The organism is Bacillus sp. TL12, assembly GCF_022625245.1.
Taxonomy (GTDB): Bacteria; Bacillota; Bacilli; order Bacillales; family Bacillaceae_G; genus Bacillus_A.
In genome coordinates this window covers 1-230,686 of record NZ_JAJJBY010000005.1, presented here as the reverse complement: position 1 = coordinate 230,686, position 230,686 = coordinate 1, and the positions used below count along the sequence as shown (strand labels likewise).

The window sequence follows — 230,686 nt, the reverse complement described above, 5'->3', positions numbered from 1 at the left end:
CGTGGACGTATCGTGAACAGCAAGGAAATCTTCGAAAATAGAACGAATTTTATCATTTTTAACTTTTGGAGTTACTAAGCTAACAAGACTAATATCAACTACCCCATCCAGTTCTTTGCGAACACAATCCTCAATTGGTTTACCTCCTCTATTAAGGTTGTATTTCCCCCAGTTGATAATCGCTAGTTCGCGTGTTTCTGGATTATACTTAACTAATTTATGATGGTTTTCAAAACGATCTAAGAGTGAATTAACACTTTCCATGGAGTAACCTAAATCAAAAGCCATTTGCTTTTTGGTGATTTGGTACACTCCGATTTGTGTAGTACATGGATTTGTAAGAAGATACAGATTAAATAATTTATCTTCCGGATTCATTTCTTCAATAACTTTTGCATCCTGCCAAAATGAAACTTGTACTGGTCTAAAAACTGCCATGTTATTCATCCTCCCGTTTACATATCGCAAATCCGTCTTCTATACGTAATAAGCGATAATTTTTATAACCTTTTTTAAGATATTGCTGTACGAAATAAGTAAGGTGTTGTTCTGACATTACCTGTTGAACCATCTTGGGATTTAACAATATTCTATGTACCGTTTTGTCTAAAATCATGCAATACACTCCATTGTTATACCGTTTATGATGTGGTACAATGACCTTACCTAAAATTATCCAACCGCTATTTATCTATCACTCGGAAAAGTGATAGATTTTTTATTTCCGACGACTTACCAGTGAAGCGTTAACACCTTTAGAAAGAGATCCTTTAATAATCACACGATAGCTTTTAGTTACTTCATGTTCTTCACGAAGCATCTTAAACTCTTTTACACATCGATTAAGCTCTTCTTCCCAATAATTCGCTTCCTCATGAGATTTAGCGTTAAACATGTTGTAAATGCATGTATTCATGCAATCATGAAGTTCATTTGCAAACGAAAAGTCTCCTAGAAGAACAAGATCATGCAGACAATTGTATTCAGTTGTCATGGTTTTCACCTCTTTACTATGTAAATTGATGCTGTACGCATCGTTACAACCAGAAAGGGATATCTTTAAAGGGGATGGAGGGGTAACAATCCTTTCTGGTCATAACGACAAGCACAGCGGCTTGTCCAAACAAATAATAAAATGTTATAATTGCTTTATCATATTTTTTCAGAGCTACTGTTTCCTAGGCGGTAGCTTTTTCTTTTGCCCATTTATGTTTTAACGTAAATGACGCTTCGATAATCTTTATTCGAATTTCCACTAACTTCTTTTCCCTTTGTAACGCTTCAAGCTTTTTTGCATCGTTAAATGTTTTAGCTATTGTTATTTCACCGCTTAACTTTGCATCATAACGAATAAGTTCCTTGTACTCTTTTAAACTTGGATTCTTATAATCTACTGTCATTTGTCTTCCCTCCCTTACAATACTTTTGTTAGATTCATTAAATGATCTACTGAATGAATAATGACGTTTTCTGACATCGCTTTTTGCAACCAACTTCTTTGTATTTGTTCCATAATATCGGAATGAAGCTGTCCTAAAGCTTGTACTACACACTGAGTCGCTTGAATCATATCGAATATTTCTTTCGCGTGAACTGCATATTCATGTTTCTTCTTTTCATCCAACTTCCATGAACGTGTTGTAATTTGCAAATTCATGATTTCCTTTGCTGCCGCAATTCCCTCTTCGGCTTGCTTGATGTAATTCATCAGTTGTAAATTAACATCTTGTGTTAAACGTGGATCTGTAGGCGGTAACCCTACACCATAAATATGTTTGATTGCTTGTTTGTTTATCGGTGCTTCCGTTGCATCACACCAATCCATTGCTAATTCAAAAGGCACTTTTGAAAAACCAGATTCAATATTTTTTAAGCGTTCGTAAGTAATGCCGAGGTATTCTGCTAGACCTTTCTTTGTTCGATAATGCGCATTTCCACAACGTTCTCTTGCATTACGTAATAATGTTCCTACTGATGAATTGCAATATATACTTGTTCCCATATTTGTTCGCCTCCGTATTCAGTTTTCAAAGGATTACAATAAAATATAAAGAATATATAACTTGTCTATTTTTTATGTAAGAAGAGAGGAATTAATCCTCGATACTTTCTTTCGCTTGCATTTCTTTGATGATGGCCCAACCAGCCTCATAATATGCTCGAAGGATTTTATCAATTTCCTTTTGCGATTTAGGTTCAGGAGCTACAACGTGAACTTTCGTTTTTCCAAATTCATAAGTCGCTGCATATTCCTCTTGTTGGCTCATGGTGTCACCTCTTGAAGTGCTTTTTATATTTGTATGCTGCTGATCTGTTGGTACTGCCATTTGAATCGTTGACATTTCCTCACCCTCTTTCTAACCAATTTACAAGTGCGTTTTACGCACGTTACATTTAAAAATTTTTTCTACAGTGCTTTCTAATGCCTCTGCGATTTTTAAGGCCACATCTAAAGATGGTTTATGCTTTCCATTTTCTAGATTTGATAAGTAAGCTCTTGTTATTCCGATTTTTACAGCTAACTCTTCTTGGGTTATTCCTTTTTCTTTTCTTAAGTTTGTAATCTTATTCAATTTTTCACCACCATTACGTGCGTTTTTCAAACCTTATAAATACATAATATGTTCTTAAAACGAACATGTCAATAGTTATCGTTCGTTTTTCGCACTGTTTTTTTTACGAACATATCATGTTAAAATCTTATTTATAAAGGAGGGATAAATTTGTCATTTTCTACAAAGTTAAGAGAACTCAGGGAATCTAAAGGACTTTCGCAAGAAGAATTAGCAGCTAAACTAAATATCCCTCGTTCTTCTATCACACATTATGAAAATAGTGACGATCGTTTACCAAGAAAATCACGTTTACTTGAAATTGCAAACTTTTTTGGTGTTTCTGTAGATTTTCTTCTTAATGAAGAATCCATCCTTCCAAAAGAAAACGAGATAGATCATAATTTAGAAAAAACACTTAACGATCCTGAACTTGGTCTTTGGTTTAAAGATATAAAAGATGCTTCTCCTGAAAAACAAGAAGAACTTAGGCAGTTTTGGGAATTTATTAAAAATAAAGAGAAAAATCGTAAACTTGGGGATAAACAAAACTGATTAAATAAGATACATAATAAATTACACGCTAAATTGCGTGTATTTATTTAGTCACTGAATGGTTAATTGTTCCTACACTATTAGATTTTAGAAAAACGGAGAAATCGCCTTAAATACTCAGAGTTATATTTTTAGCCCCTTCACGGGCTTTTCTTTTTACAGTAAAATAAGAACGTATGTTTTCATTTTGAATAATGGAGTGAACTGATATGCATAAAACGCAGCCCTACTACACAACACAAATCGAAGACTATATAAAAAATTTGTATCATTCTTTATCTATCTTTATTCCAGAACAAATTGATATGATAACAATTGCCCAAAAACTAAATATTTGGTTACACTTTGCTCCCTTTGGAAGTCGTGCTATTTGTAGAAATAATTTGCCTAGTATTATTATTGATAATCGAAACATGCCGTATCAACAATGGGAGGACTTTGGTCATGAGCTTTGCCATGTTCTATTCCATGTAGGAAATCAGCTATACATACCGAAATTATTTTTAGACTATCAAGAAGCAAAAGCAAACAATTTCAAGCTACATTTTTGTATTCCTACTTTTATGTTAAGGACACTAACCCTCCCCGAAACAAGAAAAGAATCGATTTACCTCATTGCAAAAACTTTCAATGTTTCATTTCATACTGCGGAGCAACGCTTGTTGCATTATGAAAATCAGCTGCTAGCTAGTCATTTGCAAAACGTTTTTTCACAAACATATTTAATTATGCAGTAAAAACTATAGATTCTACTTGAATGCACTTAATGACTAACTCACTTAACTTTTTATAATTTATACCACTTGCTTTTCGTATAATTAATACTACTCAAAGGAGGATTCTCTATGAAAACCGCAATCTACCTACGTAAATCCCGTGCCGACCTTGAAGCGGAAGCACGCGGTGAAGGCGAAACTTTAGCAAAGCACCGTACTACCCTGCTGAAAATCGCTAGGGAGAAAAACTTAAATGTTTTAGCTGTCCGTGAGGAAATCGTTTCTGGTGAGAGCTTAGTGAAACGTCCTGAAATGTTGGCGCTTCTTGAAGAAATTGAAGATAACAAATATGATGTTGTTCTTTGTATGGATATGGACCGTCTAGGTCGTGGTGGTATGAAAGAACAAGGAATCATCTTAGAGACGTTCAAACGCTCGAATACGAAGATTATGACACCAAGGAAGACTTATGATCTTAATGATGAGTGGGACGAAGAATACAGCGAATTTGAAGCGTTTATGGCACGTAAGGAATTAAAGATTATTACACGTCGTATGCAACGTGGGCGTATTGCAAGTGTAGAAGCTGGTAATTACCTTGGTACACATGCACCATACGGATATGATATCCATCGTCTAAATAAGCGTGAACGTACATTAACGATTAATTCAGAAGAAGCTTCTGTTGTCAGAATGATATTTGAATGGTATGCCAATGAGGATATGGGTGCAAATGCAATTATGCGAAAACTAAACGAACTTGGCTACAAAAGTAAGTTAGGTAACGCTTGGAATCCATATAGTATATTAGATATGTTAAAAAATCACGTCTACATTGGAAAAGTAACATGGCAAAAGAGAAAAGAAGTAAAGCGTCCAGATGCTACGAAGCGTAGTTGTACAAGGCAAGATAAGTCAGATTGGATTATCGCGGACGGAAAGCATGATCCGATTATCCCAGAAAGCCTATTTGAAAAAGTACAGGAGAAATTAAACACGAGGTATCATATTCCCTATAATACAAATGGATTAACGAATCCACTAGCTGGAATTATTAAATGCGGGAAATGCGGCTATAGTATGGTACAACGATATCCAAAGAATCGAAAGAATACAATGGATTGTAAACATCGCGGTTGTGAAAACAAATCCAGTTATACAGAATTAATTGAAAAACGTTTACTCGAAGCATTAAAAGAGTGGTACATCAATTATAAAGCTGATTTTGAAAAACATAAGCAAGATGAAAATACAAAAGAAACGCAAATTATCCAAATGAACGAGACTGCTTTACGAAAACTTGAAAAAGAGTTAGTGGATGTCCAAAAACAAAAAAATAATTTACACGATTTATTAGAGCGTGGTGTTTATACTGTTGATATGTTCTTAGAACGTTCTAATGTTGTTTCCGATCGTATTAATGAAATTACCGGAACGATGGAAAAGTTGAAGAAAGAAATTAAAACAGAAATAAAAAAAGAAAAAGTAAAGAAAGATACCATTCCTCAAGTAGAGCATGTATTAGATCTATATTTCAAAACAGATGATCCGAAGAAAAAGAATAGCCTCCTAAAGTCGGTTTTAGAAAAAGCTGTTTATAAGAAAGAAAAGTGGCAAAGGCTCGATGATTTCGAACTTGTGCTTTACCCTAAGCTCCCTAAAGATGGCGACAAATAAGCGTTTATTTTTGTCGTCATCCTCTTGGTGTAATTAGGTTTACGCCATTTAAACCAAGAGCATCATTTGTAGAAACAGCTAATACAACCGGTTTTCCATTTCGAAGCGTTGCCTTCGCTGCCATTAATACTGGAGAATCTGTCATTGCATTTGCAAATTTACTCATTGAATTTCCTGTTAAAGGAGCGATAACCATACAATCTAGCGGAATCTTTGGACCAAGAGGTTCTGCTCCAACGATTGAATTAATTACTTTATGTCCCGTTACTTCTTCAATCTTTTTAATCCACTCTGCCCCTTCACCAAATCTAGTATTTGTCGATTGTACAGTATAGGAAACAACCGGTCTCACTTCCGCTCCTTCTGCAACTAACTTTTCTAAATGTGGCATAACTTCTTCATACGTACAATGAGAACCTGTAAACCCAAACCCAATTCGTTTCCCTTTTAAACTCATCTTCCATTCTCCTCCTTCGCAATCATATCTGCTGTTAATAACTGAGAAAGAACATTTGCTAAAATTTGTCCTGCTGTTTTTGGCGCAACAATCCCTGGAAGACCAGGTGCTAACAAAGCTTTAATCCCCCGCTTCTCTGCATAACGAAAATCCGTACCACCAGGCTTAGATGCCAAATCAATGATCAATGTATGAGCTGGCATCCGCGAGATAACACTTGCCGTTACAACAAGATGTGGAATTGTATTAATGACAATATCAACATCACTTGCTTCTTTCTCAATATCCTGCATATAAAAAGGAGAGAACATCATTTCCGAAATACGAGCAATATGTTCTGAGCGTCGTGCTCCTACTTTGACATGAGCTCCTAGTGATTGAAAAGCTCTCGCTACACTCATTCCTGTTCTACCAAACCCTAAAACCATGACATTTGAACCATGAATTGTATAATCTGTATGTTGAATAACCATCATTAATGTTCCTTCTACCGTTGGGATTGAATTGTAGATTGCCACATCATCACGATCGAATAGTTTTACAAGTTTTCGATTTGTAGTAGATACAATGCTCTCTAAATACGGCGTACCAATTCCTGAATATATAGTAAAGTTTGCTGGTGTTTTTTCAATCTGTTCTTTCGTTAGCGTAACTTTTTCGTTTGAAAAAATAGTATCTACTTCTCCTTTTGCATTTGTTCCTGCTACCGGCAAAATAATTGCATCTAAAGAAGTGAAATCTAGATTTTGCATACTCTCTTTTGCTGCCCCTGTAAAACCATGATCCAGTTGATCAAATCCTACTAATGAAAGTTTCGCATCAAGTTCAACCAACTTACGAATCACTTCTAGCTGCCTTGCATCTCCTCCTATGACAGCAATGTGCATCTCAGTCAACATTCCCTACTTCACCTTCTTTTTTCTTTCATTTATAAGAAAAGTGCCTACTTTTTCTTTTTCCTCCACATCATATGTACTGTATAAGCTTTGGGTGATTGAATTCAAACGGAAAGGTATACTATTTTAAAATATAATATTAAGATAAACAAATCTATTAATGACACTTGTCCAAAAAGGAAAAAATTAATATAAAACCCTTCGCCAGCTTCTACATATAGTATCAGTGTATTGACAATCAAGAACGAGCTGTTGCACTGACAAAATTAGCTCTTTTTAGCTTACTTCCATTACTAGCTGTATTGTTAAAACTTTTGGTAGTATTGGGAAGTTTATTTTTGTATAGAGTGGAGGGGAGATCTCTTGGCTGAACAAATAGGATATGGATATGGATGCGGTGGTTACGGAGGATTTGCTTTACTAGTCGTGTTGTTTATTCTCCTTATTATTATTGGAGCAAGCTGTTGGAGTGGCGGATTTAATGGTGGTTAAGTAACACCTTTCGCATCTTTTTAAAGTCACATAATGGATTGCTTCACATTGTGTGAAGCAATCCTTAATTCATATATCATATGTTTAAGATAATCTATATGTTCATTTTTAATCATTTACGTTACCTTAAATTATAAATTTCTACTGTATTTGCTACTATTCCAAATCAAAAATAATCATATCATGTCCAACCTTCTTAATCCTGCTCCACTCTACCTTTACTTCTTGCTGTTCTCTTTTGAATCCACCCCATTTTCCAACTGGTATGATGAGGGCTTGAATCTTCCCGTCTTTTTCATTAATTTCTAAATCAGCGTGACCTAAAACCCCCATTTTTTCTGCCCGCTCTAGGTCCACAATTTCTTTTCCACTTAATTCACTTAAACGCATATGACTCTCTCCTTTCTAAACATCTTTCATACAGTATCCTCAAATCCCATCCTATAATAAGTACGTATTCTGCATGTCTGTAAAAAATACCAAAAAATGCGCTCCACTCCCCCTATTCAAAAGTTTTATAATTGCAAAAGCTTTGTACACAAAAAACCGCATCTCCTCGTAAGAGATACGGTTTTTCTCCCTATTTCATTCCTTTTGGAAGCTCTCCATTTGGACTAATAAGCGCTGCAGAAAATTCATTTGTAAACATACTGCGAATCAGTGAATCTACATCTGATTTCGTAACGCTGTTTACACTCTCAATAATTTCATCAAGAGAACGATGCTTTCTAAGAAGCAATTCATTTTTACCATTACGACTCATACGGCTATTCGTACTTTCTAAACTTAACATCAGATTTCCTTTAAGCTGCTCTTTACTATTCACAAGTTCCTTCTCTGTGATACCTGTATTTTTTAACGTCTCTAAAGTTTCTTGCATTGTATCATATAAAGTATCCAATTGTTGGCTTCCTGTACCACCATAAAGTGTTAGCATTCCTGTATCTTCATAAGAAGAATGATAAGAGAACACTGAGTATGCTAAACCACGTTGTTCACGCACTTCTTGGAACAAACGGCTACTCATACTACCACCTAATATATTATTTAATACAATTAAGTTATAAATATCATCATGACCCATTTGCAAACCTTGGAATCCTAAACATAAATGAGCTTGTTCTGTTTCCTTTTTGCGGGCCACTTTGTTAAAATGAAAAATCGGGCTATGTACTTGTTCACGATTTGTTGTTCCCTCGTAGTTACCAAAATATTGTTCCACTGTTTGCACAAATGCTTCATCAATATTTCCAGCAATCGAAACGACAACATTTTCAGGTGTATAATGATCTTTTATATATTGACGCAGTGTATCCCCTGTAAATGTTTCAAGTGTTTCTTCTGTACCTAAAATTGGGTATCCCAGTGGATGCGTTTCATAGGTCGCTTTTGTTAACATGTCATGTACGATATCATCTGGTGTGTCCTCGTACATTTTAATTTCTTCAAATACAACGTTCTTCTCTTTTTTCAATTCCTCCTCATCAAATGTGGAGTTAAAGAACATGTCAGCTAACACATCAAGCGCATATTTTGCATGTTCATCAAGTACCTTTGCATAATAGCACGTGTATTCTTTTGAGGTAAATGCATTCACTTGACCACCAATGCTATCAAATGACTCTGCAATTTCTCTTGCACTACGTGTCTCTGTCCCCTTAAAAAACATGTGTTCTAAAAAGTGTGAAACCCCATTATTTTTTTCATTTTCATTTCTTGAACCTGCATGAATCCATATACCAATTGCGACAGAACGAACAGTTGGTATATTCTCCATAACAATTCTTACACCATTTTTACAAGTATATTTTTTAATCAAAAACTTTCCTCCTAATGCCAGTTTATCTAAATAATCGCTATTATTTAATGATAACAAGTTTGCACATGAATGTCATGCAAATGTATTTAATCAATACGTTTTTCATCTAGTAATTCTGTAATATTTCCTACTTTATACCCTTGTTTTTTTAACTGTGCAATCATCGTATCTAATGCCTCAGCTGTTGGAGATGTCGGATGCATCAATACAATTGCACCTGGGTGCACTTTCCGCATCACACGCTGGAGAATCACTTCAGGCTCCGGGCGTTTCCAATCGATTGTATCCACTGTCCACATAATAGTCCCCAGCTTTAATCCATCCGCAACTTCTACAACTTCATCGCGGAAACTTCCACTTGGTGGTGCAAACCATCGTACTTTTTGATTTGTAGCGGCCTCAATCATTTGATTTGTCTTTTGTAATTGCTCTAGTATTTGACTTCTAGACAGCGTTTTCATATCTGGATGTGTATAAGAATGATTTCCTACTTCTTGCTTTGCATCTACAATCATTTTTGCGAATCTTAAATTTTCTTTTACCCAACGTCCTTCTAAAAAAAAGGTTGCCTTTACATCATGCTTTTTCAACGTTTCTAATATACGCGGAAGATACTCATTTCCCCATGCCACATTTATTGTTAATCCCACCATTTTTTTATGTGGATGCCCACGATAAATGGGAGAAGGCGATAAATCTTCTAAATGCGTGCTTGGTGAAACTTCCCGATATACAAATTGCTTTTCATCAAATTTTCCTATTTTCTTCATGTTATTATATGACGCTTCAATATCAACCTCTTTACCATTATATCCTGGTGTAGCCTTCCAAATTTTATCAATTATTGCATTTTGCGGCGCAATTGAATATTGCTTCGCTTGTTTCTGAATTTCCTCATAAAGATTATCATTTGCTAGCGCTGAATATGAGCATAAACTTATACAAAGAAAGAATACGGATATGAATATAACTATACGAGTTCTCATAGAAACCCTCCCATTAACTATACAAATAAGAAAAAGCCTTTTTCCTATTATCCTTGTTAATTTGAGCGTTATCATGAAAACTATACCTTTTTATCAATAAAAATCGATGCATCAAATATATTTTGTTTAACAAAAAAAGCCAGGAAACCTGGCTTTTTTACTTATTTTTGTTCTTGTATATTTTCTTGTTTTGAAGCTTCTTCTTTTGCCGCTTCTTTTTCTTGCTCTTCTTTTAGCAATACTTTTCTAGATAAGTTTACACGACCTTGTTTGTCAATCTCGATAACTTTTACTGAAATCTCGTCGCCAATTTTCACAACGTCTTCTACTTTACCTACACGCTCAAGCGCAAGCTCAGAAATATGAACAAGACCATCTTTACCACTGAATAATCCAACAAAAGCACCGAATTTTTCGATACGTTTTACTTTTCCTAAGTAGATTTCGCCTACTTGTACTTCGCGAACGATATCTTCGATAATTTTCTTCGCCTTTTCATTCATTTCTTGATCAACGGATGAAATAAAGACTGTACCATCTTGCTCAATATCAATTTTTACGCCAGTTTCTTCAATAATTTTGTTAATTTGTTTACCGCTTGGCCCAATAACATCACGGATTTTATCCGGATTAATTGTCATTGTAATGATTTTCGGAGCATATGCAGATAGCTCTTTGCGAGGCTCAGCGATAGCAGTTAACATGTGATCTAGAATATGCATACGACCAATCTTAGCTTGTTGCAATGCTTCTTCTAAAATTTCACGAGATAACCCATCGATTTTAATATCCATTTGCAGTGCAGTTACACCTTGTGCTGTACCTGCTACTTTAAAGTCCATATCACCTAAGTGATCTTCCATACCTTGGATATCGGTTAAAATTGTATAGTGCTCGCCAGACTTTACTAGACCCATTGCAATACCAGCAACTGGCGCTTTTAGTGGAACACCTGCATCCATCATCGCTAATGTACTACCGCAAATACTTGCTTGTGAAGTAGAACCATTTGATTCTAAAACTTCTGATACAAGACGAACTGTATACGGGAAGTCTTGCTCAGATGGAATAACAGGTTCAAGTGCACGTTCACCTAACGCACCATGACCGATTTCACGGCGACCTGGTCCACGCATTGGTCTTGTTTCACCAACACTAAAGGATGGGAAATTGTAATGGTGCATAAAACGTTTTGATTCTTCTACACCTAGTCCATCTAAAATTTGCACATCGCCTAATGCACCTAATGTACAAATACTTAATGCTTGCGTTTGTCCACGTGTGAATAATCCAGAACCGTGAGTACGAGATAGAATGCCTACCTCTGACGCTAAAGGACGAATTTCATCACTTTTACGTCCGTCTGGGCGGATTTTTTCAACTGTAATAAGACGACGTACTTCTTCTTTTACAATTTTATATAAAATCTCATGTACTTGTCCTAATACTTCTGCTTCTACTTCCTGCTCTTCATAGTGTGCAATGACGCGTTGTTTTACTTCATTAATTGCGTCTTCACGTGCATGCTTTTCATGTACTTGAATTGCTGCATGCATATCTTTCTCTGCCATTTCACGAATAGCTTTTTCAAGATCAGCATCCACTTCATAAAGTTTTACTTCCGCCTTTTCTTTTCCGACAGCTTGTACAATCTCTTCTTGGAAAGCAATTAGACGTTTAATTTCTTCATGACCGAACATGATTGCTTCTAACATTGTTTCTTCAGGTACTTGATCTGCACCTGCCTCTACCATGTTAATTGCATCTTTTGTCCCAGCTACAACAAGATGCATATCACTTTGTTCCTGTTGTTCTACTGTTGGATTCATAATAAATTCGCCGTCGATACGACCAACCGTCGCACCAGCAATTGGACCTTCAAATGGAATATCTGAAATCGATAACGCTAATGAAGAACCCAGCATAGCCGCCATCTCAGAAGAACAATCTTGGTCAACACTCATAACGATGCTGACAACTTGCACTTCATTACGGAAACCATCTGCGAAAAGTGGGCGAATTGGTCGGTCAATTAAACGACTCGCTAAAATTGCTTTTTCACTTGGACGGCCTTCACGTTTAATAAAACCGCCTGGGATTTTTCCGACTGCATATAAACGCTCTTCATAGTTTACTGTAAGCGGGAAGAAATCTACATTTTTTGGCTCTTTTGATGCCGTTGCAGTTGATAGAACTGCTGTGTCGCCATATCTTACTAATACCGCGCCGTTTGCTTGTTTTGCAAGCTGGCCTGTTTCAATTGTTAGCTGGCGACCAGCTAAATCTATCGAGAAGACTTGCTTTTCTTGACTCATTTAAGTACCCCTCTCAATTTAAAATATTCAATTCTTCTATGTAAATGGATCATATATCACAATATTCTTCCTCTAGTATTACCGAAATTTAAGTAAGCTATTAAGAGTAGAAGATATATTTTTACCTAACAAAAAAGCGGGAATATTCCCGCTTCTTTGACTATCGACGTAAGCCAAGCTTTGTGATTAATTCACGGTAGCGTGTGATATCGCTATTACGAAGGTAAGTAAGTAAGTTACGACGTTTACCAACCATCTTTAATAGACCACGACGTGAATGATGATCTTTCTTGTGAGTACGTAAGTGCTCGTTTAGAGTGTTAATTTGCTCTGTTAGGACAGCAATTTGAACCTCTGGAGAACCAGTATCAGTCTCATGAGTTCTAAATTGTGCAATGATTTCATTTTTACGCTCTTGTGTTAAAGCCATCCTATTTCACCTCCTAATAATTAAACCCCCAATTACCTAGCAAGCGTCGGTGAGTCGCAATGCCAAGCAATGGTTGTCATAAAGTACATAACATAGAATACTACTTTTCATTGGAAAAAGCAAGCATATTCTTCGCCATGCTAAAATATTCTTGTGCTGTTCTCTTATCTTTTGCAATTTGAGCAACTAGTTCGTCGATACCATTAAACTTCTTCTCTTCTCGAATGCGTATATGCCACTCCACGGTAACAACTTGATCATATATGTCCTCATTGAAATGGAATAAATGCACTTCAATAGACAGTTTACGCTCATCTTCTTTAAAAGTTGGTTTATAACCGATATTACATACACCGTCATGCCACTCATCATGGACTTTTAACCTTACTGCATACACACCAACAGGTGGCAGAAGATATTCCTCACTTAAACCTACATTAGCTGTCGGAAAACCGATTTGACGTCCACGTTTATCCCCGTGAACAACCGTTCCTTCTACTGTATAAGCTCTACCTAAAATAGATGGAATCTGTTCCATTTCTCCATTTCGGATTAGTTTTCGTAATGCTGTGGAACTTACTTTTTCTTCTTGGAATTCAACTTTTTCAATCACGGTCTGTGTAAACTCCCCTCTTGCATGAAATGGTAAAGTCTCCATCGTCCCTTTTCCTAAACGTCCATATGAATAATCAAAACCTGCTACTACATGCTTTACATTTAGACCAATAATATATTCATCTACAAACTGTTGTGGCAGTAATCCAGCAAATGATTCATCGAATTTCACCACATATAACATATCAATCCCTAAATCTGCAATTACTTTTTCTTTAACGGATAGTGGTGTAATATACTCCACATGCGCTTCCTTTTTTCCTAATACAACAGATGGATGTGGATGAAATGTTATAACCGCACTTTTACATCCTCTTTCATCCGCTATTTTTTTTGCTGTTCGAATTACACGTTGATGTCCTAAATGAATGCCATCAAAAAAACCTAATGCCATTACAGTAGGTGGTAATTCTATTTTATTTTGTTTATGTGGATGAGTTAAATGAATAAGTTTCACGCTTGAATTCACCTTTTTCTGTAATAATCCTTCCAATAATCCATTATAGCTTTAGTTCCTGATTATTCACAAGTACTTTCATTGGCTTTAACATGCCAGGGTGTTTTGGATGATGCTCATAAATTGCTAGACAACGTTCATTTTTATCAAACACTGTAATAAATGGTGCTGTCACTTGTAATTCATTCCTTAAAAACATCCCATTTTTTATTTTTTCTGCTTGTTTTTCATCTACAACCATTTTTGGAAATTTACTTAACGCTTCATCAATTGAGATAAAAATAGACTCTACTGTTCCATTTTGCATGTTTTCTTCAATTTCTTCAAATGATATGCAATCTTCTAGCAAAAATTCTCCTGAAGCTGTGCGCACAAGATGTGACATATGTGCCGGGAATCCTAATTTTTCACCAATCATAACCGCTAATGTTCTCACGTATGTTCCTTTGCTACATGTAACACGGAAGCGGAATGAAATGTTCTCACCTTCAAATACTTCCCGGTCATCAAGTAACACAAATTCATGAATTGTTATCGTACGAACTGGACGTTCCACTTCTTGTCCTGCTCTTGCGTATTCATACAGTTTCTTTCCGTTTACTTTTACAGCTGAGTACATGGGAGGGACCTGCTCAATTGTTCCTGTTAACTCTGCTAATACAGCTTCCACTTCCGCACGTGTAATGATACGATTTACATCTTGTTTTTCTACTACTTCACCAGAAGCATCTTCAGTTGTGGTTGAAAATCCCAGTGTAACTTCACCTTCATAGGTTTTCGTTTCACTTGTTAAAAATTGTGCAATTTTCGTTGCACGACCTACACAAATCGGTAATACTCCTGTCACATCTGGATCTAATGTTCCTGTATGACCAATTCTTTTTTCACGCAATATCTTTCTTAACTTAAATACACAATCGTGTGATGTCATTCCTTTTGGTTTATGTAATAGTAATACACCTTCCATATGTTCACCTCATCGTTATACTTTTGTAGAGGATGTTCAAGAAATCCGGTACAAATAGCAATCCCATTTCTTCATTTCGTCACCAGTCCTCATGTAAGTCTCAGCTATACTCTGTCGCCTTCTGGCCTCTTCACCCCGAAATGCTCTACTCTCTTTATCCTTCCTTTTGAACACTCACTTGTATGCAATACTTACTTTCCATTGAAAAAATGGATAGACAAATGTCTATCCATTATTCTTCACGTTTACCGTCTTTATTAATTTCATGTAAAAGTGTATCAATTCGATGACCATATCCGATAGATTCATCAAATTCAAAAGAAATCTCCGGTGTTTTACGAAGACGAATACGTTGGCCAATTTCTGAACGAATAAAGCCTTTTGCCTTCGCTAAGCCTTTTAATGTATTTTCTTTCTGTTCTTCGTCTCCTAAAACAGAAATATATACTTTGGCAATTTGTAAATCTCCACTCACTTGTACATCTGTTACTGTAACAAATCCAACACGTGGGTCTTTAATTTTACGACTAATGATGTCGCCTAATTCTTTTTTCATTTGCTCGCCCACACGGTTCGCACGTAATTTCATAGCTTTTCACCTCATTCAATACCATTCCAATTGTGTTATCGTACGTTCAATTTCAGGAAATGAATCGATATACTCAAGTACACGATTCATTTCTTTTTCACAGACAACACGATTTGAGGATACGGAAACAATCGCAATTTCTGTACGTTGCCATACATCTTGGTGTCCTATTTCGGAAACAGCTACATTGTAACGCTGTTTCACACGAGTTAGCACACGCTGTAAAATTGCTCGTTTCTCTTTTAAAGAATGCACATCATAAATCATACACTCGAATGAGAGTGAAGCGATAATCATCGCTTCACTTCTTCCATAATGTATGCTTCAATGATGTCTCCTTCTTTAAGATCGTTGTATTTCTCAATTGTAATACCACACTCGTAGTTTTGCGCAACTTCTTTTACGTCGTCTTTGAAACGTTTTAGCGTATCAAGTTGTCCTTCGTAAATTACTACACCATCACGGATAATACGAACACCGCTATCACGCGTGATTTTACCGTCTGTTACGTAACATCCTGCAATTGTTCCAACTTTTGTTACTTTGAATGTTTGACGAACTTCCGCTTGACCAATTACTTTTTCTTCGAATTCAGGATCAAGCATACCTTGCATTGCTGCTTCAATCTCTTCGATTACTTTGTAAATAATACGGTGTAAGCGAATATCCACATTTTCTAGCTCAGCTGTACGTTTCGCGTTCACATCAGGGCGCACGTTAAATCCGATTACAATCGCATTAGATGCAGAAGCTAAAATAATATCAGACTCTGTAATCGCACCTACGCCTGTGTGGATAATTTTCACTTTTACTCCTTCAACATCAATTTTACGAAGTGATGCCGCCATTGCTTCCACAGAACCTTGTACGTCTGCTTTCACAATTAGGTTAATTTCTTTTACATCGCCCTCTTGGATTTGTTGGAATAAATCTTCAAGGCTTAATTTAGATTTTTCACCGCGCTGTGCAAGCAATGCTTGTTGTGCACGTGATTCACCAATTTGACGCGCTTTCTTCTCATCAGCAAATGCCATGAAACGATCGCCCGCTTGTGGTACCTCATTTAAACCAGTAATTTCAACAGGAGTAGATGGTCCAGCAACTTTTACTCGACGTCCGATGTCATTTACCATTGCACGAACACGTCCAAATGATGTTCCAACAACGATTGGATCTCCCACTCGAAGTGTACCATTTTGTACAAGTAATGTTGCAATTGTTCCTTTACCTTTATCAAGCTGTGCCTCAATTACAGTACCAGTTGCATAACGGTTTGGATTTGCTTTGTATTCTTCTACTTCACTTACAAGTAGAATCATTTCTAGCAAGTTGTCAATCCCTTCACCTTGAATTGCAGAAATTGGTACAAAAATTGTATCTCCGCCCCAAGCTTCTGGAACTAATTCGTATTCTGTTAATTCTTGCATTACACGGTCTGGATTTGCAGCTGGTTTATCCATTTTATTCACAGCTACAATAATTGGTACTCCAGCTGCTTTTGCATGGTTAATTGCTTCAACTGTTTGTGGCATAACACCGTCATCCGCTGCAACAACAAGGATTGTAATATCCGTTACTTGTGCACCACGTGCGCGCATTGTTGTAAACGCCGCGTGACCTGGTGTATCTAAGAACGTAATTTTCTTATCATTTACTTCAACTTGGTATGCACCAATATGTTGAGTAATTCCACCAGCTTCGCCAGCAGTTACTTTTGAATTACGGATAGAATCAAGTAATGTTGTTTTACCATGGTCAACGTGTCCCATAATTGTAACAACAGCTGGACGCTCTTTTAAGTTTTCTTCATTATCTTGCTCATCGATGAATGTTTCAAACTCAGTTTCACTTACAATTACTTCTTCTTCTACTTCAATACCGTAATCAGCAGCGATTAACTCAATTGTATCTTTATCTAAATCTTGGTTAATTGTCGCCATAATGCCTAGCATAAAGAGCTTTTTAATAAGTTCAGATGGCTCTTTGCTTAGTTTCTTTGCAAGATCACCTACTGTAAGTGTACCAGAGAAAGTGATTTTATCTGGTGTTTCTACTGTTTGTGTTTGCTGTCTTCCAGCAAAGTTTTCTTGACGTTTGTCTTCATTTCCTTTGCCTTTTTTCTTCTTCTTATTACTGTTCTTTTTGCTACGAACAACTTTTTCTTCTACTTCAAACTCATCTGCAACAGAAGGCTTTTCTGCTCCAGTATTGTACTGATTATCTAATTTGTTTACTACTTCATCGTCTAACATTGTCATATGATTCGAAACCTCGATATTCATTTCTTTTAGTTTTGTAATAATATCTTTACTTGAGATATTGTGTTTCTTTGCATATTCATACACTCGAATTTTACTCACACCTTCACCCCCGGTAAGTTGTATCGAGCATGCTACGCAGCTTTTTCGCAAAGCCCTCATCTAACACAGCTACAACGACTCGCTCGTCTCTCCCAATCGCATGCCCTAATTGTTGTCGATTTTCGACTTTTCTCATTGGTATGTTGTAGTACGTGGTTTTATCTATGATGCGCTTTGCAGTATTCGCTGACGCATCTTCAGAAAGCAATACAAGCTTTGCCTTGCCACTTCGTACTTCTTTTAAAACGAGTTCTTCACCCGAAATTATTTTTCGAGCACGGTTTGCTAGTCCTAAAAACGATTTCCAATCGGACACTTATTTCGACTCCTTCTCAACAAGCTCAAGAAGTTCCTCGTAAAGAGAACTGTCGATCTTCGCTTTTAGATGATGTTCCAAAATATTTTTCTTCTGCGCTTGGATAATGCATTCCTTGTCTTTTGACAGATATGCACCACGTCCTGATTTCTTTCCAGTTAAATCAATGGACACTTCGCCCTCTTTGGAACGAACAATGCGAACGAGCTCGCGTTTTGATTTCATTTCTTGTGTTGCAATACATTTTCGTAACGGAACTTTTCGATTGCTCACATTCATCACCTCTATTCGATTTCGTCTTCAACTGAATCGAATGCGATTATGTTGTCTTCTTCTGTTACAATGCCAAGTTGCTTCGCATCAGACTCGCTTTTAATATCAATTTTCCAGCCAGTTAATTTTGCTGCAAGACGTGCATTTTGCCCGCGCTTCCCAATTGCTAATGAAAGCTGATGATCTGGAACAACAACAGTTGTTGCTTTTTCCTCTTCATTCACAAGTACTTTTACAACTTGTGATGGACTTAATGCGTTTGCTACATATTCAATTGGATCATTTGACCAGCGAACAATATCAATTTTTTCACCTTTTAGTTCATCAACAATACGTTGTACACGTTGTCCTTTTGGACCTACGCAAGAACCTACTGGATCAACATCGATATTCTCTGCATATACAGAAATTTTAGAACGGTCGCCTGCTTCACGTGCTACAGAACGAATTTCTACAGTTCCATCATAAATTTCTGGCACTTCAATTTCGAATAAACGCTTTAAAAGACCTGGATGTGTACGTGATACGTAAATCTGTGGTCCTTTTGTCGTTTTTTCTACTTTTGTAATGAACACGCGAATTCGATCATGTGGTTTATATTGTTCATTTGGCATTTGCTCACTTACTGGTAGTAAAGCTTCTACTTTTCCTAGGCTTACATAAATAAAACGAGCATCTTGACGTTGCACAATACCAACCATGATGTCTTCTTCGCGGTCACTAAATTCTGAATAAATGACACCACGTTCTGCCTCACGTACACGTTGTGTCACAACTTGTTTTGCAGTTTGTGCTGCAATACGTCCGAAATCTTTTGGTGTTACTTCAATCTCTAATACATCACCATCTTGATAGTTCGGATTGATGTGTCTTGCTTCTTCTACAGAAATTTCAAGACGTGGATCAAACACACTATCTACAACGTCTTTACGTGCTAAAACTTGAATTGTTCCCACTTCTGGGTTAAAGCTAACACGTACGTTTTGTGCTTGGTTAAAATTTCGTTTATAAGCAGAGATTAAAGCTGCCTCAATTGCATCAATAATAATATCTTTGCTAATACCTTTTTCTGATTCTAATACGAGCAAAGCATCTAACAACTCAGTGCTCATGAAGATCCCCCTTCTTACTAAAACGTAACAGCAAGTCGCGCGTTCGCAACTTTATCCATTGGAATTTGGATTTCTTTTTTACGTGTTTTAATTGTTAATAATAGTGTAATTGTTGTACCATCATAGGACAGTAGCTTTCCTTCAAACATCTTTTCACCATCAATCGGCTCATATGTTTTAATTGCCACTTGTCTTCCTACCGCTTGCTGGAAGTCTTTTTCTTTCTTTAATGGGCGTTCTGCTCCAGGAGATGATACATCCAAAAAGTAAAGATGAGGAATTGGATCCTCTTTATCTAAAGCTTCGCTTAAACGTTCACTTACCGCACCGCATTCTTCAATGTCTACTCCTGTCTCAGAATCGATGAATACGCGTAGGAACCAGTCTTTTCCTTCTTTCACATATTCTACATCTACAAGTTCAAGATTTAACTCTTCAACAATCGGCTGCGCAAATGCTTCAACAACTTCTGTGACTTTCTTATCCATAAACAGCCTCCTTCCTGCCGCCATGTACCATTTGAAAGAAAAAGAATCCGCTCATAAAGACGGTCTATCTTATTCTTTCTCGTTAGCTAACAAAAGCCCCTGCCGCTTAGCAGGGAATATCTGTCTTAGTATTACCAAATTTAAGAAGTAAAACTTGTAACAAAATATGTATATACGACAGAAATATCTTACCTATATGCATAGGTAAAACATAGATAGTAACACGAAAGAGTGGGTTTCCCCACTCTTTTTTTTGCAAAATATACATGACATGGTTATCTCGGTTAATAGTATACCATAGCAAATACTGATTTGCAAAGACTTTTCCTGCCTGCTAGAACAGTGACAATTGGTTTTTGTCTGGCAAATCTCCTAAACAACCTTGGCTATCTAAATATTCAATAATTGTTTTGGAAATCTTACTACGTTGTTGCAAATCTTCTTTTGATAAGAATTCACCATTTTCACGTGCTTCAACGATACTTATGGCAGCGTTAGTACCAAGACCAGGTATTGCATTAAATGGAGGAATCAATGTTTCTCCATCAATAATAAAGTCCGTTGCATGTGAACGATATAAATCAACCTTTTGGAATGAATAACCACGTTCGCACATTTCAAGTGTCATTTCTAATACAGTTAGTAAACTTTTTTCTTTCGGTGCTGCATCTAACCCTTTTTGTGCAATCTCATCAATCCGCGCCCTAATTGCTGCCGAGCCTTTTGCCATCGCCTCTACATCAAAGTCATCAGCACGTACTGTAAAGTATGCTGCATAGAACAATAGTGCAAAATGCACTTTGAAATATGCGATACGTACAGCCATAAGTACATAAGCAGCCGCATGGGCTTTAGGGAACATGTACTTAATTTTTTTACAAGAATCAATATACCAACCAGGTACATTGTTATTGCGCATTTCCTCTTCCCACTCTTCTGGTACACCTTTACCTTTACGTACCGATTCCATAATTTTAAACGCTAACGATGGATCCAATCCTTGATAAATTAGATAGACCATAATATCATCACGACAACCGATAACTTCGCTCAGCGTACATGTACCGTTATAAATCAGTTCATTCGCATTACCAAGCCATACGTCTGTACCATGGGATAGTCCAGAAATTTGGACAAGCTCTGAGAATGTCGTTGGCTTCGTTTCTTCTAACATCTGTCTTACGAATTTCGTACCAAACTCAGGAATACCAAGTGTACCTGTTTTACAATTAATTTGTTCTTCTGTCACACCTAATGATTCTGGACCAGAGAAGATTTTCATTACTTCTGGATCATCTGTCGGTATTGTTTTCGGATCCACACCGCTTAAATCTTGCAACATACGAATAACGGTCGGATCATCGTGCCCTAGTATATCTAGTTTCAACAAATTATCATGAATCGAATGGAAGTCAAAGTGCGTCGTTCTCCACTCTGCTCCTATTGAATCAGCAGGAAACTGAATTGGTGAAAAATCAAAAATATCCATGTAATCTGGCACAACGATAATACCACCTGGATGCTGTCCTGTTGTACGTTTTACCCCTGTGCATCCCGAAACAAGACGATCAATCTCTGCATTTCGAATTGTTAAATTATGATCATTAGCATAACCTTTTACATAACCGTAAGCCGTTTTTTCTGCTACTGTACCAATTGTTCCAGCGCGATATACATAGTCCTCACCGAACAGTACTTTCGTATAGTTATGGGCACGTGGTTGGTATTCTCCGGAAAAATTCAAATCAATATCGGGAACCTTATCCCCTTTAAACCCAAGAAACGTTTCGAACGGAATATCATGTCCGTCTTTTACGTAAGGAATATTACATGTTGGACAATCTTTATCAGGTAAGTCAAAACCAGAACCTACAGAACCATCATTGAAGAATTCTGATTGCTTACACTTCGGACATACATAATGCGGTGGTAATGGGTTTACTTCAGTAATCTCCATCATTGTCGCAACAAATGATGATCCTACCGACCCACGTGAACCTACAAGATAACCGTCTACAAGTGATTTTTTCACAAGCTTATGTGAAATTAAATAAATAACGGCAAATCCATGTCCAATAATACTTTTTAATTCTTTTTCTAGGCGCGCTTCTACGATTTCTGGTAGTTCTTCACCATAGATGCTGCGTGCCATTTCATAGCTCATATCACGCGTTTCATCATCTGCACCTTCAATTTTCGGTGTGTATAGATCATCTTTTACTGGATGAACGTCACCGATTAACGATGCAACCTTTTGTGTATTTGTCACAACAATTTCTTTTGCTTTTTCTTCTCCTAGGAATGAGAAGCAATCTAACATTTCATCTGTTGTGCGGAAATATACAGGTGGTAATGAATGACGATTTAATGGGTTTGCCCCGCCTTGCGAACTTATTAAGATTTTGCGATACATCGCATCTTCAGGGTCTAAGTAATGCACATTTCCTGTCGCAACAACAGGTTTATCTAACGTTTCACCTAATTTTACTAAGTTAGAAATAATTGTTTTTAACTGCCCTTCATCTCGAACGAGTTCACGTTCTACTAAATGACGTAACACCTCTGGAGGCATAACCTCAATATAATCATAGAACTGCGCAATCTCCTCTACTTCTTCAGGAGCCTTTTGCATCATCGCTTCAAATACTTCTCCTTTATCACAAGCAGTACCTACTATTAAACCTTCACGATATTTTTTTAATAGTGAACGTGGCACACGTGGTACACGGTAAAAATAATTCAAGTGAGAATACGAAACAAGTTTATATAAATTTTTCAATCCAACATCAGATGTTGCAAGTAAAGTTACATGGCTCGGTCTCCCGCGTTTATATGCATCGCCCTGTCCCATACTATCATTTAATTGATCGTGATATTCAAATCCTTTTTCAATCACATCTTTTAACATTTTCACAAGTAAATATCCCGTTGCTTCCGTATCATAAATCGCACGGTGATGCTGTGTTAATTCAATATCAAGCTTTTTACACATTGTATTTAAGCGGTGGTTCTTCATTTCTGGGAATAAAAATCTAGCTAATTCCAATGTATCAATAACTGGGTTTTCCGGCTTGTCTAAGCCACATTTCTTAAACCCTACATTTATGAATCCCATATCAAAGCTTGCATTATGGGCAACGAGTGTATGATCACCCATCCACGCTTCAAACTTTTTAAATACTTCTCCCACTTCCGGTGCATCAGTTAACATATCGTCTGTGATACCGGTTAACTCAATAATTGTAGCTGATAGCGGTTGATGCGGATTTGCAAAGGATTCAAAGCGATCAATAATTTCTCCGCCCTTCACTTTTACAGCAGCTAACTCAATGACCGTGTCATATACAGCAGATAACCCTGTCGTCTCAACGTCAAAGACAACATATGTTTCGTCTGCTAGTAGTCGATGCGATTCATTATAAGCAATTGGAACACCATCATTCACTAAGTTGGCTTCCACACCATAAATAACTTTTATACCAGCCTTTTTGCCAGCAGAATATGCTTCCGGGAAAGACTGCGCAACAGCATGGTCTGTAACCGCAATCGCTTCATGTCCCCATTTCCCAGCTTGCGCGACAAGCTTAGATACTCCGGTAACAGCATCCATTTGACTCATTGGTGTATGCAAATGTAGCTCTACTCGTTTTCCTCCTTCAGGTGCTTTATCTTTACGAGAAGGTCCTGTTATTTCGTTAATATCATTCGCAATCATGACTAAATCACGAACAAACGTATCATTTTGAACCGAACCACGCGCTTTTACCCACATTCCTTTTTTTAATGATTGCAGAAGCGGAAGATCCTCTTTATCACGCGAGAACATTTTAACCATAATGGAATCCGTATAATCCGTCATTTTTAAAGTTAGTAACGTACGTCCACTACGAAGCTCTTTTGTTTCCACATGGAAGACATAACCTTGAACAGTTTTTCGTCTTTCTTCATCTTGAATTTCACGCATTGGTGTGATTTCTTCATCAGGCTTAATAAGATACCCAAGTACAATCGGCCCTTCGTGTACCATATCGCTTTCTTCGGCTTGCTTCTTCGCCATCTCTTCCATAGCTTGTATAACACGTTGACGATCCTCTTGCTGTGTTTGCTCACGAAACTTTTGAACTTCCTCTTCATTTTGCTTTATATTTGTTTCCAGCTGAAAACGTGGAAATCCGAAAATTTCATATTGATCACCGACTGGCTTCGCAAGATTTTTCTTTAATGCTGTAGATTCTAACTCGTTATTTACATCAAGTAACAACTTCACTCCATTTACATGAGGAAGTTGCTTTTTTAAATACGCAAACATAGGCGAAAAAGTAATTCGATCTGTACAAAGCGGCCAATATTCCTTGACCTCGTCTTCCGTAAATTGTTTATTCTCTGTTTCTAGCGCAAATGACGTTTTGGCAATATGAGAAAATGACTGCTTTATCTGTGTTTCAAGCAATTCATATAATTCTGTTGGCAAAATACGTGGCACTTGCAAATCAAAATGCCAACTTTTATTTGCTTTATCGACAACTAGCCTTTGTATGCCACCACCTTGTAAATATTGATTGATAAGGTCTTCAGGCATCTGCAGCTGCTGGAGCAAAATTTGAAATCGCTCTTGTTGTTCATTTGTTAACGACATAAGCAACCCCCTTCCATTTGCTATTATAAATTGAAATGTTCCGTTCAGCAAAGAAGGCTTCTCACCTCTTCGCTAAAAAGCTTACTCTACAAAGAAAGAGAAGGTACCTCATAACGAGGTACCTCTTCTTATTTTAAAATATTAGTGATATATGTGTGAAGTTCTTCAACTTTCACTTCTGCAGATTCATTTGTAGCACGTACTTTTACTTCAACAATACCTTCATCAGCCTTTTTACCAACTGTTACTCGAACTGGAAGACCGAATAAGTCTGCATCAGCAAATTTAACACCTGCACGCTCTGCACGATCATCTAACAGTACTTCATATCCTTGTTCTTGTAATGAACTGTAGATCGTTTCGCCCACTTCTCGCTGTGCATCAGACTTCATATTTACTGGAATCACATGTAAATGGAATGGAGCTACAGCTTTTGGCCAAACTAAACCATTTTCATCATTAAACTGTTCAGCAATTGCCGCAACTGTACGAGATACCCCAATGCCGTAGCATCCCATGATAAGCGGCTTCGTTTTTCCATTCTCATCTAAGAATGTAGCATTCATTGCCTCACTGTAACGTGTACCTAATTTAAATACATGTCCAACTTCAATACCACGAGCAAAACGGATTGTCCCATTTCCATCTGGAGATTGATCTCCTTCTTGAATGAATCGTAAATCAGCATATTGACTTACTTTGAAGTCGCGCTCTGGATTTACATTTACATAGTGGAATCCTTCTTCATTTGCACCACAGCAACCATTTACAACTGCTGCTACAGCGTGATCAGCAATAACTTCAACATCTCCTGTTACACCGATTGGACCTAAAGAACCTACTTCACAATTTAATAGACTTCTTACCTCTTCATGGGAAGCAAGTTCAACAACTGAAGCACCATATACGTTCTTCACTTTTACATCATTTACTTCGTGATCTCCACGAACAAGTACAACAACAAATTTCTCATCTACTTTAAAGACCATCGATTTAATGCAATTAGATGCTTCAATGTTTAAAAATGCAGATACTTCTTCAATTGCCTTTTGATCTGGTGTTGCTACTTTTTCAAGTACCTTTTCAGTTTCATCACTCTTTGTATACGAAGCAACAACAGGAGCCATTTCAATATTCGCTGCATAATCAGATGTATCAGAATACGCAATTGTATCTTCTCCTACATCAGATAACGCCATAAACTCATGTGTATCTTTACCACCCATTGCTCCAGAATCGGCAATAACCGCACGGAAATTCAAACCACAACGAGCAAAAATATTAGAATATGCTTGATATAAACGGCTATAAACTTCATCTAAACTTTCTTGTGTTGCATGGAAAGAATATGCATCTTTCATTAAAAACTCTCTTCCGCGTAATAAACCAAAACGTGGTCGTTGCTCGTCACGGAATTTTGTTTGAATTTGATATAATGTTAAAGGTAACTTTTTATAAGATTTAATTTCATCACGTACAAGGTCTGTAATAACTTCTTCATGCGTTGCCCCTAGCGCAAACTCACGAGCATTACGATCTTTCATACGCATTAACTCAGAACCGTAAGAATACCAACGACCTGATTCTTGCCATAGTTCAGCAGCTTGTAATGCTGGCATTAATAATTCTACAGCTCCTGCTCGTTCCATTTCTTCTCGAACGATACGCTCCACCTTATGCAATACTTTTAGACCCAGCGGTAAAAAACTATAAATACCAGAAGCATTTTGACGCATAAATCCTGCACGAAGTAGCAATTGATGACTTTTAATCTCAGCATCTGCTGGCACTTCACGTAATGTAGGACTAAATACCATACTTTGTTTCATCTATTCGCACCTCTTTAGTTTACTCTAATACGCAGTAAAACCCCCCACCTCAGATCAGGTGAGGGATTACAACTCTCAGAGCTCTATTCATTTCATTCGCTTTCCAAAAAAACATTGAGAATTTCACACTTACTACAAGTTTCACTTCATTTTACAAGAAAAACTTCCGAATGTCATTCCACGTTACAACTAACATAAGTAACATTAATAACGCAAAACCAATAAAGTGAACCATTCCTTCTTTTTGACGGTCAATTGGTTTCCCTCGCAGTGCTTCAATTAAGAAGAAGAATAAGCGTCCTCCATCAAGAGCGGGAACCGGTAATAAGTTAAATAAACCAAGGTTTATGCTTAAAACAGCTGCCAAGCTAAGAACACGAATGACACCATAATCTACTACTTGGTCTGTTAAATTATAAATTCCTACTGGACCTGATAAATCATTAATAGAAAACTGACCCGTTACTAATTTTACCAAGGAATCAAAAATTAGTTTTGTCCATGTATACGTCTGCTCAAAACCTGATTTAATTGAACCAAAAATAGATTTCTCTACAGGAGAGTATACACCAATTCTACCAACCTTTTCTTTCCCCTCTGTATCAGCTGATGGCGTTATTTTTACATTAAATTGTTCGCTGTCACGTTTTACATGAAGCGTAATTTCCTTATTTGGGTGTTCCCGTACAATCGTTACAACATCATTCCATGTGTTCGTGTCTTTTCCATTAATTGCTTGAATCATATCATCTTGTTTCAAGCCTGCTTGTTCTGCCACACTATCCTTCATTACTTTCCCAATCATTGGTTTATCCACAGGAATACCTTGTACCAATCCAATGATAACAAAAATAACAAATGCAAGAATAAAGTTCATAGCAGGACCTGCAAAGATTGTTAATGCTCGCTGTCCTAACGTTTTAGAACCAAATTGTCTGTTAAACGGAGCAATTTGTATTTCTTCTCCTGCTGAAACAATACGAGCTTTTTCACTCACACGGAATGTTTGCAATTCCTCTTCATACTCTTCGTAACCAGAAATTGTGAGATTATTTTCTAAATCAGCTTGTTCTACTTCAATCACTCGAACATTCGGATACTTTTCGCGCCCGTCTAAAACTAATTTCATAACCTCTTCGTTTTCATTTAACACAAGTCCAACTTTTTTCCCTGGTTTTAATTCAACCGTTTCGGCATCTTCGCCGGCCATTCTAACATAGCCTCCAAGAGGTAACAGCCGAACTGTATAAACTGTTTCATTCTTTTCAAATGAAAATATTTTTGGTCCAAAACCAATTGCAAACTCACGGCATAAAATACCTGCTCTTTTTGCGAAATATAGATGCCCTAGCTCATGGAAAAATACGAGTGCACCGAAAATTAATATAAAGGCAATCGCTGTATTCAATTCCATAACCACCTTTGCTAAATTTGTTCCATCACAAACCGTCTTGTGGCTGCATCAATTTCCTGAATTTCCTCTAAGCTCGGACGTGCAATGACATTGTGATGGTGCATTGCTTTTTCAATGAGGTCTTCTACTGTTAAGAAACCAATTTTCTTTTGTAAAAAGGCTGCTACAGCTACTTCATTCGCCGCATTCATTACTGCTGGCATGCTTCCGCCCATTTTTCCAGCTTCATACGCAAAACGGAGACAACGAAAACGTTCTTGATCCATTTTTTCAAAATGCAATGTTCCGATTTCCCACAAATTCAACTGTTTTGTATCTAAAAGTGGTAATCTGTCAGGATATGTAAGTGCATATTGAATTGGTACACGCATATCTGGTGAGCCGAGCTGCGCCATTACACTACGATCTTCAAATTCAACCATAGAATGAATAATGCTTTCTTTATGTAAAACAACATCGATTTGCTCATAAGGTATGCCGAAAAGCCAATGTGCTTCAATCACTTCCAGCCCCTTATTCATCATTGTAGCAGAATCAATTGTAATTTTCGAACCCATTGACCAGTTAGGATGACGAAGCGCATCCTCTACTGTCACATGATACAATTCATCTCTCGTTTTATCACGGAAACTCCCGCCTGAAGCAGTGATAACTAAACGAGAGATGCGCTTTTCATTTTCTCCATTCAAACATTGAAAAATAGCCGAATGCTCGCTATCTACTGGAAGTAACGACACATTATGTTTGTGCGCAGCTTCCATAATAATATGTCCCGCAGTTACTAATGTTTCTTTATTTGCAATTCCAATTGTCTTTTTCGCCTCAATCGCACGAAGTGTAGGTAACAATCCTACACTACCTACAACAGCAGTGATTACAACTTCTGCATCTGGGTGAAGAGCTACCTCTAATAGTCCGCCTTCACCGTATACTACTTTTGTATTTCCAGAAACGGATTGTAACCTTACAACATCTTCTTCTCTTTGCACTGAAACAAGCTGAGGAGAAAATTCTTGAATGACTTTTACTGCATAGTCAATATTTTTCCCTACAGAAAAAGCAACGAGACGGAATTGGTCTGGGTGCGAGCGTAGTACATCTAAAGTTTGTGTTCCAATTGATCCACTTGCACCTAATAAACTAATGTTTTTCATAACTCCAACCCCTCGTTTTATTATGAAATGAAATGTAAGAAATGTAAAATCGGTAATACGAACAACCAACTATCTGTTCGATCTAATATTCCGCCGTGTCCAGGTAAGATTGTACCTGAATCTTTCACACCGTAATGACGTTTAAATGCAGACTGTACTAAATCACCAATTTGTCCAAAAATGGAGATTGCAATTGTAACAATAATTAACATTCCCACATTTTCTTGAACTGTGAAGAACATATTGTATACAAATGCAACGGCAATCCCACAAACAATACCACCTAATGAACCTTCTATCGTTTTATTCGGACTAATCTCTGGCCATAATTTTCTTTTTCCAATTGCTTTCCCTATGAAATATGCGCCTGAATCAGTTGCCCAAATGACAAATAATGCATAAAACACATAATGGATTCCTGCTATTCTCGTTTCATTTAGATATAAGAACCCCATTGCAACATACGTTGTTGCCATAAGTAAAAATGAAGCATTGTCAAAAGTAAATGTATTCTTCGAAAGGACTGTATATGATAAAAGTAATAAAACAATCAAAAATGTGATTTCTAATTTATCTAATCCAATCCGATCAAAAATACCTAGCGCATTACTTGGAACTAAAATAACCCATAATAATAATGCAGCTAAAAACGTTGGTACCGAAATAAGTGTAAGCTTGTTCATACGAACTAATTCATATAATCCAATAGAAGCAAGTGCATACACTAAAACTGTAAAAGGCACGCCACCGTAAAATACGATGGGAATGAATAGCGCGGCAGCAATCACTCCAGTAATAATTCTCTGTTTCACTACCAAACCCTCTCTTTCTACACGCCTCCGAATCTGCGCCCTCTATGTTGAAAGTCTGTAATCGCATTTAGCAAATGTTCCTCGGTAAAATCTGGCCAATACACATCTGTAAACCAAAGCTCCGAATACGCAATTTGCCATAGCATGAAATTACTAATACGCAATTCCCCACTTGTACGAATAAGCAAGTCTGGGTCAGGTAAAGAACTTGTCATTAAATATGAAGATATCATTTCTTCATTTATATCTTCTGAACGAACTTTCCCTTCTTCGCTGTCTTTCATCATATGCTGCACAGCAGAAACGATTTCATCGCGACTTCCATAGTTTAACGCAAAATTGAGAATTAATCCCGTGTTCTCTTTTGTATCTTCCATGGCCTTCTCCATCGCTCTGCGCGTATGCGTAGGAAGACGATCTTTTTGTCCAATTACTCGAACTTGTACATTTTCTTCAATCAATTCTGGTAAAAATGCACCTAAAAATTCTTCTGGAAGCTTCATTAAATAGTCGACTTCCTTTTTCGGTCTTTTCCAGTTCTCAGTAGAAAAAGCATAAAGAGTCAGCACTTTTACATCAAGTTTACTAGCAAATTTCGTAATCTTTTTTACTACTTGCATTCCTTCATGATGTCCAGCAATGCGAGGCATTGCTCTTCTTTTCGCCCATCTTCCATTACCATCCATAATGATCGCAATGTGCTCCGGGATATATCCCTTTTTCACTTCTTCAATGAGATGATCAAACGATGTGACCTTTTTACCTTTAAAAAAAGGAAACTTTTTAAACATCATTCATACCCTCCAACAAGCAGACGTATGCCTAAAAGTGTAAAAAGACCCCCTTAAGAAGAGGGTCATATTTGCGAAGGTATCGCTATTACACTTCCATGATTTCTTTTTCTTTGTTTTTTGCGATTTCGTCAACTTTTGCAATATATTTATCTGTTTCTTTTTGGATATCTTCTGTGTATCCTCTTAAGTCGTCTTCTGTAATATCGCCAGCTTTTTCAAGCTTTTTAAGATCGTCATTAGCATCACGGCGTACATTACGAACAGCAACTTTTGCTTCTTCAGCATATTTTTTAACAGTTTTCACTAGGTCTTTACGACGCTCTTCTGTTAACGCAGGGAATGCAATACGAATTACTGATCCATCGTTAGAAGGGTTTAAACCTAAATCTGCTTTTAAAATCGCTTTTTCAATATCACCGATAGATGTTTTATCATAAGGTTGAATGACAAGTAAACGTGCTTCAGGAACTGTAATGTTCGCTAATTGCACAACAGGTGTTGGCGCACCATAGTAATCAACTTGTACCTTATCTAAAGCAGCCGCGCTTGCACGACCAGCACGAACTGACGCTAATTCGCGAGAATAAGCACCAACTGCTTTTTCCATTTTTTCATTTGCAGCTTTTAATACTTGTTGTCCCATGTTTATTTCCCCCTTACAATTGTTCCAATATTTTCGCCTAAAACGGCACGTTTAATATTTCCTTTTTCCATAACTGAGAATACAATTAGTGGAATGTCATTATCCATACATAATGAAGAAGCAGTAGAATCCATTACACCTAAACCTTCTTTTAATACATCTAAGTATGTAAGTGATTCATATTTCGTAGCTGTTTCATCAACAGATGGATCCGCACTGTAAACACCGTCTACATTATTTTTTGCCATTAAAATAACATCAGCTTCGATTTCCGCTGCACGTAAAGCCGCAGTTGTATCTGTAGAGAAATATGGGTTACCCGTACCCGCTGCGAAAATCACAACACGTTTCTTCTCTAAGTGACGAATCGCTTTACGACGAATGTAAGGTTCTGCCACTTGACGCATTTCAATAGAAGTTTGAACACGCGTTTGAATCCCAATGTTCTCCAAGCTATCTTGAAGAGCTAATGAGTTCATAACTGTCGCTAACATGCCCATGTAATCCGCGCCCGCACGGTCCATACCCATTTCGCTTCCGATTTTTCCGCGCCAAATGTTACCGCCACCTACAACAACAGCAACCTCTACATCAAGTTCTGCAATTTCTTTCACTTGTTCTGCAACTGATTTAATAACAGATGGATTAATTCCAAATCCTTTTTCACCAGCTAAAGCTTCACCGCTTAGCTTTAAAACAACACGATTATATTTCGGTTTACTCATAATGAACCTCCAATTGCTTACATCTTTATTTTAAAAAAGGGAACACAATGTGTTCCCTAATCTGTATTAGTTGCTACCTTTTACTTGGTTCATTACTTCTTCAGCAAAGTTGTCTTCGCGTTTTTCGATTCCTTCACCAACAGCGTAGCGAACGAATCCTTTTAATGTTCCGCCTTTAGACTCAACGAACTGGCGAACTTTCATATCCGGGTTTTTAACGAATGCTTGGTCAAGTAAGCAAATCTCTTCGAAGAATTTGCCTAGACGGCCTTCAACCATTTTTGCAACGATTTTTTCAGGCTTGCCTTCATTTAACGCTTGTTGCGTTAATACTTGACGCTCATGCTCAACTTCTTCAGCTGTTACAGCATCGCGGTCGATGTATTTAGGGTTAACTGCTGCAACGTGCATTGCTACATCTTTAGCAGCTGCTTCATCAGTAGAACCTTCAAGAACTGTTAGTACACCAATGCGTCCACCCATGTGTAGGTAAGCACCGAATGCATCTGCATCAGTTTTTGATACGATTTCGAAACGACGAAGTGTAAGTTTTTCACCAATTTTAGCGATTGCTTCGTTGATGTGCTCTTCTACTTTTTTGCCATTTTCCATTGTTTGAGCCATAGCTTCTTCAACGTTTGCTGGTTTGTTAGCTAATAAGTGAGCAGCTAATTCTTTAATTAATGTTTGGAAACCTTCATTTTTCGCAACGAAATCAGTTTCAGAGTTTAATTCTAAGATTAAACCGTCGTTACCGTTTGTTTCGATGAAAGTTAAACCTTCAGCAGCGATGCGGTCTGCTTTTTTAGCAGCTTTTGCAATACCTTTTTCACGTAAGAAGTCAATTGCCTTCTCCATGTCACCGTTAGTTTCTGTTAAAGCTTTTTTGCAGTCCATCATACCTGCGCCAGTTTTTTCGCGAAGTTCTTTTACCATTTGTGCAGTGATTGCCATACTTTTCATCCTCCTAAAATATGTATTTATACCTTAAAAAAGGTGATAAAAGGCCGAACCCCTTATCACCTTTCCAAATTTGTTACGCAGTAACAGTTTCTTCACCTTGTTTTGCTTCAAGGATCGCGTCTGCCATTTTAGATGTAAGAAGTTTTACAGCACGAATCGCATCATCGTTTGCTGGAATTACGTGATCGATTTCGTCTGGATCACAGTTCGTATCAACGATACCGATGATTGGAATGTGTAATTTACGTGCTTCAGCAACTGCAATACGCTCTTTACGAGGGTCTACTACGAATAATGCACTTGGAAGACCTTTCATATCTTTAATACCGCCTAAGAATTTCTCAAGACGCTCTAACTCTTTTTTAAGTTGAACAACTTCTTTCTTAGGAAGTACATCGAATGTACCATCTTCTTGCATTCTTTCGATGTCTTTAAGACGCTTGATACGTTTTTGGATTGTTTGGAAGTTTGTTAACGTTCCTCCTAACCAACGTTGGTTAACGAAGTACATACCTGCACGAGTTGCTTCTTCTTTAATAGCTTCTTGTGCTTGTTTTTTAGTACCTACGAATAAAATGTCGCCACCTTCAGCAGCGATGTTACGCATTACGTTGAAAGCTTCTTCAACTTTTTTCACAGTTTTTTGTAAGTCGATGATGTAGATACCGTTACGCTCTGTGAAAATGTAACGTTTCATTTTTGGGTTCCAACGACGAGTTTGATGTCCGAAGTGAACACCAGCTTCAAGCAATTGCTTCATAGAAATTACTGACATAATTTAGTTCCTCCTAAATGGTTTTTGATATCCTCCGTTTACTTCATCTCTAAGCGAAACTACAAACGTAGCACCAACACTTAAATCAGTAAACGTGTGTACTTTGTACTGACACCACTGCTTACTATACCATAATGAAATATTACAATCAAGTTGAAAATGCGAACAATGTAAAACTTTCTTTTTAATTATGATTTTACTATTCTGCTCTCAAGTCCAATTCCAATATGATCATCCCAATTCTACCTTAAGCATCACTGATAGTTAAACCTTACTACCAGGCTTTTACGGAGCGTTCAACTTCCACTACTAAAATGCACCATTTAGAAAATAAAAAAGCCCTCCTCATGATGAAGAGAGCCTTTTTGTAAAATTAGTTTGTTTTTAATTTAGCAAGTTCATGTAAAAATTTGTCGTTTAATACTTTAATATACGTTCCTTTCATACCTAAAGAACGAGATTCGATAACGCCTGCACTTTCTAATTTACGAAGTGCATTTACGATTACAGAACGAGTAATTCCAACGCGATCAGCAATTTTACTTGCAACAAGTAGACCTTCTGTTCCGTTTAATTCTTCGAAAATGTGCTCAATTGCTTCTAACTCACTGTATGATAACGAGCTAATCGCCATTTGAACGACTGCTTTACTACGCGCTTCTTCTTCGATTTCTTCCGCTTTTTCGCGTAAGATTTCCATACCTACTACAGTTGAGCTATACTCAGCAAGAATTAAATCGTCATCTAAGAATTCTTGGCCAAGACGAGCTAACACTAGTGTACCTAGACGCTCACCACCACCAACGATTGGTACGATTGTAGTTAAACCTTGACCGAATAGTTCTTTGTTTTCTACAGGGAATGCTGTAAATTGACTATTTACATCTAAGTTTGAAGATGTTTCTGTAATGTTGAATAAGCTTTGCGTATACTCTTCTGGGAATTGACGCTCTGCAAGCATTTGTTTCATGCGCTCGTTTTCGATTTGTTGGTGAATTGCATATCCTAATAATTTACCGCGACGACTTACTACGAATACGTTCGCTTCAATTACTTCACACATTGTGTCTGACATTTCTCTAAAGTTTACAGGCTTTCCTGCTGCGCTCTGTAATAACGCATTTAATTTTCTCGTTTTTGCTAATAATTCCATTTCTAAAGTTCCTCCTACATGTTACTCACATATTTTTTCATCACTTGGAAACTAGGGCGAGTCACCTGATGACACTATTACAAAATAAACTGGCTCACATCTTTATTTTTAGCAATCGTTGCTAATTTTTCCTCTACATATTGAGGTGTTATCGTTATTTTTTCTAACGTAATTTCAGATGCTTCAAACGATAAATCTTCAAGTAGCTTCTCCATAATGGTATGAAGTCTTCTCGCTCCAATATTATCCGTATCTTGATTAACTTGATAAGCAATCTCAGCAATCTTACGAATAGCATCGTCAGAAAATTCAATTTCTATACCTTCAGTTGCTAATAACGCTATATATTGTTTCACTAAAGCATTATCAGGTTCTACAAGAATTTTAACAAAATCATCTACCGATAATTTTGTTAATTCCACTCGGATTGGAAATCTTCCTTGCAGTTCTGGAATTAAATCAGACGGTTTGGACATATGGAAGGCACCAGCCGCAATAAATAAAATATAATCTGTTTTCACCGATCCATATTTCGTTGCAACATTCGATCCTTCGACAATCGGCAAGATATCACGCTGTACACCTTCACGTGATACATCCACGCTATTCGACTGCTTACCAGCAATTTTGTCAATTTCATCAATAAAAATAATTCCGAGCTGTTCAGCACGATAAACAGCCTCTTGTGTAACTTCATCCATATCAATTAAGCGCTGCGCTTCCTCATTTGTCAAGACTTTTCTTGCTTCTTTTACAGAAAGTTTTCGTTTTTTGGTCTTTTTCGGCATAAAACTTCCTAATGCATCTTGAAAATTCATTCCCATTTGTTCCATGCCTGTTCCTTGCAACATATCAAACATAGAGGACTGTTGTTCTGTCACTTCAATTGATACAATCTCCTCTTCAAGTAAACCTGAAGCAAGTTTCTTTTCAACTTCTCGGCGCTTATTTTCAATTTCTACGTCATCTTGTGTTTCAGATGTCTGATTTGCGTTTTGATTTCCACCAAACAACATTTCTAATGGATTTTTAAACCCAGATTGTTTTTGCGGACTTGGCACCAAAATTTCAACAAGTCGTTGATTCGCTTGTTCCTCAGCCTTATCTTTAACTTTCACGACCAGTTCTTCTTTTACGATGCGAACTGAAGTTTCTACAAGGTCGCGTACCATAGATTCTACATCTCGGCCGACATATCCAACTTCTGTGAATTTCGTCGCTTCAACCTTAATAAAAGGTGCTCCAACGAGCTTCGCCATTCGTCGTGCTACCTCTGTCTTTCCGACTCCTGTCGGTCCAATCATTAAAATGTTCTTTGGTGCAATTTCATCGCGTAAGTTTTCTGCTAGTTTACTGCGACGATATCGATTCCTAAGCGCTACCGCAACCGCCTTTTTTGCATCTTTTTGCCCAATAATATATTGATCCAATTTTTCTACAATTTGACGCGGAGTAAAATGTAAATGCATATAAAATGCCTCCCTTACGATTCTACAATTCTTCCACAATAATGTTGTGATTTGTATATACACAAATGTCACCAGCAATTTCTAAACTGGCTTTGGCAATTGCTTTTGCTGTTAAATGTTCACTTGCATGTTGTTTTAAAGCTCGACCAGCTGCAAGTGCATAATGTCCACCTGAACCGATTGCTAAAATGCCATCATCCGGTTCTATTACTTCTCCTGTTCCTGAAACAAGAAGTAACGTTGTTTGATCCATCACAATTAACATCGCTTCCAATTGACGCAGCATTTTATCACCACGCCATTGTTTCGCCATTTCAACTGCAGCACGTTGTAGGTTTCCATTATACTCTTCTAATTTCCCCTCAAACATTTCAAAAAGTGTAAACGCATCTGCAACGGAACCTGCAAATCCAGCTAACACCTTTCCTTGAAATAGCTTTCGAACTTTGCGTGCTGTATGCTTCATCACAACGGCATTACCAAATGTCACTTGTCCGTCGCCAGCCATAGCACACTCTCCATTATGATGAATGGCAAATATCGTTGTAGCGTGGAAATTTCCCATAAAAAAAACTCCTTTATATGTTTTTATAGCTTTAAAAGCAATTTATGCCCGTGGGTGGTGCTTCATGTAAACAGAACGTAATCTTTCTTTTGAAACATGCGTATAAATTTGTGTCGTTGATAAATTTTCATGACCTAATAGCTCCTGCACAGTTCGTAAATCTGCACCTTCATCTAACATATGTGTAGCAAATGTATGCCTTAACATATGTGGACTTATTTTCATTGTAAGAGACGCTTTCTTAATGAGCTCATTTAAAATATAACGCACACCTCGATCTGTTAACGGCGTACCCTTTGCATTTAAAAACACCATTTGAGAGTGTTCCTCTGTTTTTTTAGCTAACTGTTTTCTCCCGTTTTCTATATAAGTAATTAAAGCATCTTGTGCATAACTTCCAAACGGAACGTATCTTTGCTTTTTGCCTTTTCCCGTCACTAGAATTGTTCCTACCGAAAAATCAATATCAGCAAGTTGTAAACTTACACATTCACTTACACGAATCCCTGTCGCATACATAAGCTCTAATAAGGCTTGATTCCTTTGACCAAGTGGCGTTTCCGCGTCAGAAACTTCAAACAATTCCTCTAATTCTTCAACGTACAAAAACTTTGGGATTGACCATTCTTTTTTGGGGAGTGACGCAAGTGCAAACGGATTATCTTCTCGATATCCTTCACGCATCAGAAAACGATATACACTTCGTAAACTTGATACTTTTCTCGCGACAGATTTACGGGCTAGCTTTTCATCGTGTAACGTCGTTAAGTACAAACGAACATCTACATATGTAACATCTAAAAAAGAGGATATGCCTTCTCGCTCCATAAATTGCACAAAATGTTCTAAATCATTTTGATAACTTGCAATTGTATATTTTGAATAATTTCTTTCGATTTGTAAATATCCAACGAATAATTGTAACAATTTCTTCACATTCATATAACTCACCTCAATAAAGGCTACTAAATCGTATCACAACTCAGTAGCCTTTGCAAGAAATTTAACTAAATATTTACAAAATTTTGAATTGTTTCTAAAGCACGTGTTGCATATGCTTCGTTTCGCTCTTGTTTCTTTTTAATTTTCTTTTCTAACGGTGCAAATAAACCAAAGTTTGCATTCATCGGTTGGAAGTTTTTCGCGTTTGTTGCAGTAATATAATTCGCCATACTTCCCATTGCAGTTACAGGAGGTAATACAACAGGCTCCTCTCCCTTTACAAGACGAGCTGCATTAATACCTGCTAATAGTCCTGAAGCAGCCGATTCTACATACCCTTCAACACCTGTCATTTGTCCCGCAAAGAATAAATCATCACGATGCTTATATTGGTATGTTGGACGAAGTAATTTCGGTGAATTAATAAACGTATTACGATGCATGACACCATATCGTACAATTTCTGCATTTTCGAGTCCAGGAATTAATTGTAATACTTCTTTTTGAGGTCCCCACTTTAAGTGTGTTTGGAATCCAACAATATTGTATAACGTTCCTGCTGCATCATCTTGACGTAATTGAACAACAGCGTATGGCGTTTTACCCGTTTTCGGATCTTCTAACCCCACCGGTTTCATCGGTCCAAATAACAATGTCTGTCTACCACGGCTTGCCATTACTTCTACAGGCATACAACCTTCAAAGAATACTTCCTTCTCAAATTCTTTTAATGGTACTGTCTCTGCAGCAATTAAAGCATCATAAAAACGGTCGAACTCTTCTTCTGTCATTGGACAATTTAAATAAGCAGCTTCTCCCTTATCATAACGAGATTTTAAATATACTTTGTTCATATCGATGCTTTCTTTTTCCACAATTGGTGCAGCTGCATCATAGAAATAAAAATAATCTTCACCCGTTAACTCTTTTAGTTGTGCAGAAAGATCTGGAGATGTAAGTGGACCTGTTGCGATAACAGTTGGCCCTTCTGGAATTCCCGTCATTTCTTCATTCATCACAGTTACGTTTGGATGATTTTTCACATACTCCGTTACTTTTGCTGCGAATTCATGACGATCTACAGCCAATGCTCCTCCTGCTGGAACAGAACACTCATCTGCCGCACGAATAATAACAGAATCCATTTTGCGCATTTCTTCTTTAATGACACCAACAGCATTTGTTAATGTATTTGCACGAAGTGAGTTACTACATACTAACTCGGCAAATTTATCTGTATGATGAGCTGGGGTTTGTCTTACTGGTCTCATTTCATATAATTTTACTTGGACACCACGTTTTGCAATTTGATAAGCTGCTTCACTTCCTGCAAGACCTGCGCCAATGACGTTTACTACTTGCGTTGTCATGTATTTATCACCTTTCCTTTTCTATCCCGAAAAAAATGTGAGCAGTTACGCTCACATTTGTTGTTCTTCTTCATAATCACAAGAAATACATTGTACTTGAACGCCTTTTTTCAGCTTCTTCTCTACGAGCATACCTTCACATTTCGGACATTTCCGGCCAATCGGTTTATCCCAAGATACAAAGTCGCATTCTGGATACGTACCACATCCATAGAAAAGACGTTTCTTTTTATTGCTTCGGCGTTCAATAATTTGTCCTTTATCACATTTCGGACAAGTTACACCAATTTCTTTCACAATTGGTTTTGTATTACGACAATCTGGGAAATTAGAACAAGCCATAAACTTCCCGTATTTGCCCATTTTAAAGACCATTGGGTGACCGCATAATTCACAATCTTCCCCAGCGGGTTCATCTTTAATTTCGACTTCACGCATCTCCTTTTCCGCTTTTTCTAAGCGGGGTTCAAAGCCTACGTAGAAATCATCAACAATTTTTACCCAATTTGCTTTCCCATCTTCTACTTCATCAAGGTTTTGCTCCATATTGGCCGTAAATTCAATGTTAATAATTTCTGGGAAAAACTCTAAAATAAGTTCAATTACAATTTCTCCAAGTTCAGTCGGAACAAATCGTTTATTGTCTAATGCAACATATCCTCGCTTTTGAATCGTTTCAAGTGTCGGTACGTAAGTAGACGGTCTCCCGATTCCAAGTTCTTCAAGTGTTCTAACTAAACGAGCCTCTGTATAACGTGGTGGCGGCTGCGTAAAGTGCTGCTTTGGCTCCACATCTTTTGAAAATACAGTTTCCCCTATTTCTAAAGAAGGTAGCATTTTATCTTTTTCTTCCGCACCATCATCTTTCGACTCCACATATACTTTCATAAAACCTGGGAATTTCACTACTGATCCACTCGCGCGGAATTGAACATTATTATTAATGAGTCTAGCTGTAACAGTATCCATTATAGCAGATGCCATTTGACTTGCAACAAACCGCTCCCAAATCAATTTGTACAAACGATATTGGTCACGACTTAAGAAACTCTTCAGTTCCTCTGGCTTCCTCATTACAGAAGTTGGACGAATCGCTTCATGCGCATCCTGTGCATTCGCTTTTTTTGTTTCCTTCTTCTTCTCTGTTCCTATGTATTCCGAGCCAAACGCTTCAGTAATGTAAGAGCGTGCTTCTTCTTGAGCTGTTTCTGAAATACGCGTTGAGTCTGTTCTCATATACGTAATAAGACCTACAGTTCCCTGTTTGCCAATATCTATTCCTTCGTATAACTGCTGCGCAAGCATCATTGTTTTCTTTGCTCGCATATTTAATTTACGTGCAGCTTCTTGCTGTAAGGAAGACGTTGTAAATGGTAATGCAGGATTACGTTTCCGCTCTTTTTTCGTTACATTTTCAACTGAAAACGCATTGTCTTTCATTGTTTCAATTATGCTTTTTACTTGCGCTTCATTTGTTAATTGAACCTTTTCTCCGTTTACACCGTAAAAAGATGCTTCAAATGTGTCTTTTCCTTTTACAAATTCTGTTTTAATTGTCCAAAACTCTTCCGGAATAAAACTTTGAATTTCTTTTTCACGATCAATAATTAAACGAACTGCTACAGATTGTACACGTCCTGCACTTAATCCTTTTTTGACTTTCTTCCATAATAAAGGACTAATATTATACCCAACAAGGCGATCAAGTATCCGCCTCGCTTGCTGTGCATCTACTAAATCCATATTAATTGCACGAGGATGCTTAAACGACTCTTTAATGGCATCTTTTGTAATTTCATTAAACACAACCCGGCAATCTGATTCAATATCCACATTTAGCGTATTGGCTAAATGCCAAGCAATCGCTTCCCCTTCGCGGTCTGGATCGGCCGCGAGATAGACTTTTTTTGCTTTTTTTGCTGCTGATTTTAAATCTTTTAAAACAGGACCTTTACCACGGATGGTAATATACTTCGGGGTGAAGTTATTTTTTACTTCTATCCCCATTTGACTTTTAGGTAAATCGCGAACATGTCCCATAGACGCGACGACTTTGTATTTTTTCCCTAAATATTTCTCAATGGTTTTCGCCTTAGAAGGCGACTCCACGATTACGAGGTAATCTGACATGCTAGTGCCTCCTTAAGAGGTGGATTCAAGTCTTCATTAATCTTATTGATTTCTCTTGTTTTTGTCAATCAAGAATGAGTATAACATACAGTGCCAATCTACCATTTGTCAATAATTGTTTAATAAAAACATAAAAATATACGATTAATTTGAGAATTCTTCAAGAATATCCTCTGCTTTCTGAACAAGTTTTGCTCCTTGCTTTATGAGTTGATTTGTTCCTACTGCACTTTCCGTAAAAATAGGACCTGGAAGAGCGAATACCTCCCTATTTTGTTCTAAAGCGAGATCTGCTGTAATAAGCGAGCCACTTTTTGATTTTGCTTCCACTACTAGAACTCCTTTACAAAGACCGCTTATAATTCGATTTCTCTTTGGGAAATACCATTTTCTTGGAGGATAATGTGGCGGATATTCTGTTAATAGCAGGACGTCATCCCTCCATCTTTTATAAAAATACCAATTATCTTTCGGATACATATACTTTAATCCATGGCCTAAGACAGCAATAGTGGAACTATGTTGCTGCACTGCGATTTGGTGAGCAATCGTATCAATCCCACTTGCAAAACCACTTACAATTAACCATTCTTTATCTAGTAGCGGTTGTAAAATAGATTGTATGCTTCCTCTCCCGTATAAAGAAGGTTTTCTTGTTCCAACTACTGCAATTTTATTTATTTTTCCTAATAATTCTCTCTTTCCTTTCCCATATAAAACGAAAGGTGGATCTGCTATTTCACGTAATAATTCCGGATAATCATCATCCCATATTGTGACGTAAAAAATATGATTTTCTTCTAAATGACATGTACATTGCGAGGGAATAGATGTTTGTAAGAAGCGAGCTAATTCAGAAGATTTTTTCGGAGTTAACCCAGCATATTTTTCAAATTCTACCGAGCTAAAACTGTACAGTTTCTTTATTTCTGGATCTATACGCAGTAAGCGATTCAATGCTTTCCAATGATCTGCTAATACATAATGAAGATGGAGCAATCGTTCCCTTTTCATCACCATTCTCCTTACCCATAATTTTTATTATGTAAACAGAAAAAAGTGTAAAAAGACACCTTCTAGCATGAAGGTGTCTTTCAAAAAGATTAATAGTTTTTACAAGTTTCAAATAATCCCTTTTCTTTTAAAACAGAGATTAAAGTTTCACCCATAACAGCTGGCGTTTCAGCAACTTTGATACCACAAGCTTCCATTGTTTTAATTTTTTCAGCAGCTGTACCTTTGCCGCCAGAAATAATGGCACCAGCATGGCCCATACGTTTTCCTGCAGGCGCTGTTTGACCACCGATAAATCCAACAACAGGTTTTGTCATATTTGCTTTTACCCACTCAGCAGCTTCTTCTTCTGCTGTTCCGCCGATTTCACCAATCATAATCACAGCATGTGTTTCTTCATCTTCATTGAACGCTTTTAACGCGTCAATAAAGTCTGTACCATTAACAGGGTCACCGCCGATACCTACAGCAGTAGATTGACCAATGCCTTCTTGTGTTAATTGATGTACAGCTTCATATGTCAATGTACCAGATCGAGATACAATACCTACATGACCTTTTTTATGAATATATCCTGGCATAATACCAATCTTACATTCATCTGGTGTAATAACACCTGGACAGTTTGGTCCAAGTAAACGTGTCTGTTTACCTGCCATATATTTCTTAACTTGAACCATGTCTAATACAGGGATTCCTTCTGTAATACATACTACTAAGTCAATCTCTGCATCAACAGCTTCCATAATTGCATCAGCCGCAAAAGCGGGTGGAACGTACACAACTGAAGCATTTGCACCCGTTGCTTTTACAGCATCTTCTACTGTATTAAAGACAGGTACACCTTCAATTTCAGTGCCACCTTTACCAGGTGTTACACCACCGACAATTTTCGTACCATATTCAATCATTTGTTTTGTATGGAATAAACCTTGTGAACCAGTAATACCTTGTACAATAACTTTTGTATCTTTATTAACTAATACGCTCATTTTTCTCCCCCGCTTTCTATTAGCCCACTAGTGAAACAATTTTTTGTGCACCGTCTGCCATAGATTCTGCTGCAACGATATTTAAACCAGATTCATTTAAAATCTTCTTACCTAACTCAACATTTGTACCTTCAAGACGAACAACAAGTGGTAATTCAAGACCTACTTGTTTAGTCGCTTCAATAACACCTTCTGCAATTACATCACATTTCATAATGCCACCAAAAATGTTAACGAAAATACCTTTTACATTTTTATCAGAAAGAATAATTTTGAATGCTTCTGTAACTTTTTCAGCTGTAGCACCGCCACCAACATCTAGGAAGTTAGCTGGATCACCATGGTAATGTTTAATGATATCCATTGTTGCCATCGCTAATCCTGCACCGTTTACCATACAACCAATATTTCCATCTAAAGGAATATAGTTTAAGTCATATTTAGAAGCTTCAATTTCTTTCGGATCTTCTTCTTCAAGGTCACGAAGTTCTAAAATATCTTTATGACGATATAATGCATTAGAATCAAAGTTTAATTTTGCATCTAAAGCCATAACTTTCCCGTCACCTGTTGTAACAAGTGGGTTAATTTCTGCAATAGAGCAATCTTTTTCGATATAAGCACGATATAATCCCATCATAAACTTCACAGCTTGTCCTACAAGCTCGTTTGGAATATTGATATTAAATGCAATACGGCGTGCTTGGAAACCTTGCAGACCTACTGCTGGATCAATATATTCTTTAAAGATTTTTTCTGGTGTTTTTTCTGCTACTTCTTCAATTTCTGTTCCGCCTTCTTCAGAAGCCATTAAAACAACTTGAGAAGTCGCACGATCTAAAACTAGACCAACATAATATTCTTTTTTAATATCGCAACCTTCTTCAATCAGTAAGCGTTTTACTTCCTTACCTTCAGGACCTGTTTGATGCGTAACAAGCGTAGTACCTAATATACTTTCCGCATATGTACGAACTTCATCTAAGTTTTTCGCAACTTTTACACCGCCAGCTTTGCCGCGTCCACCAGCGTGAATTTGCGCTTTTACTACACATACATCTGTTCCTAATTCTTTCGCTGCTTCTACAGCTTCTTCTACTGTAAAGGCAACCTTCCCGTTCGGAACGCTAACCCCATAGCTTCTAAGGACTGCCTTACCTTGGTACTCATGGATATTCATGGTCCCATCCTCCCCTATTTTCCTGTTTTACTCAAAAAGTTTTTTAATGTTTAAAAAACACTACATTGCCATTGTATAAAATGATTGCCACGCTGTCTACAATAAAGTGTCAGAAAACTGAAATCGCTTTATTCTTTTTTGAAAATAGTAATGTTAATATTCGGAAATAAAAAAATAAGCTGTGAATTCACAGCTTATTTTTGAATCATATCTTTAATTGGTGCAAATGTTTTTCGATGCTCCTCCAATACCCCATATGTATCAATTGCCTCTAAGTGTTGTTTCGTTCCATATCCCATATGCTGTTCAAATCCATATGCAGGATACTTTTTCCCAAGTTCTTTCATCATACGATCTCTCGTCACTTTGGCAATAATAGATGCAGCTGAAATAGAAATACTTTTTGCATCACCTTTTACAATTGATGTTTGCGGAATTGGTGTAGGAAGCTTCATCGCATCAATTAATAAATATTCTGGTGTACATGATAAATTTTCAATCGCATCTAACATCGCTTGTTTCGTTGCTTGATAAATATTTATTTCATCAATAACTTGTGGCGACACAATTCCAACACCAATTGTAATGGCTTTCTCTTTAATTTCATCATAAAAACGCTCACGTTTCGCTTCACTTAATTTTTTCGAGTCATTTAAACCTGGAATATAAAAATCTTCCGGAAGGACCACAGCAGCCGTTACAACAGGCCCTGCTAGAGGCCCCCTTCCCACTTCATCGATACCAGCAATGTATGTAAGTCCTTTTTCACGTAGCGCTTTTTCATACTTTGACATTTCTAAAAACTTTTCTTTTTCCTTTTGTGCTAACTCTTTTTGTTTATACCACTTCAAAATTAATTTTTGGACACCTTTCCGTTCGTCTTTCATCAACATTTGAAACCGTTCATCTTCTTCATTCGTAATTTCTTGTAGCAAACCTTCCACTTCTTGTATCGTGATTTTTTCCATCAGTGTACACTCCTTTTAAACACAGCCAAAAAGAAAAGACGCACAAACGCACGTCTTATACTTCTTCTACCTCTACTTCTTCTACAAATTCATCTGGTGTTTCAAATGTCATTTTCCCGAGTTTACCACCACGAAGTTCTCGAAGAACAAGTTCTGATGTTTTGTCATAATCAACAAGGCCACCGCCCATTAAACATCCTCTATTCTTTCCAATCGCATCAAATAATTCTACGATATCTTCTGGAATTACATCTAATTTATAACGCTCTTGTAAACGTTCTGGATAATGTTTTTCCATAAAGCGAAGCGCATAAACCGCTACATCCTGTAAATTTAAAATAGAATCTTTAATTGCACCAGTCGTCGCAAGGCGAAGTCCTACTAATTCATCTTCAAATTTCGGCCATAAAATCCCCGGTGTGTCTAACAACTCCATTTCCTTGCCTACTTTAATCCATTGCTGAGCTGTTGTAACACCTGGTCGATCACCTGTTTTCGCGATATTTTTCTTTGCTAATTTATTAATTAACGTAGATTTCCCGACGTTCGGAATCCCAACGATTAATGCGCGAATCGCTCTCGGTTTAATCCCTTTTGCAATCATTTTATCAAATTTTTCTTTTACAAGTACTTTACATGCCGCTGTAATTTCTTTCATACCTTGTCCAGCTTGTGCATTAATCGAAATCGCTTTATGACCCTTCTCTTCAAAATAAGCGATCCATTGCTTAGTTAAACGATCATCTGCCATATCAGCCTTATTTAAAACGACCAATCTCGGTTTATGTGTAATAATTTCATCGATCATCGGATTTCGGGAAGATAAAGGTAAACGGGCGTCTACAAGTTCAATTACAGCATCGATTAACTTTAACTTTTCTGTTACTTGGCGCCTCGCTTTTGCCATATGCCCTGGAAACCATTGAATTACCATGTTGCCACCTTCTTTTTTTCATTTATTTCACAATACGTGCATCTTTTAACGGCCAATATAACATATTTGCTTCTCCAATTACTTGGTCCATTGAAATTGTTCCAATGGTACGACTATCTTTACTAAAACGACGATTGTCACCTAGTACAAATAATTGACCTTTAGGAACAGTTTTTTTACCTATAATCTCTTCAAGCTTAAAATCATATGTAAGTGGTCCATCAGCAAGTTGTTTTTTCTGCTTGTCCAAATACGGTTCCTTATAAGGTTTTCCGTTAATATAGAGTGTATCATTACGATACTCAATTTCATCGCCCGGCAAGCCGATAACACGTTTAATATAATCTTTTTCTTCTGTTGCTCGGAATACGATTATGTCAAAATGTTTCGGTTCTCCAATGTGATAGCCAATTTTATTGACGATCATTCGATCACGATCATGTAACGTCGGTGACATTGATACACCATCTACAAGAATTGGTGCAAAGAAAAACTGTCTAATGACACCAGCTAACACGACAGCAATCAAAATTGCTTTTATCCATTCCCAAAGCGAACTCTTCTCTTTCTTCATGTATTTCCCCTCCACAATTATGTAAGCTGCCCGTATTATATCAAAATTTCATATAGATTGGAAAAAGGGAGCTTGTGCATTTACAAGCTCCCATACATGTCTTATCGAATTTCTTTAATACGTGCTGCTTTACCGCGAAGGTTACGTAAGTAGTATAACTTAGCACGACGTACTTTACCACGGCGAAGTACTTCGATTTTCGCGATTCTTGGTGTGTGAATTGGGAATGTACGCTCAACACCTACACCGTAAGAAATCTTACGAACTGTGAACGTTTCACTAATTCCGCCACCACGACGTTTAATTACAACACCTTCAAAAAGCTGAATTCTCTCACGAGTACCCTCAACTACTTTTACGTGTACACGTAAAGTGTCACCAGGACGGAATGAAGGTAGGTCAGTTTTTAATTGGCCTTTTGTAATTTCTGCGATTAATTGTTGCATATTCAATTCTCTCCTTTAAACAGATGCTCTTATAAAGTCATTAATAAATTACAGCGGAACATCGTTAATACGGCTACTGCTTTCAGTAGCACAAATGTTATAATAACATATCGCTAGGCCTGTTGCAATAGAAAATATATGAAGTTGTTATCGTTCTTCTTTAATCTGCTCAAGCCATTTTTCTTCTTGTTTCGATAACTCGCGTTCTTCAAGTAAATCCGGTCTACGCGTATATGTACGGCGCAATGATTCTTTATGGCGCCATTCTTCGATATGCTTATGATTTCCTGACATAAGTACATCCGGTACCTTCATACCACGAAAATCAGCAGGGCGCGTGTAATGTGGATGTTCTAATAAGCCAGTACTAAAAGAATCCTCGATCTGTGAATTCTGATTACCTAGCACGCCCGGCAAAAGACGTACAACGCTATCCGTAACAACCATAGACGCTAATTCTCCGCCCGTTAACACATAATCACCAATAGAAATCTCATCTGTTACAAGATGTTCACGAATCCGCTCGTCATACCCTTCATAATGACCACATACAAAAATAACATGTTCTTCGCTAGCAAACTCTTCTGCCTTTTTCTGCGTAAAGCGTTCTCCTTGCGGGCACATTAACACGACTCTTGGTTTACGCTCTGTTTCTTTCGTTAATTCTTCTACAGCATCAAAGATTGGCTGCGGAGTTAAAACCATACCTGCCCCACCGCCATATGGATAATCATCTACACTATTATGCTTACTTGTAGTATAATCTCGAAAGTTTACAACTCTAAGCTCCACTGCCTCTTTTTCTTGCGCTTTTTTTAAAATCGAAGATCCAAACACACCAGTGAACATCTCTGGAAATAATGTTAAAATATCAATTTTCATTATAGCAATCCTTCCATTACATGAATGGTTACTAGTTTATTTTCGATGTTAACTTGCAGTACAACATCATCAATGTATGGGATTAAAAGATCTTGCCCTTTCGGACGTTTAATTACCCATACATCATTTGCGCCAGGAGATAGAATCTCTTTTATCGTACCTAACGCCTCTCCATCCTCTGTTACAACGTTACAACCAATAATTTCATGATAATAATACTCACCTTCAGCAAGTTCACCCAATTGTTCTTCTGGCACTTTTAATAAAGAGCCTTTAAACTTCTCTACTTCATCTACATTCCCATATCCTTCGAATGTCAATAAATCGAATGTTTTATGTTGACGATGAGAAGTGATTTTTACTGGGAGCGGTTCTGTCCCTTTATCACTCCATATGTATAGCGTATTTCCTACCTTATATCGCTCTTCTGGAAAATCAGTACGAGAAATGACACGAATTTCTCCTCTTACACCATGAGTATTTACAATTTTCCCTACGTTAAACCATTTTGTCATAAACAGCATGTCACCCCTGTTTTCTATATATTTTAAGCATCTCCAATCCATATATGGAACATGCAACTTCTCTTAAAATGTTAAAAAAGGGAGAGGAATAAATCCTCGCCCTTTTCATATTTATTGAATTTCCAGTGTGACTTTTTCATGATTATGATGTCCCACTGAATACAAGAGCATTCGAATCGCTTTTGCAACCCGCCCTTGCTTTCCAATGACTTTCCCAACATCCTCAGGATGTACAGTTAATCGATATTTTATCTCTCCGCTGCAAAGTTCCTGTGTAACCTTTACATCTTCAGGATGATCTACAAGAGGCTTGACGATCGTTTCGATTAACCCTTTCATAGTCATTGCCTCAATTACTTACCTTGTTTAGATAAGTGGAATTTCTCCATGATACCTTGGTTAGAGAAAAGATTACGAACTGTATCAGATGGTTTCGCACCGTTTCCTAACCATTTTAATGCTGCTTCTTCGTCGATTTTCACTTCAGCTGGTTGAGCAACTGGATTGTAAGTACCGATTTCCTCAATGAAACGTCCGTCACGAGGAGAACGAGAATCTGCAACAACTACACGATAGAAAGGAGTTTTTTTAGCTCCCATACGTTTTAAACGAATTTTAACTGCCATTTATAAAGCACCTCCGAATTTATTTCACACAGATAATTATATTAGCAAAAAGACTATTGCTTTGTAAAGTATTTTTTCTTAACAGAGCCATCTTTTTTTCCTTACATAAATGGAAACTTCAATCCACCTAGTCCTTTTTTCTTACCTTTTTGCATGCCTGTCATCGTCTTCATCATTTTCTTCATATCTTCAAACTGTTTCAGTAGACGATTGATTTCTTGTACGGTTGTACCGCTACCTTTGGCAATACGTTTTTTACGACTAGCATTGATTATTTCCGGTTGTTCTCGCTCTAAGATTGTCATAGAACGAATAATTGCCTCAATATGCCCAATTTGTTTTTCATCAACTTGTGCATTTTTCAACCCTTTAATTTTATTTGCACCAGGAAGCATTCCTAGCAATTCATCAAGCGGTCCAAGTTGACGCACTTGTCCAAGTTGCTCTAGGAAATCGTCAAGTGTAAACGAAAGCGTACGCATTTTTTGCTCAAGTTCTTTTGCTTTTTCTTCATCAACTGTAGCTTGCGCTTTTTCAATTAATGTTAGAACGTCACCCATCCCTAAAATACGAGATGCCATGCGTTCAGGATGGAATGCTTCAATTGCATCTAACTTCTCACCCATACCAGCAAATTTAATTGGTGTGTTTGTTACTGCTTTAATAGATAATGCTGCACCACCGCGCGTATCACCATCTAATTTCGTTAAAACAACACCTGTTAAACCTAACTGTTCATGGAAGCTTTGTGCAACATTGACCGCATCTTGTCCTGTCATCGCATCGACAACTAGGAAGATTTCATCCGGTTTCGCAACTTCTTTCACTTTCGCTAATTCATCCATTAGTTCTTCATCAATATGCAGACGACCTGCCGTATCGATTAAAACATAATCATGATGATCTTCTTTTGCTTTTGCAATCGCTTGTTTCGCAATTTCAACAGGACTTACTTGATCTCCTAATGAGAAAACAGGCATGTCCAATTGCTTCCCTAATGTTTCAAGCTGTTTAATTGCTGCAGGACGGTAAATATCTGCCGCAACAAGCATCGGTTTACGATTATGCTTTTTACGAAGCAAATTCGCTAGCTTACCTGTTGTCGTTGTTTTACCTGCCCCTTGAAGTCCAACCATCATAATAACAGTTGGCGGCTTATTAGCGACAGCGATTTTACTTTGCTCTCCGCCCATAAGTTCTGTCAGTTCTTCCTGTACAACTTTAATTACTTGTTGTCCAGGTGTCAAACTTTTCATTACATCTTGTCCGACAGCACGCTCAGACACACGCTTTACAAAATCTTTTACTACTTTAAAGTTAACATCCGCTTCTAAAAGAGCAAGACGAACTTCTCTCATCATTTCTTTCACATCGGCTTCAGAAACTTTTCCTTTGCCGCGGATTTTTTGCATCGTCTGTTGAAGTCGGTCGGCTAATCCTTCAAATGCCATATTGCCGCCCTCCTAATCTAATTTTTCGATAGCTTCAACAACTTGTTTCATTTCTTCATTCACATGCTCTTCTTCGCTGATTAGCTGTTTAAGCTTTGCAACAAGTCGCTGTCGCTCTTGAAACTTTTGAAGTAATACTAATTTTTCTTCATATTCTTCAAGCATCGCTTCAGTCCGTTTAATGTTATCATACACGGCTTGGCGACTTACATCAAATTCTTCCGCAATTTCACCAAGAGATAAATCATCTAAATAATAAAGCGACATATAACTTCTTTGTTTTTGCGTTAACAACGATTGATAAAAATCAAATAAATAATTCATTCTCGTTGTTTTTTCGAGCATGTTGGATCATCCTTTGTTAAGTGATTTCCCTTTACATGAATTAGTTTACATGGAGTATAAAAGAGTGTCAAGTTTTTTTCTTAACATCTTATATTTTTTATAAAAAAGAAGCGGGAATACCGCCTCTTTCACTTTATACTTCTTCTTTTTCTACTAAGTTCGCAAATAAACCATACACATATTGTTCTGGATCAAATTGCTGCAAGTCGTCCATTTGCTCTCCAAGTCCAACAAACTTCACTGGTACGTCCATCTCATTACGAATTGCTAATACAATACCACCTTTAGCAGTTCCATCTAATTTCGTTAAAACAATACCTGAAACATTCGTTGCTTCGCGGAATGTTTTTGCTTGACTTAAACCATTTTGTCCTGTCGTTGCATCAATAACAAGCAAAACTTCATGAGGAGCACCGGGAACTTCGCGTTCAATAACACGTTTTACCTTTTCTAGTTCTTTCATTAAGTTTACTTTATTTTGCAAGCGCCCTGCCGTATCACATAGCAAGACATCTACTTTACGCGCTTTTGCTGCTTGAACAGCATCATACATAACAGCTGCTGGATCAGAACCAGACCCTTGCTTAATTACTTCCACACCAACGCGATCTCCCCATACTTCTAGCTGTTCAATCGCTCCTGCACGGAACGTATCCCCTGCTGCTAATAAAACAGACTTACCTTCCGATTTAAACTTATGAGCCATTTTACCAATTGTTGTCGTTTTTCCAACACCATTAACACCAACAAATAAAATAACCGTTAATTGATCTTGTTGCATGTTAATTTCATTACTGAACTCTTCGTCACCTTTGTAAATTCCTACTAATTTCTCTGAGATAACAGCCTGTACTTCCTTTGGATCTTGAATGTTACGACGCTGCACTTCTTCTTTCAGCTGATCGATAAGCTCCATTACTGTTGCAACACCAACATCTGCACCAATTAAAATTTCTTCCAATTCTTCAAAGAAATCCTCATCGACTTTACGATAGCGATATACTAAATCATTTACTTTATCCGCAAATGAATTTCTCGTTTTTTCTAACCCCTGTTTAAATTTTTCTGTTACAGTATCTGTTTGTTTTGAAATCTTTTCTTTCAACTTTTTAAAAAAACTCATTCTTCTCATCCTTCCTATTCACTTGTAACAAGCTCTTCTTCCCCGTCACCTAATCGAACGGACACAAGCTTAGAAACACCTGATTCTTGCATTGTTACCCCGTACAGTACATCGGACTCTTCCATTGTACCTTTTCGGTGTGTAATCACAATAAACTGCGTTTCATCACTAAATTTCTTCAAATACTGCGCAAAGCGAGCTACATTCGCTTCATCAAGAGCAGCCTCCACCTCATCTAGTACGCAGAACGGAACAGGCCGTACTTTTAAAATACCAAATAGCAATGCAATTGCAGTTAAAGCACGCTCTCCACCTGACAATAAACCTAAGTTTTGCAATTTCTTACCTGGCGGCTGCGCGACAATATCAATGCCCGTATTTAATACATCTTGCGGATTCGTCATTACTAAATCTGCTCTTCCGCCTCCAAATAATTCACAGAATACAGATTGGAACTCCGTTCGGATCGCTTGGAATGTAGTAGAAAAGCGTTTTTTCATTTCTTCATCCATTTCCGTTATAACTTGGTGCAATGTCGCCTTTGCTTCTTCCAAGTCATCCCGTTGCTCTAGCAAGAATGTATGTCTTTCGGCTACACGTTCATATTCATCGATTGCGCCTAAGTTCACTGTTCCCAGCTCTTCGATGGATAACTTAATTAATTTCACCTTTTTACGTGCATCCTCTGCAGGCATCGTCATTGTATATTTCAGTTTTGCTGCTTCAAATGAAATCGTATACGTTTCACGTAAATGTTGCAATCTATTTTCCAATTCAACATCAAGACGATTGATTTTCACCTCTTGATCTTTTAGAATCTCAAGAACATATTTATATCGTCCTTTTGTTTCTTTTACTTCACGTTCTATATGTTCTACCCGTTCCTGCAGGGTTAGGCGTTGCTCACGACGTGAACTAATTAATTCCGATGTTTGATTTCGATCGTATGCTTTCTTTTCAATCATATTCGTAATTTGCTCTTCACCGCTCGAATTGAATGTCATTTCTTGCTTTAAAAACGCTAGGTCTTCCTTTGTTTTTACAAGTGTTCGCTGTGTTTCTTCTTGTTCTTTCGTTAAGCGATCCACTTTTTCTTTTTGATTGGACAAACGTTGCTGCTTTTCTGCAGCTTGTACTTTCAGCTCCGTCATCTCCGTTTGAACTTTTTCTTTCGAAGAATGTTGCTCACTTTTCTGCTTTGTTAAGTCAGCAATTTTTTCATCCAGTCCTGTGATATCTTTTTGAAGACTCGCTAAAATTCCTTCTAGTTCTTCTTTACGCCCTTGCATCTTGACTTGATCTTGTAGAAAACCTTCTATTTCTAAGTCATAAATAGATAAACGATCGTTAATACGATGTTCTTCTAACTCTAGCTGATTAATTTCTTCTTTTAATTTTTGTTCATCTACACGCTCTTGTTCCGCATTGTGACGCAATTCTTTTATTTTAACTTCTTTTTCTTGAATTTCTTGTTTTAACGCTTTAACAAAGTTTTCTAACTTAGAAGTTTTTTCTTCCATTTCAGCAAGCTTCTTACTCCACTCTTCTAATTCTCGCTGTCGTCCTAATAAAGAAGATTTCGCTTGTTTTACAGCTCCACCAGTCATAGAACCACCAGGATTCACAACATCGCCTTCCACCGTTACAATACGGTAGCGATATTGCAGCTGCTTCGCTAGCTCATTTGCACCTCTTAAATCTTTCGCAACAACGACTGTTCCTAATAAATTTGAAACTATATTTTCATATTTATTATTATAATGTACCAATTCTGCTGCAACACCTATAAATGATGGATGTTGTTTTACCATTCTTAGTTGTTCAAAAGATAATGACCTTCCCTTAATAACAGCCTGCGGTAAAAACGTTGCACGTCCATGGCGATTTTGCTTCAAAAATGCAATTGCCGTGCGAGCATGCTCTTCTGTTTGTACAACAACGTGTTGCATCGCTGCACCAAGTGCAATCTCCATTGCAATTTCATATTCCTTCGGTACAGTAAGCAGCTCAGCTACCGCACCTTCAATACCATGTAACTTACCTTCACGTGCCTTCAATACTTCACGTACACCTTGATAAAATCCAGAATATTCTTCTTGCATCTCTTCTAGCATTTCTTTTCGAGAGCGAGCTTGTTGAACAAATTGATACGCTTGATACAATTTTGTTTCATTTTCACTATATTGCGTCTTACATTTTCCAAGCGCCGCTTCTGTTTTTTGTATATTTGTGATAACACTTGTAACTTTCTCTCTTACTTGTTCGTAACCCTCTACAAGTTTTGCCTTTTTAGCTGTAATTTGCATACGCATTTGTACATATTTTTCATTTTCTTCATCAAGGCGTTGATTTTTAGAGTTTTGTTGTTTAAATTGTTCCTCAAGCATAGATAGTTCGTTGCGATGACTTGCTTGTTGATTTAAAAGTTCAATGTAATCCCCTTTTAAATGCTCAATTTGCTCTTCCAGATTTTCTGCATATGTAGAAAGAAGTTTCTCATTTTCGTGCAGCTTCTGCTCTAACTCTTTTACCTGATTTGCGAAATTCATGAGTTCTTCTGTACTTGTTTCGATTTCTCCATCATAAACCTTAGTTTTTTCTGTTAACTCAATGATTAATTGTTCAAGCTGCGCACAATGCGTTGTTGCATTTTGTTTTCTTTCCTTTAACAATTCACGCTGTCCCTCTAACTTTTCTAACTCTTTACTGGAAAGAAGGAGGACTTCTTGCAAGGAATCTACAGATTCATCAATCGCTTGCAATTGCCCGCGTAATTCTTCGAGCTCTGCTTCACTTTTTTGTAAATGCGTTGACATTTTTACTTCTTCATCTTTATTGTGTCCAAACTGTTTTCTAAGTGCTTCCCATTTTTCATGTAATTCTTCAATTTCATATACAATGAGAGCCGCTTCTACTTTTTCTAGTTCTTCTTTTTTCTCAAGATAGTCTTTCGCAATAGAAGCCTGTTTTTCAAGGGGCTCTACTTGACTACTTAGTTCATGAATGATATCTTGCACACGATTTAAATTTTCTTGTGTTTCTGCTAATTTTCCTTCGGCTTTCTTTTTGCGAAGTTTATATTTTAATACGCCCGCCGCTTCTTCAAATACACCACGACGTTCTTCAGGTTTACTACTTAAAATTTCTTCTACTTTCCCTTGACTAATAATCGAGAAAGCTTCTCGCCCCATACCGGAGTCCATAAACAAATCAATAATATCTTTTAATCGACAAGACTGTTTATTAATAAAAAAGTCACTATCTCCTGAGCGAGAAACACGGCGTGTTACACATACTTCATTATATTCAATTGGCAAACGCTGATCTTCATTATTTAAAGTTAACGTTACTTCTGCAACATTAACTGCTTTTCGCGTATCGCTTCCCGCAAAAATAATATCCTCCATCTTTGCACCGCGTAATGACTTTGCAGATTGTTCACCAAGTACCCAGCGGATTGCATCGGTAATGTTACTCTTTCCACTCCCGTTAGGACCCACTACAGATGTTACACCCGGAACAAAATCAACAGATACACGCTCCGCGAAGGATTTAAATCCTGCTATTTCTAATCTCTTTAAAAACACGAAAGGCCTTCCCCCTATTCTCCGTTGTTATAGTCTGTGTCTGTAAAAACAAGCTACTGCACGGATTCATATTTATCTTTTTATATCTAAATGAAAATAAAGTTTCATTCTATGCACAAGGAATCCCCCTCATATAAAGGGGGATTCCTTATGATTGTTCTTTTAACTTTTTCAATGCCTCAGCAGCAGCTTGTTGTTCTGCCTCTTTTTTTGACTTACCGCTACCAAGCCCAAGAGCCACGCTATTTAATGTAACACGTGACACAAATTCTCGATTGTGAGCAGGTCCTTTTTCTTGCAAAATTTGATACTCAATATTACCGCTACCATCACGCTGAATTAATTCTTGTAATTGACTCTTATAATCCATCACATGAGAAAAAGCACCTTCATTAATTTTTGGATATACGATTTCTTTTAAGAATCCCCACACTGTATCCAATCCTTGATCAAGATAAAGGGCACCAATAAACGCTTCAAAGACATCCGCTAATAAGGCCGGTCGTTCACGCCCACCTGTCATTTCTTCACCTTTTCCTAATAGAACGAGATTCCCAAATGACAATTCATTCGCAAAGCGGACAAGAGATGGCTCACACACAATAGCTGCACGTAACTTCGTTAGTTCTCCTTCGCTCATTGTCGGATATTTTTGAAACAAATACTGCGATACAGTTAGTTCTAATACAGCGTCTCCAAGAAATTCAAGACGTTCATTGTCTTCATGTGGCTTTTTTCGATGCTCATTCACATACGATGAATGCGTAAATGCTTGAATCAATAATTTTTCGTCTGTAAACGTAATACCTATTTTTTGTTGAAACGTTTTAAAGGCTTCACGATATTTTGTTTCATATTTTTTTTCTCTATATTTTCGGTACGGCATAGGTCCCTCCAGATATAAGCCGAGAAAGCCCCGCTATAAAACGGGACTTCACTCAAACATTATAGATGACTCTCTATGTAAGTCACAGCATCGCCAACAGTAGCAATTTTTTCTGCTTCTTCATCAGAAATTTCCATTTCAAACTCATCTTCTAATTGCATTACAAGTTCAACTACATCTAGGGAGTCTGCACCTAAATCTTCTTTAAAGCTTGCAGCTGGTACTACTTCTGTTTCTTCTACTCCTAAACGATCCACGATGATTTTCGTTACACGCTCTAAAACATCTGCCATAATTCATTCACCTCCCCTCAAATATTATATTAAATATTTCACAAAAAAACTAGGTGAAATCGTTTCTTTTATTACATTACCATACCGCCATCAACATGTAATGTTTGTCCTGTAATATATTTGCTGTGATCAGCAGCAAAAAACGTTACAGCATTCGCAATATCTTGCGCTTCTCCAAACTTAGCAGCAGGGATCAATTTCAACATTTCTTCTTTTAAGTTTTCTGCTAGTACGTCCGTCATATCGGTAGCAATAAATCCTGGCGCGATGGCATTTACAGTTATATTTCTACTAGCTAATTCTTTAGCAGACGTTTTTGTCAATCCTATTACACCCGCTTTTGCAGCAACGTAATTTGCTTGACCAGGATTTCCTGTAACACCAACAACAGAAGCAATATTAATAATACGGCCGTGACGTTGACGCATCATATAGCGAGATACGGCTTTCGTACATAAGAATACACCTTTTAAGTTTGTATTAATAACTGTATCCCATTCTTCTTCTTTCATACGCATTAATAAATTATCTCTTGTTACACCTGCGTTATTTACAAGAATATCAACTTGTCCAAATGTGTCTACAGTTTGTTTTACCATATTTGCAACATCTTCACCATTAGCAACATCAGCTCTTACTGCGATTGCTTCTGAACCAAGTTTTTTTATTTCATCGACTACTTCATTTGCTTTTTGTTCATTACCAGCGTAGTTCACTACAACCGTCGCACCTTGCTTCGCTAAATCAATTGCAATTGCACGACCAATCCCGCGTGATGCACCTGTTACTAATGCTACTTTCCCTTTTAACATCCGCTTTCTCCTCTCAAATTTGAAATGGTATCTCTCAATGTCTCTTCATCATATATCGCATATACTTTCACAGATGGAGCGATTGATTTCATAAGACCAGCTAGCACTTTTCCGGGTCCAATTTCAATAAATGTATCTACCCCTTGTTCTACCATACGTTCAATCGATGGGTACCATAAAACAGGTGAGTAAAGTTGTTCAATTAGTTTTTCTTGAATATCCGTACTACGTGTAATACAATCTGCCGTAACATTTGCGATAACCGGAATTTTTGCATCTTGAATTGCAATTTCACTTAGTACGCCTTGAAACTTCTCAGCAGCTGGCTTCATTAATGAAGAATGGAATGGACCGCTCACTCGAAGTGGAATCGCACGTTTCGCACCATTTTCTTTCGCTTTTTGAGATGCAAGTTCTACACCTTGTTTTGTTCCAGATATAACAATTTGCTTCGTGCTATTCATATTAGCAACTTGCACCGGATATCCGTCATTCGTCACTTCTTCTGTAACTTGTTTCAGAACATCTGGATCCGCTCCTAAAATAGCAGCCATTGCTCCTTCTCCACTCGGCACAGCTTCTTCCATATATTCACCACGTTTTCTCACAGCATACACAGCATCATCGAATGTCAATGCTCCGGCTGCTACAAGCGCACTATACTCACCCAAACTATGTCCTGCCACATAATCTGGTGTAATATCATATTCTTTCAAAGCTGTTAAAATCGCAAAACTTGTCGTCAACAATGCAGGCTGTGCATTTGTCGTTAATGTCAGTTTTTCCTGCGGCCCTTCAAAAATTACCTCTGAAAGAGACTCCTGTAAAACTTCATCTGCTTTTTGAAATACTTTTGCAACCTCTTTATGATTCTCTGCTAACTGTCTACCCATTCCAACTGCCTGTGAACCTTGGCCCGGAAAAAGAAATGCTAGTTTTCCCATTTCAAATCCTCCTCTTATTGAAGCGACTCTTCCTCCATTACACTTGAAATTGTAGGAATTACTTCTTTCGCTACCATCTCTCTCGTTTGACGAATCGCACTGAATATCGATTGATCACTAGAAGAACCGTGAGCTTTAATGACTGGAGCTTTTAATCCAAATAATGCTGCTCCGCCATACTCCGAATAATCCATTTTATCTTTTAATACCATAAGTTTTGGTTTTAATACTGCTGCTGCTAATTTACTTGTAAATGAACTCATTAATTGTTCTTTTAGCATAGAGAATAACGCAAGCGCTGTTCCTTCTAATGATTTTAATGCTACATTTCCAGTAAAACCATCACACACAACTACATCCGCTACACCTTGTAGTAAATCTCTTGATTCAACATTTCCAACAAAGTTAATCGGTGCATCTTTTAACATAGCAAATACTTGTTTTGAAAGATCGTTTCCTTTCCCATCTTCTGTACCAACATTTAAAAGTCCAACACGTGGATTTTGAATCCCTCTTACTTTCTCAGCGTAAACAGAACCCATAACCGCGTATTGATATAAATGAATTGGTTTTGCGTCGACATTCGCTCCAACATCTAGCATAACAAATCCTTCTCCATCAACAGTTGGCATTGTGGGTGATAAAGCAGGTCGTTCAATCCCTTCCATACGTCCTACCACAAACAATCCAGCAGCCATTAAAGCGCCTGTGCTACCTGCTGATATACAAGCATCTGCTACACCTTCCTTTACTTGCTGTGCTGCAAGTACCATTGAAGCTTGTTTTTTACGGCGAACAGCTCTTACTGGTTCATCCGTTGCTTCAATTATTTCGTCTGTATGAAGTATAGTAATACGCTCTTCATTTGTTAAATGCTGACGAATTTCTTCTTCTTTCCCTACTAGGGTAATATGTAAATCCGAATATTCCTTAATAGCTTTCATTGCTCCTAATACTACTGCTTTTGGAGCGTGATCGCCACCCATTGCATCTATTGCGATTTTCATAAATTGTTACCTTCCTCACTATAATTACTAGATCGATACATTTCAAAAGTGCCTGAAAAAACAAGTTCTTCACCAACAAAGCTATGCACTTTGACAACCGTCCGTCCTTTATCATTCTCCACATCTTCAACGCGCGCTTTAGCAACAACACGTTCTCCTAATTTTACAGGACGAATATATCGAATGGTAGACTTTGCAGTTAAAGCTAGTTCTTCATCAATAACTGCAACAGCTAGTGAGTTTGCTTGAGCAAATAAATGATGCCCACGTGCAATTTGATTTCTTTTAAATACATGCTCCACCTTTACTTCGAAAATGGAAATTGCATGCCTATCTAATTCTATATCAATAATTTCGCCAACTACTTCTTCTAACGGCAAAGATTTCACATCTTCTTCATGCTGCCGTGTCGCTACATGTTTAATTCGTTCTCTTAACTCCGGAATGGATAACTCCATTCGATCAAGACGAACTGTTTGTATGCTTACTTGAAACTGCTCTGCTAACTCTTCATCCGTTATGAACGGATTTGTTTCTATTGTTTGTTGCAATAACGCTTGTCTTTCTTTCTTGCTTTTTCTCTTTTTCATACCGCACCATCCATTTTTATGACTAGGTACTAACAGTAGTATATAATCATTAAAAGTAGAATGCAACAAAAAATTTCGCACATTCGACTTTTAATCAAGCTTTTCTCCTTGAAACACACCTGTTCCTTCAAGATATACGCGAAGCGATGCATACTGTTCATTATGCCAAAACGCTTCTGAATCAACCAGTATGGCTGCATCTTGTCTCGCTGTTTCCAATGCTCGATAATCATGTACCATATCAGCTACCTTAAACTCTGGCAGACCACTTTGCTTACTTCCAAAGAAATCTCCAGGACCACGTAATTCTAAATCTTTTTCTGACAATACAAATCCATCATTTGTTTCCGTCATAATGCGCATTCGCTCTTTTCCAGTTTCCGATTTCGGATCTGCAATTAACAAACAATACGACTGCTCACTTCCACGACCAACACGTCCTCGAAGCTGATGCAATTGCGATAAACCAAAGCGCTCCGCATCATAAATTACCATAACTGTTGCATTTGGCACGTTAACACCAACCTCAACTACCGTTGTCGAAACAAGAATTTGCACTTTATTTTCACTAAATTGCTCCATTACCTCTTCTTTTTCTTGAGAAGATAGACGCCCATGCATTAATCCAACTTGAAACTTCCCTTGATAGTGATGAATCAGCATACTATGCAAATCAATTGCATTTTGCACATCAAGCTTTTCAGATTCTTCAATAAGCGGACAAATGACATAAGCTTGTCTCCCCTTCTTCACTTCCTTTTCTACGAATCCAAGAACACGCTCTAACATATCATGTTTTGCCCAATACGTTTCAATCACTTTACGCCCAGCCGGCATTTCATCAATAATGGAAACATCCATTTCTCCAAAAGCAGTAATCGCCAATGTACGAGGAATTGGTGTCGCTGTCATAAACAACACGTCCGGACTTTCACCTTTCTCTCGTAAAACACGGCGCTGCGCCACACCAAAACGGTGTTGTTCGTCAGTAATAACCAGCCCGAGCCTATGGAAAATGACCTCATCCTGAATTAAAGCATGTGTCCCAACAAGAATATCTATTTCTCCTTGTTCAAGTTTCGCTAAAATCTCACGACGACGTGCCCCTTTAACTGAACTTGTTAATAATTCCACATTCATATTAAAATGAGAGAATGTCTCTGCTAGCGATTGATAATGTTGCTCGGCTAGAATTTCTGTAGGGACCATTAACGCGCCTTGATAATGCGCAAGTTTCGCTGCATAAAGAGCAATTGCAGCTACGACCGTTTTTCCCGACCCAACATCTCCTTGTAATAACCGATTCATTCGGTAAGGAGACTCCATATCCTTCATAACCTCAGAAACAACACGGCGCTGCGCACCAGTAAGTGGGAATGGAAGCGCATCCGTGAATTCTTCTAATTCTTTCATTGAAATCTCTTTTTTCGTTCCCTTCGAACTCTCTCTTTCAATTTTACGCAACGCTTGCATTTTGAGCTGGAATAAGAAAAATTCCTCATATACAAATCGACGACGTGCCTGTTTTAAATCTTCTTGACCAACCGGGAAATGCAGTGCCCGAAGAGCTTCATATCGAGGTAACAACTTGTAACGACTTAGCAAACCATCTGGTAATACTTCAGTTATAGAGTTACCGTATCCTTTTAAAGCTTGCGCAATAAAACGACGCATTTGTTTTACTGTTAATTTCCCTTTTACTGAATACACAGGTTCCACTTCTTGCTGGCGTACGACTGGACCAAAATGAAGCTCGGATACAGAGATTGTTTGGCGATGCTGATCCCATTTACCAGTAATCGCCACCGTTTCATCAAGTTTTAATTTTTGCTTATAATATGGTCTGTTAAAACATACAGCCGTAATTAAATAACGGCCAACAAGTACACGAACAGTAAGGCGCGACTTCTTCTTCCCATAATATTGTAATAAAGGAGCACTATGTACTTTTCCTTCCACCGTTACACGCTCTTCATGCTTCACATCTGCCAAATCTTTCATCGCATAGTCTTCATAACGGTACGGAAAATGCTCTAATAGATGAGAAACTGTATAAATCCCCATCTCATGTAATAATTCAGATGTCTCTCCTCCGATTCCCTTTACATCCGTAACAGGAACTTGCACAATTTCATTCAAGATTTTCACGCTCCGTCACATCATTTTCTTCATTTCATTCTCATCTTATTTCATAGCATTCTATTCACATCTCATTTACAACGATTACCTACTTCCTATAGTAATCGCCCTCTTTCACCTTTTCTATTTTATCATAGGCGTTTTAAAAGAGACTACTCTTACACAACAGTCCAAGGTTTATCTATTACAATTATAGTGAAGCAACTTATAGAAGTTATACACGAAAGAAAAGAGCCTTACTATAACAGTAAGGCTCTTTTTATCATCAATATGCTAGCCTTTTGAATAAGAATCACAGGCAATATATGTCATGCGTTCTCGCTCATTAGCAAGTAAATAATCTATCCTTAGGAAAACTTCATCTTATTCTACAGAGAAAATGAAAGAATATACAGGTTGATTCCCTTGATGAACTTCTACCTCTACATCTTCAAACTTCTCTTCTACAAATGAAACTAACTCTGCAACTTCTTCATCTGCTGCATCTTCACCTTGCAAGATTGTTACGATCTCAGAATCTTCATCAATCATACTTTCTAGCAACTGCTTCGCTGCACCTACTTTTTTAGCATTTGTAGATACAATCTTTCCATCTGCAATGCACATGAAATCATCTTTTTGAATTGATACGCCGTCAATTTCCGTATCACGAACTGCATACGTAACTTGACCTGTTCTCACATGCGCAAGCGCTTCTTTCATATTCTCTTCATTTTCTTCTAGCGTTCCAGCTGGGTTAAATGCTAACATAGCTGCCATCCCTTGCGGAACAGTTTTCGAACGCACTACAATAACTTCTTGATCAACAACAGAGGCAGCTTGTTCTGCAGCCATCACAATATTGCCATTGTTCGGCAAAATGATAATTTTGTCAGCATTCGCTTCTTCAATTGCTTTCACGATATCCTCCGTGCTTGGATTCATCGTTTGACCACCTTCGATAACTTGTGTTGCACCAATGCTCTCGAATAAGTTCTTAATTCCAGATCCCATCGCTACAGTTACAATACCATATGGTTGTTTCTCTTTCACTGGAGTTACCTTCTCAGGCATTGTTACTGGATCGTCTAATAAAGCAGTATGCTGTTCACGCATATTTTCTACTTTAATCTTAATTAAACTACCATAACGTTGACCATAGTTCATCGCATCTCCCGGATGCTCAGCATGAATATGAACTTTTACGATTTCATCATCTGATACAACAAGTAGTGAATCACCATATACGCTAATATCTTCACGGAATTTTTGTTCTGAGAAATTATGTTCCTTTACTTTTTCAGGCTCTAATTTCACCATAAACTCCGTACAATATCCATATTTAATATCTTCTGTACTCAATTGGCTTTGTACACTACGGTGATGCTCCGCACGTACCATTTCATTCATAGATGGTTGCGCCGGTACATCAGAAGAAATTGTTTCTCCTTTTAAATCAGCTAAAAAGCCTTCATATACAACTACAAGACCTTTACCACCGCTATCTACAACGCCAACTTGTTTTAATACAGATAATAAATCCGGCGTACGATTTAACGATGCATTCGCTTCTTTTACAACGTCTTCCATAAACAAAACAAAGTCGCGCTGTTTTTTCGCAACTGTGACTGCATATTTACCCGTTTCTCTTGCAACTGTTAAAATCGTTCCTTCAATCGGCTTCATAACCGCTTTATACGCCGTTTCTACACCAGCTTCTAAAGCTGCCGCAAAATCAACTGTTGTTAATTCTTCTTTTTGTTCAATGGATTTAGAGAAGCCACGGAACAACTGAGATAAAATAACACCTGAGTTACCGCGAGCTCCCATCAATAATCCTTTTGCTAAACTTACGCCGACTTTACCAGCATGCTGTGAAGGGTTTGCTTTCACCTCACGCGCACCTGAAGTCATTGATAAATTCATATTTGTACCGGTATCGCCATCTGGAACTGGAAAAACGTTTAATGCATCAACAAGCTGCACATTGTTTGTTAAATTATTCGCTCCTTGAATAATCATTTGTGATAAACGTTTTCCATCAATTTTTTGAATTGACACAGATTTTCCTCCTTAATGCACATTACAAGTTTATTACTTTAACTCCTTGTACGTAGATGTTTACAGAATCTACTGCTAGTCCTACCGTTTGGTCTAATGTATATTTCACTTTCGTTTGGACGTTATGTGCTACCTCTGAAATTTTTGTACCATAGCTCACAATAATATACATATCAATATGTACTTCATCTTCGTCTTTACGAACAATAACGCCTCTAGTGAAGTTTTCTTTTCGTAAAATTTCTGTTAATCCATCTTTTAATTGATTTTTTGAAGCCATACCAACGATACCGTAGCAATCTACCGCGGCACCTCCAGCAATCGTTGCAATTACATCTGTACTAATATCAATTTGACCGTACTTCGTTTTAATTTCAATTGACATCTCGTTTCCCCCTTCATAAATGGTGAAAGTGAGCTAGACTACTTTAATTACTATCATATAATCTTTTCAAAGAAAATTCCATCGTTCTTTCTTTTCGCTCTCATATTTTGTACTCATTATTACAATTTTCCATGACGAGCAAAATAGTCCATTGTTATTATACAACATGTATCACTATAATATGTCAAGTAATTTTTCTTGATTTCTACTTTTCTTTACTGACATTTAGTGTCAAGTAATTTTTCTTGATTTCTTTTTTATACACTGTTGCATTCTCTTTTTAGTTGTGTTAAATTATAGTAGTGTTTTTAGCATCGCATAAAAGACTAACATTGAAAAATTACGTATGGTAAGGTAGTTAAGGGAGGGAAATATAGATGGCTCGTGTTTGTGCTATTACTGGAAGAAAAGCTCGTTCTGGTAACTCTCGTTCTCACGCAATGAACGCTACAAAACGTAAATGGGGCGCTAACCTTCAAAAAGTTCGCGTACGCATCGACGGTAAAGTTCAACGTGTTTACGTTTCTGCTAGAGCATTAAAATCTGGCAAAATCGAACGTGTTTAATAATAAAAAAAAGAGCCACTAGGCTCTTTTTTTATTATCACCATGAAAAAAGCACCATTAATGGTGCTTTTTTAGTCCTTTTTAAAGGTATTTAACACCGCGCGAACAATTCCACCAAGAAATTTAGGTAACTTAATTGTATAAAATCTCATGGTTTCCCTCCTAATCCCCATTACTCCACTTGTTTACTATATGATGCGAGTAGCAAAAGTGTTTCTTCAATCCGTGCTTCTTATCACCATTAATATGCCAGAAGTAAATGAAAAAGTACCTTTTTCCACAACGAGTTCATTACTAATACAAAGCGTCGATCCCCATTCTATCGTTTTATCAGTGAGAGGATATTTAAAACCACAAAGTGTAATACCTTTTACAATTTCCGTAACAGGCACAAAAGATACGTATGGAAATTGCTCCTTTTCTTCAATTATATATGTACCTACTTTTTTTACAGAGATTTCATTTTTATTATCGACGATATACATTTCAGTATATGCTTCCAGTCCTTTTAAAAGCATCTGTATGTTCGCTAATCCATGATCAAGCCTTCCACCTGTAGCGCCAAAAATACGAATCAAATCCGGTTTTTGCTCCAATGCCCAATGAATTGCAATTTCTAAATCCGTTTGATCTTTTTCGCGTAGAACAATATGCAACTCATCTGTCTGTTTTTGCATCCACGCTAATTCTTCATCTGTAACTGAGTCATAGTCACCAAATGCAACTGTTGGCATGATTCCTCTTTGTAATAAACGATATACACCACGGTCAACTGCCGCCCATACAACTTCCTCATTTTCATACCGAGATAAATCAGCGCAGTACTCCTCAGGCCCTCCAGCTAGTATATGAATAATCATCTTTTCTTCCCCTTCTATAGAAAAAGACAATCTGCCAGTCGGTAGATTGCCTTTTTCACATTTTTCCCGTTCTAACAGGTCATGAAAGTTTTCTTACATCTATTCCTTATCCACGAATTACGCGAATTGCCTCACCGCGGTCTTTTTGATTATATACTGCTGATCCAGCTACAAGGACATTTGCTCCAGCTTCTACACAAAGTCTCGCAGTCGCAGCGTTTACACCACCATCAACTTCAATTTCTACTTGTAAATTGCGCTCTTTGACCATTTCTGCAACTTGTTTAATTTTCGGTAATACAGAATGAATAAACTTCTGTCCGCCAAATCCTGGATTTACTGTCATAAGTAATACCATATCAACATCTTCTAATACATGTTCAACCATTGACACTGGTGTATGCGGGTTTAATACCACTCCCGCTTTGATACCATGTGATTTAATTAATTGAATCGTACGATGTAAATGTGAACATGCCTCTACATGGACAGTAATAATATCCGCTCCAGCCTTCGCAAAAGTAGGGATATAATTATCAGGATTTTCAATCATCAAATGTACATCTAATGGTAAGGATGTAATTGGACGAATTGCCTCTACAATTAGCGGACCAATTGTAATGTTCGGAACAAAATGTCCATCCATTACATCAACATGGATATAATCCGCTCCGCCTTTTTCTACATCTTTAATTTCTTCCCCTAATTTTGAAAAATCTGCTGATAAAATCGATGGTGCAATTTTAACCATGACTAATACCTCGGCTTTCTCTCTCTAATTTCTTCTACGAATTGTTTATAATGTTCGTAACGATAATGGGTAATCTTCCCTTCCTCTACCGCAGCTTTCACCGCGCATTTTGGTTCAGAAAGATGTGTACACCCTCTAAATTTACAGTATTGACTCTCTTCTTTCAACTCTGGAAAACAATATGTAAGATCTTCTACTTCTATATCGATAAAATCAAGAGAACTAAACCCCGGTGTATCTGCTACCAGACCACTTCCAACCGAAATCAATTCTACGTGTCTTGTCGTATGCTTACCACGCCCTAAATGCGAAGAGATATCATTTGTTTTCAGCGCTAAATCTGGGCGTAATACGTTTAACATGGATGATTTTCCTACACCAGATTGTCCTGCAACCACTGATACACAACCTTCTAAAAATGGTTTTAAAATATCAATACTTTCTGATGTGTTGATTGAAGTAAATAGCACATCATATCCCATTTCACGATAATCCTTTGCATAAGATTCAACGGTTTCTCGCATCTTTTCACTAACTAAATCCATTTTACTAATACAAATAATCGGTTTAATGTTATGATATTCAATTAAAACCAGAAATCGATCTAACAATCCAGGGTTAAAATCTGGTTCAACTGCCGAGAAAACAAGGATTGCTTGATCAACATTGGCGATTGGCGGTCTAACAAGTTCATTCTTTCGCTCAAAAACCTCCAAAACATACCCTTCATTCGGATTCTCTGCTTGAAAAACTACTTGATCTCCTACAAGCGGTGTAATTTTATTTTTTCTGAATACACCACGACCACGGCATTGTGTAATACCACCTTCATGCTGCACATAATAAAAACCGCTTAAAGCTTTTATAATTTTTCCTTCTGCCATATAACTCTCCTTTATTCTATATAAAATGAAATGATTATCAGTCCCTGATCAAGTAGGGTTATATATATTATTAACCCTCTCTCAAAATTTCGAGACGGAGTAATGGGATAAGACTGACTGTTTACCAGTTTAGATTACCCTTTATTCCTACTTTACTTTTAGGCTGTTCTTCTATTTCAAATCACAACTTCTCGTCCTTTTTCTGCCCACGTTAACAGCATAACAGGCACGAGTAACAAATTCCACTGTCCATACAAAGAAGGTGGAATCCACTAAATGGAGACACACCTTTACTCGGCCGGATATGGCACTTCTTTATCAATGATTGTTGTTCCATCTCGAACAATCTTATAATGTCCTTTTGTTCCTTCTTGAATCACAAATTCTAAAGAAATAGTAGTTGATTCCGTTATCGTTCGTGTTTCAATCGGCTTATCCATTTTTTGCGCCATATCTTCTTTGTAAATTTCTATTGTCTGCGGCTTTTTCTCACCTTCTACAGGAGATTCATATGGGATTGCAATATTATCAACTTTTACAGTCTTCGTTACTTTCGGTTTTGGCCCATCTGATATAGTAACCGTTACTTTATCTCCTTCTTTTAAAGGTGTTCCCGGTTTTGGTGATTGTGAAATCACTAAACCTTTCTCAACTGTATCTGAATACTCTCTTTTTATATTAGAGATCAGTTTATTTTCATTCAAATAGCTATTCACATAATTTTCGGTCCAACCTGAAAAATCACCAAGCCTAATTTGATAAGGCCCCTTACTTATCCAAACTTTCACATCTTGCTCTGCTTCCACAATCATTTGATCAGCCGCTGGACTCTGGTCTAAAATTTGACCTTTCGGTTTATCGCTTTCAATATAGGATGGAACAATAATTTTATATTTTCCTTCTAATTCGTCCTTCAAGCTCTCAAAATCTTTTCCGATTAAATTACTCATTTTGTTCTTTTTTTTCCCACCGGATTGATAGATTGTGATTTTAGAACTTTCCTTTACAACTCTTCCTGCTACTGGATTTGTTTTAATTACTTTCCCAGCTTCAACATCATCTGTATAAACAATGTTAGGCTCAGCAACTTCAAATCCTTTCTCAACAAGAGCATTAACAGCAGTCTCATACTTCATACCAGATACATCCGGGATTTTCACATCTTTTGGTATAAAGAATCCTGGAATTACAGTAAGAGCTAACGTTATACCAATTGCTAAAAGTAAAAATGTTGTAATTAGTACTTTCAACCATTTATTACTTCGCTTTTTTTCTACCTTTGGTTTGGCTTCTTCACTTTTTATCTGCCCATCGGCTTTGTTTCCATTCAATACAATTGTTTCATCACTTACATTTCCAAACAATTGCTCTTGTTGAATAATCGGAATGGCCTTCGTCGCTTCCATATCTTCCGGTATATAAAACGGTTGTTCATTAATACGTTCTGGATATAGCGCTGTTTCAACATCTCTCTTCATCGCATTAGCAGACTGATACCGATGAAACGGATCTTTTGCAGTTGCTTTTAAAATAATATTTTCTACACTTTGTGGAATATCTGGATTCCAACGTTTTGGAGATGGTGTTTCATTCTGTAAATGCTTTAAAGCTATCGCAACCGCAGACTCTCCTGAAAATGGTTGTCGCCCTGTTAACAATTCAAACATTACAATTCCAAGTGAATAAATGTCTGATTGTTTATTCGCTATCCCTCCGCGTGCTTGCTCTGGAGACAAATAATGAACCGAACCAAGCACTGAGTTCGTATGCGTTATCGTCGTTGCACTTGTAGCTGTCGCAATTCCAAAATCGGTTACTTTCACAACTCCATCATTCCGAATTAGAATGTTATGTGGCTTTATATCTCGATGTACAATTTCAAAATGATGAGCATGTGCCATTGCAGATGTTAACTGTTCCATAATATCAAGAGCTTCTCCTATAGGTAACATTCCACGCTGATTTATGTATTGCTTCAATGTTTGCCCAGGTACATACTCCATAACAAGATAATAAATCCCATCTTCTTCACCAACATCATACATACTCACAATATTCGGATGCGACAACGTTGTAACAGATTGCGCTTCTCGATGGAAACGTTTGATAAACTCATCATTATTTGCATAATCGAGTCGTAATATTTTTACCGCTACATCCCGGCCCAGTATATCATCATGAGCCAAATATACATTGGCCATTCCTCCGCCACCAATCATTTTCAGTAGCTTGTAGCGGTCATTTAGGCGTTTTCCAATCAGCACGTTGTAATTCACCTACTTTCGTTTGCCGAACCCGTATAATCAACAATGACAAGGGTAATATTATCTTCTCCACCACGATCATTCGCAAGTTGAACAAGACACTCCCCCTTTGTCTCGAGTTGTTCGTTTAATAGCAAAATTTTTCGCATATCATCCATAGCAACTTTATTTGATAATCCGTCAGAGCAAAGAAGCAGTTGATCATTTTCTTCTAACACTAATGTTTTCACATCTAATCCAACTTTTTCTTCTGTTCCAAGCGCTCGTAAAAGCACATTCTTTTTTGGATGATACTCTGCATCTTCTTTTGAAATCTCACCATATCTCACAAGCTCATTTACAAGTGAATGATCTTCGGTTATAAGCGAAATCTCTCCATCTGATAACATGTAACAACGACTATCTCCTATATGTCCAATTGTTACAAATCCCGCCGTACAAATCGCAACAATAACAGTAGTTCCCATGCCACTACATTCAGTATGCTTCTTCGAGTATTCGTATACCCTCTCGTTAATCATTTCAACGTTTGTATGTAACCATTCTTCTGCTTTTTTTGGTGTATCCATATTATACGTTTGCTTCCAATAATCATGGAATAATTGAATGGCCATCGAGCTAGCAACATCGCCTGCTCGATGACCTCCCATTCCATCAGCTACTACAGCTAAAATATCTCCATCTAAATTATGAAAAACTCCTGCACTATCTTCATTGTGTTGACGAACTTTACCTTTATCCGATAGAAACACGGCTTTCATCTTGTCACCTCGTCTCTTCTTTGCGCTCCTTTGCACGCAACTGACCGCAGGCAGCATCAATATCATGACCTTGTTCACGGCGAATCGTTACATTTACTCCACGGTCTTTTAGCGTTTTTTCAAATAAGAAAATTTGCTCACGTGGCGTTCTTACATAATCACGCTCTGGTACGTAGTTTACCGGAATTAAGTTCACATGACACTTTACACCTTTTAACAATTGAGCAAGTTCTTCAGCGTGCTCAACTTGGTCGTTTTCTCCTCCAAATAAGCCATATTCAAATGTAATACGACGACCCGTTCTATTTACATAATATTTAATAGCCTCCATTAAATCCGGCAATTTATAAGCACGGTTAATTGGCATTAATTTTGAACGTAATTCTGTATTTGGAGCGTGCAATGAAATCGCAAAGTTAATTTGCATATCTTCTTCAGCGAATTTATAAATTTTTGGGATAATTCCACTTGTTGAAACCGTCATATGACGTGCACCAATATGGATTCCTTTCTCATGATTTACAATGCGTAGGAATGCCATTAAATTATCGTAATTATCAAACGGCTCACCAATACCCATTACAACAAGGGAACTCACGCGCTCTTCCGTTTCATCAAGCGCACGTTGAACCTCAACCACTTGTGCTACAATTTCCCCAGCTTCTAGATTTCGTTTTAAACCACCTAGTGTAGATGCACAAAACGTACATCCAATACGACATCCAACCTGAGTTGTTACACAAATGGAATTTCCATATTCATGTCGCATTAATACTGTTTCAATAGAATAACCATCGTATAGTTGGAATAAAAATTTAATCGTTCCATCTGAAGATGTTTGTTTTACTAACGTATTTAAAGTAGTTATATCAAAGGAATTCGACAATTTATCACGCAATCCTTTGGAAAGGTTTGTCATATCCTCATAATTTTTCACACGTTTTTTATATAACCAATCAAAAATTTGACCTGCACGGAATTTCGGTTCCCCTTGTTCCTTTAACCAATCTTGCATTTCATGAAGTTGTAAAGAGTAAATAGATGGTTTTTTCGTTTCTAGATTTTTCTTTTGTTTTCTTACAGTTGTTTCCATGATGCTACACCTTCTTTCTTAAACAAGCAATATAAAAGCCATCTGTTGCAAAATAATGCGGTAAAATTTGTACTTGTCCTTCATTTATATAAGGACGTAACTTTTCTGGCATGCGCTCTTTCATAGTAGTATCCCATTCAAATTCAGGATGCTCTTGTAAAAATTGCTCTATTACTTGCTCATTCTCTATTTTTTCAATTGTACACGTACTATAAACAAGGCGACCACCTGCTTTTAACAGAGGAGCTACCTTTTCTAGTATCGATAGCTGAATTGTCGACAGTCTTTCACTATCTCCTTTTTCTTTACCTAATTTAATATCAGGTTTACGTCTGATTACACCAAACCCAGAGCAAGGTGCATCTACTAATATTTTATCAAAACTTTCACTTGCAAAATGTTCTTGAACTTTTCTAGCATCAAGTGCCTTCGTTTCAACATTTTCTAGACCAAGACGCTTCGCTTGTTGCTGAATTAAGCGAACTTTATGTGGATGCAAATCAAGTGACATCACCTGTCCCGTTCCCTTTAAGCGCTCTGCAATATGCGTTGTTTTTCCGCCAGGTGCCGCACAGCTATCTAAAACCTTATCTCCTTCTGCTGGTTCTAGAGCACGTGCAACAAGCATAGAGCTTTCATCTTGAATAGAAAGGAAACCTTTTTGGAATGCTTCTGTATGGGCCACATTTCCTTTTTCAATTTGAATCGCATCATCAGATAAATCTCCGCTTTGCGCTTCGACACCTTCTTGCTTTAGTAAATCAATTGCTTCTTCTACCATTACTTTATCAACATTCACACGTGCTGTTGGTACAGGGGGCAACATATTTACTTCACACATTTTCTCTGCAGTTTCTAAATCATATGCTGTCGTCCATTCTTGTACAAGCCACTCTGGATGACTCGTTGCAACAGCAAGTCGTTTTACAGGGTTTTGTATTTCATCTAAGGACGGGACACCTTCACGCTGAATAGAACGTAATACCCCATTTACCATTCCGGCAATCCCTTTATGCCCACGACGTTTTGCAATTTCAACTGCTTCATGAATTACCGCTCTTTCTGGAACACGATCTAAATATATCATTTGATATAAGGACAGACGTAGTAAAACTTTTACCCATGCCTCTACTTTTTTCCTTAAAAATGGTTGTAAATAATAATCTAGTGTATCACGACGTTGAATCGTCCCATAAACAATTTCTGTTAACAGTCCAACATCTTTTCTATCAATTTGACTCTTCTCAATTAAATTATTTAAAAGCAAATTGCTATAAGCACCGCTTTTTTCAACTTGCATTAAACCATCGAGAGCTAACTCACGAACATTTTGTCTCATGCGTCTTCTCCTAACTTCGTACCAATTTCAGGTTTTGTTCCACGTAAAAATTGCGAACAGCTCATACGTTTTTTACCAGATGGCTGCAACTCAGTAATTTTCACTCCAGTTTCATTTCCTGTCGCCACAACGAAACCATCTTCTTCAATTGCTACAATAGAACCCGCTTCAGCCTGCATAGTTACAGGAACTTTTTCGCCCCACCATACTTTTACAACTTGTTCTGCTAAAGTCGTATAAGCAACTGGCCATGGATTTAAACCGCGAATGTGATTGTACACTTCTTCTCCAGTTTTCGTCCAATCGATTTTTTCTTGTTCGCGCTTAATATTATACGCAAATGTTACTTCAGCTTCGTTTTGTTTAATCGGCTCTAATTTTCCTTGGATTAATAAAGGAACTGTTTTCGATAATAAGTGAGCTCCAGCTTCACTTAATTTATCAAATAATGAACCAGTTGTTTCACGTTCTTCAATTTCAACTTCCACTTGCGTTAAAATATCACCAGCATCTAATTTTTCCACCATATACATAATTGTGATACCTGTCTTTTCTTTTCCTTGCATGATGGAATAATGAATTGGTGCACCACCGCGAAGTTCTGGAAGTAAGGAAGCATGGACGTTAATACATCCGTACTTTGGTGCCTCTAAAATTTCGTTTGGTATAATTTGCCCAAACGCAGCTGTTACAATTAAATCTGGCTCTAACGCCAATACTTTTTCATATTCATCTTTTTCACGAATTTTTAACGGTTGTAATACCGGGATACCGTGTTTTTCCGCTTCAACCTTAACAGGTGTTGGTGTCATAACCTTTTTTCTTCCTACCGGGCGATCAGGCTGCGTTACAACACCTATTACATCATATCCATCTTCAATAAGACGACGAAGCACCGGTACAGAAAAGTCCGGTGTTCCCATAAACACTACTTTTATCATTCAAAAACCGCTCCTTTTACATCTCTTCTAATTCGTTTTCCTCATAATATCTCGTCACTTTTGACGTGAATAATACACCGTGTAAATGATCGATTTCATGTTGGATTGCGCGTGCTAGGAAATCATCTGCCTCTAATAAAAAGATTTTACCACGACGATTTTGTGCACGTACTTTAATATACTCCGCACGCTCCACTTCACCATAAAGTCCCGGAAAGCTTAAGCAACCTTCGGGACCTACTTGTTCACCACGTTTTTCTAAAATAACCGGATTAATGAGTTCGATTTTTCCCGTATCATCACCAATATCAACAACTGCTACTTGCAAACTTACCCCGACTTGCGGTGCTGCTAAACCGACTCCATCTGCAACTAACATTGTTTCGTGCATATCTTTTAATAAATTCACTAACTTCTTATCAAAGTTAATTACCCGTTCACATGGGGTTTCTAACACTTCATCTGGGTGCTTTACAATTTCTAAAACTGCCATATTTTCCTCCACTACATTAACATTGTTGGATTAAAGTCGATTGAGATCTGCAAATCTTTTTGCATTTCCGCTTGATAATGTTCATTTACCATTTTGAGCACGTACTTTAAGTTTGGTTCCCGCTTGTATTTTATCATGCATTGGTATCGATATCTATCTTTTATCCTTGGAATTGCTGAAGCAACTGGTCCTAGCACCATTGTTTGCTGCAAGCAATGCGTTCGTAAATAACTGACAATTTTTTCCGTTACTTGTACTGCTTTTAATAACTCTGGATGTGAAACGGTTACAAGCGCAACATAGTAGTACGGTGGATATTGCCTCATTTTTCTCATTTGCATTTCTTGTTCAAAAAATACATCATACTGCTGATTCTTTGCTAATTCTACACTATAGTGTTCTGGCGTGTACGTTTGAATCACTACTTCTCCCGGTAATTCATGTCGTCCTGCACGTCCACTTACCTGTGTTAATAACTGATACGTTTTTTCACTTGCCCTGAAATCTGGTAAATGCAGCATCGTATCAGCTGTTAAGACACCAACAAGTGTAACCTTTGGAAAATCAAGCCCTTTAGCAATCATTTGTGTACCAAGTAAGATATCCGCTTTCTCTTCACCGAACGCTTTTAATAGTTTTTCGTGCATCCCTTTACGACTCGTCGTGTCAACATCCATACGGATAACCCGCGCCTCTGGAAATAACTTTGTAATTTCTTCTTCTACCTTTTGCGTTCCTGTACCAAAGAAACGAATATGCGAACTATTACAAGCAGGACAAGCAGTTGGCATATTTTCCTCATAACTACAATAGTGACATTTTAAACGATGATTCATTTTATGATAAGTGAGTGATATATCACAATGAGGACATTGTACGACATAACCACAATCACGGCACATGACAAACGTTGAATGACCTCTTCGATTTAAAAAAAGTACCATTTGTTCTTTCTTATTTAATCGATCCGCTATTTTCTCATGAAGTAATTTAGAGAACATAGAGCGATTTCCATCACGCAATTCCTCACGCATATCAACAATTTCCACTGTCGGCAATTCTTGTTCATTCATACGCTTTTGCATTGTTAATAGCTCATAAACACCCTTCTTCGCTCTAGCAAACGATTCAAGTGTCGGTGTTGCACTACCGAGTACGATTGGACAATTATGATATTGACCTCTCCAGACGGCGACATCTCTAGCGTGATACTTTGGATTATCTTCTTGTTTATAGCTTGATTCATGTTCTTCATCAATAATAATAATTCCTAAATTTTCAAATGGCGCAAAAACAGCAGAGCGTGCTCCAACGACCACCTTCACTTCTTTCCGTAAAATTTTTCGCCATTCATCATATTTTTCACCAACAGAAAGTGCACTATGAAGAACCGCAACTTGCGAGCCAAATCGTCCTTTAAAACGGTCCACCATTTGCGGCGTTAACGCAATTTCCGGAACGAGAACAATGGCTTCTTTTCCTTTTTTTAACACCGCAGCAATGGATTGCAAATACACTTCTGTTTTACCGCTTCCTGTAACACCATATAGTAAAAATGGATTATATGTTTCATTTTCGATAGATGACAAAATAGGTGTAATCACTTGGTTTTGTTCATCCGTGAGTGGAAATGGCTTTGTCTGTTCAAAAGCCTCATCATCATATGGATTACGATATACTTCAACATACTTTTCTAAAAGCAACCCTTTTTTCACAAGCGACTTTACTGGTGCATCTGTTATTTGTAGTTCTTCTGTTAACGTTTTTAAGGCCACACTGTGATAATTTTCTACAAAGTAATAAAGTACATCTTGCTGTTTTTTACTTTTCAGCTCAAATGCAGCTGCCTCTAATTGTTCCTGTGGCAATTCTGGCTGAACCACTCTTTGTTTCTTCTTTTGCACTTTATCCTTTACTTTATAGATGACTTCAATCGTTCCATTTGTTATCTCTTTTTGAATCGTACGATACATATGTGGATGCGTGGCAATTTCTTCCCAATCTATCGCTTCTTTTCCTTGAAACCAATCACGAATTTCCGGCGCTACTTCTTCTGGTTTATGCAGCTGTAGTCGCTTTTTATACGTTGCTTTTATTGCAGTTGGAAGCATAACTTGAAAAGCTGAAATTGTATAACATAACGTTTCATCCGTCAGCCAAAATCCAATTTTCAATAATTCCTCATTTAAAACTGGAGTAACATCTAGTATTTCATGTAATGCTTTTAACTTCTTACTTTCCACATCGACTGAATCTTTTATTTCAATAATAAAACCTTGTAATTTTCTTGGACCAAATGGAACGACTACACGCATACCTGTTTGTACAATATCTTCCCATTTCTTTGGGATAACATAATCAAACGGGCGGTCTGTTTGACGTGCCGGTACATCAACGATTACACTTGCAAATTTCATATATGATCCTCTTCTAACATTGCTTCGATTTGCAGTAAGATTTCACGTGCAACTTCTTTCTTTGTTAAAAGAGGCAGTCGAATAACTTCTCCATCTTTTCTATACATTGTTACAATATTTGTATCTGTACCAAATCCTGCTCCTTGTGCTTTTACATCGTTTGCAACAATCATATTCGCATTTTTTTCACGTAATTTTTTCGTTGCATATTCTTCTATATTTGTCGTTTCAGCAGCAAAACCGACAAGTACCTGATGTTCTTTTTTCTCACCGAGTGTTTTTAAAATATCGATTGTTCTCTCTAATTCAATGATTGCATCGCCACTTTTCTTTTTCATTTTCTGATCATGCATAATTTTCGGGCGATAATCTGCTACTGCAGCTGTTTTAATGACAACATCCATAAATCCATAATGTTGCATGACAGCTTCTAACATTTCTTGTGCAGATTCTACTTGCACAGTTGTTACATTTACAGGCGGTGTTATTGCAGTCGGACCTGAAACAAGAATGACATCCGCTCCTAAATTAGCCGCAACTTCCGCTAGAGCATAACCCATTTTTCCTGAAGAAAAATTTGTCATAAAACGTACCGGATCAATTTTTTCTCGAGTTGGGCCAGCTGTTACTAAAATTTTCTTCCCTTTTAATGGTCTATGTTCTGAAAAAGCTTCTTGCAATCGAGCGAGAATCGTTTCCGGTTCTTCTAATCGACCTTTCGCAACATATCCACATGCTAAAAAGCCTTCTCCAGGCTCAATAAATGTATATCCTAACGATTTTAACGTCATCATATTCTTTTGAACAATTTTATTTTCATACATATGCACATTCATCGCAGGTGCAATCCAAACTGGTGCTGTAGTAGCTAGCAATGTTGTTGTAATCATATCATCAGCAATACCATTTGCTAGTTTTCCGATACAGTTTGCTGTCGCTGGAGCAACAAGTACAACGTCTGCCCAATCTGCTAAATCAATATGAGCAATAACTGCAGAATCTTTTTCATCAAACGTATCCGTGTATACATCATGGCGAGAAAGCGCTTGAAATGTAAGAGGTGTAACAAACTTCATAGCTGATTCACTCATCATTACTTTTACAAGTGCTCCTGCTTGTGTTAATTTACTCGTTAACGCAGCCGCTTTAAAAACAGCAATGCCTCCTGTTACACATAGAAGTATCTTTTTCCCTTTTAGCATATGACTCGTCCTCTTTCTTTTTCAAACTTATTCTGTTGAAATATATTTATTTTAGCTTGTCAGCGCTAGCAGTTCACGAAATAAAACCTATTTCTTTTTAACTCAGTTCTATCGTAAAAAAATAACAACCTACTTGTAAATAGGTTGTTACCGTTACATAGAAAAGTATAAAGTCTATGTTTTCATTTGTCGAAGAGAATGCCTTACTCAGACACTTTCTCTTCGCTTGGTACATAATTTAACGCTTCCGCATCAATTTCTTCCAATGCTTTGCCTACACATTTATGAGAAACAGGTTTTTCAACAACACAGTTGTTAGCTATTTGCATTTCACGTGCGCGTTTTGCAGCTACCGTTACTAATGTATATTTAGAGTCGATTTTTTTTAGTAATGAATCAATTGATGGATTTAACATATTATATACCCTCCGTCATTTCTTTATAATATTTTGCTACTCTTTCGCGGCGACAATGTTCACCAACCACAATAGCTTTAATGCGGTCACAAGCAAGTTCTACTCTATCATTTTCTACTACGTAGTCATAAGCATCCATCATTTCGATTTCTTCTTTTGCTACAGTTAAACGATTTTCAATTACATCTTCAGTCTCTGTACCACGACCTACGATTCGGTTCTTTAGTTCTGATAGGCTTGGAGGAGCTAAGAAAATAAATACACCTTCTGGGAAGGCCTTCTTCACTTGAATTGCTCCTTGAACTTCAATTTCTAAGAACACATCTTTTCCTTCTTGTAATGTCTTTTCGACATAATCAATTGGTGTTCCATAGTAATTTCCAACGAACTCTGCCCACTCAAGTAACTTTTCGTTACGAATCATTTCTTCAAACTCTTCTCTCTCTTTAAAGAAATAATCCACACCATCCACTTCACCCTCACGTGGTTTGCGTGTTGTTACTGAAATAGAGTATTGAAACTTTGTATCTTCATGGCTGAACAGCTCTTTACGAACTGTCCCTTTCCCAACGCCAGAAGGTCCTGAAAGAACGATGAGCAACCCTCTTCTACTTCTCATAAATATGTAAAACCTACCCTTCCTCACTTAAATCTTCTTTATTATTTAAACGATGTGCAATCGTCTCTGGCTGAATTGGACTTAATACAATATGCCCATCATCCATAACAATAACCGCCCTTGTTTTTCTCCCATACGTAGCATCAAGTAACACGTTATGTTCACGCGCTTCCTGCACTGTTCGTTTAATAGGAGCTGACTCCGGACTTACAATAGCAATAATTCGATGAGCAGATACGATGTTTCCATATCCAATATTTAAAAACCGCATGGCCATAGTTTGCGCCTCCTAGTAAGTCTATCCGATTTCTCCACCACGTATAACTTTATATATTTTTTGACAGCTACTCAATATTTTGTACCTGTTCACGAATTTTTTCAAGGTTATTTTTCATTTCTACAACATATTTTGAAATTGTTAAGTCGTTTGCCTTAGAGCCAATCGTATTAATCTCTCGATGCATCTCCTGTACAATAAAGTCCATTTTCCTTCCAACAGGCTCTGCAATTTCAAGCGCTTCACGAAATTGATCTAAATGACTTTGTAAACGAACTAATTCTTCATGAATATCCGAGCGCTCTGCAAACATCGCTACCTCGGTTAACAGTCGTTGTTCATCTAAATCCTGATTATGTAATTCTTTCAATCGACTTTCTAATCGTTCACGATATCTTTGAATGACAATTGGGGCATGCGGGATAATCGCATTCACACAATTGTGAATTTCTTGTAAACGATATGCTATATCTTTATGTAATCGTTCTCCTTCGCCATCCCTCATCGTTTTTAACATACGAGCAGCTTGGCGAACAGCTTCATATAAATTTTGCTCAAATTGTTCATTTACATTTTCCATTTCTTCAATCGCCGTTACTTCTGGCATTGCCATTAATTGTTGAAGTGTAATGGAGTCTTGTAATTGAAATTTCATTTTCACGTCTTCCATAATGGATCTATACTGCTCAAGAAGTGGCCAATTCACACTTAACTTTCTTTCAATAAGCCCTTCCCCTGTAATAATAATAGACACTTCAATACGTCCGCGGCGAACTTGTTCTGCAATTAACTTACGAATTTTATCTTCAAAAACCATCATTTGTTTCGGAAGTCGAATGTTCATCTCTAAAAAACGATGATTCACTGACTTCATTTCTACTGTAATTTGAAAAGCGTCGTTTTCCACCTTCGCTCGTCCAAATCCTGTCATACTAGAAATCATCTTTATCACATCCAAGGCATGAAATAACTCAATGAAAAAGGTAATAGAGATATAGCTCTACTACCTTTTGTAAATTATATCACATTTTCATATCATTGACTATTTCAAGTTTAGTCCTTTCTTATACAATACAGGCTTCTTTTTTTCCTTTTTCCCTGTCAATAAAGAACCGACTAATAAAAATGTTGGAATAGACGATAAACCAGCGATTAATAACCAATCTCTCGCTTGAATTGGCATTGTGCTAAAAATTGGTTGCAACGGTGGATAATAAATAACCACAAGCATTAACAACACCGAAATAATAACTGCTCCAACTAAATATATATTTCCAAAAGGATTACGATGGAATATAGAATGTTCACTCCGGCAGTCAAATACATGAATAAGCTGTGCTAAGACCAGTGTAGCAAAGGCTACTGTTTGCGCATATTTCAATTCATTTGGGTGCTGATTAAACGCAATAATAAATGCAAGTAAGGTTACAATACCAATTAAAAATCCCCGGCTCACAATTTTCCAAGCAAGCCCCCTTGCAAACACCCCTTCTTTCGGATGCCTTGGATTTCTGCGCATAACATCCCCTTCAGCTTTATCTAACCCAAGCGCCATTGCTGGTAAACCATCTGTCACTAAATTCACCCATAAAATTTGAATCGGAACCATTGGAAGCGGCAATGCAAGCATCATCGCAAACAACATCACTAAAATTTCTCCAACATTTGACGCTAATAAATAACGAATAAATTTCCGAATATTTTCATATATGTTTCTACCTTCTTTAATTGCCGATTTAATTGTAGCAAAATTGTCATCTAACAATACGAGAGAGGAGGCTTCTTTGGCCACATCCGTTCCGGTAATTCCCATCGCAATCCCAATATCAGCTGTTTTAATAGCCGGAGCATCATTCACTCCGTCACCTGTCATCGCCACAATATGATCTTTATTTTGAAGGGCCTTTACAATTTTTAACTTATGTTCCGGTGATACACGTGCAAACACATAAGTATCTTCCACAATATCTTCTAGTTCATCTACAGACATGTTTGCTAACTCTACACCCTCTACGACGCGACCATTTGGTGGTAAGATTCCTAGTTGTTCTGCAATAGCCATTGCTGTCACTTTATGATCTCCTGTAATCATTACCGTTTTAATACCAGCCTCTTTACACTCTTTTACAGCCTGTTTTACTTCTGGTCTTGGCGGGTCTATCATTCCTTGTATCCCAACAAGCATAAAATCTTTCTCTACTTCTCTTTCATGTTCAATTGAATCCGTTACTTTTAACGGCTTAAACGCCACTGCAATTGTTCTGAGCGCTTGACTCCCAAGACTATGAATAGCCGCCTGCACTTCTTTACGGTACAATTCACTTAAAGGTTGCTGTTTATTTCCCCACAAAATGGTTTGACTTATTTGTAAAAGAACATCAGGTGCTCCTTTTGTGACTACAAATTTTTTACCATCACGATCCCGAACGATAACACTCATCATCTTACGTGTGGAATCAAAAGGGAACTCATGAATAACTTCAAACTTCTCTTTCAAAGCTTCGCGTGATATTCCAGCTTTCATCGCCGCTGTAACAAGCGCACCTTCTGTCGGATCCCCATCTAAGACATACGCTTTTTTCTTCTTTACTATGTTAGCATTATTGCATAGACATCCAAATGTTAACAATTGATATAAAGACCTTGCAGATGTCGGATTAATCTTCTGTTCACCTTTCATGAATGCCCCAACAGGCTCGTACCCTTGCCCTGTTACATGCCATGTTTCGCCGCCTGACCACATATGTGTAACCATCATTTTATTTTGCGTCATCGTTCCTGTTTTGTCTGAACAAATAACAGAAGCACATCCTAAAGTTTCTACAGCTGGCAATTTCCGTACAATCGCTCTCTTCTTAATCATACGTTGTACACCAAGTGATAATGCGACCGTAACAATCGCTGGTAGTCCTTCGGGAATTGCCGCAACAGCAAGTGACACCCCTGCTAAAAACATATGATACACTTCATTTCCTTGATAGACCCCAGCTAGTACGACAAGTGCTGTTAAAATAAGTGCAACAATGATTAGAATCTTTCCGAGTTGTTCCAGCCTTCTTTGCAGCGGTGTTTCCATTTGTTCCGCATTTTGTAACATATTCGCAATCTGTCCCATAGCCGTATTCATTCCTGTTGCTACTACAACACCAACTCCAGAACCTCTCGTTATCATTGTCCCCATAAATGCCATGTTTTTTTGATCCCCAATTGCAACATCTTGACCTTTCAATGCTTCCACTTTCTTTTGAACAGGTACAGATTCACCTGTTAATGCCGATTCTTCAATATATAAACTAGATGCTTCAATAAGACGGATATCAGCTCCAATACGATCCCCGCTAGAGAATTTAATGACATCCCCAAGAACTAGCGCTTTTGATGGTGCCTTTATCCATTTTCCATTTCGTAAAACTATCACTTGCGGGGCGGCGAGTTCCTTTAAAGCTTCAAGTGATTTTTCTGCTTTTCGTTCCTGAAAAAAACCAAGAATCCCATTAATAATCACAATTGCTACAATCGCAATTGCATCAATATACTCTCCTAAAAATGCTGAAATAATAGTTGCACCGAATAAAACAAGTACCATAAAATCTTTAAATTGTGATAAAAATACAACGATTGCAGAAGGCCGCTTTGCTTCTTGTAATTCATTTGGACCTAGCTTCTTTAAGCGCCCTTCTGCTTCTTGCTCTGAAAGTCCTACTTTCACATTCGTATTCGCTCTTTCTTCCACTTCATTTGCACGCATTTCATACCAATTCATCTCGCTATCGACCTCCTGATTGCAGACATGCTCTAATGAAAGCTTATTCAGCCCCGTCCAAAAAAATGCTATAATTAACATTTAGTTAGAAAGGAGTGTTCATAATGGCATTCGATGGATTATTTACAAGAGCGATTACACATGAAATTGAAAATTCTCTTCAAACAGGAAGAATTTCAAAAATATATCAACCTTCAAAATATGAGATTTTGTTACATATTCGAGCGAATGGAAAAAATCAAAAATTAATTCTTTCCGCGCACCCTACCTATGCACGTATGCACCTTACAACTCAAAGCTATGATTCACCGGCGTTACCACCAATGTTTTGCATGCTTCTTCGCAAACATTTAGAAGGTGGATTTATTGAGAAAATTGAACAAATCGATTTAGAACGAATCATTCAAATTACTGTTCGAAGTCGTAACGAAATTGGTGATGAATCGTTAAAAACATTAGTCGTTGAAATTATGGGCCGTCACAGCAATATTATTTTAGTAGACGCGAAAACGAATATTATTTTAGATAGCCTAAAGCACGTTTCTTTAGCGGTAAATCGCCATCGTACTGTATATGCTGGAGCTGAGTATGTTGCACCACCAGCTCAACATAAAATCAATCCCTTGCAGATTGAAACACAAGCTGAATTTATTAGGCCACTAGATTTTTTAGCGGGAAATATGGATAAACAACTTGTAGGAGCATTTATGGGGATTTCTCCGTTATTCGCAAAAGAAGTTGTAAAAACAGCTGGTATGGTAAATGAAAAGACATTATCAGAAGCATTTTTCACATTACAAAAACCGCTGCAAGTACACCAATATGAACCAACAATGATAACTGCAAATGGAAAAGAGTTCTTTTATCTATTCCCACTCGGACACTTAAAAGGTGATGATAAAACATTCTTATCTGTGAGTGAATTATTAGATCGATTCTTCTTTGGAAAAGCAGAGCGCGACCGTGTAAAACAACAAGCTCATGATTTAGAGCGATTTATGCATAACGAAAAAACAAAGAACGAAAAGAAATTAATTAAATTACAAAAAACACTACAAGATGCCGGGAAGGCCGATAAATATCAATTATTTGGGGAGCTTCTTACAGCTAACATGTATGCATTAAAAAAAGGTGACAAAGAAATTGAAGTTGTGAACTACTACGATGAAAATAGTGGAACTATAAAGATTACGTTAGATCCGCTAAAAACACCGTCAGAGAACGCACAACGTTATTTCCAAAAGTATCAAAAAGCAAAAAATTCTGTCGCGATTGTAGAAGAACAAATTGAAAAAACAAATGAGGAGATCCTTTATTTTGATAGCTTACTGCAGCAAATGGAAGCTGCCTCTTCAAAAGATATTGAAGAAATTCGCGAAGAATTAGCTGAAGAAGGTTATATGCGTAATCGTAAATCAAAGAATGTAAAGAAAAAACCTACAAAACCAGTATTAGATAAATATATCGCTAGCGATGGAACTGAAATTTTCGTCGGTAAAAACAATAAACAAAACGACTATTTAACAACCAAATTTGCACGCCGTGATGAAATTTGGTTACATACGAAAGATATTCCTGGTTCTCACGTCCTCATTCGTTCATTAGAACCTACTGAAGAAACTTTATTAGAAGCTGCTAAACTCGCTGCTTATTACAGTAAAGCAAAAGATTCTAGCTCTGTTCCTGTAGATTTCACAAAGATTCGTCATGTCAAAAAACCGAGTGGTGCAAAACTTGGATTTGTTACATATGATAATCAACAAACGTTGTATGTAACACCAGATGCTGATACGGTGATGAAATTAAAAGCTTAAGATTATAGGAAACACAAATACGCAATGATTGTGAGTAATCATTGCGTGTTTTCTTATATAATTATATACTCCGTCTTTAACAAAGACTTTACCGCCTCATCTCCCCTCCAGCATGCCAATATAAATGATAAAAAAATTGACACTTTATATGTTTCATGTAAAGAATATAGACACAAATGAGAGTTACTCCCCCTTAACTTTTCGATATCTTAGGTAATAATCGTTTCTTATACAAAGACAATCACATTGGCACAATTATTGCTTCATATAAGAAGATGAAAGGGAGGAATCAAAATGACTTCAAGAATAGAAAAAATACAGAAACAACTAGATCACTACGGAATAGACGGATTACTAATTACAAAAAAAGAAAATCGTAGGTATACAACTGAATTTACAGGTAGCGCTGGAGTTGTCTTGCTATCTGCTACAAATGCTGTATTTATTACAGATTTCCGTTATACCGATCAAGCCAAAAAGCAAGTAAAAGAAGCCGACATCATTATGCATAAAGGAAACATAGAACAAGAGATTGCAAATCAAATAACAAAATTAAACATCAACAAGTTAGGGATAGAAGAAAACAATATGACTTTAAAACAATATAGCGCGTTAAAAAAATATACAAACATCGAACTTGTGCAAGTAAACGAACTAGTAGAAACAATCCGCGCTATTAAAGAAGATTCCGAAATCGAAACAATGAAAATCGCAGCTCGTATCGCAGATGAAACATTTCAACATATCACTCATTTTCTAAAACCCGGTGTATCAGAGTTTGATATCCGAGATGAATTAGAATTTTTCATGCGAAAAAAAGGAGCTTCCTCTTCCTCATTTGATATTATCATCGCCTCCGGAGTTCGCTCTTCTCTCCCACATGGAGTTGCTACAAGTAAGATAATTGAAAATGGGGATATCGTTACATTAGATTTTGGTGCACTCTATAATGGATATTGCTCCGATCTAACACGTACTGTTGCGATTGGAAGTTGCTCCAAAGAATTCGAAAAAATATATGGTATTGTATTAGAGGCATTACAACGAGGAACTGAAGCAATTAGGCCAGGTGAATCTGCAAAAACAATTGATGATGTGACAAGAAATTACATTACGGATCACGGCTACGGTGAATATTTTGGACATTCTACAGGCCATGGCGTTGGATTAGAAATTCATGAACCTCTTCGATTATCCCAAGATAGTAGCGCGACTCTGCAAGAAGGAATGGTTGTTACTGTCGAGCCGGGTATTTATATCCCAAATTGGGGCGGTTGTAGAATTGAAGATGATATTGTCATTACAAAAGATGGGCATGAGGTAATTACACAGGCCGATAGAAACCTCATTGTTATTGGATAATATTCCCTCTATGTAACGATTCTTTCTTTTAACACCGGGGAATTTTTCTTCTTTATTTAACAGGAATTTTTTTTGTATAGAGAAATCTTTCTCTGAAGAAATCATTTACTAGGAGGCATTTCTATTGAATTTTGTAATTGATAAGGTGGACGGATTAAACACAGAGTTCTCAAAACTTGTATCTATGATGAACTATGCACGTTATACAACGATGCAAGCTGTACAAGACTTAACGATTGAAGAACTCGATTATTTGTATGATGAAAATGCAAACTCTATCGGCATGCTGTTATATCATATGGCTGCAATTGAATTTTACTATCAGATTCATACTTTTGAAGATCGCGAACCAACAGAAGCTGAATTAGAACGCTGGTTACCAGGAGTTGAATTGGGTGACCTTGGACGTCAAACGATTAAAAATCAGCCAATAGACTACTACATAAATGTTCTACAAGAAGTTCGCACTAAAACGATCGCAACGTTTCAATCACTGCCTGATGAATGGCTCTATAACACAACGCCATTTTGGCACGATAAACCAGCAAATAACTATTTCAAATGGTTTCACGTCTTTGAAGACGAAATTAATCATCGGGGACAAATTCGATTGATTAAAAAAATGCAAAAGGCTCATTCTATAAAATAATAAAAAGTGCTATCTCTTAGCGAGGTAGCACTTTTTATGTTTTAGATTCGTTTACTAATAGTTTCCCATTTACTTTTGTGACAATTATTCCGATAACTACCAAAACAACAATTGAATATAGTGATTTATCAATATATAACCAACCTTGAAAAATCGGCATCGTGTTCATTTGTTTACCGCCTTCCATTAATATGAATGGCAATATCGTTACTAAAATAACAAACTCAGCACTTAAAACAAGTTTCTTTTTTCGACTATATGTTTTCCATTCGTCCCAGCGATATAGTAAAGCAAAAATTAATCCAACTATAGTAATCATTGCTACTATCCAGTCACTTTCAATAAATCGACTTGAAATAATAGATACAATTAAACAAGTTAATATACCATAAAACCCTATTTTTTCCTTCATAACCTTCTCCTCTCTAAAATAACTATCGACTCTCATCACAATACTCATAAGAATAACAAATGAGCCTCTTCCTTAATTCCATTTTTAGTTTTTTTTGTATCATAACATCCATTTATTAATTTTGTCATTACAGTACATGAAATTATATTTCTTCACACTTCCTATACTCACACACTCACATTTCTTTCATAAAATAAACTACACAAACGCCTAAAGGATGTGAGCCTAATGGGAGTAGACTTAACACTTCTGCACGTCCTCTATATTCTTTGTTTACTTACAATTATTACTTTTTTCATTCTCCGAAAAGATACAACCATCATTTGTATCTTTTTTATCTTTCTACTATGTCTAACTGCAACACATTCTATTCCTCTTGCTGTTAACGGGATTTTTCAAAGTTTTATCTATGCTATTACTGAACTACTACCAACGATTTTAATCATCTCCATTATTGTTTCAATGAGTAATTTACTCGTACAAACCGGAATAAACGATACAGTGATCCCTTGGGCACTTATCCCTGCAGCAGCTATTTGTAAAGTAGATCCATTTGAACTTGCGCGCCGAAATTTTTTACCGGTCATAATCGGTTTACTCGTCACGACAGTTGTAGCGATGTTCCTTTTATTTGCTTACGGTTTATCCCTCTTCTCCAATTGTTAAAATATACTGATTTTGAAGAGGTTTTTTTCATTACGTACCGAAATTATATTAGGAGAACAATTATTTTAAACGTTAACAAAAAACACATTACTTCTAAAAAAAGGGGACATAATCATGAATGAATTGATGTTCGTCTTGTTTATTTGTCCAGCACTTATTTTTATTGTTTCAGTAATTGGAACACGTAGAACAAAAACATATTACGTGATGCCAATTGTAACGTTTGCTATTTTTCTTATATTAGGAGTTACATTGTTTCCCCCATCCTTTTTCTTTTGGGTTGGCATGTATAGCATTTTCTCCTTTATCGTTTCTTATATGACTTTATTATTTGTAAAAGGATATGAGATGATAGAAAGGAAACACTAATATCTTTTATATACACTTAAACAAGCAAAAAGTTGACTTCCTTTCCGAGTAAAGGAAGTCAACTTTTTTACGTTTTCTATTCATTTGGATAATATATTGTCATACTCATTCTAGCCAATGTTTCTCCTGAATTATAATATGTATGGGGTCGATCTGCCTTAAACCTAATAGAATCCCCACTTCTTAATTGATACTCACCCTCACTTATACGAATCGTTACTTCTCCATCAAAAACGGTGATAAATTCCTCCGTTCCTTCTTTATGAGAGTCAGAATGTAATATTCCTTCTTTTTCAATTTCAACAGCGTATACTTCAAAGCGTCTATCTTCTTGGAACGGAAAAGAAGGATATACTCTATATCTCCCGCCGTCTTCAGACAGTACTTGAATTTCATTTTTTAAAACAACTGTAGTATCAGGCTCTGGATTATTTATTAAAGAAGTGAAGGAAACCTTTAATCCGTTAGCTATTTTCCAAATCGTTGTCAATGTTGGGCTTGATTCTCCTCTTTCAATTTGTCCGATCATCGCTTTGCTTACTCCACTTAATTGAGAGACCTTTTCTAAGCTTAATTTTTCTTTCTCCCTAATTGCTTTTAAATTTCTGGCAAGAATAAGATGAATTTCTTCCATAAAAAATCACTCCTATACCATTTACACTATAACGCTCGTTATGTATAATAAAACAAACAACGTTATAATGTTCATTTCGGATATTATAACATACATCCATAAAAGGGAGGACTAACAATGCCTTTATTTTCATTTTTGTTATTTGTTGTTATTAGTAGTTTTACGCCAGGTCCCAATAATATTATGGCAATGACATTTGCGAATAAACACGGTTTAAAAGAAACATTTAAATTTTGTTTAGGAGTTAGTTTTGGATTCTTTGTCATTACGTTATTATGTAGTATTTTTAATATTATTCTCACTAGTGCGCTGCCACTCATTGAAACTCCTTTAACTCTTTTAGGTGTAGGCTATATGTTATATTTGGCTTTTAAAATCCTCACTAGCCATGGAAATGCTAAAGAAAATGCCAATAAAGATCAAAATCTTTTCTTCATCGGTATCTTATTACAATTTATAAATCCAAAAGGAATTCTTTTTGGTCTTACCGTCGTAGCAACTTTTATTATCCCCTATTACAATTCATATTCTAGTTATCTTCTTTTCTCCTTATTTTTAGGCATAGTCGGTTTAATGAGTACATTTAGTTGGAGCCTCTTTGGAGCGATGTTTCAAAAGTTTTTATTGCAATATAGGAAGCAATTTAATGTCGCCATGGCTGTTTTATTAGTATTTAGCGCTATGTCCATTCTTGTGCAGTAAATACAAAATACTCTTACATTTGTTTCTCACATAAAAAAACGACCGCGTTTCCCCCCGCGGTCGTTTTTTTTATCATTACGCTGTAATCCAAGCCTCATCAGCTGGATTTTTACGCCATTCTTGTAATTTCTTCGTTTCAGCTTCTCCGATCATACCTTTTTCAGCTGCTACTTCAGTTAATGCACTGTAGTCACTTAAAGAATATGATGCTACGTTTGCTGCTGCTAGTTTTTCTTTTCCTGCTTCAAGCTCGTATGTGAAGATTGATACGATTCCTAATACTTCACAACCTGCTTCACGAAGTGCTTCTACACAAGTAATTGCACTACCACCAGTTGAAATAAGGTCTTCTACTACAACTACTTTTTGACCTTTTTCTGCTTTTCCTTCAATTTGGTTCCCTTTACCATGACCTTTTGCTTTACTACGTACGTAGCACATTGGTAAATCCATACGATCGCTTACCCATGCTGCGTGCGCAATGCCAGCAGTTGCTGTTCCTGCAATAACTTCTACAGTTGGGAAGTGCTCTTTGATTAACGTCTCTAATCCTGAAGCAATCGCTTGACGTACTTTTGGATAAGATAATGTTAAACGGTTATCACAATAAATTGGTGATTTCATACCAGAAGACCAAGTGAATGGATCATTTGGTTGTAAAAATACTGCTCCAATTTCTAATAAATGCGATGCGATTTCTTTTTTCATACTGTTACACCTTCCCACTGTTGTTTTACTGTTTTATACGCTTCAAGCGGATTTTCTGCTTTTGTAATACTACGCCCAACTACGATGTAACTTGAACCAAGTTCCCTCGCACGTTTCGGTGTTGCAACACGCACTTGGTCATTTACATCATCACTTGCAAGACGAATCCCCGGTGTTACTGTTACAAATTCATCTCCGCATACTTCACGTAATTTTGGAACTTCAAGCGTTGAACAAACAACTCCATCAAGTCCACTTTCTTTCGTTAATTTTGCATAATGAGCAACCGCTTCTTCTAACGTTTTCTCAATGCCGATCTCTTTTTTCATCATAGCTTCCGAAGTGCTTGTTAGTTGTGTAACTGCAATACAAATCGGTCTCTCTTTTCCTTCTTGCTTACCTTCCTCTAATCCCTCGATCGCAGCTTTCATCATACTGCTTCCCCCAGCAGCATGAACGTTCACCATATCAACATCTAGACTAGCTAGGCTGCGCATAGCGCTTTTTACTGTATTCGGAATATCATGAAGCTTTAAATCTAGAAAGATTTTATGTCCTTTTTCTTTTAAGCGCGTAATAATTGCTGGTCCTTCTTTGTAAAACAACTCCATACCAACTTTGACAAATAACTCTTCCCCTTCAAAGTGTTGTAAAAATTGTTCTACCTCTTGTTTCCCTGGAAAATCTAGTGCAACAATTAGCGACTGTGACATACTTGCTTCCAGCTCCTTCCTTGACATTCCGAAATGTGATCAAATCCTAATTCATCTAGTAATGCTGGTAATTCTTCAATAATTGTTGGACATGCAAATGGATCAACAAAGTTCGCTGTACCAACTGCAACTGCACTTGCACCAGCGTAGAAAAATTCAATTACATCTTCCGCTGATTCAATACCACCCATTCCGATAATTGGAATATTAACCGCTTGGCTTACTTCATGTACCATACGAATCGCTACTGGCTTAATTGCAGGACCTGATAGTCCGCCTGTACGGTTTGCTAAAATTGGTTTAGCTGTTTTTAAATCTAGACGCATCCCAAGCAATGTATTAATCATCGTTAAACCATCTGCACCTGCATTTTCAATTGCTTTTGCAATTTCCACAATGTTTGCCACGTTCGGTGACAACTTCACATATACAGGTACTTCAGAAACCTCTTTTACTCGCTTCGTTAAATCAGCAGCAACTTCAGGATTAGTACCAAAAGCGATACCACCTGTTTTTACGTTTGGGCAAGATATATTCAATTCTAGTGCATGAACATTAGGCGCTTTAGAAATTTCCTTTGCAACCGCTACGTAATCCTCAGCTTGTGAACCTGCAACGTTCGCAATGATTGGAAGGTCAAATTGTTCTAACCACGGTAATTCAGAACTCATTACTTTTTCTAATCCTGGGTTTTGAAGTCCTATCGCATTTAACATTCCACCTGGTGTTTCAGCAACACGAGGTGTTGGATTTCCATAGCGTGGTTGTTCTGTCGTTGCTTTAATCATGATTGAGCCTAGTACACTTAAATCGTAAAACTGTGCGTACTCACGACCAAATCCAAAGCATCCAGATGCCGGTATTATTGGATTTTTTAATGATAATCCTGGTAATTCAACTTGCAATCTGTTCATAGTACAACCTCCCCAATTGGAAATACTGGTCCGTCGCTACACACCTTCTTGTAAGAATGTCCACTTGGATCTTCTTGTAAGTGGCATACGCAGGCGAAACAAGCTCCAATACCACAACCCATACGTTCTTCTAATGAAATATAGGCTTTTCTCTCTTTGTAACGGCCTTCTAATGCACGAAGCATCGCTAATGGGCCACATGAATACAGAATATCAAAGTCAATTCCATAGTTATCAATTACATCTGTGACAAATCCTTTTGTACCATGTGTACCGTCAACTGTCGCAACGTACGTATCACCAAGTTCTGCAAATTTTTCTTCATAGAAAACAACATCTTTTGTTTGGAAACCTAAGATGTGAATGACACGTACACCTTTTGCAACAAGACGCTGTGATAACTCATAAAGTGGTGGTACACCAATTCCCCCACCTACTAACAAAGCAGTTTGTCCAGCTTCCGCTTCTTCTACAGGAAAGCCGTGTCCTAGTGGCCCTAGCACGTCTACCATTTCACCTTGTTTTCTATTTGCTAATGTTTTTGTCCCTTGTCCCTCCGCACGATATAGCATTGTAAATTCGTTCTTCTCTTGATCGACATTACAAATACTAATCGGGCGGCGCAGAAGGGGCGCAATGCCCTCTGCTACCTTAATGTGTACAAACTGCCCTGGTTCGTTCATTTGCTGTACTAGATTTCCTTGAAGCACTAATTCGTAAATGTTTTTTGCGATTTCTTTTTGATTAACGACAATCATATTTTGCTTTTGCATCATGCATGTACCACCTCTTGCTTTGGCGCGATTTCTTTCATTGAATGAGCTGAGAATGTCATAGATTCTAATACTCTTAAGATTGCTCTCGTTGTATCAAGTGATGTTAAGCAAGCTACACCATTCTCTACAGACTCACGGCGAATTCGGAAACCATCACGTGCTGGTTGTTTTCCTTTTGTTAATGTATTGATTACAAACTGTGCTTTTCCTTGACGAATGATATCAAGTAAGTTGTAGTCTTCAGAATCAATTTTGTTTACAACTTGCACCGGAATGTTTTGCTCTGTTAACGATTTTGCTGTTCCAGCTGTTGCTAATAAGTTATAGCCGATTTCATGGAAATGTTTTGCAATTTCCATTGCTTCTTCTTTGTCTTTATCTGCTACAGTAATAATTACTGATCCGTGAGTTGGAATGTTAATTCCTGAAGCAACAAGACCTTTATATAGTGCTTTTTCAAGTGTTAAGTCTTTACCCATTACTTCCCCTGTTGATTTCATTTCAGGTCCTAATGTTGTATCAACTGAGCGTAGTTTCGCAAATGAGAATACTGGAGCTTTCACATACACTTCCTTCTCTTCTGGGTGATAGCCAGTTCCATATCCTTGTTCTACAAGGTTTTGACCTAAAATAACTTTCGTTGCAACATTCGCCATCGGTACGCCTGTAATTTTACTTAAGAATGGTACTGTACGGCTCGCACGTGGATTTACTTCAATTACATACACTTGATCTTCGAATACTACAAATTGGATATTTAGTAATCCAACAATGTTTAATCCTTTTCCAAGTGCAATTGTATGTTCAATAATTTGCTCTTTCAGTTTTGCAGATAAGCTTTGTGGTGGATATACTCCAATTGAGTCACCAGAGTGAACGCCAGCACGTTCAATATGTTCCATAATACCTGGAATGAACACATTTTCTCCGTCTGAAATTGCATCTACTTCAATTTCTTTACCTACCATGTAGCGGTCAATTAATACTGGGTGATCTGCATGAACTTTAACCGCATTTTTCATGTAGTGCAGTAGTTCTTCTTGACGATATACGATTTCCATCGCACGTCCACCTAATACGTAAGATGGTCTTACTAATACTGGGTAACCAATTTCTTCAGCGATTGCTACCGCTTGTTCTACAGTTGTTGCTGTTTTACCAACTGGTTGCGGGATGCCAAGCTGTGTTAACGCTGCTTCAAATTTATCACGATCTTCTGCACGGTCTAAATCTTCAAGTGATGTTCCTAAAATTTTCACACCATGCGCTTCTAATTTTGCAGCTAAGTTAATCGCCGTTTGTCCACCGAACTGAACGATAACACCTTCTGGCTTTTCTAAATCAATGATGTGCATTACATCTTCAATCGTTAATGGTTCAAAGTATAATTTGTCAGAAATACTGAAGTCTGTTGAAACTGTTTCTGGGTTATTGTTTATAATAATCGCTTCATATCCAGCTTCTTTAATTGCCCATACTGAGTGAACTGTTGCGTAGTCAAACTCCACACCTTGGCCGATACGGATTGGACCAGATCCTAGTACAACTACACTTTTACGATTTGTTACAATTGATTCATTCTCATCACCATATGTGCTGTAGTAGTATGGTGTTGCAGATTCAAACTCTGCCGCACAAGTATCTACCATTTTGAATACTGGTGTCATATTCTTTTCTTTACGCATATCGTAAATTTCGCGCTCAGTTTTATTCCAAGCAGCTGCAATGTAGTGATCACTGAAGCCCATTTCTTTCGCAGATTGTAATACTTCCATATTTCCTACATTCGCTTTTACTTCGCGTTCCATGTTTACGATGTTTTCAACTTTTTGTAAGAAGAAGAAGTCCATTTCACACCATGAGTTAATTTCTTCTTTCGTTACACCTTGACGGATTGCTTCTGCTACAATAAACAAGCGCTCATCATCAGTTTTTATAATACGTTTTTTCATTGTTTCTTTATCAAGCTCTTTTAAGTGGTCTAACTCTAGATGATAAATACCTAACTCTAAAGAACGAACCGCCTTTAATAATGATTCTTCTAAGTTACGTCCGATTGACATAACTTCACCAGTTGCCTTCATCTGTGTGCCAAGCGTTCTGTTCGCTGATTCAAACTTATCGAATGGCCAACGTGGAATTTTTGAAACAACATAGTCTAATGCTGGCTCGAAACAAGCATATGTTTTTTGAGTTACTGGGTTTACAATTTCATCTAATGTTAAGCCGACTGCAATTTTCGCTGCTAATTTCGCAATTGGGTATCCAGTTGCTTTAGATGCAAGTGCAGATGAACGACTTACACGTGGATTTACTTCAATTACATAGTATTGGAAGCTATATGGATCAAGCGCAAGCTGAACGTTACATCCACCTTCAATTCCTAATGCACGAATAATTCGTAATGAAGTGTTACGTAACATTTGATACTCACGATCACTTAATGTTTGGCTCGGTGCTACAACGATAGAATCACCTGTGTGAACCCCAACCGGATCGATATTTTCCATGTTACATACTACAATTGCGTTATCATTTGAATCACGCATTACTTCGTATTCAATTTCCTTACATCCAGCAATACTTTTCTCTAATAAACATTGTGTTACTGGGCTATGTTTTAAACCACTTGTTACGATTTCAATTAACTCTTCTTCGTTATGGCAAATACCGCCGCCCGTTCCGCCTAACGTGAATGCTGGACGAACAATTACTGGGTAACCAATTTCGTTTACGAACCCATATGCTTCATCAAGGTTATGAATGATTTCACTTGGTGGTGTTGGTTCATTTAAATCTTGCATTAATGTACGGAATAAATCACGATCTTCCGCTTGCTCGATTGCTGATAATTTTGTTCCTAAAATTTCAACTCCGCACTCGTCAAGTACGCCTGACTTTGCAAGTTCAACCGCCATGTTTAAGCCTGTTTGACCACCTAATGTTGGTAAGATTGCATCTGGGCGTTCTTTACGAATAATACGGCTTACGAATTCTAATGTTAATGGCTCAATGTATACTTTATCTGCTGTTGCAGTATCTGTCATAATTGTTGCTGGGTTAGAGTTAACAAGGATTACTTTGTAACCTTCCTCTTTAAGAGATTGACAAGCTTGTGTACCAGAGTAATCAAACTCCGCTGCTTGCCCAATTACAATTGGTCCTGATCCGATTACTAAAATTGTGTTAATGTCTAGGCGTTTTGGCATAACTCTTCCCCTTCTTTCTTGAAGTTTTCAATCATTGTTAAGAAATCTTCGAATAAATCATTTGCATCTTCTGGTCCTGCTGAAGCTTCTGGATGATATTGTACTGTAAATGCTGGGAACTTCTTATGACGAAGCCCTTCTACTGTTCCATCATTTAAAGCTACATGTGTAATTTCAAGCTCTGTATTTTTAACTGATTCTTCTTCTACTGCGTAACCGTGGTTTTGAGAAGTAATTGCTACTTTTCCAGTTGCAAGATGTTTTACTGGATGGTTTAAACCACGGTGACCGAATTTCAACTTACTTGTATTCGCACCAGATGCTAGAGCGAACAATTGATGTCCTAGGCAAATTCCGAATAAAGGAACTTTACCGATAATGTCTTTTAACATTTCGATTGCTTCTGGTACATCTTTTGGATCCCCAGGTCCATTACTTAACATAATTCCATCTGGGCTTAGGCGTAAAATTTCTTCTGCTGTTGTATTGTAAGGTACAACAATCACATCACAATCGCGTTTATTTAATTCTCGCAAGATACCATGTTTCATTCCGAAGTCAACAAGTACAACACGATGACCGCGGCCTGGGCTTGGGTATGGATCTTTTGTTGACACGCGTTTTACATGATCTGTAAAGACTGTCGCTTTTAATTGGCTAACGATATACTCTACATCCGCATCCATGTTACAAAGGCGACCGCGTAATGTTCCATATTGACGAATTTTTCGTGTTAATTTTCTTGTATCAATTCCTGCGAGTCCTGGAATGTTTCTTTCTTTTAAGTAATCATTTAACGAAATTTCATTACGGAAGTTTGATGGGTGATCACAAATTTCGTTTACGATTAAACCATTTACAGATGGGTGAATTGATTCAAAATCGTCACGGTTAATGCCGTAGTTTCCGATTAATGGGTACGTAAATGTTACAATTTGACCGCAATATGATGGATCAGATAATGTTTCTTGATACCCAGTCATTCCTGTTGTAAATACAACCTCACCTGACTTTTCGATTTCTCCTCCGAAACCTTTTCCAATTAATACTGTTCCATCTTCTAAGATAAGTTGTCTTTTCATACTAATGCACTCTCCTTTTGCCATGCGATCTTACCACCAACGATTGTCATTACCGGCCATCCTTGGCATTTCCAACCTGCGAATGGTGTATTTTTTCCTTTTGATAAGAATGTTGTTGGGTCAATCTCTTCTTCTTGTTCTAGATCAATGATTGTAATATCAGCGGATCTTCCTTCTTTCAGGCGACCTGCTTCTAAGCCGAATGTATCCGCTGGTTTTTCTGTTAAGAATTGAATTAACTGTTCTAGTGTGATAATTCCTTTTTTCACAAGGTTCGTATATAAAAGTGGGAATGCTGTTTCAAAACCAGTAATTCCGAATGGTGCTCTTTCAATACCCTGTGCTTTCTCTTCCGCTGTATGCGGTGCATGGTCAGTTGCGATCATATCAATCGTTCCATCTAATAGCCCTTCAATTAACGCTGCGTGATCTTCTTTTCCACGAAGCGGTGGGTTCATTTTAAAGTTTGGATCAGCTGACGGAATATCATCTTCACATAATACTAAGTGGTGCGGTGTTACTTCTGCTGTTACTTTAATTCCAGCACGTTTTGCATCACGAATCACTCGTACAGATCCTTTTGTACTTACGTGACATACGTGATAGTGACAATCTGCTGCTTCCGCAAGCAATATGTCCCGAGCAATATGTACAGATTCACATACTGATGGGATACCGTTTAATCCATGCTTCTCAGAAAACTTCCCTTCATGTACACAACCTTTATTAATCAATGTATTTTCTTCACAGTGTGCCACGACTGCCATATTTAATTTCGCTGCACGCTTCATAGCAGCTAGCATCATGCTTGCATCTTGTACGCCTACTCCATCGTCAGTAAACGCGAATGCACCAAGTTCTTTTAATGTTTCAAAGTCTGTCATTTCAGAACCTGCTTGGCGTACTGTTATTGCGCCATATGGGAGTACATTTACATGTGCTTTTTCCTTAATTCGCTTTTGCAAGTCTTCCATATGTTCTTTGCTGTCTGGTACTGGGCGTGTATTTGGCATTGCACAAATTGTTGTGAAACCACCTTTTGCTGCTGCAAGTGTACCAGTTTCAATTGTTTCTTTATGTTCACCACCCGGTTCGCGAAGATGAACGTGTACATCTACTAGTCCAGGTGAGATTAACTTTCCGTTTACATCGATTACTTCAGCACTATCTGCCGTAATATTTTCTGCTACTTTCGCAATTTTACCGTCTTGTACGAGAAGATCTGTTGCTACAATATTTCCTTCTTCATTTAGGTAACGTCCATTTTTAAACAAATAATTCATGTTTCATTCCTCCTAATACATTTGGTAATGCGCGTTTTAGTACAGCCATTCTTACGTAAACTCCGTTTTCCATCTGTTTGAATATGCGAGAACGCTCACACTCAACGAGCTCACTCGCAATTTCTACATCACGGTTTACAGGAGCTGGATGCATAATAATGCTTCCTTGTTTCATACGTTTTTCTCGTTCAATTGTTAGACCGTGCTCGTTATGATACTCTTTCATGATGTCTGTTTCATAATGGTCATGACGCTCATGTTGCACACGAAGTAACATCATCACATCAACTTCTGGAACAAGTGCATCTAAACTTTTGTATATTCCGAATGTGTTTGTTTCATCTTTCCACTCTTCCGGGCTAGCAAAGTAAATTGTTGCTCCTAGTTTCGTTAATGCTTCAGCATTAGATCGTGCTACTCGGCTATGGCGAATATCTCCAACAATTGCAATCTTTAATCCTTCGAAGCTCCCAAACTCTTGTTTAATTGTTAGAAGGTCTAATAGACATTGCGTTGGGTGATTTCCACATCCATCGCCAGCATTTAGGATTGGAATGTTTACTTTATTTTTTAACTCGTCAAAGTAGCGATCTTGCTGATGGCGGATGACTACTGCTTTTGTTCCGATTGATTCTAGTGTTCTTATCGTATCGTATAACGTTTCTCCTTTTTGTACGCTAGATGAATCTGCTTCGAAATTTAGCACATCAAGTCCTAATTTCTTCTCGGCAACTTCGAAGCTAAACTTTGTTCTTGTACTGTTTTCAAAGAATAAGTTCGCTACAAATGTTTGCTCTGTTGTTTTTTTCTCTTTTCCATTCGCAAAATCTTCTGCGTCTTTTAGGATTTCTGAAATCTCTTGTTTCGATAGTTCACTCATCGTTAACAAATGGCTCATTGTCATCCCTCATCTTTCTCGTTTTTATGATAACATTTTTGTATTAATATAACAATAATTGCATGGAAATACCCTAGTCGTGTGAGACTAGGGTGCAAGAAAGAAGCTCCCCTTTTTCGTCTCACAGGACTCAATTAAAAGGTTGTTGTTATGAAGCAATCTGCTTAGATTGTTGTTTCTGTTTCATTTCAGGTAACAGTAGATTTAATAGTACACCAACGATCGCTGCCAGCGCCATGCCTTCTACTTGGAATGATTCTCCGACACGGAGTACCGCCCCACCAATACCGATTACAAGTATAACCGATGCGATCATTAAGTTGCGTTTGTCACTTAAATCTGTTTTGTCGTCTACCATCATGCGTAAACCGCTTGATGCGATTACACCGAATAATAAGATTGATACACCACCCATAACCGGTGTTGGAATCGAATGAATCAGTGCTGAAATCTTACCGATAAACCCGAACATAATGGCGAATACTGCTGAACCAATGAATAAGTATACACTGTACGCTCTCGTAATTGCTAGCACACCGATGTTTTCACCGTATGTTGTATTCGGTGGTCCACCTATTAATGATGCGATCAATGTTGCCACACCATCACCGAAGATTGAGCGATGTAAGCCTGGTTTTTCAATTAGATCTCTTTTAATAACATTTCCAAGTACAATTTGATGTCCGATATGTTCTGAGATTGTTACAAGTGCAACTGGTACCATTAAGAGTACAATCTTCCATGAAAACTCTGGAGTATATGTTACAAATGGTATTGTGAAGTCTGGTACGTCAAACCATTTTGCCTCAGCTACCGGTTTTAAATCTACAAGCCCTTGGAAGTAAGCGAAGATATATCCTCCGATGATTCCAAGCAATACTGGTATGATACTGAAAAATCCTCTTCCAAATATGGAGCAAATGATTGTAATAGCTAATGTTACTAACGCTACTGAAAAGTGTGTAAAGCTGTACTTGCCATCCGCACCGTTCATCGCCATGTTAACTGCTGTGTGTGCTAAAGCTAAACCGATAACCATTACGACTGGACCAACTACGATTGGCGGAAGTAATTTCATAATCCATTCTGAACCAGATTTTTTAATTCCGATTGAAATTAAGAGATACACAAGTCCTGCTAGTATTCCACCAAGCATCGCTGCTCCCGGTCCACCCGCTGTTTTTGCTGTAATAATTGGTGCGATAAACGCGAATGATGATCCTAGATATGCTGGTACTTGACCTTTTGTTATAAGAAGGAACGCTAATGTTCCTAATCCACTTGAGATTAAAGCAACTGATGGATTCAGTCCTGTTAAAAACGGAACAAGCACTGTTGATCCGAACATCGCAAATAAATGTTGTATACTTAAAAATAACCATTTTCCCGGCTTCGGTACTTCATGAATGTCTAACACTGGCTTTTGCTCCATTGTTACATCCTCCTTCAGTTTAAAACTTTGCAATAAAAAAACTCTTTGTGACTGTGCACAAAGAGTCCTATACTTTCGTATGCCAAATTTGACATACGAAAGCCAAGACCCTTTGGCAGCCTCACAGGACTACATTTAAAAGGGCTTACTTATCATATATACTTACTCGATCTTGTTGATCTGTCTCTTGCAAATCAACTTCGATACGCTCTTCACTTGATGTTGGAATGTTCTTTCCTACGTAATCAGCGCGAATCGGTAATTCACGGTGACCTCTATCTACAAGAACAGCTAATTGAATTTGTGATGGTCTTCCCAAATCCATAAGAGCATCCATCGCAGCTCGAACTGTTCTTCCTGTATATAATACATCATCTACAAGGATTACTTTTTTCTTCGTAATATCTACAGGGATATCTGAACCTTTTACTAACGGTTCTTTATTTTTTGATTGAAGTGTTAAATCATCACGATATAGTGTAATGTCTAATTCCCCTACTTCAATCTCTTTTCCTTCAATTTGACCAATGCGTTCTGCTAAACGCTTTGCAATAAAGATACCACGTGTTTTAATTCCGACAAGAACACAATTATCAACACCTTTATTACGTTCCACAATTTCATGACTAATACGTGTTAAAGCGCGGCGAATCATTTGGTCATCTAAAACGACAGCTTTTTCTTGCATGCTCTACACCTCCAAGCTTTTTTCTTGCGTGAGAGGAATGGTATAAAAAAAGTCCTCTCAGCGTGTGCGAGAGGACTTTTGAAAAAAGGGTACAGCATACCCTAAGTATTTCAAACCGTTACCTTCTCAACCTCACGGGGCTGTGTTAAAGGATCATTATTTAACTGTAGTCAGTATCTCAGTTTTCTTATGATTTGTCAATACTATTTCCGTAAAATATTTAGCGTTTCTTCAAATACTTCTGGAATCGGTGCCTCAAACTCAATATATTCACCAGTACGAGGGTGATCAAACCCTAAAATCCCTGCATGAAGCGCCTGTCCATTTATATCTAATGTTTTTTTCGGACCATATTTTGGATCTCCTGCAAGTGGATATCCAATATATTTCATATGAACACGAATTTGATGCGTACGCCCTGTTTCTAAACGACATTCAACAAGTGTGAAATCTTTAAATCGTTCTAATACTTGAAAATGCGTAACAGCATTCTTACCATTTTCATCAACGGCCATACTTTGACGCTCTTTCTTATCACGACCAATTGGAGCATCGATTGTCCCTTTATCATGTGGAATTACGCCGTGAACGATTGCTTTATAGCGTCTTGTTACTGTTTTTTCCACAAGCTGATTTACAAGAGATTCATGCGCCATGTCATTTTTAGCAACCATTAATAAACCAGATGTGTCTTTATCAATACGATGCACAATACCAGGACGCATTACACCGTTAATACCTGATAAATCTGTGCAATGATACATTAATCCATTTACAAGTGTACCGCTTGTATGTCCAGGAGCTGGATGTACAACCATACCGCGTGGTTTATTAACGACTAATACATCTGCATCCTCATAATAAATTTCTAAGTTCATATCTTCTGCACGAATATCTAGTTCTTCTGGTTCTGGAATTGCTACCGCAATTTCATCATTTTCTTTTACTTTATAATTCCCTTTAATATCGTTTCCATTTACGGTTACAACGCCATCTTTAATCCACTGTTGTACCTGTGAACGTGACCATTCATTGTTTATTCCCGCAAGAAACTTATCAATCCGTTCGCTCTTTTGTTCTTCTTTAACTGTTACTTGTACTACTTCGCTCATTCAATTACTCCTTCATTTTCTTTCCTTCTAATAATGTTTGAATAATAATTAATACAACACCAATACATAAAGCTGAGTCGGCTATGTTAAATACCGGATAGTTGTATGAAAAAATATACACGTGAATGAAATCCACCACTTCTTGTCTAAATACACGATCAATAAAATTGCCAATTGCTCCGCCTAAAATAAGACCTAATGAAACCCCTAGGAGCCTATCTGTTTTCGCATACTTTTTCATATAAATTACGATAAAACCTACAAAAACAATTGTAATAATATAGAAGAACCACATTTGACCTTCTAAAATCCCCCAAGCAGCTCCTCTATTCCGATGTGATGTTATGTATAATACATTATCGATAATCGGGATACTTGTACCTAATTCCATGTTCTTTACAATTAACCATTTCGATACTTGATCGATAGCAATGACAAATAAGGCTATTAAATAATATATCATTTTCATTTCCCCCACAAAGACAGTGTACCTCAAAATTTTAGCATAGCTACGGTCTTTTCACAATGAACCTTTACGGAAGAATAAAATAAAACGAAAAAAGGTAACATAATATCGTTGTGCCTATCAAATATTTACTTTTTCATATAAAAATTCATGAACTGTACGTGCTGTTGGCATCATTTGCATTTGCTTTACAGGAATATACTTCCCAGTTTCTTCACAAATCCCATACATATCGATTTCCATTTTAAATAACGCTCGTTCAACATCTTTCAAATCTTCTCTTATATCATGTAAAAATAATTTCTTTTTTGCATCTTCCTTCATTTCATATCCTAGCTCTTGTCCAAATTCCACATGATACGCGTGCATCGCTTCTTTTGCCAGTCGCTCCTGTAATTCTTTTTTCATCAATTGCAATTCTTCTTTGATTTCCATGTAGATTTCATTCACGTGTACATTCCTCCCGGCTGCAATGTACCGTTAGTGTGTCCGAAATTTTCTCACTTACCGCTCACACATTTTTCCTTCATAGGAAAGTGCTTAAAATCCAATAGAAACCTTTAACAATCAAATTCTCGATACATCTACCGCATGCCAAGAAGAACCTTTACTTTAATACAAAAAACTGACTGCAGTAATTAGCAGTCAGTTTTTTTACTATCACATCATTATTTCACATAATTTTCTTTTACAACTGTCGCACAACGCTCACATAATGTTTCATGCTCAGCGTCTTTACCAATTGTTTCAGAAACAACCCAGCAACGTTCACATGTTTCACCAGTTGCCTGCGCTACAACAACAGCTGTATGCTCATATTTTGGAGCACCTGCTGGGGCCTCTTCCATTGTGCCACCAAGTTTGTACTCAGAAACAATAAACAATTGTTTTAAATCTTCGCTGATAGACTCTAACATTTGTTTCATTTCTGCAGTTGGATAAAGTGTAATACTCGCATTCAATGACTTACCAATTACTTTTTCATTACGAGCAACTTCTAACGCTTTTAATACATCGTCGCGAAGTGTCATAAATGCATCCCATTTTGTTTTTAACGCTTCAGCGCCTTCTACTTCCACTGCTTCTGGCATATCAGTTAGCTGAACACTTTCCTCTACAACATCAGGAATATATGGCCATACTTCATCCGCTGTATGAGGTAAGATTGGTGTTACAAGCTTTGTTAATGCAACAAGAACATCATAAAGTACTGTCTGAATCGCACGGCGGTCCGAATGATTCGCAGCCTCAATATATAAAATGTCTTTTGCAAAGTCTAAATAGAATGAACTTAAATCAATTGTACAGAAGTTATGAATTGCATGATATACTGCCGCAAAATCATATGTTTCATATGCTTCTTTTACTTTTGTAATTAAGTCATTTAATTTCACTAACATGTAGCGATCTACTTCACGTAGTTCAGCTTTTGCTACTGCATCTTGACTTGGATTAAAGTCAGCTAAGTTTCCTAATAAGAAACGGAATGTGTTACGGATTTTACGATATACTTCTGCAACTTGTTTTAAAATGTCATCTGAAATACGCACATCAGATTGGTAATCAACAGAAGATACCCATAAGCGTAAAATATCTCCGCCTAATTGATCCATAATTTTCTTCGGTACAACAATATTCCCGATAGATTTACTCATTTTACGACCTTCACCGTCTAGTACGAACCCATGACTTAGAACACCTTTATATGGCGCTTTACCAGTTACTGCAACTGCTGTTGATAAAGAAGAGTTAAACCAACCACGATATTGATCAGATCCTTCTAAGTATAAATCAGCAGGACGTTGCAAGTCCTCACGCTCTTCTAATACAGCTTGGTGAGAAGAACCTGAATCAAACCATACATCCATAATGTCTGTTTCTTTACGGAATTCACCATTTGGACTAGATGGATGTAAAAATCCTTCTGGTAATAAATCTTTTGCTTCACGTTCAAACCATACGTTAGAACCGTTCGCACGGAATAGATCCGCTACATGATTAATTGTTTCATCTGTAATAATTGGATCGCCATTTTCTGCATAGAAGACAGGAATTGGTACACCCCAAGCACGTTGACGAGAAATACACCAGTCACCACGGTCACGAACCATATTATGAAGACGTGTTTCACCCCATGCTGGTACCCATTTCGTTTCTTCAACAGCTTGCAATAACTCCTTACGGAATGCTTCAATAGATGCAAACCACTGCGCTGTCGCACGGAAGATAATTGGTTTTTTCGTTCTCCAGTCATGTGGATAAGAATGCGTAATAAATGTTAATTTTAATAACGCACCAACCTCTTCTAATTTTTCTGTAATAGGTTTATTCGCTTTATCATAGAATAAGCCTTCAAATCCAGGTGCTTCACTTGTTAGTACACCTTTATCATCAACTGGGCAAAGAACTTCTAAGCCGTATTGTTTACCAACAAGGAAGTCATCTTCCCCGTGTCCAGGTGCTGTATGTACACAGCCCGTACCAGCGTCCGTTGTAACGTGCTCACCAAGCATCACTAACGAATCACGGTCATAGAATGGATGCTTCGCAACTGTATATTCAAGTTCGCTACCTTTAACTGTTTTCACAACTTCCGCATTTTCCCATTCAAGCGTTTTTGAAACTGTGTCAAATAGCTCAGAAGCAATGATATATTTTTCATCATTTACTTTCACAATGCTATATTCAAGCTCTGGATGAACAGAAATACCTAAGTTTGCTGGCAGAGTCCAAGGCGTTGTTGTCCAAATGATAAATTTCTCATCACCTTCTAATACGTTTTTCCCGTCTTTTACTGGGAATGCTACGTAAATAGATGCTGATTTTTTATCTTTATATTCAATTTCAGCTTCCGCTAAAGCAGATTCACTTGTTGGAGACCAATAAACAGGCTTTTGCCCTTTATAGATGTAACCTTTTTTCGCCATGTCACCAAACACTTTAATTTGTTGTGCTTCATATGCTGGCTCTAAAGTGATATATGGATTATCCCAATCTGCACGTACACCTAAACGTTTAAACTGCTCACGTTGACGATCTACTTGTTCGTATGCATACTCTGCACATAATTTACGGAATTCTGCAACCGTCATCTCTTTACGCTTTACGCCTTTATTTGTTAAAGCTTGTTCAATCGGCAACCCGTGTGTATCCCATCCTGGTACATATGGTGCGCAATATCCAGTCATCGATTTGTAACGAACAATAAAATCTTTTAATACTTTATTTAAAGCATGTCCCATATGAATGTCACCATTCGCATATGGAGGACCATCATGCAGTACAAATAAAGGACGACCTTTTGTATGTTCTTGTACTTTTTCATAAATGTTCATCTCAGCCCATTTTTCTTGCATTGCTGGCTCACGTTTTGGTAAATTCCCACGCATTGGGAATTCTGTTTTCGGCATTAGTAATGTATTTTTGTACTCCATGCTCAATTCCTCCTCGAATCTATAAAAGAAAAAGACCTTTTTTTCTAAATAAATAGAATAAAAAAGAGACCTTCTCATCCCCCAAAAAGGGACGAGAAGGTCTCCCGCGGTACCACCCTAGTAGACCATGCGTGTATGCAATGATCCTCTTTATATTCTTAACGCGAATATACGCCTACGCTTACTTTTTGTTCAGCGCGGAACTCCAGGGTGATATTCCCATTTATCTCCTTATCCTGAGCTTACACCATCCTCAGTTCGCTATATAAGGTATGAAAAAGGTACTTATCCCTATCTTCGTTTTTCTTAATAAATATGTTGTTTAAAATTATATGTAATAATGAGAAAAACGTCAAGCTTACACTGTTTCTTCTTTCTTTAACAGCTCGTCCACTTCTTCTTCTAACTCAATTAATTTATCCCAATCATCATTGTTTAGCATTTCAAGCTGTGCTTCTAATAGCATACGGAAACGAGTGCGGAATACTTTCGCCTGCTTCTTTAATTCTTCAATATCAAATGCAACTTTTCTTGATTTTACTAAAGCTTCATTAATGATACGATCCGCATTCTTCTCTGCTTCTCGTACAATTAATTTTGCTTCTTTTTGTGCATTACGCTTTACTTCTTCCGCCGCTTCTTGTGCAACAACGATAGATTTATTTAGCGTATCTTCAATGTTAGAGAAATGATCTAACTTTCCTTCTAATTGCGCAACTTTTTCTTCTAATGCTTTCTTCTCACGAATGACTAATTCATAATCTTTGATGATTTGATCAAGAAACTCATTTACTTGATCCTCATCATAGCCACGGAATCCGCGACCAAATTCTTTGTTATGAATATCTAATGGTGTTAACGGCACAAACGCCACCTCCAAGTAGTTATCTAAATTTTCCTCTTTTAATTATATCTTTTCTTCGACAAAATAAGAGATTTTCCTTCTAAAAAACCAATCATTTTAGTATACCATACAAAACTCTCCATTTATCACGTTTCGTTTTTCCTTCTACAGAAAATAATTTACTTCGGCCATATCCCTTAACTGAAAAAACATCTCCAGGAAAGCACTCATATGCCGTTTGTTCTGTTATTTTCCAATTCACCTTCACAAGGCCATTTTTTATGAGTGGTTGTACCTTTTGACGTGATATATGAAGCATTTCAGCTAGCACAACATCTAAACGAAGTGATGAAACAGTCCCAGACTGCTCTTTCCATTCTTCTTGTAACCGCAATATTTTCTCTGCTTGCACAGAGGAAAGTGAGACCTTCATTTTACCTATGGATTGTAAATTCATTTCAATGTATGAAGCAACTTCTTTTGCAACTACAATTTGGGCACGATTTTCTTGAAGCAAAATATCACCGCATTTTTCTCTTGTTAAACCAAGAGACATAAATGAACCTAATATTTGCCGATGTTCAAGCGTATAAAATTTGGAAGGATAGTCAATTTCTAATACTTCAATTTGAAACTCTTCTTCATTTAAATCGAGATAATTCGGATAAATAAGAGCTCTTTTTCTTTCTGCTTTTGGCGCTACACCATAAAACTTCAAAGTAGCGTCTCCTTGATTCCCCATAATCGTCGAAACAATCTGCTGCTGACGCGGATCAAGAAAATCCGTTAATTTCACTTGATGATACTCTTCAGCCATCTGTTTCCATTCTAACGCTTTGTCAACAAAGACAGCTTCTTCAGGTCTAAAATGCTCATAGATGTTCATTCATTTAACCTCTTATTACAGGAAATAATTAAACAAACTTACTAAACCACTACTAGCCAATCTCAACGCAATAATTGCAACAATTGGAGAAATATCAATCATTCCGAAAGGTGGGATAAATCTCCGAAATGGTTCTAAATATGGTTCACAAATACGCGATAGAAAATCCCCAAATGTTGATTCTCTTGCTCCTGGAAACCATGATAGAAGAATATAGATAATAAGCGCCCAGGAATAAATCTGGATGATCCAAAGCAACGCTTGTAAAATAATTGTCATGGCTTATTACCACCTCTTTATATTTGTCTCTTCCTCTTCACCGAACAACTCAGAAATGGCCCCAACAATATCCACAGTCTCAGGTGTACAAATAAATGTTTTCGGTCCTAGTTTTTGAATATCCCCGCCTATAGCGTATACAGTACCACTTAAAAAGTCAACGATACGCACAGCCTGATCTGTTGACATTCTTTGCAAATTAATGACAACCGCTCTTCTTCCCTTTAAATGATCCGCAATCCCTTGTGCTTCCGAATATGTACGCGGCTCTAATAAAACAACTTTAGAAGACTGTTTTGCTGTTTCAATACTTACAATGTTTTGTTTCGGCTGTGCTTTCGTAAGTGGAATATCCTGCTGCTCTGGGGGATCTTGTTGTTTTTTCATTTCAGCTTGCTCCTTTTCCTTTTCGTAAGCTTCTCGCTCTTCTGGTGTGTCAAAAAAGAAGTATTTTACTTTTGACCAACTCATAATAACATTCTCCTTTCTTTTACGCTTTTCCTACTAAAATCGTTCCCAAACGAATATATGTAGCGCCTTCTTCAATTGCAATCGAATAATCATTTGACATTCCCATCGATAACTCTTTACACGGGGCATATGATAACCCTAGTTCTTGCACTTGTTTTTGCAAGCCACGCAATGTCTTAAAACAATGACGAATCTCTGCTTCTTCCCCAGTAAATGGTGCCATTGTCATTAATCCAACAACTTCAATTTTATCAAATTCTTGCAGAGCACGAATAAACGCAATTGTTTCTTCAACTGCTATCCCTTGCTTTGATTCTTCAGACGACGTTTTTACTTGTACAAAACATCGAACCTGCTTTGTAGCACGTTTTTGAATTTCTTTTGCAAGTGAAACGCGATCTAATGAATGCAAATAATCAATCTCATTAATAATTTCTTTTACTTTTCTTGTTTGTAATGAACCAATGAAATGCCAATTTACTTTTGAACCGAAATGCTCATACTTCTGTAAAAGCCCTTCATTACGATTCTCGCCTAAATCAGTAAGTCCAGCTTCTATTACTTCATTTATTTTTTCAATTCCTACTGTTTTTGTTACTGCAACGATCTTAATTTCTTCTGCTAAACGTTCTGCTCGTTTACACGCTTTTTTGATTTCCACATTTACAAATGCTAAATTTTCTTGCACTACCACTTGTTTTCAATCCTCCTTAAAGCCTATGAAACTCAACATTCTTCCTGTTTTCCCTCGATCACGGCGATGCGAGAAAAACAATTGTTCTTCACAGCTTGTACAAAGAGACGACACCACAATATGCTCGTTTTTTATGCCAGCTTGTAAGCATAGTATACGATTGACTTCCTTTAAATCAATTGCATATTGTCCGTCTGAAATCACTTTATATGGAACAGGTCCGTTTATCGCTTGTTTTGCTGCTGATAATACACGATCATCAACTACATAACAGCAAGACCCAATGGCTGGTCCAATTGCAACATAAATCTCATGAGCTGATATCCCTTCTGCACTCCACTTTTGAATCATTTCTTTTGCAATTTCTTTTACAGTTCCTTTCCATCCAGCATGGGCAAGTCCTATCATACCATGTGATGGCGCATAGAAATAGAGTGGAACACAATCGGCATAGCAAGATGTTAAACATACATCTCTATCAGTCGTATAAATGCCATCTGTATTTGGAATACCATCTTCATATAAGTAGATTCCTCGCCCTTTTTCCCCTTGACCTACCTTTTCAACGTGATGATCATGAACTTGCTCTGAACAAATCCAATTTTCTAATGGTTTTTGTAACTTGTCCGCTAAAATACGTCTATTTTCATGAACATTTTCCATCGTATCATTCACATGTAATCCTAAATTCATTGCCTGGAAGGAGCCTGTACTTACTCCACCATCTTTTGTCGTAAATCCTGCAGTAATGTTGCCAAGTTCTTTCCACGCTTGTAAATATAATATACCGTCCTCATATATAAATGGTTCTCTCATAAAGCGGCTCCTTTTAATAAAATAACATAAAAAAGCATGGTACTTCCTGTCTATTTTACCATACTTTTATTTTTCCATAATGACAACATAAAAAAAAGAGGAATTTGTAATATTCTTTAAGAAATTGTCGGTGTTTGTATTGATTCTGTTACAGAATTGACATGATCAGCCCTTACTAATATTACATCCTCTCCAATTTTTACAATTTGTTTCCACGGAATAACAAACTCCGCCTCTTTTCCAAATATACCTAGCATTCGTGCTTGTTTTGAAATAATAACAGCTTGAATCTTCCCAGTGTTCATATCAATATCTATATCGCTAATGTTTCCAAGCTTTTTTCCATCAGAAACATTTACAACATCCTTAATTTGAAACTCTGAAATCCGCATCATAGCCATTCTCCCCTTCTATGTCACTATTTGTAGTTGATAAGTTTTCTTCTGCAATTTTCCTTTATTGTCATTATATGAACACGCGATCTTTCCTATGAACAGAATATCGAGGCGCGCAACATAAAAAGGTCCCATCGTAAATGATGAGACCTTATCCTTGAATTGTTTTATTCATTTGTTTAATTGCTGATTTTTCAAGACGTGATACTTGTGCTTGAGAAATTCCAATTTCTTCGGCAACTTCCATTTGTGTTTTCCCTTGAAAAAAACGTTTTCGAATAATCATTTTTTCACGATCATTTAATCGTTTCATCCCTTCTTTCAATGCCAATTCTTCGACCCATTGCTCGTCCCTTTGTTTATCATCACTTAGTTGATCCATTACAAATATAGGGTCGCCCCCATCATTATAGATTGGTTCAAATAATGATACTGGATCTTGAATGGCATCAAGTGCAAAAACAATCTCTTCATGTGTTACTTCAAGCACTTTTGCAATATCCATTGCCGTTGGCTCTTTTGAATTTTCAGCAATTAACTTTTCTCTTACCTGTAATGCTTTATACGCGATATCTCGCAGTGAACGAGAGACGCGAATTGGATTGTTATCACGCAAATATCTACGGATTTCCCCAATAATCATTGGCACAGCATATGTTGAAAATTTAACATTTTGGCTTAAGTCAAAGTTATCAATGGATTTCATAAGTCCAATGCAGCCGACTTGAAATAAATCATCAACAAATTCTCCTCTGTTGTTAAATCGCTGAATGACGCTCAGTACAAGACGTAAGTTTCCATTTACTAATTTCTCTCTTGCGCTTATCTCTCCACTTTGCATTTCTCGGAATAATTTACGCATCTCTTCATTTTTTAGTACTGGAAGTTTAGCTGTATCAACACCGCAAATTTCTACTTTGTTTCTCGTCAAAGTGTTCCCTCCTATCGGGAGTTGCTGTACAGTGTAAAGTATCTCCTTTGGAGGGAATTTTATGCATACCGTTTTCCTAGTACTTTCAAATAAAAAATACAATAAAACCAATCGGAATACCGATTGGTTTTATGTAATATCCTTAATCACACAAGCTTTACAAGCATCACTTTATACCATTTTATTAAATTCTTTTCGAAGCCTTTTTATAATTCTTTTTTCAAGTCGAGAAATATAAGATTGTGAAATTCCCAGCATATCTGCCACGTCTTTTTGTGTTTTTTCTTCTCCTCCCGCAAGCCCAAAGCGGAGTTCCATAATTTGTTTTTCACGATCATTTAATTGGTGTAATGCTTTCATAAGAAGATGTCGGTCTACAGTAGCCTCTAAGTCTTTTGTAATAATATCATCATCCGTACCAAGAACATCTGATAGTAACAATTCATTCCCATCCCAATCAATATTTAATGGTTCATCAAATGACACTTCTGAGCGATTTTTATTATTTCGACGTAAATGCATTAAAATTTCATTTTCTATACAACGTGATGCATAAGTTGCTAGTTTTATTTTCTTTTCAGGATTAAATGTATTCACAGCTTTAATAAGACCAATTGTTCCAATACTAATTAAATCCTCAATATTAATTCCTGTATTTTCAAATTTACGGGCTATATACACAACAAGCCGTAAGTTACGTTCAATGAGTAATGACCGTGCCGCTTGATCACCTTTTGGCAATTTATTAAGGAGTACTTCTTCTTCCTCTTTTGTTAAAGGCGGCGGCAATGCCTCACTTCCACCGATGTAGTAAATTTCATCGGTCTTAATTCCGAGTTTCAACAATACTTTATACCAAAGATATATGAAATAAAATTTTATTTTCGCCATATTCTCCCACCTTTCATAATTAAGCGATTGTCACTTTTGGTGATATCAACATTTTCGGATGTATAATACATTGATACTCTCCATTTGTAGACAATTGCTGCGTATTTAAACCAATTAATACTTTGTTTACGATCATATCGCTACCTTCATGATGAATTTGAACAACATCCGGTTTAATTGCCCATAAAAACTGATGATCCACTCCTACAGCCCGGAAAGGAATTAAACGTAGTCTTGTTGCCCAACCTGAATCATTTTCTGGTATTTGCGGAATCTCTGTTTTGGAATAAATCTGCTGTGTTAACCATGTTGGTAAACAATGTTCTAATGATGATACATGCATAATCATAACCGGGGTTTTCGTTAAAGGGTCATAAAGCTGATTTCCACTATCAATCAATCCATCTAGTTTCATTTCATTTTCGGCAAGTCTAATATTCACTTGTACAATTTGGTCATAATGAATTTTAGTCACTTCCACATTTTCAATACGTTTTTTCGAAAAATAATAAATAATCGGAAATCCCAAAATAACAAACATCCAGCTTACTGGATCACCATAAGAAATTGCTTTCGCCTGAACTAATCCATCGACCATTTCATTCGTTTGTAGGAAAAAATGAGTTCCAATTAATCCTCCCCCTACCATAAATGTTACAAAATAAAAGGAAAAAACAGTCTGTGTATAATCTCTAAAAGTAGAAAACCCAAATGCTGTATACACAATAAGTAACGAGTACAATAGTTTCATAATTGGGTGTGTCATCATAGAAGCAAAAGGAGTAAAGGCAAAAATAACAATTGTAGAACCAATAAATGTTCCTAGTACAAGCCTCCATCTTTTGATCTTCTTTTTCAACACAGTTGCTGTTAATAAAAGTAAAAGAAAATCAATGCAGGCGTTTAACAACCAAACAACGTCGGCGTAAACAACCAAACAATTCACCTCTTTTTTTAAGTTGAGACTAGTATAAAGCATATCCAATAGGAAAGTGTGTCAATTTACGGAGGGGTTTTTTTGTTATTTTGTGGTTTCTAGACATAATCTGTCGTGAGGTATAATTGTAATTCTTCTCATGCTAAATTCTTCTGTAATCATCATCTATCTTTCTTATTTTCTAGCATCTAGATGATGATTTTACTATATAAATAAGGATTAAAAAAACGACATAAAACCATTCTCTTTAGGTGGTACAGAGGATCTGCCGGTGGATAGAAGTCAGGGCTTTTTTAGCTCCATGCCATGTGAAAACAGCAGAAGAAAATGAGTGGATATCTCCTTTTATTTTCATAGAAGCGACTTATGTGTTAAAAAGATCGAAATAAATGTATGTATTTCCAAATAGCATGATAAATTTTTTCATGTAAAAATATTTAAGGTTATGTAATAAAAAAAGAAAGGAGCCATTGGCTCCTTTCTTTCTTATCGTCTACGACGGTTACGTAAGAATGCTGGAATATCAATATCATCTGAATCTGTATTACGTTCATGCACAACAGGCTCTTCACGTTTTACTTCGCGTTTTACTTCACGTTGTTTTGATGGTTGAGCTACTGGTTGTTGCTGTTGCGCGTGATTTGTAGTTGCTGTAGGACGTACAAATGGTTTTGGCGGCTGAACTGTAACACTATCATCAAAACCAGTTGCAATTACAGTAACAACAATTTCATCTTTTAAACTCTCATTAATTACAGAACCGAAAATCATATTTACTTCTGGGTCTGAAGCTGACGCAACGATATCTGCCGCTTCTTGCACTTCATATAAGCTTAAGTTTGTGCCCCCAGTAATATTCATAAGAACACCTTGTGCACCATCGATAGATGTTTCTAATAATGGACTAGAAATCGCGCGTTTTGCTGCTTCTGCCGCACGGTTTTCACCAGTTCCAACACCAATACCCATTAACGCAGAACCTTTATTAGACATAATTGTTTTTACGTCTGCAAAGTCTAAGTTAATAAGACCAGGTGTAGCAATTAAATCTGAAATACCTTGTACACCTTGTCGTAATACGTTATCCGCTTCACGGAACGCTTCAAGCATTGGTGTATTTTTATCTACAATTTCTAAAATACGATCATTCGGTATAACAATGATTGTATCTACATTATCTTTAAATGCTGCAATCCCAGATATAGCTTGCGTTGCACGTTTGCGACCTTCAAATGTAAATGGGCGTGTTACAACACCAACTGTTAACGCGCCTAGTTCCTTTGCGATTTGTGCGATAACTGGTGCTGCACCAGTACCAGTTCCACCGCCCATACCAGCTGTTACAAAGACCATATCTGCACCACGAAGTGCTTCTTGGATTTGTTCTTTACTTTCTTCAGCGGCTTTTTTTCCTACTTCAGGATTTGCGCCGGCACCAAGTCCACGCGTTAATTTTCCGCCAATTTGCATTTTTGTTTCAGCTTTTGATAAATTTAATGCTTGTGCATCAGTATTCACGGCGATGAAATCTACACCTTGTACACCGTGCTCAATCATACGGTTTACAGCATTATTTCCGCCACCGCCGACACCGATAACTTTTATGCTCGCTAATTGATCTTGAGTAGTATCAAACTCTAACATGTCGAAATCCCCCTACAACCTCATTTTTCGTGTGCAATTTTAATCCCATAAATAGCGGAATACACGTTTCACTTTTGACATCATACGCTCATTGTCTTCATTATTTTTACTCTGCTTGCGAGTTGTTTGCTTTACAGGTTGTTGCTGTACCGGCATTGGCATTGGTGCTGGTACTGGCTCAAAATGTTCTTCCTTTTCCTGAACATTTTTCCCGCGCAATTTCGCTTTTTGATAAGAATGTTTAATTAATCCAACCCCAATTGTATACTGAGGTTCACGAACGCCAATATAATCTGGAGTTGCTATACGAACATTTTCATGTAAAATATCATATGCAAGATCAAGAACACCCGGCATAGAAGCAATACCTCCAGTAAGTACATATCCAGACGCTACTTGTTTTACTCCTAGCTTCCGGACCTCTTCCTGAACAAACATCAAGATTTCCTCTACACGTGCCTCAATAATATCAGATAACTCAAGTTGTGAATATTGTTCTGTTTGATCGCTTCCCATAATAGGAACCGTAAACACCTCTTCTTCAGATGCCGTATCATAAAAAGCATGTCCATATTTCAACTTAATTTGATCCGCATTTTCAGTTGAAGTTTTAAGTCCTATAGCGATATCCTTCGTTATATGATCTCCACCTAAAGGCAATACACTTGTTGCTTGTAACTCTCCATCTTGAAAGATTGATAAAGTTGTAGATCCCCCGCCAATATCTACAAGAGCTACACCTCTATTTTTCTCATCAGAAGATAAAGCAACCGTCGCAGCTGCTAAAGGTTGCAGACAAATATCAACAATTTCAAGGCCCGCTTTTTCTACACAACGTAGTAAATTATGTAGTAACGTTCTTGAGCCTGTAATTAATGTGCCTTCCATTTCTAATCTTACACCGATCATCCCGCGTGGATCGTTAATCTCATCAAGACCGTCTACAATGAACTGTCGAGGCACCACATCAATAAATTCACGTTCAGGAGCAATTGATACAACTTGTGCTGCGTCCAGAACGCGTAAGACATCTTCATTTCCAATTTCACGATCTTCATTTGAAACAGCGACAACTCCATGACAAGGAAGAAGCTGTACCTGATTTGCATTTACACCTACAACAACTTGTTCAATGTGAATTCCTACCATACGCTCAGCTTGTTCAATTGCTTTTTTAATTGATCGAACAGTTTCGTCTATGTCAACTATGGAGCCCTTTTTCAAACCATTTGATTTTACGTTTCCAACACCAATAATGTTTAAGCCTTCATTAACCATTTCACCAATGATGACTTTAACATTGGATGTACCGATGTCAAGACTAACATATATTTCATTGCTGTTCATTCTTTGGCACCTCCTTCTTTATTTATACCATACAAGTCAATATATGGAACAACAATCGCAGCTTTACTATTTATAAGAAAAATATTCAACGTCTTTATGCGTTTCCCTTTTTTAACCCTGTATTTTTCTTATTTTTATTTAACATTCACTTATTGATGTTACAGTAACCTGTGAATGACTGCTTTATTTTGAAATAACTCTATTTCAAATGCAAAGATTACTGCCAAATATAAGTCTACACTAAGATGTACTCGTAGAAAAGCTAAACTTGTACCAATCCTAATATGAATCGAAGAAAATCTAGGTATTTTCACCAAATTGATTCTAATTGTAATGAAATTCACACACAGAAGAACAAACTTGTCATTATTGTATTTAAAAAGAAATAAAACTACTACTCTACTTCTTTTTTTCTACCTCATCTAAATATTTAAAATACGCGCCCACTTCTAAATCAATTAAAACCTTTCTACCTGATTCTATATTTTTTATAATTAGTGGATATGCTTCCATACGCTTTGCAAATTCTTGTATCGTTGTGCTCACTTCATAACCCTCATTCATATATAAAGTAAGATGATCTTCATTTGAATTCGTTGGAGCATAATGAATTTCAGAAATAGATCTGAGAATAGTTGGAGTCAATTTTTCTAGCTCTTCAATTAACTCTTTCATTTTCTCTTCTTTAAACGGCTCGAAAATTGGAGCTGCAACAGGTAACTTCCCGTTAGGCAGTACGTCAAGCGTTTTGCCATTTTCTAAAAGTGGTTGTAATTTCCCACCTTTGTTTATATACCCTATCGTTACATACTCTTCAATGTGAATGTCAATTTTATTTGGAAAACGCTTTTTGACATTCACTTTTTTAATTTCATTTCGTTTTGTTAAATTCTTTTCCGCCTTATGTGCTGTCACTCGAAAATAACTCGTTTCATATGTAACTCCGGATTCCTTCATGACCTGTACATCTGTCATATAGTGATTCCCTAGAACACTTATCTTTTTTATATTACTAAGTGGAGATCGAAAGTAAATTAAAAAAAGTACTAGTAAAAATAAAATTGATACATATAAAATTAATCTCTGATTAACTGGCTTTTTATTCTTTTTCTTTTGATTCTTTAGTTTTGGTACACGATCTTGTAGTTTAATCACTTTACTATTTTTCATGTACGATCCCCCTATGTAACATAAAGAACGGCATGTTACGCATGCCGTTCTTATCTTCTTATTATACCATAAATGATAATGAGCGGAACAAATAACAGTTATCTTCCAATGATTTCTACTTCTGTATGCATATCTACGCCAAATTTTCCCTTAATTGTTTTTTTAACAAATGCAATTAAATCCAATACGTCTTGTGCTGACGCAGATCCTGTATTGACAATGAAGTTTCCGTGCATTTCAGAAATTTTCGCTCCACCGATTTGATATCCTCGTAGGCCTGCCTTTTCCACTAGATTCCCAGCAAAATTGGGTAGTGGATTTCTAAATATACTGCCCGCACAAGGATGGTTCCATGGCTGGGTTTCACGACGATAGTCTTTATTCTTTTGCATGATACCTACTATTTCTTCACGGTTCCCTACTTTTAACTGCAATTCCGCTTCTACTACAATGCCAGGACGCTTTGTTTGTAGAACAGAAGTACGATAAGAAAATTCCATCTCTTCTTTTGTTAACCACTTCATTGTACCATCTTCAAACATAATGCGCGCTCTCGTTAAAATCTCTGACATATCTGATTTATGTGCACCGGCATTCATATATACTGCCCCACCCACACTTCCAGGGATACCACTAGCAAATTCTAATCCAGCTAGACCTTGGCGACTAAGTAATGTTGACAACTTAATGAGAGGATATCCTCCTCCAACTCGTACAATAGTTCCTTCTATTTCTAAGTGATCTAATCCTTCTCCTAAACGAATTACTACACCTTCAATACCTTTATCTGATACGAGAAGATTAGATCCACGTCCAATTGCTGTCCACTTTGTGTGATATTTCTTTATTAAATCTAAAGTTTTTTCCACACCAATCACACTACTTGGCACGATTAGAATATCAGCTGGCCCACCTATTTTCATAGTTGTATAACGAGCTAACGCTTCATTTTCTAACACTTTGCCAACTTCTGCTTCGATAAGTTCCTTTGCTAATTGTTTCATGATGATCTCCCCCATATGAAATCTCCGTATTACAGTAGTATGCAGGGCATTCACCTAAGGTTATTTTTTTACAAGCCTTTTCATCACTTCGAATAACTTATTTGCTGCATCAGGAATTCCTAACTGCGTAGCAGCTAGTTTCATATTTTGTAATGTTTGTGTATTTAATAGAATTTCATCAATATCATGAAGAAGTGTTTCAGCAGTTAAATCTTTTTCAAGCAGCATTTTTGCTGCTCCCTTATCGACAACTGATTTCGCATTTTTCTCTTGATGATTATTTGTAACATAAGGACTTGGAATTAAAATACTTGGTTTTCCTAACGCTGTTAACTCTGCTAAAGTTGTAGCACCAGCACGTGAAACGACAAGATCGACACCAGTAAGCACCTCTGGCATATTATGAATAAATGGTTTAATGATTACATTACTTGGATTTCCTTTTTGTTTCACAGCCTCCATGACTTTATCATAATGCACTTCACCTGTGACATACAATACTTCATAATTTTTGTTACCAAATTGTTCAATTGCTGCCACGAATGCATCATTAATCGGTCTTGCTCCGCGACTCCCACCAAAAATAAGCACGGATTTTTTAGAAAGAGATAATCCAACAGAACGCTTCCCTTTCATACCATTTTGATTCATGACTTCTGATGCACGAGGATTTCCTGTCATAACAACTTTCGACTTCGGAAAATGTTCAGCTGCCGCTTCAAAACAAACAGCTACCTTATCCACATAGCGACTTAAAAATTTATTCGTTACACCAGGTACACTATTTTGTTCGTGTACAATCGTTGGAATTCCTAATTTTGCTGCAGCATAAACGACTGGACCACATACATAGCCTCCTGTACCAATTACAACATCTGGATTGAAACGGCGAATATACCTTTTACTATCTTGCACCCCTTTTAGAAAACGCATCACTGTTTTGACATTATCAAGGGATATCTTTCGTTTAAATCCACTAATAACAATTGATTGAAATGGTATCCCTGCTTTGGGAACAATTGTACTTTCTAATCCATTCTCCGTACCAATGTATAAAAACCTTGCTTCAGGATGTAGCTTTTTTATTTCCCTAATTAAAGCAAGAGCCGGATATATATGACCTCCTGTGCCACCACCACTAACTAATACTCGCACTACAAATTCCTCCGCTTCTCTGTTCTAAATTCAATTTTATATATTCATATATTTTCCGTTTTCTACACACGAAAAACCCTGTCTTATAAACAGGGTTTAGTAGCGAGAGTGACGACTTATATTCAATAATACGCCAACTGCCATTAGCATTAAGGTCAAACTTGACCCACCATAACTTAGAAATGGCAAAGTAATACCCGTAACAGGCATTAATCCTGTTACAACACCAACATTAATCATCACTTGAATCGCGATCATCGCCACAATACCTACTGCTAAAAACGTACCATATAAATCCGGCGCTCCTAATGCTATACGAATCCCGCGCCATAGTAACAGACTAAATAATAATAACACAAACGACCCACCAATAAAACCTAATTCTTCCGATAAAATCGCAAAGATAAAGTCAGTTTGCGGCTCCGGCAAGTAAAGAAATTTTTGTCTACTTTGTCCAAGTCCAAGCCCAAATAAACCGCCAGGACCGATTGCAAGTAACGATTGAATAATTTGGAACCCACTCCCGAGCGGGTCTGACCATGGGTCCAAGTAAGAAGTAATTCGTTTCATTCGATATGGTGCTGATGCAATTAATCCAACAAATCCCGCTACTCCGATTAATCCTAACATCGAAAAATGAAAAACGCGTGCTCCTGAAATAAAAATCATTACGATACATGTCCCAACCATTACTGTCCCTGTCCCCAAATCTGGTTGTAACATAATCATGCCAAATGCAACAAATACAAAACTAAGTGCTGGAAGTAATCCTTTTTTAAAAGAAGTGATTAACTTTTGTCTTTCTGCTAAAAATTTAGCTAAAAAAATGATCATCGCAAATTTCATAAATTCTGATGGTTGAATCGAAAATGCTCCAACACCAATCCAGCTTCGCGCTCCCCCCCGAACAAGTCCAACTCCAGGAATCAGAACAAGGATAAGGAGAATAAAACAAACTAGTAAAATCACCTTCGAATAGGTTCGCCATGTCCAATAGTCAATTCTCATAATAAAAAACATAGCAGCTACACCAATCCCCGCAAATAACAGCTGTCGTTTTGCAAAAAAGAATGAATCACCCATCTTATAGGAAGCCCAGACAGCACTTGCACTGTAGACCATTATCATTCCAATTGTTAACAACAAAAGCGTAACGATAATTAAAATAAAATCAGGTGTTTTCTTCATTGGCAATGAGCACCACCTCTTTTGAAGAAGCTTTTTTATTCTATGTAACAAAACATCAGTAGGTGTTAGCCTACTGATGTTTTGTTTACTTTATATAAGTTTATGCACAGCTTGTATAAAAATGTCTCCTCTTTCTTCAAATGTTTTAAATTGATCCCAGCTCGCACATGCTGGTGAAAGAAGAATAATATCTCCATCTGTAGAATGAGCATATGCTCGTTCTACTGCCTCTTCTAAATTATCGACAGTTTCAATCATATCTAATCCTGCTTTTTCCGCTGCCTTTACTAATTTTGGTGCAGTTTGTCCATATGTCACAATTGCTTTTACATGTTCAAAATACGGAATTAAATCATCAAATTCATTTCCACGATCAAGCCCGCCTGCTAGCAAAATAACAGGCTGCGCGAATGCTGATAAAGCCTTTTCTGTCGCTAGCATGTTCGTCGCTTTGGAATCATTATAAAACTTACGATTGTTAATCGTTGTTACATACTCTAGACGATGTTTTACACCTGTAAAGCGTTTTAATACTGTAACAATAGCCTCATTTGCTACCCCTAGCAATTTAGCAATACTCATTGCAGCTAAAATATTTTCCAAGTTATGCTTACCTGGTAAGACGATGTCACCAACTTCAACAACTTTCTCACCTTTAAAATAAAGAGCGTCATCTTTCATACATGCACCATCTTCAATTACTTTCATAGCTGAAAATAATACTTTTTGCCCTTTACTATTTGCCGATAAGGCCATTACCTCTGCATCATCTGCATTCATTACACTGTAATCTGCTTCAGTTTGGTTCTTAAAAATATTCGCTTTTGCTAAACCATATTCTTTCTTAGTACCATGGTAATCTAAATGCGCTTCAAATAAATTTAAAAATGCTGCAATTTTAGGTTGAAATGTTTCCACACCCATTAACTGGAATGATGAAAGCTCTGTAACAACTACTTCATTTTCTTTCGCCGTCTGCGCAACCTCACATGCTACCGTACCTATGTTTCCAGCAATAACAGGATGTTTCTTCCCTTCTTTCAGCATTTCAAATGTTAGCATTGTTGTTGTTGTTTTACCATTAGATCCTGTAATTCCAACAAATGGGGCCTCTGAAATACGATACGCGAGTTCCACTTCTGTTACAATTGGAATTTGTTTTTCTTTCGCTGCAACAAGTAGTGGATTAGAATATGGAATCCCTGGATTTTTTACAACAAGTGAAATATTTCTTTCTAACAATTCTAGCGGATGACCACCGCATACAACGTCCATTCCCTTTGCTTGTAATTCTGCAGCTAATACATTCTCAGCTAAAGGTTTCCCGTCATTTACAATGACATTGGCACCTAAGTTTTTTAGTAAAGTTGCTGCCGCATAACCACTTTTTGCAATACCTAATACAAGAATATTTTTATTTTGATAGTCAGTTACAGTTTTCAATTACATCCACACCCCGATATAAATTCCTAATACTGCCAATAAAAATCCTACAGACCAGAATGTTACAACAACACGCCACTCTGACCAACCACATAATTCGTAATGATGATGCAGTGGACTCATTTTAAAGACACGTTTCCCTGTCGTTTTAAATGAAATAACTTGAATAATAACAGATAATGTTTCCATTACAAATACGCCGCCAATTACAACAAGCAATAATTCTTGTTTTAATAAAATGGCTACAGCGGCTATTGCACCACCTAAAGCAAGAGAGCCTGTATCTCCCATAAACACCTTAGCTGGATTTGCATTAAATACTAAAAATCCAAGTACCGCTCCAACAACGGCCATACAGAAAATCGCTACTGCATACTGATTTTGCGCAACTGCAATAATGCCAAATGCTCCAAATGCAATTGCAGCTGTTCCTGATAATAATCCATCTAGACCATCCGTTAAATTAACTGCATTTGATCCACCGATGAGCATAAACAGCACAAGAATAAAATACGCCCAGTGTAAGTCAAATTTAATATCGGTTCCTGGAATCATTAAATTTGTATCAAATCCCTGTCCTTTTGCAATTACAAAGAATGCAATTGCAATAACTAGCTGACCGATTAATTTTTGTTTTGATGTTAAACCAAGATTTCTTTTTTTAACAACTTTTATATAGTCATCTAAAAAGCCAATCAATCCATAGCCAAATGTAACTAATAACAATAATGATACTTCCGCACCTAAATGTTTAAATTTAATTGCCATAATAAGTGTTGTCACCATCATAGACACATAAATGACAATACCACCCATCGTTGGTGTTCCTGATTTCTTTTGATGTGATTTCGGTCCTTCATCACGAATACTCTGTCCAAACTTTAACTTACGTAAAAATGGAATAAACAATGGCGAAAGGGCAACTGAAATTAAGAAAGCTACCCCAGCCGTTACTAATAAACCTTGTTCAAGCACATGTAGTCCCCCTCTCATGTTGTTACTCTTTGTTGTTTAGACGCTCAGTGATTGCCTCTTTTGCAATTTCACGATCGTCAAAATGATGTACTTCTTTGCCAATAATTTGGTACGTTTCATGCCCTTTTCCAGCAATGATAATAATATCTTCTGCTTTCGCCTCTGAAACTGCGTAGAAAATCGCTTCTTTTCGATCAACAATTACTTTATAATTATTTCCTTTTGCACCTGTTAACATATCATCTAAAATTGCTTTTGGATCTTCACTCCTCGGATTATCTGAAGTCAAGATTGCATGTGTTGCATATTCTGTAGCGACACCCGCCATAATTGGTCTTTTCATCCGATCGCGATCACCGCCACAACCAACAATACAATACACATTCCCTTTCGCAAATTGTTTTGCTGTCGTTAATACATTTTCTAAACTATCTGATGTATGTGCATAATCGACGATAACTGTATAATCCTGACCACCATCCACGACTTCAAACCGACCTGGAACTCCAGTTAGCTTTCTCACAACATCAATAATTGTTTGTAAAGGTACACCCGAAACAAGAGTAGCTGCTGTCGCTGCTAAAACATTGTATACGTTAAACTTGCCAATTAACTTCATCGTAATATTTAAACTCTCATTTGGCGTAACAAGAGTAAATGTTGTTCCACCGCTCGTCATCACAATATCTTTTGCCATAATATCACTATGTGTATCAATTCCATACGTAATAACTGTAGCGGCAGTACTTCTCATATACTCTTCTGCTGCTGGATCGTCATTATTTAACACGGCGTACTTTTCACGACCATGATGATAGCTATTACCAAGCTGAGCAAATAGCAAACCTTTTGCATGTTTATATTCTTCCATCGTTTTATGATAATCTAAATGATCCTGTGTTAAATTTGTAAATACTGCCACATCATAATCACAACCATGTACACGGCCAAGATCTAATGCATGTGAAGAAACTTCCATTACTGCACTATTTACATTTTGCTCAATCATACGTTGAAACGTCTGCTGAAGTGTCAGTGCATCTGGCGTTGTATTTTTCACCTCGAATGTTTCATCACCGATTTTCATATTAACTGTTCCAATCAGCCCTGTTTTATGACCATGTGCTCGCATGATTTCATCCATAATATGCGACGTTGTTGTCTTTCCATTTGTACCTGTAATCCCAATCAAGTGTAACTTATGTGTTGGCTGTCCGTAAAAATAATCAGCTAAAACCGCTAAAGAACGATAGGTATTTTTCACAAGTACAACTGGAACGTCAACATCAATCGGTCTTTCCGCAACAATAGCAGCCGCACCTTGCGCGGCTGCTTGCTTAGCAAAATCATGGCTATCAACCGTATACCCTTTCATACATACAAATAAGCTTCCATTTGTCACTTTACGTGAATCTGCTTCAATGGATGTAATTTCTGGATTTTCTTTTGGAACAACTGGAAAATCATGCAAACATGATACAAGTGTGTGCAACTTCATTTCACTAAACCCTCTCTACATTGTTTATTTATCTCTTACTTAATAAGTAATTTCCCCGTCCTTCATTCGTTAAAATGGAGAAAGGAAGCATTTGATAAGAGCCTTAAAAGATCAGACTCATTTATCAGTGTAGCGTATAATAGCTTCACTAATATTTTTTTCACTCTATCTCTTATATTCGAGAGCAATATATTCTGTTTTCATAGAAAATAAATTTCTATGAAAACAGATATTTATTTTACCCCAACTTCCACCAATTGTATCATAAAACACAATCTCTAACCTTTAATTACCGAAGTAAATTCTAATTTTCGAACCTTCTTTTACTTTGGCACCAGCTTCTGGCGATTGTTTAATTACTTTATCACCCTCACCACTTACATCAAGCTGTAAATCTACAAGTTGCGTTTGTAAATCTTTCTTCTTCATCCCAATTAAATCTGGAACTTCTATCGTAGGTGTATCGCCCCATTTATATTCCTTTTCAACTTGCTCTTTGCGTGGCTCTACTCCCATAACAGGAAGCACATCGCGAAGAATATTCCCTACAATTGGTGCAGCAACAACTCCCCCAAATTGAGTAACTCCTTTTGGGTTATCAACCGCAACGTACACAACAATTTGCGGGTCATCTGCTGGAGCAAATCCAATAAAAGATACTATATAGTTATTATCTAAATACTTTCCATCTTTTACCTTTTGGGCAGTTCCCGTTTTTCCACCAACACGATAACCATCAATATATGCACCTTTACCAGAACCTTTCGCTACAACATTTTCTAACGCATAGCGGACTTTTTCCGATGTTTCCTTGGAAATAACTTTTCTTTTTTCGACCGGTGTTTTCTTCCTTACAACTTGATTATTCGAGGGATCAACAAACTCTTTCGCAATATAGGGCTGATATAACGTCCCACCATTTACAGCTGCCGCTACCGCAGCAACTTGCTGAATTGGTGTAACAGAAACCCCCTGCCCGAAAGAAGTAGTCGCTTGTTCAACCGGACCAACCCTATCCAAGTTAAATAAAATCCCTTTTCCTTCTCCTTGTAAATCAATTCCTGTCTTTTGTCCAAATCCAAAATCATGAATATATTGAAATAACTTTTCTTTTCCAAGACGATCCCCAAGCTCAATAAAACCTGGGTTACAAGAATTTTGAACAACTTCTAAAAAGGTTTGACTACCATGGCCACCAGCTTTCCAACAACGTAACCTAGCTCCACCAACTTCAGCTGCTCCATCATCATAAAACGTATCTTTCTCCAAGTCTACTAATTTTTCATTTAAAGCTGCAGCTAATGTAATGATTTTAAAAGTCGATCCTGGCTCGTATGTACTCCATACAGGCAAGTTTCGATTAAACACTTCTGGTGAAACACTCTGAAAATCTGCTGGATCAAAACTTGGTCGACTTGACATTCCTAAAATCTCACCATTTTTTGGATTCATGGCGATCGCAATCATACCATCTGGGTTATACGTAGAATCTGCAATATTCATTTCTCTCTCTATAATCGTATTAATTTGAGAATCGATCGTTAGTTTCAAATCTAAACCGGCCTCTGGTTTTTTGAAATCATCTCCAACATTCGGCATTCTTTGTCCTTTCGCATCTGCAAAAAAGCGCACATGCCCTTTATCACCATTTAACTCTTTATCATAATATGCCTCAAGTCCCATAAGCCCTTGATTGTCACTACCAGCAAAACCTAGTACATGCGATAAATATTTTCCAAAAGGATAATACCGAATAGAATCTTCAGCAATATAAACACCTTTTAGACTTAAGGCACGTACTTCCTTTGCTTTATCATGAGAAATTTTTCTTCCGCCTTTGTCCAATCTTACAATAGACTCTTTTTTTGTAATCCGCTTATAGATTTCCTCTTTTTGCACACCTAAAACTGCAGCCAACTTCTCTGCAGTCTCTGTTGGTTTTTCAATTTGTCTCGGTACAACAAAGACAGTTGGTGCACTTTTATTCGTTGCAAGCTCTACACCATTTCGATCTAAAATTTTCCCTCGTTCAGGTTCAAAAGTAATATTACGACTCCACGAATCTTTCGCACGATCTGTTAACATATTCCCAAGAAAAAACTGTACATATCCAAGACGAATATCAATAATTGTAAAAATGAGTATACCTGATATCAGTATAAAAATGAGTCGTTTTCTAACTGTTACATTCGATACACGCATATTGGAACAAGCCTCCTTCACGCCTAGCTTGTTCCAATATATGCTTGTACCTGTTCAGATAGAACCTCTTACATCTCTTGCATGATATACATCTACACTATTATGGATTTTCTGCCTCTTGCTGTGGTTCGAGCGGTGGTACGAGTGTTACAGCTAATTCCGTACCTGCTTGTAACGGCGTTCCTTCAGCCACACTTTGTTCCGTCACATATCCTGTACCAGATGGTTTCAAATTAAGATTTAACGTTTTCGCTAAATTCATTACATCACGAAGCGCCCATCCTTGTACATTTGGCATTAGCGGTTTATCTCCTACTAAGAAGACTCGATCGCCCCTCAATGTTTTTTCAGTCACTTTTGGTACTTGTTGTTTTACTTTTCCTTCACCTAGTATAATTGGACGGAATTCGGCTTTTTCTAATATCGCTTTCGCCTCTTCCATTGTTTTCCCAGTTACATCTGGCACAACCGCCTGCTGCTCTTTCACATATTTCTTCGAATCTTTCACTTCATTCGGTTTAATTTTTAAGTACTCTAAGCTATTTTTCGTTACAGATTTAAACATTTCTGCAAGAGGTTTTGCTCCATATTCATTATCTTTTAATTTCGGTTGCTTAATTGCAAAGTAAACAATTAACTGGGGATCGTCCATCGGTGCCATACCTAGGAATGAAAAAATATAATTTTCTCTGCCTGTCATATATCCGCCTTTTCCATCCGGAATTTGCGCTGTCCCCGTTTTACCACCAACGGAGTATCCATCGATTTTATACGCATTCCCCGTACCTTTTGGCGATGTAACAACTTGTTCTAGTAATTGTCGTACTTGCGCTGCTGTTTCTTTTGAAACCGGCTTTCCTACATCTTCTGGTTTATGCTGTAACTCCACTTTATTCGTTATTGGATCTACAATTCGATCGATGGCATACGGTTTCATCATCTTCCCATCATTCGCAATTGCAGTTGCGGCTTGTACAAGCTGTATTGGCGTTACAGTTGACCCTTGTCCAAATGCAGTTGTTACCTGCTGAATCTGCTGGTCAAATATAATTGTATTCTCACCTTCACCAGGTAAGTCAATACCAGTTTTTTCATCTAATCCAAACTTATGAATATATTGTCGGAAACGCTCTGCACCCAGTTTTTGATCTCCTAAAATAGCAAACGCAACGTTAGAAGAGCGTTCAACACCTTCATCAAATGTAATAGATCCCCAACCTGCACCACCGTTATGGTCTTTTATTTTACGATTTCCAACGGGATATGTACCTGACTGATAATATTCTTGACCATTATATACACCTTCATTAATTGCCGCAGCTAATGTAAAGATTTTCATTGTAGACCCCGGCTCATACGCATTTGCGATTGGATCATTTAAAAAGTATTCAATATCACGCTTATTTGGATCATAGCTAGGTCGACTAGACATCCCTAGTACTTTTCCTGTTTTTGGGTCTGCAACCACTCCAATTAACATGGAAGGTTCATAATGCTGATCAGCTGCTTTCATCGCATCCTCTAAAAACCCTTGAATACGTTGATCAATCGTTAAATATACATTTTGTCCATTTTTCGGTGGCTTCACACTTTGTTTCCCACCATCAAGAGAAACACCATTACGATCTCCTGTATACGCTACACTTCCATTTGAAGCACGCAAATACTTATCTAAACTCTTTTCTAATCCAAATTTCCCCTCCGCAATTCCATTATCGTTAGGTTTTGCAAAACCTAACACGTAAGATGCGAAATCTCCATTTGGATACACCCTAGCTTTTTCGGTAACAAATGAAATGCCTGGTAGCTTAAGAGCTTCTATTTGATCTTTCGTCTCTTTCGTCAAGTTTTTTCCTAACGTTCCAAACTCTACCTGACGCTTATCTTTGTTTAAAGTGGCTAAAATTTCGTCTTCGCCTTTCCCAAGTACGCCTGCAATTTTCTTTGCAGTATCCTCTTTATCTTTTACAGAATCGTCACCTTTTAATTCCGCCACCATCCTGTATGAGTTCGCATCTTGCGCTAACACATGTCCATTCTGATCATAAATCGTTCCACGATTCGCTTCAAGTACGCCATTTTTATTATGCTTTTCTTGTGCAAGTTTCTTTAAATCTTGTCCATGTACCGTTCCTGTCGCTTGAATATAAAAAAATCGGGCTAACAACAGCAAAAAGAGCAGGAGAAAAAATATCATAAAGTAACCTGCTCCTTTATTGGTATGAAATTTGTTCATATTCATTTTCATATTTTCTTCACACCTACTATATTAATGTAAACCTTTCACATTATTCGCATTAATTTCTAACCCGTGTTTTTTTGCGATTTCTGCGATACGTTCATAGCGGCTTAACTTTTCCACTTCAGCTTGTAATTCTTGATTTGTTTTTTGTTGTTTCACAATGGAATTCTCTATTTTTGCTGCTTCCGCATCAACTTGGTACAGTCCTGCTTTATTTCCAATAAAAGCAACGCAAGCGTATAATAAAAAACCAACAAAAGCTACGTACATCAATTTTTCAATTCTTGTAATCTTTGTTTTTACCTTTGATTGTACTTTTTGCTGTGGAATTTGAGTTTGTTCTTGCTCTTGTACTTGTTGTTGTTTATACTTTACAGCTAAATTTGTCATACCTCTCTCTCCTTTTTATCGTTTTTCAGCGATCCGTAACTTTGCAGAACGAGCTCGATTATTTTCTTCTAACTCTTCATCAGAAGGTAAAATCGGTTTTCTTGTAATGAGTTTTAGTTTCGGCTTAAATTCATCCGGAATAATTGGTAATCCTGGAGGAAGCTGTGGCGTTGAACTATTTCGTTTAAATGTTGTTTTACAAATACGATCTTCCAACGAATGGAACGTAATGACACTAATTCTTCCACCAGGCTTGACCATTCCAATCGCAGATTCTAGCGCTTCTTCAAACACTTTCAATTCGTCATTTACAGCAATACGAATCGCTTGAAATACTCGTTTTGCAGGATGTCCTCCCGTTCTACGTGCTGGAGCTGGAATTCCTTCTTTAATTAACTCCACTAACTCTCCGGTTGTTTCAATCGTCTTATTCTCACGATATGCTTCAATTTTCCTTGCAATTTGCTTTGAGAATTTTTCTTCACCATATTGGAAAAAGATTCTTACGAGTTGTTCATATGACCAGTTGTTCACAACATCATATGCCGTTAATGAGGCATCTTGATCCATCCTCATATCTAAGGGTGCATCATGATGATAACTAAAACCACGTTCTGGTGTATCTAATTGTGGGGATGAAACACCTAAATCAAATAAAATACCATCTACTTCTGTTATTCCCAATTCGTGTAATTTCTCTGATAAATAGCGGAAATTACTCTTCACTGTTACAAATTGATCACCATAAGAAGAAAATTTTTCTTTTGCATTTTGAATCGCAATCTCATCTTGGTCAAATGCAATTAACTTTCCTCCTTCCGTTAGTTGGGATAATAAATAAGAACTATGTCCCCCGCCACCTAGCGTACAATCCACATATGTACCACCGGGTTTTATATCCAAACCATCTACTGTTTCTTTTAAAAGAACTGTTACGTGTTTAAACATTGTTGCACCTACTTTTTGCAAAATAATTACGTTGAATGTCTCCTTTTTTCTTTTAATAACCCACACAATGTGCGAGCAAATTAATACTCCGAAAACATATCACATCCAACTTGGCGTCAGTGGAAATCTAATATCCACAAATCGCAGTCTCACTTTATTATATACTAAATTTTATCATTTTTTGCGGGAAATTAAATAAAAACATGTCGAAAAGCACAATAATACGTTTACGTTTTGTTCTATTTTGTCATATGCACGCGTTTCATTGTCAATATCATACTCCCGGTTAATTCGTTCGATAATTCAGAAAAAACTCTTTACAGTAAATTCCACAAATCAAAAATAAAATCCTGCTCCTAAGAGCAAGATTTTATAGTTTTATAATATGATGTTTACCGTCCCAAGAGTAGGATTGCTTCATCACTCGTTCAACAAAGTCTAATCCAAATTGATTTAAATAATAACATATATTCCATACCCGTTCTTGCGGCGCACCTAACGGGCGAAGCGCATATTGCAAACGACGGAATTTATTTAGCTCTACTTCATGTTTTTTCTCAACATTCCGCTTTAACGTTCTTTCTAGCAGCTCCATTTGCTCTTTAATTTTCCATTCATTTTTCTCAGCAAACGATTGTAGTCCTGGATCTACTTTTTTTACAAACGCCTGTAAAGAGCTATGAATATCCATCATTTTCTCCGTCGCTTCTATAAACTGCTTATCAATCGGTTCTTCTATTTGGTTAGAAAGCCACTCTTCACGTAACTTACTTATATCATTCAAAAACGGATCACTCTCTTGTAATCGCAAATCGTGTAGATCTGTAAAAATATCGCGTTCCATGTAGCTCATTGTAAGTCTTGGAACAACAGGAGGCACACGAAAACCAAACACATGAAATACTTGCTGTAATTCACTCCAGTAAGCAATTTCACCAGGCCCTCCAATAAACGCTAATGTCGGAAATATATATTCTTGCATAAGCGGTCTTGTTACAACATTATTGCTAAATCGTTCCGGATTTCTTTCCATTTCTGCTATCAATTCTTCATACGAAAACGAATAAGTACCATCTTTTCCAATAAATTTTCCATTCTCTTCTTCTAACAACACACGTTCTTCATCAATTTGCATAAATATATGCACTGCATTTGGTTTCGTCTCAATAATTGACTTATATCCTTGCTCCCTTACTAATTTCTGTTGCTTTTGAAGACTCGTCTGCACTTCTTTATATCGACTTAGTATTTGTTTAAAAAAGGAGACTTCCAATTTCCTTAACGCTGGATGATGCGAATCAACGAGAATCAAGCCTGAATCTACAAATAATTTCATAATAAGATGCGCAAAGAAATCTACATATGTACGTGAATTCTGCAAAGCATCTTCAACAAACTGTAATACATCCTTTGTAAAATTCGTTTCTGGATATGTTTTAAAAATTTCTTCAAGCCACTTTCTACAATCTTCTATCGAAATGTCAGATTCAGACGCACTCGCCTTTTTCGGATGACGATCATGAAAAATTGTCTTTTTTACTTTTTTATTTTTCATTACAAACACATGGTTAATTTCATCGATATCGTGGTCTTCGCCAGCAATCCAAAAAACTGGAACGACTCGAACTCCTAAACTTGCTTCTTTTTCTTTTGCAAGCTGTAAAATCGAAATAATCTTATGCACAGTATAAAGAGGTCCTGTTAATAATCCTGCCTGTTGTCCTCCAACAACAACATATGTATTTTCATCCGCTAGCGCCTCTATATTCCGAAGAGTATGCTCTCCAGCATGTAAATTCGTATTATATTCTAATAAATGTGCCACTAAGTCCTGACGAAAAAACTTCTTATCACGCAAATCATGCAGACGTTGTCCGAATCCATCTTCTGTTAACGGATAATCGAAGTATGCCTGCACTTCTTTTTTACCCTTCATATAGTCCGCCACAACACCTTGTAGTGGAACAGAGATTTCTTTTATCTCCATATAATTCTTCCTTTCCTATCCTGTTCTCTCACCAATCCAAATTGTAGTCAATGTTCGATGTAAAAGCAAAGAATATCTCTTATCGTGCTAATCCCTTTATTGAATTGTATAAAAATTGCAGTGTGGGAACTTGTTTTTGTTGTTTCCTCGCTTCTTCTATCGCATAGCCAACAATAGCATCAATTTCCGTCTCTCGATTCTCTCTTACATCAGCTAACATAGAAGAGGTATTACTGGCTGTGGTTTCACATACACGACAAACCAATTGCCACAGCTCTTCTTTTTCGCCCTCCCCTGCAAGAAACACAACCTCTTGAAATATTTGCTCCATAACTTTATAAAAATAAGGATTCGACAACAATTCTCCATTTTGTATACCGTATAAAGCTGTTAGCGGATTAATACAGGCATTTATTACAAGTTTATAACACATCGTCTGTTTCCAATTTTCTTCTACTTGCACCCGAAAATATTTTAGAGAAAAACAATCTAATAGTGACTCAAATTGAGACAAATCACCATGTACCACTCCAAATTTCGTCACCCCTACCCCTGTATGCTTCACTGTATATTCATTTTCTTTTTTTGCCCCATGCTCTACAATCCCCACCGCTACATTTTTACACTTTATTTCTTGCAAGATGTGCAGATGAGACATCCCATTTTGTAAAAAGATAATCCGTCTTTGTTCTTTTATGAAAGGAAGTATATTCGCTAAATGATATTGTTTAACAGCAATGAACATATAGTCCATTTGTTCGTCTACAATATTCTCTAATGGCATAACATTTATAAATACCGTTTCCACTTCTCCCTTACAAATACACCTTATCCCTTCCTGCATTAACTTTTCAGCTTGTTCTACTGTTCTTGTAAATAATGTAACATCCTGTTTGTTCTTTTTTAAATAAAAGGCAAATAACAAACCAATCGCTCCCGGACCAACAATCCCAATTTTCATCTCTATCCTTCAGAAGCTCCTAACGAGTGCCAAAAAGAAATATATTCTGCCATTAATTAAAAGCCTTCTGATTTCCTCCCCTCTATACTTGTCCTAACATTAATTATATCTTATTTATATTTCAACAATCGAAAGTACATTTCATAAATATGTATAAATCGCCTTCCTATGACTAGTTTAGCAAACACTTCAAAAAAATACTGAAAGAAATATTCTATTTTCTTCATAAAAATGAAAAAATGAGTTATAATATTATTGAGAATATTTATACTTTTCTTCATTTTCTAAAACGAGAAAAGGATGTGATGTAATGACATTCCCAAAAGTTGAGCGTTTGCTCATCAACTATAAAACATTAGGCGAATTTAAAAAATTTAAAGGCTGCGGTGCTCAAGAACTCTCCATGTTTGAAGAATTACAAGCAAATATTATTGAAAACGGCAGCGAGTCTCCTTTTTACGGCATTTATTACGGTGGATCCCTTATCGCGCGTATGAGCTTGTATATGAGGAGACATGGTGAATCAGATCTTGAGATTACTGGAACTTACGTAGAACTTTCAAAGCTTGAAGTGTTACCAAACTTTCAAAAACAAGGTTTTGGTCAAATGCTTGTTAACTACGCAAAACAGCTACAATTTCCGATCAAAACAACAGCCCGCATTCAATCGGCTGCGTTTTGGGATAAACAAAATTTCAGGCAAGTATCAACGACTGATGGTGAATTTTATATTTGGCATCCAGAAACCAATTTGAATGCGGTTACAAACGAAGAATCAGCATAAAATAAAAACAGCTGTTATTCAGCTGTTTTTATTTTTTCAACTTTTCTAGTGTTTCATGCTCATAAATTGTATCTTTTCCTTTTGTTTCTAGCACCATCACACTTCTTTTTCGATCAATATAATCAAGCAAAGTACGATACTCTTCTTCATATACAGCTAATCGCTGAAGAAGCTGTTCTTTTTCCTTTTGTAACAACTCAATTTTTTGGTGGGATTCTTTTACTTCTTCTTCACCTTTATATTTTTGTAAAAAAGCAATGACATCCTCTAATGTAATCGATACAGGAGAAAACTCCGCCACTTTCGGTTGCCTTACTTCATAATTTTCTACCTTACGAATTTGTTTTGCCTCTTCAATACGTTCTTTATATTGCTTTCTAACATAAGAATTCCATCTAAATCCACATGCTGCAGGTGTACGAGATAAATGTCTACCTACTTCTTTAAATGCGGAAAGTTGCGTTCCGCCTTCACGAATATGCCGGAGTACCACTTCTGCCAGAAGTAAATCTTCATCATCAATCCATGCATCTTGTCTTGTTGTCGCCATCCCTCTAGTCCTCCTTATGCATTTTTTATTAAACATATGCAGTTACTAGAAAAGATAGAATACGAACATGTAAAGAATATATTTTTCTATTTTCTTAAAAATGCTGCAATAGCCTGACTATGCTCTTCAGACTCCCATAAACGTGCACATTCGGTTATTTCTTCTTTCATCCGCTCTCGTAAATTATTTTCTTCCCACTTTCGAATCGCAACAGCTTTATACGCTTTTTGAACTTTGATATTCGGAACAATCATATTCTCTAACCATTTATGACACGCTTTCATGACATCACCGGGAAATACCTCATTTACAAATCCATAGTTACTTGCTTCCTCGGCAGAAAAACGATGTGCTGAACAAAGCATTGTCATCGCTTGATAATAGCAAACCCTCTCATGCAACATCGCAGCCCCTCCCCATCCAGTTATAATTCCTAAATTCCCTTGGATAAAGCCAATGACCGCATCTTTAGAGGCAAAACGATAATCACACGCCACAGCAAGTTCACATCCCCCTCCAATAGCCGCACCATTTATAAGCGCTACTGTAGGGACAGGAAGCGTCATAATATCATACAAAACCCTTCCCATTCGTTCGAGCATCTCATAAGCAGCCCTTTCCGTTTTCAATCCATGAAACTCCTCTAAGTCTCCTCCTGCGCAAAATGATTTTCCATTTCCTGCAATAACCACACATTTAATCCAATCTTCTCGCCTTATTTCTTTTATCAATTTTTCTAATAAATTCGTCATTTCTTTATCAATTGCATTGTGATTCTTTGGGCGATTTAGTGTAATCCACATTACATCTTCTTTCCGCTCCGCCAAAAGTTTCATTATCAATCATCTCCCCTTTCATTTCACAAAACTATGTTCGAGGAGAATGATAAAAAAACCTCTTCTTTCTTCAAGATAGAAAAAAGACAAAAAAATAAACGCAGAAGAATATCTTCTGCGTTTATCTCTGCAATTATTTGCTGATTACTTCTTTACCTTTGTAAGTACCGCATGCTTTACATACACGGTGAGCTAATTTCGCTTCACCACAGCTTGGGCACTCTACCATACCAGGTACTGATAATTTGAAATGCGTACGACGCTTTCTTTTTACTGTTTTAGAAGTTCTTCTAAAAGGTACAGCCATTCTTCCCACCTCCTTAAAAGAAATAGTTATTTTCATATGAAGGCCTGAACCAGTCTTCCGATTATTTGTCAAAAAACTTCGCAAGTCCTGCTAACCTTGGATCAACAGGCTTTTCTTTGCTTTCTTCCGAAATCACTTGCCAGTCTTGACCTTGCGTCGGTGCTCCACCGGAAACATCATCACTGAAAATTTGCATTGGAATCTCCAAAAGTATATTTTCCTTGATTATAGGGAGTAAGTCAAGTACTTCTCCTTCTAAGTAATGGATTTCCGCTTCCGTTTCGTACTCTTCTACTGAAGTTTGGAACACCTCAGTTGTTTTAATGTCAAATGGTAATGTTACATCTACTAAAGAGCGAGAACATGGTAAAACCATGCTTCCAGTTATATGTAGATGAAACGTAAACTTACTGGAGCCAAAATCAACTCTACCTGTTACATGAACAGGATTAATTTCGCGAATTTCTTTCTCGACTACTTTTAGCTCACTTACATCTACCATCTCATCCAATGTCAATCCTTTATGTCTCAATTTATTTAATTGATGGATGGACCATTTCATATCATATCACCTCAAGGCAACAAACAAAATTATAGCTAGCCATTTTATATTTGTCAATGTTTTTTCTTTACACTATAATGAAGTCATTATAGGAAATAATATATAGATTATCATGTTTTTAGAAAAGATGCTACATCGAAAGGAGAGATTATCATAAAGGCAAGCGGTATTATTGTTGAATATAACCCCTTTCATAACGGTCATGCTTATCATGTGCAACAAACAAAAAAGTTAACACAGTCTGACATTACAATCGCTGTCATGAGCGGACCTTTTTTACAACGCGGCGAACCAGCTCTCGTATCAAAATGGTATCGAACCAAGATGGCTCTAGCTGGTGGTATAGATCTTGTTGTTGAGCTCCCTTATGCATTCGCAACACAAAAAGCCGAAACATTTGCTAACGGAGCCATTTCTATTTTAGATGCTCTTGGCGTTTCTGAAATTTGCTTTGGCAGTGAGGATGGAGAAGTTCAAAATTTCTATAACACCATTTCTTTACGTCAAAAAGAAAATGATACCTTCAATCAACTGGTGCAGCAATTTATGGATGCTGGAAACAGCTATGCTAAAGCAACATCTCAAGCCTTCTCACATATTTTATCGGGTGTCAATACTGTTGATATGTCCCAGCCAAATAATATATTAGGCTTACACTACATCGAAGCAATTCTTTCACAAAAGAGTTCAATTCATGCACATACCATCGAAAGGTTCGCCTCCCATTACCATGACGAAACCTTTCAAGATAATCATATCGCAAGTGCAACTAGCATTCGCAAACAGTTATTTAGTAACAATGATTCATTCAAAACCATTTATCCATTTGTACCAAATGATACTGCATCTCTTTTAGAATACTATAAGCGAACATACCATACGCTACATTGTTGGGAAAATTATTTCCCATTTTTCAAATACAAACTCCTTACGATGTCTTCTCAGGAATTACAACATATATATGAAATAGAGGAAGGATTGGAGCATCGTATTTTATCAAAAATATATACTGCCTCCTCATTTCTTACTTTCATGGAAGCGTTAAAAACGAAACGTTATACATGGACTAGATTACAACGAGCATGTACACATATTTTAACGAATACAACAAAAGAGGCAATGGAAAAAGCACATATAGAACACCATTCACCATATATCCGTTTACTTGGTATGTCACAAAAAGGACAAACTTATATTTCGAAACATAAAAAAAATCTAGGGCTCCCACTTCTTACACATACGAAGACATTCAAGCATCCAGTTCTAGATATAGACCGAAGAGCAAATGCTGTTTATTTTTCAGTGTTACAAGAACCTTTACGTACAAAATGTATACAAAAGGATATAACGCAACATCCTATTCGGTACGATGAAACGACGAATACCTTTTTATAAAAAAACCTCTCTAGAGCGAGAGGTTTACTTTTTTTCTAACATTTTTTCTAAATATGTTAACGCATCATCCAATGTATCTACTGGTACAATTTTCATCTTTGTCTTAATATCTTTCGCTGCTTCAAGCGCTTCTTTATAATTCGATTTTGGTGCCCCTTTTTCATTTGGAGCAAAGAATATTTCTGCACGCGCATCACTAGCAGCTACAACCTTTTGTTGAATACCGCCAATCGGACCAATTTCTCCCTTTTCATTAATGGTTCCTGTCCCTGCAATTTCATGGCCTTTCGTCATATCTTTTTCAATTAATTGATTATAAATTTCCAATGTAAACATTAATCCCGCCGAGGGACCACCAATTTCATGTGAATCGATCTTCACTTTTGGATCTACTACTAATTCCTTATAAGGAGCAATTGAAACCCCAATTCCTGCACGACCCTTACCATCAGGAATTTGTTTTAGTGTTAACTTTTCCGATGAACGCTTTTCCTCCCGAATATATTCAATATTTACTACTTCACCTTCTTTTTTCCCTGCCATGTACGCAATAAATTGGTCTATCGCTTCAAAGGGCTGACCATCAACAGCGACAATTACATCCCCAAGTTTTAATTTTCCTTCGGCGGACATATTTTTAGCAACCCCAGCAACTAATACTCCTTTCTCTTGAAAGGAAACTGAACGATTTGCACGTTTATAAGCATTATAAATCGCTGCATTTTGAGATTCTTTCATTGCATACGCTTGGCGAAACTGATACTCCTCATCGCTCTCGCCTTTTTGTAAAATTTCCTCTGCTTTAGAAATGTGATTATATTTATTAAATTGGGCAGTTATTAAATTTATAACATTTGCAGGCCCCATTGAAACTGTCACGAGCATAAAATCACCTGATTCTTTCTTTCCACCATCAACTTGTACATATGGTTCTAATTTTACCGCCATACCTGGCTTTGTTATATAATACGGAAGGCGTACATAGACAAGTAACATTACCAATATAACCCCAATTAAAATTGCATTTAGAAACCGAAAACGCTTAAACATTATTTTTCTCCTTCCACTGCTCAATTAATAAGTGAATTTTCTGAATGTGTTTTTCAGCCTCTTCTTCTCCAACTCGAATAATGTCTTCAATATTGGTGAAAGCACGAGAACTAAATTGTTCTACTGCTGGACGCATCATTAAATCTGAAGCAATTTGCCGATTAACAACCAGCTCATGTTGCATAATTTCAATACTCTGCATAATAACATCGTAAATGGATGTGACTTCTCCGTTTACCTTAATTGGAGATACATCCACAGCAATTACAATATCAGCGCCTAAGTCTTTTACAACGGATACAGGAATACGATCAATCACCCCACCATCTACTAATAAACGATCATCTATCTTCTCCGGTACAAACACTCCTGGCACAGAAATACTCGCCCTCACTGCATCCGCAATAGAACCGCTTGTAAATACAACTTTTTCCCCCTTTAAAATGTCAGTGGCCACAACTGCAGTTGGGATATCTAACTCTTCTATTTTTTTATTATATGTAAACATTTTAATCATATCTTTTACACGTTTTCCAGAAATAAATCCCATTTTGGGTACAGTAAAATCCAAATAATACTTCCTTTTAAATACAGTCGCCATTCGATAGAGTCGCTCAACGTTACAACCCGCCGCATAAAACGTCCCAATTAATGCTCCCATGCTACTTCCTGCAATCATATCAATAGGGATATTCGCTTCACGTAGCACTTTAATAACTCCTACATGTGCAAAACCTTTTGCACCTCCAGATCCAAGAGCTAAGCCTATTTTCGGTTCATTCATTTCCCTCACCCTTAAAATTTTTTCATCCTCTTTTTCATACTTATGGTCTAAACTTACCATGTATCCACGTATACTGAAATGAACATTTTTGGGACAAAGGGGGTTACGTTAAAATGTATGAAAAATGGAAAACAGCTTTTCTCACCATAACGATGCTATTTCTAACATTTTCTCTCGTACTTCACCCCCAAGCCGCTTTGCAATCTTCTATTCGCGGGTTAAATATATGGTGGGAAGTTGTCTTTCCTTCGCTACTACCTTTTTTTATCGTTGCGGAGCTTTTAATTAGTATAGGTGTTGTAAAGTTTATCGGTGTGATACTAGAGCCACTTATGCGTCCACTCTTTCGTGTACCTGGTATTGGCGGCTTTGTTTGGGCAATGGGAATGGCCTCCGGCTTTCCTGCAGGCGCCAAATTAAGCGCGAGACTAAGGCAAAGTAATCAGTTAACACAAATCGAAGCAGAACGACTCGTATCGTTTACAAACTCTTCTAATCCATTATTTATTTTTGGAGCTATTTCTATTGGCTTTTTTAATAATCCAAAATTAGGTTTCATACTCGCTGTTGCACATTATGTTAGCAACTTTACTGTCGGATTACTTATGCGTTTTTACGGCAATAATAATACTTACATAAAAGAAAAACAATCTACTCAAAAACGACCCTTACAACACGCTTTTTCAATTCTCCACGAGACACGTTTGCAAGAAAACAGACCCATTGGGAAACTACTTGGTGATGCAATTATCTCCTCTATTCAAACTTTACTCATGATTGGTGGATTTATTATTTTATTCTCCGTTTTAAATAAAATGATTACTGTCTTCCAACTCACGACAGCACTAACTTTTATTATGCAAAACATTTTAACTTTCTTCCAACTATCGCCACACTTTAGCATTCCCATCTTATCAGGACTTTTTGAAATGACACTAGGTAGCCAAATGATTAGCCAAACCAATCAGACTACAATTCTTGAACAAGCAATGGTAACAAGCTTTATTCTAGCATTCAGCGGCCTTTCTATCCAAGCTCAGGTAGCCAGTATTTTAGCCGAAACTGATATTCGCTTTAAACCATATTTCTTTGCAAGAATTATCCAAAGTATTTTAGCACCAATTTACACTTTTATATTTTGGGTGCCACTTTATGAAAATTTACATTCTTTTTCACCGAATCAACAAGATATTCCTGTATTTTTATTAAACCATTCTTCTATTCTTATGAAGGCTTGGGAACTATTGCTTGACTATGGTCCTACCTTTACACTACTTTGTTTATATCTATATGTTATTTTATTATTCTTACGCATAATAAACAAAGAAAAACCCCGTTCATCTTAACGGGGTTTGAAACTTTTCTTTTAAAGCGCGCTCTACAATAGGAGGAACAAGACCAGCTACATTTCCACCATAGCGAGCCACTTCCTTCACAATGCTCGAACTTAAAAATGAATATTGATTATTTGTCATAATAAAAAAGGTTTCAATATTTTCATCCAACTTACGATTCATCGATGTAATTTGCATCTCATATTCAAAATCGGAAACTGCACGTAAACCACGCAAAATTGCGTTCGCATTACGCATCTTTGCATATTCAACTAACAATCCACTGTGTGAATCAACTTTTACGTTTGGAATATCTTTTGTTGCCTCTCGAATTAACTCTAGGCGCTCTTCGACTGAAAAGAACGGTTTTTTAGAAGAGTTATTTAAAACGACAACATATACTTCGTCAAACACCTTTGCGCCCCTTTTAATAATATCCAAATGCCCAAGAGTTATTGGATCAAAACTCCCTGAAGAAATTGCTATACTTGTCATTCGGTCCCCTCACCTTCATACTTATAAATCGAAATTGCCGTAATCCCATAATTTTCCGCTCTTACCTTTACAAGTCCCCCTATTGTCTCAGGTAAGACTACATCATCCCCATGTTCTGCCATAATCAATCCATCTTTATTCAATAACCCATGTTGGTCCATAACACTAATTAATGAAATGATTTTTTGATCTTTGTATGGTGGATCTAGTAGTATAAGGTCAAATGATAATTCACGTTTAATCAACGCCTTTACAGCACGCTCTGCATCATTTCTGTACACTTCAGCTTGATCATGTACTTTGCAGCTTTCTAAATTTTGATGAATCACCTTCACCGCTTTATTATCTCGATCAACAAAAATCGCTTTGTCGATTCCTCTACTAAGCGCTTCAATTCCAAGTCCTCCGCTACCTCCAAACAAATCGAGGGCAACCCCTCCTTCGAAATAAGGACCAATCATATTAAAGATGGCTTCTTTTACTTTATCTGTTGTCGGTCGCGTCGTATTACCTGGCACAGCCTTAAGCGGATGCCCTTTACATTTTCCAGAAACTACTCTCATTCGCTGTCACTACCTTTATTTCAATCTATCGAGCGATTATTACAAACGTATATCCGCCCTCCATAATCGCTATCAAATCCCGCTGTTTTCTAGATATTTTTCCATTAAAGGGTAACTGAATCTGCTACCTATTAAAAGAAAAAACAATTTATTTTTTTAAAGCCATCATTGTATGATAACTTGTCAGTGTTCCATATGTATATTCATCTCGCTATTTTCGAGTAAGATCTCCTCCACTAACACAAGGTTCACTTTATCTTTTTTATCCTATCATAAAATAAAAGAAAGAAAAATAAAAAGCCGCCGATAAATTTTAAATTCATTATGTATATCTTCATTTAGATTGGACATAAATAAATATAACAACATCACCTTCGATGTTGTTGCCAACCGCGGAGAAGACTTACGTTTCCCCATAAGTTCTTCCTCCGGTTTCTCCTCTCCCTTTGCCTTCTTACTAGTACATACTAGTATAAGAAGGGCCCTGCTTTGCAGGGTTTTTTTCTTTGCCTGCTTTTCATTTTAAAAATGAAATGATACAGTAAAAGAAAGAGGAGGAAATAATATGATTCAACGTTTTATTGAACTAGGAGAAGGCTACTCCGATTTATATGAATTGCTTGAGATTGCAAAAACAAATAAAGATCGTGTATCACATATGTTACAATTCGAAACCTTAAAAAACGATAAAAAAGTATGCTCACTTGTTGTTGTTCTTAAACCAACAACAGTTGGTGACTTCCAACCGCTATACATATGCCGTGAAGGGATCCCTATACTTGATGATACAAAAAGTAAACGAATCGTTTTATTCGAAGAAACGGCTGAACAGATTGGGAAAAAGGTTACTTCCTTTACAGTAAAATCTTCTACAATTTTCCCAGAAAAAGAATTATATTTTAATCACCTTATCGGCATCTTGCGAATGAATCATTTCATCCCCCCAATGCAGTAGCAATGTTTATACTCATTGTATTTTTATTAGTATAAAGAAACCCCCACCAAAATTTAGTGGGGGTCTTTCTTTTTAACTATAGTCGTATTCTTTCGCGCGATCCGGACGTGAATTCTCAAATTCCGTTTTAAGAAACGGGCGATATGATTGCTCAATTTTTTTCACAAAAGGAAGTTTATTTAGTTTTTGCATCATATGCTCTATTTGTTCCATATCACAATATACGACTGCATATTTCAAACGCTTTGATATGTAATGTATATTACCATATTTCCTTAAAATCTTGGCATGTTTCAATGAATGTAAATAAACAATCATACTTTGTCGTTGCCCGAACATAATCTTCTCCATCTTCTCCTTTTATATACGCAGATTCTTGTATCTTATAAACATCAATCAGAAATTTGTGAAATTATAGTACGTTGTAGAATGAGTTCCGTATACGGTTTCTTTCACATTCTAAAAAACGGGGCATATCACCCCGTTTTTTTACAACCACAACTTCCACCAGAGCCACAACCGCCTCCGCATCCACCTGCATCAAAAAACGGATTTCCCGTAGGAACTTTAATAGCAGATGATACTTCAGAACCAATCGCTACACTGACTTCATCTAATAGTTTTTGCAAAGTATTTTCTGCTTTTTTAAAAGCAGCTATCTTTTCATGCAAGTCTACAGAACGTTTTAATTCCCGCATATTTTTCGAAACGAAAGTATAATCAGGATGGTATTTTCCAAAGCGTTGCACTTCTTCATATCGCTCTTTCATTACTGTAAATTGACCAATTAATGTTTGAGCCTCCAAATCTTCCTGTAACGCCTTATAACATTCACGATAACTCTCTGCTATATCTGAACAGACAATCGCTTTTGCAAGCTGTTCTGCTTCGTCTAATATCCTTACGCTTTCAAGCGTCGCTACAATCATGAGAGACACCTCCGAGTATCCATCATAACACATTTAAAGCAGAACTACTAATTTGAATATTACATCTCTAGATAAAGCGAACCGTTCTATATGGACAACACACATTATCCTAATCTCTTATACACAAATATGCTCCGCGATATTATACCGTAGTACATCCCAGCTGCCATTCTCCACTTTCACATAACTAATACACGCATTTTTCAATGGGGTTTTAAATGTAATTTCATTAGGTAAAATTGCATGTAAAATTGCTTTTATCGCATGTGAATGCGCGACAATAATAATACGTTTACCTTCATGTGTTTGTGCAACATCTTTCAATGCGGAAAAGCAGCGATTTACAATCTCTTCATCTGTCTCCATACCTTCTACATTTCCCTCTGCAATAAGCTCTCTAACTGTAGGAATTGGTTTTCCTGATGCCTCTCCAAAATTCCGTTCAACAAATCGCTCATCTAGAAGAATAGACTGCATTCCAACAGCACCTGCAATTGCCTGCGCTGTTTCTTGTGCTCTAATTAAGGGACTACTAATAATTACATCCCACGTTTCCAACTTTAATGCAGCTGCACTTTGACTCGCTTGCTTTTTCCCAACTTCATTAAGTGGAATATCTTCACGTCCTTGAATAATCTCTTGAAAATTCCAATCAGTTTGTCCATGTCGTACTAAACAAATTTCCGTCATGCTATAACTCCTTTTTTCAATAATCTGTTTCTATTGTAACAAAAATTTCGCATGACGGACATAGTTTCCCCTGCCAATTACGTTGTATTTTGCTGCTTCATATATTGGAACATGTCAATCATAATAGAAGCAACCGCCAATTGATTTTGAAATTTTGCAACTTTATCTGGAATTGTCTTTTTATAATACTCTAAGGCTGCTAATTCAAATGCTTCCTTCTCTTCCGGATTACGTGATAATTTTCGATACCAATGGGGTTGCTCACGAATATAGCGCTCTAAATCTTTATCAGCTTTTATAAACTCCATAAGCTCTGCCCTCATCCTCTTTTCCTCCTAATCTTTTCGAAAGAAAAATGGATTATTTTCAGAAGGTCTTTGCTCAGGTTGTGTACGGTTTCCTTGAAATTGTTGAATAACCTGTTGCACACTCCCAATTGCACTCGTTACATTAGCTAAATGTTGCTGCATTTGCTCTGCATCTAATTTTTTAAAAAAAGAAAGCATTTGCCCCATCAAATCGGCCACTTTTTCATCATTCATTTCTTCTTGTTCTGGTGAAGAAATTGCTTCTCCATCTGCTTGATAGGCCTTCCATATCTCGTCTTTCTCCCCAAGTAAATACCATTCCTCATAAAATTGTTGCCATGTTTTTTGACCATTTCGAACTTCATGAACCATTTTAGGGTGATGGTTTACAAACTCTTTAAATTGTTGAACAGAAGGATGTAATGGTCCTTTTGTTTTTGTCATAATCCTCACCTCTTCAGATATATCTACTATATTGTAAGAAAAAAAAGGCGCATGGTTCGCCTATTTTTTAACGATTCATGCACCTTCTCCTATTTCCTAATGAAATTTTGTGTATAAAACTTATCAAATACTCCAACACCTAGCCCAGTAAATTGGTCATTTAACAAGTTTTTTCGATGTCCTTCACTATTCAGCCAACCTTGTACTGCCGCGATCCCATCAGTATGTTGCGCTGCTATATTTTCACCTGCGAGTTGAAATGCAACTTGACCACGCTGTAATCGATCACCTAAAGTCCCAAACTTTGGTGAATCATGTGAGAAATAATTATTTTCTTTCATATCTTTACTATGTCCTAAAGCCACTTCAGCAGTTTGTTGATCCCACATTAGTAATGGCAACTGATGACGACTACGGATAATATTCGTTAAATCTAAAATTTGTTGCATGTTCCCGTGTTCTATTTGTGTCATTTTTTCTGGAGTGATTGGCTGATTTCCCTCTAATTCTCCAGAATATACAAGCTGATACGGTCTTTGTCGAAGCAATGTCTCATCATCCATATACCGAACTCCAACAAGTTCATGTGTGAATTTATCAAAATATAATTGCGCCCAACCATCCTCTATTGAAACAAGTGGTTGTTCTGTTATTTCATTATCAGATAATTCAAATTGATAACTACTCCTTCCTTCCTTCAACGAAATTTCATGTGAAAATGGACTTTTTTTATAAGCATTTTCATATTTTTCATTCATCCGAAATGGAGCAATATCCAACTGGTTTCCACCAACATAAGCTGTTACAATTTTATGTTCTGCAACACCAAATTGTACATACTTTGATAAATCTTGATTATAAATCCACCACTCATAGCCATACGCAGAAGGTTCAATTCGAGCTGGCTCACCCCAGTTTGCTAATAAACTTTCCGAGTCGCTACCTATTAATTGAGAGATTGTCTCTGGGAACCCTTCATTTATCTGTTTCTTTTTCTTAACAATCTTATGTTCCTGTTTGGAATGAGATGGCGGTAATATATATTGCGAAACGAGTAATTTCCCGTATAAATCAATTGCTAAAATAAAAACCGTAATCATTACGATACGTAATAATTTTTTCAAACAATATACCTCCTGGTCAAACACGAAATTGAGATATACACAAATATTTCCTTCTTTTTTTGTGTGTACCGTACTATTTTCACTATATCATACTTTCATAAAAAAAGCCGTGATTCACCCTTTTCTCTCAATACGAATTGCGATTTCTCATTATTCATACTATTATAAAATTAAAGAGTTTCAAATAAAAATAAGGAGGGGTTCCATGCAATTTACACATTCAAAAATTATTGGTGCAGTAGTTGATTTCACATTATTAACGGAGGTCATGCAAAATCAACATTTTGTACTCGCTGGGCAATGGGATTATGAGCGAGTTACATACGACTATAAGTTTGAAATATTAAAGGATGTATACTATTTACGGGTACAAGGACTTGCTATAGAAGGAGAAATCGGAGGAAGGCATGCACAAGTTAAATTACTTCCTCCATTGTTAGGAAAACATTATTATCCACATGGTGTTGAATATGGAGAGAATGAAAATTTCCCTACAAATGTACTTCAAAAAAGCGAACAACTTTTGCAAAATATCGAAAAAGAATTGAAGGAATTTCAAATTATCGAGTAACTAAAAGAGGCATGCCCATATGGACATGCCTCTTTTATTTCGTTTGCAAATACGGAGGCACTGCCTGTAGTTGTTCCTCATCTTTTTTGCGTTCTTTACGTGCCCATTTAAAGAATACATAACCAATAATTGTACCATACACTATTTCCTGGACAATTTTCATAATAATGCCACCTGTTTGTTGATCTTGTACAATCGGCATCCAGTGTAAAAATTCTGGTCCAGTTATATTTAAATCCGTTAGCATTCCTGCAGGTACACAAAGTTCCATCGCTTTCATCCATGCACTAGGATCTGTATATGTAGCAAACAACGACTCGCTTGCAAAAATAATTAATGCACAAGCTGGTGTTAATAATACACCATTCGCAAACATATAACCGATTTTTTTAATCTCACTTAATGTTTGATATTCCGGCAGTGGATTTAACATTGGCCACCACAGCATCATTGCCGTGAAAAATATAACAGCTAGAAAAATAGGATGAGCAACTTGATTTTGCTTTACAGCATCGAACACAACAGGTAAATGGTAAATGGAGAATAATCCATTAAAGACAAACAGAGCAATAAGTGGTTTAGCAAAAACGGTCAATATCACTTGGACAAAACGAAAAGAAGTAATATATTTGTATAGCCAAACCGGAATCCCTAATAATAACAATGGTGGTACCGCGATAAACATTACGGCCATTTCAAACATATGCGCACTAAACACAATATGTCCTAGTAAATCAATAGGTCCGCCCTTTACAAAATATAATAGGACAATCCCAGTCGTAAAATAAAATATCTGTTTTTTATTTACCTTTTCTGCATTTTCGAACCGATTCCTATATGGCCCGATAATAAGAAAGTAACAGATAAGGATAGAAACCATAAACAGTAAAAAGATCGGGCTCCATAAAGCTTGAAAACCAAATATCCATAAGTTGCTCACTTTTACACCCACCCTTTCAATATGAACTCCTTACCCTCATAGGAAAAAGGGAGCGAAGATGACTTCATGCTCCCTAGCCTTTACTTTTTTAAACCCACACAATCGTCATAAAAGCTAAAATTGTTAGCAACCCTACTAATAATCCCGAATATAGAAAAAAGGCTGCTGCTTCATGTCCCTTATGACTCATATGCATGAAATAATACAATTGAAATATTACTTGCACAACAGCTAGTAATAAAATAAATGGTACTGAAAAAAGAGGACTAAATGTTTTCGGATAAGCGACTGCCACAAAAGCTACAATCGTTAAGAAAATCATTAACCCAAATGTAATCACTTGATGCCTCATTTCCTCTGCACTTTTTTTTCTACGATAAACGAGATCTACCTTTGAGTTACTTGTATTTGTTTGCTTTATCGCCATTGTTTATCCCACCATTCCCATCAAATATACTACAGTGAAAATAAACACCCAAACTACATCAATAAAGTGCCAGTAAATAGATGCAACATAAAACTTCGGGGCATTATATAAATTCAGTCCCCGCTTTGCATTCCGAAAAACTAATGTTAAGATCCATAGCAATCCAAACAACACGTGTAATCCATGAGTCCCAACAAGCGCATAAAACGCTGAACCAAATGCACTACTTCTCATCGTATGTTTGAATTCATGCGTGTAATGATAAAATTCATAAATCTCAAACCCTAAAAACCCTAACCCTAATAATACTGTAACAATTAACCAAAGCTGCATCTGCTTAAAGTTAAAGTTCTTCATATGATACATCGCATACACACTTGTTAAACTACTTGTTAGCAAAAGCATTGTCATAATAAAGACAAGTGGCATTTGAAACATTTCTTGAGAAGTGGGGCCACCATTTGTAGAATTTTTCAACGCTAAATATGTGCCAAATAAGGAAGCGAACAATACTGTTTCGCCTCCAAGAAATAGCCAAAATCCAACAAACTTATTTTTCCCCTCAAGGGTTGCTTTTTCAGGCTCTGCTGGAAATGTTTCATTTGTTAATTTTTCCTCTACATGCATTACGCTGTGCCCCCCTTATCATCCAAATCTTCTTTATGAATATGATACCCATGATCATCAATTACTGAACGGAAGAACATTGCACCAAACGTAATGATAAGCCCAATAATTGCAACTAATAACCAAAACTTATCTTTTCCACCTTGCATATACATTGCACCAAATGCCGCTATAAATAATCCAAGCGATATAACAAATGGCGAAAATGAAGAGTTCGGCATATGAATGTCACTAACAGGCTCTGCTGGTGTCATTTCTTTATTCCCTTCACGTTTCTCAATCCAAAACGGATCCAGCCCTCGAACGAACGGCAATTGCTTAAAGTTATATTCTGGCGTTGGTGCTGGCATTGTCCATTCTAATGTGCGGCCATCCCATGGGTCGCGGCCCGCTTTTTCTTTAGACAACGATGTTTTTACAACATTGAATAAAAGAACAATCGTTCCAAGAGCCATAAATACAGCACCAATTGAACTAATTAGGTTCCCTGTCTCCAATCCTTGTCCTGGTAAATACGTAAAGTAACGACGCGGCATACCAATTAAACCAAGGAAATGCTGGATAAAGAATGTTAAATGGAACCCGATAAAGAACAACCAAAATGTGATTTTTCCGAGTGTTTCATTTAATACTCTGTTAAACATAAGCGGCCAATAATAATGCGCGCCTGCTAATAATCCAAATACAACCCCACCAACGATTACGTAGTGAAAATGCGCCACAACGAAATAGTTATCATGGAATTGATAATCAGCAGGAGCTGAAGCAAGCATAACCCCTGTTACCCCACCCATTACAAATGATGGAATAAATGCAACAGCCCACATCATTGGCGTTGTAAACCTGATACTCCCGCCCCACATGGTAAAGAGCCAGTTAAATATTTTAATACCGGTCGGAACTGCAATTGCCATTGTTGCCACTGAAAAAATAGCATTCGCAACAGGACCAAGACCAACTGTGAACATGTGATGCGCCCATACCATAAATCCTAAAAATCCTATCAACACTGTTGCAAATACCATAGACGAATAACCAAATAGGCGTTTTTTAGAAAATGTAGCGAAGATTTCTGAGAATATTCCGAAAGCTGGGAGTATAAGAATGTACACTTCTGGGTGACCGAAGATCCAGAATAAATGCTCCCATATAATCGTATTCCCCCCTAAAGCTGGGTTAAAGAAACTTGTACCAAATAGGCGATCTAACATAAGTAGTGCCAATCCGACTGTTAATGGTGGAAAGGCAAATAAAATAAGTGAAGACGTTACAAATGTTGTCCATGTAAACATCGGCATACGCATATATGTCATTCCAGGTGCACGCATATTAATAATTGTGACTAGGAAGTTTATACCACCAATCAGTGTACCTATACCCGATATTTGTAATCCTAGCACATAAAAATCAACACCATGTCCTTTAGAAGCAAGTGATAACGATGCATAAGATGTCCATCCTGCATCAGGTGCTCCTCCCAAAAACCAACTTAAGTTTAAAAATACTCCACCAAAGAAAAACAACCAAAATCCAAGTGAATTTAAAAATGGAAACGCCACATCGCGTGCCCCAATTTGAAGTGGCACAGCAGCGTTCATAAATGCAAACACGAGCGGCATAGCTGCGAGGAAAATCATTGTTGTACCGTGCATTGTTAATACTTGATTGTAAGCATCCCCAACAAGAAAAGCATTGTTTGGAATGGCTAATTGAAGACGGATAAATAATGCTTCTATTCCGCCGATGATAAAAAATAATCCACCTGCAATTAAATAGAGAATGGCAATCTTTTTATGGTCTACTGTCGTCAAATAATCCCATATAACAGCACCCATCCCCTGTTTCTTTGCTACAGAACTCACGTTTTCAACCTCCCCTTCGCAAATAATCCCTCTTTACTTCTCAACTTTTAACGTTTTCAAATAGGCATTTAACGCCTCTACTTCGTTATCCGTTAAGTTGCCATATTTACCAGTCATTTTATTTCCTGGCTTCATATTTTCAGGATCCTTTAGCCATTTTTTTAGGTTTTCTTCATTATTTTCAGCAATGCCGGCAACCATATCGCGATCAGCAAAATTCGCTAGGTTCGGTGCGATACGTGCAGAAGGTGGTCTACTATCATTTGATCCAGTTGCATGACAACCGATACAGCTTTTGTTGAATATTTCTTTGCCTTCTTGTTCTTTTGTAGAAGCTACTTCCTTCTTGCCATCAAGTTTCTTCATATCTGCAATCCAAGTTTTGTACTCGCTTTCATCAACAGCTTTTACTTTAAATTGCATTAAAGAATGTGATGGGCCGCAAAATTCTGTACAAAAACCATTATAAGTGCCCGATTTATCTGCCTTTAACCACATTTTGTTGACATTATCTGTATTCGTATCCATTTTTCCAGCTAAAGATGGAACCCAAAACGAATGTTTAATATCAGCACCTTTCAGATTCAAATACACTTTTTTACCTGTAGGGATAACTAAATCTTGCGAAGTTACTATCTTTTCTGATTTGTAAGAAAATTCCCACCAATAAAGATTCGCTGTTACATCAACAACGATTGTATCTTTATCAATATTCTTTTTCTCCATCGCACTTACGTCAGCAAGCTTGAAGGTATATGTAACAGTCGGAACAGCCAATATTAGCAAAAGAATAATTGGAATGACTGTCCATATAATTTCTAGTTTGTGATTTCCTTCAACCTGCTCTGGGATATAATCCTCTTGACCCTTCTTTTGTCGGAAACGCACAATTACATACAAGAAAATAATAGTAACTACAAGTACAACGCCTACCATAATCGCACTTGCTAACAAGAGTAAATCATATTGCATTTTTGCTACTTCACCTTGCGGAATTAAAGTAGATTGAAAGGCTTTACCGCATCCCCCTAACAGTAAAGCCAGCAGTGAAACGAATGAAAGCAGTCGCCACTGTTTCTTCATACAAACAACCCCCACTTTCTTTGTGAATTAGATTGTACTTTATTTATAGTAAGTAAAGTAAATCTCAACGTAAAGAAATCCCCTCATGTCGTTGTCTTAGAAGAATGTAACTACAATCATTGACACAAATAAGATTGTCAAGTAATTCAAGGAGTAAACAAACATTTGTACGGACCATTTGATGTCATCTTTCTTACGGAATCCATAGAATCCCAATACAATCCATCCGATGTTAAGCAATGTTGCAATTACCATGAATGTTACTCCAAGTCCACTCATATAAAATGGTAATGGTAATAAACATACTGTCCAAATCATGATTTGACGTTTTGTAATATCAAATCCGTGTACAACAGGAAGCATTGGAATGCCTGCATTTCGATATTCATCAACACGTTTCATCGCTAATGCGAGGAAATGTGGGATTTGCCAAATAAACATAATTAAAAATAACATCCAAGCAATCGGATGATCTAAACTAGGATCAATTGCTGCCCAACCAATTAAAGGTGGAACTGCTCCAGATACACTACCTACTACTGTATTTAGTGTATATGCTCGTTTTGTCCAAAGCGAATATAAAACAACATATGTGAAAGCACCAATAAAACCTATAATTGCTGCCATTGGTGTTGTAAATAACAAGAATACAAAACCAAGAAGCAGTAAAGTAATACCTAATGTTAACGCAAAACTAGGTTTATATTTCCCGGTTACGGTTGGACGATTTTTTGTCCGTTCCATTAAATGATCGATATCCCGGTCAATATAATTATTCAAGCTACATGATCCTGCCATAATTAAAGCAGAACCGACAATTGTAAAGAACATTTTATCCAAATGGTTAGCAGCATTCAATCCATTAAAATGTAAAGCTAACCAAAATCCTGTAAACACCGTAAGTGTATTCGAGTTTACAATCCCCATCTTAACGAGCGCTAATAAATCTTGTACACGTGTTGTTTCCGGCACATCTGTTATAGCTGACTCATCATGCAGCTCACTTGTTGCATGGTTCATCATTTCAACCCCCTCTTAAAACTTTCATCCTTCTTTCGCGTCTTTACTTTACAAGAGTAGTACGCTTCTATTTAGCAATATTATTACAGTAGAAATGTTGTTTTCTTACTCTACTACTAATCTACGCTCATACTCGAATATATTAAATCATATTTCCTAAATAATTTGTGAAGAAAACATGAACTTTTTGTGTCGAACAACAAAAAAGTTTCTCCTATTACTCCCTATCATAACATGAGATTATCTTCTATAATAAACTATTTTGTCATATTTGGCATATATTCCCCCTATTTCTTTTTATAATAGAAGTATTTTCCCCTAAAATAGGTGTTTTTCACTCCATTTTTTTGTTTTTTGCAAGCACTTTATCAATCCTCCCATTCCTTTGCTATTTTATTATTTTTTATATATCATAGGACTGTAGCGCGTTTTGTTCTATAAAATTGATGGAATGAAAATATTTCGCAATAACTTCATAACAGAAAGATGGTGAAAAGATTGCAACGTTTTATTAAATGGTTAGCAGTCATTACAAGTCTCGACCTATTATTTGTTTTATTAGGAGGGGCTTTAGTTACAAAAACAGGTTCAGGACAAGGTTGCGGTAAATCATGGCCACTTTGTAATGGTGAACTCGTCCCTTCAAATTTATCAATGGAAACGATTATTGAACTAAGTCACCGTTTAACATCAGGATCTGCTGGAATTCTCGTTACACTTCTTTGTGTACTATCATGGAAATATTATAAGCATGTACGTGAAACAAAAACGCTTGCTATTTTATCCTTTGTATTTCTAGTTGCGCAGGCATTAATGGGAGCAGCCGCAGTTGTATGGGGACAAGTACCTGCTGTACTTGCTATTCATTTTGGTATCTCCTTAATTTCATTTGCTTCTGTTATTTTACTAGCATGTCTTATTTTTGAGATTGACAAAAAATTCGATGCACGGTCCCTCATTATGGACAAAAAAATGAAATTTCATATTTATGGTGTAACAATTTACAGCTATATTGTTGTCTATACGGGAGCTTTAGTACGTCATGAGCGTGCTAGTTTAGCTTGTCCAGACTTCCCACTTTGTAGTAAAAGTAGACCATGGCCTACTCAATTGCATGAATGGGTGCAAATGGGACATAGGGCTGCTGCAATATTAATATTCGCTTGGATCCTATACGCGATGATTCTTGCTATTCGCCACTACAAACAGCAACGAGTGATATATTGGGGATGGATTATTTCGTTTATTCTTGTTACACTTCAAGCAATTGTTGGTATTTTAGTCGTTTATACAAATGCAAGTTTATCAATGGCTTTGTTACATTCGCTCTTTATATCTTGCCTCTTTGCTGTACTATGCTATTTAGTTATGTTAGGTACACGAAGCACAGCAAATGAAAAAAAGACCCAACAATCCACTACAACGCAAAATAAACAATCCTTTTAATAACTTACCATTATGATGATTTATTATTTTTATATAAAGAAAAGAGCTACTTTTAAGTAGCTCTTTTCTTTATGATTATTGCTCTAATTCAATCAGTAAATCTCCTGTTTGAATCGCATCGCCATCTTTTACATGTACTTTCTTTACTTTCCCATTGAATGGCGCCTGAACCGTTGTTTCCATTTTCATCGCTTCTGTAATTGCCATGGAATCACCTTTTTTCACTTCATCGCCTTCGTTTACAACGACTTTAATGACTGTCCCTGGCATTGTTGCACTAATATGATTTGGATTCTCACGGTTCCCTTTCACACGTTGCGCAACTGTTGCTTTAATATTTTCATCTTTCACAACAATTTCACGTGGTTGCCCATTAAATTCAAAGTAAAGTACACGCGTTCCATCTGGTTGCGGTTCACCAATTGACACTAATTTAACAATTAATGTTTTACCACGTTCAATTTCCACACCAATTTCTTCACCCAGTCTCATTCCATAGAAGAATGTTGGTGTATCAAGTACAGATACATTTCCATAAAGTCCAGTTACCTTTTGATAATCCATAAATACTTTTGGATATAGTGCATATGCAACAACATCAAAAATCGTTACTTCACGTCCAAGCTTATGGAATAACTCTTCTTTTAAAGCGTCAAAATCAACTGGTTCTAATAATTCTCCTGGTCTTACTGTTAATGGCTCTTTCCCTTTTAAAATGATTTTTTGTAATTCTTTCGGGAAACCGCCGTAAGGCTGTCCAAGATCTCCAGAGAACATTTCTACAACAGAACCTGGGAAATCTAGCGAATGGCCACGCTCAAAAATATCTTGTTCTGTAAGATGATTCTGTACCATGAATAATGCCATATCGCCAACAACTTTTGATGAAGGTGTTACTTTTACAATATCCCCAAACATATCATTTACACGGCGATACATCACTTTCACTTCATCAAATCGATCTCCTAAACCAACTGCTTTCGCTTGTTGTTGCAAGTTACTATATTGACCACCTGGCATTTCATGCATATATACTTCTGTATGAGGTGCATTCATACCACTTTCAAATGATGCGTAATATTTACGAACATCTTCCCAGTAATGTGAAAGTTTTTCTAATGAATCCACATTCACATCTGGTTGTCTTTCATTTCCACCTAGCGCATAATATAACGTATTTGCACTTGGTTGCGATGTCAGACCAGCCATTGAGCTTACAGCTACATCGACAATATCAACACCCGCTTCAATTGCTTTTGTATACGTTAAAACACCATTTCCACTTGTATCATGCGTGTGAAGGTGAATCGGAATCGATACCGTTTCTTTTAAAGCAGAAACTAAATCATAAGCTGCATTAGGTTTTAATAGTCCCGCCATATCTTTAATACCTAGAATATGCGCTCCTGATGCTTCTAATTCTTTTGCTAAGTTTTTATAATAATTCAAGTCATATTTACTACGCATTGGATCATGGATATCCCCTGTATAACACATTGTTGCTTCTGCAATTTTACCGCTGTCTCTTACAGCATCAATAGCAACTCTCATACCTTCCACCCAGTTCAAGCTATCAAAAATACGGAATACATCGATACCAGCTTGCGCTGAACATTCTACAAATTTTTGAATTAAATTATCTGGGTAGTTTTTATAACCAACTGCGTTCGATGAACGAAGAAGCATCTGGAATAAAACATTTGGCATTCTTTCACGAAGTTCTAATAAGCGTTCCCATGGATCTTCTTTTAAGAAACGATACGCAACATCGAATGTTGCACCGCCCCACATTTCCGCTGAAAATAAGTTTGGTAACATTCTAGCTGTCGGCTCAGCGATTGTGTTTAAATCTTTTGTACGAATACGTGTTGCAAGTAATGATTGATGTGCATCACGGAATGTAGTATCCGTTAATAGTACACGTTTTTGATCTTGTACCCATTTTACTAACCCATCTGCACCACGTTCATCCAAAATTTGTTTCGTTCCATTTTGAACTGGTTCAGAATGTTTCAAATTTGGTATACGTGCATCCGGGAAAATCGGTTTTTCTTTCTTTCCTACACCAGGGAAACCATTTACTGTTACCGTACCTACGTAACTTAACATCTTTGTTCCACGGTCTTTACGCTTTGGAAAGACGAACAGTTCAGGTGAAGCATCGATAAACGATGTATCATACTCTCCTGATAAGAAATTCTTATGTTTTACAACATTCTCTAAGAATGGAATATTTGTTTTAATACCACGAATACGGAACTCTTTTAAGTTACGCTCCATTTTCGCCGCTGCTTGTTCAAATGTAAGTGCCCAAGTTGTTACTTTAACAAGTAATGAATCATAATACGGCGTAATAACGGCTCCTTGGAAGCTGTTACCTGTGTCAAGACGAACACCAAAACCACCACCAGAACGATATGCCATAATCTTTCCTGTATCAGGCATAAAGTTATTAAGTGGATCTTCTGTTGTTACACGAGATTGGATTGCATATCCATGCACAACGACGTCTTCTTGTTTTGGTACACTCACTGTTGAACTATGTAAAGAGTGTCCATCAGCAATTAAAATTTGAGACTGTACAATATCAATTCCTGTAATCATTTCTGTAATGGTATGTTCTACTTGAACACGTGGATTTACTTCAATGAAATAAAACTCATTACCTTTTACAAGGAATTCAACTGTACCAGCATTTAAATAGTTTACGTTTTTTGTTAGCTTTACTGCCGCTTCACAAATACGATGACGAAGTTCATCTGGGAGCGATACACTTGGTGCAATTTCAACTACTTTTTGATGACGACGTTGTACAGAACAGTCACGTTCATATAAATGTACAACATTTCCTTCTTCATCGGCTAATATTTGGACTTCTATATGTTTAGGTTTTTCAACGAATTTTTCAACATACACTTCATCGTTACCAAAAGCTGCTTTCGCTTCTGATTTTGCACGATCATAAGATTCTTTTAATTCATTACCGTTACGTACGATACGCATACCACGGCCACCACCACCAAGTGATGCTTTAATAATTATCGGGTAATCATACTTTTTAGCAAATTCTTCAACTTCTTCTAGTGAATTAACAGGTCCATCGCTACCAGGAATAACTGGAATATTAGCTAATTGCGCTTGCGTTCTTGCTTTTACTTTATCTCCAAACATATCTAAATGTTTACTTTTTGGTCCGATAAAGATAATCCCTTCTTCTTCACAGCGTCTAGCAAATTGAATATTTTCTGACAAGAAACCATATCCTGGGTGAATTGCATCCACATGATTGCTTTTCGCAATCTCAATAATACCTTCAATATCAAGATAGGCATCGATTGGCTTTTTTCCTTCTCCCACTAAATAAGATTCATCTGCTTTATAGCGATGGTAAGAACCGCTATCCTCTTTTGAGTAAATTGCAACTGTGTTTAATCCAAGTTCTGAACAAGCTCTGAATACACGAATTGCAATTTCTCCACGGTTAGCTACTAATACTTTTTGAATACGTTGCAGCTTTGTCATGATTTTCCCCCTCTACTTTCCTACCACTCTAGAGATTAAATAGGTACACGCTCTAAAGAGCGTGAAGTTCTTCACTTTCTTTTCTAAACTATAATCGGAAAGCTTCACTTTATTTTTATACATCATACCTTATTTTTCAACAAATGATAAGTTTTCTGATCAATTTGTTTCACAAAAATAGTATAGCACAACTCTTCTTTTTCTGATAGCTTTATTGTATAACACATTAAAATAAATATGACACTCTATTGATGTTTTAATCCCAAAAAGTATAACTTATTTAAAAGACCATAATAAAAAGGCTTTGTGCATCAAACACAAAGCCTTTTTATTTCACAACAACAAGATGTGGTTCACCTGGTTCTTTTTTCACTATTTGTTGTTTTTCTTTTTGTTTCTCTTGTCGCTTCACATAACTACCCACATTCAATAATATCCCCATTGCAAATAGGTTCGCCATTAAAGAACTGCCACCATAACTGACAAATGGCAAAGGCACGCCAGTAAGAGGCATTAGCCCAGACATACCAGCAATATTAACAAACGTCTGTACGCCAAGCATACTAGCAATACCTATAGCAATTAAACTTCCAAATGGATCTTTACACTTTTGAGCAATTCGAAGTGAACGAATAATAATAAGCAATAAGCTAATCAAAACAATCGCTACTCCAATAAAACCAAGCTCTTCCGATATAATTGCCATAATAAAATCTGTATGAGGCTCCGGTAGATATCCAAATTTTTGTATACTATTCCCAAGACCTCTTCCGTTTAATTCACCCGAAGCAATACCAATAAAAGAATTTACCAATTGGAACCCATCACCTTGTGGATCTTCAAACGGATTTAAAAACACTGAAAAACGTGCTTTTTGATAAGGCTTCAATGCAAAGTTACCAACTAAATACAAAAGCGGAATCCATACAATTGTACTTAATAAAATACGCTTTATCCACTTGTTAATCGGAATACCTGAGCAAAGGAACATAATTCCGACAATACCAATGATTAACAGAACTGTCCCCAAATCATTTTGTTTTAGGATTAAAAATATGATTAACCCTATAAACAGAATTGTACCTGCCGATCCTTTCCATACTGAGGTATCCGTTTCTTGCCTTCTTGCAAAGAAACGCGCGAGTATGATAATGATAGCTAGTTTAACAAATTCAGCTGGCTGTATACCAAATACCCAAGCTTGCGCACCATTAGTTTCTTTTCCTAGTAATAACGCTAACGATAGCAAACCAATACTTCCTAGCATCATGAGTAATAAAACAATTCTTTTTCTCCAAAACTGGTATGGAATCACAGCGATTATCCCTAACCCCAATACTGTACCTATACTTAATGCTATTAATTGCTTATTAAAAAAGTAATTAGCCGCTTTTTCAAACCTTGTAATCGCTACAATAGAGCTAGCACTGTATACCATTATAACTCCCAGTACACATAAAATAACAAGTGGAAGCAATAATGAATAATCCATCGACTTCCATACTTTTTTCATTCAATATCCTCTTTCTGTTTTCGTTTAATTGTTGTATTCCATATGTATTAGAATTCTTCCTGCTTTATTATACAAATAAAAAGCTCAAACTTAGTCAGTTTGAGCCCCCTTATTTGAACCCGTTACGATTGCTTGTTTGTAAACGCTTCATGAAGTGCCGATAATTCCCGTTCGAGCTCTCCTAGCATATCTTTTCCTTGCTCTTCTGCAATAAGACCAAGACGAACCGCAAAGTCAACTTCACGGGATAGCCCAAACATTTGTGTATCGAGCACTTCTTCATATAATGGACATTGCGGCATTGTAAGGTTGTCCATTTGCACCTTAATAAGTCTTAAAATCTTCTCCGCATCCGCTTGTAGAAGGGCAAGTGCCTTTTCCTGATGATTTGCTACTGTCTCAGACGCCAAATTGATTCCCTCCGTTTCCGTCCTACTCTCCTATCCTATCTATTAATATTAGCGATAGTTTTCATAAATTGCAATAGAAACATTTTTTGTGACAATCGTGTCTAATGCTATTATACTGAAAAGTGGGAACATATTACAAATGGGGGAACAACAATGAGTGAAATTTTATTTATAAACGGGAAAGTCCGTTTTCCAATCACACTTGATCCAAGCGTTTGGATTTTTGATGATCGAAAAGTAGATTTAACAACTTACTTCACCGAAACGAGAGAAGAAAAATCTGAATTAGAAGACTATCTCAAGCATACTTCTGAACATTGGGATCGTGAAATCCGTGATGGTGCCGCTTTCCCACCTATTCAAAAGAGTGTAAAAAAATTCAAAAAAGAACAGCTCATTACAGGAACGTTTGGTATACCACTTCATCCCTTTTTAAAAAACGCTGGAATTAAAGCTGAAGCGACACATGTTGAAATCCATACACTGCATGATATCATCAGTCTTTCATTAGAAGAAGCAAACGAAATTATTCTTGGATTTTCAAAAGACGGAAAACCATTACGAGAAGACGGACCTGTCCACCTTTATTTTGGTAATGGCTCTAATATAAACAATCCAATTCGAGACATCCGTAAGTTTACAATTATATAAAAAGGAGTGGGACAAAGTCCCACTCCTTTTTATAATAAATCTGCTGCTAGCTGCGCTAAATTTGAACGTTCTCCTTTTACAAACTTTACATGTCCACTAATTTTTTGTTCTTTAAATTTCTCTACAACATACGTTAAACCATTATTATATTCATCTAAGTAAGGATGATCAATTTGTTGCGGATCTCCCATTAAGACAATTTTACTCTTTTCTCCAACCCTTGTTAATATTGTTTTTACTTCATGTTTTGTTAAATTTTGTGCTTCATCAATAATAATAAATTGATCTGGAATACTTCGCCCTCTTATATAAGTAAGCGCCTCTACTTCAATTGAACCCATTCCCGCTAAAATCGCATCTAATTCACCTGGTTTTTTTGTATTAAATAAATACTCTAGATTATCGAAAATCGGCTGCATCCATGGTCTTAATTTTTCCTCTTTTTCCCCTGGTAAATAACCGATATCTTTTCCAACCGGAACAATCGGCCGGGCAACGAGGAGTTTTTTGTACAATCCTAAATCCTCTGTTTGCATAAGGCCAGCTGCTAGCGCAAGTAAAGTTTTTCCAGTTCCCGCTTTACCCGTTAATGTTACAAGCGGAATATCTTCACGAAGCAATAATTCCAATCCCATAGTTTGCTGCACATTCCGCGGACGTATTCCCCAAACTTGCTCATTATGAAAAACCAGTTTCTTCACTTTTTTTCCTGAAAAATCAACAATTCCAAGTGCAGAGCTAGAACCACCGAGCGCATCTTTCATCACAATAAACTGATTCGGATAAAATGGATGATTTGCAATTTCTGATAAAGGAAGCTCTCCTTTTTCATAAAAATGATTTAATTTTTCTTTTGATATGTAGCCTTCTAAAAAACCTGAATATATATTGTCCACTTCAATTACACGATCACTTAAATAATCTTCAGCTTGTAAACCAAGAGCATCCGCCTTTACTCTTACAAGCACATCCTTACTGACTAAAATGACAGACTTTCCATTCTCTTTTTCTTGCTCTTCCAAAAATAAATTTTTCGCCACAGCTAAAATACGATTATCGTTTGTTTTTTCAACAAAAATATCTTGCAGTTGAACAAATGAGCGATGGTTTAATTCAATACGAAATGTCCCTCCATTTTCAAGAGGTATACTCTCATGCAATTTTCCTAATTCGCGAAATTTATCTATCAACTTAGATACATAACGAGCATTTCGTCCAACTTCATCCATGTAGCGTTTTTTCGAATCAACCTCTTCTAATACAACTGCTGGAATCACTACCTCATTTGTTTCAAAAGAAAAAATAGATAAAGGATCCTGCAAAAGTACATTCGTATCTAACACATAAATTTTATCCAACCTGTTACCCCCTGACTCCACTTTTAAATTTGTAGAACAAGGGTTTCATCCATGATCGTGATATGGACGAACCATTGTTATAATTATATGTAATGTATTAACGAGGTAGAATCGAAATTCATAGAAATTAAAACTTTTCTTCGTCATTTTTTCATATTTATTACTAGGTATCGTATTCTTTCTGCAAAATTTATATTCTAACATGTAACAAAGTTCAGCTATTTACTTTGGCTGAAAGAATAAAAAAGGATGAAACTCCTCGCGTTCATCCATTTCTATAATTCTTTCATTGCTGTCAAAACTTGATTATCAAGTTTTTCAGCAGCACGAAGATCATATGTTTTTTCATATGTTGGTTCCGAAGTAAGCTTTGCTCCATAAAACATAACATCACGCACTTCTTGAACAGATACTTCTACTACAGTTAACTTAAGCGGAATACCTTCCAATCTCTCCTTTAAAATCTTTGCTTCACCGCTAATGGAAAATACAGATTCATTTGCCATCACAGTAAGTACAAGCCCTGGCTGATGGCGTAAATTTTCCACAATGCGAGAGCGTTGATCAACTGCAAATCGTATGCTTGTCTTATTCATTGCATATACCCATGAAATAGCACTTACATTTGGAATAGTCTTTTCAAAATCAATCGTTGCAATTGTAATGATATGCCCTTCCCGTAAAGATTGAACTAAAGAATCTGTCAATGTAGGTTCTACTACATTTGCCATATTTCCACCTCCAAATTTTTCTTTACCCTAATAATAACTTATTTTTTTGAATTGCAAAAATATTATTTTTTCCCCCTATAGTTCAAAAATATCAAATTTACATGATATACTTATATCGATAGAATTTGTATTGAGGTGACGAAATGAGAGTCAAATGCATGCTTTGTGATAAAAAAGAAGAGTTAGATGACGAAAATCCTATGGCCAAAAGGCTTCGTAACCGTCCTATTCATACATATATGTGCATGGAATGCACAGAACGTATTGCAGAACGTACAATGGAACGCCATGCAACCGGAAAATTCCACTTATATCGTGATAAAACAATAGAAGATGAGTGGTAAACTGCCAAATAAGTCCTTAATCATTCAGATGAGGACTTATTTATATTTCTCCGGCTCTCGTTTCATTTGATCTAAGAAACAATCTATAAGCTCTACTGGAAATCTTGTAGAATGCTTTTCCCCTTCTTGTTCATACGTAACCAAATACATATCTTCTTTCTTTTCTACCGTTACCTCTCTTAATTGATGATCTTCATGTAACATACTATGGAACAGTATATAAGTTTCTTGTGCAGCTTCATCATGCGGACGTGCTTCCGCAACTGTTTTAATCGTTAACCAATTATATAATGTATCTTGTACAGAGCGCATGAAACATCCCCTCCCTAATTCACTCTCTGTTTCCGCGCTTGATGTAAGCGCAATCTATAAATACCAAGCACAGCTGCCGCCACAACAAGACCTTCTCCCACTGGTAAAAATACCGCAAAAAAAGTTAGAACCGTACACCCAATCGCTAATACCACATAGATCACAACATTTTGTAATAACGATAACTTCCTTGCAAAACCTAAATTATATACAAGCACACTCAAAATAATCATCGTACCATAAAGTAGCCACATACCTATTTCTGGATTCGTTTCTACATTGTATAACTTTGCAAAAAATGACATTCTCTCTATCATTACACTTCCCCCCTATCTAAAAAAATCCCTATGAACACTTTTCACTAACTAGTAATGCCTTATCTCCATTTTCAGACTCTATGTTACCTACTATAAGAGTACCTTGCAGAAAAAATACTGTCTAGATAAATGAAGAAATTTTCTAAAAATATTTAAATAAAAAAAGCTGCCTTTTCATAAAAAGGCAGCTTCCTCATTTTTTATGCTTCTACAGATTTCTTTTTCTTAGCAGCTCTTTCGCGTTCACTCTTATCAAGAATCTTTTTACGAAGACGAATCGATTCTGGTGTTACTTCACAGTATTCATCATCATTTAAGTATTCTAATGACTCTTCTAAAGTCATAATGCGTGGTTTTTTCATTGTTGATGTTTGGTCTTTTGTTGCAGAACGAATGTTAGTTTGTTGTTTCATTTTTACAACGTTAACTGTTAAATCATTCTCACGTGTATGTTCCCCAACAATCATACCAGCATATACTTCTGTACCTGGTTCAACGAAGATTACACCGCGATCTTCAACTTGCATAATACCATATTGTGATGCTTTTCCTGTTTCAAGTGAAACAAGAACACCTTGGCGACGTCCACCAACTTGTCCAGCATGTACTGGTTGGTAGCAATCGAATGTATGGTTTAAAATACCATAACCACGAGTCAATGTTAGGAATTCTGTTGTGTAACCAATTAATCCACGTGCTGGCACCATAAATGTAAGACGAACTTGGCCGTTTCCATTATTGACCATATCTAACATTTCACCTTTACGTGCACCCATTGATTCCATAATAGAACCAGTATATTCTTCTGGTACATCAATTTGTACACGTTCTACTGGCTCACATCTTACGCCGTCAACCTCTTTAATGATTACTTCTGGTTTAGATACCTGTAATTCATATCCTTCACGACGCATGTTTTCAATTAAGATAGATAAATGTAACTCTCCACGTCCAGATACAATCCATGCATCAGGAGATTCTGTATTATCTACACGTAAACTCACATCTGTTTCTAATTGTGAACGAAGACGCTCTTCAATTTTACGAGATGTAATGTATTTACCTTCACGACCTGCAAATGGGCTGTTATTTACAAGGAACGTCATTTGTAATGTTGGCTCATCGATACGTAATAATGGTAAAGCATCTTGATGTTCAACTGGACATACTGTTTCACCAACGTTAATGTCTTCCATACCTGAAACAGCTACTAGATCTCCAGCTTTTGCTTCTTCAATTTCTTGACGTTTTAAGCCCATGTAACCAAACAATTTCGTTACACGGAATTGTTTTACACTTCCGTCAACTTTCATTAATGCAACTTGTTGTCCGACTTTCATTGTACCGCGGAATACACGACCAACTCCAATACGACCAACGTAGTCGTTATAATCAAGAAGTGCTACTTGGAATTGAAGTGGCTCTTCGCTATTATCAATTGGTGCCGGAATATGTTCAATAATTGTGTCAAACAATGATTTCATATTCTCTTCTTGATTTGCTGGGTTTGAATCTAAGCTTGCTGTTCCGTTCATTGCTGATGCGAATACAACTGGGAACTCTAACTGATCTTCGTTTGCACCAAGCTCAATGAATAAGTCGATTACTTCATCAACTACTTCATCCGGGCGAGCAAAGTCACGGTCAATTTTGTTTACTACAACGATTGGAGTTAAGTTTTGCTCAAGAGCTTTCTTTAAAACAAATCGTGTTTGTGGCATACAACCTTCATATGCATCAACAACAAGTAAAACACCATCAACCATTTTCATGATACGCTCTACTTCACCACCGAAGTCAGCGTGTCCTGGTGTATCTAAAATGTTAATTCGTTTATCTTCATAATGGATCGCTGTATTTTTTGCTAAAATAGTAATACCGCGTTCTCTTTCTAAATCGTTCGAATCCATTGCACGCTCTTCTACATGCTCATTTGCACGGAACGTCCCCGCTTGACGTAATAATTGGTCAACAAGTGTTGTTTTACCATGGTCAACGTGGGCAATAATTGCTATATTGCGTAAATCTTGTCGTTTTTTCAACATGTCCAACTCCTAGTGTCTTTTTAATCCTTCTCTATTATAAGAGCGAAGGGGATACAATGGCAATCAAAATAAAATCAAGAATGAAAATATAGTTGTATTCTTACTTTTGTGAAAGTAAAATGAAATTGGAGGGTGAAGAAATGGAACACATTCAATATCGCTTTTTATTAACCGCTATCATCGGTGTTATTTTCTTAATTGGCATAGGCATTATGATTGCTGAAAATAGTCCCATTGGTATTATTATTTGCATTATTGGTACATTTGTTACAGTCGGATATGGATTTATAACAAAACGCAAAATGCGCAAATCACAGTGACATAAAAAAGTAAGAAGCTACGTCTTGAGCCTCTTACTTTTTTGTTACTGTGATACATATGGTAATAACTCTTCATACACTCCAGGTTTTGCAACTAACACACTGCTCTTCTCAACAATAGAAAGCATCGTGCCGGCGAATGTCGTTACCTTACCACCGACTTCTTCTACAATAATCATTCCCCCGCCAAAATCCCATGGAGATAATCGAGGTGTCACGTAGGCATCTAGTCTTCCCGTTGCAACATAAACCATTTCTAATGCTGCACATCCGTATGAACGTGTTCCCCTTGCCAATTTTACAAGTTGCATCATTTTCTCCATATTAAGTAATGGATTATCAGTGAGCCAAGTTGCATTTAAAGCAATTATTCCATTCTCTATGGCACTCTCCTCTAAAGAAGGAATGGATACACCGTTACAAAAAGCTCCTTCTCCTTTTACAGCATGATAAAGCTCATCGTGAACTGGATCATAGATAAGGCCTATTCTTCCGATACCGTTCTCATAAATGCCGATTGAAATTGCAAAATTTCTTTTTTGATGCACAAAATTCATCGTGCCATCGATTGGATCAATTAGCCAAACAACTCCTTCAGAAGAAGCTACTTCATCCCCATATCCTTCCTCACCTAAAATATAATGATTTGGAAATGTTTGTTTAATTTCTCCAATCAAAAACTGCTCTATTTCTCGATCCATATTCGTTACTAAATCAGCTGCACTTGATTTCGTCTCTATGGTAAGTGTCTTTTGCAATGATGCCATTAAACGCTCACCAGCTTCTCGAATCCACCGCTTCGCATTTGTATCGATTTCTTTCCATACCTCTTGCATGTTTAAACACTCCGATCTATACTGTTCACAGAAAAAACGAACCCTTTATAAGGTTCGCACCAACTTAATTTTTATACATATACTATTATTACGCCTCTAAACGGATCATTTCAAGTCTTAGCACTTCTAATTTTTGCACGCACTCTTCTTTTTTCTGGTTATCATTTTCCATCATTGCATCATATAGCGTTGCTAATTCATAATCTAACTCCAATCTTAGCACCGGAATTCTTTTTTCAGCATCTGTTCTCTTTAACGCGTTAATTACCTGTCTCATTTTTATTGCCTCCTCCCAATATTCGTCTGCCCTCGGACTAGAATTAACTTAATTTTCTGATTTTTTGTTTTATACTATATTATGTTGGATAAATCATCTATGCAACAAAATTATATTTTTTTACTGAAATTTTTTTGTACTGTTTTTTTTATCAATCGTACAAGCTATGCTAAAATTAAAAACAAACTAGGAGTTGGAGGAACTATCATGACATTACAAACATTTAAATCAACTGACTTTGCTGTCTTTGCAGTTGATGGTCTCGAAGAACGAATGAATGCTATTAAAACGAATATTCATCCTAAATTAGAAGCTCTAGGCGAGCAATTTTCTCATTATTTATCAGAACAAACTGAGGAAACTTTTTTCTATCATGTTGCAAAACATGCACGACGTAAAGTCAATCCACCAAACGATACTTGGGTTGCTTTTTCAACAAATAAACGCGGATATAAAATGCTGCCACACTTTCAAATCGGTTTATGGGGTACCCATGCTTTCATATACTTTGGTTTAATCTATGAGTGTCCACAAAAAGTGGAAGCGGCTCATGCCTTCTTAGAACATTTAAATGATTTAAAAACAAGTATACCAAATGACTTCGTTTGGTCCATTGACCATACTAAACCAGCTGTAAAACTACATAACTCACTTGAAATAACTGATTTACAAAAAATGATTGAACGCTTAGCAACTATAAAAAAAGCCGAGTTACTAGTTGGTATTCACATCACACCAGAAGAATTTTCAACACTTACTGATGAACAATTTCTTGCGAAGGTTGAAACTACTATGCACTCACTCCTTCCTTTATATAAAATTTGCAATCGATAGTAGAAAACGGACAATATAAATATTGTCCGTTTTAAGTTGTTATCCCATTATAGCACTGTGTGTTTTATTTTTCAAAATCTTTTTACATTTTTACAATCTTTTGTTCTTCTACTTCTTTTGCTCTTTGAATTACCCGATATATTGAGTAACCACTTACCTCTTGAAACTCTTTATCAATTTTCTTCTCTTCCGCTTTCGATGGTACAATTTCTTTAAAGCGACGATATAGTCCCATCAGTTCTTCTCTTACGATACCTTTCTCATATGCCTTTTCAATGGCCTCATAGAATGTCACGATTGCAATCATCTCATCATTTGACCAGTCATAATCAAGTGGGTATTGATATTCCATATATACACCTCATTCATTTTTATCCTTACCATTGTGCTATCTTAAAATAAAAATTCCATCCTTCTTCACTATGGTCACTTTGCATTATACACTATTTCCCTTTTATGATGGAATTATCTCCCGCCAGATTGAAAATAGCAGAGTAATAAAAATATAACTCTTCAGCCACCTAAAAATGTAACTTTAAGTATTATTTCCCCTTACCCAACTCCTTTACTTCCGCTAAATTCCGCTGTAAAGATATGATTGACTACGAGCAGGATAAACCAAAACTTCTATTGCTGAGACTCCAACGTGTCTTCTCACTTTCTTTAAACCTTAAGATGAGCGTTTATTACTCACACACAATGGGATAAACTTACTACTAATTATGCATATAATAAAAATAATAATTTTCCCTATACATATATAATCATTGGTGATATAATGCTTTTGTTTTATTGAAAATAAAGTGAAGCTTCCATGAAAAAACTTTTGAATGGTAAGTAAACAAATCAAGTTCTTCTAGACGGTTATATAACTATACAAGGGGAGATAACTTTCTTATTGAACAAGATACACATAAAACAACTCTATAATAAATATTACTAAGAAGAAGGGGTGTATAGATTGTCCCAATACAAAACACCATTGTTTACCGCTTTAGTAGAGCACAGTAAGCGAAATCCAATTCAATTCCATATCCCAGGTCATAAAAAAGGACAAGGAATGGATCCTACGTTTCGCGAATTTATTGGGCATAATGCATTAGCAATTGATTTAATTAATATCGCACCGCTCGATGATTTACATCATCCGAAGGGTATGATTAAAGAGGCCCAAGATTTAGCCGCTACTGCGTTTGGTGCAGATCATACTTTCTTTTCCGTTCAAGGTACAAGCGGTGCGATTATGACAATGGTGATGAGTGTTTGTGGCCCAGGGGATAAAATTCTTGTACCACGAAACGTTCATAAATCTGTAATGTCAGCCATTATTTTCTCAGGAGCAAAACCAATTTTCATTCATCCTGAAATTGATCCCAAGCTCGGTATTTCACACGGAATTACAATTCAATCTGTAAAAAAAGCACTCGAAGAACATGCAGATGCAAAAGGATTACTCGTTATTAATCCAACATACTTTGGGTTCGCTGCAGACCTACAGCAAATTGTAGAATTAGCTCACTCCTACGAAATACCTGTATTAGTTGATGAAGCTCATGGTGTTCATATTCATTTCCATGACGAATTACCAATGTCAGCTATGCAAGCTGGTGCAGATATGGCAGCGACAAGTGTGCATAAGCTCGGCGGTTCGTTAACACAAAGCTCTATTCTAAATGTAAAAGAGGGCCTTGTGAATGTAAAACATGTCCAATCCATTATTAGTATGCTTACAACAACATCGACTTCTTACATTTTGCTTGCTTCCCTTGATGTTGCAAGGAAACGACTTGCAACTGAAGGAAAGGCATTAATATCAAAGACAATACAGTTAGCTGAGCAGGTTCGTAACGCCATAAATAATATTGAACATCTTTATTGTCCTGGAAAAGATATGTTAGGTACAGATGCTACATTTAACTATGACCCAACAAAGCTAATTATATCTGTAAAAGACTTAGGAATTACAGGTCATGAGGCAGAGTTATGGTTAAGAGAGCGTTATAACATTGAAGTTGAACTCTCAGACTTATATAGCATCTTATGCCTTGTTACATTAGGCGATACAGAAGATGAGACAAACATTCTTATTAAAGCCTTACAAGAACTAGCAACAACATTTAAAGATAGAGCTGACAAAGGTGTTCAAGTACAAGTTGAAATTCCAGAAATCCCTGTACTTGCCCTCTCTCCTCGAGATGCTTTTTATTCAGAGACAGAGGTCATCCCGTTTGAAAATGCTGCTGGTCGCATTATAGCTGATTTTGTAATGGTTTATCCACCAGGGATTCCAATCTTTACTCCAGGTGAAATTATTACACAAGAAAACTTAGACTACATTCATAAAAATTTAGAAGCAGGTCTACCAGTTCAAGGTCCCGAAGACATGACATTACAAACATTACGCGTTATTAAAGAATATAAGCCTATCATTTGATAGGCTTTTTTTTCACCATTTCTCCTTTTACTCATACCATACTAAAGAATGTAACGTATAGGTGGGGATACAGTTATGATTGTGATTGGTCGTTCCATTGTACATCCTTATATCACGAGTGAAAATGAACCGTTCGCTACTGAAAAACAACAAATCTTAGCCATCATGGCTGGAAATCAAGAAGTATATGCATTCCAAACAGTTGGCGAACTTAGTTTTGATCTGAATTTACGAGTCCATATCATTACATCTGCCTTAGAGCTCTTTCAAAGTGGGCTTCAGTTCCGTACATTCCAACAATCCTATTGTAATCATGAATTTTGGAAAAGGACACCACTAGGAGGGTTTCAACTGCTTCCAAATGTACTACCCTCCGTCGCGATAAGAGATATTTTTAAAAATGGAAAAAAGTACGGAACAGAATGTGCAACAGCGATGATTATTATTTTTTACAAAGCACTTTTAGCTCTATATGATGAGCAAACTTTTAATCGCTTATTCGCAAACCTTCTACTATATACATGGGATTATGATCGAGATTTAAAACTGGTGACAAAAACCGGTGGGGATATCGTTCCTGGCGATCTTGTTTACTTTAAAAATCCACAAGTAAGTCCAGCTTCAGTTGAGTGGCAAGGAGAGAATGCCTTTTATTTAGGTAATTTCTTTTTTTATGGACACGGTGTAGGAGTACAAACAAAAGAACAAATCATTTATTTATTAAATGAACGAAGGATTCCCTATGCCTTTATCTCAGCATATTTAACAGATCTTATTACCCGCATAGATAGCCGCCTTATGAGCCAACATGCTTCTACTAATACTCTACAAACCACCTTCAAATTCATTCCCATTCGAGATGATGCAATTGTTGCAACCATTGGTCACACAACTACAATTTATTAAAAAACGCCTGCAAATATGCAGGCGTTTTTTATTATTGGGCTTTTGTATGCTCTTTGTGACCACATTCGCAATGAGATCCACATTTTCCGTAAAGTACTGTTGTCTTTTCATCTTCAAAGTGTGCAATTGTTTCTTCGCAAACTTGACATACGATTGTTCCCATTTTTCATTTCCCCCTAAGTTTATGGTCCTAAAAACTTTTTCAGTAGCAAGATTCCTATATATTATTGGGCTTTTGTATGTTCCTTGTGATCACATCCGCAAGATCCACATTTCCCGTAAAGTACTGTTACTTTCTCATCCTCGAAGTGTGCAATTGTACTTTCACAATCTTGACATACGATTGTTCCCATTTTCTATTTCCCCCTAAGTTTATAATCCCAAAAACTTTTGTAACCGCTTAACTTTCTGTCTTTATTTTAATATGTTATACTTTTTCCGTCAATAGGTTTTTAGTATAACACATTAAAAATTTTATTTTATATTAGTATGCGACAATAACAAAAAAAACAGTCATATCTTAATAAGTACGACTGTTTCCATTTATTTATTCTTCATATTCAGCATGTAAGGACGTTGGCGGTACAAGAAATTTAAAAAACTGTGCTAGATCATCCGCTTCTTCCTCCGATTGTAATTTAAAGACTTGCTGTAAATGTTGAACATTATCTACATCGTCTTGACCTAGTAGAGTCGCTCTCCCTGTCTGCATGCAAACAACAAGAGGTTTCCCAAAAAACATATTTGTATAAATAACCCCAAAATCATAACGGTTTTCATGTGTCATAAATCCTAAAAATCGTACCTTCACACTTTCATGTTCATCATACAATTTTTCAAACATTTACTCCCTCCGTTCTTCACAGCACTTTCTACTTGTATATATTAAACAGAATGAGTAAGGATTCCTTTTTAATTGTCAAAAAATTTACAACAGTGTTAAAATAGCTATATATATTACGTCAGGAGGAATTTCTTTATGCAACATGCATTTATTAAACTTGTACCTAAATCTAAGCAACAAGCTGTCACATTAGAAGATGTAAAACAACTTTTTCATTATTATCAAACAATTACTTCCCAAACTGGTGCACAAGTTAGCTATGCATATACTAACGTGGCATTTCCATATGAGATACTTAATACATCAGAGACTACACTTGAACTAAAATCTAGTCACGATCGATATAATTCTATTTATGTGGGGGTTGGAACAGAAAACGAGCAAGCTTTCGTTCAAATCTCCTTGCCTTCTACTGCCACATTTGGGGATAAAGGAAAAGCAAATGAATTCTGCCGTTTTTTAGCAAAGAAACTAGAGGGTGAATTAAGGTTATTTAATGGGAGAACAATGTACTTTTATAAACGCTAATTTCTAAAAAAGCAAGATATTATTAAAAAGAACATACTATTTGCACAAGTAAGAAATAGCGCTTGCTTTCTTACACTAAGAACAACATAAGCAATTACATATGCTAAGTAAAGAAACACGAAAAAAAGCATCACTTTATAATGAAGCTTATCACCATTCGATAAGAATAACACAATAGAAAATCCACTCCATAAAAGGAAATGGTAAAATATAACATGGATGATTTTCATGGAACCGTCTCCTTTGACATGCTCTATTTTATAATAAGATATGGTACTGGACACAAATCCATTACATAATACAAAAAGATGTAATGGATTTGTGTCCAGTTTATTTCTATTAACGTGCATTCCCATTTTTGATATATAGTATTACATATCCATTCGACAAATACACATAATGACCCTGTAAGCTCTTCTAAAGTATTTATAGATAGATTTTATTAAATAGAAAATAACCCGCCTCTGAACAGATAAGAGGCGGGTTATTTTGCTTGTTCTTATTATTTTACAATGTGAATTGGCATTCCAAGAGCAACTTCTGCTGCTTCCATTGTGATTTCACCTAATGTTGGGTGAGCGTGGATTGTTTGAGCGATATCTTCTGCTGTCATTCCAGCTTCGATAGCTAAACCAATCTCAGAGATAATATCAGAAGCACCTGCACCTGCAACTTGTGCACCTACAAGAAGACCATCTTCTTTACGTGTTACAAGTTGTAAGAAACCGTCTATGCTGTTTAATGATAAAGCACGACCGTTTGCAGCGAATGGGAACTTAGATACAGCTACACTCATTCCAGCTTCTTCAGCTTGTTTCTTAGTGTAACCAACAGATGCTAATTCTGGATCAGTGAAGCATACTGCTGGAATTCCGATGTAATCGATTGCTGATGCATGGCCACTAATCGCTTCAACAGCTACTTTACCTTCGTAAGAAGCTTTGTGAGCTAATGGTGGTCCAGGAACGATATCACCGATTGCATAGATGTTTGGTACGTTTGTACGGCATTGCTCATCGATTTCGATGATGCCACGGTCAGTCATTTTAACTCCAACTTGCTCAAGACCGATTTCTTGCGTATTTGGACGACGACCTACAGTTACTAATACATAATCAGCTTCTACAGTTTGTACTTCGCCTTTAACTTCGAAGCTAACTGTTACGCCGTTTTCTGTTTCTTCAACGCCTTTAGCCATAGCTTTTGTATGGATGTTTACGTTGCCTTTTTTCTGAAGAGCACGCTTAACAACAGAGCTCATTGCTTTTTCGAAACCAGCTAAGATTTCATCGCCAGCTTCTACTACAGTAACTTCTGTACCGAAGTTAGCATATGCAGTTCCTAATTCCATACCGATATAACCGCCGCCGATTACAACAAGTTTTTTAGGAATTTCAGGTAAGCTTAATGCACCCGTAGAGTTGATAACACGTTTAGAGTATTTGAATCCAGGAATTTCGATTGGTGTAGAACCAGTTGCAAGAACAGCATTTTTAAACGTATAAGTTTGAGCTGCATCGTCAGTCATTACGCGTAATGTGTTAGCATCTACGAAGTAAGCTTCACCGCGAATGATTTCAACTTTGTTACCTTTAAGAAGGCCTTCAACACCGCCAGTTAATTTCTTAACTACGCCGTTTTTCCATTCTTGAACTTTTGTAAAGTCAACTTTTACGTTCTCTGCAGTGATACCCATGTCATCAGAATGCATTGCATTCTCATAACGATGACCTGCATTGATTAACGCTTTTGAAGGAATACATCCAACGTTTAAGCATACGCCACCAAGGTTAGCTTTTTCAATAATTGCTACCTTTTGACCTAATTGTGCTGCACGAATTGCCGCAACGTATCCACCAGGACCTGCACCAACAACGACTGTATCTAATTCAATTGGGAAATCTCCTACTACCATTGTTATTACGCCTCCATTACTAATAATTGTGGGTCATTCAATAGACGTTTAATTTGGTTTAATGCTTTTTGAGCAGTTGCGCCGTCAATTAAACGATGGTCAAAGCTTAGAGATAATGCTAATACTGGAGCTGCAACGATTTCACCGTTTTTCACAACTGGTTTCTCAGCAATGCGGCCGATACCAAGGATTGCTACTTCTGGGTGGTTGATAACTGGAGTGAACCATTGTCCACCTGCAGAACCAATGTTTGTAATTGTGCAAGAAGCACCTTTCATTTCAGCTGGAGCTAAGCGACCTTCACGTGCTTTACCAGCAAGATCATTGATCTCGTTAGAAATAGTGAAGATTGATTTACGATCTGTATCTTTAACAACTGGTACTAATAGACCTTTGTCTGTATCAGCTGCGATACCGATGTTGAAGTAATGTTTATGAACGATTTCTGAAGATGCATCATCTAAAGAAGTGTTCAGCATTGGGAATTCACGTAATGCAGATGTTAAAGCTTTTACAACATATGGAAGGTAAGTTAATTTAATACCTTTATCAGCTGCTACTGCTTTGAACTTCTTACGGTGAGCAACAAGTTCTGTTACATCTACTTCGTCCATTAATGTTACGTGAGGAGCTGTATGTTTAGAGTTAACCATTGCTTTCGCAATAGCTTTACGGATACCACTCATTTTCTCACGAGTTTCTGGGTATTCACCAGCTGGGATTGGTTGTGCTTTTGGTGCTTCTTCTTTCGCTGCTGGAGTAGCTTCTACTGCTGCTGGAGCTTCAGTTGCTGCTACTGCTTGTCCGCCATTTGCAAATGCATCGATATCAGCTTTTACAACGCGGCCATTTTTACCAGAGCCAGCTACCTTATGAATGTCTACACCTTTTTCACGAGCGTATTTACGTACAGATGGCATAGCGATTACGCGCTCATTTACCACTTCTTCAGTTGCTGCTGGAGTTGCTGCCGCTGCTGGAGCTTCTTCTTTCACTTCTTCAGCTTTTGGAGCATCGTCATGGTCGTCACCTTTAAATTTAAGGTTTTCGTATCCAGGAGCGTCAAACTTAATTAAAGTATCTCCTACTACTGCAACTGTACCTTCTTCTACAAGTACTTCAAGTACTTTACCTTTAACAGGAGAAGGAATCTCTACAACTGCTTTATCATTTTGTACTTCAAGAAGTACATCGTCTTCGTTTACTTCATCGCCTGGTTTAATAAACCATTTAACGATTTCACCTTCGTGGATACCTTCGCCGATATCTGGTAGTTTAAATTCAAATGCCACGGAATTCAGCCCCCTGATTCATATCATTATTATGGAATAAGCACAAAAGAAATCAGCATGTGCTGATTTCTTTTGCACATGAAAAACTAAAATTAGAAGTTCATTACTTTGTTAACAGCTTCAACAATATCTTTATGGTTTGGTAACCATACGCTCTCAGCTTGAGAGAATGGGAATACTGTATCAGCAGCTGCAACACGTACAACTGGAGCTTCTAAGTTTAAGATTGCACGGTCGTTAATTTCCGCTACAACGTTAGCTGCAATACCAGCTTGTTTTTGAGCTTCTTGAACTACAACTACGCGGCCTGTTTTTTCAACAGAAGCGATGATTGTTTCGATATCTAATGGTTGAACTGTACGTAAGTCAACAACCTCTAAAGAGATACCTTCTTTTTCAAGTTCTTCAGCAGCTTTTAATGCAGCATGAACCATAGCACCATAAGCGATAACAGATACATCTGTACCTTCGCGTTTGATATCAGCTTTCCCTAAATCAATTGTGTATTCGCCTTCTGGTACATCTTGACGGAATGAACGGTACAATTTCATATGCTCTAAGTAGATAACTGGATCGTTGTCACGAATCGCAGAGATTAAAAGACCTTTTGCATCGTATGGAGTAGATGGAATAACAACTTTTAGACCAGGTTGTTGAGCCACTAATCCTTCTAAGCTATCAGCATGTAGTTCAGGAGTATGAACGCCACCACCGAATGGAGAACGAACTGTTACTGGAGCAGTCCAACGTCCACCAGAACGATAACGCATACGAGCTAATTGACCAGAAATTGAATCCATTACTTCATAAACGAAACCGAAGAATTGGATTTCTGGAACTGGACGGAATCCTTCAAGTGCAAGTCCAACTGCAAGTCCACCAATACCAGACTCTGCAAGTGGAGTATCCATTACACGGTCTTCACCGAATTCAGCTTGTAAACCTTCAGTAGCACGGAATACTCCGCCGTTTACACCAACGTCTTCACCAAATACAAGTACGTTAGGATCATTTTTCATTTCAACACGTAAAGCATCAGTGATTGCTTGAATCATTGTCATTTGAGCCATGGCTTACTTCGACTCCTTTTCTTTATAAATTTCATATTGTTCAGCTAAGTTGTAAGGCATTTTTTCGTACATGATTTCCATTAAATCAGTTACTTTTTGTTTTGGAGCTTGGTCAGCCTTAGCAATTGCTTGTTTGATATCTTCTTTTGCTTCTTCGATTACTTTCTCTTCTACTTCTTGAGACCATAGGCCTTTGTTTTCTAAGAATGCACGGAAGCGTACGATTGGATCTTTTTGTTCCCATTCGTTTTCGATATCTTTTGTACGGTAACGAGTTGGGTCATCACCAGCCATTGTATGTGGACCATAACGGAATGTTAAAGTCTCGATTAAAGTAGGACCTTCACCGTTTACTGCGCGCTCACGAGCAAAAGCAGTTGCTGCGTATACAGCTAATGGATCCATACCGTCTACTTGAATTCCATAAATACCTGCTGCTACTGCTTTTTGTGCTACAGTTTTAGCTGCAGATTGCTTTTCTACTGGAGTAGAGATTGCATAACGGTTGTTTTGAACAACGAAGATTGCTGGAGCTTTGAATGCACCCGCAAAGTTCATACCTTCGTAGAAGTCACCTTGAGAAGCACCACCGTCACCAGTGTAAGTAATTGCAACAGATTTTTTACCACGTAATTTCATACCTAACGCAACACCAGCAGTTTGGATGATTTGCGCACCGATGATGATTTGTGGAGCAAGTGCATTTACATTTTCAGGCATTTGGTTACCCATGAAGTGTCCACGAGAGAATAAGAATGCTTGGTATAATGGTAAACCATGCCATACTAATTGTGGAACGTCACGATATCCTGGTAAGATGAAATCTTCTGCTTCAAGTGCGAAATGACTTGCTAATTGAGAAGCTTCTTGTCCAGCTGTTGGTGCGTAGAAACCTAAACGTCCTTGACGGTTTAAAGAAATAGAACGTTGATCTAGTACGCGAGTATACACCATACGGCGCATTAATTCTTTTAATTGATCATCAGTTAATTCAGGCATTGCTGCTTCATTCACAACTTCGCCTTTTTCATTTAAAATTTGTAATGTTTCAAATTGAGCTGCGATAGCTTTCATTTGCTCATCAACATTAAATAGGGTCTTTTTTGTTTTAGTACCCATTCCGTTCACCTCTTCCTCTCTTGAACCATATTCTGAAACGCTTTCACTAGCAATCAGCTAGAAAGAAAACGCAACCATGTAAACCGACAGGAAACCTTGCCGGTTGAGAATAATTTTGTGTACCTAACAATCTGTACTAATGTTTTTTCAGAAACATATTAATACAATCTTGATCACGTTTTTTAGTTTACAACTATTCTAATCACGATGTCAATTACTTTGGTTACGTTTTTTTTATGACTAACATTGAGGTTTCCACTATACGTAGTTGTTTTCATTTTTACATCTGTATTAGTAAGCGATAACCTACTGTTATATTATTCCCTTTTTAACCCTCTTTTCATCGTAGAATAATCTGTAAACGATTAATTCTCCTTAGTTTTTCTCTCTTTGTAACAAAAATATGCAATCACTTCTTCCTTTTCTAGGAAAATGCCTACACACTCCCAATCACTTTTCCATACATTATGATAACCGCAGTATTAGCGGGAAATGATAAAGGAGGTCATCTCATGTACGGATACACATATTGCTATCCAACTTGTTCATATCCTTCCTATGGCTATGGAGGTTCTTGCGGAGGATCCGGACGCGGCTTTGCCTTAATCGTTGTATTGTTTATCCTTTTAATTATCGTTGGTGCTGCTTGCATTCGTTAATGTAAAACAAAACAACTATTGAAAGAAACAGGCGGCTCTGCCGTCTTTTCTTTTTCAATCCTTTAATAAAAAGGATTGATTAAAGCCCCCATACATATACACGATTTTCTTTACCATGACTTTTTCGATGTCCTTTGGTAGACTAAAGGAGAAAGGAGAGATCACATATGCTTACAATGAACGATGTAATTCGTGAAGGAAATCCCGTTCTACGAGCAGTAGCAGAAGAAGTACCTCTGCCAGCAAGTGAAAAGGATTTGCGTACTCTTAAAGAAATGATTGAATTTGTAATAAACAGTCAAAACCCTGAAATGGTTGAAAAATATAATTTACGTCCAGGAATCGGGATTGCAGCGCCACAAATTGGTATTTCAAAAAGAATGATTGCTGTTCATGTTACGGACGCAAATGAGACACTATACAGTTATGCTTTATTCAATCCCAAAATTATTAGTCACTCCGTTGAACGTACATATTTATCAGGAGGCGAAGGTTGTCTATCGGTAGATCGTGAAGTACCTGGCTACGTGCCGCGTTATACACGAATTACAGTTAAAGCAACTACTATCGATGGTGAAGAGGTAAAATTACGTTTAAAAGGCTTACCAGCGATTGTATTTCAACATGAAATTGATCATTTAAACGGCGTCATGTTCTATGACCACATTAATCAAGAAAATCCTTTTGCATCCCCTGATGATGCAAAACCATTCGAAAGATAAAAAAAGCAGAAGCTACGGCTTCTGCTTTTTTTATCTGAAATGGTTCTCATGCTCTTTTTTTACAATAAACGTGCCCACTGTAAACCGTGAAGAATTCCATCTTCACTCACATCTTTCGTCACATAATTAGCAAGTTTTTTCAAATCTTCATGTCCGTTTCCCATTACAATACCTGTTCCCACCGCTTCGATCATTTCCAAATCATTTAATCCATCTCCAAAAGCATATACTTGTTCACGATTAAATCCTAATTTTTCAATGAACTTTTCAATTCCTTTTGCTTTAGAACCACCGTTTGGAATAATATCCATAGAATATGCATGCCAGCGAATAAAATGAAAATCTGGGTAATCATAAATGAATTTTTCTTCTTCGCCAGCTTGACAGAAAAGAAGTGTTTGATAAATATCACGATTTTCGTAGAAACTTGGTTCATATAATGGATGTTCAAATTGCAGACTTCCGAAACCTTCTTTCACATAATCATGATATTCTACATTCGCTTTCATATCCTTATGATCTAAATAAACGAGCGGGTATCCCTCTTGCTTCGCAAATGTTGTAAATGTATGTAATGCATTAGGGTGTAGTGGATTTTTAAATATAACCTCACCTTCAAATACAACATATTGTCCATTAAAACTCACATAATTATGGATATTAAGCTCATTACGAATATCTTCAAACATGAAAGGCGCACGCCCTGTCGCAATTGCCACATGTACTCCTTTTTCTTGTAACATACGTACAGCTTCTCTTGTAGATTGCGGAATTTTCTTATCATGGTCTAGTAATGTTCCATCAATATCAAAAAAGACGATTTTATCATTCATTCTTAAAATCCTTTCTAACCTATCTCTATTCCTACCTTGACTATTTCTTTTCAAATCCTAAAAAAAAGTATAACATATTAAACATCTGTGAAGAAAGCGTTCACTTCCTAACCTTATTCGTACAATATGCATATACTATCAAAAGAATATTGATATTTGTTTGAATGAATTTTCTTCTCTAATCTATCTCATACTATATTCATAACTGGGGGCATACTGCCTGTGAGAGTAAAAACATAACACAAGATTACATCTGCATGAGCCAATCAAATCTCTAAACATTCGGACGGTAATTCCCTCATTTATCTTCTATGATTTCCTAGTATATAGAGATGAAGAGTTACTACAATTAAATAAAAAGTATGCATGTTTGAAAATAAGGAAAGGAAGGAGTAATCATGCTGAAGAAGCTGAAGAAAAAGCTAAAACGGTATTTAAACAATTTAGTCCAGAAAAAGACTATGGCTTAAATCGTGCCCATTTCGGGCTTTTTCTTCATTCTCATTCGAAAAAACATGAAAATCATTACTATTTGCTTTATAATAGGTAACAGATAATGCAAAACATAGACAAGGAGAGGTTTTTCCAATGATTTTTAAAGTATTCTATCAAGAAAAAATGACTGAGGTTCCAGTACGTGAAAATACAAAAGTTTTATATTTAGAGGCTGAATCACAAAAAGACGTTCGTACAAAATTACAAAAGTTCGCATATAATATTGAGTTTGTCCAATCTGTTACTGGCGCTCATCTTGAATACGAAAAGCAAAATGCTGATTTAACATTAACGGAGATCGTATAATTTATGAAATTCCTAAAAAATGATCAGGCAGCCGTTTTCGCTCTTGGTGGACTCGGTGAAATCGGCAAAAATACATACGCTGTCCAATTTCAAGATGAAATTATTATAATTGATGCTGGAATTAAGTTTCCAGAAGACGAACTTCTCGGAATCGACTATGTGATTCCTGACTACACGTATTTTGTACGAAACGAAGATAAAATTAAGGGTCTATTCATTACTCATGGTCATGAAGATCATATTGGTGGCATCCCTTACCTATTACGTCAAGTGAACATCCCAATTTACGGCGGTAAATTAGCAATTGCTTTAATTAAAAACAAATTAGAAGAGCACGGATTACTTCGAAAAGCAAAACTATACGAAATCCAAGAAGATGATGTCATCAAATTTAAAAAGACATCTGTATCGTTCTTCCGCACAACACACAGTATTCCAGATTCATACGGTGTTGTGGTGAAAACACCGCAAGGACAAATTGTTCATACAGGAGACTTTAAATTTGATTTCACACCAGTGGGTGAACCAGCAGACTTAACAAAAATGGCTGAAATCGGTAAGGACGGCGTGCTTTGCCTCTTATCTGATAGTACGAATAGTGAAGTGCCTAATTTTACAATGTCTGAACGCCGTGTTGGCGATAGTATTCAGGATATTTTCCGCAAAGTGGAAGGTCGTATTATATTTGCAACCTTCGCTTCAAATATTCATCGCCTGCAGCAAGTTGTTGAAGCTGCTGTTGAAAATAATCGTAAAGTGGCTGTATTTGGCCGAAGTATGGAAGCTGCTATTGAGATTGGTCACAATCTTGGTTATATTCGCTGTCCAAAAGATACATTTATTGAATCGTCTCAGATCAATCGACTACCAGCTAACAAAGTTGTTATTTTATGTACAGGTAGTCAAGGAGAACCAATGGCGGCACTTTCCCGTATCGCGAATGGAACACACCGTCAAATTCAAATTATTCCTGGCGATACAGTTGTTTTCTCTTCTTCACCAATTCCAGGGAATACAGTTAGCGTAAGCCGTACGATTAATATGTTATACCGTGCTGGTGCTGATGTGATTCATGGAAAACTTTCAAACATCCATACAAGTGGACATGGTGGACAAGAAGAACAAAAGCTAATGCTACGTCTTATTAAACCTAAATATTTCATGCCAATTCATGGTGAATTCCGCATGCAACGTATGCATATGAAATTGGCAAACGATTGTGGTATTCCAGAAGAAAATTGCTTCATTATGGACAATGGTGATGTTCTTGCTTTACGTTCAGATGAAGCGAACGTTGCTGGGAAAATCCCATCCGGTTCTGTTTATATTGATGGAAACGGTATTGGTGATATTGGTAACATTGTACTTCGCGACCGTCGTATTCTTTCTGAAGAAGGACTTGTTATCGTAGTCGTTAGCATTGATATGAAAGAATTTAAAGTAGCAGCAGGACCTGATATTATCTCTCGAGGATTCGTTTATATGCGTGAGAGTAGCGATTTAATCAATGATGCCCAAACTTTAATTACAACACATCTCGAAAAAGTAATGGAGCGAAAAACGACACAATGGTCTGAAATTAAAAATGAGATTACAGATACATTGGCACCATTCTTATACGAAAAAACAAAACGTCGTCCAATGATTTTACCAATCATTATGGAAATATAAAAAAGGACAATGCCTCCTGGGCATTGTCCTTTTTCATTTCATTCTATCGTAAATAATGTTTAAAACGATTCACATCATCATCATGACCAATTACAATTAAAATATCCCCGGCCTGGATATTTTCTGTAGCTCGAGGAGAAACAATAACTTCCTTCCCTCGCTTAATTGCAACAATGTTTAATCCAAATTCCGCACGAATATCTAGTTCAATTAAAGAGTGCCCATCAATCTTTTTATTAGCAATAATCTCTACAATACTATGCTCATCTGAAAGCTCTAAGTAATCTAATACGTTACTTGAAGCGATATTATTTGCAATTCGTTTTCCCATATCTCTCTCTGGGTGAACAATATGGTCAGCTCCAATTTTACTTAACACTTTTTCATGATAATCATTTTGCGCCTTAACCGTAATATTTTTCACGCCTAATTCCTTTAAAATAAGTGTCGTTAAAATACTTGCATTTAGATTATCACCAATTGCAACAACAACATGATCAAAATTACGAATACCGAGACTTTTTAACACCATTTCATCTGTTGAATCAGCAATCACTGCATGTGAAGCAATATTTGCAAATTCATTTATTTTATCTTCATCAAGGTCAATAGCCATTACTTCCATACCTAATTGAGCCAATTCACGACAAATACTGCCTCCAAAACGTCCAAGTCCAATGACAGCAAATTCTTTTTCTTTCTCACTCACATGAATTCCTCCAATAACATCAAGTCCTGTCCATATTTATTGTAGCATACTTTATATTCACTACAAAGAATAGCAATTAACCTATAATTATTTTTGTTTTTGTATATAGAAATACTGCTGCAAATAAAATGCGATGATACAAATGAGCATACCAAATACAAAAATATTTCCAAATGAACTAAACGTTTGAAACACAAATAATAATGTTTCTTGACCAAAAAAAGCGAATAAGAGTTGTGTAAAAGCAAATAAGAGCGCCCATTTATAATGATGTTGATGAAACAAATAATGTGTTGCTCCTAAAAATGCACAAAATGAAATGATAAAAATCCACCAAGTTTCTAAAAAAACTTTCCATCCTGTGAAGTTATATCCATTTACAACAAGTGCAATGATTCCAATGACCAACATCGTGGGAACACTCCAAAATAACGCTCGACTTCGAAAAAATCGGCGGCCATGAGAATCACCTTTTTCATTTGCACAATATGTTAAAAATACTGTACTTATATACAAGACCGAAAGAATTGTTAATACGATGATTAACCAAAAATGTAATTGATTATATTCATGTTCTATATTCGTAACGATAGCTGCTAACATACTTGGAATCAGCATACCTGTCCACCCGTCAATTTTCCTTTCATTCCAAAACACAGCATTGCCTATTCGAATACCTAAAAGCATAAAAATAATGACGCCAATTACAAATAACGTTGTCTTATTTCCAACTAAGCTTGTTGAAAAAGCAATTAAGCCAATAAATAAAAAAAGAACAAATCCATTCATGATTTCTAATACTGGTGATAAGTAACCTTTCACCCATTTATATGTTTCTTCATAATCGCGTTTATTTGTTAGACGGTATGCATAAAAACTTATTCCGAAATAAACCGCTGCAATTATAACATATGCATATAAAAAGAAACATAAGATTGCACTGCCAATCTGCACTTGATTCCCCACCCTTTTTTCTATATATCACATTGATTTTACACATTTTCCGTATAAAAAGTAAACTAAAACATACAGTTCTATTTCCTATAGTACAATTTTCATTTCTCAACTAACAACCAATAGGCGTATCTCTCATTTCTTCTACTATTTTTAAAGTAACTCTTCCATTAGCAGGGACATTCTTTATCCTTCACTGATGGAAAGCCCTCACGAGTCAAACTTTTGCAGGTAGTTGTCTGCCCCCTATCTATCAAAACCTTAAGGCAAGAGCTTACTGCACGTTAATATGAGATAAAAACCAAAAACCTCCTAATGAAAAAGGAGGTTTTTGCGCATATCAAAAGAAACTTCCATTTCTAAACTACCCCTAACGCGTAAGTAGAAAAATTCAGATTTTATTCCACTTCTTGTTTCGCTTCATCTAACACACGATTTACTCGTTTTGTTAGCATTTTCATCCCACTTCCACCTGCTTGGAAATGACGAAGTACACCATTTTTATCAAACACATAATATGCTGGTACATATTGATTCTCAAATGCATCTGTAACTTTATGTTGATTATCTACTAAAATAGTTTGCGTGATTCCATTCTCTTTTGCGACTGTTTCCACTTGTTCAAGCTCTAAATCTTCCTCTGAACGCGGCATATGAACCGCGACAACGTTTAATTGTTCTTTATATTCATCGCGGAAATTGTTAATATCCGGCATCGCTTCTTTACATAAATGGCAACTAACGGACCAAAAATGAACAAGTGTCGGCTTTTCACCGATTAGTGATTCGCGTACTACGTCTCCATTTAATATTGTTGTCGCCCCCTCTAAAGAGGGCATAGGTTCACGTAATTTCATTTTATCTTCCTCCTTATATGTAGAGAAAGGCCTAACAAAATATTGTTAGACCTGTTTATTTTTATATCATTAAACGTTTAAAGTTTCTTGACCTGGTTTCCAATTTGCTGGGCAAAGTCCACCAGTTTGAAGAGCTTGCAGAACACGAATTACTTCATCAACTTCACGGCCGATGTTGTTATGATGTACAACTTGGTACATTAATTCACCTTCTGGACTAATGATAAATAAACCACGAAGTGCAATACCTTCCTCTTCAAGTAATACACCGTAATCACGAGATACTACATGGTTCGTATCGGCAGCTAGAGGGTATTTTAATTCACCTAAACCGTTTTTCGTGCGGTCAGTGTTAATCCAAGCTAAGTGAGTATGGATTGTATCAGTAGATACACCAATTACTTCCGCATCTAAATCTTCGAACTCATCATAACGATCTGAAAGCGCGATAATTTCTGTTGGACATACGAAAGTGAAATCCATTGGATAGAAGAAAAGTACTGTCCATTTGTCCTGTTTCATAACTTCTTCAAGACTTACTTTACCAAATTCTTTGTTTGGCATAACAGCGTCCATTTCAAAGCGTGGCGCTTGTTTTGCTACCATACGTTCTGCCATATGTATCAACCTCCATAATTTTTTATCATATATGTCCACTCTTGTAGTATATAAGAGGGATGAGTTTTCAGCCATTTTCATTTAAAAATCACTAACAACTCATCCCTCCATCTACCATTATAAAGTATTGTGTTAGAATTTCAAAAAAAAAAACACATTATATATTACAATCCTTTAAATCAAAAAAGAACAGGTTTAAACCCTGTTCCCTTTCCAACTTATATATTGATTTAAAAAAGCAATAGTCTGTTCAATCGCTTCTTCTTTCGGCTGTAATTTTGCGTGATGTAAACCATATTCAGAGTCTACACCGAGCCAGAACATAAACCCTGGAATTTCACGAAGCATATATCCAAAATCTTCTCCCGTCATTGCCTCTGTACATGTAATAACATTCATATCAGTGTGTTCTGATGCAAATTCCATAAACTCTCGTGTCAATGCTTCATGGTTATATACTTGATGATACATTGCTCCGTAATCAATAACAGCTTCACATTGAAACGCAGCTTCAATTCCTGCAACAATTGCTTCAATTCTACTTTTCACTCGTTTCATTGATTCGACAGATAAAGTTCGAATCGTCCCTTCTAAACGAGACTTTTCTGCAATGATATTTTGAACTGTACCTCCTGTGATTTTACCAATTGTAATAACTGCACTATCAAGTGGATTTACATTACGGCTAATTACCGATTGGAGCTGTGTAACAAGGTGACTTGCCGCAACAATCATATCATTTGCAGTATGTGGATATGCTGCATGCCCACCTTTTCCTTTTAAATCAATATATAATTCTGATGTATTGGCAAATAACAATCCTTCTTTTGTTGCGATTGTCCCTACTGGATACTCCGGCGCAATATGAAGCCCGAGAATCATATCCGGTTTCCATTCCTTCAATTCTTCACTTTCTAACATAGGAAGAGCGCCACCTGGTCCTTCTTCAGCTGGTTGGAATAGAAAAACAAGATCATCATCTATCCTTTCATTTACAGCGGCTGTTAGAAGTCCTAAACCAATTGTAGTATGAAAATCATGACCACATGCATGCATCATGCCTTCATGAACAGAAGTAAATTCATATCCTGTTTCCTCTGGAATTAGTAGGCCATCAATATCTGCACGATAGCCAATTGTTTTGTCTGGTTTTTTCCCATTTACTTTAACGATAACACCTGTTTTCCATGTTTTCACTTCAAGATATTCACTAGGAAGGGTCCCGATATAATTTAAAATATATTGTTGCGTTTTCCACTCTTGAAATCCTAATTCTGGAATTTTATGCAAGTCTCTACGGATTTGTACAAATTTACCGACTGTCATGTCTCCACCACCATTTATAAAAAGCGTAAGAGCTTATTTGCCCTTACGCTTTCGTTCTTTATTTTTCTGGGTTTAATTGACGAAGTTCTTGTTTAATTTCTGTTTTCGCTTTTGTTTTCTCATCAATTTCTTTAATAACACGTGCTGGTGTTCCTGCAACTACTGTATATGGTGGTACATCTTCTGTCACAATCGCTCCTGCTGCAACAACTGCACCCTTACCAACTGTTACTCCTTCTAGAACAACTACGTTTGCACCAATTACAACATCGTCTTCAACGATAACTGGTTTTGCAGAAGGCGGCTCGATAACACCTGCAAGCACAGCACCAGCACCAACGTGACAGTTTTTACCTACTGTAGCACGTCCGCCAAGCACTGCATTCATATCAATCATTGAACCTTCACCGATTACTGCACCGATGTTAATCGTTGCATTCATCATAATAACTGCATTATCACCAATTTCAACATGGTCACGGATGATTGCACCTGGCTCAATACGAGCTTTAATGCCTTTTAAATCAAGCATTGGAATTGCAGAATTACGACGGTCGTTTTCGACAACATAATCTACAACATACTTTTTATTTTCTTCAAGAACTGCCTTGATTTCAGACCATTCTCCAAATAAAACACCAGCTTTTTTATTTACAAATGCTTGTACTGTTTCAGGGAATGTTACTTCTTTTAAATCCCCTTTTATGTATACCTTTACAGGAGTTTTCTTCTCGCTTTTTTGAATAAACGAAATAATTTCGTTTGCATCCATCATTTTCATGCTTGTTGCCTCCTAAATCCATTTATAATGTTACTCTACCAAACGAAAGAGCTACTAGCAAGACAATAATCTTATTTTTCCATTTGAATTTCTTCTATAATATCTAAAAACGCTTGTACTTGTTTCAATTGCCTTGCAGAATCACTTGTCAACAACCACGTTTCTCGAGTCAATTGAACAGGTGTTTTATACGTCTTTTCTCTTACTTCTTTTAAAACAGTAGAAGGCAGCAGTGCATAACCAATCCCATTTAAAACGAGTTGCTTACATGTTTCAATTTGATCAACTACAATCGTTCGTTTAGGTGGATTAGAAAATAAACCATACCACCAATTCTGAATTTGTCCATAGTATGTCGAATCACTTTTAAATTGTATAAACGGTCTGTTTGTATCTTTCAGCATAGAAATATCTTTAATTTCCGTGTCAACTAAATACAACTCATCCTCAAACAATTGCTCTTTATGCCCTTTATATTCTTGTTTTCCTCTCAATATAGCGACATGCACATCCCCTTCATAAAAGTGCTTTTGCACCTCACTACTCCACCCTGTAAAAAGAGAAACTTTAACAAACGGATATTTTTGTACAAACCTCTTTAAAACAGGTGGTAACCAATATTGTCCAATCACAGATGCCACAGCTATCTTTAATGTCCCGTATGTTTCTGTACGATAGATTGCTAATTCACTTTTTATTGCCTCTTCTCTTCGCAACATATCTTTCGCATAATTGGCCACTTTTTCCCCTTCTGGTGTAATCGTTAATCCTTTTTGAGAACGAATAAAAAATTTCATTCCCCACTGTTTTTCCATTGATTGTAATCGTTGACTGAGTGCAGGCTGTGAAACGAATAAGCGCTCCGCAGCTTTTCTCATATTGGATTCCTGCGCTAAAACAACCATCATTTGAAAATCATCAATTTGCAACTTTCTCCCTCTTTCCTCATCTTACATATAACCTTCTAACCTTAATATATACGTTGCACTATTCTCTAACATGCATTATTTCATTTTTGTTTTCAAGAAAATCGGATGAATCGACATTTTACCTAACCTTTTATACTTGTTTACTCCAGTTACTATATAAAGCGAAAATTTAATCAGCGGAGGTGGTCTTCATCTCCCGCTAATTATTAGCGTCCACCTCTCTCGCTTCTCTCTTAAAGCTGGTGGTCTTACTAAACACGAATAACCGGATAAAATAAAAAGAGACGCATGGTAAAAAAGCGACTTCTTTTTTATTCGAAGTCGCTTACCCTTCTTTATCGATTATGTTGTCTTACTTTTTTATTCAGCAATTTCAAAATAGCACGCCTTGTCAAAATCCCCTCAAAGTACCCATCATTATTTACAGCACAAATAAATGGATGATCAATTGTCATTTCTAGCGCTTTAGCAAATGAATCCTCAAGTCCAAGATGCGGAATGTCTTTTTTCATTACATTCTCCACTTTCATATCTTCAAGCTTTTCAAATTCAATACGTTCTAATCCTAAAATACCATCCAAAATCATCGCAGTACTTATTAATCCATGCAATTTATACATAGGATCTAAAACAGGAATCGCAGAATATCCAGACTTTACAAGAACAAGTAAAGCATGTTCTAGGCTATTTCCGATTTGAACATGCGCGACTTTTTCTGATGAAATCATTAAATCCTTAACAAGAACTTGTTGAAACTCATCTTTTGGAATACTAATCATATTATATCCCCCACTTTTTCTCCCTTTTTCCTGTTAGCATGATCTCCAATCGACAATCCATAAGGCTTACTGTTTAGAGTTAATCATATCCCCGCTTAAAAGTTTCACTTTATTTCCCATTTCTATTCATATCTTATGATAGCGTTTTCATATTATTATTTTGTCCTTATTTTATTCCAACAAAAATAATGATACACAGTTCATTCTACCATAGAACACAAAAAAAAGACTACCTTTCTGGTAGCACTTAGTATCCTTCATTTTTTAATCGATTAAATAACCTTGTAATTCTTCTATATTGGGAAATATCAGCTTTTTTTAAGCCACTTTCAATATCTGTAAGCTCAACAGCTAGAATTTCACTAGCATAATTTTGGCGAAATAAAATATCTAACAGCAAGCTTTTTTCTTCTTTTGTTAAAGTAATTTCCTTCTGCATATACCCCTCTCCTTATGTTTATGCTTTTCCTTATTATTTATTATATAAAATATTCGCTTAATTTAATAGATGAAAGATTCAGTTTTTTATTTTGTATAGCGATTTGCATAACTAAAAGCTGCATAAGCATCGGGTTTAATTTTTGCAGTTAGTCCCATTGCTTTAACCTTTGCTGTCATATCTGAAATAAACTCTTTTGTTAATCCATCATTTCCAATATCTAAATGAATTTCCATTACAAATCCGGCTCCTTCATGAGCATATGGATGTAAAATCTCCCATATACGCCTTATATGTTCCGGTGTAAACAAACAGGCAACTTCTTGACTAAATTGTGTTTCTAAATATATTTTTTCACGTAAGGTCGGTGGCTTGTTATGTACTGCTTTATATTTCAAACATCCCCATGCTCCTTTCCCAACACGATGAATGTGCACTGCTGTAATAAAACGAGTATCTTTTTGATGCGCTTGTGAATCTGTCCCAATAGATAAGCGATATAAATTTCGGGGATCTCTTTCAATAAAAGTGCAAATGCGTGAGAAAACTGTTTCAAAATCCATATGCCTTTCTGATACATTATAAAATCGATACTCACCGTCCATATAGTCACGTCCCTTCAATTAGACAGACTTTTTGCATTCTCATTGTATGGGACAAAAGAACAAAATATGACTTTATTATCCTTTACTCGTTTCTATATTTCGGATGGAATACTTACATGCTGGACAAATATAAATTACATTTTGATTAGACTGAGCTGTTAATACTTGATCCATTTCAAATGACATATGACATTTTGGACAAACAACAATTGGTAATCGCTCCACATTCCACATTCCTTTCTAACTTTTAATATCAGTGTAGGAAGATCCAAAAAATCTTATACATATAAAGTGAAACTTTAATCACCCCTCACCAATCAGGCTTTTTCATATGGTTATCTCCCCTATTTCTTCTTCAATTCCTTATCCCTCTTACTATTAGTTATTATAATAACCAAAAAAGGTACCGCTTCTCGCGGTACCTTTTTTTGTATGTATCAAGAAATAATATCGTAAATCTCAATTGCAACCATGTCAATGTTATCGAATTGATATACTTGTGGCTTTTCGCCTTGTTGATACACTTCTAACTCATACATTTCACTTTTATCAAAAAATTTCACGCTACATTTACGTTCACCGTTCACTTCAAAATAGCGTTGTGCTACTTCACCGCTTTCAGCTTGTTCTTGTAGACTAACAAGTCGAGTTAAAATTCCTTGGAGTAGAGACATGAAATCTCCCCTTTCTCTAATCTTCCTACCAATAGGTTTTACAGCTATACTCATTCTATCCGTCATAACAGAAAAAATGTTCCACACTCTAGGATAAAGCTTCTTGGCAAGAAACTCAACTAAAATTTGTCGAAAAAAGAAGTAAAAAGCAGAAAGAAAATCTTTCTCTTCCTTTATTGCGGTTTTTATAGCTGCGGAATATAATAAAAAGCAGAAAAAGAGGAGGTTTTAAAATGAAAAAAATAGAGGTTTATACACAACCAGATTGTCCACCCTGCACCATTGTAAAAGAATTTTTAAAGCATAATAACGTAACATATGAAGAATTTGATGTCAAAAAGGATGCTTCTGCTCGCAACCGTCTTTTATATGACTATAACTCATACTCAACTCCAACCGTTGTCATTGATGGAGAAGTTGTCTCTGGTTTTCAAATTGAAAAATTACAACAATTACTAAATCTAGAACAGGAATAGGCACTCTTTACCTATTCCTGTTCTTTCAACTCCTGTAATTTTTGCATTTCTGTCAAAAGTTGCTGACTCTCATGATAACCAGCTAATTTCCATTTCCCTTCTTCCTTTTGCAATGTAATAATTTGATATTGTTCATTTTTCATCCGTTCATATACATATAAAAGTCTATGTTCTTCATCATATGTTAATTTCGTTTGAGAAGTAAAAGAAAAAGGAGATTCGTTTGTAGGAAGTAAATATTCACCACTTCGTTTATCACCATTACTATTTTCATCGGTAAAAACTTGAAGGAAGTTATCTGTAAAATAAGGTGACAACGCATCATACATTTTATCCATCGATAAATGCTTTCCACGAATTGAAAATTGTGCCTCATATCCCTTTTGAATCGTTGTGAATACCTCTTTTCGATCCACTTTTATTTCTTCTTTACCAAGAACTGTTGTAACACTATACCCAACTAGAAAGGCAACACATAGAAATAGAACAAACCAAATTCCATACTTTCTCATTCTTTCACCTTCCTTTAACAGAGCTTGTCTTTGTAGTATTCATTGTAACAATGATTATGCAAAGAAAGGGATGGTTTCGTTCGTAAAATCTTTACAATGATAGACAGCATTTTTGCCATCTTTTTCACTATTACCAATTTATGATAAAAACAAACAAAAAAATGCACGAATTGCTTCGTGCATTAAAATAAAACATCTTCTTCATATAAAAATTCATAGGACAAATCAATAAATAAAAAATGCTCATCATCAATTGGAAAGGAAAATGTTCGTACCATCTCTCCTGTTTCTATATCTGCATATAAGTCAGAGAGTCTTGCTTTATTTTCAAATCTCATTTTCATTATATTTTCTAAAAAATATGGGCGCCAGCTCCAATTTTTCATATAATACTCTGGCATAACAATCCATTTACCATCTTTTTTCATAATGTTTCCTGATTGCTGAAAACCGTCTTCATTACAAATAAAGATTCGAAAACTATAATGTGATACATGTTGACTAAAATGTAACAACCAATCATTAACGTCTTCATTCTTTTTCTGTTTAGATAAAACATTCCCAATTTGATCACGCAATGTTTCTGTCAATTGATAAATTTTTTGTAGTTTTTTCTTTTCATGCTGGATAAATTGATGACACTCATTACCAAGACGTTCCTTTAAAATATCCGCTTCAATAAAGTCTGGCAAACACTCTTTCAAATAATTCCCTTGATAATATCTGCCGCCATTTTTCCAAGCGTATTGCAACTGATAAAAAGCATCAATTTCTTCATATAATAATGTCGCACCTATTCTTCTTGCTAATAACGACAAAGAATATAAAATATCTTGATAAGATTGTAAAAGTGCTGTTTGTCTTAAATTCGTTAAATCCACCTTTAAAATGTCAGGCGCTAATACACTAATCCGTTCCAGATTACTCGTACCCGTTCCTACTTTGTTAATTGAAATTTGAATACCATATGTACGGTAATACATAAGTAAATGATTAAATTGTTCTATATCTTCCTTACACTCATGCTCCGTTATTTCTAGAACGATATGCTTTAAATTCAATCCTTTTTTTTCATACATTAACAATAAATGAAGTAAACTTTCATCTTCATCGTTCATTAATATGTTTGCATTACGATGTATAAACAATAAAAAATTTTGATTTGTTTCCAAGTAACGTTCTAATGCTTTTTCTACTATGACATTATCTGCCTCTAGTTGGAATTCACCTGGAATGGAATCATCATGAAAAAAAGAAGAAAGACTTTGTATCCCTTCTTCCGTTTGGATACGCCCTACTACTTCATATCCAATTACTGTATGCTGATCAGCACTAAAAATAGCTTGATAATAAGGAAGGACTTTATCCAAATTACTCATCACATCTAATGCATCTACCAAAATGTTTCCCTCCCTTTACTTTTCAAAAATTATAACATGATATGTATAGAAAAATAATAAAAAATCCCTTCAGTTTTCCTGAAGGGATTAGAGGGGTAAAATGCTAAGGGGAATTAGCAATTCTACTATGAAGAAAAAAGAGGTCTTAAATATAACTTATATTAAACCTATTGTAAACACTTTTCTTTCATATGTCACAAATTCGTCACATTCCACCTCACATGAATGGGTATTAATCCTCCATGTTTCACTTTATATAACCCCTCTTAAAACGGATATTGATGCAAATGCTGCCCACCATCCATTGTCATACACGTTCCATTTATGTATGCAGCTTCATCAGAACATAAATAAAAAGCTAAGCCGGCAATTTCTTCTGGCGTACCAAGTCGACCAAGTGGAACGCTTTGCAGTGTCCGTTTGGCTGCCTCTTCTGAAATCCATAATTTATCTGCACCGCCTGTTCGTTCGATTGGTCCAGGGGCAATTGCATTAACACGAATGCCATATTTACGTCCCCACTCAACAGCAAGTGTTTTCGTCATTGCTAATACACCCGCTTTCGCAGCTGCAGAATGAATGACACCAGGTCCTGCATCCCATGCATACGTCGCTACCATATTAATGATATTTCCTTTTATCCCTTTCTCAATCCAATACTTTCCTACTGCTTGGCTGCAATAAAACGTTCCATTTAATACAATATTAATAACTGCATTCCAACCATTAACAGATAAATCTTCTGCAGGACAAACGAAATTCCCTGCTGCATTATTAACTAAAATATCAATACGTCCAAATTTTTCATCAATATATTCAATCATACGACTTATATCCTCAATGTTTCGAACATCCATTTGTACTGTCAATATTTGCCCTGAAAATTGCTCAATCTCTTTTTTTGTTTCTTCAAGTTTTTCTTGCGTACGTCCCGTAATAACAACGCGTGCTCCTTCCTTCGCAAAACGAGTTGCCATGCCTTTTCCCATTCCACTTGAACCACCTGTTATAATCACTACTTTTTCTTTCAAATATATCCCCTCCCAAAAATGAATGTACATTCATTTTACCACTTTATTTAATAGAAATCTTTATATTTTTAAACTTTTCTGATATCTTTATATACAATCCCTCTTTTTCACAATAACCATACTCTTAACTCTAGACTATTCTACTAAATTGTTTTTTCACTAGATGACAAGGTTAATCGACTCAATTATACTTCTTTAAGAAGAATTAAAAAGAAAGGAGAGCTGTTGTGGCCTACACCACATTCATATAATACTTTTCCTACTTTTTTTCATTATATAGGCCCGTTCATATTCCTATGAAACAAATAACAAGAAGAAATTTTATAAAAAACGGAATACGATCTTGTTTCTATACCTGTATTACGGCTAGTATCGGTTATTACTATGCAAAGTATATTGAACCGTACTGTCTTTCTTTGAATCATCATACACTGAGCTCTCCATTCATTCCACCAAACTTTCATGGTATGAAAATTGTTCAATTTAGTGATTTACATTTAGGATACTATTTTTCTCTCCAACACCTTTCTACAATCGTTTCAAAAATAAATAAGACTGCACCCGATATTGTTCTGTTTACTGGTGATTTAATCGATGACTACCAAACATATAGTGAAATCCCTTTTGTTTCTTCAATTTTACGAAACATCCGTGCACCCTTTGGTAAATTTGCAATCTACGGAAATCACGATCATGGTGGGTATGGAACCGAATACTATAGTCAAATTATGAGTAATGCAGGTTTTGAAGTATTACAAAATACCGAAAAACGTATTCGCTTATTAGATAATAGCGAGATTTCTATTTTTGGAATCGATGACATGCTTCTTGGTAAACCAGAAATCGATGTAACATTACAACATGTGCAGAAAGAACTATATACTATTGTACTCGTACATGAACCTGATATAGCACCTAAAATCGCTAACTTCCCAGTGAATCTCCAGCTTTCTGGACATAGCCATGGTGGACAAGTGCAACTTCCCTTTTTAGGCGCAATCGTTACCCCAGCATTAGCAAAACATTACATCGAAGGCTTTTATCATATCCAGGAATTACTTCTTTATGTAAATCGCGGACTTGGAAGGACACGTGTTCCATTTCGTTTTTTGTCCAGCCCTGAAATTACAGTATTTACTCTCCAGCACTTGTAACCTATAATTGCCTATTTTCTTATATATCCTTTCTTGTACTCGCTCATCCACGCTTTTTCACCATATGATAACAATGAGTCCAATAAAGGAGGTTTTTTTATGTACCCATATCCTCAGCCCTATCTAGTTCGTTCAGGACCTATTGGCCCAGTAAGTGACTCACGCTTCTTACCATTCTTCGGCGTTCCATTCTTAGCAGGACTTGCTGGTGGCTTAATCGGCGGAGCATTAGCATTTGGTCCTAGACCACCTTACTATCCTCCATACCCACCGCCATATCCGACAACGCCGTTTCCTTGTTACGGAGGTCCGTGCCAGCCGTATTATTATTAATATAAACAAAAACTATGAGAAAAAAACCTCTTCATTTGTAAGAGGCTTTTTTCGTCGTATTCTCATAATCTTGAATTCAGGAGTTTACTTGTTCACAAATTATTAAACTTACTATTTAATATATAAATCCATTTTAATTTGTTGGCACATCAGTCACTGCTAGGAAACTTCTACTCATTTTCTCTCTTTGTTTTCACTTGGTATGGGGCTGAAAAAAGATCTGACCGCTTCTATGTATGGACGGATCCTCTCTCCCACCTAAAAAAGATGACTTTATATCATTTTTGAATTTACACATTACTCCGCATCTGTATTTTGATAAGCCATCTTAAATAACTTCACTTGGCTATCAATTTCTTGTGAACCATTAATTATTACATAATAGTATTCACCATCTTTATTTTGTTCACGTGTTTTTACATTATCCGCTAAAATAAGCTGCAAAATTGCTTTGATTCGTGCTTTCATTTCAAATCCTAAAATTGGAAATGAAATTTCCACCCGTTTTTCCATGTTCCTTGTCATCCAATCAGCTGAAGATAAGTACACTTTTTCATCCCCATTGTGATGAAAATAATAAATACGGCTATGTTCTAAATAACGTCCAACAAGGCTAATTACACGAATATTTTCACTGACATTTTGAATACCAGGTCGCAAGCAGCACGTTCCTCTAACAATAAGCTCTATTTTTACTCCAGCTTGTGATGCTTCATATAATTTTTGAATTAACGGTTTATCTGTCAATGAGTTCATCTTTGCCACAATATGTCCATTTCCATATTGTTTATGATAACGGACTTCTTCATCGATCAATTCCATAAATTGATGACGTATATCAAATGGTGCTACTGACAAGTGATGAAAATGTGGCTTTGTTGTATAACCACTCAAGTAATTAAAGAAATTTGTCGCATCTACCCCGAAATCTTTTCGAGATGTAATATAGCCAAAATCTGTATATAATTTTGCTGTCGCATCATTATAATTTCCTGTCCCTAAATGTACAAATCTTTCGATTTTTCCGTGTTTTCTTCTTACAACCAGGGTAATTTTACTATGTGTTTTCAAATGACTTACACCATAAATAACGTGGCAACCAGCTTGTTCGAGTTCCTTTGCCCAATGGACGTTATTTTCTTCATCAAAACGTGCTTTTAATTCAACAAGTACTGTTACTTGTTTCCCCTTCTCAGCTGCAGTCTTTAACGCCTGAATAATCGGCGAATCACCGCTTACACGGTATAACGTCTGTTTTATTGCTAGTACATTCGGATTATCTGCCGCATCACGCACAAAATCAATGACTGGTTGAAAAGATTCAAACGGATGATGTAGTAAAATATCATGCTCTATCGCTTTTTCAAATACGTCTTCTTCATCATCTAAATCTTGAGGTGGCTGCGGTATAAGAGCTGGATAAACAAGATGCTCATATAAAGGTGCTAATTTTTTATATAAGGAGAATAAGCATGTTAGGTCTAATGGTCCATCCATCATATATACATCTTCATCTTTCACTTCTAACACTTCATATAATAGAGCTAAAACTCTTTCATCAACATGCTCTTTGCCAATTTCTAAACGAACAGCCGCTCCCCATTTACGTTTCTTTAGCTCTTTTTCAATCACTTTTAATAAATCTCGCGCACCCTCTTCATGAATTGTTAAATCCGCATTACGTGTAATACGAAAACGCGTAACAGAGGATACTTTATATCCTGTAAATAATTTATGAGTAAAGCTACTAATTACGTCTTCTAATAAAATAAATTTATGTTTTTGGTCTTCACTCGGTAAAAAAATAAAACGTTCGAGCAATGATGGCACTTGAACGATTCCAAGCTTTGTTCGATTCTCTTCCTCTGTTTGTTTTCCATCATACAAAATAGTAGCCAAGTTTAAACTTTTATTTAACAACATAGGAAACGGGCGATATGCATCTATTGCCACGGGGGTTAACACAGGGAAAATTTGTTCATCAAAATACTCTTCAATAAATTCACGTTGTTCTTTCGTTAAATCTTGAAACGTTAACGGCTCGATACCTTCCATTTCAAGTGCTGGCAATACAGTATTTTTAAATGTGTTATACTGAATTGTCATCAATTCATGAGCTTTCGTAGCAATTTTATTTATTTGCTGTTTCGGTGTTAAGCCAGCTTTATTTTCTGGTTGATTAAAGCCCGCTTTTACTTGATCTTTTAATCCTGCAACACGTACCATAAAAAATTCATCCAAATTCGAACTAAAAATACTAATAAATTTTAACCTTTCCAAAAGTGGATTACTTTCATCTTGCGCCTCTTGCAACACACGTTCATTAAAAGCAAGCCAACTTAATTCGCGGTTATTATAGTAAGCTGTATCATTGAAACTTACAGGATTCTCCTTCACCAATTCCATTTCTCTCACACTTTCCTTTGAAACTTTTTCAATATAATTTAGTTACATTTATTGTATCAAATTCCAAATTATTTGAGTGTAAACTTTTTGTAAAGACATCCGTACAACTTAACATTCCCCTTCAAATATGAGTTGAATGTTCACCTTCAATACTTTTTCAAGTTGTTTTTTTTGTTTTTCAGCCTGCACTTTTTCTGCTAAAGCCGATTGTTCACACACAATATGAAAAACAAGCCCCTCTTTATTTTTTTTCACTTGAATCGTTTCAATCAGTTCCCTTCTCCTCACATTTAAAGCAGCAGAAAATTGTAAAATCGCTCCTAACAAGCGAATCTTTTTTTGTTCATTTTTATCAAACCATCCTTCAAATGGTTTCAAATGCTGTTTAAATAACATTTTCGACTTATAAGATGCGATAAGTGCAAGCCTAATACGCTCTTTATGCATCATGCCGTCAATTGTTTTATTCGCCAATAAATAGAATGTATGTAGACGACTTGCTTCTGCATCTATGTATTTTCCAATATTAAACACTTTCGCGGCTTGATAAAATATACACCAATCTTTTTCTGAAAAAGAAATAATTTCAGACTCTTCAAGCTGTTTACAAATTAACGTTCCTTGCTTGATAAGTTGAACAACAAATTTCATATCCATTTCATATTCATAGGACAATAAGTGTAAACTCTCCTCTACCACATTCGGATAATAAGAAACACCTAAATTTTTTGTAAGTTCCTCATAGAAAACACCTTCTCGCAATCCTTTCCTGCTTAATACAAAGGACGGGGTTTGTATTATGCTTGCTAGCATATAAAATACTTCTACCGCTGGAATAATTGTATCAGCACGATCTTTTGCTAGCCCATCTAACTTTTGTAATTCCACAAAAGAAAGACTTTCTAATTCCTCTTTTACATCCCTTATATCCGCTTCCTTCATTTTATATAAATGTAAACCTGCTATTGGATAAGAAATTATGTTTTGATGAATCTTCACCATATTTCGAGCACTTCCACCTATCGCAATAAGAGGTAACCCTTTTCCCTTTAACCAAGGTAACGTTTCAAATTGATACCATAAATATCTTCTTAATTCTTCTGCATTTGGTGTCTCATGATGAATAAATTGTTGTTTTAAAGAAAGTGCTCCAAAAGGAAAGCTATAATATTCTATAATTTCTCGATTACGAAAATACGTAACCTCTGTACTTCCTCCACCGATGTCGACAGTAATTCCTTCCGTAAAGGAAGTTGAATTCATCACAGCTAAATAACCATAACGTGCTTCTTCATATTCAGATAAAACCCTAAGTACAAAATCAGTTTTTCCTTCTACAAGCTTTTTTATTTCTTCTTGGTTTTTTGCTTGTCTAATGGTTGCTGTCGCAACACATAGCACATTATGTAACCCGTGAAACCTTGTACTTTCCTGAAATTGAAGTAGTGTTTGCAGTAGTATATTCATTCCTTCTTCTATCAGCACACCATTTATTAAATAATTTCTTAATCGTGCCACAACTTTTGTATTTTCAATTTCCTTATAAAAACCCCCATTTTGTTTTTCATAAATCACCAATCGCATCGTATTTGAACCAATATCAATAATAGCATATTGCTGTTTCAATATATCTTTCACACTTCTCACTCTTTCATTATCAAATTTCTAAAAACCATTCCTATCACTATTATATAAAATAGTTGTTTTTTGTAACAATATTGCTTTAATATTGAAAATATACACAATCATTTTTTGTATATAATAAAAACTACTTTTATTTATGCTATAATATTGAAAAACTAGAAAGGGGTCCCACTATGAAACCTTCACAACCACAGTCTCAGTCACGCAAACAACATTCTATTGATCGATTGGCTCAATCTATTTTCATTGTGAACCGGCATGCCAAAGCTGCTACAAATCCTAAATATTTATATTGGTTGAAAAAGATTGCTTTAGAGCGTTTAATTAACGAAAAGAAAGCGATAAAAGAAGGGTTACATTTCTCTAGAAATCCACGCTTTAGTCAGCAACAATCAGATGTTCTCGTTCGATTAGGTGACTACTTTTTTCATATTCCTCCTACAAAAGATGATTTCAGTAATCTCCCGCATCTTGGTAGCCTCGAATCTTCCTATAGAAACCCAAAAACAACTCTTTCTTTAGCAATAGCGAAAAAAACACTTCAAGACTACATTGGGCCGGAAGCACTAAAACAAGAAAAAAAATTAAGCGAACCGATTCCTTGGTATCGCCGTACGTACACAAAAAAATAAAGCAGGTTTGGCCATAACGGCCAGCCTGCTTTATTTTTTCTCTTCTTTTATTTTAATGTTCGCTTGTTTATAAAATGCTACTTTTTCTGTATTATATGATTTTGTATATTCATTAAACTTATCTTTTTCAGCATCAATACCTTTATAAGATTCGTTCACCGTTTTTACTTTATCACTAATATCCTTTAATTTTACTTCTTTATCTTGAAGCATTGTAAATAACTCTTTTTCTAATTTTAATGATTTACTATAGTTATCATACATCTTCTTAAAAGACTCATGTCGTTTTTCATATGTATTTTTCACTTTATCTGCTTGTTCTTTTAATTTACCATTCTCGATTTTTTTCACATATTTTTCAACTGATTTTACTTCTTCTTGTGCTTTGTTCAATGCTTCTTTCTCTTTATCGATTACTTTTCCACGTTCCGCTGTATTTTTCATTGCTTGATCTAACTTCTCTTTCACAGCTTGATTATTATCTTTTCCTTCTTGCACAATTTGACCATATAATGTTTGACCTTCTTTTTCTAATGTCTCTAATTTTTTCGCTTCTTCAAACATCGGCTTTTCTTGCTTTGCAGCATTTTCAAATGCTACATATAATTCCTCTTCTGGTTTTGGTCCGAAACAACCAGCTAATAATGTCATAGATAAAACTGCTACAATTGCTATTTTATTATATTTCAACTTCTTTTCCCCCTACAATCTTTTCTTGTCCATTTTACACAGTGTAAAGGTTTACTTGCAACAATTTACAAATATTCTTTTTATCCCCTTAAAAGGAAAAGCGTAGAGAATGTTTCCCCCTACACTTTTTAAATGAAAAACCATTGTGCAAAAATGCATTGACACATCCATCACAATTATATGATGTTTAAATCTATTTTTAAAGACTTTTGTTACAAGATACTATTTTTTTGTAACAAAAGAGAAAAATTTGTTATAAAAATTCTCTTTTTCTTCCGTATTTTTCAAATTTATTTCCTAATACAATTGAGTTTTCACTTTACTCAACAATTCTTCTAATGTCCTTCCATCTATTGCATATGTGGCAGTATCAAATAAAAGCGTAATATTCACGACATCATCCTCTAATTCCTCTTCAACACTCTTTAATATTCGATCCCGTAATGTCGATTTCATATATCCATTGTCCACCGCAATAATTACATACTTATTTTCTTCCCACTTCGTAACAACATCACTTTTTCGAACCAATTCATTTATTTTTTTATCTTGCATACTATCTATTAACTCTCTCCACTCTTTAATAGATATAACATATATAGTAATTTCATGGCTATTTCTCTCCGATAAAGTAGCTAACTTTCCAAAAAATGAAACCATAAACTCTCTACTTTTTATCTCCTGCAACCCACTATTTCCATGCTGCTTTTGATCGTAACGATGTCCAAAATAATAACTTAATATCATTTGTATAATATAAATACTAAGTACCACTCCAAAAGACCTTTCATCTAACTTAACAATTACATCCTGCATTGCTAACCATTCTGTAATAGCAATTATATTACCAAACAACAAACCACTAATTTTCCCTTTATGCTTCATGCATTCTCCCCTTTTATACTACTATATGTTTCTATTACAATAATGTTTTTTTACAAAACAAAAAATGGACGTTCTTATTATCCATTTCTCCTTACAACTTGTATTCATCTTCTTTTTTATTTCATATATATAGTATATATCCATTATGGAAGAGAGAAGAAAATGTTACAAAAAGAAAATATTTCAGACATCCTGCGTTTTTTAGCCGGATTTCTCTTATCATTAAAACTATTATTTGAATCGTTCGGGCTTTCATTTATTACAAATGACCAAATTGATGCAATCATAAATGTTGCTTCTTTCTTATTTATTTTATACTTTGGATATAAAAATAACTATGTAGGAAAAAAAGGTTTGGAACAAAAAGAATTACTAAAAAAGCATAACCTTCATTAAAAGAGGAACCCAGTTCGGGTTCCTTTTTATTGTATCAACATCACTTCTTTTGTTTGTAGTGGTCCATATAATCGGCCTTTCTGCTGGAACGTGTATGTAGCACGTAATGAAATACTGGACGGGATTTGTATACGTGGTGCTTTGACCTGACAGATTAATTGAGCCTTTTCACCTGATAGTAATTCATCAATACGCCACCTTACAAGTTGAAATAAAAACTCTCCCGTTCCTTTATTCGTGTGTAATGTATTGGGGATATATGCAAAATGATCTCGAATCATATGACTAACGATTACATGAGAAACCCCTTCACTTCCTATGTTTTCAGCTTCTAATTGAATAAAGAGAATTTCATGTACGCCATAAACAACTTTTTGTGAAAAATTCTTCTCTTTTTGACTGCGAATTTGTAATGTTACTTCTACATTGGGGTTAGATTGTTTGCTCGTAACTTCTTTCGAACCGCCTTCCATCCACATAACAGGCTGCAAAGACAAAGGAAACAATTCTTTATCTAAACCTATTTCCCACATTTTCACAATAACCATTCACCTCATTCCAGATGTTATTATCTGTACAAATTTATTCTGCTCTCTTCAATAATAAAACCCCCTTCTCCAATTCGTTCCCTTTAAAACACCTTCCTATTTTCTCTCAATAAAAATATACGTCTTCACCATTTTTATATTTCTTCTTTATTTATTCGACAATACAATTAAAAAACCATTTTAAATAGAGATACCATACTACCCATCAGCCTCCTTTTGTTTTTTCCAATATAAAATTCCTTATCCATCAGGCTCTTACGAACCGTTTATCTCCCCACTTTCCCCTTCTCTTCCACCAAATTTCGAAGTAGGGTATCACTGGCCGCGAATAGAAGAATAAAGTAAAAAGATTTACCTTTTAGTCAAATTTGACTATAATAAAGTTTATGCTCTCTATTTTTTATCCTACTTTTGGTAAAAGGAGTAGTAAACTTATAGTCGTTACATAAAGACATACTAAAACAAGAACTACTAATAAGATTTTCCTAAAGAGCAATGAATCTTATATAAAAGGAGGGGTATGTTTGCAAGAACAAACATCTCAAAACAAAGTAAATCAAACAAAATTTGTTGTTGCCGGATTGTTACTTGGTATTTTAATGGCAGCAATGGATAATACAATCGTTGCCACTGCCATGGCGACAATTGTTGGAGACCTAGGAGGATTTGACAAATTTGTTTGGGTCACATCAGCTTATATGGTAGCAACAATGGCAGGAATGCCGATTTTTGGAAAGCTTTCAGATATGTATGGTCGTAAACGTTTTTATATCGGCGGGTTACTTCTCTTCTTAGTCGGCTCTATTCTTTGTGGTACAGCAACAAGCATTGAACAGCTGAGTATTTACAGAGCAATTCAAGGGATTGGTGGCGGTGCCCTCATGCCAATCGCCTTCACAATTATGTATGATATATTCCCACCAGAAAAACGCGGGAAAATGACGGGATTATTTGGAGCAGTTTTTGGAACGTCAAGCGTATTTGGTCCTTTATTAGGCGCTTATATTACTGATTATATAAGTTGGCACTGGGTCTTTTATATCAATATTCCGTTAGGTCTTATTTCTTTCTTCTTCATTTCCAAGTACTACAAAGAATCTCTGCAATATAAAAAACAAAAAATTGATTGGGCTGGTGCTATTACACTTGTAATAAGCATTGTTTGCTTAATGTTTGCACTAGAACTTGGTGGTAAGGAATACGCATGGAATTCCAATATGATTCTTGGATTATTTGCTACTTTTGCTATTATGCTTATTATCTTTATCTTTGTAGAAAAACGAGCAACAGAACCGATTATTTCTTTCCATTTATTTAAAAAGCAGTTATTTGCAGCAAGTCAAGGTGTTGCCTTTTTCTATGGAGCAGCTTTTATTATTTGCACAGTTTATATTCCAATCTTTGTCCAAGGCGTCCTCGGTGGTTCAGCATCAAATGCTGGATTAATTTTAACACCGATGATGGTTGGTTCTGTAATTGGAAGCCAAACAGGTGGACAATTTGCTTCACGAACAAGTTACCGTAACATCATGGTCGTATCAGGCATTTTCTTTGTACTGGGCATCTATTTACTAAGCACCTTAACAATGGAAACACCACGCGTACTCGTAACACTCTTTATGATTCTTGCTGGACTTGGAGTCGGCTTCTCTTTCTCAGTTTTAAGTATGTCTTCCATCCATAACTTAGAAATGAGAGACCGAGGTTCTGCCACATCCACAAACTCATTCTTCCGTTCTCTCGGTATGACTCTTGGTGTAACAATTTTTGGTACGATTCAAAACCATATTTTCACTGACAAATTAAAAACCGTTTTTCCTCCAGAGTTAGCAAAGATGGTACCCAAAGGCGGGGATACAAGCTTTTTATTATCACCGCATGCCACTGAAAAGATTCCACCTCAAATATTGGGTGGAATTAAACAAGCGCTCGCGATATCTATTGCCGATACATTTTTCTGGGCGCTTATCCCAGCTATTCTAAGTATTATCTGCATTACAATGATGGGTAAAGAACGTCTCTTAACTGGAACAACGAAAAAACAAAAACAAGTAAGTTAATATATGACAAAATGAAACGGTATATCTCTTTATCGAAAGAGATATACCGTTTATACTATGTATAAAGTTTATATTACAGGAGTTGAGACAGCATGAGTATGAAACTAGTCATTCTCGGTTTACTACTCGAAGGAGATAAACATCCATATGAAGTGCAACACACAATGAAAGAACGGCAAATGGATTGTTATATTAAATATGCAAAAGGCTCCCTCTACTACGCTTTTGAACAATTAGAAAAGCAAGGGGCAATTGCAGTTACAAACGTAGTACGAGATACCAATCGACCAGATAAGACTATTTTTCATATAACTAAAACAGGAATAGAACTTTTCCATGCACTGCTTTTAAAACAATTTGAAGCAAAAAACCAAATATATAAACCAATCTATTCAGCACTATCTTTCGCTCATTTTGGTGATGAAAAAACACTCATTCCTATTTTAGAAAAAAAGAGGGATGACACGATTCAATATTTACATACAATGCAATCCATATATGAACATAGCAAAGAAAGTGTTCCGCGTGCACAACTTTATATTTTAAAAAGTGTTATTGAGCATATTAGCGTTGAATTACGTTGGTTAAATGAGCTACATAAGGATGCAAGCGCTGGATGTCTTTCTGAAATTGGAATGGATATATAGTAAAACTTCTATACTTAGATGCTTTTCTCCCCAATGCTCGTAAGAATTCTCTTTAATCAAGTTCTTACGAGCAGTTTTTCTCTATTTTTGTTCTTATCTACTTTCTAATCAATAAACATTCGTTTTCTTTTGATCCTCATCTCATATTTTCTCGTTATTCTTGCATGGGAGTTAATAATGAAAAACATCTTTTTTATTATTTTTCAATTTTAGTAGCTTTATTTTCTGAATAATAAGAATTAAAAACTTTAAAATATTCTTATTTCAAAACAGTAGACAAAATTCAAAAAATTATGTTAGAATTTGTTTCAATATCATATTCGCTTGTTAAATTCCTTTCATAAAGGAAAATAGGTACACGAAGTTTCTTATTTCGTGTTTAAAAGGGAAGTTTGGTGAAATTCCAACGCGGTCCCGCCACTGTAAGTGCAGAGACTTCTTTTCTATACCACTGTGAAAACGGGAAGGTGAAAGAAATCGTATAAAGCATAAGTCAGGAGACCTGCCTATTTTAACAACACTGATAGACTCACGGATGATGATTAGGTGTTATGAACGAGGAGAAAGGGCTATTTTCTGTACCTTTATACTTTTCGTTACATGCATTTCCGAGTAAACGGAAATGCTTACTTTCAATTAGGGAGGAAATTTAAATGGCAATTCAAACAAGTAGTTTAGGGTATCCACGTATTGGATTACACCGAGAATGGAAAAAAACGTTGGAAGCTTTTTGGTCAAATAAGATTGATGAGCAACAATTTTCAACAACAATGAAAGAGCTTCGTCTGCAACATGTTAAAGTTCAACAAGAAAAAGGAATCGATTTAATTCCAATTGGCGACTTTACATATTATGATCATGTGCTGGACACAGCCTACATGCTCGGCTTTATTCCATCACGTTTTTCTGAGTTTTCTTCTTATCTTGATGTATATTTTGCGATGGCACGAGGCTCTAAAGATCACGTTGCTTCCGAAATGACAAAATGGTTTAACACGAACTATCATTATATTGTTCCTGAATATGAAGAAGGGTTAGATATTTCTTTAAAAGATAATCGACCTCTTCGCTTATATGAAGAAGCAAAACAAGAATTAGGCATCGACGGAAAGCCAGTTATATTAGGACCTTATACATTCCTAAAATTAGCAAAAGGTTATAAACAAGAGCAATTTACTACTATTTTAAACCAACTAGTTGCACCTTATGTACAACTATTAACTGAATTACACGAAGCTGGCGCACGCTTCGTACAAATTGATGAGCCGATTTTTGCATCTTTAACAAAAACAGAAATTGTAGAAGCTAAAGAACTTTATGAAACAATTCGTAAAGAAGTACCACATGTATCTCTTATTCTACAAACTTATTTTGATAGCGTAGAAGAAAACTATGAAGAGATTATTACATTCCCTGTATCCGGCATTGGATTGGACTTTGTTCACGGTAAAGAAGGCAATGTAAAAGCTATTTTAGAGCATGGTTTCCCAACAGACAAAATTTTAACTGTTGGTTGTATAGATGGCCGTAACATTTGGAGAGCCGATCTCGATGAAGTTCTTTCTTTATTTAAAACATTAAAGGACCGTGTGACACCGAAAGATTGGATTGTTCAACCTTCTTGTAGTTTACTACACACTCCAATTGACAAAACAGAAGAAACACATTTATCAAAAGAACTTTTTGATGCTCTTGCATTTGCAAATCAAAAGTTAGAAGAGCTTACATTAATTAAACGTGCGCTTTCTGAAGGTGCAGAAAGTGTTAGTACTGAATTAGCTACTTACCGCACCGCTCACGAAGCTATACGTTCTTCAGCTGCACGTAATCGTGAAGATGTGAAAGCAGCACGGGCAGCTCTTAAAGAAGAAGACTTTTCTCGTCCTCTTCCATTCGAACAACGCTATGCACTGCAACAAGAAGCATTACAATTACCGCTACTTCCAACAACAACAATCGGTAGCTTCCCACAAACTACTGAAGTTCGTCAAACGCGTAAACAATGGCGAAGTGGTGATATTACAACCGAACAATATGAACAATTTATCGAAAAAGAAACTGAAAAGTGGATTCGTCATCAAGAAAATATTGGTCTTGATGTACTTGTACATGGTGAATTTGAAAGAACTGATATGGTGGAATATTTCGGTGAACGACTTGCTGGATTCTCTTTCACGAAGAACGGTTGGGTACAATCGTACGGCTCTCGTTGTGTAAAACCACCTGTAATCTATGGTGATGTTGCCTTTATTGATGGGATGACAATTAAGGAAACTGCATATGCACAAAGCCTTACAGATAAAGTTGTAAAAGGTATGCTAACAGGTCCTGTAACAATTCTAAATTGGTCATTCGTTCGAAATGATATTTCACGAAAAGAAGTTTCATATCAAATTGCATTGGCACTTCGCCATGAAATCGAATTACTTGAATCTTCTGGTATCCGTGTTATTCAAGTCGACGAACCAGCACTTCGCGAAGGGATGCCGCTAAAAGAGAAAGATTGGGACGCATATATTACATGGGCTGTTCAATCATTCCTTCTAGCAACTTCTTCTGTAGCGAATGAAACACAAATTCATACACATATGTGTTACAGTAACTTTGAGGACATCGTAGATGCTATTCGCGCATTAGATGCCGATGTTATTTCTATCGAAACATCAAGAAGTCATGGTGAATTTATTCATACATTAGAGCATACAACATATGAAAAAGGAATCGGTTTAGGTGTTTATGATATTCATAGCCCTCGTGTTCCGAGTAAAGATGAGATGTATACAATTGTAGAACAATCCTTAAAAGTATGTGATCCAAAATACTTCTGGATTAATCCAGACTGCGGTTTAAAAACAAGAAGAACCGAAGAAGTTATACCTGCTTTAGAGCATATGGTTCAAGCTGCTAAAGAGGCTCGTTCTCTTCTAAAAACAAACGCTTAATAAAAATAGGTTGTCCATTTAAAGGACAACCTATTTTTTATCTATATATATCTTCTAACTAGCTTCCTTCTCAATTAAAACAGGTGATGCCATATAGAAATGATAAAAGACTCAATCGACACTTACTGCTCATAATACACCGGTACAAATAAAATGAAAGCCAAAATAAAAAACCACATTGCAGTGGCTTTTTCATTCTTTCTCTTCAAAAAACAGTTCATACCGGACTCTGTACAGCTCATCATCTGTCGGTTCTTCAAGCGGAATTGCTTGCATCACTAACATATATTCACCTTGCGGAATAGAAATATGTAATTTACTTGAAAGAATGCTACTTATAAAAACACCCTCATTACCTACAGTAAATGGTGCTGATATCGTTCTCATTACCTCTTCTTTCTCAACGTGTTTTCCTGCAGATACTTCGATTTCACACGTATAATCAGCAATTGCCTCAAAAATAATTACACCTTCTGCTTCAGCATAACCTCTCTCAAAATCTTCATTCGTCCAGTCTACATAAGGCTGTTCTCCATCATAATTCATCACAATCAATTGCGAATAGGAAATTGTTAACTCCATATATATCATTCCCTTCAATCACTGATTAGAATAGCTTTCTACTACTTCACTATAAACTTCACGCGCGTACCGTCCGGGTACTTATCTAGTTTATTCCCAACCCACGAACCTGCACCTCTATTATCGGCTGGACTAATATATTCAATATGTGCACCTTTTCCACCTTCTTTACACATCGCCATTGGCCATTCATCACGATCATATCCTTTTTTTGCTGGATATGGAGCTAGAGACAACTTTCTTCTATCAGCTGCACCACTTCGGTCAATCGTACACACTTTAGAATGTCCTTCTTTCATCGCATCTGCAATATGTTTTCCTGTTTCAGGATAGCGTTCTTTTGGAAATTCTAGAACTTGATCATATGTAACTTCTTTCTGGTTCTTTGGTTCCTCTGATATAAACGCTTCATAAACAGCAACCAAAATAGAAAGAATCGCAATAATCGAAATGATAATGCCTTTTAATTGTTTCATATATGTACCTCCGTTTTTAACCCAATTTCTTTTCCCAGGCTATTATAACAAACTTTCTCGATACATGTTTTCAGACATTATTTTATCCCTTCCTCTTCCTTACGCCAAAAACATTCATTTTTATGCAACTTTTCGCTAATCATGTAGAAAACTTCTGGACTTCCGACATTCTTTTTCAAAGGAAGTCCAAATAAAAAAATGGAATTTGTATATACGATACTTTTTGGGGAGGAAATGTTATGGAGGCGACATATAAAACGAAGGATGTTACAAATAAAACAGGAATCCCGAAACATATAGTTCGAAAATATAGTCAAATTTTAGAAGAAAATGGTTATATAATCGCAAAAACCGCTGATGCTCGTATATATAAAATGGATGATATGAAGCTTTTAAAATCAATTCACGAACGAGCAGCCACACTACAAGAAGATATTACAGAAACAATCTCTATTATTTTAAAAGAAAAAGAGAATCCACCTGTGCCGATGATAAAGAAAAATCAAGAAGTTCAATCAAAAGAAGAAGGTCGAAATTTTGAAGAATTTATGTTAAAACTTGAGATGCTCGCACAATTAAACGAAGCGATTATTCATCAAAACTCAACCTTAATTACACAAAATCGCTTAAAAGATGAAAAACTAGATGAATTAATGCAACAAGTCTATGTAAAAGAAGGAACACAAGAAGAAATGCTACAAAAACTTATTGATCATGCCGCTCAAACAGATGCCCTGCAAAAAGAAAAAATGGACTTATTAATGAATCATATGTATAAGCGTGAATCCAAGCAAGAAGAAAAAATGAATAAACTTGTCAATCAAGTTTATACGAAAGATAGCAATCGAGATGCACAACTTATGCAAGTCATTCGTGAAATTCAAGAGACAAAACGACTAGTTGCCGCCTCAAAAGAGCAAAGTTTATTTCAATCATTTAAAAATTTATTTGTTCGAGTCAAACCAGAAAAAACAAATGAATAAAGTAAAATCTTCATCGCTAGCTTCCATCACTCAAGGTAGTAGTTTTACAGGTCTTTCATTTTCACGTATATAAATCCAATTTAACTTTTAACATATAAGCCGCTCACCTGAAGAAGAAACAGTGATTGCTACTTGTTGTCTCTTTCTGTTTTACTTGGCATGGGGCAGGAAAAGGATCTGACCGCTTCTATGCATGGCTGGATCCTCTCTCTCAACTAAAAAGAAAGGGGTTATGTCGTTTTTTTAACTTTTATTCCTTATTTCTAACTGCTGGTAATGTAATAATTGCTTCTGTTCCCTTCCCACTCTCACTTTTATATTCCAGCGTACCATTATGTGCTTGTAAAATGCTAAAGGTAACCATAAGCCCTAAACCTGTTCCTTTTTCTTTTAATGAATAATACGGTTGTCCAAGCCTAGCTAACTGTTCTTTCGTCATTCCAACACCACTATCTTTTACTCGCACTATAATAAAATCATCATTTTGAACAGCGGTTACTTTTAAATACCCTTTGTTTTCTTGAATCGCTTCAATTCCATTTTTAACGATATTCATAATTGCTTGTTTTAACTTTGTCTTATCACCGATTGTATAAAGATTCTCAGAAATTTCAACTTGTAAATAAACGCCTTGCATAGCTGCAAACGAAGACATTAAAGTAGTCATTTCTATGAGCTGTGCAGATAAACATATATGTTCCTTTTTTTCAATTTGTGGTCTAGCTAAATTTAAGTAATCTGAAATAATTTGTTCAGCTCGATCAAGCTCAGCTAGTACAAGACGCATATAATCTTTATTCTTCATATCTTCTGTACTTTCTAATAGCTGAATAAAACCACGAACAACTGTAAGGGGGTTTCGAACTTCATGTGCTACACTCGCCGCTAGCTCGCTTACAATGTTCAGCTTTTCAGATTTTTGCATTTCCGTACGTAACAATGCATTTTCATTTAAATATTCTGTTAAATACACTTGAAATACCATCGTCATAACCATAATAAGAGAAGCGAATATGTATCCACTATATACATGCGACATAGGTGGCGTAAAGCCTACTCTCAATAAAATTCCAAACATACTACACACTAAACCGACAAGAACATACAAAGATGAAATAATAAAAGCTAAAATAAGTTTTTTTTCTCTTGGAAATACAAACCACTTTTTTGATAACAATAAAGGAATAATTGCAAGACATAAAACTTCTACGATCCGAAACCACTGTAAACCATTCAAAAACCATTCGTATATAACAAAGATAAAAGCCGGGATAACCCCTGCAATCCCACCATACAAAAAAGCACTAATAATTGGAATCGGATGGAAATTATAACCACAAACATCACCAAAACAAATAGAATACGTCATAGAAAGAACAAGCGTAATACTAGATAAAAACATAATAAAATAGCGATTGGGCTTTGGAAGCATATCTTGATAGCGATTTAGACGAATCGCTTCATATAAAAACAGTGGCAAAATAATGATAGCAACTTGGATCATTAAGTCACGGATTAGCTCCATACCCTTTCATCCTCTACATGTATTTTGATATGATTATATCATTTTATAGTCACTTTTGTTTTAAAATTTAGATTTTTCTTAACATATTTGTAAATCATTTGTGAATAAACGTTTAGAAATGTTACAACTTTCCGAAATGATTGTAAACCCTGTACCAAATTATCACAATGCACGATACAATGAATACGGATTAAAAATATAATATAAAACGGTCCAGTAAACGGACAACTATAACAACATACAGCATATAATCCATACTATCTATGTTTACAAATAAGTGACCATTATTTTAGTAGGAGGAAGATAAATATGGCAGGAACTACGCTTGTTTTAAAAGAGGAAAATTTGGTTGTTCTCGAAAATGTGGATAAATCAGTATACGAAGAATTACAAGACAAAACTGGTGAAGAACATTGCACATGCGCTGTGAATGAATCTGTTATGTATCTCGGAAAAGTATCTTCGGTTCTTTGGAATGAAGATGAAATAGATTGGGAATACGGTTATTAAAAAGTCGCTTTACGCGGCTTTTTTTTTCGCCATAAAGCGAAAGTATTGCAAATATGGTAAAATAAAATTAATTTTCAAACGGAAGAAAGGGAGACAAGATGGAACAATTCATTAATCCTAAAGTAAAAGATATTCAAATTTCTGGTATACGCCAGTTCTCAAATATGATTCAAAACTACGATAATCTTATTTCGTTAACAATTGGACAACCAGATTTTCCAACACCTTCTTTAGTAAAAGAAGCTGCAAAACAAGCAATTACAGAAAACTATACAAGCTATACACATAATGCTGGTCTATTAGAGTTACGCAAAGCAGCTTGTCATTTTCTAAAGGAAAATTACGATTTACACTATTCACCTGAAAACGAAACCATTGTTACGATCGGTGCTAGCGAGGCAATCGATGTTACATTTCGTACCATTTTAGAACCTGGAACAGAGGTTATTTTACCAGCTCCTATTTACCCAGGCTATGAACCTATTATTAGACTATGTGGTGCAACACCTGTGTTTGTAGATGTTCGGGAAACAGGATTTCGCTTAACAGCGGATGCGATTCAAAATGCAATTACAGATCAAACAAGGTGCATTGTCTTACCTTATCCTTCTAATCCGACTGGTGTTACACTATCAAAAGAAGAGCTGCAAGATATTGTATCTGTTTTAAAAGATAAAAATATTTTCATTCTTTCCGATGAAATTTATAGCGAACTTGTATATGAAGAAAGCCACACATCTATTGCACATTTTCCAGAAATGCGAGATAAAACAATTGTTATTAATGGTCTATCAAAATCACATTCAATGACAGGATGGCGCATTGGCTTTTTATTTACTCCAAGCTATTTAGCACAGCATATTTTAAAAGTGCATCAATATAACGTTACATGCGCAACTTCAATCGCCCAATACGCTGCAATCGAAGCGTTAACAGCAGCAAAAGATGCACCGCGAATGATGCGTGTTCAATATAAAAAGCGCCGCGATTACGTATATAACAGACTCATTCAAATGGGCTTAACTGTTGAGAAACCAACTGGTGCCTTTTACTTATTCCCATACATTGGGAATCTTACCTCTTCATCATTTGATTTTGCCATTGAGCTTGTCAAAGAAGCTAGGCTCGCTGTTGTTCCAGGAACAGCATTTTCAGAGTATGGTGAAGGGTATATCCGTCTTTCATACGCTTATAGTATGGAAACGCTAAAAGAAGGCTGCGATCGTTTAGAAGAATTTTTAAAACAAAAAGCTAAGAGGTAACCCTCTTAGCTTTTTACGCATAATGATCACAAGTTTGACGCTTCAATAATTTATGCGGAATAATAATGCATTTTGAAGTGGACTCGGAATGCTCCACCTTATCAACTAACGCTTTTGCAGCTTCATACCCTAATTGATAAATATTCACATCGACCGTAGTAAGCGGTGGGCTCGCAATTTCAGATAATAAAGCATTATTAAAGCTGACGATTGAAACATCTTTCGGTACAGCCACTCCTTTTTTTGCAAGCGCACTTAACACCCCAAGACCTATTAAATCATCTGTTGCCATAATTGCTGTTGGTGGTTTTTCAAGTCCCATTAACTCTTCTACAGCCTGCTGACCACTCTCTCTTGAGAAATCAAAATGTAAAATATATTCATCTGGCAACATAATGTCAGCTAGCTTTAAAGCATCGCTCATTCCAGCTAAACGATCTTTTGTAACAAGTAAATCAGAACCACCGCCAATAAAAGCTATCTGTTTATGTCCGAGTGAAATTAAGTATTCTGCTACTTCTCTTGCAGCTGTATAGTTATCATTATCTACATATGTAATTTCATCTTTTCTTTCATATGGTTTTCCAATTAAAACAAATGGAAAATTTTGCTCATGTAAATATTGAATAATACGATCGTTCTCCCGTGAATAAAGCAGGATAATTCCGCCAATTTGACGCCCCTGTACCATCTTCACAACGCCATTAAAAATCTCCTCTTCTGTTTCACCAGTTGACATATATAGCGCATAACCTTCGACATGTGCAAACGAGCTAATCCCTCGAATTACTTCTGGAAAAAATGGGTTTTGAAATGCTTTACTTGCAGAACTTGGCATTACCAGGCCAAGTGTTTTTGTCGTTTGATTCGCAAGATTTCTTGCATTTAGATTCGGATGATATCCTAACTCACTCATTACTTTACGAACACGGCGCTTTGTTTTTTCACTTATGCTTGGGTTATCAGCAATTACACGAGACACAGTAGATGGTGCAACATTTGCCTTTTTCGCTACATCTTTAATGGTAACTGTCATAAAATCTCCTCCTCTCTTCTCATTCTTCATTCATATCTATTTTTATCCCGCAGTTCTACAGGTAGTAGGAGAAAACGAAAGCCGCCATTACTTTATTTCATTCCTCAAAAAAATTATATTAATGTAAACTAATTATTCTCCCTCTTCATGTATTGTAAGGGATACAAGCTTATTTTCCTATACTATAATATACTATTTTTTTCACATCTTTCCCCTTACAATGTCATATGAATCGAAATTCTCCCTAAAAAAGAGAAATGGGACATAATGTCCCATTTTCACCCTTTCGTACCTCCAGCTGTTAAACCAGAAATAAAGTATTTTTGCAATGATAAGAACAAAATTGAAATTGGTATGGCAATTAATACCGAACCAGCTGCAAATGTTGTAAATTCATTACCAAATTTCTTTGCTACCATCTCATATAATCCAACAGCTAATGTATAGTTTTCTGGCGTGCGTAAAATGATACTCGCTAAAATAAAATCTGTAAACGGACCGATGAAGGTAAACAGCGCTACAACTGCCACAATCGGTTTTGCAAGTGGCATAATGATTTGCCAAAAAATCCGGAAGTGTCCTGCCCCATCCATACGAGCTGACTCATCTAGCTCTTTTGGAATCGTATCAAAGTAACCCTTCATAAGCCACGTATTCATCGGAATCGCTCCGCCGACATAAATTAATATTAATGCTAGATGTGTATCAATTAAACCTGTCAATTGAGCTAATACATAGAGTGCGATTAACGCTGAAAAGTTCGGTATCATTTGTAGAATTAAAAACGTTAATAATCCATTTTTTCTTCCAACAAAACGATATCTTGAAAAAGCGTATGCAGTGAAACTAATGGATAGTACCGAGAAAATCATCGTCAATACACTAACTTTCAGTGTATTTTTGTACCAAAGTAAATAATTACTTTTTTCAAGATCTAATAATTCTCGATAATGATCTAACGTTGCATTTTTCGGAATGATACTTGATCCTGATAAACTATCTCCTGGATTAAACGATGAGCCAACAATCCATAATAATGGATAGAAAATAATGATACACATTATGAAAATTACAAAATAACTTAATGAAAGACGTAACATCTTCTGTCGTTTTATATTCATTTACATCATATCCTCTTCTTGGAATGATTTTGTTCTTTTAAATTGCCATAACGCCACTGAAATAACAATCAACGATAAAATCATCGTAAGTGCTGCCGCTTTTCCGTATTGTGCTGATGTCATCGTTAATTTATAAATCCAGGAAATTAAAATATCCGTTCCACCTGCATTTTGTCCTGACACAGCAGGTCCCCCGCTATTAAACAGATAAATAATACTGAAATTATTAAAGTTAAACGTATATTGCGTAATTAAAATTGGTGCTGTTGCATATAGAACGAGCGGTAATGTAATTTTACGAAATTGTTGCCATGCCGTCGCTCCATCTACTGTAGCAGCTTCATACAATTCCCCTGGAATCGATTGCAATATTCCTGTTGTCATTGCAAAGATAAACGGGAAACCAAGCCATGTTTGAATGAATATTAAAGCAATTTTTGCCCAAAACGGATCTGTCATCCACGCAATTTTTTCAATTCCAAATAGCGCTAATACTTGATTGTTAATCGCTCCAAATGATTCATTGAACATACCAGCAAAGACAAGAATAGATACGAATGCTGGAACTGCCCACGGTAAAATAAAGATTGTACGAATCACTGCTTTCCCTTTAATACCAGGTTGATTCACTAATATTGCTAAGAAAATACCAAGAGCTACTTGCAATGTCGTTGCCACAAAAGTCCAAATTACGGTCCAAGAGAATACGCTTAAAAATGTATCTCTCCACATTGGTAAAGTGAAAATATCAATAAAGTTTTTGAAACTAACCCACTCTACTAATTTCGCTGGTGGAGAATGATACAAATCATAGTTTGTAAATCCAATTAAGAATACGAAAATAATCGGAAACACAACTACAAAAATCAATAGCAAAAATCCTGGAGAAACCATCAAATATGGAAAGCCTTGATCTAATAAATTACGGTATTGTTCTTTCACAGAATTTAATGGTATTCCTACATCACGCTTTTTCCCGTTTTGATAGGCATCATATAAATTTAAAGCATATATGCCTAATCCAAATGCAATAACGATTAGTGCTAAAATTCCTTCTACCAATAGAAAGATAGAGTGATCTCGAGGAACTTCTGTTCCGAGCGTGACAATTCCCCACAATCCCATATTTAACAAATCAGCAAATGCTACAATAAATGAACCTGTTAATACAAGAAAGATTAGTGCTTTTACATATTGTTTATTATATATTTGACCAATACCTGGAATGATTGACAACATCACAGCTGTTTTACGGTGTTTTGAACCGTTCGCTTCTTTCACTGGTTCAATGGATGTGTGCATATTTCTTCCCCCTTTTTTCTTCCCCTTGGAAGGAGGAGAATTCGTACCTCTTCCTTACAAGAGATACGAATTCCGTCTTATTTTTGCTTACTATGGTTTGCTTCAATGTTGCCTTTAATTTGTTTCACAGCTTCATCAAGTGCTGGTTTTGGTTCTTGTTTTCCAGCCGCAAGTAACTCTAATGCAAATCTTGCTGGCTCCCATACTTCTTGCATTTCTGGAATGTTCGGCATTGGAATACCTGTCTCAGCCTGTGTAGTTATCGCTTTTGCAGCTTCACTGTCTTTAATCATTGGATCGTCCATTACTGATTTTACAGGAGGAATTTCTTTTGATTTTTCATAGCGAATTTTTGCATTTTCTTCATTCGTTACCCAATCAACAAATTTCGTTGCTAAATCTTTATTTTTTGAGAAACTCGTTACATGCCATCCTTTTACACCAACAAAAGTTTTCATTGGTTGACCATTTGATAATTTAGGCATCGGTGCTACACCATAATCAATTCCATTCTTTTCCATATCCTGAAATGCCCATGGACCGTTCATAATGGATGCAGCTTTTCCTTCATTAAACAATCCATCTGCAGCTGCCCCACCAGATTCACCAATAATACCTTTTGGGAATAAATCCTCCTTATACCATTTTTGAATATATTCCATACCTTGTACGGCTCCATCATTATTTAACCCGATATCCGCTGTATTTGGTTTACCATCTTTCTCACCAAATACATATCCTCCCATACCAGCCATAAATGCATTCGCAAAATACAAATTATCTCCTAATGCTAAAAAGCCATATTTCCCATCTTTCGTGAAATCTTTCGAGAAGTTGTATAATTCATCCATTGTTTCTGGTGCCTTTGGCATAAGCTTTTTATTATAGATAAAAACAGGTGTCTCAATTGCTTTTGGTAAACCATATAATTTCCCTTTATATGTTTGAGCTTCTATAGATAAGTCCGTAAATTTGTTCTTCACAGCATCATCAACTTTTACTTCATCAATTAAACCTTCCGTAACCACATTTCCAATATGATCATGCGGTAATGTTACAACGTCAGGACCTGTACCTGCTGGACCATCAAGACGTAGTTTTTTTGTTTGATCCGTCATTTGAATTTCAGCCACTTTTACTTTCACGTTATATTTCTTTTCAAAGCTCTTTACCGCTGGTTCTAATGCAGGACCCTTTTTAAGATCTTCCCAAACAAGAAGATCATAATCTCTCTTTTCTTTACTTGCTTCCTTTTTCCCTGAATCTTTCGGACCACACGCCGATAACATACCAATTGTCAAAGCTGAAACTGTTAATAATGATAATGCTTTCTTCACCCTCAAAACCTCCCCAAATTATATATGTACTGGTTTAACAAATGAAAACGTTTGCACTTACTTGTTTAATAGAAGCGCAAACAATCTTCCAACCTATGAAAACGTTTGCGCTATTTTTCTATCATTATACATTCTTTTATATTTTTTGCAAATATTTTCTTTCTATATTTTTTAAAAAAATTATGACATTATTCTTTCTATCCATTGACTTTATATGACTTTAATACTACTCTTATAAGCAATATTAAAGTCATATCAAAAGCAATCGTTTGCAATATATTATTATTTATAGAAATATCAAAGGGGGGTTTTCTATATGTTTAAAGAAGCTATATATCATAGACCAAAAGATAATTATGCATACGCTTACGATGAAAAAACACTTCATATTCGATTGCGTACCAAAAAAAATGATGTGGATATCGTCTCACTCATTCATGGTGATCCTTATGAATGGCAAGATGGGAAATGGATCACATCAAACATACCGATGAAAAAAAGCGGATCAACAGATTTATTTGATTATTGGTTTGTTGCAATTGAACCGAAATTCAAACGCTTACGATATGGGTTTGAATTAAAAAGTAATACAGAAACGACTATTTATACGGCACGCGGCTTTTTCTGCGAAACACCTCATGATGATGTAGGCAACTTTTTTTGCTTTCCATTTATTCATGAACAGGATGTTTTTAAAGCACCTTCATGGATAAAAGATACAGTCTGGTATCAAATTTTCCCAGAACGATTTGCGAATGGAGACCCAGCATGCAATCCAGTACATACACTTCCGTGGGAAAGTACTGATCCTACAGCTACTAATTTTTTCGGTGGAGATTTTGCAGGAGTTATCGAACACCTCGATTACCTTGTAGAACTCGGTATTACTGGCATTTACTTTACACCTATCTTTAAGGCACACTCTAATCATAAATACGACACGATTGACTATATGGAAATTGATCCACAGTTCGGGACAAAGGAAACGTTTCGAAAGCTTGTTAATATGTGCCACGAACGCGGTATAAAAGTAATGTTGGATGCTGTGTTTAATCATAGTGGATACTTTTTTGAGAAATTTCAAGATGTGCTCGAAAAAGGCGATCAGTCATTATATAAAGATTGGTTTCATATTCATAGCTTTCCGATCATAACAGAACCACTCCCAAATTATGATACTTTTGCCTTTACACCATATATGCCAAAGTTAAATACAGCACACCCAGATGTAAAGGAATATTTACTTGAAGTAGGACGTTACTGGGTGCGAGAGTTTCACATTGATGGCTGGCGACTCGATGTAGCAAATGAAGTCGACCATAGCTTTTGGAAAGAGTTCCGTAATGAAATAAAGGCCCTTAACCCTAAAGTCTTTATTCTAGGAGAAATTTGGCATGATGCTCTACCATGGTTACAAGGCGATCAATTCGATGCGGTTATGAGCTATCCTGTTACAAATGCCCTCCTTTCTTACTTTGCAAACGAAACAATCGGTGCGAGTGAATTTATGGAACAAATCGCAGCATCTCTTCACTCGTATTCCATGAACGTAAACGAAGCGGCTTTTCATCTATTAGACAGTCATGATACGCCGAGAATTTTAACAACTTGTAACGGAAATAAAGATAAAGTGCACTTACTCTATGTATTTCATCTTTCTTTCATCGGTTCACCATGCATTTATTATGGTGATGAAATTGGGATGGATGGCGGAATGGACCCTGAGTGCCGAAAATGTATGATTTGGGATGAAGATAAGCAAGATAAAGCATTATTTAAACATATACAAACATTAATTTCATTGCGAAAACAATATAAAGCATTTGGTGGCCACGGAACATTTCAATGTATTGAAGCAAATGATGAACAGGGCTACATTTCTTATACGAAAACATTTAGAGAAGAAACAATTTTCTTTGTTTTAAATTCAACAAATAATGAAGTCTCAGCTCCTATACCTTTTGATATCTCTAGTAAAAAAATCATCAACCTATATACAAAAGAAGAATTTTCAGCGGAAACAAACTCATTACAAGTTACACTTCCGCCATATGGTTTCTCAATTTTGAAATGGTAAAGTGAAACTTTAATCAGTGGGGTTTTCTTCATCCGCCACTGATTATTAGCCTTCACCAATCAGGATTTTTCGGGCAGTTTATCTCCTACCTAACTTCTTCACTTCCACTAAATTTTGAGGTGAGAGTATTACTGTCCGCGAATAGCGAAGTAAAATATAAAAGCCTTGTGTCAGAAATTACACAAGGCTTTTTATTATTTTAATTTGTATGCTCTCGCTTCATATGGCTGTAAATCGATACTCTTAACCCCTTCATCTCGTACATCATAATTGTGTATCAATAATTCTGAACTATTATAATGTAGTCCTTCTGGCATTTCAAATATACAGTTATCCTCAGTAAAGTTCGCAATAACAAGTAATTTTTCATCATTCCATGTTCTCACATAAGCAAAAATTGAAGGATGTTCTTCTAAAATTAAATCATACGTTCCATACACAATCATTTCATGTTTTTTACGAAGTTCAATTAATTCTTTATAGTAATAAAAAATAGAGTTCGAATCTTGTAACGCTTGCTCTACATTGATTTCTTTGTAATTAGGATTTAATCCAATCCATGGTTTCCCCGCTGTAAACCCACCATGCACAGTGGCATCCCATTGCATTGGTGTTCTAGCATTGTCTCGCCCTTTTATATAAATCGATTGCATTACTGTTTCTTCATCTTCACCGCGTTCTATTACTTTTTCACGGTACATATTCAGCGTTTCAATATCTCGGTAGTCATCAATCGAATCAAAGTGAACATTTGTCATTCCAATTTCTTCTCCTTGATAAATATAAGGAGTCCCTTTCATCATATGAAGTACCGTCGCTAACATTTTCGCTGATTCTGTACGATAGGCTTTATCGTTACCAAAGCGAGAGACAACACGAGGCTGATCATGATTATTCCAATATAAACTATTCCAACCTGTTTGTTCTAACGCTTTCTGCCATTTTGTTAAATTCTGTTTTAATGTAAGGAGTGAACATGGCTTTACATCCCACTTTCCTCCCTTTCCAGAATCTAAATCCATATGTTCGAACTGAAATACCATCTGTAGTTCGTGACGTTCTTCAGCTGTATAAAGTTTAGCTTCCTCTGTTGTTACACCAGGCATTTCACCAACTGTCATAATATCGTATTTGGACAATACCTCTTGATTCATTTCATGCAAATATGTATGGACATTCGGCCCATTCATAAAGTGTTGATGCCCAGATACATAACCGTCTTCCTCTGTCTTCACAGTTGGCAATCCTTCTTCTTTGGAAATAAAATTAATTACATCCATACGGAAACCATCAATCCCTTTTTCAAGCCAAAACTCCATCATCTCATAAACCTCTTTACGCACCCGTTCATTATCCCAATTTAAATCTGGTTGCTTTTTAGAGAATAAGTGTAAATAATATTCACCTGTCATTTCATCATACTGCCAAGCGGAGCCACTAAAAGCTGCCCCCCAGTTATTTGGCTCTTTTCCATCTTTCCCAGGACGCCAAATATAGTAATCTCGATATGGATTATCTTTTGACTTACGAGATTCGATAAACCAATTATGCTCGTCGGACGTATGGTTAACAACTAAATCCATCATTAATTTCATATTACGTTTATGCATTTCGCTTAATAATTCGTCCCAATCTTCCATTGTCCCAAAATCATCCATAATCTTTCGATAATCACTGATATCATAGCCATTATCATCATTTGGAGATTCATAGACTGGTGATAACCAAATAACATCTATACCTAAGTTTTGTAAATAATCAAGCTTTGCAATAATTCCGCGAAGATCACCAATCCCATCACCATTACTATCCATAAAGCTACGTGGATAAATTTGATATACAACACTTTCTTTCCACCATTTTTTTTTCATCATGCTACCCCATTTCATTTTTTAAATCAAAAAATTCCAGGTGCAAACGTTTTCATTAATGAATGATAACAGATTTTAAAAGAAATGAAAACAGCGCTTACAATTTTTATAATCTATTTAAGTGATTTCACTGTTCATTCCACACAAATTATGAAAACGTTTTATTTTTTTATCCCTTTTTATTTATTTTTTGAGTTCATTCGTATATAATGAACTCAAAGAAAACGTTTGCATAATTTTTTCTAGGGGGAAAAGTCATGGCAGAACTAAAGTTAGAAAACATTTATAAAATTTATGATAATAACGTCACAGCAGTAACAGACTTCAATTTACACATTCAAGATAAAGAGTTTATCGTTTTCGTCGGTCCATCTGGATGTGGAAAATCCACAACATTACGAATGGTAGCTGGACTTGAAGACATTTCAAAAGGGGAATTTTCTATTGATGGTAAGTTAATGAATGATATTCCTCCAAAAGATCGCGATATTGCAATGGTTTTTCAAAACTATGCACTCTATCCACATATGAGCGTTTACGATAACATGGCATTTGGATTAAAGCTTCGTAAAATCCCAAAAGACGAAATTGATCGCCGTGTAAAAGACGCAGCTCAAATTTTAGGACTCTCGGAATATTTAAATCGAAAACCAAAAGCATTATCTGGTGGACAACGCCAACGTGTTGCGCTAGGTCGTGCGATCGTCCGTGACGCAAAAGTTTTCTTAATGGACGAGCCGTTATCAAATCTAGATGCAAAATTACGTGTAGCGATGCGCTCAGAAATTTCTAAACTGCATCAAAGACTTGGAACAACAACAATTTATGTAACACATGACCAAACCGAAGCGATGACAATGGCTTCACGCCTTGTCGTTATGAAAGATGGAAAGATTCAACAAATCGGCTCTCCGAAAGAAGTATATGAAACGCCAGAAAATATTTTCGTTGGTGGATTTATCGGCTCTCCTGCAATGAATTTCTTCCGTGGTAAATTAACAGAACAAGACTTTGTTATAGATGCTAAGGTAAAAATTAAAGTATCTGAAGGCAAAATGAAATTATTGCGCGAACAAGGTTATGTGAATCAAGAAGTTGTACTAGGGATTCGTCCAGAAGATATTCATGATGAACTTCTATTTTTAGAAGCTTCACAAGGAACAACATTTACAACTCAAATTGAAGTTGCAGAATTATTAGGTGCAGAATCTATTTTATATATGAAACTTGGAAATCAAGATTTTGCAGCACGCGTTGATGCAAGACATATTTTTGCACACGGTGATCAAATAAAACTTGCATTTGATATGAATAAAGCACATTTCTTTGATAGTAAAACTGAAAAACGCATTCGCTAAAATAGCACTTTTCTTTACATCATACAAATACAAAAAAACCGTCCACATATGTATTTTGGGCGGTTTTCTATTATTATGCTAGGGTTCCTACTGTATGAAGTGACTGTTCTTTTGTACTAATAATACCGAAAATAGGTAAATCAGTTAACATTATTTCTTCTTGGTGTTTCATAAACGATGATGTCAATTGTTTTATTTCTATCCAAACATCATTAATACAAAGCACATTGGAATCGTTCTCTTGTTGCCGCGAGAAAATAGAATCTATTTTCTATAAGAGCATTATTAAATAGCACATCAATACGATTATAAGCGTCAATCGCTACTTCAATGACATGTTGCCAATCTCCTTGTTTCGCCATATCATGAGTAACAAAAAGTGCATCTCCACCTAAATCTACAATTTCCTCTGCTGTTGCTTGTCCATTTTCCTTATCAATATCCGTCACAATTACTTTTGCACCTTGTTTTGCCAACAAAAGAGCTGTACTACGTCCAATACCGATGCCACCGCCAGTTACAACGGCAACTTTTCCTGCAAGCTTCATCGTCATTACCCCTTTTGTAAGTCTTACCGTCATTCAGTATACTCCTTTCGCCTGTAGCTCTGCAAGCAGGAAAAGTCAATATCATTATTTGTAACCATTTACTTGTTGGTTTTCTCTTTTTTCTTACTATTATATTGATCAAAAGCTAGACCGATAAAAATAAGTATCCCCCAAAAAATTAAGCTGCTTTCTGTCATTTCGATCTCCCCCTTGTTGTATAACACGTTTTCTTCATTATATCATTTTCTTAATTTTCAATCTAATAAAAATAGGATGTGTTAAAAACTGACTTTCTAACACATCCTACATCAATATGGAGGTACTCTATAAGAAATGTCCGCCTTATATGAACTTCATTATACCAATTGAATTTATCAAGTTTTATAAAACTTTGAGGCTACACATATTTTTTAATAAACCTAAATAAAACCCCTTTTTGAATAGCATATTGCCTTTCAAAAAGGGGTTTTACAAAATATAAATTTTTATCATTCTATTCTATTATTCTTTAAACGCGACTCATCACTTTCGTTTTCATAATTAGATCATGGAAGCCACAATTATCTTGACGGAACAACATCATATATATATTACAAATAGATGGAATTCCTAGTAGCAATATGTTTGGTAATAACAATACAAAGAACCGTAGTGTTAGCGTTTGAATTGTTAACTTTTCACTTGTTAATGATATAAGTCTTGTTCGTGTAATTTTTTTACCAATTGTACAGCCGTTCCATATAAATGGAACAATAATAAAATATATAGCCATTAATATAAAAACAAGCATAAGGTCATATCGGTAATCACCTAAGCTTATATTAAAACGATTGAAAATGGCTCCATAATTTTCCGTTACAATTGCCACAACCGCACCGTACATAACCGAGATGATAAACATATCAATAATGGAGGCACCTATGCGATTCATTACCACCGCTGGACGATGCATCTTTAACTTCATTTTATGTCGACTCCTTTGCATCCTTCTTTACCTGCTTCATCGTACCATTTCTAAAAACCATTGTAAATAACTCATATATTGGCGTTTCTTTTCCGTTTCCTGTACAATGTGTTTACAAACAAGCATTTGATAAGGAGGGCCTCATATTGAAGCGATTGATGACCGCAATTGCTATTATGCTGCTGACTGGTTGCGCAGCAAACTCTAGCCACTCAGCTTACACCATCAATGATGAATATGAACTAATAAATACTTCCGGAAATGCATTTGAACTTTTCCCAAAACAAGACGCTGTATACGCTACACAATATGTACCAGCTAAAATTGTAGAAATTGCCTGGGACGATATATATATTATTGCAAAACAAATTGAAGAAAAATCTGATCCCAATAACCCGGAATCTAGTATTATAAACAAACAGAGTGAACATTATTGGATTATTGATATGAACAACAATCGACGTTTTGGTCCTTATAATGAAAAACAATTTCAAGAACAAAAGGAAGCATTTCGAATTTCTAAACAATTACAAACTGTAGAAGTTTATTTAAACGAGCAAAATAAACAATCAGCAAACACCTAAACAACGGCTGTTTGTTTCAAAACCAAAAACTATTTTAGTCCATCTGCTGATTTAGATAACTTAGATGCTTCTCTTTTATTGTGATAACAGTACCGCATTTTTTACAAATTTCTACCTCCGCGACTGTTTGTGCAAATAAAGTAAGATAGTTTTTTTGGTTTGGTGCTATCGTTGTTTTTTCTATCTCTTTACTACCACATTCGTAACATCTTTTTTCCATTTCCCTTCCCCCTTTGCACTTTATAATACATTCGCTTTGATTTGACAAATTTCCTGTTCATTTTCTATGTAAATCCATTTAGTCTTTCAACATATAAGTCGCTCATTCGAAGAAGAAAGGAGCCTGCTACTCATTTTCTTCTTGAGATAGGACTGGAACAGGATCTGACCGCTTCTATGCAGGCTGTATCCTCTCTCCTAACTAAAATAACTCGAATTTATATATAAAAAACATCTCACTTAGAAAGTGAGATGTTAAATGTTTGTGGTTCTACAACCGTTTCATGTGCATCACCTGTTGCAAGGACATCTGTTGTAAATGCAATTTGAGTAACCTCTTTTTTCTCATCCTCAAGTATTAATCCAACTATTCCTTCCCTGGTCTCGCCTGGTTTGTACTCTTCCCTTGTAACACTTTTTGTACCTACAAGCGTATCCTCTTCATATAAGAAATTTTGTTTGGGAACATTAAATTGTTGTGTTCCATTAATCGTAACATCATTCAGAGAGAAAAACTGCATGTCTTTATCTCCACTATTTTCTACTTTATATGTAATTTCGACATAACGTACTTTATCTTTAATGTCTTTTCCACTTAACGAAGCGTACAATTCAGCATCTTCTCGATTGACTTTATCCCCAAGTCTACGTTGCACTTCTTCTGGACTTAATGCTGTATATACTTTCAATGTATCTTTTGCCTCTTGGCTCATTTGTGATAATGCAATAACCTTTACATCTTGCACATGTATTTTCATCGGAGCTACTTCAAACGTTTGATTCACATGTTTTAGTTGTTCTAATTTAAACGTTCCCCATCCTTTTTCTTTTACAGCTTGTCCGACTTTCTTTAATTCCTTGCCACCATATTCAGTCGTCTCTGGAATTGACTCTTTCTTCTTAGCATCTTTTTTTTCTTCCTTTTGGAAGCAACCACTTAATATAATGAGAAAACTACATAAAATACAAATACTTTTCCATATCTTCATCTTCTTATTACTCCTAACACTCTCATTCATAGTTCACTAAATGATCCCCTTATTTGATATACTACTGAAACAATGAATATACCAAATAAAACACTTGTAAGTCCGAATACTATTATACTCCCTATTTGTAAAATTTGAAAATACGGGTCTAACAATGCATGAGCAATAAATATCCCAAGCGCTGTGATCATGGACCATCCCCAGTATTTTACTTTCTCTCTCCCTGAAACCCTCTCCATTTTTTGGGGAGAATCCCTATATTTCAAAAGAACAAATATAATGAATATAAAGCCAAAACATGTACTCCCATGTTGCATCAATTTATATATTGATATCGAATAAATAGTTTGTTGCAGAAAGGGTAGATTCATAACAAAATAACCCGTCTTATGGGAAAACGTATCCCACACAACATGTGTAAGCATACCAAATACTGCAGAATAGAGAAACACCAAAATTTCTTTCCCTGAAGTAAGCTTCCATGGGATTGATGCTACATAACGATAGTAAGTAGAACATAATCTATCATAACGATATCAATTCTTTTTATGCAACACTTATTTTGACATTGGAATATCTATACTTTAAATGATACAATTTTTATGTAGTATATAGAAGATCAGTAGGGATTAAATTGTCATTCGTTCTCGCCTTTTTACTTAGTCTTATTGTACTTTTCATAAGCACATACATAGGATTTCTTCTATGAAAACACTTAAAAATAGTAAAATATATTCCAGCACTATCAGGTCCTATTATCGTATTATTGATTTTTACCTTAAAGAGAAATACATATGGCTGGGAAGGCTTAGGTTTTGATGCTCTCCAATTTACCATCTTATTCACAAGCTGTCTAACCCTTGTATTTGCAGCCATATTAGAAACGAAATCATCAATGAATTGAGGTTTATATATTGAATGAACATACGCCCTTTCTAAAAAGTGTCTCCTTGCAAAAAGAACAGATTCCTAGCTTTTCCGTGTACCCGTATTGTTTACCTGCGATCCGAACATTGCAATCACTCACTTTCCATCCTAATGTAACATTTATTATCGGAGAGAATGGAACTGGAAAATCAACATTACTAGAAGCAATTGCTGTCGCTTTAGGATTTAATGCAGAAGGTGGTACAAAAAATTTTCGTTTCACTACTTACGATTCTCACTCTTCCTTACACAAGTATATTCGAGTTACCAAAAGCTTTGCTACACCCAAAGATGGATTCTTTCTGCGGGCAGAGTCATTTTATAACGTTGCTTCCTACATTGATGAGGTGGATGCAAATGAGGATGCCATATTAGGCAATAAGATAATTGATTCCTACGGTGGTATATCCTTACATGATCAATCTCATGGGGAATCATTCTTTTCTTTATTTATGAATCGTTTTTCAGGACAAGGTTTATATATTTTAGACGAGCCTGAAGCCGCTTTGTCCCCCATGAGGCAACTTTCTATGCTTATTCGGATGAATGAATTAGCTGGGCAAGGGGCACAATTCATCATTGCAACACATTCTCCTATTCTAATGGCTTATCCAGAGTCCACTATTTATTCTTTAACACAAGAAGGAATCCGTGAATCGACTTTAGAAGAAACTGAACACTATCAAACAACAAAACTCTTTTTTGAAAATCGTGATCGGTTATTCCATCATTTGTTTCAATCATGAATTTGAACTCTCATCAATAAAAAAGAAGCAGCAAATT

Annotated in this window: 234 protein-coding genes, 5 pseudogenes, 1 riboswitch and 1 other annotated feature (1 of these 241 cut by a window edge); of the genes and pseudogenes, 44 read left to right on the top strand and 195 right to left on the bottom strand. The window is 36.4% G+C overall.

The window, feature by feature from the left end:
- The 6 genes from LOK41_RS07465 to LOK41_RS07440 form a co-directional block, all read right to left on the bottom strand.
- Nucleotides 1-438: the start of a DnaD domain-containing protein gene (locus LOK41_RS07465; RefSeq protein ID WP_241815913.1), read on the bottom strand. 474 nt of this gene lie to the left of the window's left edge; 438 of the gene's 912 nt are visible here — the first part of the coding sequence; it begins with the start codon at nucleotides 436-438; the stop codon falls past the left edge of the window.
- 280 nt (nucleotides 439-718) lie between these two features.
- Nucleotides 719-994: a hypothetical protein gene (locus LOK41_RS07460; RefSeq protein ID WP_241815911.1), complete on the bottom strand. Its 276-nt coding sequence runs from the start codon at nucleotides 992-994 to the stop codon at nucleotides 719-721.
- Nucleotides 995-1,178: 184 nt separating this feature from the next.
- The gene (locus tag LOK41_RS07455; protein WP_241815910.1) at nucleotides 1,179-1,400 is read right to left on the bottom strand and encodes an RNA polymerase subunit sigma; all 222 of its coding nucleotides are present in this window, start codon (nucleotides 1,398-1,400) and stop codon (nucleotides 1,179-1,181) included.
- A 14-nt stretch (nucleotides 1,401-1,414) separates the two neighbouring features.
- Nucleotides 1,415-2,002: a helix-turn-helix domain-containing protein gene (locus LOK41_RS07450; RefSeq protein ID WP_241815908.1), complete on the bottom strand. Its 588-nt coding sequence runs from the start codon at nucleotides 2,000-2,002 to the stop codon at nucleotides 1,415-1,417.
- 91 nt (nucleotides 2,003-2,093) lie between these two features.
- Nucleotides 2,094-2,342 (bottom strand): hypothetical protein, encoded by a 249-nt coding sequence (locus tag LOK41_RS07445; RefSeq protein ID WP_241815906.1) that lies wholly within the window; start codon nucleotides 2,340-2,342, stop codon nucleotides 2,094-2,096.
- A gap of 24 nt (nucleotides 2,343-2,366) precedes the next feature.
- Entirely contained in the window at nucleotides 2,367-2,573 is a 207-nt protein-coding gene (locus LOK41_RS07440) for a helix-turn-helix transcriptional regulator (protein WP_241815904.1), read from the bottom strand.
- 150 nt (nucleotides 2,574-2,723) lie between these two features.
- Between LOK41_RS07440 and LOK41_RS07435 the strand changes: the two genes are divergently transcribed.
- The 3 genes from LOK41_RS07435 (at nucleotide 2,724) to LOK41_RS07425 (ending at nucleotide 5,500) form a co-directional block, all read left to right on the top strand.
- Nucleotides 2,724-3,107, top strand: a complete 384-nt coding sequence (locus tag LOK41_RS07435) for a helix-turn-helix domain-containing protein (RefSeq protein ID WP_241815903.1) — start codon at nucleotides 2,724-2,726, stop codon at nucleotides 3,105-3,107.
- A 209-nt stretch (nucleotides 3,108-3,316) separates the two neighbouring features.
- A complete protein-coding gene (locus LOK41_RS07430) occupies nucleotides 3,317-3,844 on the top strand; it encodes an ImmA/IrrE family metallo-endopeptidase (RefSeq protein WP_241815901.1) in 528 nt (175 codons plus the stop codon).
- A 108-nt stretch (nucleotides 3,845-3,952) separates the two neighbouring features.
- Nucleotides 3,953-5,500 (top strand): recombinase family protein, encoded by a 1,548-nt coding sequence (locus LOK41_RS07425; protein ID WP_241815900.1) that lies wholly within the window; start codon nucleotides 3,953-3,955, stop codon nucleotides 5,498-5,500.
- Nucleotides 5,501-5,531: 31 nt separating this feature from the next.
- Here the strand turns inward: LOK41_RS07425 and dpaB are convergent.
- Both dpaB and dpaA read right to left on the bottom strand, forming a co-directional pair.
- Nucleotides 5,532-5,957: pseudogene (dpaB, locus tag LOK41_RS07420) on the bottom strand (dipicolinate synthase subunit B); the annotation flags it as partial.
- Nucleotides 5,954-6,856, bottom strand: a complete 903-nt coding sequence (dpaA, locus tag LOK41_RS07415; protein ID WP_241815898.1) for a dipicolinic acid synthetase subunit A — start codon at nucleotides 6,854-6,856, stop codon at nucleotides 5,954-5,956. The pseudogene dpaB and the gene dpaA, both read right to left, overlap by 4 nt.
- A gap of 360 nt (nucleotides 6,857-7,216) precedes the next feature.
- On the opposite strand from dpaA, the gene LOK41_RS07410 reads away from it, so the two are divergent.
- Nucleotides 7,217-7,345, top strand: a complete 129-nt coding sequence (locus tag LOK41_RS07410; protein WP_241815892.1) for a YjcZ family sporulation protein — start codon at nucleotides 7,217-7,219, stop codon at nucleotides 7,343-7,345.
- A gap of 156 nt (nucleotides 7,346-7,501) precedes the next feature.
- On the opposite strand, the gene LOK41_RS07405 is transcribed toward LOK41_RS07410, so the two are convergent.
- The 54 genes from LOK41_RS07405 to LOK41_RS07140 all read right to left on the bottom strand — a co-directional run bounded on the left by LOK41_RS07405 (nucleotide 7,502) and on the right by LOK41_RS07140 (nucleotide 65,188).
- Nucleotides 7,502-7,735: a YlmC/YmxH family sporulation protein gene (locus LOK41_RS07405; protein ID WP_174101866.1), complete on the bottom strand. Its 234-nt coding sequence runs from the start codon at nucleotides 7,733-7,735 to the stop codon at nucleotides 7,502-7,504.
- A 190-nt stretch (nucleotides 7,736-7,925) separates the two neighbouring features.
- Nucleotides 7,926-9,164 (bottom strand): M16 family metallopeptidase, encoded by a 1,239-nt coding sequence (locus LOK41_RS07400; protein WP_241815889.1) that lies wholly within the window; start codon nucleotides 9,162-9,164, stop codon nucleotides 7,926-7,928.
- Between the two features lie 86 nt (nucleotides 9,165-9,250).
- Nucleotides 9,251-10,150 (bottom strand): polysaccharide deacetylase family protein, encoded by a 900-nt coding sequence (locus LOK41_RS07395; RefSeq protein WP_241815888.1) that lies wholly within the window; start codon nucleotides 10,148-10,150, stop codon nucleotides 9,251-9,253.
- A 161-nt stretch (nucleotides 10,151-10,311) separates the two neighbouring features.
- Nucleotides 10,312-12,465 (bottom strand): polyribonucleotide nucleotidyltransferase, encoded by a 2,154-nt coding sequence (gene pnp / locus LOK41_RS07390; protein WP_241815882.1) that lies wholly within the window; start codon nucleotides 12,463-12,465, stop codon nucleotides 10,312-10,314.
- A 160-nt stretch (nucleotides 12,466-12,625) separates the two neighbouring features.
- Nucleotides 12,626-12,895, bottom strand: coding sequence for a 30S ribosomal protein S15 (gene rpsO, locus LOK41_RS07385; RefSeq protein ID WP_001229392.1), 270 nt, complete (start codon nucleotides 12,893-12,895; stop codon nucleotides 12,626-12,628).
- Between the two features lie 100 nt (nucleotides 12,896-12,995).
- Nucleotides 12,996-13,967, bottom strand: a complete 972-nt coding sequence (ribF, locus tag LOK41_RS07380; RefSeq protein ID WP_241815881.1) for a bifunctional riboflavin kinase/FAD synthetase — start codon at nucleotides 13,965-13,967, stop codon at nucleotides 12,996-12,998.
- 43 nt (nucleotides 13,968-14,010) lie between these two features.
- Complete coding sequence (gene truB, locus LOK41_RS07375; RefSeq protein ID WP_174101857.1) at nucleotides 14,011-14,934, bottom strand: tRNA pseudouridine(55) synthase TruB; 924 nt, start codon at nucleotides 14,932-14,934, stop codon at nucleotides 14,011-14,013.
- Nucleotides 14,935-15,166: 232 nt separating this feature from the next.
- Nucleotides 15,167-15,523, bottom strand: a complete 357-nt coding sequence (rbfA, locus tag LOK41_RS07370) for a 30S ribosome-binding factor RbfA (RefSeq protein ID WP_017151269.1) — start codon at nucleotides 15,521-15,523, stop codon at nucleotides 15,167-15,169.
- Between the two features lie 15 nt (nucleotides 15,524-15,538).
- Nucleotides 15,539-15,820 carry a DUF503 domain-containing protein gene (locus tag LOK41_RS07365; RefSeq protein WP_241815879.1) on the bottom strand — a complete coding sequence of 94 codons (282 nt, stop codon included), beginning with the start codon at nucleotides 15,818-15,820 and terminating at the stop codon, nucleotides 15,539-15,541.
- Nucleotides 15,817-17,883, bottom strand: a complete 2,067-nt coding sequence (infB, locus tag LOK41_RS07360; RefSeq protein WP_174101854.1) for a translation initiation factor IF-2 — start codon at nucleotides 17,881-17,883, stop codon at nucleotides 15,817-15,819. Before infB ends, LOK41_RS07365 begins: the two co-directional genes overlap by 4 nt.
- A 4-nt stretch (nucleotides 17,884-17,887) precedes the next feature.
- Nucleotides 17,888-18,199, bottom strand: a complete 312-nt coding sequence (locus LOK41_RS07355; protein WP_098490026.1) for a YlxQ family RNA-binding protein — start codon at nucleotides 18,197-18,199, stop codon at nucleotides 17,888-17,890.
- Nucleotides 18,200-18,472, bottom strand: coding sequence for an RNase P modulator RnpM (gene rnpM, locus LOK41_RS07350; RefSeq protein ID WP_033796365.1), 273 nt, complete (start codon nucleotides 18,470-18,472; stop codon nucleotides 18,200-18,202).
- Nucleotides 18,473-18,483: 11 nt separating this feature from the next.
- Complete coding sequence (gene nusA, locus LOK41_RS07345) at nucleotides 18,484-19,584, bottom strand: transcription termination factor NusA (RefSeq protein WP_241815877.1); 1,101 nt, start codon at nucleotides 19,582-19,584, stop codon at nucleotides 18,484-18,486.
- A gap of 17 nt (nucleotides 19,585-19,601) precedes the next feature.
- The gene (gene rimP / locus LOK41_RS07340; RefSeq protein ID WP_241815875.1) at nucleotides 19,602-20,072 is read right to left on the bottom strand and encodes a ribosome maturation factor RimP; all 471 of its coding nucleotides are present in this window, start codon (nucleotides 20,070-20,072) and stop codon (nucleotides 19,602-19,604) included.
- 334 nt (nucleotides 20,073-20,406) lie between these two features.
- On the bottom strand, nucleotides 20,407-24,708 hold the full coding sequence (locus tag LOK41_RS07335) for a PolC-type DNA polymerase III (protein ID WP_241815874.1): 4,302 nt from the start codon (nucleotides 24,706-24,708) through the stop codon (nucleotides 20,407-20,409).
- Nucleotides 24,709-24,836: 128 nt separating this feature from the next.
- Entirely contained in the window at nucleotides 24,837-26,537 is a 1,701-nt protein-coding gene (locus tag LOK41_RS07330; RefSeq protein ID WP_241815873.1) for a proline--tRNA ligase, read from the bottom strand.
- A 151-nt stretch (nucleotides 26,538-26,688) separates the two neighbouring features.
- The gene (gene rseP / locus LOK41_RS07325; RefSeq protein ID WP_241815871.1) at nucleotides 26,689-27,945 is read right to left on the bottom strand and encodes an RIP metalloprotease RseP; all 1,257 of its coding nucleotides are present in this window, start codon (nucleotides 27,943-27,945) and stop codon (nucleotides 26,689-26,691) included.
- A 17-nt stretch (nucleotides 27,946-27,962) separates the two neighbouring features.
- Nucleotides 27,963-29,105 (bottom strand): 1-deoxy-D-xylulose-5-phosphate reductoisomerase, encoded by a 1,143-nt coding sequence (dxr, locus tag LOK41_RS07320; protein WP_241815870.1) that lies wholly within the window; start codon nucleotides 29,103-29,105, stop codon nucleotides 27,963-27,965.
- A gap of 20 nt (nucleotides 29,106-29,125) precedes the next feature.
- Nucleotides 29,126-29,917 carry a phosphatidate cytidylyltransferase gene (locus LOK41_RS07315; protein WP_174101838.1) on the bottom strand — a complete coding sequence of 264 codons (792 nt, stop codon included), beginning with the start codon at nucleotides 29,915-29,917 and terminating at the stop codon, nucleotides 29,126-29,128.
- A 17-nt stretch (nucleotides 29,918-29,934) separates the two neighbouring features.
- Nucleotides 29,935-30,711, bottom strand: a complete 777-nt coding sequence (gene uppS / locus LOK41_RS07310; RefSeq protein ID WP_174101836.1) for an isoprenyl transferase — start codon at nucleotides 30,709-30,711, stop codon at nucleotides 29,935-29,937.
- 85 nt (nucleotides 30,712-30,796) lie between these two features.
- Nucleotides 30,797-31,354, bottom strand: a complete 558-nt coding sequence (gene frr / locus LOK41_RS07305) for a ribosome recycling factor (protein WP_174101834.1) — start codon at nucleotides 31,352-31,354, stop codon at nucleotides 30,797-30,799.
- Nucleotides 31,355-31,356: 2 nt separating this feature from the next.
- On the bottom strand, nucleotides 31,357-32,079 hold the full coding sequence (gene pyrH, locus LOK41_RS07300) for a UMP kinase (RefSeq protein WP_098490016.1): 723 nt from the start codon (nucleotides 32,077-32,079) through the stop codon (nucleotides 31,357-31,359).
- Between the two features lie 66 nt (nucleotides 32,080-32,145).
- Nucleotides 32,146-33,033: a translation elongation factor Ts gene (tsf, locus tag LOK41_RS07295; RefSeq protein WP_174101832.1), complete on the bottom strand. Its 888-nt coding sequence runs from the start codon at nucleotides 33,031-33,033 to the stop codon at nucleotides 32,146-32,148.
- A gap of 82 nt (nucleotides 33,034-33,115) precedes the next feature.
- Complete coding sequence (gene rpsB, locus LOK41_RS07290) at nucleotides 33,116-33,817, bottom strand: 30S ribosomal protein S2 (protein WP_018764712.1); 702 nt, start codon at nucleotides 33,815-33,817, stop codon at nucleotides 33,116-33,118.
- 373 nt (nucleotides 33,818-34,190) lie between these two features.
- Nucleotides 34,191-34,970, bottom strand: coding sequence for a GTP-sensing pleiotropic transcriptional regulator CodY (gene codY, locus LOK41_RS07285; RefSeq protein WP_241815868.1), 780 nt, complete (start codon nucleotides 34,968-34,970; stop codon nucleotides 34,191-34,193).
- Nucleotides 34,971-35,047: 77 nt separating this feature from the next.
- On the bottom strand, nucleotides 35,048-36,439 hold the full coding sequence (gene hslU / locus LOK41_RS07280; RefSeq protein ID WP_174101830.1) for an ATP-dependent protease ATPase subunit HslU: 1,392 nt from the start codon (nucleotides 36,437-36,439) through the stop codon (nucleotides 35,048-35,050).
- A gap of 22 nt (nucleotides 36,440-36,461) precedes the next feature.
- Complete coding sequence (hslV, locus tag LOK41_RS07275; protein ID WP_003199482.1) at nucleotides 36,462-37,004, bottom strand: ATP-dependent protease proteolytic subunit HslV; 543 nt, start codon at nucleotides 37,002-37,004, stop codon at nucleotides 36,462-36,464.
- 42 nt (nucleotides 37,005-37,046) lie between these two features.
- Nucleotides 37,047-37,946 (bottom strand): tyrosine recombinase XerC, encoded by a 900-nt coding sequence (xerC, locus tag LOK41_RS07270; RefSeq protein ID WP_241815867.1) that lies wholly within the window; start codon nucleotides 37,944-37,946, stop codon nucleotides 37,047-37,049.
- Nucleotides 37,947-38,011: 65 nt separating this feature from the next.
- The gene (gene trmFO / locus LOK41_RS07265; RefSeq protein WP_174101827.1) at nucleotides 38,012-39,316 is read right to left on the bottom strand and encodes an FADH(2)-oxidizing methylenetetrahydrofolate--tRNA-(uracil(54)-C(5))-methyltransferase TrmFO; all 1,305 of its coding nucleotides are present in this window, start codon (nucleotides 39,314-39,316) and stop codon (nucleotides 38,012-38,014) included.
- A 51-nt stretch (nucleotides 39,317-39,367) separates the two neighbouring features.
- On the bottom strand, nucleotides 39,368-41,446 hold the full coding sequence (gene topA, locus LOK41_RS07260) for a type I DNA topoisomerase (protein WP_241815865.1): 2,079 nt from the start codon (nucleotides 41,444-41,446) through the stop codon (nucleotides 39,368-39,370).
- A 144-nt stretch (nucleotides 41,447-41,590) separates the two neighbouring features.
- On the bottom strand, nucleotides 41,591-42,460 hold the full coding sequence (dprA, locus tag LOK41_RS07255; RefSeq protein WP_241815863.1) for a DNA-processing protein DprA: 870 nt from the start codon (nucleotides 42,458-42,460) through the stop codon (nucleotides 41,591-41,593).
- 89 nt (nucleotides 42,461-42,549) lie between these two features.
- Nucleotides 42,550-43,452, bottom strand: a complete 903-nt coding sequence (gene sucD, locus LOK41_RS07250) for a succinate--CoA ligase subunit alpha (RefSeq protein ID WP_174101823.1) — start codon at nucleotides 43,450-43,452, stop codon at nucleotides 42,550-42,552.
- Between the two features lie 19 nt (nucleotides 43,453-43,471).
- On the bottom strand, nucleotides 43,472-44,632 hold the full coding sequence (gene sucC, locus LOK41_RS07245) for an ADP-forming succinate--CoA ligase subunit beta (RefSeq protein WP_026590313.1): 1,161 nt from the start codon (nucleotides 44,630-44,632) through the stop codon (nucleotides 43,472-43,474).
- 194 nt (nucleotides 44,633-44,826) lie between these two features.
- The gene (locus LOK41_RS07240) at nucleotides 44,827-45,600 is read right to left on the bottom strand and encodes a ribonuclease HII (RefSeq protein WP_241815859.1); all 774 of its coding nucleotides are present in this window, start codon (nucleotides 45,598-45,600) and stop codon (nucleotides 44,827-44,829) included.
- Between the two features lie 55 nt (nucleotides 45,601-45,655).
- A complete protein-coding gene (ylqF, locus tag LOK41_RS07235) occupies nucleotides 45,656-46,534 on the bottom strand; it encodes a ribosome biogenesis GTPase YlqF (RefSeq protein ID WP_241815858.1) in 879 nt (292 codons plus the stop codon).
- A 22-nt stretch (nucleotides 46,535-46,556) separates the two neighbouring features.
- Nucleotides 46,557-47,108, bottom strand: a complete 552-nt coding sequence (gene lepB, locus LOK41_RS07230; protein WP_241815857.1) for a signal peptidase I — start codon at nucleotides 47,106-47,108, stop codon at nucleotides 46,557-46,559.
- Between the two features lie 101 nt (nucleotides 47,109-47,209).
- Nucleotides 47,210-47,554: a 50S ribosomal protein L19 gene (gene rplS, locus LOK41_RS07225; protein ID WP_017151244.1), complete on the bottom strand. Its 345-nt coding sequence runs from the start codon at nucleotides 47,552-47,554 to the stop codon at nucleotides 47,210-47,212.
- 147 nt (nucleotides 47,555-47,701) lie between these two features.
- Entirely contained in the window at nucleotides 47,702-48,436 is a 735-nt protein-coding gene (gene trmD / locus LOK41_RS07220) for a tRNA (guanosine(37)-N1)-methyltransferase TrmD (RefSeq protein WP_241815856.1), read from the bottom strand.
- Nucleotides 48,436-48,951, bottom strand: coding sequence for a ribosome maturation factor RimM (gene rimM / locus LOK41_RS07215; protein WP_174101818.1), 516 nt, complete (start codon nucleotides 48,949-48,951; stop codon nucleotides 48,436-48,438). Before rimM ends, trmD begins: the two co-directional genes overlap by 1 nt.
- Before the next feature lie 120 nt (nucleotides 48,952-49,071).
- Nucleotides 49,072-49,299 (bottom strand): KH domain-containing protein, encoded by a 228-nt coding sequence (locus LOK41_RS07210; protein ID WP_174101817.1) that lies wholly within the window; start codon nucleotides 49,297-49,299, stop codon nucleotides 49,072-49,074.
- Nucleotides 49,300-49,313: 14 nt separating this feature from the next.
- Complete coding sequence (gene rpsP, locus LOK41_RS07205; protein ID WP_000268748.1) at nucleotides 49,314-49,586, bottom strand: 30S ribosomal protein S16; 273 nt, start codon at nucleotides 49,584-49,586, stop codon at nucleotides 49,314-49,316.
- A gap of 101 nt (nucleotides 49,587-49,687) precedes the next feature.
- Nucleotides 49,688-51,037, bottom strand: a complete 1,350-nt coding sequence (ffh, locus tag LOK41_RS07200) for a signal recognition particle protein (protein WP_174101815.1) — start codon at nucleotides 51,035-51,037, stop codon at nucleotides 49,688-49,690.
- 12 nt (nucleotides 51,038-51,049) lie between these two features.
- Nucleotides 51,050-51,382 (bottom strand): putative DNA-binding protein, encoded by a 333-nt coding sequence (locus LOK41_RS07195; protein WP_000891062.1) that lies wholly within the window; start codon nucleotides 51,380-51,382, stop codon nucleotides 51,050-51,052.
- Between the two features lie 133 nt (nucleotides 51,383-51,515).
- Nucleotides 51,516-52,505 (bottom strand): signal recognition particle-docking protein FtsY, encoded by a 990-nt coding sequence (gene ftsY, locus LOK41_RS07190; protein ID WP_174101814.1) that lies wholly within the window; start codon nucleotides 52,503-52,505, stop codon nucleotides 51,516-51,518.
- Nucleotides 52,506-52,519: 14 nt separating this feature from the next.
- Complete coding sequence (gene smc / locus LOK41_RS07185; protein ID WP_241815854.1) at nucleotides 52,520-56,092, bottom strand: chromosome segregation protein SMC; 3,573 nt, start codon at nucleotides 56,090-56,092, stop codon at nucleotides 52,520-52,522.
- A gap of 148 nt (nucleotides 56,093-56,240) precedes the next feature.
- Nucleotides 56,241-56,978: a ribonuclease III gene (rncS, locus tag LOK41_RS07180; protein WP_241815850.1), complete on the bottom strand. Its 738-nt coding sequence runs from the start codon at nucleotides 56,976-56,978 to the stop codon at nucleotides 56,241-56,243.
- Nucleotides 56,979-57,037: 59 nt separating this feature from the next.
- Nucleotides 57,038-57,271 carry an acyl carrier protein gene (gene acpP / locus LOK41_RS07175; protein ID WP_000786063.1) on the bottom strand — a complete coding sequence of 78 codons (234 nt, stop codon included), beginning with the start codon at nucleotides 57,269-57,271 and terminating at the stop codon, nucleotides 57,038-57,040.
- A 71-nt stretch (nucleotides 57,272-57,342) separates the two neighbouring features.
- The gene (fabG, locus tag LOK41_RS07170; RefSeq protein ID WP_241815846.1) at nucleotides 57,343-58,083 is read right to left on the bottom strand and encodes a 3-oxoacyl-[acyl-carrier-protein] reductase; all 741 of its coding nucleotides are present in this window, start codon (nucleotides 58,081-58,083) and stop codon (nucleotides 57,343-57,345) included.
- Entirely contained in the window at nucleotides 58,077-59,027 is a 951-nt protein-coding gene (fabD, locus tag LOK41_RS07165) for an ACP S-malonyltransferase (protein WP_241815844.1), read from the bottom strand. The genes fabG and fabD overlap by 7 nt, the downstream gene beginning before the upstream one ends.
- A gap of 14 nt (nucleotides 59,028-59,041) precedes the next feature.
- A complete protein-coding gene (gene plsX / locus LOK41_RS07160; protein WP_241815842.1) occupies nucleotides 59,042-60,034 on the bottom strand; it encodes a phosphate acyltransferase PlsX in 993 nt (330 codons plus the stop codon).
- Entirely contained in the window at nucleotides 60,031-60,624 is a 594-nt protein-coding gene (fapR, locus tag LOK41_RS07155) for a transcription factor FapR (RefSeq protein ID WP_241815841.1), read from the bottom strand. The genes plsX and fapR overlap by 4 nt, the downstream gene beginning before the upstream one ends.
- 90 nt (nucleotides 60,625-60,714) lie before the next feature.
- Nucleotides 60,715-62,763, bottom strand: a complete 2,049-nt coding sequence (gene recG / locus LOK41_RS07150; protein ID WP_241815840.1) for an ATP-dependent DNA helicase RecG — start codon at nucleotides 62,761-62,763, stop codon at nucleotides 60,715-60,717.
- A 363-nt stretch (nucleotides 62,764-63,126) separates the two neighbouring features.
- Nucleotides 63,127-64,803 (bottom strand): DAK2 domain-containing protein, encoded by a 1,677-nt coding sequence (locus tag LOK41_RS07145; RefSeq protein ID WP_241815839.1) that lies wholly within the window; start codon nucleotides 64,801-64,803, stop codon nucleotides 63,127-63,129.
- A 22-nt stretch (nucleotides 64,804-64,825) separates the two neighbouring features.
- Nucleotides 64,826-65,188 carry an Asp23/Gls24 family envelope stress response protein gene (locus LOK41_RS07140; RefSeq protein ID WP_000021111.1) on the bottom strand — a complete coding sequence of 121 codons (363 nt, stop codon included), beginning with the start codon at nucleotides 65,186-65,188 and terminating at the stop codon, nucleotides 64,826-64,828.
- A gap of 377 nt (nucleotides 65,189-65,565) precedes the next feature.
- On the opposite strand from LOK41_RS07140, the gene rpmB reads away from it, so the two are divergent.
- Nucleotides 65,566-65,754, top strand: a complete 189-nt coding sequence (gene rpmB / locus LOK41_RS07135; protein WP_000124776.1) for a 50S ribosomal protein L28 — start codon at nucleotides 65,566-65,568, stop codon at nucleotides 65,752-65,754.
- 71 nt (nucleotides 65,755-65,825) lie between these two features.
- On the opposite strand, the gene spoVM is transcribed toward rpmB, so the two are convergent.
- The 17 genes from spoVM to LOK41_RS07050 all read right to left on the bottom strand — a co-directional run bounded on the left by spoVM (nucleotide 65,826) and on the right by LOK41_RS07050 (nucleotide 83,834).
- Nucleotides 65,826-65,906: a stage V sporulation protein SpoVM gene (gene spoVM, locus LOK41_RS07130; protein WP_001213600.1), complete on the bottom strand. Its 81-nt coding sequence runs from the start codon at nucleotides 65,904-65,906 to the stop codon at nucleotides 65,826-65,828.
- Between the two features lie 66 nt (nucleotides 65,907-65,972).
- Nucleotides 65,973-66,614 (bottom strand): thiamine diphosphokinase, encoded by a 642-nt coding sequence (locus LOK41_RS07125; protein ID WP_241815838.1) that lies wholly within the window; start codon nucleotides 66,612-66,614, stop codon nucleotides 65,973-65,975.
- Nucleotides 66,615-66,720: 106 nt separating this feature from the next.
- Entirely contained in the window at nucleotides 66,721-67,365 is a 645-nt protein-coding gene (gene rpe, locus LOK41_RS07120) for a ribulose-phosphate 3-epimerase (RefSeq protein ID WP_241815837.1), read from the bottom strand.
- A 2-nt stretch (nucleotides 67,366-67,367) separates the two neighbouring features.
- The gene (gene rsgA / locus LOK41_RS07115) at nucleotides 67,368-68,249 is read right to left on the bottom strand and encodes a ribosome small subunit-dependent GTPase A (protein ID WP_241815836.1); all 882 of its coding nucleotides are present in this window, start codon (nucleotides 68,247-68,249) and stop codon (nucleotides 67,368-67,370) included.
- 290 nt (nucleotides 68,250-68,539) lie between these two features.
- Nucleotides 68,540-70,513: a Stk1 family PASTA domain-containing Ser/Thr kinase gene (gene pknB / locus LOK41_RS07110; protein ID WP_241815835.1), complete on the bottom strand. Its 1,974-nt coding sequence runs from the start codon at nucleotides 70,511-70,513 to the stop codon at nucleotides 68,540-68,542.
- 8 nt (nucleotides 70,514-70,521) lie between these two features.
- Nucleotides 70,522-71,274: a Stp1/IreP family PP2C-type Ser/Thr phosphatase gene (locus tag LOK41_RS07105; protein ID WP_174101792.1), complete on the bottom strand. Its 753-nt coding sequence runs from the start codon at nucleotides 71,272-71,274 to the stop codon at nucleotides 70,522-70,524.
- A gap of 4 nt (nucleotides 71,275-71,278) precedes the next feature.
- Nucleotides 71,279-72,367, bottom strand: a complete 1,089-nt coding sequence (rlmN, locus tag LOK41_RS07100) for a dual-specificity RNA methyltransferase RlmN (RefSeq protein ID WP_174101790.1) — start codon at nucleotides 72,365-72,367, stop codon at nucleotides 71,279-71,281.
- A 4-nt stretch (nucleotides 72,368-72,371) separates the two neighbouring features.
- Nucleotides 72,372-73,706, bottom strand: a complete 1,335-nt coding sequence (gene rsmB, locus LOK41_RS07095) for a 16S rRNA (cytosine(967)-C(5))-methyltransferase RsmB (RefSeq protein WP_241815834.1) — start codon at nucleotides 73,704-73,706, stop codon at nucleotides 72,372-72,374.
- Nucleotides 73,703-74,647 (bottom strand): methionyl-tRNA formyltransferase, encoded by a 945-nt coding sequence (fmt, locus tag LOK41_RS07090; protein WP_174101787.1) that lies wholly within the window; start codon nucleotides 74,645-74,647, stop codon nucleotides 73,703-73,705. The genes rsmB and fmt overlap by 4 nt, the downstream gene beginning before the upstream one ends.
- A gap of 16 nt (nucleotides 74,648-74,663) precedes the next feature.
- Nucleotides 74,664-75,140 (bottom strand): peptide deformylase, encoded by a 477-nt coding sequence (def, locus tag LOK41_RS07085; protein WP_016115989.1) that lies wholly within the window; start codon nucleotides 75,138-75,140, stop codon nucleotides 74,664-74,666.
- A gap of 11 nt (nucleotides 75,141-75,151) precedes the next feature.
- A complete protein-coding gene (priA, locus tag LOK41_RS07080; protein ID WP_241815833.1) occupies nucleotides 75,152-77,557 on the bottom strand; it encodes a primosomal protein N' in 2,406 nt (801 codons plus the stop codon).
- Nucleotides 77,554-78,759 (bottom strand): bifunctional phosphopantothenoylcysteine decarboxylase/phosphopantothenate--cysteine ligase CoaBC, encoded by a 1,206-nt coding sequence (gene coaBC, locus LOK41_RS07075; protein ID WP_241815832.1) that lies wholly within the window; start codon nucleotides 78,757-78,759, stop codon nucleotides 77,554-77,556. Before coaBC ends, priA begins: the two co-directional genes overlap by 4 nt.
- A gap of 203 nt (nucleotides 78,760-78,962) precedes the next feature.
- Nucleotides 78,963-79,175, bottom strand: a complete 213-nt coding sequence (gene rpoZ, locus LOK41_RS07070; protein ID WP_241815831.1) for a DNA-directed RNA polymerase subunit omega — start codon at nucleotides 79,173-79,175, stop codon at nucleotides 78,963-78,965.
- A 1-nt stretch (nucleotide 79,176) separates the two neighbouring features.
- On the bottom strand, nucleotides 79,177-79,794 hold the full coding sequence (gene gmk / locus LOK41_RS07065; protein ID WP_241815830.1) for a guanylate kinase: 618 nt from the start codon (nucleotides 79,792-79,794) through the stop codon (nucleotides 79,177-79,179).
- A 13-nt stretch (nucleotides 79,795-79,807) separates the two neighbouring features.
- Nucleotides 79,808-80,071, bottom strand: coding sequence for an extracellular matrix/biofilm regulator RemA (gene remA, locus LOK41_RS07060; RefSeq protein WP_001251459.1), 264 nt, complete (start codon nucleotides 80,069-80,071; stop codon nucleotides 79,808-79,810).
- A gap of 67 nt (nucleotides 80,072-80,138) precedes the next feature.
- Nucleotides 80,139-81,014, bottom strand: a complete 876-nt coding sequence (locus LOK41_RS07055) for a YicC/YloC family endoribonuclease (protein WP_174101782.1) — start codon at nucleotides 81,012-81,014, stop codon at nucleotides 80,139-80,141.
- A gap of 99 nt (nucleotides 81,015-81,113) precedes the next feature.
- Nucleotides 81,114-83,834, bottom strand: coding sequence for a calcium-translocating P-type ATPase, SERCA-type (locus tag LOK41_RS07050; RefSeq protein ID WP_241815829.1), 2,721 nt, complete (start codon nucleotides 83,832-83,834; stop codon nucleotides 81,114-81,116).
- 104 nt (nucleotides 83,835-83,938) lie between these two features.
- On the opposite strand from LOK41_RS07050, the gene LOK41_RS07045 reads away from it, so the two are divergent.
- The 3 genes from LOK41_RS07045 to LOK41_RS07035 all read left to right on the top strand — a co-directional run bounded on the left by LOK41_RS07045 (nucleotide 83,939) and on the right by LOK41_RS07035 (nucleotide 87,659).
- Nucleotides 83,939-85,648, top strand: a complete 1,710-nt coding sequence (locus tag LOK41_RS07045) for an Rqc2 family fibronectin-binding protein (RefSeq protein WP_241815828.1) — start codon at nucleotides 83,939-83,941, stop codon at nucleotides 85,646-85,648.
- A gap of 294 nt (nucleotides 85,649-85,942) precedes the next feature.
- Nucleotides 85,943-87,010, top strand: a complete 1,068-nt coding sequence (locus LOK41_RS07040) for a M24 family metallopeptidase (protein WP_241815827.1) — start codon at nucleotides 85,943-85,945, stop codon at nucleotides 87,008-87,010.
- Between the two features lie 124 nt (nucleotides 87,011-87,134).
- Nucleotides 87,135-87,659, top strand: a complete 525-nt coding sequence (locus LOK41_RS07035) for a DinB family protein (RefSeq protein WP_241815826.1) — start codon at nucleotides 87,135-87,137, stop codon at nucleotides 87,657-87,659.
- A gap of 34 nt (nucleotides 87,660-87,693) precedes the next feature.
- On the opposite strand, the gene LOK41_RS07030 is transcribed toward LOK41_RS07035, so the two are convergent.
- Nucleotides 87,694-88,071 carry a YoqO family protein gene (locus LOK41_RS07030; protein WP_241815825.1) on the bottom strand — a complete coding sequence of 126 codons (378 nt, stop codon included), beginning with the start codon at nucleotides 88,069-88,071 and terminating at the stop codon, nucleotides 87,694-87,696.
- Nucleotides 88,072-88,569: 498 nt separating this feature from the next.
- On the opposite strand from LOK41_RS07030, the pseudogene LOK41_RS07020 reads away from it, so the two are divergent.
- Nucleotides 88,570-88,737, top strand: a pseudogene (locus LOK41_RS07020) (hypothetical protein); the annotation flags it as partial.
- A 114-nt stretch (nucleotides 88,738-88,851) separates the two neighbouring features.
- Nucleotides 88,852-89,106, top strand: a complete 255-nt coding sequence (locus LOK41_RS07015) for a YbeF family protein (protein ID WP_174103974.1) — start codon at nucleotides 88,852-88,854, stop codon at nucleotides 89,104-89,106.
- Between the two features lie 76 nt (nucleotides 89,107-89,182).
- On the opposite strand, the gene LOK41_RS07010 is transcribed toward LOK41_RS07015, so the two are convergent.
- Nucleotides 89,183-89,740, bottom strand: a complete 558-nt coding sequence (locus tag LOK41_RS07010; RefSeq protein ID WP_241815824.1) for a helix-turn-helix domain-containing protein — start codon at nucleotides 89,738-89,740, stop codon at nucleotides 89,183-89,185.
- Nucleotides 89,741-89,857: 117 nt separating this feature from the next.
- On the opposite strand from LOK41_RS07010, the gene LOK41_RS07005 reads away from it, so the two are divergent.
- On the top strand, nucleotides 89,858-90,442 hold the full coding sequence (locus LOK41_RS07005) for a LysE family transporter (protein ID WP_174103976.1): 585 nt from the start codon (nucleotides 89,858-89,860) through the stop codon (nucleotides 90,440-90,442).
- 75 nt (nucleotides 90,443-90,517) lie between these two features.
- Here LOK41_RS07005 and pyrE read toward each other — a convergent pair whose 3' ends face one another.
- The 40 genes and pseudogenes from pyrE to LOK41_RS06805 form a co-directional block, all read right to left on the bottom strand.
- Nucleotides 90,518-91,150, bottom strand: coding sequence for an orotate phosphoribosyltransferase (gene pyrE / locus LOK41_RS07000; protein ID WP_174103526.1), 633 nt, complete (start codon nucleotides 91,148-91,150; stop codon nucleotides 90,518-90,520).
- Entirely contained in the window at nucleotides 91,147-91,863 is a 717-nt protein-coding gene (pyrF, locus tag LOK41_RS06995) for an orotidine-5'-phosphate decarboxylase (protein ID WP_241815823.1), read from the bottom strand. The genes pyrE and pyrF overlap by 4 nt, the downstream gene beginning before the upstream one ends.
- A complete protein-coding gene (gene pyrD, locus LOK41_RS06990; protein WP_241815822.1) occupies nucleotides 91,848-92,777 on the bottom strand; it encodes a dihydroorotate oxidase B catalytic subunit in 930 nt (309 codons plus the stop codon). The genes pyrF and pyrD overlap by 16 nt, the downstream gene beginning before the upstream one ends.
- On the bottom strand, nucleotides 92,774-93,553 hold the full coding sequence (pyrK, locus tag LOK41_RS06985) for a dihydroorotate oxidase B electron transfer subunit (protein WP_241815821.1): 780 nt from the start codon (nucleotides 93,551-93,553) through the stop codon (nucleotides 92,774-92,776). The genes pyrD and pyrK overlap by 4 nt, the downstream gene beginning before the upstream one ends.
- A complete protein-coding gene (gene carB, locus LOK41_RS06980; RefSeq protein ID WP_241815820.1) occupies nucleotides 93,550-96,762 on the bottom strand; it encodes a carbamoyl-phosphate synthase large subunit in 3,213 nt (1,070 codons plus the stop codon). The genes pyrK and carB overlap by 4 nt, the downstream gene beginning before the upstream one ends.
- A complete protein-coding gene (locus LOK41_RS06975; RefSeq protein WP_174103531.1) occupies nucleotides 96,747-97,844 on the bottom strand; it encodes a carbamoyl phosphate synthase small subunit in 1,098 nt (365 codons plus the stop codon). The genes carB and LOK41_RS06975 overlap by 16 nt, the downstream gene beginning before the upstream one ends.
- Entirely contained in the window at nucleotides 97,841-99,127 is a 1,287-nt protein-coding gene (gene pyrC, locus LOK41_RS06970) for a dihydroorotase (protein WP_241815819.1), read from the bottom strand. Before pyrC ends, LOK41_RS06975 begins: the two co-directional genes overlap by 4 nt.
- A complete protein-coding gene (locus LOK41_RS06965; RefSeq protein ID WP_241815818.1) occupies nucleotides 99,111-100,025 on the bottom strand; it encodes an aspartate carbamoyltransferase catalytic subunit in 915 nt (304 codons plus the stop codon). The genes pyrC and LOK41_RS06965 overlap by 17 nt, the downstream gene beginning before the upstream one ends.
- Before the next feature lie 148 nt (nucleotides 100,026-100,173).
- Nucleotides 100,174-101,457, bottom strand: coding sequence for a uracil permease (gene uraA, locus LOK41_RS06960; protein WP_241815817.1), 1,284 nt, complete (start codon nucleotides 101,455-101,457; stop codon nucleotides 100,174-100,176).
- Between the two features lie 145 nt (nucleotides 101,458-101,602).
- The gene (gene pyrR, locus LOK41_RS06955) at nucleotides 101,603-102,145 is read right to left on the bottom strand and encodes a bifunctional pyrimidine operon transcriptional regulator/uracil phosphoribosyltransferase (protein ID WP_174103535.1); all 543 of its coding nucleotides are present in this window, start codon (nucleotides 102,143-102,145) and stop codon (nucleotides 101,603-101,605) included.
- Between the two features lie 203 nt (nucleotides 102,146-102,348).
- On the bottom strand, nucleotides 102,349-103,257 hold the full coding sequence (locus tag LOK41_RS06950; RefSeq protein ID WP_241815816.1) for an RluA family pseudouridine synthase: 909 nt from the start codon (nucleotides 103,255-103,257) through the stop codon (nucleotides 102,349-102,351).
- A 4-nt stretch (nucleotides 103,258-103,261) separates the two neighbouring features.
- Nucleotides 103,262-103,720, bottom strand: coding sequence for a signal peptidase II (gene lspA / locus LOK41_RS06945; protein ID WP_174103537.1), 459 nt, complete (start codon nucleotides 103,718-103,720; stop codon nucleotides 103,262-103,264).
- A gap of 123 nt (nucleotides 103,721-103,843) precedes the next feature.
- Nucleotides 103,844-104,173 carry a TraR/DksA C4-type zinc finger protein gene (locus LOK41_RS06940; RefSeq protein WP_174103538.1) on the bottom strand — a complete coding sequence of 110 codons (330 nt, stop codon included), beginning with the start codon at nucleotides 104,171-104,173 and terminating at the stop codon, nucleotides 103,844-103,846.
- Between the two features lie 218 nt (nucleotides 104,174-104,391).
- Nucleotides 104,392-107,157 (bottom strand): isoleucine--tRNA ligase, encoded by a 2,766-nt coding sequence (ileS2, locus tag LOK41_RS06935; protein ID WP_241815815.1) that lies wholly within the window; start codon nucleotides 107,155-107,157, stop codon nucleotides 104,392-104,394.
- 84 nt (nucleotides 107,158-107,241) lie between these two features.
- Nucleotides 107,242-107,464 (bottom strand) — a binding site (T-box leader).
- Nucleotides 107,465-107,515: 51 nt separating this feature from the next.
- Nucleotides 107,516-108,022, bottom strand: a complete 507-nt coding sequence (gene divIVA / locus LOK41_RS06930) for a septum site-determining protein DivIVA (RefSeq protein WP_016116021.1) — start codon at nucleotides 108,020-108,022, stop codon at nucleotides 107,516-107,518.
- A gap of 91 nt (nucleotides 108,023-108,113) precedes the next feature.
- Nucleotides 108,114-108,887 carry a YlmH family RNA-binding protein gene (locus tag LOK41_RS06925; protein WP_241815814.1) on the bottom strand — a complete coding sequence of 258 codons (774 nt, stop codon included), beginning with the start codon at nucleotides 108,885-108,887 and terminating at the stop codon, nucleotides 108,114-108,116.
- Between the two features lie 15 nt (nucleotides 108,888-108,902).
- Nucleotides 108,903-109,166 carry a YggT family protein gene (locus LOK41_RS06920; protein WP_174103541.1) on the bottom strand — a complete coding sequence of 88 codons (264 nt, stop codon included), beginning with the start codon at nucleotides 109,164-109,166 and terminating at the stop codon, nucleotides 108,903-108,905.
- Nucleotides 109,167-109,172: 6 nt separating this feature from the next.
- Nucleotides 109,173-109,637: a cell division protein SepF gene (locus LOK41_RS06915; RefSeq protein WP_003199801.1), complete on the bottom strand. Its 465-nt coding sequence runs from the start codon at nucleotides 109,635-109,637 to the stop codon at nucleotides 109,173-109,175.
- Between the two features lie 19 nt (nucleotides 109,638-109,656).
- Nucleotides 109,657-110,331 (bottom strand): YggS family pyridoxal phosphate-dependent enzyme, encoded by a 675-nt coding sequence (locus LOK41_RS06910; RefSeq protein WP_241815813.1) that lies wholly within the window; start codon nucleotides 110,329-110,331, stop codon nucleotides 109,657-109,659.
- Between the two features lie 6 nt (nucleotides 110,332-110,337).
- On the bottom strand, nucleotides 110,338-111,147 hold the full coding sequence (pgeF, locus tag LOK41_RS06905; RefSeq protein ID WP_241815812.1) for a peptidoglycan editing factor PgeF: 810 nt from the start codon (nucleotides 111,145-111,147) through the stop codon (nucleotides 110,338-110,340).
- 116 nt (nucleotides 111,148-111,263) lie between these two features.
- Nucleotides 111,264-111,542 carry a YlmC/YmxH family sporulation protein gene (locus LOK41_RS06900; protein ID WP_174103545.1) on the bottom strand — a complete coding sequence of 93 codons (279 nt, stop codon included), beginning with the start codon at nucleotides 111,540-111,542 and terminating at the stop codon, nucleotides 111,264-111,266.
- A gap of 151 nt (nucleotides 111,543-111,693) precedes the next feature.
- A complete protein-coding gene (gene sigG / locus LOK41_RS06895) occupies nucleotides 111,694-112,473 on the bottom strand; it encodes an RNA polymerase sporulation sigma factor SigG (protein ID WP_003199794.1) in 780 nt (259 codons plus the stop codon).
- A 171-nt stretch (nucleotides 112,474-112,644) separates the two neighbouring features.
- Nucleotides 112,645-113,364: an RNA polymerase sporulation sigma factor SigE gene (gene sigE / locus LOK41_RS06890; protein WP_174099297.1), complete on the bottom strand. Its 720-nt coding sequence runs from the start codon at nucleotides 113,362-113,364 to the stop codon at nucleotides 112,645-112,647.
- Nucleotides 113,365-113,383: 19 nt separating this feature from the next.
- On the bottom strand, nucleotides 113,384-114,301 hold the full coding sequence (spoIIGA, locus tag LOK41_RS06885) for a sigma-E processing peptidase SpoIIGA (RefSeq protein WP_241815811.1): 918 nt from the start codon (nucleotides 114,299-114,301) through the stop codon (nucleotides 113,384-113,386).
- 486 nt (nucleotides 114,302-114,787) lie between these two features.
- Nucleotides 114,788-115,945 (bottom strand): cell division protein FtsZ, encoded by a 1,158-nt coding sequence (gene ftsZ / locus LOK41_RS06880; protein WP_174099295.1) that lies wholly within the window; start codon nucleotides 115,943-115,945, stop codon nucleotides 114,788-114,790.
- 39 nt (nucleotides 115,946-115,984) lie between these two features.
- On the bottom strand, nucleotides 115,985-117,292 hold the full coding sequence (ftsA, locus tag LOK41_RS06875) for a cell division protein FtsA (RefSeq protein ID WP_241815810.1): 1,308 nt from the start codon (nucleotides 117,290-117,292) through the stop codon (nucleotides 115,985-115,987).
- Between the two features lie 158 nt (nucleotides 117,293-117,450).
- Nucleotides 117,451-117,567, bottom strand: a pseudogene (locus LOK41_RS06870) (DUF1290 domain-containing protein); the annotation flags it as partial.
- A gap of 124 nt (nucleotides 117,568-117,691) precedes the next feature.
- Complete coding sequence (locus LOK41_RS06865) at nucleotides 117,692-118,462, bottom strand: cell division protein FtsQ/DivIB (protein ID WP_241815809.1); 771 nt, start codon at nucleotides 118,460-118,462, stop codon at nucleotides 117,692-117,694.
- Nucleotides 118,463-118,560: 98 nt separating this feature from the next.
- Nucleotides 118,561-119,466 (bottom strand): UDP-N-acetylmuramate dehydrogenase, encoded by a 906-nt coding sequence (gene murB / locus LOK41_RS06860; RefSeq protein ID WP_241815808.1) that lies wholly within the window; start codon nucleotides 119,464-119,466, stop codon nucleotides 118,561-118,563.
- Between the two features lie 60 nt (nucleotides 119,467-119,526).
- A complete protein-coding gene (gene murG, locus LOK41_RS06855; protein ID WP_241815807.1) occupies nucleotides 119,527-120,621 on the bottom strand; it encodes an undecaprenyldiphospho-muramoylpentapeptide beta-N-acetylglucosaminyltransferase in 1,095 nt (364 codons plus the stop codon).
- 96 nt (nucleotides 120,622-120,717) lie between these two features.
- The gene (spoVE, locus tag LOK41_RS06850; protein ID WP_174099319.1) at nucleotides 120,718-121,809 is read right to left on the bottom strand and encodes a stage V sporulation protein E; all 1,092 of its coding nucleotides are present in this window, start codon (nucleotides 121,807-121,809) and stop codon (nucleotides 120,718-120,720) included.
- A 90-nt stretch (nucleotides 121,810-121,899) separates the two neighbouring features.
- Nucleotides 121,900-123,252 (bottom strand): UDP-N-acetylmuramoyl-L-alanine--D-glutamate ligase, encoded by a 1,353-nt coding sequence (gene murD / locus LOK41_RS06845; protein ID WP_241815806.1) that lies wholly within the window; start codon nucleotides 123,250-123,252, stop codon nucleotides 121,900-121,902.
- Nucleotides 123,253-124,227 carry a phospho-N-acetylmuramoyl-pentapeptide-transferase gene (gene mraY / locus LOK41_RS06840; RefSeq protein ID WP_241815805.1) on the bottom strand — a complete coding sequence of 325 codons (975 nt, stop codon included), beginning with the start codon at nucleotides 124,225-124,227 and terminating at the stop codon, nucleotides 123,253-123,255.
- A gap of 22 nt (nucleotides 124,228-124,249) precedes the next feature.
- Nucleotides 124,250-125,725 (bottom strand): UDP-N-acetylmuramoyl-L-alanyl-D-glutamate--2,6-diaminopimelate ligase, encoded by a 1,476-nt coding sequence (locus LOK41_RS06835; RefSeq protein WP_241815804.1) that lies wholly within the window; start codon nucleotides 125,723-125,725, stop codon nucleotides 124,250-124,252.
- Nucleotides 125,726-126,010: 285 nt separating this feature from the next.
- On the bottom strand, nucleotides 126,011-127,927 hold the full coding sequence (locus LOK41_RS06830) for a stage V sporulation protein D (RefSeq protein ID WP_174099287.1): 1,917 nt from the start codon (nucleotides 127,925-127,927) through the stop codon (nucleotides 126,011-126,013).
- Nucleotides 127,928-128,027: 100 nt separating this feature from the next.
- Nucleotides 128,028-130,175 (bottom strand): PASTA domain-containing penicillin-binding protein, encoded by a 2,148-nt coding sequence (locus LOK41_RS06825; protein WP_241815803.1) that lies wholly within the window; start codon nucleotides 130,173-130,175, stop codon nucleotides 128,028-128,030.
- Nucleotides 130,176-130,196: 21 nt separating this feature from the next.
- Nucleotides 130,197-130,559 carry a cell division protein FtsL gene (gene ftsL, locus LOK41_RS06820; protein WP_174099285.1) on the bottom strand — a complete coding sequence of 121 codons (363 nt, stop codon included), beginning with the start codon at nucleotides 130,557-130,559 and terminating at the stop codon, nucleotides 130,197-130,199.
- A gap of 15 nt (nucleotides 130,560-130,574) precedes the next feature.
- Nucleotides 130,575-131,507, bottom strand: coding sequence for a 16S rRNA (cytosine(1402)-N(4))-methyltransferase RsmH (gene rsmH, locus LOK41_RS06815; RefSeq protein ID WP_174099284.1), 933 nt, complete (start codon nucleotides 131,505-131,507; stop codon nucleotides 130,575-130,577).
- 370 nt (nucleotides 131,508-131,877) lie between these two features.
- The gene (gene bshC, locus LOK41_RS06810) at nucleotides 131,878-133,494 is read right to left on the bottom strand and encodes a bacillithiol biosynthesis cysteine-adding enzyme BshC (protein WP_241815802.1); all 1,617 of its coding nucleotides are present in this window, start codon (nucleotides 133,492-133,494) and stop codon (nucleotides 131,878-131,880) included.
- Nucleotides 133,495-133,573: 79 nt separating this feature from the next.
- A complete protein-coding gene (locus LOK41_RS06805) occupies nucleotides 133,574-134,455 on the bottom strand; it encodes a 2-dehydropantoate 2-reductase (RefSeq protein WP_241815801.1) in 882 nt (293 codons plus the stop codon).
- A gap of 310 nt (nucleotides 134,456-134,765) precedes the next feature.
- On the opposite strand from LOK41_RS06805, the gene LOK41_RS06800 reads away from it, so the two are divergent.
- The gene (locus tag LOK41_RS06800; protein ID WP_241815800.1) at nucleotides 134,766-135,239 is read left to right on the top strand and encodes an N-acetyltransferase; all 474 of its coding nucleotides are present in this window, start codon (nucleotides 134,766-134,768) and stop codon (nucleotides 135,237-135,239) included.
- 28 nt (nucleotides 135,240-135,267) lie between these two features.
- Here LOK41_RS06800 and LOK41_RS06795 read toward each other — a convergent pair whose 3' ends face one another.
- The 4 genes from LOK41_RS06795 to LOK41_RS06780 all read right to left on the bottom strand — a co-directional run bounded on the left by LOK41_RS06795 (nucleotide 135,268) and on the right by LOK41_RS06780 (nucleotide 137,494).
- Nucleotides 135,268-135,789, bottom strand: a complete 522-nt coding sequence (locus LOK41_RS06795) for an RsfA family transcriptional regulator (protein WP_241815799.1) — start codon at nucleotides 135,787-135,789, stop codon at nucleotides 135,268-135,270.
- An 86-nt stretch (nucleotides 135,790-135,875) separates the two neighbouring features.
- Nucleotides 135,876-136,625: an enoyl-CoA hydratase/isomerase family protein gene (locus LOK41_RS06790; protein ID WP_241815798.1), complete on the bottom strand. Its 750-nt coding sequence runs from the start codon at nucleotides 136,623-136,625 to the stop codon at nucleotides 135,876-135,878.
- A gap of 133 nt (nucleotides 136,626-136,758) precedes the next feature.
- On the bottom strand, nucleotides 136,759-136,932 hold the full coding sequence (gene rpmF, locus LOK41_RS06785; RefSeq protein WP_001984764.1) for a 50S ribosomal protein L32: 174 nt from the start codon (nucleotides 136,930-136,932) through the stop codon (nucleotides 136,759-136,761).
- A 61-nt stretch (nucleotides 136,933-136,993) separates the two neighbouring features.
- Complete coding sequence (locus tag LOK41_RS06780) at nucleotides 136,994-137,494, bottom strand: YceD family protein (protein ID WP_241815797.1); 501 nt, start codon at nucleotides 137,492-137,494, stop codon at nucleotides 136,994-136,996.
- A gap of 153 nt (nucleotides 137,495-137,647) precedes the next feature.
- On the opposite strand from LOK41_RS06780, the gene LOK41_RS06775 reads away from it, so the two are divergent.
- On the top strand, nucleotides 137,648-138,889 hold the full coding sequence (locus LOK41_RS06775; RefSeq protein WP_347269293.1) for a nucleotidyltransferase: 1,242 nt from the start codon (nucleotides 137,648-137,650) through the stop codon (nucleotides 138,887-138,889).
- A 24-nt stretch (nucleotides 138,890-138,913) separates the two neighbouring features.
- On the opposite strand, the gene LOK41_RS06770 is transcribed toward LOK41_RS06775, so the two are convergent.
- Both LOK41_RS06770 and LOK41_RS06765 read right to left on the bottom strand, forming a co-directional pair.
- The gene (locus LOK41_RS06770) at nucleotides 138,914-139,939 is read right to left on the bottom strand and encodes a SepM family pheromone-processing serine protease (RefSeq protein ID WP_241815795.1); all 1,026 of its coding nucleotides are present in this window, start codon (nucleotides 139,937-139,939) and stop codon (nucleotides 138,914-138,916) included.
- Nucleotides 139,932-140,723, bottom strand: a complete 792-nt coding sequence (locus tag LOK41_RS06765; protein WP_174099278.1) for a patatin-like phospholipase family protein — start codon at nucleotides 140,721-140,723, stop codon at nucleotides 139,932-139,934. Before LOK41_RS06765 ends, LOK41_RS06770 begins: the two co-directional genes overlap by 8 nt.
- 113 nt (nucleotides 140,724-140,836) lie before the next feature.
- On the opposite strand from LOK41_RS06765, the gene ylbJ reads away from it, so the two are divergent.
- The gene (ylbJ, locus tag LOK41_RS06760) at nucleotides 140,837-142,069 is read left to right on the top strand and encodes a sporulation integral membrane protein YlbJ (protein ID WP_241815794.1); all 1,233 of its coding nucleotides are present in this window, start codon (nucleotides 140,837-140,839) and stop codon (nucleotides 142,067-142,069) included.
- On the opposite strand, the gene coaD is transcribed toward ylbJ, so the two are convergent.
- On the bottom strand, nucleotides 142,061-142,552 hold the full coding sequence (gene coaD, locus LOK41_RS06755; RefSeq protein ID WP_017151158.1) for a pantetheine-phosphate adenylyltransferase: 492 nt from the start codon (nucleotides 142,550-142,552) through the stop codon (nucleotides 142,061-142,063). The two genes, ylbJ and coaD, sit on opposite strands and share 9 nt — an antisense overlap.
- Nucleotides 142,549-143,115, bottom strand: coding sequence for a 16S rRNA (guanine(966)-N(2))-methyltransferase RsmD (gene rsmD, locus LOK41_RS06750; protein ID WP_241815793.1), 567 nt, complete (start codon nucleotides 143,113-143,115; stop codon nucleotides 142,549-142,551). Before rsmD ends, coaD begins: the two co-directional genes overlap by 4 nt.
- 565 nt (nucleotides 143,116-143,680) lie before the next feature.
- On the opposite strand from rsmD, the gene LOK41_RS06745 reads away from it, so the two are divergent.
- Nucleotides 143,681-144,070: a DUF7147 family protein gene (locus LOK41_RS06745; protein WP_241815792.1), complete on the top strand. Its 390-nt coding sequence runs from the start codon at nucleotides 143,681-143,683 to the stop codon at nucleotides 144,068-144,070.
- Between the two features lie 72 nt (nucleotides 144,071-144,142).
- On the opposite strand, the gene LOK41_RS06740 is transcribed toward LOK41_RS06745, so the two are convergent.
- The 6 genes from LOK41_RS06740 to LOK41_RS06715 form a co-directional block, all read right to left on the bottom strand.
- Nucleotides 144,143-144,409, bottom strand: coding sequence for a YlbG family protein (locus LOK41_RS06740; protein ID WP_026049165.1), 267 nt, complete (start codon nucleotides 144,407-144,409; stop codon nucleotides 144,143-144,145).
- Between the two features lie 137 nt (nucleotides 144,410-144,546).
- Nucleotides 144,547-144,999 carry a YlbF/YmcA family competence regulator gene (locus tag LOK41_RS06735; RefSeq protein WP_241815791.1) on the bottom strand — a complete coding sequence of 151 codons (453 nt, stop codon included), beginning with the start codon at nucleotides 144,997-144,999 and terminating at the stop codon, nucleotides 144,547-144,549.
- A gap of 117 nt (nucleotides 145,000-145,116) precedes the next feature.
- Nucleotides 145,117-145,689, bottom strand: coding sequence for a histidine phosphatase family protein (locus LOK41_RS06730; protein WP_174099273.1), 573 nt, complete (start codon nucleotides 145,687-145,689; stop codon nucleotides 145,117-145,119).
- A gap of 77 nt (nucleotides 145,690-145,766) precedes the next feature.
- Complete coding sequence (locus LOK41_RS06725) at nucleotides 145,767-146,012, bottom strand: YlbE-like family protein (RefSeq protein WP_174099272.1); 246 nt, start codon at nucleotides 146,010-146,012, stop codon at nucleotides 145,767-145,769.
- 12 nt (nucleotides 146,013-146,024) lie between these two features.
- On the bottom strand, nucleotides 146,025-146,441 hold the full coding sequence (locus tag LOK41_RS06720) for a YlbD family protein (RefSeq protein WP_241815790.1): 417 nt from the start codon (nucleotides 146,439-146,441) through the stop codon (nucleotides 146,025-146,027).
- Nucleotides 146,442-146,530: 89 nt separating this feature from the next.
- Entirely contained in the window at nucleotides 146,531-147,565 is a 1,035-nt protein-coding gene (locus LOK41_RS06715) for a CAP domain-containing protein (protein ID WP_241815789.1), read from the bottom strand.
- 205 nt (nucleotides 147,566-147,770) lie between these two features.
- On the opposite strand from LOK41_RS06715, the gene LOK41_RS06710 reads away from it, so the two are divergent.
- Nucleotides 147,771-148,136: a YugN family protein gene (locus LOK41_RS06710; protein WP_174099269.1), complete on the top strand. Its 366-nt coding sequence runs from the start codon at nucleotides 147,771-147,773 to the stop codon at nucleotides 148,134-148,136.
- Between the two features lie 34 nt (nucleotides 148,137-148,170).
- Here the strand turns inward: LOK41_RS06710 and ctaG are convergent, their stop codons facing one another.
- The 6 genes from ctaG to cyoE form a co-directional block, all read right to left on the bottom strand.
- Nucleotides 148,171-149,076, bottom strand: coding sequence for a cytochrome c oxidase assembly factor CtaG (ctaG, locus tag LOK41_RS06705; protein WP_241815788.1), 906 nt, complete (start codon nucleotides 149,074-149,076; stop codon nucleotides 148,171-148,173).
- Between the two features lie 88 nt (nucleotides 149,077-149,164).
- Nucleotides 149,165-149,503: a cytochrome c oxidase subunit IVB gene (ctaF, locus tag LOK41_RS06700; protein ID WP_017151147.1), complete on the bottom strand. Its 339-nt coding sequence runs from the start codon at nucleotides 149,501-149,503 to the stop codon at nucleotides 149,165-149,167.
- 3 nt (nucleotides 149,504-149,506) lie between these two features.
- Entirely contained in the window at nucleotides 149,507-150,130 is a 624-nt protein-coding gene (ctaE, locus tag LOK41_RS06695; RefSeq protein ID WP_000557899.1) for a cytochrome c oxidase subunit III, read from the bottom strand.
- Nucleotides 150,130-151,965, bottom strand: a complete 1,836-nt coding sequence (ctaD, locus tag LOK41_RS06690) for a cytochrome c oxidase subunit I (RefSeq protein ID WP_241815926.1) — start codon at nucleotides 151,963-151,965, stop codon at nucleotides 150,130-150,132. The genes ctaE and ctaD overlap by 1 nt, the downstream gene beginning before the upstream one ends.
- Before the next feature lie 60 nt (nucleotides 151,966-152,025).
- A complete protein-coding gene (gene coxB, locus LOK41_RS06685; protein ID WP_241815787.1) occupies nucleotides 152,026-153,075 on the bottom strand; it encodes a cytochrome c oxidase subunit II in 1,050 nt (349 codons plus the stop codon).
- A 96-nt stretch (nucleotides 153,076-153,171) separates the two neighbouring features.
- Nucleotides 153,172-154,095 carry a heme o synthase gene (gene cyoE / locus LOK41_RS06680; protein ID WP_241815786.1) on the bottom strand — a complete coding sequence of 308 codons (924 nt, stop codon included), beginning with the start codon at nucleotides 154,093-154,095 and terminating at the stop codon, nucleotides 153,172-153,174.
- 498 nt (nucleotides 154,096-154,593) lie between these two features.
- Here cyoE and LOK41_RS06675 point away from each other — a divergent pair, with 498 nt between their 5' ends.
- The gene (locus tag LOK41_RS06675) at nucleotides 154,594-155,541 is read left to right on the top strand and encodes a COX15/CtaA family protein (RefSeq protein ID WP_241815785.1); all 948 of its coding nucleotides are present in this window, start codon (nucleotides 154,594-154,596) and stop codon (nucleotides 155,539-155,541) included.
- Between the two features lie 75 nt (nucleotides 155,542-155,616).
- Here LOK41_RS06675 and pyc read toward each other — a convergent pair whose 3' ends face one another.
- The 3 genes from pyc to LOK41_RS06660 form a co-directional block, all read right to left on the bottom strand.
- Nucleotides 155,617-159,063 (bottom strand): pyruvate carboxylase, encoded by a 3,447-nt coding sequence (gene pyc / locus LOK41_RS06670; protein ID WP_241815784.1) that lies wholly within the window; start codon nucleotides 159,061-159,063, stop codon nucleotides 155,617-155,619.
- A 328-nt stretch (nucleotides 159,064-159,391) separates the two neighbouring features.
- The gene (locus LOK41_RS06665; RefSeq protein ID WP_174099263.1) at nucleotides 159,392-160,576 is read right to left on the bottom strand and encodes an FtsW/RodA/SpoVE family cell cycle protein; all 1,185 of its coding nucleotides are present in this window, start codon (nucleotides 160,574-160,576) and stop codon (nucleotides 159,392-159,394) included.
- Nucleotides 160,577-160,698: 122 nt separating this feature from the next.
- Complete coding sequence (locus LOK41_RS06660) at nucleotides 160,699-160,986, bottom strand: Fpa/YlaN family protein (protein WP_241815783.1); 288 nt, start codon at nucleotides 160,984-160,986, stop codon at nucleotides 160,699-160,701.
- Between the two features lie 153 nt (nucleotides 160,987-161,139).
- On the opposite strand from LOK41_RS06660, the gene LOK41_RS06655 reads away from it, so the two are divergent.
- On the top strand, nucleotides 161,140-161,637 hold the full coding sequence (locus LOK41_RS06655) for a molybdopterin-binding protein (protein ID WP_241815782.1): 498 nt from the start codon (nucleotides 161,140-161,142) through the stop codon (nucleotides 161,635-161,637).
- A 29-nt stretch (nucleotides 161,638-161,666) separates the two neighbouring features.
- Here LOK41_RS06655 and LOK41_RS06650 read toward each other — a convergent pair whose 3' ends face one another.
- Nucleotides 161,667-162,995, bottom strand: a complete 1,329-nt coding sequence (locus tag LOK41_RS06650) for a PhoH family protein (RefSeq protein WP_174099260.1) — start codon at nucleotides 162,993-162,995, stop codon at nucleotides 161,667-161,669.
- A gap of 275 nt (nucleotides 162,996-163,270) precedes the next feature.
- Nucleotides 163,271-163,726, bottom strand: coding sequence for a pyridoxamine 5'-phosphate oxidase family protein (locus LOK41_RS06645; protein WP_241815781.1), 456 nt, complete (start codon nucleotides 163,724-163,726; stop codon nucleotides 163,271-163,273).
- 143 nt (nucleotides 163,727-163,869) lie between these two features.
- On the opposite strand from LOK41_RS06645, the gene LOK41_RS06640 reads away from it, so the two are divergent.
- Nucleotides 163,870-164,070 (top strand): YlaI family protein, encoded by a 201-nt coding sequence (locus tag LOK41_RS06640; RefSeq protein ID WP_026049164.1) that lies wholly within the window; start codon nucleotides 163,870-163,872, stop codon nucleotides 164,068-164,070.
- A gap of 36 nt (nucleotides 164,071-164,106) precedes the next feature.
- On the opposite strand, the gene LOK41_RS06635 is transcribed toward LOK41_RS06640, so the two are convergent.
- From LOK41_RS06635 to typA, 3 genes are all read right to left on the bottom strand, one after another.
- On the bottom strand, nucleotides 164,107-164,382 hold the full coding sequence (locus tag LOK41_RS06635; protein ID WP_241815780.1) for a hypothetical protein: 276 nt from the start codon (nucleotides 164,380-164,382) through the stop codon (nucleotides 164,107-164,109).
- Between the two features lie 14 nt (nucleotides 164,383-164,396).
- Complete coding sequence (locus tag LOK41_RS06630; RefSeq protein WP_241815779.1) at nucleotides 164,397-164,699, bottom strand: YlaH-like family protein; 303 nt, start codon at nucleotides 164,697-164,699, stop codon at nucleotides 164,397-164,399.
- A gap of 200 nt (nucleotides 164,700-164,899) precedes the next feature.
- Nucleotides 164,900-166,744, bottom strand: a complete 1,845-nt coding sequence (typA, locus tag LOK41_RS06625; protein WP_241815778.1) for a translational GTPase TypA — start codon at nucleotides 166,742-166,744, stop codon at nucleotides 164,900-164,902.
- A 140-nt stretch (nucleotides 166,745-166,884) separates the two neighbouring features.
- On the opposite strand from typA, the gene LOK41_RS06620 reads away from it, so the two are divergent.
- Nucleotides 166,885-167,064 carry a DUF5325 family protein gene (locus LOK41_RS06620; protein WP_000400124.1) on the top strand — a complete coding sequence of 60 codons (180 nt, stop codon included), beginning with the start codon at nucleotides 166,885-166,887 and terminating at the stop codon, nucleotides 167,062-167,064.
- A gap of 44 nt (nucleotides 167,065-167,108) precedes the next feature.
- On the opposite strand, the gene LOK41_RS06615 is transcribed toward LOK41_RS06620, so the two are convergent.
- Both LOK41_RS06615 and LOK41_RS06610 read right to left on the bottom strand, forming a co-directional pair.
- A complete protein-coding gene (locus LOK41_RS06615; protein WP_241815777.1) occupies nucleotides 167,109-167,900 on the bottom strand; it encodes an inositol monophosphatase family protein in 792 nt (263 codons plus the stop codon).
- 88 nt (nucleotides 167,901-167,988) lie between these two features.
- The gene (locus LOK41_RS06610; protein ID WP_001250169.1) at nucleotides 167,989-168,177 is read right to left on the bottom strand and encodes a hypothetical protein; all 189 of its coding nucleotides are present in this window, start codon (nucleotides 168,175-168,177) and stop codon (nucleotides 167,989-167,991) included.
- Between the two features lie 207 nt (nucleotides 168,178-168,384).
- Here LOK41_RS06610 and LOK41_RS06605 point away from each other — a divergent pair, with 207 nt between their 5' ends.
- On the top strand, nucleotides 168,385-169,011 hold the full coding sequence (locus tag LOK41_RS06605) for a YktB family protein (protein WP_241815776.1): 627 nt from the start codon (nucleotides 168,385-168,387) through the stop codon (nucleotides 169,009-169,011).
- 82 nt (nucleotides 169,012-169,093) lie between these two features.
- On the opposite strand, the gene LOK41_RS06600 is transcribed toward LOK41_RS06605, so the two are convergent.
- Nucleotides 169,094-169,363, bottom strand: coding sequence for a UPF0223 family protein (locus tag LOK41_RS06600; RefSeq protein ID WP_241815775.1), 270 nt, complete (start codon nucleotides 169,361-169,363; stop codon nucleotides 169,094-169,096).
- Between the two features lie 609 nt (nucleotides 169,364-169,972).
- Here LOK41_RS06600 and LOK41_RS06595 point away from each other — a divergent pair.
- Together LOK41_RS06595 and LOK41_RS06590 are read left to right on the top strand one after the other, a co-directional pair.
- Entirely contained in the window at nucleotides 169,973-171,445 is a 1,473-nt protein-coding gene (locus LOK41_RS06595; protein ID WP_277818508.1) for an aminotransferase class I/II-fold pyridoxal phosphate-dependent enzyme, read from the top strand.
- Between the two features lie 75 nt (nucleotides 171,446-171,520).
- Entirely contained in the window at nucleotides 171,521-172,351 is an 831-nt protein-coding gene (locus tag LOK41_RS06590; protein WP_241815773.1) for a protein-glutamine gamma-glutamyltransferase, read from the top strand.
- Between the two features lie 31 nt (nucleotides 172,352-172,382).
- Here the strand turns inward: LOK41_RS06590 and LOK41_RS06585 are convergent, their stop codons facing one another.
- The 3 genes from LOK41_RS06585 to LOK41_RS06575 form a co-directional block, all read right to left on the bottom strand.
- Nucleotides 172,383-172,514 carry a GapA-binding peptide SR1P gene (locus LOK41_RS06585; RefSeq protein ID WP_241815772.1) on the bottom strand — a complete coding sequence of 44 codons (132 nt, stop codon included), beginning with the start codon at nucleotides 172,512-172,514 and terminating at the stop codon, nucleotides 172,383-172,385.
- Nucleotides 172,515-172,575: 61 nt separating this feature from the next.
- The gene (locus tag LOK41_RS06580) at nucleotides 172,576-172,704 is read right to left on the bottom strand and encodes a GapA-binding peptide SR1P (RefSeq protein WP_000536782.1); all 129 of its coding nucleotides are present in this window, start codon (nucleotides 172,702-172,704) and stop codon (nucleotides 172,576-172,578) included.
- Nucleotides 172,705-172,898: 194 nt separating this feature from the next.
- Nucleotides 172,899-173,195 carry a DUF3055 domain-containing protein gene (locus tag LOK41_RS06575; RefSeq protein ID WP_003199960.1) on the bottom strand — a complete coding sequence of 99 codons (297 nt, stop codon included), beginning with the start codon at nucleotides 173,193-173,195 and terminating at the stop codon, nucleotides 172,899-172,901.
- A gap of 135 nt (nucleotides 173,196-173,330) precedes the next feature.
- Between LOK41_RS06575 and LOK41_RS06570 the strand changes: the two genes are divergently transcribed.
- The gene (locus LOK41_RS06570; RefSeq protein ID WP_174099249.1) at nucleotides 173,331-173,723 is read left to right on the top strand and encodes a DUF1885 family protein; all 393 of its coding nucleotides are present in this window, start codon (nucleotides 173,331-173,333) and stop codon (nucleotides 173,721-173,723) included.
- Here LOK41_RS06570 and LOK41_RS06565 read toward each other — a convergent pair.
- The 5 genes from LOK41_RS06565 to pdhA all read right to left on the bottom strand — a co-directional run bounded on the left by LOK41_RS06565 (nucleotide 173,720) and on the right by pdhA (nucleotide 179,119).
- Nucleotides 173,720-173,953 carry a hypothetical protein gene (locus LOK41_RS06565; RefSeq protein WP_000691318.1) on the bottom strand — a complete coding sequence of 78 codons (234 nt, stop codon included), beginning with the start codon at nucleotides 173,951-173,953 and terminating at the stop codon, nucleotides 173,720-173,722. The two genes, LOK41_RS06570 and LOK41_RS06565, sit on opposite strands and share 4 nt — an antisense overlap.
- Before the next feature lie 272 nt (nucleotides 173,954-174,225).
- The gene (lpdA, locus tag LOK41_RS06560; protein WP_241815771.1) at nucleotides 174,226-175,638 is read right to left on the bottom strand and encodes a dihydrolipoyl dehydrogenase; all 1,413 of its coding nucleotides are present in this window, start codon (nucleotides 175,636-175,638) and stop codon (nucleotides 174,226-174,228) included.
- A 5-nt stretch (nucleotides 175,639-175,643) separates the two neighbouring features.
- Nucleotides 175,644-176,930 carry a pyruvate dehydrogenase complex dihydrolipoyllysine-residue acetyltransferase gene (gene pdhC, locus LOK41_RS06555; protein ID WP_241815770.1) on the bottom strand — a complete coding sequence of 429 codons (1,287 nt, stop codon included), beginning with the start codon at nucleotides 176,928-176,930 and terminating at the stop codon, nucleotides 175,644-175,646.
- 92 nt (nucleotides 176,931-177,022) lie between these two features.
- Nucleotides 177,023-178,000, bottom strand: coding sequence for a pyruvate dehydrogenase complex E1 component subunit beta (gene pdhB / locus LOK41_RS06550; protein WP_000068166.1), 978 nt, complete (start codon nucleotides 177,998-178,000; stop codon nucleotides 177,023-177,025).
- A gap of 3 nt (nucleotides 178,001-178,003) precedes the next feature.
- The gene (pdhA, locus tag LOK41_RS06545) at nucleotides 178,004-179,119 is read right to left on the bottom strand and encodes a pyruvate dehydrogenase E1 component subunit alpha (protein WP_000536894.1); all 1,116 of its coding nucleotides are present in this window, start codon (nucleotides 179,117-179,119) and stop codon (nucleotides 178,004-178,006) included.
- Between the two features lie 512 nt (nucleotides 179,120-179,631).
- Here pdhA and LOK41_RS06540 point away from each other — a divergent pair.
- Together LOK41_RS06540 and def (LOK41_RS06535) are read left to right on the top strand one after the other, a co-directional pair.
- Nucleotides 179,632-179,778 carry a YjcZ family sporulation protein gene (locus LOK41_RS06540; RefSeq protein ID WP_000274566.1) on the top strand — a complete coding sequence of 49 codons (147 nt, stop codon included), beginning with the start codon at nucleotides 179,632-179,634 and terminating at the stop codon, nucleotides 179,776-179,778.
- Nucleotides 179,779-179,945: 167 nt separating this feature from the next.
- Entirely contained in the window at nucleotides 179,946-180,500 is a 555-nt protein-coding gene (gene def, locus LOK41_RS06535; RefSeq protein ID WP_241815769.1) for a peptide deformylase, read from the top strand.
- A gap of 59 nt (nucleotides 180,501-180,559) precedes the next feature.
- On the opposite strand, the gene LOK41_RS06530 is transcribed toward def (LOK41_RS06535), so the two are convergent.
- On the bottom strand, nucleotides 180,560-181,333 hold the full coding sequence (locus tag LOK41_RS06530) for a Cof-type HAD-IIB family hydrolase (RefSeq protein ID WP_241815768.1): 774 nt from the start codon (nucleotides 181,331-181,333) through the stop codon (nucleotides 180,560-180,562).
- A gap of 588 nt (nucleotides 181,334-181,921) precedes the next feature.
- Here LOK41_RS06530 and LOK41_RS06525 point away from each other — a divergent pair.
- Nucleotides 181,922-182,134, top strand: a complete 213-nt coding sequence (locus LOK41_RS06525) for a DNA-dependent RNA polymerase subunit epsilon (protein WP_098336064.1) — start codon at nucleotides 181,922-181,924, stop codon at nucleotides 182,132-182,134.
- A 3-nt stretch (nucleotides 182,135-182,137) separates the two neighbouring features.
- The gene (gene rnjA, locus LOK41_RS06520; protein WP_174099243.1) at nucleotides 182,138-183,805 is read left to right on the top strand and encodes a ribonuclease J1; all 1,668 of its coding nucleotides are present in this window, start codon (nucleotides 182,138-182,140) and stop codon (nucleotides 183,803-183,805) included.
- Between the two features lie 43 nt (nucleotides 183,806-183,848).
- Here the strand turns inward: rnjA and LOK41_RS06515 are convergent, their stop codons facing one another.
- From LOK41_RS06515 to LOK41_RS06460, 12 genes are all read right to left on the bottom strand, one after another.
- The gene (locus LOK41_RS06515) at nucleotides 183,849-184,514 is read right to left on the bottom strand and encodes a potassium channel family protein (RefSeq protein ID WP_241815767.1); all 666 of its coding nucleotides are present in this window, start codon (nucleotides 184,512-184,514) and stop codon (nucleotides 183,849-183,851) included.
- An 87-nt stretch (nucleotides 184,515-184,601) separates the two neighbouring features.
- A complete protein-coding gene (locus tag LOK41_RS06510; protein WP_174099241.1) occupies nucleotides 184,602-185,468 on the bottom strand; it encodes a cytochrome C oxidase assembly protein in 867 nt (288 codons plus the stop codon).
- Nucleotides 185,469-185,866: 398 nt separating this feature from the next.
- Nucleotides 185,867-186,325 (bottom strand): TlpA disulfide reductase family protein, encoded by a 459-nt coding sequence (locus tag LOK41_RS06505; protein ID WP_241815766.1) that lies wholly within the window; start codon nucleotides 186,323-186,325, stop codon nucleotides 185,867-185,869.
- Nucleotides 186,326-186,394: 69 nt separating this feature from the next.
- Entirely contained in the window at nucleotides 186,395-186,943 is a 549-nt protein-coding gene (locus tag LOK41_RS06500; protein WP_241815765.1) for a peroxiredoxin, read from the bottom strand.
- 195 nt (nucleotides 186,944-187,138) lie between these two features.
- Entirely contained in the window at nucleotides 187,139-188,269 is a 1,131-nt protein-coding gene (locus tag LOK41_RS06495) for an N-acetyldiaminopimelate deacetylase (RefSeq protein ID WP_241815764.1), read from the bottom strand.
- A 58-nt stretch (nucleotides 188,270-188,327) separates the two neighbouring features.
- Entirely contained in the window at nucleotides 188,328-189,050 is a 723-nt protein-coding gene (gene dapD / locus LOK41_RS06490) for a 2,3,4,5-tetrahydropyridine-2,6-dicarboxylate N-acetyltransferase (protein ID WP_174099237.1), read from the bottom strand.
- Between the two features lie 71 nt (nucleotides 189,051-189,121).
- Nucleotides 189,122-189,979: a LysR family transcriptional regulator gene (locus LOK41_RS06485; RefSeq protein ID WP_174099236.1), complete on the bottom strand. Its 858-nt coding sequence runs from the start codon at nucleotides 189,977-189,979 to the stop codon at nucleotides 189,122-189,124.
- A gap of 335 nt (nucleotides 189,980-190,314) precedes the next feature.
- Nucleotides 190,315-190,758, bottom strand: a complete 444-nt coding sequence (gene cbpB / locus LOK41_RS06480; RefSeq protein WP_174099235.1) for a cyclic-di-AMP-binding protein CbpB — start codon at nucleotides 190,756-190,758, stop codon at nucleotides 190,315-190,317.
- A 247-nt stretch (nucleotides 190,759-191,005) separates the two neighbouring features.
- The gene (gene abbA / locus LOK41_RS06475) at nucleotides 191,006-191,197 is read right to left on the bottom strand and encodes an antirepressor AbbA (RefSeq protein ID WP_241815763.1); all 192 of its coding nucleotides are present in this window, start codon (nucleotides 191,195-191,197) and stop codon (nucleotides 191,006-191,008) included.
- A gap of 86 nt (nucleotides 191,198-191,283) precedes the next feature.
- Nucleotides 191,284-191,802 carry a ribonuclease H-like YkuK family protein gene (locus LOK41_RS06470; protein WP_241815762.1) on the bottom strand — a complete coding sequence of 173 codons (519 nt, stop codon included), beginning with the start codon at nucleotides 191,800-191,802 and terminating at the stop codon, nucleotides 191,284-191,286.
- Nucleotides 191,803-191,877: 75 nt separating this feature from the next.
- Nucleotides 191,878-192,027 (bottom strand): hypothetical protein, encoded by a 150-nt coding sequence (locus LOK41_RS06465; RefSeq protein WP_174099232.1) that lies wholly within the window; start codon nucleotides 192,025-192,027, stop codon nucleotides 191,878-191,880.
- 212 nt (nucleotides 192,028-192,239) lie between these two features.
- Nucleotides 192,240-192,476: a YkuJ family protein gene (locus tag LOK41_RS06460; protein WP_000055151.1), complete on the bottom strand. Its 237-nt coding sequence runs from the start codon at nucleotides 192,474-192,476 to the stop codon at nucleotides 192,240-192,242.
- A 233-nt stretch (nucleotides 192,477-192,709) separates the two neighbouring features.
- Between LOK41_RS06460 and LOK41_RS06455 the strand changes: the two genes are divergently transcribed.
- A complete protein-coding gene (locus tag LOK41_RS06455; RefSeq protein ID WP_017151106.1) occupies nucleotides 192,710-192,952 on the top strand; it encodes a glutaredoxin family protein in 243 nt (80 codons plus the stop codon).
- 11 nt (nucleotides 192,953-192,963) lie between these two features.
- Here LOK41_RS06455 and LOK41_RS06450 read toward each other — a convergent pair whose 3' ends face one another.
- The 3 genes from LOK41_RS06450 to fadH all read right to left on the bottom strand — a co-directional run bounded on the left by LOK41_RS06450 (nucleotide 192,964) and on the right by fadH (nucleotide 195,895).
- Nucleotides 192,964-193,464, bottom strand: coding sequence for a DUF3993 domain-containing protein (locus tag LOK41_RS06450; protein ID WP_241815761.1), 501 nt, complete (start codon nucleotides 193,462-193,464; stop codon nucleotides 192,964-192,966).
- A 182-nt stretch (nucleotides 193,465-193,646) separates the two neighbouring features.
- Nucleotides 193,647-194,864 (bottom strand): EAL domain-containing protein, encoded by a 1,218-nt coding sequence (locus LOK41_RS06445; RefSeq protein ID WP_241815760.1) that lies wholly within the window; start codon nucleotides 194,862-194,864, stop codon nucleotides 193,647-193,649.
- Nucleotides 194,865-195,130: 266 nt separating this feature from the next.
- Nucleotides 195,131-195,895 carry a 2,4-dienoyl-CoA reductase gene (gene fadH / locus LOK41_RS06440; RefSeq protein ID WP_174099229.1) on the bottom strand — a complete coding sequence of 255 codons (765 nt, stop codon included), beginning with the start codon at nucleotides 195,893-195,895 and terminating at the stop codon, nucleotides 195,131-195,133.
- A 296-nt stretch (nucleotides 195,896-196,191) separates the two neighbouring features.
- Here fadH and LOK41_RS06435 point away from each other — a divergent pair, with 296 nt between their 5' ends.
- The gene (locus tag LOK41_RS06435; protein ID WP_241815759.1) at nucleotides 196,192-197,049 is read left to right on the top strand and encodes a metallophosphoesterase; all 858 of its coding nucleotides are present in this window, start codon (nucleotides 196,192-196,194) and stop codon (nucleotides 197,047-197,049) included.
- 99 nt (nucleotides 197,050-197,148) lie between these two features.
- Entirely contained in the window at nucleotides 197,149-197,382 is a 234-nt protein-coding gene (locus LOK41_RS06430; RefSeq protein ID WP_241815758.1) for a hypothetical protein, read from the top strand.
- A gap of 297 nt (nucleotides 197,383-197,679) precedes the next feature.
- Here the strand turns inward: LOK41_RS06430 and LOK41_RS06425 are convergent, their stop codons facing one another.
- Both LOK41_RS06425 and LOK41_RS06420 read right to left on the bottom strand, forming a co-directional pair.
- Nucleotides 197,680-199,788 (bottom strand): RNA degradosome polyphosphate kinase, encoded by a 2,109-nt coding sequence (locus LOK41_RS06425; RefSeq protein WP_241815757.1) that lies wholly within the window; start codon nucleotides 199,786-199,788, stop codon nucleotides 197,680-197,682.
- Nucleotides 199,789-199,896: 108 nt separating this feature from the next.
- Nucleotides 199,897-201,426, bottom strand: a complete 1,530-nt coding sequence (locus LOK41_RS06420) for a Ppx/GppA family phosphatase (RefSeq protein ID WP_241815756.1) — start codon at nucleotides 201,424-201,426, stop codon at nucleotides 199,897-199,899.
- Between the two features lie 179 nt (nucleotides 201,427-201,605).
- Between LOK41_RS06420 and LOK41_RS06415 the strand changes: the two genes are divergently transcribed.
- Nucleotides 201,606-202,064: a YkyB family protein gene (locus LOK41_RS06415; RefSeq protein ID WP_174099224.1), complete on the top strand. Its 459-nt coding sequence runs from the start codon at nucleotides 201,606-201,608 to the stop codon at nucleotides 202,062-202,064.
- 30 nt (nucleotides 202,065-202,094) lie between these two features.
- Here the strand turns inward: LOK41_RS06415 and LOK41_RS06410 are convergent, their stop codons facing one another.
- Nucleotides 202,095-202,715, bottom strand: a complete 621-nt coding sequence (locus tag LOK41_RS06410) for a YkyA family protein (RefSeq protein WP_241815925.1) — start codon at nucleotides 202,713-202,715, stop codon at nucleotides 202,095-202,097.
- A gap of 336 nt (nucleotides 202,716-203,051) precedes the next feature.
- Entirely contained in the window at nucleotides 203,052-203,639 is a 588-nt protein-coding gene (locus LOK41_RS06405; protein WP_241815755.1) for a diguanylate cyclase, read from the bottom strand.
- Nucleotides 203,640-203,801: 162 nt separating this feature from the next.
- Here LOK41_RS06405 and LOK41_RS06400 point away from each other — a divergent pair, with 162 nt between their 5' ends.
- Nucleotides 203,802-204,035: a phage holin gene (locus LOK41_RS06400; RefSeq protein WP_174099222.1), complete on the top strand. Its 234-nt coding sequence runs from the start codon at nucleotides 203,802-203,804 to the stop codon at nucleotides 204,033-204,035.
- A 26-nt stretch (nucleotides 204,036-204,061) separates the two neighbouring features.
- Here the strand turns inward: LOK41_RS06400 and LOK41_RS06395 are convergent, their stop codons facing one another.
- On the bottom strand, nucleotides 204,062-204,574 hold the full coding sequence (locus LOK41_RS06395) for a hypothetical protein (protein ID WP_241815754.1): 513 nt from the start codon (nucleotides 204,572-204,574) through the stop codon (nucleotides 204,062-204,064).
- A 533-nt stretch (nucleotides 204,575-205,107) separates the two neighbouring features.
- Here LOK41_RS06395 and LOK41_RS06390 point away from each other — a divergent pair.
- The 3 genes from LOK41_RS06390 (at nucleotide 205,108) to metE (ending at nucleotide 210,232) form a co-directional block, all read left to right on the top strand.
- Nucleotides 205,108-206,643, top strand: a complete 1,536-nt coding sequence (locus LOK41_RS06390; RefSeq protein ID WP_241815753.1) for an MDR family MFS transporter — start codon at nucleotides 205,108-205,110, stop codon at nucleotides 206,641-206,643.
- A 92-nt stretch (nucleotides 206,644-206,735) separates the two neighbouring features.
- Nucleotides 206,736-207,290 carry a PadR family transcriptional regulator gene (locus LOK41_RS06385; RefSeq protein ID WP_241815752.1) on the top strand — a complete coding sequence of 185 codons (555 nt, stop codon included), beginning with the start codon at nucleotides 206,736-206,738 and terminating at the stop codon, nucleotides 207,288-207,290.
- Between the two features lie 335 nt (nucleotides 207,291-207,625).
- A riboswitch (cobalamin riboswitch) is annotated at nucleotides 207,626-207,814 on the top strand.
- 129 nt (nucleotides 207,815-207,943) lie between these two features.
- On the top strand, nucleotides 207,944-210,232 hold the full coding sequence (metE, locus tag LOK41_RS06380; protein WP_241815751.1) for a 5-methyltetrahydropteroyltriglutamate--homocysteine S-methyltransferase: 2,289 nt from the start codon (nucleotides 207,944-207,946) through the stop codon (nucleotides 210,230-210,232).
- A 192-nt stretch (nucleotides 210,233-210,424) separates the two neighbouring features.
- Here the strand turns inward: metE and comJ are convergent, their stop codons facing one another.
- A complete protein-coding gene (gene comJ, locus LOK41_RS06375) occupies nucleotides 210,425-210,814 on the bottom strand; it encodes a competence protein ComJ (protein WP_241815750.1) in 390 nt (129 codons plus the stop codon).
- A 41-nt stretch (nucleotides 210,815-210,855) separates the two neighbouring features.
- Complete coding sequence (gene nucA, locus LOK41_RS06370) at nucleotides 210,856-211,290, bottom strand: DNA-entry nuclease (RefSeq protein ID WP_241815749.1); 435 nt, start codon at nucleotides 211,288-211,290, stop codon at nucleotides 210,856-210,858.
- Nucleotides 211,291-211,529: 239 nt separating this feature from the next.
- On the opposite strand from nucA, the gene LOK41_RS06365 reads away from it, so the two are divergent.
- Nucleotides 211,530-212,273: a DUF3967 domain-containing protein gene (locus LOK41_RS06365; RefSeq protein ID WP_174099215.1), complete on the top strand. Its 744-nt coding sequence runs from the start codon at nucleotides 211,530-211,532 to the stop codon at nucleotides 212,271-212,273.
- 250 nt (nucleotides 212,274-212,523) lie between these two features.
- On the opposite strand, the gene LOK41_RS06360 is transcribed toward LOK41_RS06365, so the two are convergent.
- Complete coding sequence (locus LOK41_RS06360) at nucleotides 212,524-213,798, bottom strand: sensor histidine kinase (RefSeq protein WP_241815748.1); 1,275 nt, start codon at nucleotides 213,796-213,798, stop codon at nucleotides 212,524-212,526.
- Between the two features lie 309 nt (nucleotides 213,799-214,107).
- Between LOK41_RS06360 and LOK41_RS06355 the strand changes: the two genes are divergently transcribed.
- Nucleotides 214,108-214,308 (top strand): hypothetical protein, encoded by a 201-nt coding sequence (locus LOK41_RS06355; protein ID WP_017151082.1) that lies wholly within the window; start codon nucleotides 214,108-214,110, stop codon nucleotides 214,306-214,308.
- Nucleotides 214,309-214,406: 98 nt separating this feature from the next.
- Nucleotides 214,407-215,570, top strand: coding sequence for an aminotransferase A (locus LOK41_RS06350; RefSeq protein ID WP_241815747.1), 1,164 nt, complete (start codon nucleotides 214,407-214,409; stop codon nucleotides 215,568-215,570).
- 13 nt (nucleotides 215,571-215,583) lie between these two features.
- Here the strand turns inward: LOK41_RS06350 and malR are convergent, their stop codons facing one another.
- The 4 genes from malR to LOK41_RS06330 form a co-directional block, all read right to left on the bottom strand.
- Nucleotides 215,584-216,606, bottom strand: coding sequence for a maltose operon transcriptional repressor MalR (malR, locus tag LOK41_RS06345; protein ID WP_174099212.1), 1,023 nt, complete (start codon nucleotides 216,604-216,606; stop codon nucleotides 215,584-215,586).
- A 278-nt stretch (nucleotides 216,607-216,884) separates the two neighbouring features.
- Nucleotides 216,885-217,727, bottom strand: coding sequence for a maltosaccharide ABC transporter permease MalD (gene malD / locus LOK41_RS06340; RefSeq protein WP_174099211.1), 843 nt, complete (start codon nucleotides 217,725-217,727; stop codon nucleotides 216,885-216,887).
- Nucleotides 217,728-219,029, bottom strand: coding sequence for a sugar ABC transporter permease (locus LOK41_RS06335; RefSeq protein WP_241815746.1), 1,302 nt, complete (start codon nucleotides 219,027-219,029; stop codon nucleotides 217,728-217,730). It abuts the gene before it with no gap.
- Nucleotides 219,030-219,106: 77 nt separating this feature from the next.
- A complete protein-coding gene (locus tag LOK41_RS06330) occupies nucleotides 219,107-220,366 on the bottom strand; it encodes a sugar ABC transporter substrate-binding protein (RefSeq protein ID WP_241815745.1) in 1,260 nt (419 codons plus the stop codon).
- Between the two features lie 316 nt (nucleotides 220,367-220,682).
- Between LOK41_RS06330 and LOK41_RS06325 the strand changes: the two genes are divergently transcribed.
- Complete coding sequence (locus tag LOK41_RS06325) at nucleotides 220,683-222,443, top strand: alpha-glycosidase (protein ID WP_241815744.1); 1,761 nt, start codon at nucleotides 220,683-220,685, stop codon at nucleotides 222,441-222,443.
- Nucleotides 222,444-222,637: 194 nt separating this feature from the next.
- On the opposite strand, the gene LOK41_RS06320 is transcribed toward LOK41_RS06325, so the two are convergent.
- Entirely contained in the window at nucleotides 222,638-224,314 is a 1,677-nt protein-coding gene (locus LOK41_RS06320; RefSeq protein WP_241815743.1) for a glycoside hydrolase family 13 protein, read from the bottom strand.
- 257 nt (nucleotides 224,315-224,571) lie between these two features.
- Between LOK41_RS06320 and LOK41_RS06315 the strand changes: the two genes are divergently transcribed.
- Complete coding sequence (locus LOK41_RS06315; RefSeq protein WP_241815742.1) at nucleotides 224,572-225,672, top strand: ABC transporter ATP-binding protein; 1,101 nt, start codon at nucleotides 224,572-224,574, stop codon at nucleotides 225,670-225,672.
- 73 nt (nucleotides 225,673-225,745) lie between these two features.
- On the opposite strand, the pseudogene LOK41_RS06310 reads toward LOK41_RS06315, so the two are convergent.
- The 3 genes and pseudogenes from LOK41_RS06310 to LOK41_RS06300 all read right to left on the bottom strand — a co-directional run bounded on the left by LOK41_RS06310 (nucleotide 225,746) and on the right by LOK41_RS06300 (nucleotide 227,184).
- Nucleotides 225,746-226,253, bottom strand: a pseudogene (locus LOK41_RS06310) (SDR family NAD(P)-dependent oxidoreductase).
- 65 nt (nucleotides 226,254-226,318) lie between these two features.
- Nucleotides 226,319-226,417, bottom strand: a complete 99-nt coding sequence (locus tag LOK41_RS06305; RefSeq protein ID WP_174099204.1) for a flagellar motor protein — start codon at nucleotides 226,415-226,417, stop codon at nucleotides 226,319-226,321.
- A gap of 311 nt (nucleotides 226,418-226,728) precedes the next feature.
- Complete coding sequence (locus tag LOK41_RS06300; RefSeq protein WP_241815741.1) at nucleotides 226,729-227,184, bottom strand: RDD family protein; 456 nt, start codon at nucleotides 227,182-227,184, stop codon at nucleotides 226,729-226,731.
- 158 nt (nucleotides 227,185-227,342) lie between these two features.
- Between LOK41_RS06300 and LOK41_RS06295 the strand changes: the two genes are divergently transcribed.
- Nucleotides 227,343-227,768, top strand: coding sequence for a DUF3997 domain-containing protein (locus LOK41_RS06295; protein ID WP_410983930.1), 426 nt, complete (start codon nucleotides 227,343-227,345; stop codon nucleotides 227,766-227,768).
- Between the two features lie 34 nt (nucleotides 227,769-227,802).
- Here the strand turns inward: LOK41_RS06295 and LOK41_RS06290 are convergent, their stop codons facing one another.
- From LOK41_RS06290 to LOK41_RS29250, 3 genes are all read right to left on the bottom strand, one after another.
- Entirely contained in the window at nucleotides 227,803-227,988 is a 186-nt protein-coding gene (locus LOK41_RS06290) for a hypothetical protein (RefSeq protein ID WP_174099201.1), read from the bottom strand.
- Between the two features lie 235 nt (nucleotides 227,989-228,223).
- A complete protein-coding gene (locus LOK41_RS06285; protein WP_241815739.1) occupies nucleotides 228,224-228,976 on the bottom strand; it encodes a hypothetical protein in 753 nt (250 codons plus the stop codon).
- A 26-nt stretch (nucleotides 228,977-229,002) separates the two neighbouring features.
- Nucleotides 229,003-229,464, bottom strand: a complete 462-nt coding sequence (locus tag LOK41_RS29250) for a DUF4184 family protein (RefSeq protein WP_481748797.1) — start codon at nucleotides 229,462-229,464, stop codon at nucleotides 229,003-229,005.
- A 146-nt stretch (nucleotides 229,465-229,610) separates the two neighbouring features.
- Here LOK41_RS29250 and LOK41_RS29080 point away from each other — a divergent pair.
- Nucleotides 229,611-229,880: pseudogene (locus tag LOK41_RS29080) on the top strand (hypothetical protein).
- A 10-nt stretch (nucleotides 229,881-229,890) separates the two neighbouring features.
- Entirely contained in the window at nucleotides 229,891-230,649 is a 759-nt protein-coding gene (locus tag LOK41_RS06280) for an AAA family ATPase (protein ID WP_241815738.1), read from the top strand.
- The last annotated feature ends 37 nt before the right edge of the window (nucleotides 230,650-230,686 follow it).

What these genes read in the sequence shown, in the direction of transcription:
- LOK41_RS07405 (WP_174101866.1), bottom strand. Translation starts at nt 7,735, where the DNA reads ATGCGTTTAAGTGAATTAAGTGGAAAAGAAATTGTGGACCTAGAGCGG.
- LOK41_RS06950 (WP_241815816.1), bottom strand. Translation starts at nt 103,257, where the DNA reads ATGAGCGAAGTAGTACAAGTAACAGTTAAAGAAGAACAAAAGAGCGAA.
- fabG (WP_241815846.1), bottom strand. Translation starts at nt 58,083, where the DNA reads ATGTTAAAAGGGAAAGTAGCATTAGTAACAGGTGCATCACGCGGGATT.
- LOK41_RS06505 (WP_241815766.1), bottom strand. Translation starts at nt 186,325, where the DNA reads ATGAAATTACGTGAACCTATGCCCTCTTTAGAGGGGGCGACAACAATA.
- gmk (WP_241815830.1), bottom strand. Translation starts at nt 79,794, where the DNA reads ATGAGAAGTAGAAGAGGGTTGCTCATCGTTCTTTCAGGACCTTCTGGC.
- LOK41_RS06620 (WP_000400124.1), top strand. Translation starts at nt 166,885, where the DNA reads ATGGAACACATTCAATATCGCTTTTTATTAACCGCTATCATCGGTGTT.
- LOK41_RS06965 (WP_241815818.1), bottom strand. Translation starts at nt 100,025, where the DNA reads ATGAGCCATTTGTTAACGATGAGTGAACTATCGAAACAAGAGATTTCA.
- LOK41_RS07140 (WP_000021111.1), bottom strand. Translation starts at nt 65,188, where the DNA reads ATGTCAATTGAAATTAAAACGAAGTACGGTCAAATTGATATTAGTACA.
- ftsL (WP_174099285.1), bottom strand. Translation starts at nt 130,559, where the DNA reads ATGACAAATTTAGCTGTAAAGTATAAACAACAACAAGTACAAGAGCAA.
- LOK41_RS06350 (WP_241815747.1), top strand. Translation starts at nt 214,407, where the DNA reads ATGGAACAATTCATTAATCCTAAAGTAAAAGATATTCAAATTTCTGGT.
- malR (WP_174099212.1), bottom strand. Translation starts at nt 216,606, where the DNA reads ATGACAGTTACCATTAAAGATGTAGCGAAAAAGGCAAATGTTGCACCA.
- rpoZ (WP_241815831.1), bottom strand. Translation starts at nt 79,175, where the DNA reads ATGTTAAATCCATCAATTGATTCATTACTAAAAAAAATCGACTCTAAA.
- LOK41_RS06710 (WP_174099269.1), top strand. Translation starts at nt 147,771, where the DNA reads ATGCAATTTACACATTCAAAAATTATTGGTGCAGTAGTTGATTTCACA.
- ftsZ (WP_174099295.1), bottom strand. Translation starts at nt 115,945, where the DNA reads ATGTTAGAGTTTGATACTACTCAAGATCAATTAGCGAGCATAAAAGTT.
- LOK41_RS06575 (WP_003199960.1), bottom strand. Translation starts at nt 173,195, where the DNA reads ATGTTTGAAAAATTGTATGATGAACATGAAAGTGTGAAGGTACGATTT.
- abbA (WP_241815763.1), bottom strand. Translation starts at nt 191,197, where the DNA reads ATGCAGAAGGAAATTACTTTAACAAAAGAAGAAAAAAGCTTGCTGTTA.
- rpsB (WP_018764712.1), bottom strand. Translation starts at nt 33,817, where the DNA reads ATGTCAGTAATTTCTATGAAGCAATTGCTTGAAGCTGGTGTTCACTTC.
- LOK41_RS06305 (WP_174099204.1), bottom strand. Translation starts at nt 226,417, where the DNA reads ATGACAGAAAGCAGCTTAATTTTTTGGGGGATACTTATTTTTATCGGT.
- LOK41_RS07365 (WP_241815879.1), bottom strand. Translation starts at nt 15,820, where the DNA reads ATGATTATCGCTTCACTCTCATTCGAGTGTATGATTTATGATGTGCAT.
- LOK41_RS06825 (WP_241815803.1), bottom strand. Translation starts at nt 130,175, where the DNA reads ATGAAAATGAATATGAACAAATTTCATACCAATAAAGGAGCAGGTTAC.
- pyc (WP_241815784.1), bottom strand. Translation starts at nt 159,063, where the DNA reads ATGACAAAGCTGCAACGTATTCAAAAAGTATTAGTAGCTAACCGTGGA.
- LOK41_RS07330 (WP_241815873.1), bottom strand. Translation starts at nt 26,537, where the DNA reads ATGAAACAAAGTATGGTATTTAGTCCTACATTACGTGAAGTGCCAGCA.
- LOK41_RS06360 (WP_241815748.1), bottom strand. Translation starts at nt 213,798, where the DNA reads ATGGAGCTAATCCGTGACTTAATGATCCAAGTTGCTATCATTATTTTG.
- spoVM (WP_001213600.1), bottom strand. Translation starts at nt 65,906, where the DNA reads ATGAGATTTTATACAATTAAGTTACCTAAATTTCTTGGTGGAATTGTT.
- nusA (WP_241815877.1), bottom strand. Translation starts at nt 19,584, where the DNA reads ATGAGCACTGAGTTGTTAGATGCTTTGCTCGTATTAGAATCAGAAAAA.
- ylbJ (WP_241815794.1), top strand. Translation starts at nt 140,837, where the DNA reads ATGTATGAAAAATGGAAAACAGCTTTTCTCACCATAACGATGCTATTT.
- LOK41_RS07125 (WP_241815838.1), bottom strand. Translation starts at nt 66,614, where the DNA reads ATGATTATTCATATACTAGCTGGAGGGCCTGAGGAGTACTGCGCTGAT.
- pgeF (WP_241815812.1), bottom strand. Translation starts at nt 111,147, where the DNA reads ATGAGAGAACCATTTATATATGAGGACGGTATATTATATTTACAAGCG.
- LOK41_RS06925 (WP_241815814.1), bottom strand. Translation starts at nt 108,887, where the DNA reads ATGAACATCTATGAGCATTTTAGACCTGAAGAAGCTGTCTTTGTTGAC.
- hslV (WP_003199482.1), bottom strand. Translation starts at nt 37,004, where the DNA reads ATGGGAAATTTCCACGCTACAACGATATTTGCCATTCATCATAATGGA.
- LOK41_RS06805 (WP_241815801.1), bottom strand. Translation starts at nt 134,455, where the DNA reads ATGAAAATTGGGATTGTTGGTCCGGGAGCGATTGGTTTGTTATTTGCC.
- LOK41_RS06975 (WP_174103531.1), bottom strand. Translation starts at nt 97,844, where the DNA reads ATGAAAAGACAACTTATCTTAGAAGATGGAACAGTATTAATTGGAAAA.
- LOK41_RS06900 (WP_174103545.1), bottom strand. Translation starts at nt 111,542, where the DNA reads ATGATGCGGATTTCAGAGTTTCAAATTAAGGATGTTGTAAATGTTTCT.
- LOK41_RS06630 (WP_241815779.1), bottom strand. Translation starts at nt 164,699, where the DNA reads ATGATAGAGAGAATGTCATTTTTTGCAAAGTTATACAATGTAGAAACG.
- LOK41_RS06525 (WP_098336064.1), top strand. Translation starts at nt 181,922, where the DNA reads ATGATTTTTAAAGTATTCTATCAAGAAAAAATGACTGAGGTTCCAGTA.
- rbfA (WP_017151269.1), bottom strand. Translation starts at nt 15,523, where the DNA reads ATGAAATTACGTGCGAACCGTGTGGGCGAGCAAATGAAAAAAGAATTA.
- lspA (WP_174103537.1), bottom strand. Translation starts at nt 103,720, where the DNA reads ATGATATATTATTTAATAGCCTTATTTGTCATTGCTATCGATCAAGTA.
- LOK41_RS07455 (WP_241815910.1), bottom strand. Translation starts at nt 1,400, where the DNA reads ATGACAGTAGATTATAAGAATCCAAGTTTAAAAGAGTACAAGGAACTT.
- LOK41_RS06865 (WP_241815809.1), bottom strand. Translation starts at nt 118,462, where the DNA reads ATGAAAAATAGTAAAGTGATTAAACTACAAGATCGTGTACCAAAACTA.
- cyoE (WP_241815786.1), bottom strand. Translation starts at nt 154,095, where the DNA reads ATGAACCATGCAACAAGTGAGCTGCATGATGAGTCAGCTATAACAGAT.
- LOK41_RS07015 (WP_174103974.1), top strand. Translation starts at nt 88,852, where the DNA reads ATGAATGAATTGATGTTCGTCTTGTTTATTTGTCCAGCACTTATTTTT.
- typA (WP_241815778.1), bottom strand. Translation starts at nt 166,744, where the DNA reads ATGTTGAAAAAACGACAAGATTTACGCAATATAGCAATTATTGCCCAC.
- LOK41_RS06355 (WP_017151082.1), top strand. Translation starts at nt 214,108, where the DNA reads ATGGCAGGAACTACGCTTGTTTTAAAAGAGGAAAATTTGGTTGTTCTC.
- ctaE (WP_000557899.1), bottom strand. Translation starts at nt 150,130, where the DNA reads ATGCATGTAGAGGAAAAATTAACAAATGAAACATTTCCAGCAGAGCCT.
- dpaA (WP_241815898.1), bottom strand. Translation starts at nt 6,856, where the DNA reads ATGTTGACTGAGATGCACATTGCTGTCATAGGAGGAGATGCAAGGCAG.
- rsmD (WP_241815793.1), bottom strand. Translation starts at nt 143,115, where the DNA reads ATGAGAGTAGTTTCTGGAAAATGTAAAGGGCATCCGCTTAAGGCTGTG.
- remA (WP_001251459.1), bottom strand. Translation starts at nt 80,071, where the DNA reads ATGGCCATGCGGTTTTTAAATATTGGATATGGAAACATCGTATCTGCT.
- LOK41_RS06300 (WP_241815741.1), bottom strand. Translation starts at nt 227,184, where the DNA reads ATGAAGTTAAAGATGCATCGTCCAGCGGTGGTAATGAATCGCATAGGT.
- uppS (WP_174101836.1), bottom strand. Translation starts at nt 30,711, where the DNA reads ATGATGTTTAAAAAGTTTCCTTTTTTTAAAGGTAAAAAGGTCACATCG.
- LOK41_RS06830 (WP_174099287.1), bottom strand. Translation starts at nt 127,927, where the DNA reads ATGCGTGTATCGAATGTAACAGTTAGAAAACGACTCATTTTTATACTG.
- pyrH (WP_098490016.1), bottom strand. Translation starts at nt 32,079, where the DNA reads ATGAGTAAACCGAAATATAATCGTGTTGTTTTAAAGCTAAGCGGTGAA.
- LOK41_RS07210 (WP_174101817.1), bottom strand. Translation starts at nt 49,299, where the DNA reads ATGAAAGGGTTAATCGAAACGATCGTCAAGCCTCTTGTAGATCATCCT.
- rsmH (WP_174099284.1), bottom strand. Translation starts at nt 131,507, where the DNA reads ATGTTTAAACACGTAACAGTTCTTTTAAAAGAAACAGTAGATGGTTTG.
- LOK41_RS06320 (WP_241815743.1), bottom strand. Translation starts at nt 224,314, where the DNA reads ATGAAAAAAAAATGGTGGAAAGAAAGTGTTGTATATCAAATTTATCCA.
- LOK41_RS06770 (WP_241815795.1), bottom strand. Translation starts at nt 139,939, where the DNA reads ATGTTTAAGCGTTTTCGGTTTCTAAATGCAATTTTAATTGGGGTTATA.
- pyrD (WP_241815822.1), bottom strand. Translation starts at nt 92,777, where the DNA reads ATGAACAGATTGCAAGTTGAATTACCAGGATTATCATTAAAAAATCCA.
- rpmB (WP_000124776.1), top strand. Translation starts at nt 65,566, where the DNA reads ATGGCTCGTGTTTGTGCTATTACTGGAAGAAAAGCTCGTTCTGGTAAC.
- LOK41_RS06325 (WP_241815744.1), top strand. Translation starts at nt 220,683, where the DNA reads ATGTTTAAAGAAGCTATATATCATAGACCAAAAGATAATTATGCATAC.
- coaD (WP_017151158.1), bottom strand. Translation starts at nt 142,552, where the DNA reads ATGACAAGTATAGCAATTTCTTCAGGGAGTTTTGATCCAATAACTCTT.
- ftsY (WP_174101814.1), bottom strand. Translation starts at nt 52,505, where the DNA reads ATGAGTTTTTTTAAAAAGTTGAAAGAAAAGATTTCAAAACAAACAGAT.
- sigE (WP_174099297.1), bottom strand. Translation starts at nt 113,364, where the DNA reads ATGGCGAAAATAAAATTTTATTTCATATATCTTTGGTATAAAGTATTG.
- ctaD (WP_241815926.1), bottom strand. Translation starts at nt 151,965, where the DNA reads ATGGGTGCTGTTATATGGGATTATTTGACGACAGTAGACCATAAAAAG.
- LOK41_RS06290 (WP_174099201.1), bottom strand. Translation starts at nt 227,988, where the DNA reads ATGGAAAAAAGATGTTACGAATGTGGTAGTAAAGAGATAGAAAAAACA.
- ylqF (WP_241815858.1), bottom strand. Translation starts at nt 46,534, where the DNA reads ATGGTAATTCAATGGTTTCCAGGGCATATGGCAAAAGCGAGGCGCCAA.
- trmD (WP_241815856.1), bottom strand. Translation starts at nt 48,436, where the DNA reads ATGAAAATTGATATTTTAACATTATTTCCAGAGATGTTCACTGGTGTG.
- ffh (WP_174101815.1), bottom strand. Translation starts at nt 51,037, where the DNA reads ATGGCATTTGAAGGATTAGCCGACCGACTTCAACAGACGATGCAAAAA.
- malD (WP_174099211.1), bottom strand. Translation starts at nt 217,727, where the DNA reads ATGAATATAAAACGACAGAAGATGTTACGTCTTTCATTAAGTTATTTT.
- pyrR (WP_174103535.1), bottom strand. Translation starts at nt 102,145, where the DNA reads ATGCAAGAAAAAGCTGTCGTTTTAGATGACCAAATGATTCGCCGCGCT.
- LOK41_RS07425 (WP_241815900.1), top strand. Translation starts at nt 3,953, where the DNA reads ATGAAAACCGCAATCTACCTACGTAAATCCCGTGCCGACCTTGAAGCG.
- LOK41_RS07430 (WP_241815901.1), top strand. Translation starts at nt 3,317, where the DNA reads ATGCATAAAACGCAGCCCTACTACACAACACAAATCGAAGACTATATA.
- trmFO (WP_174101827.1), bottom strand. Translation starts at nt 39,316, where the DNA reads ATGACAACGCAAGTAGTAAACGTCATTGGCGCAGGTCTTGCAGGAAGT.
- codY (WP_241815868.1), bottom strand. Translation starts at nt 34,970, where the DNA reads ATGGAATTATTAGCAAAAACGAGAAAATTAAATGCGTTATTACAGAGC.
- LOK41_RS06645 (WP_241815781.1), bottom strand. Translation starts at nt 163,726, where the DNA reads ATGGCAAATGTAGTAGAACCTACATTGACAGATTCTTTAGTTCAATCT.
- LOK41_RS07030 (WP_241815825.1), bottom strand. Translation starts at nt 88,071, where the DNA reads ATGAAGGAAAAAATAGGGTTTTATGGTATATTAACTTGTTTAATTGTA.
- LOK41_RS06315 (WP_241815742.1), top strand. Translation starts at nt 224,572, where the DNA reads ATGGCAGAACTAAAGTTAGAAAACATTTATAAAATTTATGATAATAAC.
- LOK41_RS06450 (WP_241815761.1), bottom strand. Translation starts at nt 193,464, where the DNA reads ATGAGAAAGTATGGAATTTGGTTTGTTCTATTTCTATGTGTTGCCTTT.
- LOK41_RS06460 (WP_000055151.1), bottom strand. Translation starts at nt 192,476, where the DNA reads ATGTCTCTACTCCAAGGAATTTTAACTCGACTTGTTAGTCTACAAGAA.
- LOK41_RS06635 (WP_241815780.1), bottom strand. Translation starts at nt 164,382, where the DNA reads ATGCGCTCTGTACAAGATACATTATATAATTGGTTAACGATTAAAACA.
- LOK41_RS07045 (WP_241815828.1), top strand. Translation starts at nt 83,939, where the DNA reads ATGGCATTCGATGGATTATTTACAAGAGCGATTACACATGAAATTGAA.
- LOK41_RS06335 (WP_241815746.1), bottom strand. Translation starts at nt 219,029, where the DNA reads ATGCACACATCCATTGAACCAGTGAAAGAAGCGAACGGTTCAAAACAC.
- frr (WP_174101834.1), bottom strand. Translation starts at nt 31,354, where the DNA reads ATGGGACAACAAGTATTAAAAGCTGCAAATGAAAAAATGGAAAAAGCA.
- LOK41_RS07040 (WP_241815827.1), top strand. Translation starts at nt 85,943, where the DNA reads ATGACTTCAAGAATAGAAAAAATACAGAAACAACTAGATCACTACGGA.
- def (WP_241815769.1), top strand. Translation starts at nt 179,946, where the DNA reads ATGCTTACAATGAACGATGTAATTCGTGAAGGAAATCCCGTTCTACGA.
- LOK41_RS06720 (WP_241815790.1), bottom strand. Translation starts at nt 146,441, where the DNA reads ATGACAAAAACAAAAGGACCATTACATCCTTCTGTTCAACAATTTAAA.
- LOK41_RS07395 (WP_241815888.1), bottom strand. Translation starts at nt 10,150, where the DNA reads ATGAGAACTCGTATAGTTATATTCATATCCGTATTCTTTCTTTGTATA.
- rnjA (WP_174099243.1), top strand. Translation starts at nt 182,138, where the DNA reads ATGAAATTCCTAAAAAATGATCAGGCAGCCGTTTTCGCTCTTGGTGGA.
- pyrC (WP_241815819.1), bottom strand. Translation starts at nt 99,127, where the DNA reads ATGAATTATTTGTTTAAAAATGGACGTTACCTAAATGAAGAAGGAAAT.
- rsgA (WP_241815836.1), bottom strand. Translation starts at nt 68,249, where the DNA reads ATGGCAGAAGGAAAAATTATAAAAGCTTTAAGCGGTTTTTATTATGTG.
- LOK41_RS06780 (WP_241815797.1), bottom strand. Translation starts at nt 137,494, where the DNA reads ATGAAATGGTCCATCCATCAATTAAATAAATTGAGACATAAAGGATTG.
- pyrF (WP_241815823.1), bottom strand. Translation starts at nt 91,863, where the DNA reads ATGTCACAGTCGCTAATTGTTGCACTAGATTTTCCAGGGAAACAAGAG.
- rimP (WP_241815875.1), bottom strand. Translation starts at nt 20,072, where the DNA reads ATGGATAAGAAAGTCACAGAAGTTGTTGAAGCATTTGCGCAGCCGATT.
- LOK41_RS06425 (WP_241815757.1), bottom strand. Translation starts at nt 199,788, where the DNA reads ATGGAATTGGTGAAGGAGAATCCTGTAAGTTTCAATGATACAGCTTAC.
- rimM (WP_174101818.1), bottom strand. Translation starts at nt 48,951, where the DNA reads ATGACAAAATGGTTTAACGTAGGGAAAATTGTAAATACTCATGGTGTA.
- rpe (WP_241815837.1), bottom strand. Translation starts at nt 67,365, where the DNA reads ATGGTTAAAATTGCACCATCGATTTTATCAGCAGATTTTTCAAAATTA.
- topA (WP_241815865.1), bottom strand. Translation starts at nt 41,446, where the DNA reads ATGTCAGATTACCTCGTAATCGTGGAGTCGCCTTCTAAGGCGAAAACC.
- LOK41_RS07450 (WP_241815908.1), bottom strand. Translation starts at nt 2,002, where the DNA reads ATGGGAACAAGTATATATTGCAATTCATCAGTAGGAACATTATTACGT.
- pdhB (WP_000068166.1), bottom strand. Translation starts at nt 178,000, where the DNA reads ATGGCTCAAATGACAATGATTCAAGCAATCACTGATGCTTTACGTGTT.
- LOK41_RS06605 (WP_241815776.1), top strand. Translation starts at nt 168,385, where the DNA reads ATGACATTACAAACATTTAAATCAACTGACTTTGCTGTCTTTGCAGTT.
- LOK41_RS06570 (WP_174099249.1), top strand. Translation starts at nt 173,331, where the DNA reads ATGCAACATGCATTTATTAAACTTGTACCTAAATCTAAGCAACAAGCT.
- spoVE (WP_174099319.1), bottom strand. Translation starts at nt 121,809, where the DNA reads ATGAAGAAAACACCTGATTTTATTTTAATTATCGTTACGCTTTTGTTG.
- LOK41_RS07240 (WP_241815859.1), bottom strand. Translation starts at nt 45,600, where the DNA reads ATGGAAAAAATCACGATACAAGAAGTGGAAGGTTTGCTACAAGAAATT.
- rpsO (WP_001229392.1), bottom strand. Translation starts at nt 12,895, where the DNA reads ATGGCTTTAACACAAGAGCGTAAAAATGAAATCATTGCACAATTTAGA.
- fabD (WP_241815844.1), bottom strand. Translation starts at nt 59,027, where the DNA reads ATGGGAAAACTAGCATTTCTTTTTCCGGGCCAAGGTTCACAGGCAGTT.
- LOK41_RS06615 (WP_241815777.1), bottom strand. Translation starts at nt 167,900, where the DNA reads ATGCAAGAGGTATGGAAAGAAATCGATACAAATGCGAAGCGGTGGATT.
- LOK41_RS07010 (WP_241815824.1), bottom strand. Translation starts at nt 89,740, where the DNA reads ATGGAAGAAATTCATCTTATTCTTGCCAGAAATTTAAAAGCAATTAGG.
- tsf (WP_174101832.1), bottom strand. Translation starts at nt 33,033, where the DNA reads ATGGCAATCACTGCACAAATGGTAAAAGAACTTCGCGAAAAAACTGGC.
- rpmF (WP_001984764.1), bottom strand. Translation starts at nt 136,932, where the DNA reads ATGGCTGTACCTTTTAGAAGAACTTCTAAAACAGTAAAAAGAAAGCGT.
- LOK41_RS06400 (WP_174099222.1), top strand. Translation starts at nt 203,802, where the DNA reads ATGTTACAAAAAGAAAATATTTCAGACATCCTGCGTTTTTTAGCCGGA.
- LOK41_RS06410 (WP_241815925.1), bottom strand. Translation starts at nt 202,715, where the DNA reads ATGACATTATTAGCTGGTTGTTTCGGACCAAAACCAGAAGAGGAATTA.
- priA (WP_241815833.1), bottom strand. Translation starts at nt 77,557, where the DNA reads ATGAAATTTGCAAGTGTAATCGTTGATGTACCGGCACGTCAAACAGAC.
- LOK41_RS06500 (WP_241815765.1), bottom strand. Translation starts at nt 186,943, where the DNA reads ATGGCAGAACGTATGGTAGCAAAACAAGCGCCACGCTTTGAAATGGAC.
- murB (WP_241815808.1), bottom strand. Translation starts at nt 119,466, where the DNA reads ATGAAACAATTAGCAAAGGAACTTATCGAAGCAGAAGTTGGCAAAGTG.
- rncS (WP_241815850.1), bottom strand. Translation starts at nt 56,978, where the DNA reads ATGCCGTACCGAAAATATAGAGAAAAAAAATATGAAACAAAATATCGT.
- LOK41_RS06735 (WP_241815791.1), bottom strand. Translation starts at nt 144,999, where the DNA reads ATGATTGTAGCGACGCTTGAAAGCGTAAGGATATTAGACGAAGCAGAA.
- LOK41_RS06600 (WP_241815775.1), bottom strand. Translation starts at nt 169,363, where the DNA reads ATGGAATATCAATACCCACTTGATTATGACTGGTCAAATGATGAGATG.
- dxr (WP_241815870.1), bottom strand. Translation starts at nt 29,105, where the DNA reads ATGAAAAACATTAGTTTATTAGGTGCAAGTGGATCAATTGGAACACAA.
- LOK41_RS06765 (WP_174099278.1), bottom strand. Translation starts at nt 140,723, where the DNA reads ATGAATGAACCGAAAATAGGCTTAGCTCTTGGATCTGGAGGTGCAAAA.
- fapR (WP_241815841.1), bottom strand. Translation starts at nt 60,624, where the DNA reads ATGAAAAAGAGAAAAAGCAAGAAAGAAAGACAAGCGTTATTGCAACAA.
- LOK41_RS06495 (WP_241815764.1), bottom strand. Translation starts at nt 188,269, where the DNA reads ATGACAGTCGGTAAATTTGTACAAATCCGTAGAGACTTGCATAAAATT.
- metE (WP_241815751.1), top strand. Translation starts at nt 207,944, where the DNA reads ATGGCAATTCAAACAAGTAGTTTAGGGTATCCACGTATTGGATTACAC.
- lpdA (WP_241815771.1), bottom strand. Translation starts at nt 175,638, where the DNA reads ATGGTAGTAGGAGATTTCCCAATTGAATTAGATACAGTCGTTGTTGGT.
- LOK41_RS06740 (WP_026049165.1), bottom strand. Translation starts at nt 144,409, where the DNA reads ATGTTCGGGCAACGACAAAGTATGATTGTTTATTTACATTCATTGAAA.
- LOK41_RS06655 (WP_241815782.1), top strand. Translation starts at nt 161,140, where the DNA reads ATGAGTGAAATTTTATTTATAAACGGGAAAGTCCGTTTTCCAATCACA.
- LOK41_RS06790 (WP_241815798.1), bottom strand. Translation starts at nt 136,625, where the DNA reads ATGAAACTTTTGGCGGAGCGGAAAGAAGATGTAATGTGGATTACACTA.
- LOK41_RS06795 (WP_241815799.1), bottom strand. Translation starts at nt 135,789, where the DNA reads ATGGCGACAACAAGACAAGATGCATGGATTGATGATGAAGATTTACTT.
- LOK41_RS06285 (WP_241815739.1), bottom strand. Translation starts at nt 228,976, where the DNA reads ATGAAGATATGGAAAAGTATTTGTATTTTATGTAGTTTTCTCATTATA.
- ftsA (WP_241815810.1), bottom strand. Translation starts at nt 117,292, where the DNA reads ATGAACAGCAATGAAATATATGTTAGTCTTGACATCGGTACATCCAAT.
- LOK41_RS06540 (WP_000274566.1), top strand. Translation starts at nt 179,632, where the DNA reads ATGTACGGATACACATATTGCTATCCAACTTGTTCATATCCTTCCTAT.
- LOK41_RS06730 (WP_174099273.1), bottom strand. Translation starts at nt 145,689, where the DNA reads ATGACGGAAATTTGTTTAGTACGACATGGACAAACTGATTGGAATTTT.
- LOK41_RS06745 (WP_241815792.1), top strand. Translation starts at nt 143,681, where the DNA reads ATGATTCAACGTTTTATTGAACTAGGAGAAGGCTACTCCGATTTATAT.
- rplS (WP_017151244.1), bottom strand. Translation starts at nt 47,554, where the DNA reads ATGCAACAATTAATCGCAGAAATTACAAAAGGCCAATTAAAAACTGAC.
- hslU (WP_174101830.1), bottom strand. Translation starts at nt 36,439, where the DNA reads ATGCATTTACATTTTACTCCGCGTCAAATTGTAGAAAAATTGGATCAA.
- LOK41_RS06725 (WP_174099272.1), bottom strand. Translation starts at nt 146,012, where the DNA reads ATGAGGGCAGAGCTTATGGAGTTTATAAAAGCTGATAAAGATTTAGAG.
- LOK41_RS06665 (WP_174099263.1), bottom strand. Translation starts at nt 160,576, where the DNA reads ATGAAAAAAGTATGGAAGTCGATGGATTATTCATTATTGCTTCCACTT.
- LOK41_RS06610 (WP_001250169.1), bottom strand. Translation starts at nt 168,177, where the DNA reads ATGAGACAGGTAATTAACGCGTTAAAGAGAACAGATGCTGAAAAAAGA.
- fmt (WP_174101787.1), bottom strand. Translation starts at nt 74,647, where the DNA reads ATGATAAAAGTAGTGTTTATGGGAACACCGGACTTTTCTGTACCGGTG.
- LOK41_RS06565 (WP_000691318.1), bottom strand. Translation starts at nt 173,953, where the DNA reads ATGAAAATCATCCATGTTATATTTTACCATTTCCTTTTATGGAGTGGA.
- coxB (WP_241815787.1), bottom strand. Translation starts at nt 153,075, where the DNA reads ATGAAGAAACAGTGGCGACTGCTTTCATTCGTTTCACTGCTGGCTTTA.
- carB (WP_241815820.1), bottom strand. Translation starts at nt 96,762, where the DNA reads ATGCCAAAACGCCTAGACATTAACACAATTTTAGTAATCGGATCAGGA.
- dapD (WP_174099237.1), bottom strand. Translation starts at nt 189,050, where the DNA reads ATGAAAATGATGGATGCAAACGAAATTATTTCGTTTATTCAAAAAAGC.
- LOK41_RS07050 (WP_241815829.1), bottom strand. Translation starts at nt 83,834, where the DNA reads ATGAATTGGTATGAAATGCGTGCAAATGAAGTGGAAGAAAGAGCGAAT.
- pnp (WP_241815882.1), bottom strand. Translation starts at nt 12,465, where the DNA reads ATGAGTCAAGAAAAGCAAGTCTTCTCGATAGATTTAGCTGGTCGCCAG.
- LOK41_RS06835 (WP_241815804.1), bottom strand. Translation starts at nt 125,725, where the DNA reads ATGAAGTTGCACACACTTGTATCATGTTTGCATGATTTTCCAGTTGTT.
- rlmN (WP_174101790.1), bottom strand. Translation starts at nt 72,367, where the DNA reads ATGGAAACAACTGTAAGAAAACAAAAGAAAAATCTAGAAACGAAAAAA.
- LOK41_RS06920 (WP_174103541.1), bottom strand. Translation starts at nt 109,166, where the DNA reads ATGACAATTATTTTACAAGCGTTGCTTTGGATCATCCAGATTTATTCC.
- pyrK (WP_241815821.1), bottom strand. Translation starts at nt 93,553, where the DNA reads ATGATGCAAAAGCAAAATATGATTGTCGTTAATCAAAAAGAAATCGCA.
- LOK41_RS07460 (WP_241815911.1), bottom strand. Translation starts at nt 994, where the DNA reads ATGACAACTGAATACAATTGTCTGCATGATCTTGTTCTTCTAGGAGAC.
- LOK41_RS06435 (WP_241815759.1), top strand. Translation starts at nt 196,192, where the DNA reads ATGAAACAAATAACAAGAAGAAATTTTATAAAAAACGGAATACGATCT.
- LOK41_RS07055 (WP_174101782.1), bottom strand. Translation starts at nt 81,014, where the DNA reads ATGATTTCTAGTATGACAGGATTTGGACGAGCGAAGGTGGAAAACGAC.
- comJ (WP_241815750.1), bottom strand. Translation starts at nt 210,814, where the DNA reads ATGGAGTTAACAATTTCCTATTCGCAATTGATTGTGATGAATTATGAT.
- uraA (WP_241815817.1), bottom strand. Translation starts at nt 101,457, where the DNA reads ATGGAGCAAAAGCCAGTGTTAGACATTCATGAAGTACCGAAGCCGGGA.
- pdhA (WP_000536894.1), bottom strand. Translation starts at nt 179,119, where the DNA reads ATGGGTACTAAAACAAAAAAGACCCTATTTAATGTTGATGAGCAAATG.
- coaBC (WP_241815832.1), bottom strand. Translation starts at nt 78,759, where the DNA reads ATGCTAAAAGGGAAAAAGATACTTCTATGTGTAACAGGAGGCATTGCT.
- LOK41_RS06640 (WP_026049164.1), top strand. Translation starts at nt 163,870, where the DNA reads ATGAGAGTCAAATGCATGCTTTGTGATAAAAAAGAAGAGTTAGATGAC.
- LOK41_RS06385 (WP_241815752.1), top strand. Translation starts at nt 206,736, where the DNA reads ATGAGTATGAAACTAGTCATTCTCGGTTTACTACTCGAAGGAGATAAA.
- rsmB (WP_241815834.1), bottom strand. Translation starts at nt 73,706, where the DNA reads ATGAGACAAAATGTTCGTGAGTTAGCTCTCGATGGTTTAATGCAAGTT.
- LOK41_RS06430 (WP_241815758.1), top strand. Translation starts at nt 197,149, where the DNA reads ATGTACCCATATCCTCAGCCCTATCTAGTTCGTTCAGGACCTATTGGC.
- nucA (WP_241815749.1), bottom strand. Translation starts at nt 211,290, where the DNA reads ATGAAACAATTAAAAGGCATTATCATTTCGATTATTGCGATTCTTTCT.
- def (WP_016115989.1), bottom strand. Translation starts at nt 75,140, where the DNA reads ATGGCAGTTTTAGAAATTGTAAAGCACCCAGATGAAGTGTTAGAAACC.
- LOK41_RS06295 (WP_410983930.1), top strand. Translation starts at nt 227,343, where the DNA reads ATGACCGCAATTGCTATTATGCTGCTGACTGGTTGCGCAGCAAACTCT.
- LOK41_RS06915 (WP_003199801.1), bottom strand. Translation starts at nt 109,637, where the DNA reads ATGAGTTGGTCAAAAGTAAAATACTTCTTTTTTGACACACCAGAAGAG.
- LOK41_RS07335 (WP_241815874.1), bottom strand. Translation starts at nt 24,708, where the DNA reads ATGTCGTTAACAAATGAACAACAAGAGCGATTTCAAATTTTGCTCCAG.
- LOK41_RS07005 (WP_174103976.1), top strand. Translation starts at nt 89,858, where the DNA reads ATGCCTTTATTTTCATTTTTGTTATTTGTTGTTATTAGTAGTTTTACG.
- dprA (WP_241815863.1), bottom strand. Translation starts at nt 42,460, where the DNA reads ATGAAAAGGGAACGATTGCTCCATCTTCATTATGTATTAGCAGATCAT.
- ctaF (WP_017151147.1), bottom strand. Translation starts at nt 149,503, where the DNA reads ATGGCGATAAAGCAAACAAATACAAGTAACTCAAAGGTAGATCTCGTT.
- LOK41_RS07105 (WP_174101792.1), bottom strand. Translation starts at nt 71,274, where the DNA reads ATGAAAGCCGTGTTTCTATCGGATAAAGGTAAAGTTCGTCAACACAAT.
- plsX (WP_241815842.1), bottom strand. Translation starts at nt 60,034, where the DNA reads ATGAAAATCGCAATAGATGCAATGGGTGGCGATCACGCTCCAAAAGCA.
- LOK41_RS06455 (WP_017151106.1), top strand. Translation starts at nt 192,710, where the DNA reads ATGAAAAAAATAGAGGTTTATACACAACCAGATTGTCCACCCTGCACC.
- LOK41_RS06415 (WP_174099224.1), top strand. Translation starts at nt 201,606, where the DNA reads ATGAAACCTTCACAACCACAGTCTCAGTCACGCAAACAACATTCTATT.
- LOK41_RS06585 (WP_241815772.1), bottom strand. Translation starts at nt 172,514, where the DNA reads ATGGGAACAATCGTATGTCAAGTTTGCGAAGAAACAATTGCACACTTT.
- LOK41_RS06365 (WP_174099215.1), top strand. Translation starts at nt 211,530, where the DNA reads ATGGAGGCGACATATAAAACGAAGGATGTTACAAATAAAACAGGAATC.
- ileS2 (WP_241815815.1), bottom strand. Translation starts at nt 107,157, where the DNA reads ATGGAGTACAAAAATACATTACTAATGCCGAAAACAGAATTCCCAATG.
- LOK41_RS06530 (WP_241815768.1), bottom strand. Translation starts at nt 181,333, where the DNA reads ATGAATGATAAAATCGTCTTTTTTGATATTGATGGAACATTACTAGAC.
- lepB (WP_241815857.1), bottom strand. Translation starts at nt 47,108, where the DNA reads ATGAAGAAAGAGAAGAGTTCGCTTTGGGAATGGATAAAAGCAATTTTG.
- LOK41_RS06590 (WP_241815773.1), top strand. Translation starts at nt 171,521, where the DNA reads ATGATTGTGATTGGTCGTTCCATTGTACATCCTTATATCACGAGTGAA.
- LOK41_RS06405 (WP_241815755.1), bottom strand. Translation starts at nt 203,639, where the DNA reads ATGAAGCATAAAGGGAAAATTAGTGGTTTGTTGTTTGGTAATATAATT.
- acpP (WP_000786063.1), bottom strand. Translation starts at nt 57,271, where the DNA reads ATGGCAGATGTTTTAGAGCGTGTAACGAAAATCATCGTGGATCGTTTA.
- LOK41_RS06580 (WP_000536782.1), bottom strand. Translation starts at nt 172,704, where the DNA reads ATGGGAACAATCGTATGTCAAGATTGTGAAAGTACAATTGCACACTTC.
- xerC (WP_241815867.1), bottom strand. Translation starts at nt 37,946, where the DNA reads ATGAATGTGAAGAAATTGTTACAATTATTCGTTGGATATTTACAAATC.
- sucD (WP_174101823.1), bottom strand. Translation starts at nt 43,452, where the DNA reads ATGAGCGTATTAGTTAATAAAGATACAAAAGTTATTGTACAAGGTATT.
- LOK41_RS06800 (WP_241815800.1), top strand. Translation starts at nt 134,766, where the DNA reads ATGACATTCCCAAAAGTTGAGCGTTTGCTCATCAACTATAAAACATTA.
- pyrE (WP_174103526.1), bottom strand. Translation starts at nt 91,150, where the DNA reads ATGAAAAAAGAAATCGCATCGCATTTATTAGAAATTGGAGCAGTATTT.
- LOK41_RS06470 (WP_241815762.1), bottom strand. Translation starts at nt 191,802, where the DNA reads ATGGACGGTGAGTATCGATTTTATAATGTATCAGAAAGGCATATGGAT.
- rpsP (WP_000268748.1), bottom strand. Translation starts at nt 49,586, where the DNA reads ATGGCAGTTAAAATTCGTTTAAAACGTATGGGAGCTAAAAAAACTCCT.
- bshC (WP_241815802.1), bottom strand. Translation starts at nt 133,494, where the DNA reads ATGGAGATAAAAGAAATCTCTGTTCCACTACAAGGTGTTGTGGCGGAC.
- cbpB (WP_174099235.1), bottom strand. Translation starts at nt 190,758, where the DNA reads ATGATTAGTATTCCAAAAGATGAGTTTCAACAAGTTCTTGTTAAGGAT.
- sucC (WP_026590313.1), bottom strand. Translation starts at nt 44,632, where the DNA reads ATGAATATCCATGAGTACCAAGGTAAGGCAGTCCTTAGAAGCTATGGG.
- LOK41_RS07445 (WP_241815906.1), bottom strand. Translation starts at nt 2,342, where the DNA reads ATGTCAACGATTCAAATGGCAGTACCAACAGATCAGCAGCATACAAAT.
- LOK41_RS07195 (WP_000891062.1), bottom strand. Translation starts at nt 51,382, where the DNA reads ATGCTCGAAAAAACAACGAGAATGAATTATTTATTTGATTTTTATCAA.
- truB (WP_174101857.1), bottom strand. Translation starts at nt 14,934, where the DNA reads ATGGAAGGTGTATTACTATTACATAAACCAAAAGGAATGACATCACAC.